213 protein-coding genes, 1 tRNA gene, 3 rRNA genes and 1 pseudogene (2 of these 218 running past the window's edge) are annotated in these 228825 nt (G+C 69.9%); 56 read left to right on the top strand and 162 right to left on the bottom strand.

Features of this window, described 5'->3' with window-relative positions; genetic code table 11:
• The 4 genes in view from J0P97_RS03375 to pgl are tightly spaced (at most 12 nt apart) and all read left to right on the top strand, a layout consistent with a single transcriptional unit that may run on beyond the window.
• Positions 1–826, top strand: the 3' portion of a protein-coding gene (locus J0P97_RS03375) for a glucose-6-phosphate isomerase (RefSeq protein ID WP_215486360.1). Its footprint begins 803 nt before the window's first position; the window shows 826 of its 1629 coding nt (coding positions 804–1629); its start codon lies beyond the left edge, outside the window; the stop codon is at positions 824–826.
• Between the two features lie 12 nt (positions 827–838).
• Positions 839–2389, top strand: a complete 1551-nt coding sequence (zwf, locus tag J0P97_RS03370) for a glucose-6-phosphate dehydrogenase (protein ID WP_215486359.1) — start codon at positions 839–841, stop codon at positions 2387–2389.
• Complete coding sequence (locus J0P97_RS03365) at positions 2386–3357, top strand: glucose-6-phosphate dehydrogenase assembly protein OpcA (protein WP_215486358.1); 972 nt, start codon at positions 2386–2388, stop codon at positions 3355–3357. The genes zwf and J0P97_RS03365 overlap by 4 nt, the downstream gene beginning before the upstream one ends.
• A gap of 8 nt (positions 3358–3365) precedes the next feature.
• On the top strand, positions 3366–4145 hold the full coding sequence (gene pgl / locus J0P97_RS03360) for a 6-phosphogluconolactonase (protein ID WP_215486357.1): 780 nt from the start codon (positions 3366–3368) through the stop codon (positions 4143–4145).
• Positions 4146–4172: 27 nt separating this feature from the next.
• Here the strand turns inward: pgl and J0P97_RS03355 are convergent, their stop codons facing one another.
• The 11 genes from J0P97_RS03355 to J0P97_RS03305 all read right to left on the bottom strand — a co-directional run bounded on the left by J0P97_RS03355 (position 4173) and on the right by J0P97_RS03305 (position 16135).
• A complete protein-coding gene (locus J0P97_RS03355; protein ID WP_215486356.1) occupies positions 4173–4529 on the bottom strand; it encodes an RNA polymerase-binding protein RbpA in 357 nt (118 codons plus the stop codon).
• Complete coding sequence (secG, locus tag J0P97_RS03350; protein ID WP_215486355.1) at positions 4529–4777, bottom strand: preprotein translocase subunit SecG; 249 nt, start codon at positions 4775–4777, stop codon at positions 4529–4531. Before secG ends, J0P97_RS03355 begins: the two co-directional genes overlap by 1 nt.
• Positions 4778–4904: 127 nt before the next feature.
• A complete protein-coding gene (tpiA, locus tag J0P97_RS03345; RefSeq protein ID WP_246539628.1) occupies positions 4905–5687 on the bottom strand; it encodes a triose-phosphate isomerase in 783 nt (260 codons plus the stop codon).
• On the bottom strand, positions 5687–6904 hold the full coding sequence (locus tag J0P97_RS03340) for a phosphoglycerate kinase (protein ID WP_215486353.1): 1218 nt from the start codon (positions 6902–6904) through the stop codon (positions 5687–5689). Before J0P97_RS03340 ends, tpiA begins: the two co-directional genes overlap by 1 nt.
• 9 nt (positions 6905–6913) lie before the next feature.
• Positions 6914–7924 carry a type I glyceraldehyde-3-phosphate dehydrogenase gene (gene gap, locus J0P97_RS03335; protein WP_215486352.1) on the bottom strand — a complete coding sequence of 337 codons (1011 nt, stop codon included), beginning with the start codon at positions 7922–7924 and terminating at the stop codon, positions 6914–6916.
• 138 nt (positions 7925–8062) lie between these two features.
• Positions 8063–8689, bottom strand: coding sequence for a superoxide dismutase (locus J0P97_RS03330; RefSeq protein ID WP_215486351.1), 627 nt, complete (start codon positions 8687–8689; stop codon positions 8063–8065).
• Between the two features lie 121 nt (positions 8690–8810).
• Entirely contained in the window at positions 8811–9788 is a 978-nt protein-coding gene (gene whiA, locus J0P97_RS03325; RefSeq protein WP_215486350.1) for a DNA-binding protein WhiA, read from the bottom strand.
• A 41-nt stretch (positions 9789–9829) separates the two neighbouring features.
• Positions 9830–10705 carry an RNase adapter RapZ gene (rapZ, locus tag J0P97_RS03320; protein ID WP_215486349.1) on the bottom strand — a complete coding sequence of 292 codons (876 nt, stop codon included), beginning with the start codon at positions 10703–10705 and terminating at the stop codon, positions 9830–9832.
• A 103-nt stretch (positions 10706–10808) separates the two neighbouring features.
• A complete protein-coding gene (gene uvrC / locus J0P97_RS03315) occupies positions 10809–12728 on the bottom strand; it encodes an excinuclease ABC subunit UvrC (protein ID WP_215486348.1) in 1920 nt (639 codons plus the stop codon).
• Position 12729: 1 nt separating this feature from the next.
• The gene (gene uvrA / locus J0P97_RS03310) at positions 12730–15627 is read right to left on the bottom strand and encodes an excinuclease ABC subunit UvrA (protein ID WP_215486347.1); all 2898 of its coding nucleotides are present in this window, start codon (positions 15625–15627) and stop codon (positions 12730–12732) included.
• A 61-nt stretch (positions 15628–15688) separates the two neighbouring features.
• Positions 15689–16135: a MarR family winged helix-turn-helix transcriptional regulator gene (locus J0P97_RS03305; protein ID WP_282836557.1), complete on the bottom strand. Its 447-nt coding sequence runs from the start codon at positions 16133–16135 to the stop codon at positions 15689–15691.
• A 39-nt stretch (positions 16136–16174) separates the two neighbouring features.
• Between J0P97_RS03305 and J0P97_RS03300 the strand changes: the two genes are divergently transcribed.
• Positions 16175–16420, top strand: coding sequence for a hypothetical protein (locus J0P97_RS03300; protein ID WP_215486345.1), 246 nt, complete (start codon positions 16175–16177; stop codon positions 16418–16420).
• Between the two features lie 13 nt (positions 16421–16433).
• Here J0P97_RS03300 and J0P97_RS03295 read toward each other — a convergent pair whose 3' ends face one another.
• From J0P97_RS03295 to uvrB, 3 genes are all read right to left on the bottom strand, one after another.
• On the bottom strand, positions 16434–17960 hold the full coding sequence (locus J0P97_RS03295; RefSeq protein WP_308163388.1) for a UDP-N-acetylmuramoyl-L-alanyl-D-glutamate--2,6-diaminopimelate ligase: 1527 nt from the start codon (positions 17958–17960) through the stop codon (positions 16434–16436).
• An 85-nt stretch (positions 17961–18045) separates the two neighbouring features.
• The gene (locus tag J0P97_RS03290) at positions 18046–18468 is read right to left on the bottom strand and encodes a VOC family protein (RefSeq protein ID WP_215486344.1); all 423 of its coding nucleotides are present in this window, start codon (positions 18466–18468) and stop codon (positions 18046–18048) included.
• Positions 18468–20549: an excinuclease ABC subunit UvrB gene (uvrB, locus tag J0P97_RS03285; RefSeq protein WP_215486343.1), complete on the bottom strand. Its 2082-nt coding sequence runs from the start codon at positions 20547–20549 to the stop codon at positions 18468–18470. The genes J0P97_RS03290 and uvrB overlap by 1 nt, the downstream gene beginning before the upstream one ends.
• Before the next feature lie 325 nt (positions 20550–20874).
• On the opposite strand from uvrB, the gene J0P97_RS15465 reads away from it, so the two are divergent.
• A complete protein-coding gene (locus J0P97_RS15465; protein WP_246539624.1) occupies positions 20875–21489 on the top strand; it encodes a DUF4126 domain-containing protein in 615 nt (204 codons plus the stop codon).
• On the opposite strand, the pseudogene coaE reads toward J0P97_RS15465, so the two are convergent.
• From coaE to J0P97_RS03255, 6 genes and pseudogenes are all read right to left on the bottom strand, one after another.
• Positions 21442–22029: pseudogene (gene coaE, locus J0P97_RS03280) on the bottom strand (dephospho-CoA kinase); the annotation flags it as partial. The gene J0P97_RS15465 and the pseudogene coaE overlap by 48 nt on opposite strands.
• Before the next feature lie 13 nt (positions 22030–22042).
• Positions 22043–23218, bottom strand: a complete 1176-nt coding sequence (locus tag J0P97_RS03275) for a diguanylate cyclase (protein ID WP_215486341.1) — start codon at positions 23216–23218, stop codon at positions 22043–22045.
• Complete coding sequence (locus J0P97_RS03270; RefSeq protein ID WP_215486340.1) at positions 23215–24861, bottom strand: sensor histidine kinase; 1647 nt, start codon at positions 24859–24861, stop codon at positions 23215–23217. The genes J0P97_RS03275 and J0P97_RS03270 overlap by 4 nt, the downstream gene beginning before the upstream one ends.
• A gap of 136 nt (positions 24862–24997) precedes the next feature.
• Positions 24998–26446, bottom strand: a complete 1449-nt coding sequence (gene rpsA, locus J0P97_RS03265) for a 30S ribosomal protein S1 (RefSeq protein ID WP_215486339.1) — start codon at positions 26444–26446, stop codon at positions 24998–25000.
• Between the two features lie 159 nt (positions 26447–26605).
• Positions 26606–27601 carry a cation diffusion facilitator family transporter gene (locus tag J0P97_RS03260; protein ID WP_215486338.1) on the bottom strand — a complete coding sequence of 332 codons (996 nt, stop codon included), beginning with the start codon at positions 27599–27601 and terminating at the stop codon, positions 26606–26608.
• A gap of 20 nt (positions 27602–27621) precedes the next feature.
• The gene (locus J0P97_RS03255) at positions 27622–28056 is read right to left on the bottom strand and encodes a YchJ family protein (protein ID WP_215486337.1); all 435 of its coding nucleotides are present in this window, start codon (positions 28054–28056) and stop codon (positions 27622–27624) included.
• A 661-nt stretch (positions 28057–28717) separates the two neighbouring features.
• On the opposite strand from J0P97_RS03255, the gene J0P97_RS03250 reads away from it, so the two are divergent.
• Positions 28718–29401, top strand: a complete 684-nt coding sequence (locus J0P97_RS03250; protein ID WP_308163385.1) for a hypothetical protein — start codon at positions 28718–28720, stop codon at positions 29399–29401.
• A 25-nt stretch (positions 29402–29426) separates the two neighbouring features.
• Complete coding sequence (locus J0P97_RS03245; RefSeq protein WP_215486335.1) at positions 29427–30350, top strand: 5'-3' exonuclease; 924 nt, start codon at positions 29427–29429, stop codon at positions 30348–30350.
• 31 nt (positions 30351–30381) lie between these two features.
• Here the strand turns inward: J0P97_RS03245 and J0P97_RS03240 are convergent, their stop codons facing one another.
• The 3 genes from J0P97_RS03240 to trpD all read right to left on the bottom strand — a co-directional run bounded on the left by J0P97_RS03240 (position 30382) and on the right by trpD (position 33115).
• Positions 30382–31374 carry a PHP domain-containing protein gene (locus tag J0P97_RS03240; protein WP_215486334.1) on the bottom strand — a complete coding sequence of 331 codons (993 nt, stop codon included), beginning with the start codon at positions 31372–31374 and terminating at the stop codon, positions 30382–30384.
• Positions 31375–31443: 69 nt separating this feature from the next.
• Positions 31444–31935, bottom strand: coding sequence for an aromatic ring-opening dioxygenase LigA (locus tag J0P97_RS03235; protein ID WP_215486333.1), 492 nt, complete (start codon positions 31933–31935; stop codon positions 31444–31446).
• A gap of 118 nt (positions 31936–32053) precedes the next feature.
• The gene (gene trpD / locus J0P97_RS03230) at positions 32054–33115 is read right to left on the bottom strand and encodes an anthranilate phosphoribosyltransferase (RefSeq protein WP_215486332.1); all 1062 of its coding nucleotides are present in this window, start codon (positions 33113–33115) and stop codon (positions 32054–32056) included.
• A gap of 132 nt (positions 33116–33247) precedes the next feature.
• Here trpD and ctaE point away from each other — a divergent pair, with 132 nt between their 5' ends.
• From ctaE to J0P97_RS03205, 5 genes are all read left to right on the top strand, one after another.
• Positions 33248–33892: an aa3-type cytochrome oxidase subunit III gene (gene ctaE / locus J0P97_RS03225; RefSeq protein ID WP_215486331.1), complete on the top strand. Its 645-nt coding sequence runs from the start codon at positions 33248–33250 to the stop codon at positions 33890–33892.
• 20 nt (positions 33893–33912) lie between these two features.
• Positions 33913–34713: a cytochrome bc1 complex diheme cytochrome c subunit gene (qcrC, locus tag J0P97_RS03220; RefSeq protein WP_215486330.1), complete on the top strand. Its 801-nt coding sequence runs from the start codon at positions 33913–33915 to the stop codon at positions 34711–34713.
• Between the two features lie 43 nt (positions 34714–34756).
• Positions 34757–35836, top strand: a complete 1080-nt coding sequence (gene qcrA / locus J0P97_RS03215; protein ID WP_215486329.1) for a cytochrome bc1 complex Rieske iron-sulfur subunit — start codon at positions 34757–34759, stop codon at positions 35834–35836.
• Positions 35833–37641, top strand: a complete 1809-nt coding sequence (gene qcrB, locus J0P97_RS03210; protein ID WP_215486328.1) for a cytochrome bc1 complex cytochrome b subunit — start codon at positions 35833–35835, stop codon at positions 37639–37641. Before qcrA ends, qcrB begins: the two co-directional genes overlap by 4 nt.
• Positions 37642–37720: 79 nt before the next feature.
• Positions 37721–38134, top strand: a complete 414-nt coding sequence (locus J0P97_RS03205; RefSeq protein ID WP_215486327.1) for a rhodanese-like domain-containing protein — start codon at positions 37721–37723, stop codon at positions 38132–38134.
• Positions 38135–38227: 93 nt separating this feature from the next.
• Here J0P97_RS03205 and J0P97_RS03200 read toward each other — a convergent pair whose 3' ends face one another.
• From J0P97_RS03200 to J0P97_RS03175, 6 genes are all read right to left on the bottom strand, one after another.
• Positions 38228–39019 carry a PP2C family protein-serine/threonine phosphatase gene (locus tag J0P97_RS03200; protein WP_215486326.1) on the bottom strand — a complete coding sequence of 264 codons (792 nt, stop codon included), beginning with the start codon at positions 39017–39019 and terminating at the stop codon, positions 38228–38230.
• Between the two features lie 19 nt (positions 39020–39038).
• Positions 39039–39473 carry a cytochrome c oxidase subunit 4 gene (locus J0P97_RS03195; protein WP_215486325.1) on the bottom strand — a complete coding sequence of 145 codons (435 nt, stop codon included), beginning with the start codon at positions 39471–39473 and terminating at the stop codon, positions 39039–39041.
• Positions 39474–41237 (bottom strand): aa3-type cytochrome oxidase subunit I, encoded by a 1764-nt coding sequence (gene ctaD, locus J0P97_RS03190; RefSeq protein ID WP_215486324.1) that lies wholly within the window; start codon positions 41235–41237, stop codon positions 39474–39476.
• Complete coding sequence (gene ctaC / locus J0P97_RS03185) at positions 41237–42136, bottom strand: aa3-type cytochrome oxidase subunit II (RefSeq protein WP_215486323.1); 900 nt, start codon at positions 42134–42136, stop codon at positions 41237–41239. Before ctaC ends, ctaD begins: the two co-directional genes overlap by 1 nt.
• A 137-nt stretch (positions 42137–42273) precedes the next feature.
• Positions 42274–42642, bottom strand: a complete 369-nt coding sequence (gene erpA / locus J0P97_RS03180; RefSeq protein ID WP_215486322.1) for an iron-sulfur cluster insertion protein ErpA — start codon at positions 42640–42642, stop codon at positions 42274–42276.
• 157 nt (positions 42643–42799) lie between these two features.
• Positions 42800–44206, bottom strand: coding sequence for a dipeptidase (locus tag J0P97_RS03175; RefSeq protein WP_215486321.1), 1407 nt, complete (start codon positions 44204–44206; stop codon positions 42800–42802).
• 60 nt (positions 44207–44266) lie between these two features.
• On the opposite strand from J0P97_RS03175, the gene J0P97_RS03170 reads away from it, so the two are divergent.
• Positions 44267–44830 carry a DUF3043 domain-containing protein gene (locus tag J0P97_RS03170; protein ID WP_215486320.1) on the top strand — a complete coding sequence of 188 codons (564 nt, stop codon included), beginning with the start codon at positions 44267–44269 and terminating at the stop codon, positions 44828–44830.
• A 15-nt stretch (positions 44831–44845) separates the two neighbouring features.
• Here J0P97_RS03170 and J0P97_RS03165 read toward each other — a convergent pair whose 3' ends face one another.
• From J0P97_RS03165 to dnaE, 5 genes are read right to left on the bottom strand one after another with little or no spacing between them, the layout of a single operon-like run.
• Positions 44846–45871 (bottom strand): quinone-dependent dihydroorotate dehydrogenase, encoded by a 1026-nt coding sequence (locus J0P97_RS03165; protein ID WP_215486319.1) that lies wholly within the window; start codon positions 45869–45871, stop codon positions 44846–44848.
• A gap of 51 nt (positions 45872–45922) precedes the next feature.
• Positions 45923–46396, bottom strand: a complete 474-nt coding sequence (gene nrdR / locus J0P97_RS03160) for a transcriptional regulator NrdR (RefSeq protein WP_215486318.1) — start codon at positions 46394–46396, stop codon at positions 45923–45925.
• Positions 46396–47706, bottom strand: coding sequence for a histidinol dehydrogenase (hisD, locus tag J0P97_RS03155; protein WP_215486317.1), 1311 nt, complete (start codon positions 47704–47706; stop codon positions 46396–46398). Before hisD ends, nrdR begins: the two co-directional genes overlap by 1 nt.
• Before the next feature lie 29 nt (positions 47707–47735).
• Positions 47736–48845 carry a hypothetical protein gene (locus J0P97_RS03150; RefSeq protein WP_308163384.1) on the bottom strand — a complete coding sequence of 370 codons (1110 nt, stop codon included), beginning with the start codon at positions 48843–48845 and terminating at the stop codon, positions 47736–47738.
• Positions 48846–48902: 57 nt separating this feature from the next.
• Positions 48903–52421, bottom strand: a complete 3519-nt coding sequence (gene dnaE / locus J0P97_RS03145; RefSeq protein ID WP_215486316.1) for a DNA polymerase III subunit alpha — start codon at positions 52419–52421, stop codon at positions 48903–48905.
• Positions 52422–52530: 109 nt separating this feature from the next.
• On the opposite strand from dnaE, the gene J0P97_RS03140 reads away from it, so the two are divergent.
• Complete coding sequence (locus J0P97_RS03140) at positions 52531–53004, top strand: NUDIX hydrolase (RefSeq protein ID WP_215486315.1); 474 nt, start codon at positions 52531–52533, stop codon at positions 53002–53004.
• Between the two features lie 30 nt (positions 53005–53034).
• Here J0P97_RS03140 and J0P97_RS03135 read toward each other — a convergent pair whose 3' ends face one another.
• The 10 genes from J0P97_RS03135 to murC all read right to left on the bottom strand — a co-directional run bounded on the left by J0P97_RS03135 (position 53035) and on the right by murC (position 62387).
• A complete protein-coding gene (locus tag J0P97_RS03135) occupies positions 53035–54735 on the bottom strand; it encodes a long-chain-fatty-acid--CoA ligase (protein WP_215486314.1) in 1701 nt (566 codons plus the stop codon).
• Positions 54736–54832: 97 nt separating this feature from the next.
• Positions 54833–55750, bottom strand: coding sequence for an RluA family pseudouridine synthase (locus J0P97_RS03130; RefSeq protein ID WP_215486313.1), 918 nt, complete (start codon positions 55748–55750; stop codon positions 54833–54835).
• Between the two features lies 1 nt (position 55751).
• Positions 55752–56303, bottom strand: coding sequence for a signal peptidase II (gene lspA, locus J0P97_RS03125; RefSeq protein ID WP_215486312.1), 552 nt, complete (start codon positions 56301–56303; stop codon positions 55752–55754).
• A gap of 8 nt (positions 56304–56311) precedes the next feature.
• Positions 56312–56941: a DivIVA domain-containing protein gene (locus J0P97_RS03120; RefSeq protein WP_215486311.1), complete on the bottom strand. Its 630-nt coding sequence runs from the start codon at positions 56939–56941 to the stop codon at positions 56312–56314.
• A gap of 111 nt (positions 56942–57052) precedes the next feature.
• Positions 57053–57355, bottom strand: a complete 303-nt coding sequence (locus J0P97_RS03115; RefSeq protein WP_215486310.1) for a YggT family protein — start codon at positions 57353–57355, stop codon at positions 57053–57055.
• A gap of 2 nt (positions 57356–57357) precedes the next feature.
• On the bottom strand, positions 57358–57828 hold the full coding sequence (locus J0P97_RS03110; RefSeq protein WP_215486309.1) for a cell division protein SepF: 471 nt from the start codon (positions 57826–57828) through the stop codon (positions 57358–57360).
• A gap of 31 nt (positions 57829–57859) precedes the next feature.
• On the bottom strand, positions 57860–58633 hold the full coding sequence (locus tag J0P97_RS03105; RefSeq protein ID WP_215486308.1) for a YggS family pyridoxal phosphate enzyme: 774 nt from the start codon (positions 58631–58633) through the stop codon (positions 57860–57862).
• Positions 58630–59778, bottom strand: coding sequence for a cell division protein FtsZ (gene ftsZ / locus J0P97_RS03100; protein WP_215486307.1), 1149 nt, complete (start codon positions 59776–59778; stop codon positions 58630–58632). Before ftsZ ends, J0P97_RS03105 begins: the two co-directional genes overlap by 4 nt.
• A 194-nt stretch (positions 59779–59972) precedes the next feature.
• Positions 59973–60947 carry an FtsQ-type POTRA domain-containing protein gene (locus J0P97_RS03095; RefSeq protein WP_215486306.1) on the bottom strand — a complete coding sequence of 325 codons (975 nt, stop codon included), beginning with the start codon at positions 60945–60947 and terminating at the stop codon, positions 59973–59975.
• 3 nt (positions 60948–60950) lie between these two features.
• The gene (gene murC / locus J0P97_RS03090; protein ID WP_215486305.1) at positions 60951–62387 is read right to left on the bottom strand and encodes a UDP-N-acetylmuramate--L-alanine ligase; all 1437 of its coding nucleotides are present in this window, start codon (positions 62385–62387) and stop codon (positions 60951–60953) included.
• Positions 62388–62494: 107 nt separating this feature from the next.
• Between murC and J0P97_RS03085 the strand changes: the two genes are divergently transcribed.
• On the top strand, positions 62495–63373 hold the full coding sequence (locus J0P97_RS03085) for a hypothetical protein (protein WP_215486304.1): 879 nt from the start codon (positions 62495–62497) through the stop codon (positions 63371–63373).
• Positions 63370–63741: a GntR family transcriptional regulator gene (locus tag J0P97_RS03080; RefSeq protein WP_215486303.1), complete on the top strand. Its 372-nt coding sequence runs from the start codon at positions 63370–63372 to the stop codon at positions 63739–63741. Before J0P97_RS03085 ends, J0P97_RS03080 begins: the two co-directional genes overlap by 4 nt.
• A gap of 117 nt (positions 63742–63858) precedes the next feature.
• On the opposite strand, the gene J0P97_RS03075 is transcribed toward J0P97_RS03080, so the two are convergent.
• The 10 genes from J0P97_RS03075 to J0P97_RS03030 form a co-directional block, all read right to left on the bottom strand.
• Positions 63859–64965: a UDP-N-acetylglucosamine--N-acetylmuramyl-(pentapeptide) pyrophosphoryl-undecaprenol N-acetylglucosamine transferase gene (locus tag J0P97_RS03075; protein WP_308163383.1), complete on the bottom strand. Its 1107-nt coding sequence runs from the start codon at positions 64963–64965 to the stop codon at positions 63859–63861.
• A 40-nt stretch (positions 64966–65005) separates the two neighbouring features.
• On the bottom strand, positions 65006–66280 hold the full coding sequence (ftsW, locus tag J0P97_RS03070; protein ID WP_215486302.1) for a putative lipid II flippase FtsW: 1275 nt from the start codon (positions 66278–66280) through the stop codon (positions 65006–65008).
• Between the two features lie 14 nt (positions 66281–66294).
• Positions 66295–67821 carry a UDP-N-acetylmuramoyl-L-alanine--D-glutamate ligase gene (gene murD, locus J0P97_RS03065; protein WP_215486301.1) on the bottom strand — a complete coding sequence of 509 codons (1527 nt, stop codon included), beginning with the start codon at positions 67819–67821 and terminating at the stop codon, positions 66295–66297.
• Positions 67818–68927 (bottom strand): phospho-N-acetylmuramoyl-pentapeptide-transferase, encoded by a 1110-nt coding sequence (gene mraY, locus J0P97_RS03060; protein ID WP_215486300.1) that lies wholly within the window; start codon positions 68925–68927, stop codon positions 67818–67820. Before mraY ends, murD begins: the two co-directional genes overlap by 4 nt.
• Positions 68924–70348: a UDP-N-acetylmuramoyl-tripeptide--D-alanyl-D-alanine ligase gene (locus tag J0P97_RS03055; RefSeq protein WP_215486299.1), complete on the bottom strand. Its 1425-nt coding sequence runs from the start codon at positions 70346–70348 to the stop codon at positions 68924–68926. Before J0P97_RS03055 ends, mraY begins: the two co-directional genes overlap by 4 nt.
• Positions 70349–70377: 29 nt before the next feature.
• The gene (locus tag J0P97_RS03050; protein ID WP_215486298.1) at positions 70378–72192 is read right to left on the bottom strand and encodes a peptidoglycan D,D-transpeptidase FtsI family protein; all 1815 of its coding nucleotides are present in this window, start codon (positions 72190–72192) and stop codon (positions 70378–70380) included.
• Positions 72193–72196: 4 nt separating this feature from the next.
• The gene (gene ftsL, locus J0P97_RS03045; protein WP_215486297.1) at positions 72197–72799 is read right to left on the bottom strand and encodes a cell division protein FtsL; all 603 of its coding nucleotides are present in this window, start codon (positions 72797–72799) and stop codon (positions 72197–72199) included.
• Positions 72796–73755 carry a 16S rRNA (cytosine(1402)-N(4))-methyltransferase RsmH gene (rsmH, locus tag J0P97_RS03040; protein WP_215486296.1) on the bottom strand — a complete coding sequence of 320 codons (960 nt, stop codon included), beginning with the start codon at positions 73753–73755 and terminating at the stop codon, positions 72796–72798. Before rsmH ends, ftsL begins: the two co-directional genes overlap by 4 nt.
• A gap of 95 nt (positions 73756–73850) precedes the next feature.
• A complete protein-coding gene (mraZ, locus tag J0P97_RS03035) occupies positions 73851–74282 on the bottom strand; it encodes a division/cell wall cluster transcriptional repressor MraZ (protein WP_215486295.1) in 432 nt (143 codons plus the stop codon).
• 194 nt (positions 74283–74476) lie between these two features.
• On the bottom strand, positions 74477–74854 hold the full coding sequence (locus J0P97_RS03030) for an SCO2097 family morphological protein (RefSeq protein WP_215486294.1): 378 nt from the start codon (positions 74852–74854) through the stop codon (positions 74477–74479).
• 82 nt (positions 74855–74936) lie between these two features.
• On the opposite strand from J0P97_RS03030, the gene J0P97_RS03025 reads away from it, so the two are divergent.
• A complete protein-coding gene (locus J0P97_RS03025; RefSeq protein WP_215486293.1) occupies positions 74937–76025 on the top strand; it encodes a polyprenyl synthetase family protein in 1089 nt (362 codons plus the stop codon).
• Positions 76026–76077: 52 nt separating this feature from the next.
• Here the strand turns inward: J0P97_RS03025 and J0P97_RS03020 are convergent, their stop codons facing one another.
• Positions 76078–76428, bottom strand: a complete 351-nt coding sequence (locus tag J0P97_RS03020; RefSeq protein WP_215486292.1) for an Rv2175c family DNA-binding protein — start codon at positions 76426–76428, stop codon at positions 76078–76080.
• A gap of 170 nt (positions 76429–76598) precedes the next feature.
• On the opposite strand from J0P97_RS03020, the gene J0P97_RS03015 reads away from it, so the two are divergent.
• Positions 76599–77648, top strand: coding sequence for a LysM peptidoglycan-binding domain-containing protein (locus J0P97_RS03015; RefSeq protein ID WP_246539620.1), 1050 nt, complete (start codon positions 76599–76601; stop codon positions 77646–77648).
• A 127-nt stretch (positions 77649–77775) separates the two neighbouring features.
• Positions 77776–79701, top strand: a complete 1926-nt coding sequence (gene pknB, locus J0P97_RS03010; protein WP_215486291.1) for a Stk1 family PASTA domain-containing Ser/Thr kinase — start codon at positions 77776–77778, stop codon at positions 79699–79701.
• 163 nt (positions 79702–79864) lie between these two features.
• Here pknB and J0P97_RS03005 read toward each other — a convergent pair whose 3' ends face one another.
• Genes J0P97_RS03005 through J0P97_RS02995 form a run of 3 tightly spaced genes read right to left on the bottom strand, consistent with a single transcriptional unit; the run spans position 79865 to position 82905 of the window.
• The gene (locus J0P97_RS03005) at positions 79865–81202 is read right to left on the bottom strand and encodes a class II 3-deoxy-7-phosphoheptulonate synthase (RefSeq protein WP_215486290.1); all 1338 of its coding nucleotides are present in this window, start codon (positions 81200–81202) and stop codon (positions 79865–79867) included.
• Between the two features lie 53 nt (positions 81203–81255).
• Complete coding sequence (locus J0P97_RS03000; protein ID WP_215486289.1) at positions 81256–81957, bottom strand: lysophospholipid acyltransferase family protein; 702 nt, start codon at positions 81955–81957, stop codon at positions 81256–81258.
• A 9-nt stretch (positions 81958–81966) separates the two neighbouring features.
• A complete protein-coding gene (locus tag J0P97_RS02995; protein WP_215486288.1) occupies positions 81967–82905 on the bottom strand; it encodes an ROK family glucokinase in 939 nt (312 codons plus the stop codon).
• A gap of 199 nt (positions 82906–83104) precedes the next feature.
• On the opposite strand from J0P97_RS02995, the gene J0P97_RS02990 reads away from it, so the two are divergent.
• The gene (locus tag J0P97_RS02990; RefSeq protein WP_215486287.1) at positions 83105–84952 is read left to right on the top strand and encodes an AMP-dependent synthetase/ligase; all 1848 of its coding nucleotides are present in this window, start codon (positions 83105–83107) and stop codon (positions 84950–84952) included.
• A 9-nt stretch (positions 84953–84961) separates the two neighbouring features.
• Here J0P97_RS02990 and J0P97_RS02985 read toward each other — a convergent pair whose 3' ends face one another.
• From J0P97_RS02985 to J0P97_RS02975, 3 genes are read right to left on the bottom strand one after another with little or no spacing between them, the layout of a single operon-like run.
• Positions 84962–85453, bottom strand: a complete 492-nt coding sequence (locus tag J0P97_RS02985) for a peptide deformylase (RefSeq protein ID WP_215486286.1) — start codon at positions 85451–85453, stop codon at positions 84962–84964.
• Entirely contained in the window at positions 85453–86817 is a 1365-nt protein-coding gene (locus J0P97_RS02980) for a MinD/ParA family ATP-binding protein (RefSeq protein ID WP_282836529.1), read from the bottom strand. The genes J0P97_RS02985 and J0P97_RS02980 overlap by 1 nt, the downstream gene beginning before the upstream one ends.
• A 39-nt stretch (positions 86818–86856) precedes the next feature.
• Positions 86857–90264, bottom strand: a complete 3408-nt coding sequence (locus J0P97_RS02975) for a pyruvate carboxylase (protein ID WP_215486285.1) — start codon at positions 90262–90264, stop codon at positions 86857–86859.
• Positions 90265–90356: 92 nt separating this feature from the next.
• Between J0P97_RS02975 and J0P97_RS02970 the strand changes: the two genes are divergently transcribed.
• Positions 90357–91163: a ParA family protein gene (locus J0P97_RS02970; protein ID WP_215486284.1), complete on the top strand. Its 807-nt coding sequence runs from the start codon at positions 90357–90359 to the stop codon at positions 91161–91163.
• A 56-nt stretch (positions 91164–91219) separates the two neighbouring features.
• On the opposite strand, the gene J0P97_RS02965 is transcribed toward J0P97_RS02970, so the two are convergent.
• The 3 genes from J0P97_RS02965 to J0P97_RS02955 all read right to left on the bottom strand — a co-directional run bounded on the left by J0P97_RS02965 (position 91220) and on the right by J0P97_RS02955 (position 93055).
• Positions 91220–91777 carry a MerR family transcriptional regulator gene (locus J0P97_RS02965; RefSeq protein WP_215486283.1) on the bottom strand — a complete coding sequence of 186 codons (558 nt, stop codon included), beginning with the start codon at positions 91775–91777 and terminating at the stop codon, positions 91220–91222.
• Positions 91778–91874: 97 nt separating this feature from the next.
• Positions 91875–92555 carry a transcriptional regulator FtsR gene (gene ftsR / locus J0P97_RS02960; RefSeq protein ID WP_215486282.1) on the bottom strand — a complete coding sequence of 227 codons (681 nt, stop codon included), beginning with the start codon at positions 92553–92555 and terminating at the stop codon, positions 91875–91877.
• On the bottom strand, positions 92552–93055 hold the full coding sequence (locus J0P97_RS02955) for an FHA domain-containing protein (RefSeq protein WP_215486281.1): 504 nt from the start codon (positions 93053–93055) through the stop codon (positions 92552–92554). The genes ftsR and J0P97_RS02955 overlap by 4 nt, the downstream gene beginning before the upstream one ends.
• Positions 93056–93224: 169 nt before the next feature.
• Between J0P97_RS02955 and J0P97_RS02950 the strand changes: the two genes are divergently transcribed.
• Positions 93225–93572 (top strand): hypothetical protein, encoded by a 348-nt coding sequence (locus tag J0P97_RS02950; RefSeq protein ID WP_215486280.1) that lies wholly within the window; start codon positions 93225–93227, stop codon positions 93570–93572.
• A 27-nt stretch (positions 93573–93599) separates the two neighbouring features.
• Here J0P97_RS02950 and J0P97_RS02945 read toward each other — a convergent pair whose 3' ends face one another.
• A complete protein-coding gene (locus tag J0P97_RS02945; RefSeq protein WP_215486279.1) occupies positions 93600–93995 on the bottom strand; it encodes a four-helix bundle copper-binding protein in 396 nt (131 codons plus the stop codon).
• A gap of 113 nt (positions 93996–94108) precedes the next feature.
• Here J0P97_RS02945 and J0P97_RS02940 point away from each other — a divergent pair, with 113 nt between their 5' ends.
• On the top strand, positions 94109–94666 hold the full coding sequence (locus J0P97_RS02940) for a copper resistance CopC family protein (RefSeq protein WP_215486278.1): 558 nt from the start codon (positions 94109–94111) through the stop codon (positions 94664–94666).
• Between the two features lie 9 nt (positions 94667–94675).
• Positions 94676–96076 (top strand): dihydrolipoyl dehydrogenase, encoded by a 1401-nt coding sequence (lpdA, locus tag J0P97_RS02935; protein WP_215486277.1) that lies wholly within the window; start codon positions 94676–94678, stop codon positions 96074–96076.
• Positions 96077–96246: 170 nt separating this feature from the next.
• Here the strand turns inward: lpdA and J0P97_RS02930 are convergent, their stop codons facing one another.
• The 4 genes from J0P97_RS02930 to J0P97_RS02915 all read right to left on the bottom strand — a co-directional run bounded on the left by J0P97_RS02930 (position 96247) and on the right by J0P97_RS02915 (position 99639).
• The gene (locus J0P97_RS02930) at positions 96247–96900 is read right to left on the bottom strand and encodes a CYTH domain-containing protein (protein ID WP_215486276.1); all 654 of its coding nucleotides are present in this window, start codon (positions 96898–96900) and stop codon (positions 96247–96249) included.
• Entirely contained in the window at positions 96897–97124 is a 228-nt protein-coding gene (locus tag J0P97_RS02925; protein ID WP_215486275.1) for a response regulator, read from the bottom strand. The genes J0P97_RS02930 and J0P97_RS02925 overlap by 4 nt, the downstream gene beginning before the upstream one ends.
• Positions 97125–97189: 65 nt before the next feature.
• Positions 97190–98698, bottom strand: coding sequence for a CoA-acylating methylmalonate-semialdehyde dehydrogenase (locus J0P97_RS02920; protein WP_215486274.1), 1509 nt, complete (start codon positions 98696–98698; stop codon positions 97190–97192).
• Positions 98695–99639 carry an NAD(P)-dependent oxidoreductase gene (locus tag J0P97_RS02915; RefSeq protein ID WP_215486273.1) on the bottom strand — a complete coding sequence of 315 codons (945 nt, stop codon included), beginning with the start codon at positions 99637–99639 and terminating at the stop codon, positions 98695–98697. Before J0P97_RS02915 ends, J0P97_RS02920 begins: the two co-directional genes overlap by 4 nt.
• Positions 99640–99818: 179 nt before the next feature.
• Here J0P97_RS02915 and J0P97_RS02910 point away from each other — a divergent pair, with 179 nt between their 5' ends.
• On the top strand, positions 99819–100715 hold the full coding sequence (locus tag J0P97_RS02910) for a LysR family transcriptional regulator (protein ID WP_215486433.1): 897 nt from the start codon (positions 99819–99821) through the stop codon (positions 100713–100715).
• Positions 100712–101446: a glutamine amidotransferase gene (locus J0P97_RS02905; protein ID WP_215486272.1), complete on the top strand. Its 735-nt coding sequence runs from the start codon at positions 100712–100714 to the stop codon at positions 101444–101446. Before J0P97_RS02910 ends, J0P97_RS02905 begins: the two co-directional genes overlap by 4 nt.
• A gap of 446 nt (positions 101447–101892) precedes the next feature.
• Here J0P97_RS02905 and J0P97_RS02900 read toward each other — a convergent pair whose 3' ends face one another.
• The gene (locus J0P97_RS02900; protein ID WP_215486271.1) at positions 101893–104403 is read right to left on the bottom strand and encodes a glycogen/starch/alpha-glucan phosphorylase; all 2511 of its coding nucleotides are present in this window, start codon (positions 104401–104403) and stop codon (positions 101893–101895) included.
• A gap of 74 nt (positions 104404–104477) precedes the next feature.
• Complete coding sequence (locus J0P97_RS02895; protein WP_215486270.1) at positions 104478–105497, bottom strand: YihY/virulence factor BrkB family protein; 1020 nt, start codon at positions 105495–105497, stop codon at positions 104478–104480.
• Positions 105498–105660: 163 nt separating this feature from the next.
• Here J0P97_RS02895 and J0P97_RS02890 point away from each other — a divergent pair, with 163 nt between their 5' ends.
• Positions 105661–107328: a GspE/PulE family protein gene (locus J0P97_RS02890; RefSeq protein WP_282836765.1), complete on the top strand. Its 1668-nt coding sequence runs from the start codon at positions 105661–105663 to the stop codon at positions 107326–107328.
• On the opposite strand, the gene J0P97_RS02885 is transcribed toward J0P97_RS02890, so the two are convergent.
• From J0P97_RS02885 to adhE, 11 genes are all read right to left on the bottom strand, one after another.
• Positions 107325–108563, bottom strand: coding sequence for a type II secretion system F family protein (locus J0P97_RS02885; protein ID WP_215486269.1), 1239 nt, complete (start codon positions 108561–108563; stop codon positions 107325–107327). The genes J0P97_RS02890 and J0P97_RS02885 overlap by 4 nt on opposite strands.
• On the bottom strand, positions 108563–109708 hold the full coding sequence (locus J0P97_RS02880; protein WP_215486268.1) for a type IV pilus twitching motility protein PilT: 1146 nt from the start codon (positions 109706–109708) through the stop codon (positions 108563–108565). The genes J0P97_RS02885 and J0P97_RS02880 overlap by 1 nt, the downstream gene beginning before the upstream one ends.
• A complete protein-coding gene (locus J0P97_RS02875) occupies positions 109705–110454 on the bottom strand; it encodes a hypothetical protein (RefSeq protein ID WP_215486267.1) in 750 nt (249 codons plus the stop codon). The genes J0P97_RS02880 and J0P97_RS02875 overlap by 4 nt, the downstream gene beginning before the upstream one ends.
• Positions 110451–111092, bottom strand: coding sequence for a hypothetical protein (locus J0P97_RS02870; RefSeq protein ID WP_215486266.1), 642 nt, complete (start codon positions 111090–111092; stop codon positions 110451–110453). Before J0P97_RS02870 ends, J0P97_RS02875 begins: the two co-directional genes overlap by 4 nt.
• Positions 111092–112141, bottom strand: a complete 1050-nt coding sequence (gene pilM, locus J0P97_RS02865; RefSeq protein WP_215486265.1) for a pilus assembly protein PilM — start codon at positions 112139–112141, stop codon at positions 111092–111094. Before pilM ends, J0P97_RS02870 begins: the two co-directional genes overlap by 1 nt.
• Before the next feature lie 36 nt (positions 112142–112177).
• Positions 112178–113011: a prepilin peptidase gene (locus J0P97_RS02860; RefSeq protein WP_282836763.1), complete on the bottom strand. Its 834-nt coding sequence runs from the start codon at positions 113009–113011 to the stop codon at positions 112178–112180.
• Positions 113008–114705, bottom strand: coding sequence for a polymer-forming cytoskeletal protein (locus tag J0P97_RS02855; protein ID WP_215486264.1), 1698 nt, complete (start codon positions 114703–114705; stop codon positions 113008–113010). The genes J0P97_RS02860 and J0P97_RS02855 overlap by 4 nt, the downstream gene beginning before the upstream one ends.
• Positions 114699–115271: a prepilin-type N-terminal cleavage/methylation domain-containing protein gene (locus tag J0P97_RS02850; RefSeq protein ID WP_215486263.1), complete on the bottom strand. Its 573-nt coding sequence runs from the start codon at positions 115269–115271 to the stop codon at positions 114699–114701. The genes J0P97_RS02855 and J0P97_RS02850 overlap by 7 nt, the downstream gene beginning before the upstream one ends.
• Positions 115268–115708, bottom strand: a complete 441-nt coding sequence (locus J0P97_RS02845; RefSeq protein ID WP_215486262.1) for a prepilin-type N-terminal cleavage/methylation domain-containing protein — start codon at positions 115706–115708, stop codon at positions 115268–115270. Before J0P97_RS02845 ends, J0P97_RS02850 begins: the two co-directional genes overlap by 4 nt.
• 98 nt (positions 115709–115806) lie before the next feature.
• The gene (locus tag J0P97_RS15725; protein WP_215486261.1) at positions 115807–116199 is read right to left on the bottom strand and encodes a prepilin-type N-terminal cleavage/methylation domain-containing protein; all 393 of its coding nucleotides are present in this window, start codon (positions 116197–116199) and stop codon (positions 115807–115809) included.
• Between the two features lie 679 nt (positions 116200–116878).
• The gene (gene adhE, locus J0P97_RS02835) at positions 116879–119605 is read right to left on the bottom strand and encodes a bifunctional acetaldehyde-CoA/alcohol dehydrogenase (RefSeq protein WP_215486260.1); all 2727 of its coding nucleotides are present in this window, start codon (positions 119603–119605) and stop codon (positions 116879–116881) included.
• Between the two features lie 142 nt (positions 119606–119747).
• Here adhE and J0P97_RS02830 point away from each other — a divergent pair, with 142 nt between their 5' ends.
• From J0P97_RS02830 to J0P97_RS02795, 8 genes are all read left to right on the top strand, one after another.
• A complete protein-coding gene (locus tag J0P97_RS02830; RefSeq protein ID WP_215486259.1) occupies positions 119748–120962 on the top strand; it encodes a lipase family protein in 1215 nt (404 codons plus the stop codon).
• Between the two features lie 46 nt (positions 120963–121008).
• Positions 121009–122370: a flavin monoamine oxidase family protein gene (locus J0P97_RS02825; RefSeq protein ID WP_215486258.1), complete on the top strand. Its 1362-nt coding sequence runs from the start codon at positions 121009–121011 to the stop codon at positions 122368–122370.
• 99 nt (positions 122371–122469) lie between these two features.
• Positions 122470–122895: a class Ib ribonucleoside-diphosphate reductase assembly flavoprotein NrdI gene (nrdI, locus tag J0P97_RS02820; protein ID WP_215486257.1), complete on the top strand. Its 426-nt coding sequence runs from the start codon at positions 122470–122472 to the stop codon at positions 122893–122895.
• Between the two features lie 88 nt (positions 122896–122983).
• Positions 122984–123796: a shikimate 5-dehydrogenase gene (locus J0P97_RS02815; protein WP_215486256.1), complete on the top strand. Its 813-nt coding sequence runs from the start codon at positions 122984–122986 to the stop codon at positions 123794–123796.
• Between the two features lie 137 nt (positions 123797–123933).
• Positions 123934–125004 (top strand): CobW family GTP-binding protein, encoded by a 1071-nt coding sequence (locus J0P97_RS02810; protein WP_215486255.1) that lies wholly within the window; start codon positions 123934–123936, stop codon positions 125002–125004.
• Positions 125005–125064: 60 nt separating this feature from the next.
• The gene (locus tag J0P97_RS02805; protein ID WP_215486254.1) at positions 125065–125355 is read left to right on the top strand and encodes a hypothetical protein; all 291 of its coding nucleotides are present in this window, start codon (positions 125065–125067) and stop codon (positions 125353–125355) included.
• Between the two features lie 82 nt (positions 125356–125437).
• Positions 125438–126256 (top strand): YidC/Oxa1 family membrane protein insertase, encoded by an 819-nt coding sequence (locus J0P97_RS02800; protein ID WP_215486253.1) that lies wholly within the window; start codon positions 125438–125440, stop codon positions 126254–126256.
• Positions 126257–126265: 9 nt separating this feature from the next.
• A complete protein-coding gene (locus J0P97_RS02795) occupies positions 126266–126883 on the top strand; it encodes a 2'-5' RNA ligase family protein (RefSeq protein WP_215486252.1) in 618 nt (205 codons plus the stop codon).
• Between the two features lie 3 nt (positions 126884–126886).
• Here J0P97_RS02795 and J0P97_RS02790 read toward each other — a convergent pair whose 3' ends face one another.
• Together J0P97_RS02790 and J0P97_RS02785 are read right to left on the bottom strand one after the other, a co-directional pair.
• Entirely contained in the window at positions 126887–127864 is a 978-nt protein-coding gene (locus tag J0P97_RS02790; RefSeq protein WP_215486251.1) for a zinc-binding dehydrogenase, read from the bottom strand.
• 84 nt (positions 127865–127948) lie between these two features.
• A complete protein-coding gene (locus J0P97_RS02785) occupies positions 127949–128335 on the bottom strand; it encodes a DUF1304 domain-containing protein (RefSeq protein WP_215486250.1) in 387 nt (128 codons plus the stop codon).
• Between the two features lie 111 nt (positions 128336–128446).
• Here J0P97_RS02785 and J0P97_RS02780 point away from each other — a divergent pair, with 111 nt between their 5' ends.
• Both J0P97_RS02780 and J0P97_RS02775 read left to right on the top strand, forming a co-directional pair.
• Entirely contained in the window at positions 128447–129100 is a 654-nt protein-coding gene (locus tag J0P97_RS02780; protein ID WP_215486249.1) for a TetR/AcrR family transcriptional regulator, read from the top strand.
• Positions 129101–129152: 52 nt separating this feature from the next.
• A complete protein-coding gene (locus J0P97_RS02775; protein ID WP_215486248.1) occupies positions 129153–129755 on the top strand; it encodes an HD domain-containing protein in 603 nt (200 codons plus the stop codon).
• Positions 129756–129789: 34 nt separating this feature from the next.
• Here J0P97_RS02775 and J0P97_RS02770 read toward each other — a convergent pair whose 3' ends face one another.
• A complete protein-coding gene (locus tag J0P97_RS02770; RefSeq protein WP_215486247.1) occupies positions 129790–130344 on the bottom strand; it encodes an AAA family ATPase in 555 nt (184 codons plus the stop codon).
• A 68-nt stretch (positions 130345–130412) separates the two neighbouring features.
• On the bottom strand, positions 130413–130874 hold the full coding sequence (locus tag J0P97_RS02765) for a MarR family winged helix-turn-helix transcriptional regulator (protein WP_215486246.1): 462 nt from the start codon (positions 130872–130874) through the stop codon (positions 130413–130415).
• Positions 130875–130985: 111 nt separating this feature from the next.
• Here J0P97_RS02765 and J0P97_RS02760 point away from each other — a divergent pair, with 111 nt between their 5' ends.
• Together J0P97_RS02760 and J0P97_RS02755 are read left to right on the top strand one after the other, a co-directional pair.
• Complete coding sequence (locus J0P97_RS02760; RefSeq protein WP_215486245.1) at positions 130986–132173, top strand: MFS transporter; 1188 nt, start codon at positions 130986–130988, stop codon at positions 132171–132173.
• A gap of 45 nt (positions 132174–132218) precedes the next feature.
• Positions 132219–133055, top strand: a complete 837-nt coding sequence (locus J0P97_RS02755; protein WP_215486244.1) for an aldo/keto reductase — start codon at positions 132219–132221, stop codon at positions 133053–133055.
• Between the two features lie 339 nt (positions 133056–133394).
• On the opposite strand, the gene J0P97_RS02750 is transcribed toward J0P97_RS02755, so the two are convergent.
• A tRNA-Pro gene (locus J0P97_RS02750) sits at positions 133395–133468 on the bottom strand.
• A gap of 105 nt (positions 133469–133573) precedes the next feature.
• Between J0P97_RS02750 and J0P97_RS02745 the strand changes: the two genes are divergently transcribed.
• The 3 genes from J0P97_RS02745 to J0P97_RS02735 all read left to right on the top strand — a co-directional run bounded on the left by J0P97_RS02745 (position 133574) and on the right by J0P97_RS02735 (position 135330).
• A complete protein-coding gene (locus tag J0P97_RS02745) occupies positions 133574–134152 on the top strand; it encodes a GNAT family N-acetyltransferase (RefSeq protein WP_215486243.1) in 579 nt (192 codons plus the stop codon).
• A 102-nt stretch (positions 134153–134254) separates the two neighbouring features.
• Entirely contained in the window at positions 134255–134965 is a 711-nt protein-coding gene (locus tag J0P97_RS02740) for a lysoplasmalogenase family protein (RefSeq protein ID WP_282836726.1), read from the top strand.
• Complete coding sequence (locus J0P97_RS02735; RefSeq protein ID WP_215486242.1) at positions 134962–135330, top strand: RNA-binding S4 domain-containing protein; 369 nt, start codon at positions 134962–134964, stop codon at positions 135328–135330. Before J0P97_RS02740 ends, J0P97_RS02735 begins: the two co-directional genes overlap by 4 nt.
• A 42-nt stretch (positions 135331–135372) precedes the next feature.
• Here the strand turns inward: J0P97_RS02735 and J0P97_RS02730 are convergent, their stop codons facing one another.
• Positions 135373–136269: an NUDIX domain-containing protein gene (locus tag J0P97_RS02730; RefSeq protein ID WP_215486241.1), complete on the bottom strand. Its 897-nt coding sequence runs from the start codon at positions 136267–136269 to the stop codon at positions 135373–135375.
• 164 nt (positions 136270–136433) lie between these two features.
• Here J0P97_RS02730 and J0P97_RS02725 point away from each other — a divergent pair, with 164 nt between their 5' ends.
• On the top strand, positions 136434–138257 hold the full coding sequence (locus J0P97_RS02725) for a ribonucleoside triphosphate reductase (RefSeq protein ID WP_215486240.1): 1824 nt from the start codon (positions 136434–136436) through the stop codon (positions 138255–138257).
• A complete protein-coding gene (locus tag J0P97_RS02720) occupies positions 138227–138967 on the top strand; it encodes an anaerobic ribonucleoside-triphosphate reductase activating protein (protein WP_215486239.1) in 741 nt (246 codons plus the stop codon). Before J0P97_RS02725 ends, J0P97_RS02720 begins: the two co-directional genes overlap by 31 nt.
• A gap of 41 nt (positions 138968–139008) precedes the next feature.
• On the opposite strand, the gene der is transcribed toward J0P97_RS02720, so the two are convergent.
• The 26 genes from der to tyrS form a co-directional block, all read right to left on the bottom strand.
• The gene (gene der / locus J0P97_RS02715) at positions 139009–140532 is read right to left on the bottom strand and encodes a ribosome biogenesis GTPase Der (protein ID WP_215486238.1); all 1524 of its coding nucleotides are present in this window, start codon (positions 140530–140532) and stop codon (positions 139009–139011) included.
• Positions 140522–141250: a (d)CMP kinase gene (gene cmk / locus J0P97_RS02710; protein WP_215486237.1), complete on the bottom strand. Its 729-nt coding sequence runs from the start codon at positions 141248–141250 to the stop codon at positions 140522–140524. The genes der and cmk overlap by 11 nt, the downstream gene beginning before the upstream one ends.
• Entirely contained in the window at positions 141247–142368 is a 1122-nt protein-coding gene (locus J0P97_RS02705; RefSeq protein WP_215486236.1) for a prephenate dehydrogenase, read from the bottom strand. The genes cmk and J0P97_RS02705 overlap by 4 nt, the downstream gene beginning before the upstream one ends.
• Positions 142369–142377: 9 nt before the next feature.
• Entirely contained in the window at positions 142378–143172 is a 795-nt protein-coding gene (locus J0P97_RS02700) for a pseudouridine synthase (RefSeq protein ID WP_215486235.1), read from the bottom strand.
• A complete protein-coding gene (gene scpB / locus J0P97_RS02695; protein ID WP_215486234.1) occupies positions 143169–143837 on the bottom strand; it encodes an SMC-Scp complex subunit ScpB in 669 nt (222 codons plus the stop codon). Before scpB ends, J0P97_RS02700 begins: the two co-directional genes overlap by 4 nt.
• Positions 143827–144708, bottom strand: a complete 882-nt coding sequence (locus J0P97_RS02690; protein ID WP_308163376.1) for a segregation and condensation protein A — start codon at positions 144706–144708, stop codon at positions 143827–143829. The genes scpB and J0P97_RS02690 overlap by 11 nt, the downstream gene beginning before the upstream one ends.
• The gene (locus J0P97_RS02685) at positions 144692–145525 is read right to left on the bottom strand and encodes a ParA family protein (protein ID WP_215486428.1); all 834 of its coding nucleotides are present in this window, start codon (positions 145523–145525) and stop codon (positions 144692–144694) included. Before J0P97_RS02685 ends, J0P97_RS02690 begins: the two co-directional genes overlap by 17 nt.
• A gap of 144 nt (positions 145526–145669) precedes the next feature.
• A complete protein-coding gene (locus J0P97_RS02680) occupies positions 145670–146278 on the bottom strand; it encodes a vitamin K epoxide reductase family protein (RefSeq protein WP_308163375.1) in 609 nt (202 codons plus the stop codon).
• 110 nt (positions 146279–146388) lie between these two features.
• The gene (locus tag J0P97_RS02675) at positions 146389–147348 is read right to left on the bottom strand and encodes a site-specific tyrosine recombinase XerD (protein WP_215486233.1); all 960 of its coding nucleotides are present in this window, start codon (positions 147346–147348) and stop codon (positions 146389–146391) included.
• Positions 147349–147358: 10 nt separating this feature from the next.
• Positions 147359–147940 carry an NUDIX domain-containing protein gene (locus J0P97_RS02670; RefSeq protein WP_215486232.1) on the bottom strand — a complete coding sequence of 194 codons (582 nt, stop codon included), beginning with the start codon at positions 147938–147940 and terminating at the stop codon, positions 147359–147361.
• A complete protein-coding gene (pyrG, locus tag J0P97_RS02665) occupies positions 147933–149651 on the bottom strand; it encodes a CTP synthase (protein WP_215486231.1) in 1719 nt (572 codons plus the stop codon). The genes J0P97_RS02670 and pyrG overlap by 8 nt, the downstream gene beginning before the upstream one ends.
• A 6-nt stretch (positions 149652–149657) precedes the next feature.
• Positions 149658–151361 (bottom strand): DNA repair protein RecN, encoded by a 1704-nt coding sequence (gene recN, locus J0P97_RS02660; RefSeq protein ID WP_215486230.1) that lies wholly within the window; start codon positions 151359–151361, stop codon positions 149658–149660.
• Positions 151358–152296, bottom strand: coding sequence for an NAD kinase (locus J0P97_RS02655; protein WP_215486229.1), 939 nt, complete (start codon positions 152294–152296; stop codon positions 151358–151360). Before J0P97_RS02655 ends, recN begins: the two co-directional genes overlap by 4 nt.
• On the bottom strand, positions 152293–153114 hold the full coding sequence (locus tag J0P97_RS02650) for a TlyA family RNA methyltransferase (protein WP_215486228.1): 822 nt from the start codon (positions 153112–153114) through the stop codon (positions 152293–152295). Before J0P97_RS02650 ends, J0P97_RS02655 begins: the two co-directional genes overlap by 4 nt.
• Complete coding sequence (locus tag J0P97_RS02645; protein ID WP_215486227.1) at positions 153111–153284, bottom strand: hypothetical protein; 174 nt, start codon at positions 153282–153284, stop codon at positions 153111–153113. Before J0P97_RS02645 ends, J0P97_RS02650 begins: the two co-directional genes overlap by 4 nt.
• Positions 153285–153300: 16 nt before the next feature.
• Positions 153301–154341, bottom strand: a complete 1041-nt coding sequence (locus J0P97_RS02640; protein ID WP_215486226.1) for an HAD-IIA family hydrolase — start codon at positions 154339–154341, stop codon at positions 153301–153303.
• Positions 154341–155201, bottom strand: coding sequence for a hypothetical protein (locus J0P97_RS02635; RefSeq protein ID WP_308163372.1), 861 nt, complete (start codon positions 155199–155201; stop codon positions 154341–154343). Before J0P97_RS02635 ends, J0P97_RS02640 begins: the two co-directional genes overlap by 1 nt.
• 831 nt (positions 155202–156032) lie before the next feature.
• Positions 156033–156149: ribosomal RNA gene (gene rrf / locus J0P97_RS02630) — 5S ribosomal RNA — on the bottom strand.
• A 102-nt stretch (positions 156150–156251) separates the two neighbouring features.
• Positions 156252–159355 (bottom strand): 23S ribosomal RNA (locus J0P97_RS02625).
• A 377-nt stretch (positions 159356–159732) separates the two neighbouring features.
• Positions 159733–161256 (bottom strand): 16S ribosomal RNA (locus J0P97_RS02620).
• The 16S, 23S and 5S rRNA genes sit together here, the layout of an rRNA operon.
• A 777-nt stretch (positions 161257–162033) precedes the next feature.
• Positions 162034–163161 carry a substrate-binding domain-containing protein gene (locus J0P97_RS02615; protein WP_215486225.1) on the bottom strand — a complete coding sequence of 376 codons (1128 nt, stop codon included), beginning with the start codon at positions 163159–163161 and terminating at the stop codon, positions 162034–162036.
• Positions 163162–163222: 61 nt separating this feature from the next.
• On the bottom strand, positions 163223–164560 hold the full coding sequence (gene mmsB / locus J0P97_RS02610) for a multiple monosaccharide ABC transporter permease (protein ID WP_215486224.1): 1338 nt from the start codon (positions 164558–164560) through the stop codon (positions 163223–163225).
• Positions 164557–166104, bottom strand: a complete 1548-nt coding sequence (mmsA, locus tag J0P97_RS02605) for a multiple monosaccharide ABC transporter ATP-binding protein (RefSeq protein WP_215486223.1) — start codon at positions 166102–166104, stop codon at positions 164557–164559. The genes mmsB and mmsA overlap by 4 nt, the downstream gene beginning before the upstream one ends.
• Before the next feature lie 130 nt (positions 166105–166234).
• Positions 166235–167317, bottom strand: a complete 1083-nt coding sequence (locus J0P97_RS02600; protein WP_215486222.1) for a LacI family DNA-binding transcriptional regulator — start codon at positions 167315–167317, stop codon at positions 166235–166237.
• A gap of 45 nt (positions 167318–167362) precedes the next feature.
• Positions 167363–168169 (bottom strand): DUF4184 family protein, encoded by an 807-nt coding sequence (locus J0P97_RS02595; RefSeq protein ID WP_215486221.1) that lies wholly within the window; start codon positions 168167–168169, stop codon positions 167363–167365.
• A gap of 7 nt (positions 168170–168176) precedes the next feature.
• Positions 168177–169481, bottom strand: coding sequence for a tyrosine--tRNA ligase (tyrS, locus tag J0P97_RS02590; protein WP_215486220.1), 1305 nt, complete (start codon positions 169479–169481; stop codon positions 168177–168179).
• A gap of 92 nt (positions 169482–169573) precedes the next feature.
• On the opposite strand from tyrS, the gene J0P97_RS02585 reads away from it, so the two are divergent.
• Complete coding sequence (locus J0P97_RS02585; protein ID WP_215486219.1) at positions 169574–170158, top strand: hypothetical protein; 585 nt, start codon at positions 169574–169576, stop codon at positions 170156–170158.
• Between the two features lie 25 nt (positions 170159–170183).
• On the opposite strand, the gene J0P97_RS02580 is transcribed toward J0P97_RS02585, so the two are convergent.
• The 11 genes from J0P97_RS02580 to J0P97_RS02530 form a co-directional block, all read right to left on the bottom strand.
• Entirely contained in the window at positions 170184–170816 is a 633-nt protein-coding gene (locus J0P97_RS02580) for a SatD family protein (RefSeq protein WP_215486218.1), read from the bottom strand.
• 71 nt (positions 170817–170887) lie between these two features.
• Positions 170888–172354: an argininosuccinate lyase gene (gene argH / locus J0P97_RS02575; RefSeq protein WP_215486217.1), complete on the bottom strand. Its 1467-nt coding sequence runs from the start codon at positions 172352–172354 to the stop codon at positions 170888–170890.
• The gene (locus tag J0P97_RS15860; protein WP_308163370.1) at positions 172351–173469 is read right to left on the bottom strand and encodes a DUF418 domain-containing protein; all 1119 of its coding nucleotides are present in this window, start codon (positions 173467–173469) and stop codon (positions 172351–172353) included. Before J0P97_RS15860 ends, argH begins: the two co-directional genes overlap by 4 nt.
• Positions 173448–174383, bottom strand: a complete 936-nt coding sequence (gene argF, locus J0P97_RS02565) for an ornithine carbamoyltransferase (protein ID WP_215486216.1) — start codon at positions 174381–174383, stop codon at positions 173448–173450. Before argF ends, J0P97_RS15860 begins: the two co-directional genes overlap by 22 nt.
• Positions 174380–175630: an acetylornithine transaminase gene (locus J0P97_RS02560; RefSeq protein ID WP_215486215.1), complete on the bottom strand. Its 1251-nt coding sequence runs from the start codon at positions 175628–175630 to the stop codon at positions 174380–174382. Before J0P97_RS02560 ends, argF begins: the two co-directional genes overlap by 4 nt.
• Positions 175627–176529 (bottom strand): acetylglutamate kinase, encoded by a 903-nt coding sequence (gene argB / locus J0P97_RS02555; RefSeq protein WP_215486214.1) that lies wholly within the window; start codon positions 176527–176529, stop codon positions 175627–175629. Before argB ends, J0P97_RS02560 begins: the two co-directional genes overlap by 4 nt.
• Positions 176526–177683 carry a bifunctional glutamate N-acetyltransferase/amino-acid acetyltransferase ArgJ gene (gene argJ / locus J0P97_RS02550; protein ID WP_215486213.1) on the bottom strand — a complete coding sequence of 386 codons (1158 nt, stop codon included), beginning with the start codon at positions 177681–177683 and terminating at the stop codon, positions 176526–176528. The genes argB and argJ overlap by 4 nt, the downstream gene beginning before the upstream one ends.
• The gene (locus J0P97_RS02545) at positions 177680–178789 is read right to left on the bottom strand and encodes an N-acetyl-gamma-glutamyl-phosphate reductase (RefSeq protein ID WP_215486212.1); all 1110 of its coding nucleotides are present in this window, start codon (positions 178787–178789) and stop codon (positions 177680–177682) included. The genes argJ and J0P97_RS02545 overlap by 4 nt, the downstream gene beginning before the upstream one ends.
• A gap of 298 nt (positions 178790–179087) precedes the next feature.
• Positions 179088–180065: an NAD-dependent epimerase/dehydratase family protein gene (locus J0P97_RS02540; RefSeq protein ID WP_215486211.1), complete on the bottom strand. Its 978-nt coding sequence runs from the start codon at positions 180063–180065 to the stop codon at positions 179088–179090.
• Positions 180066–180070: 5 nt separating this feature from the next.
• Positions 180071–181654 (bottom strand): hypothetical protein, encoded by a 1584-nt coding sequence (locus J0P97_RS02535; RefSeq protein WP_215486210.1) that lies wholly within the window; start codon positions 181652–181654, stop codon positions 180071–180073.
• The gene (locus J0P97_RS02530) at positions 181636–182406 is read right to left on the bottom strand and encodes an ABC transporter ATP-binding protein (protein ID WP_215486209.1); all 771 of its coding nucleotides are present in this window, start codon (positions 182404–182406) and stop codon (positions 181636–181638) included. Before J0P97_RS02530 ends, J0P97_RS02535 begins: the two co-directional genes overlap by 19 nt.
• 54 nt (positions 182407–182460) lie before the next feature.
• On the opposite strand from J0P97_RS02530, the gene J0P97_RS02525 reads away from it, so the two are divergent.
• Positions 182461–183591: an AAA family ATPase gene (locus J0P97_RS02525; protein ID WP_215486208.1), complete on the top strand. Its 1131-nt coding sequence runs from the start codon at positions 182461–182463 to the stop codon at positions 183589–183591.
• A 31-nt stretch (positions 183592–183622) separates the two neighbouring features.
• On the opposite strand, the gene pheT is transcribed toward J0P97_RS02525, so the two are convergent.
• The 10 genes from pheT to infC form a co-directional block, all read right to left on the bottom strand.
• Entirely contained in the window at positions 183623–186220 is a 2598-nt protein-coding gene (gene pheT / locus J0P97_RS02520; RefSeq protein ID WP_215486207.1) for a phenylalanine--tRNA ligase subunit beta, read from the bottom strand.
• A complete protein-coding gene (gene pheS / locus J0P97_RS02515) occupies positions 186220–187281 on the bottom strand; it encodes a phenylalanine--tRNA ligase subunit alpha (protein WP_215486206.1) in 1062 nt (353 codons plus the stop codon). Before pheS ends, pheT begins: the two co-directional genes overlap by 1 nt.
• Positions 187282–187346: 65 nt before the next feature.
• Positions 187347–188297: an amino acid ABC transporter permease gene (locus J0P97_RS02510; protein ID WP_215486205.1), complete on the bottom strand. Its 951-nt coding sequence runs from the start codon at positions 188295–188297 to the stop codon at positions 187347–187349.
• Positions 188294–188941: an amino acid ABC transporter permease gene (locus tag J0P97_RS02505; RefSeq protein ID WP_215486204.1), complete on the bottom strand. Its 648-nt coding sequence runs from the start codon at positions 188939–188941 to the stop codon at positions 188294–188296. The genes J0P97_RS02510 and J0P97_RS02505 overlap by 4 nt, the downstream gene beginning before the upstream one ends.
• 78 nt (positions 188942–189019) lie before the next feature.
• Entirely contained in the window at positions 189020–189937 is a 918-nt protein-coding gene (locus tag J0P97_RS02500) for a glutamate ABC transporter substrate-binding protein (protein ID WP_215486203.1), read from the bottom strand.
• A 61-nt stretch (positions 189938–189998) separates the two neighbouring features.
• Positions 189999–190787 carry an amino acid ABC transporter ATP-binding protein gene (locus J0P97_RS02495; RefSeq protein ID WP_215486202.1) on the bottom strand — a complete coding sequence of 263 codons (789 nt, stop codon included), beginning with the start codon at positions 190785–190787 and terminating at the stop codon, positions 189999–190001.
• 89 nt (positions 190788–190876) lie between these two features.
• Positions 190877–191674, bottom strand: a complete 798-nt coding sequence (locus J0P97_RS02490; protein WP_215486201.1) for a TrmH family RNA methyltransferase — start codon at positions 191672–191674, stop codon at positions 190877–190879.
• A 69-nt stretch (positions 191675–191743) separates the two neighbouring features.
• Positions 191744–192124: a 50S ribosomal protein L20 gene (gene rplT, locus J0P97_RS02485; protein ID WP_215486200.1), complete on the bottom strand. Its 381-nt coding sequence runs from the start codon at positions 192122–192124 to the stop codon at positions 191744–191746.
• A gap of 43 nt (positions 192125–192167) precedes the next feature.
• A complete protein-coding gene (gene rpmI, locus J0P97_RS02480) occupies positions 192168–192362 on the bottom strand; it encodes a 50S ribosomal protein L35 (protein WP_194583124.1) in 195 nt (64 codons plus the stop codon).
• Between the two features lie 54 nt (positions 192363–192416).
• Positions 192417–193076: a translation initiation factor IF-3 gene (gene infC / locus J0P97_RS02475; protein ID WP_215486424.1), complete on the bottom strand. Its 660-nt coding sequence runs from the start codon at positions 193074–193076 to the stop codon at positions 192417–192419.
• A 249-nt stretch (positions 193077–193325) separates the two neighbouring features.
• Between infC and J0P97_RS02470 the strand changes: the two genes are divergently transcribed.
• Positions 193326–193742 carry a DUF1844 domain-containing protein gene (locus J0P97_RS02470; protein ID WP_215486199.1) on the top strand — a complete coding sequence of 139 codons (417 nt, stop codon included), beginning with the start codon at positions 193326–193328 and terminating at the stop codon, positions 193740–193742.
• 22 nt (positions 193743–193764) lie between these two features.
• Here J0P97_RS02470 and J0P97_RS02465 read toward each other — a convergent pair whose 3' ends face one another.
• The 6 genes from J0P97_RS02465 to J0P97_RS02440 all read right to left on the bottom strand — a co-directional run bounded on the left by J0P97_RS02465 (position 193765) and on the right by J0P97_RS02440 (position 198206).
• A complete protein-coding gene (locus J0P97_RS02465) occupies positions 193765–194520 on the bottom strand; it encodes an SseB family protein (RefSeq protein ID WP_215486198.1) in 756 nt (251 codons plus the stop codon).
• A complete protein-coding gene (gene priA, locus J0P97_RS02460) occupies positions 194504–195250 on the bottom strand; it encodes a bifunctional 1-(5-phosphoribosyl)-5-((5-phosphoribosylamino)methylideneamino)imidazole-4-carboxamide isomerase/phosphoribosylanthranilate isomerase PriA (RefSeq protein WP_215486197.1) in 747 nt (248 codons plus the stop codon). Before priA ends, J0P97_RS02465 begins: the two co-directional genes overlap by 17 nt.
• An 82-nt stretch (positions 195251–195332) precedes the next feature.
• The gene (hisH, locus tag J0P97_RS02455; protein WP_215486196.1) at positions 195333–196004 is read right to left on the bottom strand and encodes an imidazole glycerol phosphate synthase subunit HisH; all 672 of its coding nucleotides are present in this window, start codon (positions 196002–196004) and stop codon (positions 195333–195335) included.
• Positions 196001–196627 (bottom strand): imidazoleglycerol-phosphate dehydratase HisB, encoded by a 627-nt coding sequence (gene hisB, locus J0P97_RS02450; protein WP_215486195.1) that lies wholly within the window; start codon positions 196625–196627, stop codon positions 196001–196003. Before hisB ends, hisH begins: the two co-directional genes overlap by 4 nt.
• Positions 196628–196666: 39 nt before the next feature.
• Positions 196667–197770: a histidinol-phosphate transaminase gene (locus tag J0P97_RS02445; RefSeq protein ID WP_308163367.1), complete on the bottom strand. Its 1104-nt coding sequence runs from the start codon at positions 197768–197770 to the stop codon at positions 196667–196669.
• 67 nt (positions 197771–197837) lie between these two features.
• Positions 197838–198206: a LysM peptidoglycan-binding domain-containing protein gene (locus J0P97_RS02440; protein WP_215486193.1), complete on the bottom strand. Its 369-nt coding sequence runs from the start codon at positions 198204–198206 to the stop codon at positions 197838–197840.
• Positions 198207–198465: 259 nt separating this feature from the next.
• On the opposite strand from J0P97_RS02440, the gene lexA reads away from it, so the two are divergent.
• Positions 198466–199128 (top strand): transcriptional repressor LexA, encoded by a 663-nt coding sequence (lexA, locus tag J0P97_RS02435; protein ID WP_215486192.1) that lies wholly within the window; start codon positions 198466–198468, stop codon positions 199126–199128.
• Positions 199129–199209: 81 nt separating this feature from the next.
• Complete coding sequence (locus tag J0P97_RS02430) at positions 199210–200547, top strand: hypothetical protein (protein ID WP_215486191.1); 1338 nt, start codon at positions 199210–199212, stop codon at positions 200545–200547.
• A 7-nt stretch (positions 200548–200554) separates the two neighbouring features.
• On the opposite strand, the gene J0P97_RS02425 is transcribed toward J0P97_RS02430, so the two are convergent.
• The 3 genes from J0P97_RS02425 to J0P97_RS02415 are packed head-to-tail and all read right to left on the bottom strand — an operon-like array spanning position 200555 to position 203198.
• The gene (locus tag J0P97_RS02425) at positions 200555–201133 is read right to left on the bottom strand and encodes a flavin reductase family protein (RefSeq protein WP_215486190.1); all 579 of its coding nucleotides are present in this window, start codon (positions 201131–201133) and stop codon (positions 200555–200557) included.
• A complete protein-coding gene (locus tag J0P97_RS02420; protein ID WP_215486189.1) occupies positions 201130–202176 on the bottom strand; it encodes a methionine synthase in 1047 nt (348 codons plus the stop codon). The genes J0P97_RS02425 and J0P97_RS02420 overlap by 4 nt, the downstream gene beginning before the upstream one ends.
• A 23-nt stretch (positions 202177–202199) precedes the next feature.
• Entirely contained in the window at positions 202200–203198 is a 999-nt protein-coding gene (locus tag J0P97_RS02415; protein ID WP_215486188.1) for a putative oxygenase MesX, read from the bottom strand.
• A 140-nt stretch (positions 203199–203338) separates the two neighbouring features.
• Between J0P97_RS02415 and J0P97_RS02410 the strand changes: the two genes are divergently transcribed.
• A complete protein-coding gene (locus J0P97_RS02410) occupies positions 203339–204280 on the top strand; it encodes a LysR family transcriptional regulator (protein ID WP_215486187.1) in 942 nt (313 codons plus the stop codon).
• 82 nt (positions 204281–204362) lie between these two features.
• On the top strand, positions 204363–206375 hold the full coding sequence (locus J0P97_RS02405) for a prolyl oligopeptidase family serine peptidase (RefSeq protein ID WP_215486186.1): 2013 nt from the start codon (positions 204363–204365) through the stop codon (positions 206373–206375).
• Between the two features lie 289 nt (positions 206376–206664).
• Here the strand turns inward: J0P97_RS02405 and hflX are convergent, their stop codons facing one another.
• Positions 206665–208245 (bottom strand): GTPase HflX, encoded by a 1581-nt coding sequence (gene hflX, locus J0P97_RS02400; RefSeq protein WP_215486185.1) that lies wholly within the window; start codon positions 208243–208245, stop codon positions 206665–206667.
• 73 nt (positions 208246–208318) lie between these two features.
• Between hflX and J0P97_RS02395 the strand changes: the two genes are divergently transcribed.
• Both J0P97_RS02395 and J0P97_RS02390 read left to right on the top strand, forming a co-directional pair.
• Complete coding sequence (locus J0P97_RS02395) at positions 208319–208984, top strand: class I SAM-dependent methyltransferase (protein ID WP_215486184.1); 666 nt, start codon at positions 208319–208321, stop codon at positions 208982–208984.
• Positions 208985–208988: 4 nt separating this feature from the next.
• Positions 208989–209948 (top strand): Dyp-type peroxidase, encoded by a 960-nt coding sequence (locus J0P97_RS02390; protein ID WP_215486183.1) that lies wholly within the window; start codon positions 208989–208991, stop codon positions 209946–209948.
• Positions 209949–210027: 79 nt separating this feature from the next.
• Here J0P97_RS02390 and dapF read toward each other — a convergent pair whose 3' ends face one another.
• The 14 genes from dapF to J0P97_RS02320 form a co-directional block, all read right to left on the bottom strand.
• The gene (gene dapF / locus J0P97_RS02385; RefSeq protein WP_215486182.1) at positions 210028–210891 is read right to left on the bottom strand and encodes a diaminopimelate epimerase; all 864 of its coding nucleotides are present in this window, start codon (positions 210889–210891) and stop codon (positions 210028–210030) included.
• Between the two features lie 50 nt (positions 210892–210941).
• Positions 210942–211364 carry a GNAT family acetyltransferase gene (locus tag J0P97_RS02380; RefSeq protein ID WP_215486181.1) on the bottom strand — a complete coding sequence of 141 codons (423 nt, stop codon included), beginning with the start codon at positions 211362–211364 and terminating at the stop codon, positions 210942–210944.
• The gene (gene miaA, locus J0P97_RS02375) at positions 211361–212278 is read right to left on the bottom strand and encodes a tRNA (adenosine(37)-N6)-dimethylallyltransferase MiaA (protein WP_215486423.1); all 918 of its coding nucleotides are present in this window, start codon (positions 212276–212278) and stop codon (positions 211361–211363) included. The genes J0P97_RS02380 and miaA overlap by 4 nt, the downstream gene beginning before the upstream one ends.
• A gap of 37 nt (positions 212279–212315) precedes the next feature.
• A complete protein-coding gene (gene miaB, locus J0P97_RS02370) occupies positions 212316–213881 on the bottom strand; it encodes a tRNA (N6-isopentenyl adenosine(37)-C2)-methylthiotransferase MiaB (protein ID WP_215486180.1) in 1566 nt (521 codons plus the stop codon).
• A gap of 130 nt (positions 213882–214011) precedes the next feature.
• The gene (locus J0P97_RS02365) at positions 214012–214890 is read right to left on the bottom strand and encodes an ABC transporter permease (RefSeq protein WP_215486179.1); all 879 of its coding nucleotides are present in this window, start codon (positions 214888–214890) and stop codon (positions 214012–214014) included.
• On the bottom strand, positions 214887–215831 hold the full coding sequence (locus J0P97_RS02360) for an ABC transporter ATP-binding protein (RefSeq protein WP_215486178.1): 945 nt from the start codon (positions 215829–215831) through the stop codon (positions 214887–214889). Before J0P97_RS02360 ends, J0P97_RS02365 begins: the two co-directional genes overlap by 4 nt.
• Positions 215832–215945: 114 nt before the next feature.
• Positions 215946–216650, bottom strand: a complete 705-nt coding sequence (locus J0P97_RS02355) for a regulatory protein RecX (protein ID WP_215486177.1) — start codon at positions 216648–216650, stop codon at positions 215946–215948.
• Positions 216650–217705, bottom strand: coding sequence for a recombinase RecA (gene recA / locus J0P97_RS02350; RefSeq protein ID WP_215486176.1), 1056 nt, complete (start codon positions 217703–217705; stop codon positions 216650–216652). Before recA ends, J0P97_RS02355 begins: the two co-directional genes overlap by 1 nt.
• Before the next feature lie 229 nt (positions 217706–217934).
• The gene (locus J0P97_RS02345) at positions 217935–218159 is read right to left on the bottom strand and encodes a DUF3046 domain-containing protein (protein ID WP_215486175.1); all 225 of its coding nucleotides are present in this window, start codon (positions 218157–218159) and stop codon (positions 217935–217937) included.
• Between the two features lies 1 nt (position 218160).
• Positions 218161–218478 (bottom strand): helix-turn-helix domain-containing protein, encoded by a 318-nt coding sequence (locus tag J0P97_RS02340; protein WP_215486174.1) that lies wholly within the window; start codon positions 218476–218478, stop codon positions 218161–218163.
• Between the two features lie 161 nt (positions 218479–218639).
• Positions 218640–219176, bottom strand: coding sequence for a CinA family protein (locus J0P97_RS02335; RefSeq protein ID WP_215486173.1), 537 nt, complete (start codon positions 219174–219176; stop codon positions 218640–218642).
• Positions 219173–219781 (bottom strand): CDP-diacylglycerol--glycerol-3-phosphate 3-phosphatidyltransferase, encoded by a 609-nt coding sequence (pgsA, locus tag J0P97_RS02330; RefSeq protein WP_215486172.1) that lies wholly within the window; start codon positions 219779–219781, stop codon positions 219173–219175. Before pgsA ends, J0P97_RS02335 begins: the two co-directional genes overlap by 4 nt.
• Before the next feature lie 34 nt (positions 219782–219815).
• Entirely contained in the window at positions 219816–222527 is a 2712-nt protein-coding gene (locus tag J0P97_RS02325; protein ID WP_215486171.1) for an FtsK/SpoIIIE family DNA translocase, read from the bottom strand.
• Positions 222528–222586: 59 nt separating this feature from the next.
• A complete protein-coding gene (locus tag J0P97_RS02320) occupies positions 222587–224440 on the bottom strand; it encodes a vWA domain-containing protein (RefSeq protein WP_215486170.1) in 1854 nt (617 codons plus the stop codon).
• 83 nt (positions 224441–224523) lie between these two features.
• On the opposite strand from J0P97_RS02320, the gene J0P97_RS02315 reads away from it, so the two are divergent.
• Entirely contained in the window at positions 224524–224994 is a 471-nt protein-coding gene (locus tag J0P97_RS02315; protein ID WP_215486169.1) for a DNA-binding protein, read from the top strand.
• 41 nt (positions 224995–225035) lie between these two features.
• The gene (locus J0P97_RS02310) at positions 225036–226187 is read left to right on the top strand and encodes a serine/threonine-protein kinase (protein WP_215486168.1); all 1152 of its coding nucleotides are present in this window, start codon (positions 225036–225038) and stop codon (positions 226185–226187) included.
• Positions 226188–226213: 26 nt separating this feature from the next.
• On the opposite strand, the gene J0P97_RS02305 is transcribed toward J0P97_RS02310, so the two are convergent.
• The 3 genes in view from J0P97_RS02305 to dapA are tightly spaced (at most 51 nt apart) and all read right to left on the bottom strand, a layout consistent with a single transcriptional unit that may run on beyond the window.
• Positions 226214–226708 (bottom strand): GNAT family N-acetyltransferase, encoded by a 495-nt coding sequence (locus tag J0P97_RS02305; RefSeq protein WP_215486167.1) that lies wholly within the window; start codon positions 226706–226708, stop codon positions 226214–226216.
• 51 nt (positions 226709–226759) lie between these two features.
• Positions 226760–228436, bottom strand: a complete 1677-nt coding sequence (locus J0P97_RS02300; protein ID WP_215486166.1) for a ribonuclease J — start codon at positions 228434–228436, stop codon at positions 226760–226762.
• Positions 228433–228825: the 3' end of a 4-hydroxy-tetrahydrodipicolinate synthase gene (gene dapA / locus J0P97_RS02295; protein WP_215486165.1), read on the bottom strand. The gene runs 585 nt beyond the window's last position; the window shows 393 of its 978 coding nt (coding positions 586–978); its start codon lies off the right edge, out of view; its stop codon occupies positions 228433–228435. Before dapA ends, J0P97_RS02300 begins: the two co-directional genes overlap by 4 nt.

The following is a 228825-nucleotide window of genomic DNA, read 5'->3' as shown; positions in this document are numbered from 1 at the left end:
CCACATCGTGGGCCTCCCCGACTGGATCGAACAGCTGATCGCGGAGTCGACCGGCAAGCAGGGCACCGGCATCCTGCCTGTCGTCCTGCTGCCCGTCTCCCCCGAAGTCGATCAGACCCCGGCGGATCTGCAGATCCTCCGTCTCGTCGACGACGCCGTCCACTTCCGCATCCTCGAGCAGTACCCCGACGAGATCCTCATCAGCGGGTCGCTCGGTGCGCAGTTCGTCGTCTGGGAATACGCGACAGCGATCGCGGGACGCATCCTCGGGATCGACCCGTTCGATCAGCCCGACGTCGAGTCGGCCAAGACGGCCACGCGCGGCCTCCTGGAGGCACGGCCGGAGGTGGGCTCCCCCGCCTTCGTCGACGGCGACGTCGAGGTGCGCGTCTCCGACGACGCTCTCGCCGCCTCCGGCACGCTCGCGGGCGTCCTCGACGCGCTCTGGGCGCGTCTCGGACCGGACGGCTATGTCGCGATCCAGGCGTATGTGGACCGCGTCGCCGTTCCGCAGCTCCAGGGTCTGCGCGAGCTGGTCGCGGCGGACAGCGGCCGCCCCACGACCTTCGGGTGGGGTCCGCGGTTCCTGCACTCGACCGGCCAGTACCACAAGGGCGGCCCGGCGCAGGGCGTCTTCCTCCAGATCCTCGGATCGGGTGAGGTCGACCTTGAGATCCCCGGGCGTCCGTTCACCTTCGGTCAGCTCATCAGCGCACAGGCGGCCGGTGACGCCTCCGTGCTCGTCGCGCACGACCGCCCCGTCGTGACCCTCACCCTGACCGATCCCCAGACCGACGTGCTCGCGCTGTTCGAAGCAGCGCAGTAGGAGTCCCCTTCGATGACCGTGGAGATGTCGCGGGGGCACAACCCCCTGCGCGACCCCGATGACCGCCGCCTGAACCGCATCGCGGGGCCGAGCGCCCTCGTGATCTTCGGCGTGACGGGAGACCTGTCGCGCAAGAAGCTCATGCCCGCCGTGTACGACCTCGCCAATCGCGGGCTCCTGCCGCCGGGCTTCGCCCTCGTCGGGTTCGCCCGGCGCGACTGGGAGGATCAGGACTTCGCCAACGTCGTCCACGACGCCGTCCGCCAGTACGCGCGGACCCCGTTCCGCGAGGAGACGTGGAAGCAGCTCCTGCAAGGGATCCGCTTCGTCTCGGGCGAGTTCGGCGACCCCGACGCCTTCCGACGTCTTCGCGAGACCGTCGAGAAGCTCGACGTCGAGCGCGGGACGATGGGGAACCACGCGTTCTACCTCTCGATCCCCCCGCGGGACTTCCCGATCGTCGCGAAGCAGCTGAAGGAGTCGGGGCTCGTCGACGACAAGTCGAACAATCCCGACGCCTGGCGTCGCGTGGTCATCGAGAAGCCGTTCGGATCGGACCTGCAGACCGCGCGTGAGCTCAATGCCGCGCTCGAGGTCGCATTCCCGGCCGACTCGATCTTCCGGATCGACCACTATCTCGGCAAGGAGACGGTCCAGAACATCCTCGCCCTGCGCTTCGCCAATGAGCTGTACGAGCCGATCTGGAACGCCAACTACGTCGACCACGTGCAGATCACGATGGCCGAGGACATCGGCGTCGGCGGACGTGCCGGGTACTACGACGGCATCGGCGCGGCGCGCGACGTCATCCAGAACCACCTGCTGCAGCTGCTCGCTCTCACCGCCATGGAGGAGCCGATCTCGATGTCGGCCACCGACCTGCGCGCCGAGAAGGAGAAGGTCCTCGCCGCGGTGCGCCTGCCCGCAGACCTCGCGACGGCGACCGCCCGCGGGCAGTACGGGGGCGGCTGGCAGGGCGGCGAAGAGGTGACGGCCTTCCTCGAGGAGGACGGCATGAATCCCCGTTCGACGACGGAGACGTACGCCGCCGTCAAGCTGGAGATCGCCACCCGCCGCTGGGCCGGGGTCCCGTTCTACCTGCGCACCGGCAAGCGCCTGGGCCGCCGCGTCACCGAGATCGCCGTCGTGTTCAAGCGCGCGCCGCAGCTGCTCTTCCAGCGCAACCAGACGCTCGAGCTCGGCCAGAACGCTCTCGTGATCCGGGTGCAGCCGGACGAGGGCGTCACGATCCGATTCGGCTCGAAGGTTCCCGGCGCCGGCAACGAGGTCCGCGACGTCACGATGGACTTCGGCTACGGCCACGCGTTCACCGAATCGAGCCCCGAGGCGTACGAGCGCCTCATCCTCGACGTGCTGCTCGGCGACCCGCCGCTGTTCCCGCGGCACGAGGAGGTCGAGTTGTCCTGGAAGATCCTCGACCCGGTCGAGGAATACTGGGCGAACGAGGGCGGGCCCCTCGAGCAGTACTCCCCGGGATCCTGGGGACCCCCGTCCGCCGATGAGCTCCTGGCCCGTGACGGCCGCGTCTGGAGGCGCCCGTGATCGTCGATCTGCCCGACACCACCGTCTCGAAGATCGCCCGCTCCCTGGTGAGCGTGCGGGAGGAGGGCGGCGCGGTCGCCCTGGGGCGTGTGCTGACCCTCGTCATCGTGACGACCCACGGTCTGCAGGAGGAGGCCATCGAGGCCGCGAACGACGCGTCGCGCGAGCATCCGATGCGCGTCATCGTGCTGATCACCAGCGCCGAAGGCGACGCGAAGCTCGACGCGCAGATCCGCGTGGGCGGCGACGCCGGCGCGAGCGAGGTCGTCGTCCTCCGCGCGCATGGCGCCGCGGCCGCGAACCAGGAGGGGCTCATCACCGGCCTCCTGCTGCCCGACGCGCCCGTGGTGGCCTGGTGGCCGGACTACCCGCCGGAGGTGCCGTCGTCCTCCGACGTCGGTCGGATGGCGCAGCGACGCATCACGGATGCCTCGACGAAGCCGTTCGCGAAGGACCGGCTCTCGCAGCTCGGGCGGACCTACGCCCCCGGAGACACGGACCTTGCCTGGACGCGCCTGACGCACTGGCGCGAGCAGCTCGCCGCCGTGCTCGACCAGCCGCCGTACGAGCCGGTGACGGCCGCCGAGGTGATCGGCGCGGGCAGTTCCCCCTCGACGGGGCTCCTCGCCGCGTGGCTGCGACTGAAGCTCGAGGTCCCCGTCGTGTGGCGCTACGCCGACCCCGACGAGTGGGATCACGGCATCCAGTCGGTGCGTCTCGTGCGTCCCTCCGGAGACATCCTCCTCGAGCGCAGCAACGACATCGACGCGACGCTCACGCAGCCCGGACAGCCCTCGCACGACATCGTCCTGCCGCGCCGGACGCTGCGGGAATGCCTCGCCGAGGAGCTCCGACGCCTCGATCCCGACCTCCTGTATGGTCGAGTCATCACGGACGGCTGGGCCCTCATCGGACCTCCCGAGCACCTCGGGCGCGATGCACAGCCAGACGTACGTCCCGAGGCATAGGAGCTCCGATGGCGCAGTTGTGGACCGAGAAGCGGGTGGTCATCAGCGGTGACGCCGATGTCCTGGCATCCGATGTCGCGGAGCGGCTGCTCGTCCGGCTGATCCGACGGTCCACCGCCGGCAAGACCTCGCATCTGGTCCTCACGGGTGGCGCGATCGGGACCGAGGTCCTCCGCGCCGCCGGCGAGCACCCGCGCCGGTCCGAGGTGGACTGGTCCACCGTGCACCTGTGGTGGGGCGACGAGCGCTTCCTTCCGGCGGGGCACGAGGAGCGCAATGACGTCGGAGCGCGTCGTGCGCTGATCGACCACATCGACATCCCGGCGGCGAACGTGCACTCGATGGCGACGACGGACGACGCCGCCGACATGGACGAGGCGGCGATGCAGTATGCGGCCGAGCTCGCGCGCTTCGGAGACGATGATCGCGCGTGGCCGGCGTTCTACCTGTGCTTCCTCGGCGTCGGGCCGGATGGGCACATCGCCTCGCTCTTCCCCGATCGGGCCGAGATCCAGGTCACCGACCGCTCGGTCGTCGCCGTCCACGACGCTCCCAAGCCGCCCGCCGATCGGCTCAGCCTGACGCGCCCCGTGCTGAATTCGGCACGCTGCGTCTGGCTGGTGCTCTCCGGCGTCGACAAGGCCTCCGCGCTGGGGCTGGCGCTCGCCGGCGCGAGCTACGAGACGGTGCCGGCAGCCGGCGCGAAGGGACGTCGGCGGACCCTGTTCTTCGTCGATCGGGATGCCGCGACGAACGTCCCGCCGGAGCTCATCGACCAGGAGTTCTGAGCCGCCGCGATTCGGCGGCTTCCGGCGTCAGGCCTGGCCGCGGCGTTCGCGCAGCTGATGCAGCGCATCGTCGAGGAGGGCATCGGCCTCTTCCTCGGTGCGGCGTTCCTTGACGTACGCCAGGTGCGTCTTGTAGGGCTCGGTCTTCGCGAGTGCCGGAGGGTTCTCCTTGTCGCGCCCGGCCGGAAGGCCCGAGTGCGGCGAGTCGATGACCTCGGGGATCTCCTCGTCCGCGATGCCGGCGGCGAAGTACCGCACGGTCTCATTGCCGAGGGCATCCCAGTACGAGACGGCGACCCGATCGGCGTGGTGACCGTGGTCCTGCTCACCCATGGGGCCGGCACCGACTCGGGTGCCGCGGATCGCGTTTCCTCCGGTAGCCATCAGATCCCCTGGAATTTCGTGATGAGTCCCAGCGCGACGATGGCGACGAACCAGACGAGCGCGAGGACGACGGTGAAGCGGTTCAGGTTGCGTTCGGCGAGGCCCGAGGAGCCCATCGCAGAGCTCATGCCGCCGCCGAACATGTCGGACAGGCCACCTCCACGTCCTTTGTGCAGCAGGATCAGGAGAGTCAGCAGGAGGCTGGTGATGCCCAGCAGGACCTGCAGCACGAACTCGAGGATGTCCACAGTCGAAGATGCCTTTCGCGGCGCCACCTCAGGGCGCACAAGGGTCGAGTATACCGGTCCGCGCGACGGGGGCCCCTCGACAAGCCCGGGGACCGGCTGGTCCCCAGGGCCTGCCGAGGGTCGAGGGTCAGACCCCGACGTGCTTCTGGTAGCGGATGATCGCGGCGAACTCGTCCGCGACGAGGCTCGCCCCGCCGACGAGGGCCCCGTCGACGTCGGGTTCGCGCATGAAGCTCGCGATGTTGCCGGACTTCACGGATCCGCCGTAGAGGATCCGGGTGCGGGCGGCCGCATCGGCACCGAGCTTGTCGGCGACGACCTGGCGGAGAGCCCCGCAGACCTCCTGAGCCTGCTCGGGCGAGGCGACCTGGCCCGTCCCGATCGCCCAGACCGGCTCGTACGCGACGACGACGTCGGCATCGGCCGGCACGCCTTCCAGCGCGACCTCCAGCTGCCCCACCGACACGGCGGTCGGACCGGACTCCTCGCGCTGCTCGAGCGTCTCCCCCACGCAGATGACCGGCACGAGGCCATGGCGCAGCGCGGCCTGGACCTTCGCGGCGACGACCTCGTCCGTCTCGTGGTGGTAGTCGCGTCGCTCGGAGTGCCCGATGATGACGTAGCCGCACGCGAGCTTCGAGAGGAACGCTCCCGAGATCTCTCCCGTGTACGCACCCGAATCGTGCGTCGACAGGTCCTGCGCGCCGAGGGCGAACGGGATCTTGTCGGCGTCGATGAGCGTCTGCACGGTGCGGATGTCGGTGAAGGGCGGGAACACCGCGACCTCGACCGTGTCGTTCTCGTGGCCGGCGTCCTTCAGCGTCCAGTGCAGCTTCTGGATGAATGCGACCGCCTGCAGGTGGTCGAGGTTCATCTTCCAGTTTCCGGCGATGAGCGGTGTGCGCGCCATCAGCTCTCCCATCCGAGGATCTCCAGGCCCGGGAGCTTCTTGCCCTCGAGGAATTCCAGGCTCGCGCCGCCGCCGGTCGAGATGTGACCGAACTGGTCGTCGGCGAAGCCGAGTTGACGCACGGCCGCGGCGGAGTCGCCGCCGCCGACGACCGACAGGCCGTCGACCTCGGTGAGCGCCTGTGCGACGGTCTTCGTGCCCGCGGCGAAAGCGGCCATCTCGAACACGCCCATCGGGCCGTTCCAGAACACCGTCTTCGAGCTGCGGATCGCGTCGGCGAAGATCCTCGCCGTCTCCGGCCCGATGTCCAGGCCCATCCCGTCGGCACCGAAGGGGGTCTCCTCCAGCGCGTCGGCAGCAGCGACCACGTGGTCGGCATCCGCCGCGAACCCGGATGCCATGACCGCGTCCACCGGCAGGATCAGCTCGACGCCGCGTTCGGCGGCTGTCGCCATGTACCCCTTGACCGTGTCGATCTGGTCGGCCTCGAGCAGGCTCTTGCCCACCTTCAACCCCTGTGCCGCGAGGAAGGTGAAGAGCATGCCGCCGCCGACGAGGATCTTGTCCGCGCGCGGAAGAAGGTGCTCGATCACGCCGAGCTTGTCGCTGACCTTCGAGCCGCCGAGGACGACCGCGTACGGGCGCTCGGGATTCTCCGTGAGGCGGTCGAGGACATCGACCTCCTTCTCGATGAGGAAGCCCGCGGCCGAGGGCAGGAGCTCGGCGAGCTCGTACACGGAGGCCTGCTTGCGATGCACGACGCCGAAGCCGTCGGACACGAGCACGTCGCCGAGAGCGGCGAGCTGCTCCGCGAACGCGGCGCGCTCACCGGCATCCTTCGCCGTCTCGCCCGGGTTGAACCGGAGGTTCTCGATCACGGCGACGTCCCCGTCCTCGAGGGCGGCGGCGGCGCCCTGAGCGGACTCGCCGACCGTGTCCTTGGCGAAGGCGACGGGCTTGCCGAGGAGCTCGGACAGTCGCTGCGCGACCGGCTCGAGGCTGTACTTCGCGTCAGGTGCGCCGTCGGGGCGCCCCAGGTGCGAGCACGCGATGACGCGTGCGCCCTGGTTGATCAGGTGGTTGAGGGTGGGAAGAGCCGCCCGGATACGGCCATCGTCCGTGATGACGCCCTCTTTCAGAGGGACGTTGAAGTCAACACGGACGATGACACGCTTACCGGCCAGCGAACCCAGGGAATCGAGGGTGCGCAGAGCCATGGGGAAACCTCAGAGCTTTTCGGCGACGAGCTCGGCGAGGTCGACGAGGCGGTTGGAGTAGCCCCACTCGTTGTCGTACCAGGCCGACACCTTCACGAGGTTGCCGGAGACGTTCGTCTGACCGGCGTCGAAGATCGACGAGTGCGGGTCGTGGACGATGTCGGTCGAGACGATCGCGTCGGTGTTGTACTTCAGGTAGCCGACGAGCTCACCCTCCGACGCCGCCTTCTCGTACGCGGCGTTGATCGTCTCGACGGTCAGACCCTCGGTGGGGGTGATGATCGTCAGGTCGACGATCGAGCCCGTGGGGATCGGCACGCGGTAGGACGAGCCGCTCAGCTTGCCGTTGAGCTCGGGCAGCACGAGGCCGATGGCCTTCGCGGCACCGGTCGAGGCGGGGACGATGTTCAGAGCGGCGGCGCGTGCGCGGTGCAGGTCACTGTGCGGGCCGTCCTGCAGGTTCTGGTCGGCCGTGTAGGCGTGCGCCGTCATCATGAAGCCGCGCTCGATGCCGAACGCGTCGTTGAAGACCTTGGCCAGGGGCGCGAGGCAGTTGGTGGTGCACGACGCGTTCGAGATGATGTTCATCGTCGCCGAGTCGTACGACTCGTCGTTCACGCCGACGACGAACGTGCCGTCGACATCGGTGCCGGGAGCCGAGATGATGACCTTCTTCGCGCCGCCCGCGAGGTGCTTGCCGGCATCCGCGCCCTTGGTGAAGCGGCCGGTCGACTCGATGACGATGTCGACGCCGAGGTCACCCCACGGGAGGTTGGCGGGATCGCGCTCTTCGAAGACCTTGATGGACTTGCCGTTGACGGTGATGGAGTCGGCGTCGTACGAGACGTCCGCGTTCAGGCGCCCGCCGACGGAGTCGTACTTGAGGAGGTGCGCGAGGGTCTTGTTGTCGGTGAGGTCGTTCACCGCCACGATGTCGAGGTCCGCACCCTGCTCCAGAGCTGCGCGGAGGAAGTTACGTCCGATACGGCCGAAGCCGTTGATTCCGATCTTGACAGACACGTTGTCTCCCGGTTCTTGTCACGTCGGCGACGCCTGATCCGGCGCACCTGATCGCGATCCGTTGGAATGAGAAGAGGATGCCGGGTCTCCCCGTCGCCGGGTAGGACCCGGCATCCTCACCTGGTCACGACCCTACTACTAGAGCAGGCCCGCCGTCTTCTCGCGCGCCGTCGAAAAGCGCTGCGCGACGTTGCCCCAATTGGCGATGTTCCAGACGGCCTTGACGTAGTCGGCCTTGACGTTGAGGTAGTCGAGGTAGAAGGCGTGCTCCCACATGTCGAGCTGGAAGATCGGGACCGTTCCCTGGGCCGTGTTCGACTGCTGGTCGAACAGCTGCTGGATGATCAGCTGCTCGCCGATCGGGTCCCAGCTGAGCACCGCCCACCCGGAGCCCTGGATGCCGGTCGCCGCTGCGGTGAAGTGGGCCTGGAACTTGTCGAACCCGCCGAAGAACTCGTCGATCGCCGAGGCCAGCTCGCCCTCGGGCGCTCCGCCGCCGCCGTCGTTCGCGGGGGCCAGGTTCGTCCAGAAGATGGAGTGGTTGACGTGGCCGCCGAGGTTGAACGCCAGATCCTTCTCGAGCTTGTTCACGTTGGCCAGGTTGCCCGACTCGCGCGCTTCGGCCAGCTGCTCGAGCGCGGTGTTCGCGCCCGTCACGTACGCCTGGTGGTGCTTGTCGTGGTGCAGCTCCATGATCTTGCCGCTGATGTGCGGCTCGAGGGCCGAGAAGTCGTACGGGAGGTCGGGGAGTGTGTACTTCGCCATGTTCTCTTCTTCCTGTTCGCGCCGCGCACCGGGCGCGGCGAGGGGACGAGTCTCATCCTATTGACGTGCAACGCGCGCGTCAGGGGGTTGTTCCCGCCTGCGTCGGCATGCGACGGGCGACTCAGTCCTCGAAGCCCTCGGGGACGGCGGATTCGGTGCCGGGGATGCCGTCGGTGGTCGCCTTCTTGTCGGCCATGGCGAGCAGTCGGCGGATGCGGCCCGCGACGGCGTCCTTCGTCAGCGGCGGGTCCGCATGGTGGCCGAGCTCGTCCAGGCTTGCGTCACGGTGCGCGAGGCGCAGCTCCCCCGCCTCCTTGAGGTGGTCGGGGACCTCGTCGCCGAGGATCTCCAGGGCGCGCTCGACGCGGGCGCAGGCGGCGACCGCTGCCTGCGCGGACCGACGCAGGTTGGCGTCGTCGAAGTTGACGAGTCTGTTGACGCCGGCGCGCACCTCTCGTCGCTGACGCATCTCCTCCCACGCGGAGGCCGTCCGGACGGCGCCCATCTCCGACAGCGCCACCCGGATCGCGTCACCGTCGCGCACGACGACGCGCGGGATGCCGCGGACCTCGCGCGCCTTCGCGGCGATGCCCAGCCGGTGCGCCGCACCGACGAGAGCCATCGCCGCCTCACCGGAGGGGCACGCGATCTCGAGGGCCGCCGAGCGCCCCGGGTCGGAGAGCGACCCCGCCGCCAGGAACGCACCGCGCCAGATGGCGGCGAGGTCGGGTCGGGCGCCGGTCGTGAGCTTGTTCGGGAGCCCGCGCACAGGCCGGCGGCGCTGGTCGAGGAGCCCGGTCTGCCGCGCGAGGGTCTCGCCGCCCTCGATCACCCGGACGGCGAACGTGCCTCCCGTGCGGCCGCCGGATGCCTGGACGCGGTGCAGCTCGGGGCGGACGCCGTACAGCTCCATGATGTCGCGCGCGACGCGCCGCGCGAGGAGGTCGGATTCCAGCTCGGCCTCGACCGCGACGCGACCGGCGATCTGGTGCAGGCCGCCGGAGAAGCGCAGGATCGCGGTCAATTCCGCCACGCGAGCCGTGGGTCGAGGGTCCCTGACCCCGGCCAGCTCGGTCTTCACGTCGGCGGTTGGTGACACGGCTATCCTTCGATGTTTCGGTGCGGGGACAAAGGACCAGCCTACTCGCGTCCGAGGTCGCGGTGCTTCACTCGCACCGCGACACCGGGCACCTCCGCCAGGCGTCCGGCCAGTTCGATCGCAGTCACGACCGACCGGTGCTTTCCGCCGGTGCAGCCGACCGCGACCACCGAGTGACGCTTGTTCTCCCGCTGATACCCCTCGAGCACGGGGTGCAGTGCGGCGGCGTAGGCATCGATGAATTCGCGCGCTCCCGTCTGCGCGAGCACGAACTCGCGCACCGGCTCCTCCTCGCCGGTCATGCCCTTGAGTTCGGGGATCCAGAACGGGTTCGGCAGGAATCGCATGTCGGCGACGAGATCGACATCGGTGGGCAGCCCGTACTTGAAGCCGAAGCTCATCACCGTGACGGTGTGCCGCGCCTCCCCCTCCTCGCTGAACATGTCGACGACGCGAGTGGCGAGCTGATGGATGTTGAGCGTGCTGGTGTCGATGAGGACGTCGGCGCTCTCGCGGATGACGGCCAGCCGCTCGCGCTCGCGGCGGATGCCGTCGAGGATCGTCCCATCCCCTTGCAGCGGATGCGGCCGCCGCACCGACTCGAAGCGGCGGACGAGCACCTCATCGGAGGCATCCAGGAAGAGCACGCGCGCGTCGCGGGCCGTGCGCAGGGCGCTCGCCACGGCGGGCAGCTCGCGGAAGAGATCGCGTCCGCGGACGTCGACGACGGCGGCGATCTTCGGCAGCGCGCCGCCCGCGAGCTGCGACAGGTCGACGAGCGGACGCAGCATCTGGGGCGGAAGGTTGTCCACGACGTACCAGTCGAGGTCTTCGAGCGCGTTGGCCGCCGTCGTCCGACCTGCGCCGGACATGCCGGTGACGATCAGGATCTGGCCGGCGGGCTCGGCGTCTGCCACGTGTCCTCCCAGGGGTCTCCCCCAGCCTATCGACTCGTCCGCCCGCCTGTTCGGGCCGGGGCGCCCGACCCGCGGCGTCCGACCTGAGGCTTCCCGCCGCTGCTCAGCGTCGAGCGAGACGCTGCTCGATCGCGGCCGCCAGCTTGGGGCCGATGCCGGGAAGCCCCGTGATCTCCTCGGCGCTCGCGCGACTGAGCGCCGCGACCGAGCCGAAGTGCTTCAGCAGCGCCTTGATCCGCGCATCGCCGAGGCCGGGCACCTCGGACAGCACGGTCGAGATGTCGCGCTTACGGCGCGTGCGCTGGTGCGTGATCGCGAATCGGTGCGCCTCATCGCGCAGGCGCTGCAGCAGGTACAGCGCTTCGGAGGTGCGCGGCAGGATGACGGGGTACTCCTCCCCCGGCAGCCAGATCTCCTCGAGCCGCTTCGCAATGCCGCACAGGGCGATCTCGGTATGACCGGCATCCTCCAGCGCCCGCGCGGCCGCGGCGACCTGCGGAGCGCCGCCGTCGACGACGAGGAGCTGGGGACGGTAGGCGAAGCGGGGCCGCTTGCGCTCCATCACGACCGGGGCGTCGGCCGCGATCTCCTGTACCGCATGCTCGGCAGCAGCCTCCGCCTCCGCCGCCGCCTCATCGCGGTCCACATGGGCGAGTCTGCGGGTCAGCACCTGGTACAGCGAGTCCGTGTCATCGGTCGTCTCGGGAACGCCGAACGAGCGGTACTGGTCCTTGCGCGGCAGCCCGTCCTCGAAGACGACCATCGAGGCGACGACATTCGTCCCGGACAGGTGGGAGACGTCGTAGCACTCGATCCGCAGCGGCGCCTCGTCCATCCCCAGCGCCAGCTGGAGGTCGGTCAGGGCCTTCGTCCGCGCCGTGTAGTCCGAGGTGCGTCGGGTCTTGTGGAGCATGAGCGCCTGCTGGGCGTTGAGCGTCGCGGTGCGCAGGAGGTCGGCCTTGCGGCCGCGCTGGGCGACCTGGAGGGTGACGCGCTTGCCGCGCCGCTCCTGCAGCCACTCCTCGAGATCGGCGGCATCGTCGGGGAGGGTGGGGACGAGCACCTGGCGCGGGATCTCCCCGGGGCTGGCGGCGCCGTACGTGCGCTGCAGGACCTGATCCACGAGGTCCGCCCCGGAGATGTCGAGCTCCTTGTCGATCGTCGTCGCGCGGACACCGCGGACACGCCCCCCGCGCACGACGAAGTGCTGAACCGCCGCGGAGAGCTCGTCCTCGGCGATCCCGAAGAGGTCGGCGTCGGTGTCGTCGGCGAGGACGAGCGCGCTGCGGCTGAGGACGGCGTCGATCGCGTGCAGACGGTCGCGGTAGAGGGCGGCGGACTCGTAGTCCCTCGCCGCGGATGCCTCGCGCATGCGCGCCGTGAGCTCGCGCGTGAAGCGCGCGTCGCCGCCCGCCATGAACGCGACGAAGTCGTCGACGATCGCGCGATGCTCCTCGACGGTGACCTTCATCGAGCAGGGGCCCCCGCACCGGCCGATCTGGCCGGGGAAGCAGGGGCGACCGCTCGCCATCGCCTTCTTGTAGGAGGCGTCCGAGCAGGTACGGATCGGGAAGACCTTGATCATCAGGTCGATCGTGTCGTGCACCGCCCAGATCTTGGGATACGGCCCGAAGTAGCGCGCACCGGGGATCCTGCGGTTCCGTGTCACGATGACGCGTGGCGCCTCGTCGGCCAGGGTGATCGCCATGTAGGGGTAGGACTTGTCGTCCTTGTACCGCACGTTGAACGGCGGCGAGAACTCCTGGATCCACATGTACTCGAGCTGCAACGACTCGACGTCGCTGCCGACGACGGTCCACTCGACGCTCGTCGCCGTCGTCACCATCCGCCGGGTGCGCTCGTGCAGGGTGTGGAGGGGGGCGAAGTAGTTCGACAGCCGCGCGCGCAGGTTCTTCGCCTTGCCGACGTAGAGCACGCGCCCCGCGTCGTCGCGGAAGCGGTACACGCCCGGCTGCGTGGGGATCTCCCCCGGCTTCGGCTTGTACGGGAGGGCGTTCGCCATCTCAGCCCGCCTTGCGCCCTTCGACGAGCTCGGCGGCCGACGCACCGAGCACCTCCGCCAGGAAGGCACCCGTGTGGCTGCCCTCCACCCGGGCGACCTTCTCGGGGGTGCCCGTCGCGACGATCTCTCCGCCGCCCGCGCCGCCCTCCGGTCCGAGGTCGATGACCCAGTCGGCCGACTTGATGACGTCGAGGTTGTGCTCGATGACGATGACCGTGTTCCCCTTGTCGACGAGTCCGCCGAGCACCTCGAGGAGGCGCGCGACGTCCTCGAAGTGCAGGCCCGTCGTCGGCTCGTCGAGGACGTAGACGCTGCGCCCGTTGGAGCGGCGCTGCAGTTCGGTGGCGAGCTTCACACGCTGCGCCTCGCCGCCGGAGAGCGTCGTCGCGGACTGGCCGAGCCGGACGTAGCCGAGGCCGACGTCGACGAGCGTCTTCAGGTAACGGTGGATCGCCTGGATCGGCTCGAAGAACTCCGCCGCCTCGGAGATCGGCATCTCGAGGACCTCCGCGATGTTCTTGCCCTTGTAGTGGACGCTCAGGGTGTCGCGGTTGTAGCGCTTGCCGTGGCACACCTCGCAGTCGACGTACACGTCGGGGAGGAAGTTCATCTCGATCTTGATCGTGCCGTCGCCCGAGCAGGCCTCGCAGCGGCCGCCCTTGACGTTGAAGCTGAACCGGCCCGGCTGGTAGCCGCGCACCTTGGCCTCGCTCGTCTCGCTGAAGAGGGAGCGGATGCGGTCGAACACGCCGGTGTAGGTGGCGGGGTTCGACCGGGGGGTCCGGCCGATCGGCGCCTGGTCGACGTGCACGACCTTGTCGAGGTTGTCGAGGCCGGTGACCCGGGTGTGCTTGCCGGCGACGCGGCGTGCGCCATTGAGCTTCGTGGCGAGGACTTCGTACAGGATGCCGTTGACGAGCGAGGACTTGCCCGAACCGCTCACCCCGGTGACGGCCGTGAGCACACCCAGGGGGAACTCCGCGGTCACGTTCTTGAGGTTGTTCTCTCTCGCGCCGACCACCGTGAGCATGCGCTTCTTGTCGATCTTGCGCCTCTTGCGCGGCGTCTCGATCATCCGGCGACCGCTGAGGTAGGCGCCCGTGAGCGATCGATCCTCGGTCAGCAGGGACGACAGCGGACCGGAGTGGACGACCTCGCCTCCGTGCACGCCCGCGCGGGGGCCGATGTCGACGATCCAGTCGGCGGCGTGCACCGTCTCCTCGTCGTGCTCGACGACGATGAGGGTGTTCCCCAAGTCTTTCAGGTGCACGAGCGTCTCGATGAGGCGTCGGTTGTCCCGCTGGTGGAGCCCGATCGAGGGCTCGTCCAGGACGTAGAGGACGCCCGTGAGGCCCGACCCGATCTGGGTCGCGAGTCTGATGCGCTGCGCCTCGCCGCCGGAGAGCGATCCGGCCGCGCGACCGAGGCTCAGGTAGTTCAGCCCGACCTGGAGGAGGAAGTCGAGCCGCGCGCGGATCTCCCGCAGCACCGCGGCGGCGATCTTCGCCTCGCGATCGGTCAGCTCGAGCTCGGCGAAGTAGGCCTGCGCATCGGCGAGGCTCATCCGCGAGGCATCCGCGATCGACCGTCCGTGCACGAGCACGGCCAGCACCTCGGGCTTGAGCCGGTCGCCGTGGCACACCGGGCAGGGCACCTCGCGCAGGTACTCCGACCAGCGCTGGCGCTGCGTGTCGGTCTCGGCCTGCGTGTACTGGCGCTCGATGTAGGGAACGACGCCCTCGAAGCCCGAGGAGTAGCGCATCTCGCGGCCATAGCGGTTCTTCCACTTGACCGTGACCTTGTAGTTCTCCCCGCGGAGCACGGCGTCCTGCACCTGCTCGGGCAGATCACGCCACGGCGCGTCGAGGGAGAAGTCGAGGTCGTCCGCGAGACCGATGAGCAGGCGTTCGTAGTACTGGTAGAGACCCTTGCCCTGAGTCGTCCAGGGGATGATGACGCCCTCGTTGATCGAGAGCTCGTCGTCGCCCAGCATGAGCTCGACGTCCACGGACATCCGCGTGCCGAGCCCCGAGCAGGCCGGGCAGGCGCCGAAGGGGGCGTTGAAGGAGAACGTGCGGGGCTCGATCTCCGTCAGCTGCAGGGGGTGGCCGTTGGGGCACGCGAGCTTCTCGCTGAAGCTCTGCCAGGCATCGTCGCCCTCCTCGTCCACGTAGTTGACCTGCATGATCCCGCCGGCGAGGCCGAGCGCCGTCTCGACGGAGTCGGTGACCCGACCGAGGGTGTCGGGGGCGGCGACCAGGCGGTCGACGACGACCGCGATGTCGTGCTTGTAGCTCTTCTTGAGTGTCGGCGGCTCGGACAGCTGGATGAGGTCGCCGTCGACGACCGCGCGCGCATAGCCCTTCGCGGACAGCTCCTTGAAGAGGTCGACGAACTCCCCCTTCTTCTGCGAGACGACGGGGGCGACGATCTGGTACCGCGTGCGATCGGGCAGCTCCATGAGCTGGTCGGCGATCTGCTGCACGGTCTGACGCTGGATGCGCGCTCCGCACTCCGGACAGTGCGGGACGCCGATGCGCGCCCACAGCAGACGCATGTAGTCGTGGATCTCGGTGATGGTGCCGACCGTCGAGCGCGGGTTGCGGTTCGTCGACTTCTGATCGATCGAGACGGCGGGGCTGAGGCCCTCGATGAAGTCGACGTCGGGGCGGTCGACCTGCCCGAGGAACTGGCGTGCGTAGGCGCTCAGCGACTCGACGTAGCGCCGCTGCCCCTCCGCGAAGATCGTGTCGAAGGCGAGGGACGACTTCCCCGAGCCGGAGAGGCCCGTGAACACCACCAGCGAGTCGCGCGGGATGTCCAGATCCACATTCTTGAGGTTGTGGACGCGGGCTCCACGGACGCTGAGTTTCGAGGCTGCGACGGGGACGATAGGCACCGGTCAAGTCTAGGCGGGGCCTCCGACACGGGCTCCGGACGGAGGGGGTCCGCGGTTGCGCTCAGCGCGGACGGCGCCCGGCGAAGGCACTCAGACCGTCGCGCACCGCGGCGATCTCGGCGGCCGTCATGCCGGTCGCCGCCATCACCGCGCCGGGGACGTCCAGCGCGCGCTCCCGCAGCTCCCTGCCTGCGGGAGAGAGCCCGACCTCGAGCACGCGTTCATCGGTGGCGCTCCGCGTGCGCGAGACGAGGCCCTGCGCCTCGAGGCGCTTGACGAGGGGAGAGAGGGTCGCCGGCTCCATCGCGAGCTCTTCGGCGAGGTCGCCGAGCGGCCGCGGCGCGCGCTCCCAGAGCGCGAGCATGACGAGGTATTGCGGATGTGTGAGGCCGAGCGGCTCGAGGATCGGACGGTAGACGGCCACGACGTTGCGCGCGGCCGTCACGAGCGCGAAGCAGAGCTGGTTCTCGAGTTTCAGCAGCGCGTCGCGCGGGTCGTCGGCGTCCACGGCATCCCCTTCCGGCATTTCATTAGTACACTAATCATCATGACACGAAGAGACGCGGATCGCCCGCCCCTGCGCGATCGCGTGCGCGAGGCCGGAGGGTGGTACAGCTACCTCAACCGGCAGCTCATCCGCGTCGCCGGACCGGCATCCGTGGGTCCGTACGAGGACGAACCGCCCGCGGCGCCTGCAGAGCGATCGTGCCCGCTGTGCGGCGCGGCGATGTCGCGCCACGAGGTGGACCGGTCGGGACCGAAGCCCCTGTTGCACTGCCCCCGCCCGGCGTGAGCCCGAACGCGGCTCAGGCGTCGGACGCCTCGCGTCGGCGCTGCAGCGCCCACTCGACCTCGTCGGGATCGCTGTGGGGCACGATGCCGTGCGCGGTGATCTGGTGGCGCTCGTCGCCCTTGCCGACGATCACGAGGAGGTCACCCGGCTGCGCGAGATCCACGGCATGGTGGATCGCCTCCGCCCGCCCCGCGACGTCGTAGACCTCCGCGCGCGAGCCGCGCGTCCCGGCGACGACGGCGCGCCGGATCGTGGCGGGGTCTTCATCGGCCGGGTTGTCGTCGGTGACGACGACGATGTCGGATGCCATCGCCGAGAACCGGCCCATGAGAGGCCGCTTGTGCGCGTCGCGGTTCCCGTTCGAGCCGATCACGGTGATGATGCGACCGGGCGTCGCCGGGCGCAGTGCACACAGCAGCGCGTTGATCGCCTCGGGCTTGTGCCCCGCGTCGATCACGACGCGGAAGTCGGCGTCGACCGGAACGAACTGCACACGCCCCTCGGGTCCGGTGAAGTCGGCGAGCCCCGCCACGGACCGGTCGAGGGGGTAGCCCACGCGGTCGAGTGCGGCGACGGCGGCGAGGATGTTGCTCACCGTGAAGGTGCCGATGATCGGTGTCGTGAAGCGCGCGGACTGGCCTTCGGGGCCGACGACGGTGAAGGCGGAGCCATCCGGGCCGAGCTCGATATCGACCGCACGCCAGTCGGCGTCGCGTCCGGTGATCGAGAAGGACTCGGTGACGAGCTCCGGGTCCTCGTGGAAGCGTCGGCCGGCCTGATCGTCGACGTTGACGAGCGCGAGACGCGACATCGCCGGGGTCAGCAGCTCGCGCTTGGCAGCGCGATAGTTCTCCTGCGAGCCGTGGAAGTCGAGGTGGTCGTGCCCCAGGTTCAGGAACACGGCGACGTCGAACACGAGCCCGTCGACCCGCCGCATCGAGATCGCCTGGCTGGACACCTCGGACGACACCCAGCGCACGCCCTGCTCCCGCATGCGTGCGAGAAGCGCCTGCATGGCCGGGGCCTCCGGCGTGGTGAGCTTCGTCGGCACGGGGATGCCGTCGATCTTCGATCCCATCGAGCCGATCAGGCCGCTCTCACGCTCCCCGAGAGCCGCGTCGATGAGGAAGGTCGTCGAGGTCTTGCCCTGGGTGCCCGTCACGCCGATCGTCTTCAGCGCCGCTGCCGGGTGGTCGTAGAACCATACGGACAGGCGACCGAGGACGCCGCGGGGATCGGCGACCACGATGAGGGGCACATCGGCCGCGACGAGCGCCGCACCCGCGGGGTCGGTGAGCACCGCCGCCGCACCGGCGGCGAGGGCGTCTGCGACGTACCGCGCGCCGTGGGTGCTCGCGCCGGCCGCGGCGATGAAGAGATCGCCGGGCCGCACGCCGGCCGTGCTGAGGGCGATGCCGGTCACCGGCGGACCGTCGGTGACGACGTCGCCGTCGATACGCGCTGCGATGTCCGCCAGGGAGCGGGTGAATGTCGCATCCGGTCGTTCGTCGTGCTGCTGTCGCCGGGAGTCGTTCGTCACAGGTGCCTCTCGCGCCCTCTCGGGCGACCGTCTTGCCAACCCATCGACGATATCAAACGGGGTGCCCGCACTGAGTCAGTGCGGGTCAGCGCAGCAGGGTCCGGCCCGCATCATCGATCGTCCAGCCGGGGTTGACCGCGATCTCCCACGGGTGCCCGTCCGGATCGACGAAGGTGCCTGAGTAGCCGCCCCACTCGGTGGCAGCCGGAGGGCGACCCACGCGCGCGCCCGCCGCTTCGGCTTCCGCGAGCAGGTGGTCGACTTCGCCGGAGGTCCGGACGTTGTGCGCAAGCGTGATGCCACCCCACCCGCCGTTATCGGAGACGCCCGAATCTACCGCGAGGGCGGCGCGCGACCACAGTCCGAGGACCATGCCCCCCGCCTGGTAGAAGGCGACCTCTCCGCTGACGGACGAGGAATGGGGCTCCCACCCCACCGCGCGATAGAACGCGATCGATCGATCGAGGTCGGCGACGCCGAGGGTGACGAGACTGAGGCGCTGCTCCATCAGGCGTGACCCGCCTTCTCCATGGCGCGCAGCTCCTTCTTCAGATCCTGCACCTCGTCGCGCAGACGCCCCGCCAACTCGAACTTCAGCTCCGAGGCGGCGGCGAGCATCTGCGAGGTCAGATCGTCGATCGTCGCCTCGAGCTGCATGGCCCCTTCGGCCGCGATGCCCTCGCGCCGGAGCTGCGGTGTCGGAGACTTCCCGCGGCCCGACTTCGTCTTCGCCGCAGCCTTGCCGCGGAGCAGGTCCTGCGTGTCGGAGGCCTCGCGAGCGAGCGCGTCGGTGATGTCGGCGATCTTCTTGCGCAGGGGCTGCGGATCGATTCCATGCTCGAGGTTGTAGGCGACCTGCTTCTCGCGGCGCCGATCGGTCTCCTCGATCGCCGACCGCATGGAGTCGGTCATGTTGTCGGCGTACATGTGGACTTCACCGGACACGTTGCGGGCCGCGCGCCCGATGGTCTGGATGAGGGAGGTGCCGCTGCGGAGGAAGCCCTCCTTGTCGGCGTCGAGGATAGCGACCAGAGAGACCTCGGGGAGGTCGAGACCCTCGCGGAGCAGGTTGATGCCGACGAGAACGTCGTAGACGCCCTGCCGCAGCTCGGTGAGGAGTTCGACGCGGCGGAGCGTGTCGACGTCGGAATGCAGGTAGCGCACCCGCACGCCGTGCTCACCGAGGAAGTCGGTGAGCTCCTCGGCCATCTTCTTGGTCAGCGTGGTGACGAGCACGCGTTCGTCGCGCTCCACGCGCACCCGGATCTCTTCGAGGAGGTCGTCGATCTGCCCCTTGGAGGGCTTGACGATGATCTCGGGGTCGACCAGTCCGGTGGGGCGGATGATCTGCTCGACGACTCCGTCGGCGATCCCCATCTCGTAGCGACCCGGCGTCGCCGAGAGGTAGACGGTCTGACCGACGCGCTCCTTGAACTCATCGAAGCGCAGCGGACGGTTGTCCATGGCACTCGGCAGCCGGAAGCCGTGATCGACGAGCGTTCGCTTGCGGGAGGCATCCCCCTCGTACATCGCGCCGATCTGCGGCACCGTCACGTGCGACTCGTCGATGACCATGAGGAAGTCGTCGGGGAAGAAGTCGAGGAGCGTGTGCGGCGCCTCTCCGGGCTGCCGCCCGTCGAGGTGGCGCGAGTAGTTCTCGATGCCCGAGCAGAAGCCGAGCTGCTGCAGCATCTCGAGGTCGAACGTCGTGCGCATGCGGAGTCGCTGCGCTTCGAGGAGCTTGCCCTGGCCCTCGAGCTCCTTCAGCCGCTCACCGAGCTCGTGCTCGATCGTGCCGATCGCGCGGTGGACGGTATCGGTGCCCGCGACGTAGTGGGATGCCGGGAAGATCGGCACGGACTCAAGTCTCTGCACGATGTCGCCGGTCAGCGGGTGGAGCATGTAGAGCGCTTCGATCTCGTCGCCGAACAGCTCGATGCGCACGGCGTACTCCTCGTAGACCGGGATGATCTCGATCGTGTCGCCTCGGACGCGGAAGTTGCCCCGGGAGAAGTCGACGTCGTTGCGGTTGTACTGCATCGCGATGAACTTGCGGATGAGGGCGTCACGGTCGTAGCGCTCCCCCACCTGCAGCGCGACCATGGCGCGCAGATACTCCTCGGGAGCGCCGAGTCCGTAGATGCACGAGACGGTGCTCACGACGACGACGTCCCGGCGGCTGAGGAGGGAGTTCGTCGTCGAGTGCCGCAGCCGCTCGACCTCGGCGTTGATCGACGAGTCCTTCTCGATGAAGGTGTCGGTCTGAGGGACGTACGCCTCGGGCTGGTAGTAGTCGTAGTAGCTCACGAAGTACTCGACCGCGTTGTTGGGCATGAGGTCGCGGAATTCGTTGGCGAGCTGCGCGGCGAGGGTCTTGTTGTGCGCGAGGACGAGCGTCGGGCGCTGCACCTGTTCGATGAGCCAGGCCGTTGTCGCCGACTTGCCGGTCCCTGTCGCGCCGAGCAGCACGACATCGGTCTCACCCGCATTGACGCGCGCGGCCAGGTCGGCGATCGCCTGCGGCTGGTCGCCGCTGGGCTCGTACTCGCTGATGACCTCGAACGGCCGGACGGATCGCGTGGTCTGCATGATTCCAGCGTAGGCGGGGGGTCCGACACGCGGGCCGCCGTTCGCCGAGGGCGAGGCGAGACGGAGGAGCCGGCGCGGGCGGGCCTCAGATGTCCGCGTCCTCCCCGGATTCGAAGTCGCCCGTGGCGAAATCGTCCCAGTCGGTGTCGGTGTCGGCATCGGAGCGGCGCCGGGAGCCGCGGAAGAGGGGGATGTGGTGCCGCATGTCGACTCCGATCGTCGGTGGAGCGCTCGGGTGAAGCTCAGGTCATGCCGCCACGGTACGCCGACCCGATGAACAGCCCGTTGCGCGCGCGTATCCCCCGCATATCCCTACCCTGGAGGAATGCTGGAGTTCCTCGTCGGGTCGAGCCTCGCCGCATCCGCGGGCCTCAACGCGTGGATGCCGCTGTTCGCACTCGGCCTGATGGACCGCCTCGTGCCCGCATTCACGCTGCCGGCCGGTTGGGCATGGCTCTCGGGCGACGTGGCGCTGTGGATCATCGGCATCCTGCTGGTCGTCGAGATCATCGCGGACAAGGTGCCCGCCGTCGACTCCGTCAACGACGTCGTCCAGACGGTCATCCGCCCGGCGTCGGGCGGGATCGCCTTCGGGGCCGGGGCGAGTGCACAGCAGGTCACCGATCCGTCCGGGCTGTTCGCGGACGGCGCCTGGATCCCGATCGTCGTCGGCGTCGTGATCGCCCTGGCGGTGCACGTCGCGAAGGCGGCTCTACGCCCCGCCGCCAACATGGCGACGGCCGGACTCGCCGCTCCCGTCCTCTCGAGCGCCGAGGACGTGTCCTCGCTCGCCCTGGCGGTGAGCGCGATCCTCGCGCCGATCATCGCGGCGATCCTGCTCGTCGGCCTCGTCGTCGCGATCGTGGTGCTGCGGGGGCGGCGTCGTCGACGTCAGCCGGGCCCACAGGTCGTCGGTCTGCGCGAGCGTCCTCGGCACTGATCGCGCGGTGTCGATGACGACATCCGCGATCGCGCGGCGCCGTTCGTCGTCCACCTGAGACGCGATGCGGGCGGCGGCGGCCTCCGGGCTCAGCCCCCGCAGGGCCACGAGACGCTCGGCACGCAGCGCGGCGGGGGCGTCGGCGACGACGACGAGGTCCCACGGGTCGTCGACGCGGGCCTCCACGAGGAGAGGAACGTCGTAGACGACGACGGCATCCGCGTCGGCGGCGAAGGCGACGGCGAATCGCCGCGCGGACTCCTCACGGACGGCGGGATGCACGATCGCGTTCAGCCGTCCAAGCGCGTCCGCATCCCCGAACACGCGGGCGCCGAGCGCTGCCCGGTCGAGCGAGCCGTCGGAGGTCAGGACGTCCTGACCGAAAGCAGTGGCGATGGCCACCAGCACCGGGGACCCGGGGCGCTGGACGTCGCGCACGATGGCGTCGGCGTCGACGACCACCGCGCCATGGGAGGCGAGGCGAGCCGCGATCGTGGACTTTCCCGACGCGATCCCGCCGGTGAGAGCGACAAGGGGCATGGACGACAGCCTGTCACGCCCGAGGGTCGACCGCTCCGAGCAGCACGGAGGAGCCCGGCGTCTCCGCCGCGCGACGGGCCGCCTCCCGCGCGGCGGAGAGCATCGCGGTGAAGTCGTAGCCCGTGTCGGCCGTGACCGCGACACCCACCCCCACGAAGGGGAACAGACCGGAGTCGGCCTCGGACAGCTCGTCCGTGCAGCCGCGGTAGATCGTCGCGCCGAGGCGGCGGGCGTCGGCGATCGTCGTCGCGGACGTGCACACCGCGAGCCGGTCCTCCGCATCCTCGCCGACGATGGCAGATGCCGGTGCATAGCGGCGGACGGCACCCCGGCAGGCCCGGCTGATGTCGTCGGCGATCTCGGTGCCGAAGGCACGCCGGATCTCGTCGAGACCCTCCACCCGGATGACGATCAGACTGACCCCGTCGGCACGCCAGGAGGAGCGCTCGAGGATATCCGCGCTCGCTCCCGCGAAAGTGCGGGCGAGCATGACGCCGTCCGCGGCGACGCCGCCCTGCGTCAGCCACTCGAAGCGACGCTGCCCGCTCCGGTGCGAGCGCAGCACGGACATCACGATCGCAGCGACGACGGTCAGGATGACGGTGCAGAGGTTGGCCGGCACCGGCCCGAACCAGGTCACGAAGACGCCGCCATCGGGTCCGTCCGCGAGGAAGGCGACGAGACGCGCGCCGTAGAACAGGGATGCCGCGATGAGCACGGCAGACAGGGTCCATGCCGACCGGAGGTTCCGCAGCGGGGGGCGCAGCGTCTCGATCGCGGCGGCGAGGAAGAGCGCGACGAGCCCCGCCGCCATGACCCCCCAGCCGCCCCATCCACCGGGACCGGGGCCTTCGACCAGCACCGCGACGAACGCGACCGCGGCAAGGGCCCCGACGCAGATCACGGCCGTGCGGATCGACCGGTCGTTGTAGCGACGGTTGCCGAGCCACATGAAGCCGGGCACGAGGATGAAGAGCGTGTTGCCGACGGCGATCGGGATCGCACCGCCCACGCCCGCCGACCACGCCATGTAGGCGAGCGTGGTCGTCACGCCGCAGAAGAAGGCGACCGCCCAGAGGCGCCCGGGCCCCGAATCGCGGCGGAACACCGTCTCGAGGATGAAGGTGACGCTCGCGACGCCGGCCACGAGCGCGGTCATGACCGTGACGGTGAACAGGTCGAGGCTCACTGCGTCACCTCCTCGGGCGCGTGCACGGGGAGCTCGACGCGGAACGTCGAGCCGACGCCCGGCTCGGACGTCACGGTGAGACTGCCCTCGTGGGCGGTGACGATGTCGTGGCTGATGGCGAGACCGAGTCCGTTGCCTCCCACGTCGTCGGATGCGCGGAAGAAGCGCTCGAACACGCGTTCGCGGTCCTCTTCGGCGATCCCGATGCCGGTGTCGGTGACCGTGATGACGGTCCGATGCCCGTCGGTGTCGACGTCCAGGTGCACGGATCCGCCGTCGCGGTTGAACTTGATCGCATTCCCGAGGAGATTGTCCACCACCTGCCGCAGGCGTCCCGGATCCGCGAAGGCGGTCGCACGGTCGGCACCCGTGACGGAGAGCTTGATCACCCGGTCGGCGGCGAGGGGGGTGAGCGAGACGGCGGATGCCCGCACGATCTCGACGACATCGGTTTCGCGTGCGCTCACCGTGGACTCGACGGAGTTCCGCGACGACCGGGAGGCGGAGAGGATGTCCGCGACGATCGCGAGGAGCCGTTCCCCGCTCCCCAGGGCCGTGTCGAGATAGCGGCGTGCTCGCTCGGACAGCCCCTCCTCGTCGAGGGCGAGCTCCAGGTACCCGAGTACCGAGGTGAGCGGCGTGCGCAGCTCGTGCGAGACGGAGGCCACGAGGTCGTCGCGTGCGCGGAGCGCCTCGCGCTCGGCCGTCACATCCCGAGCCACCACCACCGCGCCCGAATCCGCACCACGATGGTCGATGAGGCGTCGCGCGGTGAAGCTCAGCGCGCTGCGGCGGCCGTCGGCATCCGTGGACCAGACGACGACGTCCTCGAACGTCTCCCCGCGCCGCACCCGCGCGAGGGGATGGTCGAACGCGTCCATCGGCGTGCGACCGTCCTCGGCGAGGAGGACGGTACGCACGGATGCCGCGTGGAGTCCGGGGATCGCATTGCTGAAGCGCCCGACCGCGTCGTTCTCGTAGACGATGTCGCCCCCGACGGACAGGCGGACGACGCCGAAGTCCACCGTGTCGAGCACTTCGCTGACGAGCTGCTCCTGGCGCACGGCCGCGGCCCGGGCGAACGCCAGCCGTGCCGCTTGGGCATCGAGGAGGTCGCGCTGCGCGGCGAACCGCCTCGCGGATCCGTACCCCGCCGCGCTGATCGCCACGATGACGAGCGGAAGCAGCAGGGTCGCCGGGGTGAAGGCGGGGCCGGGGCCCATCAGGAGGACCACCCAGTAGAGGCCGGGGATCAGGGTGCAGCTGACGATGAGGCCCGCGCGTCCGAGGGATGCGAGCCACATGGCGGGGAAAGCCCACAGGAGCCCGAGTCCTCCGGGCGGGTCCGACAGCCGCATCCCTGCGATCGCGAAGACGTCGAGGATGGGGACGGCGGCGACCCACCCCGCGGGAAGACGCGTCCACGGCACGGCGAGCGCGGCGATGCCGCCCACACCCACTCCCAGGGCGGAGAGGGAGAACAGTCCCGGGCGGGCGAGCGTGCCGGCCGTCATCCCGCCGACGAACAGCACGGCGACGATGCCGCACAGCAGGAGTTGGTTGCCCGCCGCGACCCGGTCGCGCGGTTCGAACCGGAACACCGCGCGCGACGTTCGCGCCGCCGTGGCGGTCAGTCGTTTCATGCGCATCTCACGCATCGACGCTACCGCGTGTCACCGCTCCCGCGTGCGCAGACGCGGCAGGGGCCGGCACCCGAAGGTGTCGGCCCCTGTGCGGTGATCGGTGGCGCGGTGCGCTACCGGACCTGCAGAACGCGGATCAGCGACCCGAGAGCTTCTCGCGGAGCGCCGCGAGCGCCTCGTCGTCGGCGAGCGTGCCGCCGCCGGCGGTGTCGGAGGAGAAGCTCGACGAGCCGGTCTCGACCGGGGCTGCCGCCTCGGCCTCGAGCGCCTTCGCGACGGCGACCTTGTGCGCCTCCCAGCGCGCCTGGGCGCCGGCGTACTCCTGCTCCCACTTCTCGCGCTGAGCGTCGAAGCCCTCGAGCCACGCACCCGACTCGGGGTCGAAGCCCTCGGGGTACTTGTACTCGCCGTTCTCGTCGTACTCGGTGGTCATGCCGTACAGCGCCGGGTCGAACTCGGTGCCGTTGGGGTCGACCGACTCGTTCGCCTGCTTGAGCGAGAGCGAGATGCGGCGACGCTCGAGGTCGATGTCGATGATCTTGACGAAGACCTCTTCGCCGACCGACACGACCTGCTCGGCGAGCTCGACGTGCTTGCCGGAGAGCTCCGAGATGTGCACGAGGCCCTCGATGCCGTCCGCGACGCGGACGAACGCGCCGAACGGAACGAGCTTGGTGACCTTGCCCGGTGCGACCTGGCCGATCGCGTGGGTGCGGGCGAAGACCTGCCACGGGTCCTCCTGCGTCGCCTTGAGCGACAACGAGACGCGCTCGCGGTCGAGGTCGACCTCGAGGATCTCGACGGTGACCTCCTGGCCAACCTCGACGACCTCGGAGGCGTGCTCGATGTGCTTCCAGGACAGCTCGGAGACGTGGACGAGACCGTCGACGCCGCCGAGGTCGACGAACGCACCGAAGTTGACGATCGACGAGACGACGCCCTTGCGGACCTGGCCCTTGTGGAGGTTGTTGAGGAACGTGGTGCGCGACTCGGACTGCGTCTGCTCGAGCAGGGCGCGGCGCGACAGCACGACGTTGTTGCGGTTCTTGTCGAGCTCGAGGATCTTCGCCTCGATCTCCTGACCGAGGTACGGCGTCAGGTCGCGGACGCGGCGCAGCTCGATGAGCGACGCGGGCAGGAAGCCGCGGAGGCCGATGTCGACGATGAGCCCACCCTTGACGACCTCGATGACCGAACCGGTGACGACGCCGTCGTTCTCCTTGATCTTCTCCACATCGCCCCACGCGCGCTCGTACTGCGCGCGCTTCTTGGAGAGGATGAGGCGGCCTTCCTTGTCCTCCTTCTGGAGGACGAGGGCTTCCACCTCGTCGCCGACCTTGACGACCTCGTTGGGGTCGACGTCGTGCTTGATGGAGAGCTCGCGCGAGGGGATGACACCCTCGGTCTTGTAGCCCACGTCGAGGAGGACCTCGTCGCGGTCGATCTTCACGACGGTGCCTTCGATGAGGTCTCCGTCGTTGAAGAACTTGAGGGTCTTCTCGACCGCGGCCAGGAAGTCTTCAGCAGATCCGATGTCGTTGATGGCGACCTGCTTGGTGGCCGGGGCGGTCGTTGCGTTAGTCATGTAGTGGGTTGTCCTTGGATGGTTGGGATGTCGGGCCGCACTCCCCCGCCCGCCGGAAGGCGAACGGATGCCGGGAGTTCGGCGATGGGATGTTCATTCGACTACGCGCGCGACCGAAGGCCCACACGCGTGACATTCCATGCTATCAGAGCAGGCACCTCAGCCGCGGAGCGGATCCGCGGGGTGGATCGGGTCGAGGACCGGCGCGCCCGGGCGCGACAGGGTGAGCACCGCCCAGGCGACGCGGGGGCTCTTCGCGAGCTCGTCCTCGATCTCGTTGAGGGTCGCGGCGACCTCGTGTTCCGCGGTGTCCCCGTCCAGGTCGACGGCGGCGACGAGGAACACCCGTCCAGGTCCCACGTACTCGATGTGCAGATACGTCACCTGCGCGATGGCGGGATGCTCCAGGAGGCGCCCCAGCGCGGCCGCGCGGAGCTCCGGGTCCACCGCGACACCGACCAGGAAGCGGCGGTTCTGGCGGATGAGGAGGATCGCGACGACAGCGAGCAGCACACCGACGAGGATCGAGCCCACGGCGTCCGGTACCGCAGAGCCCGTCAGCTGATGAGCGAGGATTCCGGCGAACGCGATGACGAGACCGATGAGAGCCGCGGCATCCTCGAAGAAGACGGCACGCAGTGTGGGGTCGGACGTGCTCATGACGTGATCGAGCAGATCGCGGTGGGACGCGGCGGCCTCGCGGCGGGACTGCCGCGTCGCCTGCAGGAATGACGTCCCCTCCAGGACGAACGCGATCCCGAGCACGACGTAGGAGATGACGAACCGGTCGGCAGGTTCGGGATCGATGAGCTCCTGGATCCCGTGCATGATCGACACGCCGGCGCCGATCGTGAAGAGGCCGAACGCGGCGAACAGCGACCAGACGTAGGCATCACGCCCGTATCCGTAGGGATGCTTCGGGTCCGCGGCCTTCGTGCTGCGTCGCGCCGCGATGTAGAGGAACACCTCGTTGCCGGTGTCGGCCCACGAGTGCGCGGCCTCCGCGACCATGGAGGCCGCCCCCGTGAGCGCCGCGGCGAACGTCTTCGCGACGGCGATCAACAGGTTGGCGCCGAGGGCGATGAGAACAGTGGCGATCGACTCCGGTCGGGCCTCCGCGGCGGCTGCGGCGGGGTCGGGGCGCGTGGGAGACATGTCCTCACCGTACGCCGCGGTCAGCGGCGCTGCGCGCCCTCGTCGACGTCGCCGTCCACATAGAGCCAGCCGCCCGCCGCGCGTCGGAACCGGCTCGTCTCGTGCAGGACGCCCCGCTCGCCCGAGCCGCTCGCTCGCCAGTGGGCGCGGAACTCGACGATGCCGCGCGCGTCGTCCGGACCGCCGGCTGCGGTGCGCACGATCTCCAACCGTTCCCAGCGCAGCCCGGCGTCGAGGTCGAGCGACGCGGGAGAGGTCATCGGATGCCACGTCCGCAGCAGGTATCCGGCGTCGCCGACGGCGAATGCCGTGAAGCGTGAGCGCATGAGCTCCACCGCGGTGGCCGCCGCCGCCCCGTCGAGGAGAGGGCCGCAGCAGGCACCGAACGTCTCGCCGCCGCACGGACAGCGCGAGCCGTGCGGACGGGCACGGTGCGCGGCGGCTCCGAAGGACATGGCGTCGAGACTAACCGCACTGTGGATAATCGCGGACCAGCGCCGCGCGACTGACTAGCGTGGGCACCATGATCCGGGACCGACGGCGCTCCGCCCTCGCCGCCACCGCCCTCGTGGCACTGGCGTTGATGACAGCGTGCACCCCCGAGCCCGCACCTTCGCCGTCACCTTCCCCGACCGGCTTCGCGTCAGAGGACGAGGCCTTCGCCGCCGCCGAGGCGACGTACCGTGCGTACGTCGACGCGGTGAATAAACGTCGACTGGATCAGCAGTCCGTCCCGGACCCTACAGACTTCCTGACAGGAGCCGCTCGCAACGAAGATTTGGACACTGCGAAGATGCTCGCAGATCGCGGATGGCGCGTGGATGGCGACACAACGATCAGGTCTGTTCGTCCGACGTCGGCCTCCAGGGACACCGTCGCTCTCACGTTCTGCCTCGACGCAACAAACACCCGAGTTCTCGATGAGTCAGGCTCCAACGTCACGCCGCCGGATAGGGCAACGATCCTGGGCGTGCACGTTGAATTTGATACTCGAAACAGGCACCCACTCATTTCGTCTACTTCAACAAGCTCAGATCCATGTTGACGGCCCTTCTAGTGATCGCTCTAGCATCGGGGTGCACTGTCGATGCCCAAGCCGCCGGACTCTGCCCGTCCGTGTCCAACGACGGGTCGACGGTCGAGATCGGCGCCACACGACCCGGAGCCGGCGACTCCGACCGCCCGGACGACGACGGGCCGGGATCGGGAGGCTCGGGAGGGTTGGAGGAATCCGGAGGGTGGGGCGGCGCTCCGGGCACAGCTCCGAACCCCTGCGCGAACCCTCAGATCCTCGGCGGCTGCCTCATCGTCGAGGTGATCCGTCCCACGCTCGCCGACGTGGCATCGTTCGCCCCGGCATCCGTCGCGATCATCGACGAGCCGGACGGCGTCGGCATCGTGGGGATGCCGGTGAATTTCGTCACCGGCCCGACGGCGCACGAGCAGGCAGGCACGCTGTTCGGCCTCCCCGTGACGGTGCGGTTCACCCCGATCGGTGTCGTGTTCGTCCATGGGGACGGCACCCAGCGCACGACCACCTCGGGAGGCGCGACGTGGGCGGAGCTCGGCCTTCCCCAGTTCAGCGCGACGGGGACCAGCCACGCGTACGCATCGCGCGGCACTTACACCGCTCGCGCCCTCATCCGCTACGCGGCGGAGTTCAACCTCGGACGAGGGTGGAACCCCATCGACGGGGTCCTGGAGATCCCGACGGCCGCGACCGACCTTCAGATCTTCGAGGCGCGCACCGCGCTCGTCGACCGCACCTGCGCGGAGTCCCCCGCCGGGCCCGGATGCTGACCCACCCACCCCGTAGACTCCGCCCGTGACCGATCGACTCATGCTCCTCGACACCGCGAGCCTCTACTTCCGCGCGTTCTACGGCGTCCCGGACAGCGTGAAGGCTCCCGATGGCCGCCCGGTGAACGCGGCGCGGGGACTGCTCGACATGATCGCCAAGCTCGTCACCACCTACGAGCCCTCCGAGCTCATCGCGTGCTGGGACGACGACTGGCGACCGCAGTGGCGCGTGGACCTGATCCCGAGCTACAAAGCGCACCGCGTCGTCGAGGTCGTCCCCGGGGCGCCTGATGTGGAGGAGGTGCCCGACCCCCTCGAGGCGCAGATCCCGCTCATCCGGGAGGAGCTGGAGGTTCTTCGCATCCCGATCGTCGGGGCGGCGCAGCACGAGGCGGATGACGTGATCGCAAGCCTTGCCGCGCAGTCGCCGATCCCGGTCGACATCGTGACGGGCGACCGTGACCTGTTCCAGCTGGTCGAGGACGCCCGCGGCGTCCGTGTCATCTATACCGGTCGGGGCATGAGCAATCTCGAAGTCCTCGACGACTCCGTCGTCACGACCAAGTACCGCGTCCTCCCGGAGCAGTACGCGGACTTCGCCGTGCTGCGCGGCGACGCCTCCGACGGGCTTCCCGGCGTCGCCGGGATCGGCGAGAAGACCGCGGCGACACTTCTGCAGACCCACGGCGATCTCACCGCCATCCGGCGCGCGGCGAGCGAAGCCGCCGCGCCGGGGATGACGGCGGGCGTCCGCGCCAAGATCCTCGCCGCCAGCGACTACCTCGACGTCGCGCCGGCCGTCGTCGAGGTCGTGCGCACGCTAGACCTGCCTGCGGTCGACGCCCGGCTCCGCGCGCCCGATGCAGCGCAGGTCGCGGCGCTGGATGCCACGTGGAATCTCGGATCCTCGTTGCAGCGCGCGGTGTCGGCGCTCACCGCGCGGGCCTGATCTCGCAGACGCATCCGGCGGGCGACTCCCGTCAGCGCGCGCGGTTCGTCCACTCCCGCAGGCGCTCCAGCGGCCACGTCGTGACGATCCGCTCCGCCGGCACGCCCGCCCGTTCGGCCCGCGCCGCGCCCTCGTCCAGAAGTCCCAGCTGCCCGGGAGCGTGCGCATCCGAGTCGATCGCGAAGAGGCATCCGATCTCCAGAGCGAGGGCGATGAGCTCGTCGGGCGGGTCCTCCCGCTCGGGGCGCGAATTGATCTCGACGGCGACGCCGTGCTCCGCACACGCCGAGAACACCGCCCGCGCGTCGAACTCCGACGGCGGCCGCGTCCCGCGCTCGCCGGACACGAGCCGACCGGTGACGTGCCCCAGAACGTCGACGCGGGGGTGGGATGCCGCGGCGACGAGACGGCGCGTCATCTGGGGCGACTCCATCCGCAGACGGGAGTGGGCGGATGCGACGACGACGTCGAGCTCGGCGAGGAGCGCGTCGTCCTGGTCCAGCTCTCCCGCGTCGAGGATGTCGACCTCGATGCCGCTCAGGAGGGTGACCCCCGGGACGTCCACGCGCGCGACCTCGACGAGCTGCTCGCGCAGACGCTCGGGCGTGAGCCCGTTCGCCACGCGAAGCCGCGGCGAGTGATCCGTGAGCGCCAGGTACTCATGACCCAGGCTCCGGGCGGCCTCGACCATGCTCGCGATCGGCGTCGTGCCGTCTGACCAGTCCGAGTGACAGTGCAGGTCACCGCGCAGCAGCGCCCGCAGGTCGGACCTCGCCGGCGCGTACCTGCGCCGGAGCTCGGCCAGGTAGCGGGGCACGTCGCCCGCCAGCGCCTCCTGGATCACCGCCAGCGAGGAATCGCCGATCCCCGCCCGGCGCCGCAGAGAGGCGGTATCCGCCAGATCACGCTCCGACAGGCCCTCGATCGCGGCGGCCGCGGTGCGGAAGGCCTTCGAGCGATAGCGCGACGCCCGCTCGCGCTCGAGGAGAGCCGCGATCTCCGTGAGGGCGTCGACGGGTTCCATGGTGCGGGCGCGGCGAGCTCCCCCGAGCGTCGAGCGGGTCCACGGCGCGGCGTAGATTCGCTCCGGCGTTCAGGAGGTCGTGACCGCGGATCTCCGCACGACGACCGGCACGGACGCGAGCCTGCTCAACGCCGCCCCGAAGAGGATCGAGAGGATGCCGACGCCGATCGCAAAGGCAGCGACACCGAACGACACGACCGAGGTGAACAGCGAGGCGCGCAGGAACGACGCGTTCATCATGACCTCGCGCACCGGGTCGTCCTGGGGAAGCTCCGAGTAGGTCTTACCGCCGGACGCCTTGAGCGCGTGGTGTTGGATGATGTCCGCCTGCACGTACGCGGTGAACGGACCCGCGACCGTCTGCCCTTGAAAGGCCATGGCGTCGTCGGGAACGGTGATGTTCTCGGCTCGCAGCTGACTGGACACCATCACCCACACGACGACGCCGACGACGATCAGCGCGATGCCTCCGAGGATGCCGAGGACGCCGGCCGCCTTGACGAAGCCGACCTTCTTCTGCGGAGGTTCGATGGTGTCGGACGTGGCGGTTGCTTCTGACATCGGGGGTTCCTTCCTCGGAGCTGCCGGGATGTCCTCACCGTACCGGCCGCACCGAACCCCTCACCAGGGTGGCGGCCGGAGATAACGGCGCGCTCGGATGCGGTCCGCGGGCGTCCCGTCAGGCCGGTGCGTGCGCGGTCGCCTCGACCCAGCGTCCGAGCACCGACGCCGCCGAACCGTCGTCGATCGCCGCGGCGGCCCGGTCACGGGCGGCGGCGAGGCGCTCGACGATCGGTCGCTGGACCTCGGAGGCATCGCGGAAGAGCTCGTAGGACACGATCCCCGCGGCAGCGTTCAAGAGCACGATGTCGCGCACGGGGCCCGCATCACCGGCGAGCACCCGGCGCACGACCTCGGCGTTGTGGGCCGCGTCCCCTCCGAGCAGGTCGCCGATGTCGGCGAGGGGGATGCCGATGTCGCGCGGGTCGAGATCGTGCTCGTGGATGTCACCCCGGCTCACCTCCCACACCCGGCTGTGGCCGGTCGTCGTCAGCTCGTCGAGGCCATCGTCGCCGCGGAAGACGAGCGCCGTCGCCCCGCGGGTCTGGAAGACCCCGGTGATGAGCGGCACGCGGTCGAGGCTCGCGACGCCGACCGCGTTGGCCTCGGCCCGTGCGGGATTGCACAGCGGCCCGAGGAAGTTGAACACCGTCGGCACGCCGAGCTCGGCCCGCGTGGGTCCCGCGTGACGAAAGCCGGGATGGAACGCCGACGCGAAGGCGAATGTGATGCCGACCTCCGCGAGGACCTCGGAGACCCGCTCCGGGGAGAGGGTGAGATCGATGCCGAGCGCGCCGAGAACGTCGGAGGACCCGGAAGCGGAACTGGCCGCGCGGTTGCCGTGCTTGACGACGGGGATGCCGGTGGCCGCCGCGACGATCGCGGACATGGTGGACACGTTGACGGTCCCGAATCGGTCCCCGCCCGTCCCGACGATGTCGAGCACGTCGGCCGGCACCGGAAGCGGCAGCGCGGCCTCCAGGATGGCGTCGCGGAATCCGACGATCTCATCGACCGTCTCCCCCTTCGCTCGCAGGGCGAGAAGGAATCCGCCCAGCTGGGACGGCGTCGCCCGCCCCTCCATCACCTGCCGCATCGCCCAGGTCGATTCGGACACGCTGAGGTCGCGCCGGTCGAGAACGGTGGTGAGGATCTCGGGCCACGAGTAGAGCTCCGCCATGGTCGTCGATCCTATCGGCAGACTGTCAGCACACTCGCGGGGCGTTCAAAGCGCGCCCCGATGCCCCCGAAAGTCGGCCGCGCGACGAATGCACCTTCAGGGATGCGGAAAGCGGTCGCCGAATCAGCCATAATGGGGAGCGTGACGACCACTCCTGCAACCTATTCCCAGGCCTTGCGATCCGTGAAACGACCGGATCCGGTGGCCGTCGGCACGATCGTGTGGCTTGGCAGCGAGGTCATGTTCTTCGCGGGTCTGTTCGCGATCTACTTCACGCTGCGCAACGCGTCCCCCGACCTGTGGGCAGAAGAGACCCAGGTCCTGAACGTCCCGTTCGCCGCCGTGAACACCGTCATCCTCGTGCTCTCCTCTTTCACCGCCCAGGCCGGTGTGTTCGCCGCGGAGCGCTTCCAGCCCTATCGCAAGGGCTCGTTCTGGCAGTTCCGCCAGTGGGGCATGGTCGAGTGGTTCTTCCTGTCCTTCCTCATGGGCGCCGTCTTCGTCTCCGGGCAGGTGTGGGAATACGCCACGCTCGTCGCCGAGGGGCTGCCCATCAGCGCCAACTCCTACGCATCGGCCTTCTACCTGACGACGGGTTTCCACGCCCTGCACGTCACCGGTGGTCTGATCGCGTTCCTCCTCGTCATCGGCCGCGCCTTCGCGGTCAAGAACTTCGGACGGAAGGAGATGACGTCGGCGATCGTCGTGTCGTACTACTGGCACTTCGTCGACGTGGTCTGGATCGTCCTGTTCTTCGTCATCTACGTCGTCAAGTGAGAGCGGAGTCGACTCCACCCATGTCTTCGAAGTCCCTGCGCCGGAAGTCCGGTCGCCGCAGCAAGTGGGCCGCCGCCGCCCTCATCGGGATCGGCCTGCTCGCCACGGGCGGCGTGTACGCCGGTGCCTCGGCGGCCATGGCCGCGACCGAGCCCACCTCGGCATCCACGACACTCACCGTCGAAGACGGCAAGAAGCTCTTCCAGGCGAACTGCGCCACCTGCCACGGTCTGAACCTCGAAGGCACCGCGGACGGCCCGTCGCTGTACGGCGTCGGTGAGCTCGCGGTCGAGTTCCAGGTGTCCACGGGCCGCATGCCGCTGCAGATGCAGGGTCCGCAGGCCCCGCAGAAGCCGGTCCAGTTCACCGAGGACCAGATCCTCGCAATGGCCTCGTGGGTGCAGTCCACCTCGCCCGGCCCCGAGTTCCCCGCCGCGAAGATCCTCGACGGCAAGGGCGATGTCGCCAACGGCGCCGAGCTCTTCCGCATCAACTGCGCCATGTGCCACAACGTGGCCGCCGCCGGCGGCGCGCTGACGGAGGGCAAGTATGCGCCCGCGCTCACCTCGACGAGCGCCCTGCACATGTACGCCGCGATGGTGACGGGCCCGCAGAACATGCCCGTGTTCAACAACATGACGCTCACGGCGGACGAGAAGCGCGACATCATCTCGTCGCTGCTGTACATCCAGGAGAACGAATCGCCCGGCGGCGCGAACCTCGGCTCGCTGGGCCCGGTCTCGGAGGGCCTGTTCATCTGGATCTTCGGCATCGGCAGCCTCATCGGCCTGACCGTGTGGATCACGGCGAAGTCGAACTGACACTTTCACTGACACTCGCACTGACGTAGGAAACGGACGCACCATGGCACACGAGGAAGACGCGCTCGAGCACGAGAGGGCTTCGTGGAAGCCCTCCCCCGGGCTCGCCGTCGCGGTTCCCGACCCCGTGCACAACCCCGGTCTGCCTCCGCACCGGGAGCGCATGACCGATAAGGACCCGGCCGCCATGAAGCGCGCCGTCCGCACGGTCTACACCCTGTTCTACCTCTCCCTCGCGGGGAGCATCTGGGCGATCGCCGCCTACATGCTCTTCCCCATCGAGAGCGGCCGGATCATCGACATCCGGCACAACAACCTCTTCATCGGCCTCGGTATCGCCCTCGCCCTGCTTGCCATCGGCATCGGTGCGATCCACTGGTCCAAGGCCGTGATGAGCGACAAGGAGTTCATCGAGCCGCGCCACGCAACGCGTGGTCGAGACACGACGCGCGAGGCCGCCGTCGAGGCGTTCCGCGTGGCGAACGACGAGTCCGGCTTCGGCCGCCGCACCGCGATCCGCGGGTCGCTCATCGCGGCTCTGGTCGCGTCGATCCTCCCCGGCATCACCCTGTTCCGCGGCCTCGCGCCCGAGAGCAGCCCGGAGAACCCGATCGCGGGCGACCCGGTGGCGCTGCTCAGCCACACGATGTGGAAGAAGGGCATGCGCCTCGCGCACGACCCCAGCGGTGAGCCGATCCGCGCCGCCGACCTCACGCTCGGCTCCGCCGTGCACGTCATCCCCGAGGAGCTCGCGAGCCTCAGCCACCACGACGGCTACCTCGAGGAGAAGGCGAAGGCGATCGTCCTGCTCATGCGTCTGCTGCCCGAGCAGTTGCCCGCCGAGCACAACAAGCTCGACTGGTCCTACAACGGCATCGTCGCCTACTCCAAGGTGTGCACGCACGTCGGATGCCCCGTCGCCCTGTACGAGCAGCAGACGCACCACCTGCTGTGCCCCTGCCACCAGTCGCAGTTCGATGTCTCCCGCTCCGCGGCGGTCATCTTCGGCCCGGCGGCCCGCCCGCTGCCGCAGCTGCCCGTCACCGTCGACGACGAGGGCTACCTCGTCGCACAGAGCGACTTCACCGAACCCGTCGGCCCGAGCTTCTGGGAGCGTCATTGAGCACCGCGACCGTCACTGAGACCCCGTCCTCCGCGGAGCGGCGCGACGAGAAGCCGCTCGGCGGCCGGTTCGTCGCGGGCGCGGCGAACTACATCGACGAGCGCACCAGCCTCTCTGGCATGGTCAAGGAGCTCGGACGAAAGATCTTCCCCGACCACTGGTCCTTCATGCTCGGCGAGATCGCGCTGTGGAGCTTCGTCGTCGTCCTTCTCTCCGGCACCTTCCTGACGTTCTTCTTCCAGGCATCTATGGTGGAGACGCATTACAGCGGCGCCTACCTGCCGCTGCGCGGCGTGGAGATGTCGGCCGCCCTCGACTCGACGCTGCGCATCTCGTTCGACATCCGCGGTGGTCTCCTGGTCCGCCAGATCCACCACTGGGCGGCGCTGGTCTTCGTGGCCGGCATCGGCGTCCACATGCTGCGCGTCTTCTTCACCGGCGCGTTCCGCAAGCCGCGCGAGCTCAACTGGGTGATCGGATTCGTCCTCTTCATCCTCGCGATGGCCGAGGGCTTCACGGGCTACTCCCTTCCCGACGACCTGCTCTCCGGCAACGGACTGCGCATCATCGACGGCATGGTCAAGGGCATCCCGCTCATCGGCACCTGGATCTCCTTCCTCCTCTTCGGCGGAGAGTTCCCGGGTACTCAGATCGTCGGGCGCCTGTACACGCTGCACATCCTGCTGCTGCCGGCGATCCTCGTCGGACTGCTCGTCGTCCACCTCATGCTCATGATCGTGAACAAGCACACCCAGTTCGCCGGCCCGGGCCGCACGAACAGCAACGTCGTCGGCTTCCCGATGATGCCGGTGTACATGTCCAAGATGGGCGGCTTCTTCTTCATCACGTTCGGCGTGATCGTGCTCATCGCGTCGCTCTTCACGATCAACCCGATCTGGAACTACGGCCCGTACGACCCTTCCCCCGTCTCGGCGGGAACCCAGCCCGACTGGTACATCGGCTTCGCCGACGGCGCCCTGCGCCTCGTCCCGCCGCATCTCGAGTTCGTCCTGTGGGACCGCACATGGTCGTTCAACATCCTCATTCCGCTCGGCGTGATCGGCATCTTCATCGTCCTGGTGCTGATCTACCCGTTCATCGAGGCCTGGATCACCGGCGACAAGCGCGAGCACCACATCGCGCAGCGCCCGCGCCACGCTCCGACCCGCACGGCCATCGGCGTCGCCGGCGTCATCTTCTACGCCGTGCTGTGGGCGGCGGCATCGTCCGACCTCATCGCAACGCACTTCCATCTCACGATGGAGGGGGTCATCCACGCGCTCCAGGCGCTGCTGATCATCGGTCCGATCATCGGCTACTTCATCGCGAAGCGGATCGCACTCGCGCTGCAGAAGAAGGACCGTGAGATCGCCCTGCACGGCTATGAATCCGGCCGCATCGTGCGTCTGCCCGGCGGCGAGTTCATCGAGGTCCACCAGCCCGTCGACGCCTATGAGCGCGTCAAGCTGGTCGACTTCGACACGAACGCTCCGCTGGTCGTCCGACCGAACGATCAGGGTCGCATCCCGTGGCACGAGAACTTCCGCGCCTCGCTGTCCCGCTGGTTCTTCGAGGACCGTCTTGTGCCCGTCACTCAGACCGACATCGAGTCCGCCGAGGCGCACGCGCATCACGAGCTCGCGCACATCGACGAGGAGGAGAGCGCAGAGCTGCAGGGCATGCACGAGCGCGCCGGCGTGCCGGACGCTCCGCACCACCCGATCGATGACGGGCACAACCCCGAGACGGCGAATCGCCCCTCGAACATCATCGTCCCGGACGACGAGCCCGGTAAGAAGAGCTGACCTCACCTGGCAGGAAGGCGGCGAGGAGTGACCGATCAGGTCCTCCTCGCCGCTTCTTCGTTCGCGTAACGTCACGCGTATGACCGATGCCTCCGACACCCTCGCCTACTTCGCGGCCAAGCTCCGGCACGAGACCGACCCCTCTGACGTGTACGCCGCACAGAAGGCGGGCGAGGCCGTCGTCCTCGTCGACGTACGCAGCAGCGAAGCATGGGATCAGGGTCACGCGGTCGGCGCCGTGCACATGCCCTACCGTGACATCGCCGTGCGCGCTCCGCGCGAACTCGACGCCGCCGTCCCGGTCGTCGTCTACTGCTGGAGCCCCGGGTGCAACGCGGGCGCGAAGGGCGCCGTCGAGTTCGCGCGCCTGGGCTTCACCGTCCGCGAGATGATCGGCGGCTTCGAGTACTGGGCCCGCGAGGGCCTGCCGGTGAATGCCGCCTCCGGTCCGCTCTCCCGGCGTTTCGATCCGCTCGTCATGCCGGTGCGCTGACCGGGATCGTCAGCGCAGACCCTCGGACTCGCTGACGCTCGGACTCTGTGACCTTCGGACTCTCTGACGCGGAGGCCGATGGACACCGTCGGATCAGCCGGCGATGTCGACGGCTTCCGCGAAGAGGTCGGCGGCCGATCCTGCGAAGCGGGCAGGCTTGCGCGTGGGGATGCCCGGGACGAGGTCCGCCACGACAGCGGTGACGTTGTCCCGCGAACCCGCCTGGAGGGCCAGCGCGACAAGCGCCTGCGCCGTCGCGTCGGGATCCGTCGTGCCCGCCGCGATCTCGGCGATCGCGTCGTCCGGGAGGTAGTCGCTGACCCCGTCGCTGCAGATGACCCACCGATCGCCCTGCAGGGGCGTCAGATCGGCGACGTGCACGACGTCGGCTGGACCGCCGCGCAGCGATGCGGTGATCACGTTGCGCTGCGGATGCGTCATGGCATCCTCGGCGCGAACGACGCCCTGGTCGACCAACGCCTGCACAAGCGAATCGTCGCGGGTCTGACGCTGGAACCGGCCGTCCCGCAGCAGATAGGCGCGGGAATCACCCGTGTGCGCGAGGACCAGCCCCCCGGCCGGCGAGAGCCAGATCGTCGTCAACGTCGTGGCCATCCCCGCGAGCGCCGGATCACGCCGGACATGGGCGCGCAGGTCCCAGTTGGCCCAGCGGATCCGGTCGATCAAGCCGGACGCGTCGACCGCACGAGGGCTCCCCGCGGCGAGCCGGTGCACGAGGGCGGCCGAGGCGAGATCGCCCGCCGGCCCACCGCCGACCCCGTCCGCAACGCCGACCGCCCAGTCCGCGAAGAAAGCAGCATCCTGGTTGGTGCTTCGGAACGGACCGATGTCACTGACGACGGCCGAGCGCAGGGAGAGCGTCACGGAGAGACGGAGGGTCGACTCAGCGCGCGAAGTATCCGCGGTAGTACTCGTAGACCCAGCCGACGATCGCGACCACGAACACCGCAACGCCGATCGGGAGCAGGAACGTGCCGACCGCGAGGCCGAGGATCGCCAGGGCGGCGGAGAAGGCCAGCACGAGCGGCCACCACGACCAGGGGCTGAACTCGCCGATCTCCGGGTCGCCGTCGTCGATGTCCGCCGTGAGGGTGTCCTCGGGCAGCTCACCGCCCTGGGCGCGGTGCACCCGGTCGACGTAGAACGCGATCATGGCGCCCATGAACACCGTGAACAGCAGGGCGACCGTGCCCACCCACTCGATGGCGTGGTACCACGGCACGCTCGAGTGCTCGATGATGTTCCAGCCCGTGTACAGGGCGAAGCACAGGAAGAAGAATCCGGAGAGGATCCACCACAGGTTGACGTTGGTCTTCACTTACTTCACCTCTCCCGTGGCGACATCCTGAACGGGCGCATCGGGGGCATCCTTCGCCGGCCCCACGCCGACCGGGACGGCCGCCTCGGGGTGGTTCAGATCGAACGCGGGACGCTCGCTGCGGATGCGCGGGATCGAGGTGAAGTTGTGCCGCGGCGGCGGGCAGCTGGTCGCCCACTCGAGCGAACCGCCGTAGCCCCACGGGTCGTTGACCGTCACCATCGGCGCCTTGCGCGAGGTGATCCAGACGTTCAGGAAGAACGGGATCATCGAGGCGCCGAGGATCATGGCGCCGATCGTGGAGACCTGGTTCTGCCACGTGAATCCGTCGGCGGCGGAGTAGTCGGCGTAGCGGCGCACCATGCCCTCCACACCCAGCCAGTGCTGGATGAGGAACGTCATGTGGAAGCCGATGAACAGCAGCCAGAAGTGCACCATGCCGAGGCGTTCGTTCAGCATCCGCCCCGTCCACTTCGGCCACCAGAAGTAGAAGCCGGCGAACATCGCGAACACGACCGTGCCGAAGACCACGTAGTGGAAGTGGGCGACGACGAAGTACGAGTCGGAGAGGTGGAAGGTCAGAGGCGGCGAAGCGAGGATGACGCCCGTCAGACCGCCGAAGACGAAGGAGACGAGGAAGCCCAGCGAGAACACCATCGGCGTCTCGAAGGTGATCGAGCCCCGCCACATGGTGCCGATCCAGTTGAAGATCTTCACGCCCGTCGGGACGGCGATGAGCATCGTCATGAGGGCGAAGAAGGGCAGCAGCACGGCGCCGGTGACGTACATGTGGTGCGCCCACACCGACACCGACAGGGCGGCGATCGCGATGGTCGCGTAGACGAGGGTCTTGTACCCGAAGATCGGCTTGCGGCTGAAGACCGGGAAGATCTCCGAGACGATGCCGAAGAACGGCAGCGCGATGATGTACACCTCGGGGTGGCCGAAGAACCAGAACAGGTGCTGCCAGAGGAGCACGCCGCCGTTGGCCGGGTCGTAGATGTGCGCACCGAGCACGCGGTCGGCGCCGGCGGCGAGGATCGCGGCGGCGAGGACGGGGAACGCCATCAGGATGAGGATGCTCGTGACGAGCGTGTTCCACGAGAAGATCGGCATGCGCCACATGGTCATGCCGGGCGCCCGCATCGTGATGATGGTCGTGATGAAGTTCACGGCACCCAGGATCGTGCCGAACCCGCTCATGCCGAGGCCGAGCATCCAGAGGTTCCCTCCCGCACCCGGCGAGAAGCTCGCACCGGCGAGAGGCTGGTAGGCGAACCATCCGAAGGCTGCCGCACCCTGCGGGGTGAGGAAGCCGGCGACGGCGATCAGCGATCCGAAGATGAACAGCCAGAGCGCGAAGGCGTTCAGACGCGGGAAGGCGACGTCCGGCGCGCCGATCTGCAGCGGGAGGATCGCGTTGGCGAACCCGGCGAACAGCGGCGTCGCGAACATCAGCAGCATGATCGTGCCGTGCATCGTGAACAGCTGGTTGTACTGGTCCTTCGTCGGGATGATCTGCATGCCCGGCTCGAACAGCTCGGCGCGGATGATGAGTGCCATCACGCCACCGAGGAGGAAGAAGATCACCGAGGCGATGAGGTACATGTACCCGATCGTCTTGTGGTCGGTGGAGGTGATCCACCGGACGAGGATGTTGCCCTTCTGCTCGACGCGGGTCGAGCTCATCAGGGCCGCCTGCCGCGGGGGCAGGGTGGTCGGGCGGTGCGGGGCCTCACCCTGCAACGGAAGCGTCGTCGCCATCAGTGGTCTCCCTCGGCTTCAGGGGTGGCGCCCGTACCCGGCAGGTTCTGCAGGCGGTTGTAGGCCTCGTTGATATCGCCGGTCTGGCCGGCCTCTCGCAGCGAGTCGAGATAGGCGTCGTAGTCGGCCTGCTCGACGACCTTCACCTTGAAGAGCATCATCGAGTGGTACTGGCCGCAGAGCTCCGCGCACTTGCCGTCGTATTCGCCGACGCGAGTGGGGATGAAGGACATGTAGTTGTCCTTCCCGATGTACATGTCCTTCTTGTACAGGAAGTCGATGATCCAGAACGAGTGGATCACATCGCGCGAGGTGAGCTTGATCTTGATCTTCTTGTCGACGGGCAGGTAGAGCGTCGGCAGCTCGCTGGTGATGTTGCCCTGCGCATCGGTCTGCGCCTGCACACCCATCGTCCAGACGGCCGCATCCGCGTCGTCGCAGTCCTGCTCGGCGTACTGGAAGTCCCACGCCCACTGCTTGCCGATGGCGGTGATGCACGCATCGGGCTCGTCGTACTGGGTCTCAATGATCGCCTGGTCGCGCGCCGTGAAGGCGAAGAAGCCGAGGACGAGGATGAGCGGCACGATCGTGTAGAAGATCTCGATCGGCATGTTGTAGCGCAGCTGCACAGGCAGGCCGCGCTGGCCCTTGCGACGGCGGTAGGCGATCGCCGCCCAGCCCATCAGCGTCCAGGTGATGATGCCGACCACGAGCAGCACGATCCATGAGTTCACCCACAGTCCGGAGACCATCTCGGTGTGGTTCGTGGCCTGGGTGCCATCGTCGGTGAAGCCCGGCAGGAAGCCGTTCAGCTGGCTGGTCGTGCAGCCCGCGAGACCGATCGCCGTAGCGATTCCGAGCGGGATGACGGCCCAGCGGAGGCGGCGTGTGACTCGCACGGTGCACCTTTCGGGGTCATGAAGGTCGAACACCGTTCAGTCTAGGGCAACCTCCTACCCGATTCAGGCCATCCGTCCAGGATGTCAGCCACTATCGGAGGGGTTTTTCCGGCCCGACCGGCGCCGGAACAGACGGGTCAGTGGAAGCTGTCTCCGCACGCGCAGCTGCCTGCCGCGTTGGGGTTGTCGATCGTGAAACCCTGCTCGGAGATGGTGTCCTTGAAGTCGATCGTCGCACCGTCGAGGTACGGGACCGACATGTCGTCCACGATGACCTCGACACCGTCGAAATCGACCGCCTGGTCGCCGTCGAGGAAGCGCTCGTCGAAGTAGAGCTGGTAGATGAGGCCGGAGCACCCGCCGGGCTGCACGGCCACGCGCAGGCGCAGGTCATCGCGGCCCTCCTGGTCGAGGAGGCTCTTCACCTTCGCTGCGGCGGCGTCGGTGAGCCCGACTCCGTGGGCCTTCTCGGCGGTGGTCGCGTTGGTGATGGCGGTGTCGGTCATGGCACTCTCCCGGAGACGTCGGGCCGGCCCGCGGTGCCGGGTCGGCGGCGCCGGCTGAGCCGGCGGGATGTCACGATTCTACGCGCCCGGCACGCGGACGGCGCGGACGAGCGTCGGATGCCGCGGGCACGGCCGCGTCGGATGCCCCCGGGATGCCTCAGAGCCCGTCGCGATCCAGCCGCTCGAGGAGGAGTGCTTCGGACAGCAGGGCATGGCGGAACGTGTCGAGGTGCAGCGACTCGTTCGGGCTGTGGGCCCGTGCGTGCGGGTCCTCGACGCCGGTGACGAGGATCTGGGCCTGCGGGAACTCGCGCACCAGATCCGCGATGAACGGGATCGATCCTCCGACCCCGATGTCGACGGGGGCGGCGCCGTATCCGTCTTCCAGTGCGGCGCGAGCGGCGGTGACCGCCGTGCCGCTCGTGTCGACGAGGAACCCGTCGCCGCAGTCGATGTCGCTGAAGGTCAGCTCGGCGCCGAACGGAGCGTGCGCGCGCAGGTGCGCCTCGAGCGCGGCGTACGCGGTGCGGGCGTCCTGCCCGGGGGCGACCCGCATGCTGATGACGACCGAGACCTCCGGGGTGAGCGTGTTGGAGGCGTTGCGGACGCTGGGCGCGTCGATCCCGGTGACGGTCACGGACGGCTTGTTCCAGATGCGGCTGAGGATCGAGCCGCGACCGATCGGCTGCACGCCTGCGGGGAGGCCGGCCTCGTCCCGCAGGGTCTCCTCCGAGTATTCCGGCGTCTCGGCATCCCGCTCGATGACGCCATCGACGGCGACGGCGCCGTCCTCGTCCCACAGCGTGTCGAGGAGGCGGATCGTCGCGAGCATCGCGTCGGGGACGGCGCCGCCGAACATGCCCGAGTGCGAGGCGTGCTCGAGCGTGCGCACGGTCAGGGTGAACCGCGCGTTGCCGCGCAGCGACACCGTCAGCGCGGGAGTGGTCGCATCCCAGTTTCCCGAGTCCGCCACCACGATGACGTCGGCGCGGAGCGCGTCGGCGTTCTCGTGCAGGAACGCCGCGAAGGATGCCGAGCCGGCCTCCTCCTCGCCTTCGATGAAGAGGTTGACGCCCAGGTCGACGTCGGAACCGAGCGCGGCGACGAGGGCTCGGAGTGCGCCCACGTGCGCCATGATGCCCGCCTTGTCATCGGCGGCGCCGCGCCCGTACAGCCGTCCACCGCGCACCGTGGGCTCGAACGGGGGCGACTCCCAGAGGGACTCATCGCCGACCGGCTGCACGTCGTGGTGCGCGTACAGGAGGATCGTGGGCCGCCCGTTGCGAGCACGCCGGGTGGCCAGCACCGCCGGCATCCCCGGGACGCCGGTCTCCGGCACGACGGCCGTGCGGATCTCGACGCGCTCGAAGATGCCGAGGTCGTCCAGGAGAGCCTTCACCGCGTCCGCACTGCGCGCCACTTCTGCCCGGTCGAAGCCGGGGAAGGCGATCGACGGGATCCGCACCAGGGTGCCGAGGTCGGCGAGGGCGGCGGGCACGGCAGCGAGGGCCGCGTCGCGCACGCGGGCGCGACGATCAGTATCCGGGGTGGTCTCGGGGCTCATGCGGGTAATCTTATGGGGCGCCTCTCGCGCGCCTCTCGCCCCGACACCGAGGATTCTCCCGTGGCCAAGACCCCGCCGCCCGCACCCGACACCGCACCCGACGCCGATGCCGGACCGGGCAAGAACCGCCCGACACCGACCCGGGCGGAGCAGGAGGCGGCGCGCAAGCGTCCACTCGTGCCGGATTCCCGGGAGGCCCGCTCCCGCGCCAAATCCGAGCTCGCCGCGCAGCGCGAGAAGGCGCGCAAGGGGATGGCGGCGGGCGAGGACAAGTACCTCCCGGTGCGCGACAAGGGTCCGCAGCGCAAGTTCGTGCGCGACTTCGTCGACGCCGGTTGGCATGCAGGCGAACTCCTCATGCCCCTCATGCTGATCGTGATCCTCGTGAGCCTCGTCCAGAACACCGCCGTGGTCTACTACGCCTTCGTCGGGCTCTGGGTGTTCATCCTCTTCGTCGTCGGCGACATGATCATCACCAGCACGCGCGTGAAGAAGCTCGCGCGGGCCAAGTTCGGCGACCGCGTCGAGAAGGGTCTGGGCTGGTACGCCGCGATGCGCACCGTCCAGATGCGCTTCATGCGCCTCCCCAAGCCGCAGGTGGGGCGCGGCCAGTACCCGGCCTGATCCCGCGGCGCCGCCTCAGCGGCCGCGCGCGAGCCCGCGGTTGATCTGCCGCGCCCACAGCGGGCCGCGGTAGATGAACCCGGTGTATCCCTGGACGAGGTCCGCGCCGGCGGCGAGTCGCTCGCGCACGTCGTCGGCCGTCTCCACGCCGCCCGCCGAGATGACGCAGAAGTCCGCGGGCACGGCGTCGCGGACGATCCTCAGCACGGCGACGGCGCGGGAGCGCAGCGGCGCCCCGGAGAGCCCGCCGGCGCCCATCGCCTCCACGGCCGCGGCGGGGGTCTGCAGCGGTTCACGCGCGATCGTGGTGTTGGTGGCGACGAGTCCGGCGAGCCCCGTGTCCACGGCGAGACGGGCGATCGCCGCGATCTCCTCGTCGGGGAGGTCGGGGGCGATCTTCACGAGCAGCGGCGTGGACCCGGCGGCATCCCGCACCGCCTCCAGCAGCGGACGGAGCGTCTCCACGGCCTGCAGCCCGCGCAGGCCCGGGGTGTTGGGCGAGGAGACGTTGACGACGAGGTAGTCGGCGACCGGCGCGACGAGCTCCGTGCTCGTGACGTAGTCGGCGGTCGCCTGCTCGACATCGACGACACGGCTCTTGCCGATGTTGGCGCCGAGGATCGTCCGGCGCGACCGCCGCCCCGAGCGGCGCAGGCGGGCCGCGGCCGCGCCGGCGCCGGCGTTGTTGAACCCCATCCGGTTGATGAGGCCGCGATCCTCGATCAGGCGGTACAGCCGCGGTCGCGGGTTGCCCTCCTGCGGGATCGCGGTCACGGTGCCGACCTCGACGTGGCCGAAGCCCAGCGCGTAGAGCCCCTCGGTCATGACCGCGTTCTTGTCGAAGCCGGCCGCGACGCCGAAGGGCGAGTCGAACTGGAGCCCGAGCGCGCGGGTCCGCAGCGACGGATCCGGGCGGGTCAAAGCGCGCGCGATCGGCGCGAACGGCCACACGCCGAGCACGCGGATGACCGGGATGACGAGGTGATGCGCGCGCTCGGGGTCCATGCGCGCGAAGAACGTGCGGAAGATGAAGGGATACATCGGATCCAGCCTAGGGCGCACGCTGCGCCGGCCCCGACGCCGCGTCCGGGTTTAATCCGCGTCGACGCGATGGCCGGCGCGGTGATCGGCGCGCAGCTGGGCGATGGATGCCTCGAAGTCCTCCAGCGAGTCGAAGGCCTGGTAGACGCTCGCGAAGCGCAGGTAGGCGACTTCGTCGAGCTCGCGCAGCGGGCCCAGGATCGCCAGGCCGATCTCGTTCGTGTCGATCTGGGAGGAGCCGGTCTGGCGGACCGCCTCCTCGACGGCCTGCGCGAGGACCGCGAGGTCGGCCTCGGTGACCGGCCGGCCCTGGCACGCCTTCCGCGCGCCCGACATGACCTTCTCGCGACTGAACGGCTCGATGACCCCGGACCGCTTGATGACGTTGAGGCTCGCCGTTTCGATTGTGGAGAACCGGCCGCCGCACTGCGGGCATTGGCGGCGACGGCGGATGGACAGGCCATCATCGCTCGTGCGCGAGTCGATCACCCGGGAGTCGGCGTGACGGCAGAAGGGGCAGTGCATCAGGCACCCACCTCCGTGAACCGCGCGGTGACGGCCTCGCCGTGGGCGGGCAGCGCCTCGGCATCCGCCAGGGCGACGATGCCGCGTTCCACGGCGCGCAAGGCATCCCGGTCGTAGGCGATGACCTGCTGGGGTCGCAGGAAGGTGGAGGCCGACAGGCCCGCCGCGTATCGCGCCTGTCCCCCGGTGGGGAGGACGTGGTTGCTGCCCGCGAGGTAGTCGCCGAGGCTCACCGGAGAGTTCTCGCCGACGAAGACGGCCCCGGCGTTGACGAATTCCTCCGGTCGCGGGTCGGCGAGGTGCAGTTCGAGGTGCTCGGGCGCGTACGCATTGCTGAACGCGGTCGCCGTCGACCGGTCGTCGACGAGGACGATCGCCGACTGCGGGCCCTCCAGAGCGGTGCGGGCCCGGACGCCGTTGCGGGTCGCGTCGACCCGGGCAGCCACCGACTCCCGCACCCGGTCGGCGAGGTCCGGCGACCATGTGACGAGCACCGCGGACGCCTGCTCGTCGTGCTCGGCCTGGCTGATGAGGTCGACCGCGATGAGGACCGCGGACGCGGTCTCATCGGCCACCACGAGGATCTCGGTGGCGCCGGCCTCCGAATCGGTGCCCACCACGCCGCCGACGGCGCGCTTGGCCGCGGCGACGAAATTGTTGCCCGGACCGGAGACCACGTCGACGGGCTCGAGACCCAGCGACGCGACACCGTACGCGTAGGCCGCGACGGCTCCCGCCCCGCCCATCGCGTAGACCTCGTCCACGCCGAGCAGGCGCGCGGCGGCGAGGATGTCGGGGTGCACCCGCCCGCCGAACTCGGCCTGCGGCGGCGAGGCCAGAGCCACCTGTCCGACGCCCGCGACCTGCGCAGGGACGACGTTCATGACGACGCTGGAGGGATAGACGGCCTTTCCACCCGGCACGTAGACGCCCGCGCGCCGCACCGGCTGCCAGCGCTGCTCGACGCGCGCACCCGGCCCGAGCTCGGTCACCTGCGGCGCCGGCACCTGAGCGGCCGAGGCGATGCGAACGCGGCGGATCGCCTCTTCCAGCGCCGCGCGGACGGCGGGATCGAGGCGCGCGAGAGCCTCGTCGAGGTGTGCCGCGGGGACGCGGATATCGTGCCCCTCGACACGGTCGAAGCGCTCCGCCTGCGCGCGGAGCGATTCCTCGCCCCGCTCGCGCACGTCGGCGACGATGTCGGCAGCCGCACTCAGCGCCTCCGCGCGTGCGGCCTGCGCACGCGGAACGGCAGCGAGCAGGGCGGCGGTGGAGAGGTCTCGACCGCGCAGGTCAATCGTGCGGAGCATCCGACCAGGCTAATGCCACGACCCGCGCGTCAGCCGCGCATGACGCCGGAGACGTCGGTGAGGTAGCCGATCCGGCCGTCCTCGTGACGCACGACGAAACGGTCGCCCAGATCGTCGATGACGAGCGCCCACGCCGTGGGACCGATGTGGAACAGCGTCGCCCCGGCGTCGTCGACGATGGGACGCTCCTCGGGCGCGAGCGCCCAGAACGCCTGGGAGGCGGACGGCGCAGCATCCGCGACCTCGGCGGTGTCGATCACCGTCGTCTCGGACAGGGACGCCGCCGCGAGATCGTCCCGCTCCCCCGGGTCGACGATGGCATCCGTGCCGTCCGCCGGCGGGGCGGAGGCGGTGGCGGCGGGGACCTCGGCGGGTGCCGGGCGGGGCGTGCGGGGGCGTGCGACGACGGGGCGCGCGGGGCTGGCGAAGCGGTGCGCCGGCACCTCGGGGCGGTGACGGAAGTCGTCCCCGATGGTCGGGAACAGCGGGGCGAAGACGGTCAGCAGGACGCCGGCGAGCATCACGATGAACTCCACCCAGATCACCCAGGTGCCGTAGAACAGGCGCTGATCGAAGAGAGTGACGAACGAGGACCACAGGATGCCGAGCCAGATGAGCGCGGAGACGGTGAAGGTGACCGAGGCGAACTGGTCGATCCCGAGCGAGCCCACCCGGCGGATGCCCTGCGGGGACAGGCGGCGCAGCGCCAGCAGGAAGACGGCGATCGTGGGGGCGCCGATCGTGAGGACCCAGTCGATCCCGGACGACCAGACCGAGCCGGACCCGTGGTACACGGGGAAGAACGACACGACGAAGGCGACGAGCCAGACGCCGCCCAGGGCGACCTCTCGGATCGAGAACGGGCCCAGGCCGTACTGCACGGGCGCCGCGGCATCTACCCCGTCGGGTCCGTCCGTCATCGCGGCGAACGCGTCGGAGACGGAGTCCAACGCGACATCGGGGTCCGAATCGGGATCGGATCCGGGATCAGTCGCACGCTCGGAGTCGGGCGCATCGGCGCTGGTCGCCGGCGGGGTGAAGGGGTGATCCTCCGGCGTCGGGGCGCCGTCGGCGTCCGCCGCGAAGGGAACCTCAGCGGCGGGTTCGGAGGTCGGGAGGGTGTTCTTCTCGTCGGTCACGATCGGTCCTTCCAGGACGAAGAGGTCGCCAGCGATCCTACCCGCACGGGTGATGCGTCACCCGAGACACTGCGGACCCAGGAGACCCTTCAGCTCGCCGTAGAGATCGACGGAGACGCCGACGCGGGCGGGCACTTCGAAGACCTTCGCCGTCCCTGCGCGATGGAGCTTCACCGTCACCTCGGTCTCTCCCGGATGCCGCCGGAAGACCTGCGCCAGTTCGCCGACCGTCGCCTCCGTCGCCCGATGCTCGGGCATGAGGAGCACGAGCGCGCCGGTCGTGTCGATGGAGCCAAGGTCGGGGGTGAAGGCCGACTGTCCGTGCAGGTTCAGCCCATCGTCGCGACGGGAGACCCGCCCGCGGACGACGAGGATCGAGTCGGCGACGAGCATCGAGGAGAACTCGGTATAGGTCTTGCCCATGAACATGACGGTGACCTCACCGTCGAAGTCCTCGACGGTGATCATGCCGTAGGGGTTGCCGCTCTGCTTCGCGACGCGATGCTGGACGCTCGTGACGAGGCCGGCGACCGTCACGATGTCGCCGTCGGAGACGCCCTCGTCGGCGAGCAGATCGTGGATCGACGTGGACGCATGCTTGGCGAGCGGGATCTCCAGGCCGGCGAGCGGATGGTCGGAGACGTAGAGGCCCAGCATCTCCCGCTCGAAGGCGAGCTTGTCCTTCTTCGTCCACTCGGGGCGCGGGGGAACCTTGGCCGGCACGACCTCCTCGGTCGCGTCGTAGAGGCTGTCGAAGTCGAACCCGATGGCGCCCTGCGCCTCGTTGCGCTTGCGATCCACCGCCGCCTCGACCGCGTCTTCGTGGACCTCGAGCAGGGCGCGGCGCGTGTCGCCCATCGAGTCGAATGCGCCCGCCTTGATGAGCGACTCGACCGTGCGCTTGTTCGCGACGTGCATCGGCGCGCGATCGAGGAAGTCGTGGAAGGAGGCGTACGGGCCCTCAGCGCGCGCGGCGACGATGCCGTCGACGACGTTGGCACCGACGTTTCGAACGGCACCGAGGCCGAAGCGGATGTCCTCGCCGACGGCCGCGAAGAAGCGGATCGACTCGCTCACATCGGGCGGCAGTACCTGAATGCCCATGCGACGGCACTCGTTGAGGTAGACCGCCATCTTGTCCTTCGAGTCGCCGACGCTCGTGAGAAGGGCCGCCATGTACTCGGCGGGATAGTGCGCCTTCAGGTACGCGGTCCAGTAGGACACCAGGCCGTAGGCGGCGGAGTGCGCTTTGTTGAACGCGTAGTCCGAGAACGGCAGCAGGATGTCCCACAGGGCCTGGACGGCTCCCTCCCCGAAGCCGCGCTCCTTCATGCCTCCCGAGAAGCCCTCGTACTGCTTGTCGAGCTCGGACTTCTTCTTCTTGCCCATCGCACGGCGCAGGATGTCGGCCTGTCCGAGCGAGAAGCCGGCCACCTTCTGCGCGATCGCCATGACCTGCTCCTGATAGATGATCAGGCCGTAGGTCGTGTCGAGGATGTCGCGCAGCGGCTCTTCGAGCTCGGGGTGGATGGGGGTGATCGGCTGCAGGCCGTTCTTGCGCAGCGCGTAGTTCGTGTGCGAGTTCGCGCCCATGGGGCCCGGCCGGTACAGCGCGATGACGGCCGAGATGTCCTCGAAGTTGTCCGGCTTCATGAGGCGCAGCAGGGACCGCATCGGCCCGCCGTCGAGCTGGAACACGCCGAGCGTGTCGCCGCGGGTCAACAGGTCGTAGGCGGGACGATCGTCGAGGGCGAGGTGCTCGAGGTCGAGCTCCTCCCCTCGGTTCATCCGGATGTTGTCGAGCGCGTCGGAGATGATCGTGAGGTTGCGGAGCCCCAGGAAGTCCATCTTGATGAGGCCGAGAGCCTCGCACGACGGGTAGTCGAACTGCGTGACGATCTGGCCGTCCTGCTCGCGACGCATGATCGGGATGATGTCGAGCAGCGGCTCGCTCGACATGATGACGCCCGCGGCGTGCACACCCCATTGACGCTTCAGGCCCTCGAGGCCGAGCGCGCGGTCGAAGACCGTCTTGGTCTCCGGGTCGCTCTCGATGAGAGCGCGGAACTCGCTCGCCTCCTTGTAGCGCTTGTGCTCCGGGTCGAACATGCCGCCGAGCTCCATGTCCTTGCCCATGACGGCCGGCGGCATGGCCTTGGTGAGCTTCTCCCCCATGCTGAACGGGAATCCGAGCACGCGCCCGGCATCCTTCAGCGCCTGCTTCGACTTGATCGTGCCGTAGGTGACGATCTGGGCGACGCGCTCCGAGCCGTACTTCTCGGTGACGTACTCGATCACCTCGCCGCGGCGGCGGTCGTCGAAGTCGACGTCGAAGTCGGGCATCGAGACGCGGTCGGGGTTCAGGAACCGTTCGAAGATGAGGCCGTGCTCGAGCGGGTCGAGGTCGGTGATCTTCATTGCGTAGGCGACCATCGAGCCCGCACCCGAACCGCGCCCGGGACCCACCCGGATGCCGTTGTCCTTGGCCCAGTTGATGAAGTCGGCGACGACGAGGAAGTACCCCGGGAAGCCCATCTGCAGGATGATTCCTGTCTCGTACTCGGCCTGAGCGCGGACCTTGTCGGGGATTCCGCCGGGGTACCGGTAGTGGAGGCCGTTCTCGACCTCCTTGATCAGCCAGCTGTCTTCCGTCTCGCCGTCGGGCACGGGGAACCGCGGCATGTAGTTCGCCGCGGTGTTGAACTCGACCTCGCATCGCTCGGCGATCAGCAGCGTGTTGTCGCACGCCTCGGGGTGGTCGCGGAACATCTGCCGCATCTCCGCCGCGGTCTTGATGTAGTAGCCGTCGCCGTCGAACTTGAAGCGATTGGGGTCGTCGAGTGTCGATCCCGACTGCACGCAGAGCAGGGCCTCGTGCGCATCGGCCTCGTGCTGGTGGGTGTAGTGCGAGTCGTTCGTCGCGACGAGCGGGATGTCGAGATCCTTCGCGAGACGCACGAGGTCGGTCATGACGCGGCGCTCGATCGAGAGGCCGTGGTCCATGATCTCGGCGAAGTAGTTCTCCTTGCCGAAGATGTCCTGGAACTCTGCCGCAGCGGCGCGCGCCGCGTCGTACTGCCCGAGGCGCAGGCGTGTCTGGACCTCGCCCGACGGGCAGCCGGTCGTGGCGATGAGCCCCTTGCCGTAGGTCTGCAGCAGCTCGCGATCCATGCGGGGCTTGAAGTAGTAGCCCTCCATGCTCGAACGGGAGCTCAGCCGGAACAGATTGTGCATGCCCTCGGTCGTCTGGCTCCACATGGTCATGTGGGTGTAGGCGCCCGATCCCGAGACGTCGTCGCTCTTCTGATCGGGCGATCCCCACTGCACGCGCGACTTGTCGCTGCGGTGCGTGCCGGGCGTGACATAGGCCTCGAGCCCGATGATCGGCTTGACCCCGGCGCTGCGGGCGGCGTTGTAGAACTCGAACGCCGCGAACGTGTTGCCGTGGTCGGTGACGGCGATCGCGGGCATGCCGTACTCGGCGGCCGCCTGCGTCATCGCGCCGATCTTGGCCGCACCGTCGAGCATCGAGTACTCGCTGTGCACGTGCAGATGGACGAAGGAATCGGATGGCACCACCCGAGTCTACGAAGAGCATCCGACGTCGCGGGTCGCGCTCGCCGCCTCCGGCCCGGGTGACCTCACCCTCGAGTCGAACCTCACCCCCGCCCGATAGCCTCGAGCCATGGGCACCCCCGAGTTCGTCCTCGACCTCCGCGCACTGATCGGCTCCCGCCCGATCCCCCTGGTCGGGGTCACGGCCGTCGTGTTCCAGGGCGACCGGGTCCTCGTGGGTCGGCGGGCCGACAACGGGGCATGGCAGTGCATCTCGGGCATCGTCGACCCGGGCGAGGAACCGGCGGATGCCGCGCGACGCGAGTGCGCGGAGGAGGCGGGGGTGGTGATCCGCGCGACGCGGCTCGCCGGCGTGCGGCAGCTCCCGCGCGTGACGTACGGGAATGGCGACCGCGTCGACTATCTGGACCTCGTGTTCCGCTGCGAGTGGGTGTCCGGCGCACCGCATCCCGCTGACGGGGAGCTCACCGAGGTCGGCTGGCGGGATCTCGACGATCTCGCGGAGATCGACCCCGCCCATCGCGACAAGATCGCCGTCGCGCGGGACGCGGACGGGCCGGCCGCCTTCGCGGGCGGCACCTGAGCGACGGCTGGTCGGAGTCCGCCCCGCCGGTCACGCCTGCCGGCGACGGACGATCTCCTCGCGCACCTCGCGCCGGAGCACCTTCCCGACGAGCGAGCGCGGCAGCTCGTCGAAGAGCACGACCGAGCGCGGCACCTTGTAGGCGGCCAGGTGCTCGCGCGCGTGCGCGCGGATCCGGTCGACGTCGAAGGCCGCGCCCGCGCGCAGGACGACCGCCGCCGTCACCGCCTCTCCTCCGTCGGGCCGTGGGATCCCGACGACGGCGGCATCGACGACATCCGGATCCCGCAGCAGGACGTCCTCCACCTCGCTCGGGCTGATGTTGAAGCCGCCGGTGATGATGAGCTCCTTCATCCGGTCCACGACCGTGACGAATCCGTCGGCGTCGGCCACGACGATGTCGCCGGTGCGCAGCCACCCGCCTTCGAGGAGCGTGCTCGCGGTCTCCTCCGGCTGGTTCCAGTAGCCGCTGAAGACCTGCGGCCCGCGGACGAGGAGCTCCCCCGGTTCACCGGTCGCGCGGTCGACGCTCGGCTGGTCCGGGTCGACGACGCGGATCTCGGTGCTCGGGAAGGGAACGCCGACGGTGCCGGTGCGGCGCAGCGGACCCATCGGGTTCCCGATGCTGATCGGCGAGGACTCCGTCATCCCGTAGCCCTCCACCAGGATGCCTCCCGTGGCCTTCTCCCACCGCTGCACGGTTGCCGCGGGCAACGCCATGGCGCCGGAGATCGCGTTGCGCAGCGTCGAGAGGTCGGTACCCGCACGCGAGGTCGCCCGCGCGAGCGCGTCGTAGATCGGCGGGACGGCGGGCAGGAACGTCGGTGCGGTGCGCCGCATGGCCGTGAGGGTCAGACCGACGTCGAAGGTCGGGAAAAGGACGATCCGCGCCCCGATCGAGATCGCCGTGGTGAGGCACAGCGTGAGCCCGTAGGCGTGGAAGAGCGGGAGCACCCCGTAGAAGACCTCCTCACCGTGCCGGAGGTCCGGAACCCAGGCCTCGGACTGTGCGGCATTCGAGCGGAGGTTGCGGTGGCTCAGAACGGCGGCCTTCGGGTGCCCCGTCGTCCCGCTCGTGAACTGCAGCACCGCGGTGTCATCGAGTGTGGGGCGCGGCACTCGGCGCGGGATCCGGCGTCCGCCGACGAGCTTCGCCCAGGGCAGAAGTCCACGCGCCCGCGGATGGGAGGTCAGGGCCGCCCGCGACGCACGCGCCTTCGGCAGGGGCAGGCGGAGGAGGGCCCGCGTGCGACGCGGCATCGCATCGGTCATCGTGACCGGCACGATCCGCTCGGGCAGGATGTCGGACGGGAACTCGGCGATCGTGTCCGCGATCGCATCCCACACGATCGCGACGCGGGCATGGTGCACCTCGAACAGGTGCCGGAGTTCCGGTGCCGTGTACCGCGGGTTGTGCTCGACGACGATCGCGCCGAGACGCTGCACGGCGTAGAAGGCCACGACGTGCTGGGGGCAGTTGGGAAGGATGAGCGCGACGCGGTCGCCGGGTCCCACCCCGAGTCGGCGCAGGCCCTCCGCCGCGCGGGCGACCTGGTCGCCCAGACGCGCGTAGGAAGTGACGGCGCCGAAGAACTCGAGCGCGGGACGCCGAGGGTAGGTCGCCACCGCGTCGTCCAGCATCTGAGCGAGCGTCTGCGTGACGGGCTCGATCTCCGCCGGCACTCCGTCCGCGTAGGAGGCGAGCCAGGGTCGGGACGAGAGGGCGCTCATGCCTCCAGGCTAGGCATCCTCTCGTACGTGCGGCGGCATGGATCGCGCTCGCTGCCGCAGGCCGCGACGTCCTCGCCCCCGGTGGGGCGCGGCGGGCTCAGTCCCGCAGCACGTCCAGCGCGTGGACGAGATCGGCGGGGTAGTCGCTCGTGAACGTCACCCAGTCCGTCGTGACAGGGTGCGCGAACGACAGCTCATGGGCGTGCAGCCACTGCCGCGTCAGCCCCAGACGCGCGGAGAGCGTCGGGTCGGCGCCGTAGAGCGGATCGCCGACGCACGGGTGGCGGTGCGCGGCCATATGCACCCGGATCTGGTGGGTCCGCCCGGTCTCGAGATGGATCTCCAGCAGGGAGGCCGACGGGAAGGCCTCGATCGTCTCGTAGTGGGTGATCGAATCCTTGCCGTCCGGGGTCACGGCGAACTTCCACGAATGCGAGGGATGCCGGCCGATCGGCGCATCGATCGTCCCTGCCAGCGGATCGGGGTGCCCCTGGACGACCGCGTGGTAGATCTTGTCGACCTCGCGCTCCTTGAACGCGCGCTTGAGTGCCGTGTACGCACGCTCGCTCTTGGCGACGACCATCAGGCCGCTCGTTCCGACGTCGAGCCGGTGCACGACGCCCTGGCGCTCCGCGGCACCGGTCGTCGCGATCCGGTATCCGGCGGCCGCGAGGGCGCCCAGGACCGTGGGTCCCTCCCAGCCGACGGACGGATGGGCGGCGACACCGGCGGGCTTGTCGACGACCACCATGTCATCGTCGTCGAACACGATGCCGAGCTCAGGGACGGCGATCGGGACGATCTCCGGGTCGCGACGGTCCTCCCACGCGACCTCCAGCCATTGGTCGGCGACGAGCTTGTCGCTCTTGCCGAGGGTCCGTCCGCCGAGCTGCACGCCGCCCGACTCGGCGATCTCCGCCGCGAAGGTGCGCGACAGACCGAGGAGCTTCGCGAGGGCCGCGTCGACGCGCACCCCGTCGAGCCCATCGGGGACGGGCATGCTGCGCACCGGCATGTCAGACCTCCGCGACCGGTTCCGGCGTCTTCGCGGCATCCTTCTCGCGCGTGCCGTCGAAGCGGATGCCGAGGAGCACGAGCAGGGCGACGGAGATCATCGTGGTCACGATGAAGATGTCGGCGACGTTGTAGATCGCCGGCATCATCCACGGCGTGTAGATGAAGTCGATCACGTGACCGACGGCGAACCCGGGTTCGCGGAAGAGCCGGTCGGTCAGATTCCCGGCGATGCCGCCGAGCAGAAGGCCCAGGACGAGGGCCCAGAGGCGCGAGCGGATCCCGCGGACGGCCAGCACGACGATGAGCACGCCCGCCGCGGCGAGCACGATCGTGAACAGCCAGGTCACTCCCTCGCCGAGCGAGAAGGCGGCTCCGGAGTTCCGGGTCAGGTACAGGTGGAGAACGTCACCCCAGACGGGGACGGTCTGCTGATACGGCAGGTTCTGGAGGGCGAGGAACTTCGTGAACTGGTCGACGGCCAGCACCGTCACCGCGAGGATCGCGATGAGGATGCCGGCCGTCGAAGGACGCAGTCGCTTCCGGTCCGACACCGGCCCGCTCAGGAGGCCGAGACGGACGAGCCGGAGGTCGCACCCGTGACGTCGAGGTCGCGGAGCTTCTCCTCGATGAAGCCGCGCAGCTGCGAGCGGTAGTCGCGCTCGAACTGGCGCAGTTCGCTGATGCGGGTCTCCAGGGTCGTGCGCTCGGCGTCGAGGCGCGCCATCTCGTCGCGGCTCTTCGCCTCGGCTTCGGCGAGGATCGACGCGGCCTGGGCCTGAGCGTCGGAGACGAGCTTGTCGCGCTGAGCCTGACCCTCGGCGACGTGCTCGTCGTGGAGGCGCTGGGCGAGTTCGATGATGCCGGCCGATGCGGCGACGCCGCCGCCTGCAGCAGCGGGGGCCGGAGCCTCCTGCGCGGCCGGAGCTTCCTGCGCGGCGGGGGCTTCGACGGGCGCCTCTTCGACGACCTCGTCGGCTTCAGCGGCCGGGGCCTCGGCGGCGGGAGCGGAGTGCTCGCCACCCTCGAGCTCGGCGACGCGGGCCTTGAGCTCCTCGTTCTCGGCGATCGTCTTCCGCCACTCGACGACGATCTCGTCGAGGAAGTCGTCGACCTCATCCGGGTCGAAACCCTCCTTGAAGCGGACGTGCTGGAACTGCTTGGTGACGACGTCTTCGGGAGTCAGAGCCATGGTTGTTTCCTCTTTCGGTGCTGACGACGAGGGCCGGCAGGTGGCATCGCGCCGTGGGCGGGCCGTTCTGCAACAGCATAGTCCGCGCGCCTGTGGCGTGCGAGAAGAGCGTTACGAACGCGCGATCGCCCCGGTGATCGACATGAGGATCAGCACGACGAGCATCGTGAGGGGAAACCCCAGGTCGAGGGCGACGGGACCGAGCCGGAGCGGCGGGATGACCCGTCGGAGGACCCGCAGCGGCGGGTCGGTGAGCGTGAAGACGATCTCGGCGAACACGAGACCGAACCCCTTCGGGCGCCATTCGCGGTTGAAGAGCGGAATGTACTCGAGGATCAACCGGGCGAGCAGGACCAGAAGGTAGACGAAGAGAAGGGTGTTGACGACGGACGCCGCCAGCCGCACGATCTCCACGATTACGGCGTGAAGGGCGCCGCCTCGGGGTCGGCCGGCGCGAGAGTGCCGTCGCCCGAGATCGCGACGTTCTCGGGCGAGAGCAGGAACACCTTGCTGGTGACCCGCTCGATGCGCCCGTAGAGGCCCAACGACAGTCCGCTCGCGAAGTCGATGAGGCGGCGCGCGTCGGCGTCGCTCATCTGCGAGAGGTTGATGATGACGGGGATGCCGTCGCGGAAGTTCTCCGCGATGAGCTGCGCGTCGCGGTACTGCTTGGGGTGGACGGTGAGGATCTCGCTCACGGTGCCCGCGACGGTCGGCTGACGCACGACGGCGGGGCGGTGCAGCGGGGTCACGGGAGCCGCCTTCTCGACCGGGCGCTCGACGGCGCGCTCACGGCGCGCCGGCGTCTCGGCGACAGGCTCGTCATAGGCCTCTTCCTCATCGGCGAGGCCCAGGTACACCATGGTCTTCTTGAGCGGGTTCGACATCGCATCCTCCGTTTGCTCGTCTGTTGGAAGGCTATCCGTGCACGGGCCTCGGGCCCGTGATTGCCGTACCGATCCGCAGGTGTGTCGCACCTGCCGCGATCGCCGCGGCGAAATCTCCCGACATCCCTGCAGACATCCACGTGGCATCGGGCACGACGGCGCGCACGGCGTCGCCCGCACGGCGCAGGCGCGCGAAGGCGCGGGCGGGGTCTTCGCCGAGCGGGGCCACCGCCATCACGCCGCGAAGACGCAGCGATGGGCAGGAGGCGACGATGTGCTCGGCGAGGCGCGTCACATCCATCGGGGCTGCTCCCCCGCGCGCAGGATCGTCGGTGAGGTTCACCTGGACGAAGACGTCGAGGGGCGGCGCGTCGGGGGAGGCGGTGTGCAGCGCGTCGGCGAGGCGGTCGCGGTCGACGGAGTGCACCACATCCGATGCCGCGCGCACGGCGCGGGCCTTCTTCGTCTGGATCTGCCCCACGAAGTGCCAGCGCAACGGGTCCTGCGCGCGAACCGCGTCCGGTCCCTGAGACGCGTCCGGTCCCTGAGCCGCGTCCGGTCCCTGAGCCTGTCGAAGGGCGGCCCGCTTCGCGGTCAACTCCTGCTGGCGGTTCTCGGCGACATCCCGGACGCCGAGCGCCGCGAGCTCCTCGACGAGGGATGCCGGGTGGAACTTCGTCACGACGATGCGCGTGAGCTCCGACGGGTCACGGCCCGCCGACCTCGCGGCATCCAGGATGCGCGCGTCGAGGTCGGCGAGCCGTGTGGCGAGCGCTTCGGCGCCCGCCGGGACTTCCCCGGTCACTTCAGGAAGTCGGGGATGTCCAGGTCGTCCGAGCCGTAGACCGAGTCGTACGACTCGCTCGCGGCGGCGACGGCCACCGACTCGCGCTCCTCTGCGGCGGGCGTCTCGCGCGCGGCCTCCGCGGCGGGGACGGCGGGCACGACCGGCGCGGCGGCGACCGGCCGCTGCGCCGTCATCGGCTCGATCCGCGCCTGCGGCTCGCCGCCGTCGAAACCTGCGGCGATGACGGTGACGCGCACCTCGTCGCCCAGGGTGTCGTCGATGACGGTTCCGAAGATGATGTTCGCCTCCGGGTGCGCCGCCTCCTTCACCAGCTGCGCGGCGTCGTTGATCTCGAAGATGCCGAGGTTCGACCCGCCCTGGATCGACAGCAGCACGCCGTGCGCACCCTCGATGGACGCTTCGAGGAGCGGCGATTCGACGGCGAGCTCGGCCGCCTTGATGGCTCGGTCCGCGCCGCGCGCCGAGCCGATGCCCATGAGCGCCGATCCCGCGCCCTGCATGACGGACTTCACGTCGGCGAAGTCGAGGTTGATGAGACCCGGCGTCGTGATGAGGTCGGTGATGCCCTGCACACCCGCGAGGAGGACCTGGTCGGCCGTCGCGAACGCCTCGATCATCGAGATGCCGCGGTCGCTGATCTCCAGGAGGCGGTCGTTGGGCACCACGATGAGGGTGTCGACCTCTTCCTTGAGCTTGTTGACGCCTTCCTCGGCCTGGCTCTGCCGGCGGCGTCCCTCGAAGGAGAACGGACGCGTGACGACACCGATCGTCAGGGCGCCGATCGACTTGGCGATCCGCGCGACGACGGGTGCGCCGCCGGTACCGGTGCCGCCGCCCTCCCCCGCCGTGACGAACACCATGTCGGCGCCCGCGAGCGCCTCTTCGATCTCCTCCGCGTGATCCTCCGCCGCGCGACGACCCACCTCGGGGTCGGCACCGGCGCCGAGTCCGCGGGTGAGCTCGCGTCCGACGTCGAGCTTGACGTCGGCGTCGCTCATCAGCAGCGCCTGCGCGTCGGTGTTGACGGCGATGAACTCGACGCCCCGCAGCCCGAGCTCGATCATCCGATTGACGGCGTTCACGCCGCCGCCGCCCACACCCACGACCTTGATCACCGCGAGGTAGTTCTGGTTCTGGCTCATGCCGGCCTCCATTGTGTCCCGAACCCGAAACGTCTAAACCTTGAACCTCAAGTTGAGGTTTAAAGAATTGCCGAGTATGCAATTCCTTGATTGAAGGTAAGCGGGAGGTCCGCCCGACGCGGCGAGGCGCTGGGCGTGTCGCGGACAAAGCGGCCCATCGCGGGACGAATCGGCCTGTCTCGACCGGATCCGCGTCAGCGGACGACGACCGCGTCCGGCGAGGACACGTCGTAGCTCGAGACCGCACTGGGCGGCTGCGCCGTCATGATCCCGGCGAGGACGCGCGCCTTCTCACCGGATCGGTCGGCGTTGCCCCACACGACCGTCGTGCCCGTGCCGCCGAGGGTGAGCGTGACATCGTTCGCGGTCGTGGCCGACATCGCCGTCACCTGCGCGCGGATGTCGACGGGCAGAGCGCGGAAGACGGTGCCGACCGCGGCGAACGCCGACGAGCCGACGCCCGAGGCGACCGTGATGGTCGGATGCCCCGCGGGGGGCTCTGCGGTGGTGGAGAGCGCGACGCCGGCGGCATCCACCAGCGTGTAGCCCGCGGCGGATTCGATCGACCCGATCGGCGTGCGCTCGACGATGCGGACCACGAGCTCGTGCGGAGGCCGCGCCTCGAGGGTGTACGACTCGACGAGCGGGAACTGCACGAGCGCCGCTTTGACGGCGGAGGAGTCCACACGCGGGAGCGGAGTGCCGATCTGGTCCGCCAGAGCCTGCTCGACGGTCGCCGGGTCAAGGGTCTGCGTACCGATCACGGTGACCTTCTCGACGGCGAAGAGCGGACTGTAGGCCGCGCCGAGCGTGCCGAGCACGAGCACCGCGAGCGCGGCGAGCACGGTGATCCAGATCGCCCGACGACGCCGCTGCCGCGCGGTGAATCGGCGGACCTCAGCGCGCAGCGCCTTCCGCCGCGCCCGCGCGGCCGCCCACACGTCACGGACGCCGATCGCGTCCGACTCCGCGGCGGTGATGACGGCGGCATCCTCGCTCTCCCCGGCGTCACCCGCGCGCTCGTCGAGGGCGCGGGCTTCCTCCTCCGGCGCCGCCGCGGGCGCGACGGGGTTCGGGAAGCGGATCGGCTCCGCGACGGGCGGTTCGACCTCAGGCGGCGCGGTGCCCTGCGTCGCGGGCGCCTGTGGGAGCGGGGACGGGCGCCGCACGTGTCACGCCTCGGTCCCGACGGGGGCCGACTCGGGCGCGTCCGCTGACGATCCGCGCAGCGCCTCGAGCACCTGCGGGATGATCTGGTAGACATTGCCGCAGCCGAGGGTGATCACATAGTCGCCCGCGCGGGCGACGGATGCCGTGTAGTCGGCCGCCTCCTGCCAGTCGGCGACGAAGTGGACGTGTCCCGGATCGGCGAACGCGGTGCTGACGAGCTCCCCGGTCACCCCCGGCACCGGGTCTTCGCGCGCCCCGTAGACATCGAGCATGACGGTGTGGTCGGCGTGGGTCTCCAGGACGTCCGCGAATTCCCGGTACATCTCCTGGGTGCGGGAGTAGGTGTGCGGCTGCTGCACGGCGATGATCCGACCGTCGCCGACGACGGTCCGCGCGGCCGCGAGCGCCGCGGCGACCTCCGTCGGGTGATGGGCGTAGTCGTCGAAGACGCTGACCCCGCGCTCGACGCCGTGCAGCTCGAAGCGCCGCACGGTCCCCGCGAACCGCTCGACCGCGCGCAGCGCCGGCTCCAGCTCGTAGCCGAGGGTGAGGAGCACGGCGACCGCGCCTGCGGCGTTGATCGCGTTGTGCGCGCCGGGCACGGCGAGCCGTCCCGACACCGTCACGCCGGCGTGGGAGAGGGTGAAGGAGACCGGCCCGTCGGTGACGATGTCGGAGACGCGGACGTCCGCGCTCTCGTCCTCACCGAACGTCATCACGCGCGGGTGACGGAGGACGCCCGTCACGCGGCGTGCGCCCGCGTCGTCCGCGCTGATGACGACCGCTTCGCGCGCCTCGTCCGCGAAGCGGGCGAACGCCTCGTAGAAGGCCTCCCCGGTGCCCCAGTGGTCGAGGTGGTCGGGGTCGATGTTCGTGATGAGGGCGATCGAGGTGTCGTAGAGGAGGAAGGTGCCGTCGGACTCGTCCGCCTCGATCACGAACAGCTCGTCCGACCCGGTTCCGCTCGAGACGCCGAGATCGGCGATCACTCCCCCGCTGACGAAGGTCGGTTCGGCCTCCAGCGCTCGGAGCGCCGTCACGATCATCCCGGTCGAGGTGGTCTTGCCGTGCGCGCCGGCGACGCTCACGAGCCGCCGCCCGCCGATGAGCCAGTGCAGCGCCTGCGAGCGATGGATGACGTGCAGTCCGCGCTCCTTCGCGAGGAGGAACTCGGGGTTCTGCGGCCAGATCGCTCCGGTGTGGATGACGGTGTCGACGTCGTCGGGGAGGTTCGCCGCGTCGTGACCGACGTGCACGTCGGCTCCGCGCGCGGCGAGGGCGCGCAGCGCCGCGCTGTCGGCGCGGTCGGAGCCCGACACTCGGATGCCGCGGTCGAGGAACATGCCGGCGAGCCCGGACATCCCCGATCCGCCCACGCCGATGAAGTGCGCCGCGCGGATGTCGTCGGGGATGGGGAGGGTGAGATCGGGTCGAATCATGGCCCGTCAAGTCTAGGTCGGGCCGCTGGACGCCGGCCGTGCGGCGCGCTGGTCGCCGATCGCCGTTTTGTGTTGACACATTGATACAAAGCGCGTACAAAGAAGGCATGACCGATCCCACGCTGCGCACCGTGTTCGCCGTCATGCTGGGCGCCCTGGTCATCGCGTTCGCCGTGATGCTCGTCCTCGCCGCGCGCCCCCGCTCCGGTGAGCGTCCGCTCCTCCGGTACGCCGAGCGCTGCGCACTCCCCGTCCCGGCGGCGTCGGCGGGCGACCTCGAGGCGCGCATGCGGCGGCGGCGGCTCGTGGAGGCGATCGGTGCACTGGTCGGGATCTCCCTCGCGGCGATCCTCTTCGCCGGCCCGCTCGGCTCGGAGCCGCTGTACCCGCTCGCCGTCCTCTTCCCCGTCTTCCTCGTGAGCAACCTCATCGCCGAGACCGTCATCACGCTGCGCGAGCAGCTCTTCCACCCTCGAACGGATACCCCGCGCCTGGCCCGCCCTCGGGCGGTCGGCGCTGCCGACTACATCGGGCCCGCGGCTCGCGCCCTCCCGTGGATCATGGCCGCCCTGGTCGTGGCCATGGCAGTGTGGACGACTCTCGGCGCCGGCGCGCCGAGCCTGCACCTCGCGGCCGCGCTCGTCTCCGCCCTCGCGGTCACGGTCTGCCTGTCGATCCCGGTGTGGGACCGCGCGATCCTCGCCCGGTCCCAGCCGGCCACCACCCCGCTCGAACTCGCCTGGGCCGACGCGCTGCGCGCCGATGCCCTGAACGCCGTCCGCAGCGCCGCCGTCGCGCTGTGCGTCGTGGCCGCGACGCTGTCCGTCAGCGTGCTCCTGTCCGCGGGCGATCTCGTCGGGTGGCCGCTCACCCTCGTCAACCTCGCCTATCTCGTCGTGCAGCGGGTGTACCCCACGCGCGGTGCGCCCGTTCCGCGCGGGCTCTTCCCCGACGGCATCCGCGTGCCCGCCGGGAGCGCCGCATGATCGTCGTCGATCCGGCGTCGCCCGTAGCGCCGTACGAGCAGCTCCGCGCGCAGTTCGTCGACGAGATCGCCGCGGGCGGACTTCCCGCCGGATCGCGGCTGCCGACGGTGCGGCGCCTCGCGGACGACCTCGGCGTCGCGCCGGGCACCGTCGCCCGCGCCTACCGCGAACTGGAGGCCGCCGGCTTCATCGAGACGAGGGGGCGGAACGGCTCGTTCGTCGCGCCGCAGGGGGATGCCGCGACGCAGCAGGCCCAGCGAGCGGCGGCGGCGTTCGCCGCGCAGATCCGGAGCCTGCGCCTGGACCCCGACCGCGCCCTGGCGCTGGTCGCGGCCGCGCTCCGCCCCGACCCGCCCGTCGCCGGCTGAGTCGCCGCGAGGGCGCACGAACCCCGCAGTTCGTCGCGTGCTCCGCAGGCATCCGGGGCTTTCGGGGCGGAGTACGTGCGCTTGTGCGGAGTTGGTGCGGCGCCGCGTGGTGGCGCGTCAGCGGCGCGGACGCGCCGCCACGCGGTCGATCTGCGCGATGACGTTCGCCGTGCCCGCGCGGGCATCCGGCGCAAGCCGCGCGGCCGCCGCGCGCATCGCTGCGAGCGCCTCGCCGCCGGACAGAAGGGGCAGGATGTCGCTGCGCACCCGGTCGGGGGTGAACGCGGCATCCGGGATGAGGCGCGCGGCCCCCGCGGCCACCGCGGCGGCGGCGTTGCGCGCCTGTTCCCCGTTGCCGACGGCGTACGGCACGTAGACGGCCGGCAGGCCGAGGGCCATGAGCTCGCTCACGGTGGCTGCGCCCGCGCGTGAGACGACGAGATCGGCGAGCCCCAGCGCGAGGTCCATGCGGTCGAGGTACGGGACGACGACGTATGCCGCGTCGGGTGAGGGCAGGGCGTCGTTGCGCGTCCCGACGGCGTGGAGGATCTGCCAGCCGGCACCGACGATGTCGCGCCACGACCCCGCGAGGGCGTCGTTCAGGCGGACGGCGCCGAGCGATCCGCCGAAGACGAGGAGGACCGGGCGGGCCGGATCGAGGCCGAAGAAGCCCGCCGCCTCGGCGCGGACGGACGCGCGGTCGAGGGCCGTGATCTCGCGCCGCAGCGGCATCCCGACGACCTCGCCCCCGCGCAGCGGCGTCCCCGGGAAGGTCACCCCCACCGCAGCCGCGCCGCGTGCCCCCAGGATGTTCGCGAGCCCAGGCCGCGCGTTCGCCTCGTGGACGACGACGGGGATGCCTTCGCGCCGCGCGGCGACGTAGGCGGGTGCCGAGGCGTAGCCGCCGAAGCCGACCACGATGTCGACCCGGTGGGTGCGGATGTGCGCGCGCACCTGCGCGACCGCCCTCCGCCAGGCGGCGGGGAACCGCGCCGCGGCGAGGTCGGGCCGGCGCGGGAAGGGAACCTTGTCGACGATGAGCAGCTCGTAGCCGCGCTCGGGCACGAGGCGCGACTCGAGGCCCTCGCGCGTGCCGAGGACGAAGACGGATGCCTCGGTGTCCCGCTCGCGGAGACCGTCGGCGACGGCCAGCAGCGGGTTCACGTGCCCCGCGGTGCCGCCGCCCGCGAGCAGGTAGGTCGTCGGGATTTGCGCTGCGCTCACTCGAACGAGGGTACCCGTCCGCCCGTCGACCGCCGTCGCGTCAGCGGTGCCGGGCCGGCGTCGCCGCGATCGGCGGCAGCGCGGAGCGTCGGTCGGGGATGGTGCGGGCGAAGGACAGCAGGACGCCGCACGCCACGAGCACCGACAGCAGCGAGGTTCCGCCCTGCGACATGAACGGCAGCGGGACGCCGAGGACCGGGAACAGCCGCAGCACCACGCCGATGTTCACGAGCGCCTGGCCGACGATCCACACGGTGATGCCGCCGGCGACGATGCGGATGAAGGGGTCGTTCGTCTTGCGGATGACGTGGAAGGCGCCGACGGCGAAAAGGGTGAACAGGGCCAGGACGACGAGGCATCCGATGAGCCCCAGCTCCTCGCCGAGGATCGCGAAGATGTAGTCGTTGGCCTGCGCGGGCAGCCATCCGTACTTCTCTCGGGAGTTGCCGAGCCCCAGCCCGAAGATGCCGCCGTTGGCGAGCCCCCAGACGCCGTGCAGGGGCTGGTAGCAGGTGGTGTCGTAACAGGCCGTGCTGTCCACATCGAGGAAGCTCATGATGCGGCGCATGCGGTTCGGGCTGGTCACGGCGAACAGCGCCGCGGCGCCGACGACGAGGACGAGGGGGATGACGAACAGGCGCAGACGCACCCCGGAGAAGAAGAGGCAGCCGAGGAGGATCGCCATGAGGATCAGTCCCGTGCCGAGGTCGTGGCTGCCGACCGCGACGAGGCCGATCACGAGCGCCCCGACGGGGACGACCGGGATGAAGACGTGCCGCCACAGGCGCAGGAGGCTCTGCTTGCGGTACATGACGTAGCCGAGCCACAGCGTCAGGGAGAGCTTCAGGAACTCGGAGGGCTGCATCTGGAAGCCGCCGACCTGGATCCAGTTCTGGTTGCCGTCGTTGATGACGCCGAGGCCGGGGACGAAGACGAGCAGCTGGACGCCGATCGTGACGATGAGCGCCGGCCAGGCGATCTTCTTCCAGAACGTGACCGGCAGGCGGCTCGCGAGGAACATCAGCGGGATGCCGATGATCGCGAAGGCGGCCTGCTTGAGCACCGTCTCGAACGGCCCCGCGCCGGCGGCGAGGGACTCGGCCATCGTCGCCGACAGCACCATGACGAGACCGAACCCGGTCAGGATCAGGGCCGTCGAGGCGATGAGCAGGAACTCGGGCGGGACGGCGGAGGTGACCCTGCCGAGCGAGACGCGCGCGGCGAAGCCGCCGGTTCGCGAGGAGCCCGCCCCGGGCGCCTCCCCGGGATGCGGCGGTGCGGTCGGTCGGGTGCGCCCTGTCGTGGTCGTGGCCACCGGCACCCCCGTCGTCACTCGTCGGCGCTTCCGCCGAACCTGTCCTGCACGGCCCTCGCGAAGCGGGTGCCGCGGTCGGCGTAGGAGGAGAACTGATCGAAGGATGCCGCGGCCGGAGCGAGGAGGACCACGTCTCCGTCACGGACGATCCGAGCCGCCAGTTCGACGACCTCCGCCATGACGTCTTCAGTCTGAGCGTGGTCGACCTCGAACAGCGGAATGGCGGGCGCGTGTCGTGCGAACGCCTCGACGATCTGCGCCCGCTCCGCGCCGATGACGATGGCGGCCTTCACCCCCGCGCCGCGCGCGGAGACGAGCGCCGAGATGTCGACGCCCTTGAGGAGCCCGCCCACCACCCACACCGCGCCGGGGAAGGCTGCGAGCGACGAGGCGGCCGCGTGCGGGTTGGTGGCCTTCGAGTCATCCACCCAGGTGACGCCGCCGGCGACGGCGACCACCTCGATGCGGTGCGGATCCAGGCGGAACTGCGACAGCGCCCGGGCTATCGCCTCGGGCTCGACGCCGAGCGACCGCGCGAGTGCCGCGGCCGCCAGGATGTTCGACACGATGTGCGGAGCGGCGAGACCGCGCGCGGAGAGGTCCGCGACCGTGGTCAGCTCCAGGGCGCTCGAGCGACGCTCCTCGAGGAACGCCCGGTCGACGAGGATGCCGTCGACGACGCCCATGTCGCTCGGCCCGGGAATGCCGAGATCGAAGCCGATGGCACGGCATCCCTCGATCACCTCGGCCTCCTCGACCATCTCGCGGGTGGCGATGTCGGCCTTGTTGTAGACGCAGGCGATGCGGGTGCGGCGGTACACGACGGCCTTGGCGTCACGGTAGGCGGCGAAGGAGCCATGCCACTCGAGGTGGTCGTCGGCGAGATTCAGGCAGACGCTCGCGTGCGGCGAGAGGGCCTGGTCCCCGGAGGCGAGCGACAGGTACCAGAGCTGGTGACTGGACAGCTCGACGACGAGGGCGTCGAATCCCGCCGGATCGCGCACCGCATCCAGGACGGGCACCCCGATGTTCCCGACCGGGGCGGCGCGCAGCCCGCCCGCGACGAGCATCGAGGCGGTGAGCTCCGTCGTGGTCGTCTTGCCGTTCGTCCCGGTGATCAGGATCCAGTCGGCGGGCGTGCCGTCGGGGCGGAGCACCTTGTCCCGCACCCGCCAGGCGAGCTCGATATCCCCCCAGAGCGCGATCCCGCTCTGCTGCGCCCAGGCGATGACCGGGTGGTGGGGAGCGAAGCCCGGAGAGGCGACGACGACCTCCGGCGCGAACGCGACGAGCTCGGCCGGGACGGTCTGCAGATCGCCCGTCCACAGGCGCGCGCCGATGACGGGGAGCAGGCTCGCGTACTCGTCTGCGGCGCGTTCGGTCACGACGAGCACGTCGGCGCCGAGTTCGGCGAGCGTGTCCGCGGCGGAGAAGCCGGTGACCGAGAGACCGAGGACGGCGACCCGGAGGCCGCTCCAGTCCGCATGCCAGCTCTGCAGGAGGTCGAGGTCGCGCGGCGCGGACCCGGTTCCGGCGCTCACTGCGCGGCCAACCAGGCGACGTAGAACAGTCCGACGCCCATGACCGCGAGGATGCCGGCGATGATCCACATCCGCACGACGATCGTGATCTCCGGCCACCCCCGCATCTCCAGGTGATGGTGGAACGGACTCATGAGGAACAGGCGCTTGCCGCCTGTCGCCTTGAAGTACAGGCGCTGGAGGATCACCGAGCCGGGGCCGATGATGAAGATGCCCGCGATGATCACGGAGAGCAGCTCGGTCCGCGAGAGGACGGCCATCGCGACGATCACGCCGCCGATCGCCATCGAGCCGACGTCGCCCATGAAGATCTTCGCCTTCGGCGCGTTCCACCAGAGGAAGCCGACGAGCGCACCGACGAAGGATGCCGCGATGATCGTGAGGTCCATCGGGTCGGCCGTGTCGTAGCACGCGGCCTGATAGGCCGTGACGAGCGCTTCGGATGTGCACCGCTGCTGGAACTGCCAGAACGTGACGAGGCTGTAGGCGGAGACGGTGAAGATGCCCGCGCCGGTCGCGAGCCCGTCGAGTCCGTCCGTGAGGTTCGTGGCGTTCGACCAGGCGACCGAGAGGAACGAGATCCACACGAGGTAGGCGATCCAGCCGATCACCGCGCCCAAGGCGAGGAAGGACAGCATGGGGATGTCGCGGAAGAACGAGATGTAGGGCGATGCCGGGGTCTGTCCGACGCTGTTCGGGAAGTTCAGGGCGAGGATGGCGAAGGGCACGGCGACGGCGACCTGGCCGACGACCTTCCGCCAGCCGGAGAGTCCGAGGCTGCGCTGCTGGCGCACCTTCATGTAATCGTCGATGAATCCGACCGCGCCGAGTCCCACCATCATCCAGATGACCAGCAGCCCGGAGATCGAGGGCGGGGAGCCGCCGGTCAGGGTTCCCACGAGGTACCCGACGATCGAGCCGAGGATGAAGATGACCCCGCCCATCGTGGGGGTGCCGCGCTTGGCGTGGTGCGAGGGGTTGTGACCGTCCTCCGGCGTGCGGATCACCTGGCCCCAGCCGAGCTTCTCGAAGAGCCGGATGAACAGCGGCGTGAGGAACAGGGTGAAGGCCAGGGAGATCGTGGCGGCGGACAGCAGGGATCTCACGAGAACGATTCTCCCAGACGATCGCCCAGGTGGCGGAGCCCGGCGGAGTTGGACGACTTCACGAGGACGCGGTCGCCGTCGCGGAGCTCGGTCATGAGGTAGTCGTAGGCCTCGTCGGAGGTCTCGAAGAACACGGCCTCCCCGTCCCACGACCCTTCCCCGATCGCCGCGAGGAAGAGTCGGCGTGCGTCGCGGCCGACGACGACGATGCGCTCGATGCGCAAGCGCACGGCCTGGAGTCCGACGCGGTCGTGCTCCTCCCCCGCGGCCTCGCCGAGCTCGCTCATCGCACCCAGGACGGCGACCTTGCGCTGACCGGGCTCGGTGATCTGCGCAAGGGTGCGCAGCGCCGCGGACATCGAGTCGGGGCTCGCGTTGTACGCGTCATTGATGATCCGCACGCGCTCCGAGCCGAGCGGCTGCATGCGCCACCGCTCGGCGATCTGCACCGTCGCCAGGCGCGCGATGGCGTCCTCCGGGTCAACGCCCAATTCGCGGGTGATCGCGATCGCGGCCAGCGCGTTCATGACGTGGTGCTCGCCGAGGACCTGCAGGTGCAGCGGCATCCGCCGCTCGCCGCTGCCGTCCGTGACGACGATCGTCGACGTGGTGCCCGCGGCGCTCACCTCGACATCCTCGGCGCGGACCTCGGCACCGGGGCCGCGACCGAACCAGCGCACCGTGACACCGCGCTCGGCGGCGACCTCGGCCATCGCGGCGACGCGCGGGTCGTCGATGTTCAGCACCGCGATGCCGCCGGGGCGGATCGCCTGGACGAGCTCGGTCTTCGCGCGCTGCGTCGCCTCGATGCCGCCGAAGCCGCCCGCATGGGCGAGGCCGACCATCAGCACCGCGCCGATATCGGGGGTCACGAGGCCGGCGAGCCGCGCGATCATCCCGCCCGTGTCGGCACCGAACTCGCTGACGAGGAAGCGGGTGCCCTCGCCCACTCGCAGCATCGTGAGGGGAGCGCCGACATCGTTGTTGAAGGAGTTCCGCGGCGCGACGGTCTCGCCCTCGTCCTGCAGGATGCGCTGAACGAGGTTCTTCGTGGTCGTCTTGCCGTTCGATCCCGTGATCCCGACGACGCGGAGGTCGCCGATCTCCCGCGCACGCGCGACGACGGTCCGCGCGAGATCGGCGAGGGCCTGGACGACGTCGGGGACGACGATCTGCGAGATCTCGGCGTCGACGTGGTGCTCGACGAGAGCGAGTGCGGCGCCGGCCTCCACCGCGGCGGGCACGAAGAGGTGACCGTCGGTGACATCGCCCGGTTTGGCGACGAACACATCGCCGGGGCCGATCAGGCGCGAATCGGTGTCGACCATCCCCGACACGATCGTGTCCCGGGTATCCGACCGGGCGAGGTCGAGCACGCCTCCGACGGCGTCTGCGACATCAGCGAGGGTCATCCGGATCATGTGTGGGGTTCCTCACGCGACAGGGCGCGTCACTGGGTGACGGGGAGCAGGGGCGTCGCTTCGTTCGACGGCATGATGCGGTAGTGGGTGAGCACCTGCATCATCGCCTTCTTGAAGACGGACCGGTTCGCGGACGACATCCGGGTGGTCTTGGGCTCGTCGAAGAGCGTCAGAACAACGTACTGCGGATCCTCGGCGGGGGCGAACCCGGCGAGCGAGGTCATGAACAGACCGTCCTTGTATCCGCCGACGCCGTCGGGGACCTCCGCCGTGCCGGTCTTCACGGCCAGGCGGTAGCCGGGGATGTTGATGTCCTCGGCGAGGGTGCCCTGCGCGTACACGTTCTCCAGCATCTGCGAGACCTCGGCGGCCGTCTGCGGCTTGATCACCTGGACGGGCGCGGGCTCATCGGGCGTGACGACCGACCCGTCCGCCTTCGTGCACGACTCGACGAGCCGCGCGGGCAGGCGGACGCCGCCGTTCGCGATCGTCTGGAAGACGCTGACCACCTGGGTCGGGGTGACGGTGAAGGCCTGACCGAAGGTGGTCGTGTAATACGTCTGGTTGTCCCAGTCCGCCGCATCGGCGCTGAAGCCGGCCGTCGGCGCTCCGGACCAGTTCAGCGCGTCGCCCCCGCCCACGCCGAAGTTCTCGAGGTACTGCTGGCGCACCTCGGGGGACACAGTCGTGCCGAACTGTGACATCGCGACGTTCGAGGACTCGACGAGGCCGCCGGTGAGCGTGAGGTTCTCGGTGGGGTGGTTCTCGGAGTCGTTGATGACCGCGCCGTTGGGGAACTCGATCCGGTCGGGCGTCTCGACGGCGGAGGTCGGCGTGAGGCCGCCCTGCTCGATCGCGGTCGCCGCGGTGATGGGCTTGAACGTCGAGCCCGGCTCGTACGAGACGCGCAGCAGGCGCGAGCCTCGGTCGTCCGCGGCGGACGCGCCCGGATCGTTGGGATCGACGGTCGGAGTCTCCGCGATCGCCCGGATCTTGCCGGTCCTCGCCTCCATGACGATGATGCCGCCCCACTCGGCCTGGTACTTCGCGGTCTCCTCGGCGATGAGCTGCTGCATGTACCACTGCAGGTCTCCGTCGATCGTGAGCTTGAGCGTGCCGCCGTCGACCGCCGGCTTCTCCTGCTCCGTACCGGGGATGATCACGCCGCTCGTGCCACGCTGGTATTTCAGGGTGCCGTCAGTGGGCTGCAGGCAGGCCTGCTGCAGGTCCTCGACGCCCTCCAGGGGAGTTCCGTCGGAGCCGACGAACCCGAGGATGTTGCCCGCCACGGCGCCGTCCGGGTAGACCCGCGAGGGATGCTTGTCGAAGTAGAGGAAGGGCAGGTCGAGAGCGACGAGGGCGCGATACTCCTCCGTCGAGACGTATCGCTTGATCGTGGCGTACTGGGAGTTGGCGTCCTCCGCGAGAGCGCCCGAGACGACCCCCTGGACGTCCGCGGCCGTCTGGCCGGTGACCGCGGCGATGCGCGCGGCGAGGTCGGGCCACGGGACCTTCTCGTTCTTCCCGTCGGCGCCCTTGATGGGCGTTCCGTCCGCGTCGAGCTTGTCGATGCCCTGCACCGCGAGGGCCGGGTCGATCTGGACGTCGTAGAGGAGGGTGCTCGTCGCGAGGACGGTGCCGTCCTCGTCCACGATCTGACCGCGGGCACCGTACAGCGTCTGCGACGCCCCGGTCGCGAGATCCTCGGCCTGGGCGATGTGGTCGTTGGCGTTGACGACCTGGATGTCGACGAGGCGCACGACGAAGGCGGCGAGCACGCCGAGGACGACGGCGAGGGCGACGACGGTACGCCGGCGCGGGCTGCGGGTTGCGCGAGTCGTCATGAGATCAGTGTGTGGCGGGGGTCGGCAGACCGTCGGCGATCGCCGGGGGTGTCGAGGATTCGGCGCCGGCCGCGATCGCCTCGTCGGCCACGCTCGCGCCCGAGTCGAGGGTCGCCTTCGGGTCGTTCACCAGCGGAACGCCGGCCACGAGCGCGTTCGCGACGGCGGCGGACGTGAGCGCGTTCACCGAGCTGGCGCCCTGCACGCCGGCATCCGTGCCGATGATCGCGCTGTCGCTGAGGCGGAGGAACGCGGGCGCCTGACCCGTGACCATCCCGAGCGCAGCGGCGTTGGCGGCCAGGTACTGGGGCGAGCTGAGCCCGGCGAGCGAGTCGGTGAGCATCTGCTTCTGATAGTCGAGGTCGCGCTGCTGACTGGAGAGGGTGGCGAGCTGATAGGAGCTCTGCGTCGTGAGGATCGAGAGCCCCATCTGACCCGCGCCGATCAGCAGGGCGCCGGCGACGGCGACGATGCCGTACACGAGGCGCGGCCGGCGACGCGCGGACGGCTGATCGAGGGCGTGCAGGCGGCGCGCGCGCTCGGTCGACGGGGCGAGATCGGGGCCTGTCCCGGGCCGGTGGCGGGCAGGCGCGGTGGCGATGCTCATACGGCCTCTGCGATTCTCTCGGCCGCGCGCAGTCGCACGGGGGTGGCTCGGGGGTTGCGTGCGCGCTCCGCCTCGGAGGCCAGTTCGGCGCCCTTCGTGAGCAGACGGAAGCGCGGAGTGTGCTCGGGGAGCTCGACGGGCAGTCCCGCGGGGGCGGTGGATGCCGCGGCCGCAGCGAACTCGCGCTTGACCAGTCGATCCTCGAGCGACTGGTAGCTCATCACCGCGATGCGTCCCCCGAGCCGGAGGAGCCCCATCGCGGCGGGCAGCGCGCGCTCGAGCACGGCGAGCTCGGCGTTGACCTCGATCCGCAGCGCCTGGAAGACGCGCTTGGCCGGGTGCCCGCGTCCCTCGCGCTGCACAGCGACCGGAGTCGCCGCGACGAGGACGTCGACGAGTTGACCCGAGCGCTCGATCGGCGCGAAGGCGCGCGCCGCGAGGATCGCCCGGGCGTAGCGGCCGGCGAGCTTCTCCTCGCCATAGCGCTCGAAGATGCGACGCAGGTCGCCCTCGCCGTAGGTCGCGACGACCTCTGCCGCGGTGATCCCCTGCGTCTGGTCCATCCTCATGTCCAGCGGGGCGTCCTGGGAATAGGCGAATCCGCGATCCGCCTCGTCGAGCTGCAGCGAGGAGACGCCGAGATCGAAGAGGATGCCGTCGACCTGCGGCGCTCCGGCCCCCGCGACCGCCTCGGCGATGCCGTCGTACACCGTGTGCACGAGCGTCACCCGGTCGCCGAAGCGAGCAAGACGCTCGCCGGCCAGACGCAGGGCGTCGGTGTCGCGGTCCAGGCCGATGAGGCGCACCCCGTCGAAGCGCTCGAGAAGCGCCTCCGAGTGGCCGCCCATGCCTTCCGTGGCATCCACGACGACAGCGCCGGGGTGCGCGAGGGCGGGCGCGAGCAGCTCGATGCAGCGCTCGAGGAGGACCGGGGTGTGGATGTCGGAGGTGCTCATCGTCTCGGGCGGGGCCCGGAGTCCCGATCCCCATCCGCCTGACCTGGCACCGGGGAAGTGTGCCAGGGCGTGCGGCTGGGAGTCGGGGCCACGGGTCAGAAGAGGCCCGGGATCACCTCCTGCTCCATGTCCGAGTAGCTGTCTTCGTTTCCTTCGGCATAGGCGTTCCATGCCTCCGCGTCCCAGATCTCGGCGTGCGCGCCGACGCCCGTCACCACGAGTTCGCGGCCGAGGTTCGCGTAGGTGCGCAGGTGGACGGGGAGGGTGATGCGGCTCTGGCTGTCGGGCTTCTCGTCGCTCGCGCCGGAGAGGAACATGCGCTGGAAGTCGCGCGCCTGCTTGTTCGTCAGCGGCGCCTCGCGGATCTTCTCGTAGACCCGCTCGAATTCCTTCGTGCTGAACACGTAGAGGCAGCGCTCCTGACCTCGGGTGACCACCACGCCGTCACCGAGATCGGTGCGGAACTTGGCGGGAAGGATGACCCGACCCTTGTCGTCGAGCTTGGGGGTGTAGGTGCCCAACAGCATCCACGACCACCCCCCTTCGCTCCGGCCCGCCTCAGGTGAGCACCACTTTACTCCACTTCCCTCCACTTCACTATGGCTTTCACGCCTGCATCCGCCCCGACGCACGAAAAAGGGCACAAATAAACACCGACCCTCTGGGGTCGGTGTTCTTCGAAGCGGTGGGCGGGCGGCCCGTCAGGTCTGGTCGGTGCCGCTCAGCGGTCTCCCTGACGGCGGTCCCACCGGTCGTTCATGCGGTCCATGAACGAGGACGACGAGGACGCGGCGGGCTTCTTCGATCCGGTCGAGGCGGGCGCGGCCGCGGCACGGGCGGATCCCCCCTTGGCGGGCGTCACGGCGAGGACGACACCGGCGACCATCACGACGAAAGCGAGGACGCCGACGACGATCAGACTGCTGGAGACGCCGAAGACGAGCCCCCCGAGACCCACCAGGACGAGCACCGTGCCGTAGACGATGTTTCGGTAGCTGAGCGTCTGTCCTTCGCGGGGCGCGACGACATCCGCGTCCTTGTTCATGAGATGGCGCTCCATCTCATCGAGCAGGCGCTGCTCCTGTTCTGAGAGCGGCATGCGGTGCCTCCTTGAGGCCGGGTCGTGCTGACGGGTCGGTGCACTCGATTCTACCCGTGCACTCGAGAACTAGGCTAGGCCCGTGACCCCTTCCCCCGACGCGATCGCGGCAGTTTCCCAGCGACTGGCAAGGTTCGTCGAGGCTCGCGAGGGTGAATGGGTCGGATCGGGACCCGAGGCGGTCGCCTTCGTCCGCGCCGGGGCGTCCGCGCTCAGTGGAGGCAAGAGACTGCGAGCCCGCTTCTGTCTCGCAGGATGGCGCGCCGTCGCCGAGGCCGATGACCCCGCGGCCGTCCCGGGAGACGATGTCACCGCCGCCGCGGCGGCGCTCGAGGTCTTCCACGCGGCCGCCCTCGTGCACGACGATCTCATCGACAACTCCGACACGCGCCGCGGCCGTCCGGCCGCCCACCGCGCCCTCGAGGCGCACCACGCCCGCTCCACGTGGGCCGGCTCGGCGGAGGCGTTCGGCCGCTCGTCCGCGATCCTCCTCGGCGACCTGCTCGTCGCCTGGAGCGACGACCTCCTGGAGGACGGTCTCCGCACCGCCCCCTGCGCGCCGGCGGCGCGCGAGGTCTACGCGCTCATGCGTCGCGAGGTCACCGTCGGGCAGTTCCTCGACATCGCCGAGGAGGCCGCGTTCATCACCGCACCCGACGGGGAGCACGCCGGGCGCGCCCTGCGGGTGGCATCCCTCAAGTCGGCCCGCTACTCCATTCAGCATCCGCTGCTGCTGGGCGCTGCTCTCGCGGGAGCGGATGCCGCGCAGTCCGGGGCCCTCTCGGCGTTCGGGCATCCGCTCGGCCTCGCCTTTCAACTGCGCGACGACGTGCTCGGCGTCTTCGGCGACAGCGCCGTCACGGGAAAGCCATCGGGCGACGATCTGCGCGAAGGAAAGCGCACGGTCCTCGTGGCGTACGCGCGCGAGCGGATGGACGATGCGGCTCGGCACCGCTTCGATGCGCAGCTGGGTGATCCGACGCTGGATGCCGCGCAGATCGCATCCCTGCAGGAGACGATCGCCGGCACGGGTGCGCTCGAGCGCGTCGAGGCCCTGATCGATGCGTACGCGGACGAGGCCGATGAGGCGCTCCGCGATGCGGCCCTCGCGCCGGCAGCTGTCGAGACCCTTCGCGGCCTCGCTCAGGACGCGACCGCGCGCACCGCCTAGCGCGTCCGCCCGGCGCGCCCGAGTGCGCTCGAACCGGTGACGGCAGGGCGACTCAGGCGAGAGTCTGCGCGACCCGGCGCACCTCGCTCTTGCGGCCGCGGCGGAGCGCCTCGATGGGGGCGAGGCCGATCGATTCCTCCTCGGCCAGAAGCCAGTCGATCAACTCGTCATCGCTGAAGCCGGCGTCCTGCAGCACCATCACGGTGCCGCGGAGCGAGGAGAGGGGGGCGCCGTCGATGATGAACAGCGCCGGAACCGCGAAGACGCCGGTGCGCTTGCTGCCGACGAGCACATGGTCGTCGAGGAGGCGGCGGACGCGGCCGAGGGGCTCCCCCAGCACCTCGACGAGGTCGGGGAGGGTCAGCCAGTCGGTCGAGGCGGGTGCGGCGGATGCGTCGGTCACCTGTTCACTATCCCACTTCCGACCCGGCCCGCGGCTCGGGCTCAGCGACGGTGGAAGCAGAGCGGGGGGGGAACCCTCGTCACTTGCACCACTTCATTCACATCAGACCCATTGATTGACAGCCGTACACATCCGTGTCACGGTAGCCGGGTCGAAGAAGGGGGAAATTCTTGCGACCGATCCTTTTGCCGAGCCCTCCCGGGCTGACGACCACGACCGCCGTCCTCGGCTCGGTGTCTCTCGTCCTCAGCGCAGCCGCACCCGCCGCCGCGCTCGAGGCACACACCCCGAGTGAGGCCTTCGCGCTCCGCGCCGTCACGCCACCGCCCCAGGCCTTCCTCCGCGCCGCAGCGGCGCTCGGCCCCGCAGATTATGTCGTGGCCGACGGTGACACGATCAGCGCCATCGCCGCCCGGTTCGGACTCGCGACCGGGGACGTCCTCGCCTGGAACGGCCTGGAATGGTCGAGTCTCATCCACCCCGGCGACGAGCTCCGCCTGTCCGCCCCGGTGAGCGAGGGCGGCGGGGCATCGGATGCCCCGCCGGACGCTCCGGCGGCGCCGGCCGCCGCCGAGGCTCCGACGCACGTCGTCGCGGCCGGAGACACGCTCTGGGCCATCGCCGCCGACGCCGGCCTGACCCTCGATGCGCTGCTCGCTGCCAACGGACTCACCCGCGACGCGATCATCTATCCCGGGCAGACGCTCCTCCTGGTCGCGCTCGAGCCGGTGGCTTCCACGACCCCGGCGCCCGTCGAAGCGGCCGCCTCGGCCGCTCCCGCCGAGATGGCACCCGCCCTCGCGGCCCCGGTCGCCCTCGACGACGAGCAGATCGCGAATGTCCGCGTGATCATCCAGGTCGGCCGCGAGCGGGGAGTATCCGACCGCGGCATCACCATCGCCCTCGCCACCGCAATGGTCGAATCATGGATCCGGAATCTCGACTGGGGCGACCGGGACTCGCTGGGTCTCTTCCAGCAGCGCCCGAGCGCCGGGTGGGGATCGGCCGAGGAGGTGCGCGACCCCGCACGCGCCGCCGCCGCGTTCTACGGCGGGGACCTCAATCCGAACGGCGGCCGGACGCACGGACTGCTCGACATTCCGGGATGGGAGTCGCTCTCGTTCGCCGACGCCGCGCAGGCCGTCCAGATCTCGGCGTACCCCGACCGCTACGCCGCGTGGGAGCAGCAGGCCTCCACCTGGCTCGCGGAGTTCGGCTGAGGGTGCTGACCGGGCTGGCCGTGCGTGCCGAGCTGACGGGGCTGACCCACCCGATCGGGCCGGAGGGATGGCCGCCGGGGGTGAGCCGCTCCCGGCTCCCGCGGCATCCTCTCCGTAGACTCGTCGCGTGAGCACGAGCCAGCAGACCGACCCGCTGATCGGCCGTCTGGTCGATGAGCGGTACCGGGTGCGCGCTCGCATCGCCCGCGGAGGCATGGCGACCGTCTACGTCGCGACCGATCTCCGCCTCGAACGCCGCGTCGCACTGAAGGTGATGCACGGGCACCTGTCGGACGACCAGGTCTTCCAGGGCCGCTTCATCCAGGAGGCCCGCGCTGCCGCCCGCCTGGCCGATCCGCACGTCGTCAACGTGTTCGATCAGGGCCAGGACGGGGAGATGGCCTACCTCGTCATGGAGTATCTCCCCGGCATCACGCTGCGCGATCTCCTGCGCGAACAGCGGCGCCTGTCGATCCCCCAGACCATCACGATCATGGACGCCGTCCTGTCCGGCCTCGCCGCCGCGCACCGCGCCGGCATCGTGCACCGCGACGTCAAGCCCGAGAATGTGCTCCTGGCCGAGGACGGCCGCATCAAGATCGGCGACTTCGGCCTCGCGCGGGCGACGAGCGCGAACACCGCGACGGGACAGATGCTCCTCGGCACGATCGCGTACCTCGCGCCCGAGCTCGTGACCCGCGGCACGGCGGATGCCCGCAGCGACATCTACGCCCTCGGCATCATGCTCTACGAGATGCTCGTCGGCGAGCAGCCCTACAAGGGCGAGCAGCCGATGCAGATCGCCTACCAGCACGCCACCGATTCGGTGCCGCGCCCGAGCGCCAAGAACCCCGGCATCCCGGAGCAGCTCGACGAGCTGGTGCTCTGGGCGACCGAGCGGGAGCCCGACGAGCGTCCGCTGGACGCGCGTCAGATGCTCGACCGGCTCCGCGACATCGAGAAGGAGCTCGGGGTGTTCCCCCACGTCGTGCGCGCTCCGGCCGCCGCCGCGACGCGCGTCGCGGTGATCGAGGACGGCATCGACTCCGGTGAGGTCACGAAGATCATGCCCGGGAGCTTCACTGCGCCCGTCGTGACCGACACCGTCGACAACGCGACGCGACTGCGCCGCCATGCGCGGCACAACGCGGGGAAGGGCGCGTGGCTTCTCACGATCGTGCTCGTCCTGGCCGTCCTGGCGGGCGGTGCGGGGTGGTGGTTCGGCTCCGGGCCGGGGTCCCTCGTGGCCGTCCCGGACGTCGCCGGCCAGAGTCTCGAGGACGCCACGCTCACCCTCGCCGCCGAGGGGCTCGTCGCCCTCCCCGGTGAGGACAACAGCCGCGACATCGCCGTGGGACAGGCGATCCGCACCGATCCGGATGCCGGAACGCGCGTCGAGAAGAACGCCGAGATTACCGTCGTGATCTCCCTCGGACCGGCCGCTCACGAGATCGGCGCACTGGCGGGCCGGAGCATCGACGCCGCGACGGCGGCGCTCGGGGAGATCTTCATCACGGCATCGGGAGATCCGGCCCGCTACTTCGGCGATTCCCCGGCCGGAACCGTGATCTCGGCGCGGATCACCCCTCCGGGCGGCGGCGACAGGCAGGACTGCACGGACGGGTGCACCGCCCTGGAGACCTCCACCGTCACCTTCGACGTGTCGGCGGGTCCGATCCCCGATGTCGCGGGTCGCAGCGTCGCGGACGCGACCGCGACGCTCGCAGGCTCGGAACTGGGTGTGACCTCGGCGGAGGAGTACAGCGACGACGTCGACAAGGGTCTCGTGATCCGGGTCGAGGCCGGAGAAGGGCTTCAGCCTGGAGGAACGGTGACTCTCGTCGTCTCCGAGGGTCCGGAGCCGGTCGCCGTCCCGGACGTCTCCGGCGACACCGTCGCCAACGCGATGAAGAGACTGCGCGATGCCGGGTTCGAGCCCGGCACCGCCCTCCCCGAGATCGTGTGGGGGATCTTCACCGTTTCGAGCACCGACCCCAAGGCGGGCAGTCTGCAGCTGCCCGGGACGAAGATCACGGTCCGCTCCACCGGCTGACGGCGTCGCCGCTGCGCGGCGGCCACCCCCCTTGCGACCCGCTGTGCGCTCCGAAAGCAGGGCGAAACCGGACCGCGGGGCCCGTCACGGCCGCACGGTCGCGATCCGCCCTGCTTCTGCGACGCCGATCGGCCGAGACACGGCACCGGCCGTGGGGTGCGGATCAGCGCTTCTCGAGCTCCTCGGCGACGAGGAAGGCGAGCTCGAGCGACTGCATGTGGTTCAGACGCGGATCGCACAGGCTCTCGTAGCGGGTCGCGAGGGTCGCCTCGTCGATCTGCTCGCTGCCGCCCAGGCACTCCGTCACGTCGTCGCCGGTGAGCTCGACGTGGATGCCGCCCGGATGCGTCCCGACGGCGCGGTGCGCCTCGAAGAACCCGCGCACCTCGTCGACGACGTCGTCGAACCGACGCGTCTTGTAGCCGGTGGGCGTCGTGATGCCGTTGCCGTGCATCGGGTCGGTGACCCAGAGGGGCGTGGCCCCGGCATCCTTCACGGCCTCCAGCAGCGGCGGGAGCGCATCGCGGATCTTTCCGGCGCCCATCCGGGTGATGAAGGTGAGCCGTCCCGGCTCGCGCTCCGGATCGAGGGCGTCGATGAGGGCGAGCGCGGTGCCGGTCGAGGTCGTCGGTCCGAGCTTCACGCCGATGGGGTTGCGGATCTTCGAGAAGTAGTCGACGTGCGCACCGTCGAGCTCGCGCGTGCGCTCCCCGATCCAGAGGAAGTGCGCAGAGGTGTTGTACGGCGTCTGCGTGCGCGAATCGATACGCGTCATCGGACGCTCGTAGTCCATGAGCAGACCCTCGTGGCCCGTGTAGAACTCGACGCGCGTGAGTTCATCGAAGTCCGCGCCGGCGGCCTCCATGAACTTGATGGCGCGATCGATCTCGGTCGCGAGACGCTCGTACTGCTGATTCGCGGGGTTCTGCGCGAAGCCCCGGTTCCACGAGTGCACCTCGCGGAGGTCGGCGAACCCGCCCTGCGTGAACGCCCGGATGAGGTTGATGGTGGATGCCGCGGTGTGGTACCCCTTCAGCAGACGCTGCGGGTCGGGGCGGCGCGAGTGCTCCGTGAAGTCGTATCCGTTGACGATGTCGCCGCGGTAGGCGGGAAGGGTGACGTCGCCCCGGGACTCGGTATCGCTTGAGCGGGGCTTGGCGAACTGACCCGCCATCCGCCCCATCTTCACGACGGGCATGGACGCGCCGTAGGTGAGGACGACAGCCATCTGCAGCACGGTCTTGATGCGGTTGCGGATCTGCTCGGCGGTCGCTCCGGCGAACGTCTCGGCGCAGTCGCCGCCCTGCAGGAGGAATGCCTTGCCGGCCGCAGCCTTCGCGAGGCGGTCGCGCAGGTTGTCCACTTCGCCGGCGAACACGAGCGGCGGCAGAGTCGAGATCTCCGTCGACACGGCAGCGACGGCATCGGCGTCGGGCCAGGCGGGCTGCTGCTTGATCGGGAGCGTGCGCCAGTGATCCAGGTCGGCGTGCGGGGTGGGCATCCGGCCAGTCTAGTGGGGCGCCCGAGGGGTGGAGATCCGCATGACGGCGGCGATCACGCGGCCGTCGCCGCGGTGGCGGCGTTCACGCGATCCTTGACGGTGGAGGCGTAGACGTCGTCGTACTCCTGCTCGCCGAGGCGCTGAAGCGCCACCATGATCTCGTCGGTGACGGACCGCAGGACGTAGCGGTCGGATTCCATCCCGTGGAATCGGGAGAAGTCGAGCGGCTCGCCGATCACCATCCCGACCCGGCCGATCCGCGGAATCGAGCGTCCGATGGGCATGATCTCGCCCGTGTCGACCATGACGACGGGGATGACGGGAACGCGGGCCTCCAGCGCCATGCGCGCCAGCCCCGTCCGCCCCCGGTAGAGCTTGCCGTCCGGGCTGCGGGTGCCCTCCGGATAGATGCCGAGCAGGTCGCCGCGACCGAGGACCTGCAATCCGGTGTTGAGGGAGTCCTCGGACGCCTTGCCGCCGGTCCGATCGATGGGAATCTGGCCGGTCGCCTTCATGAACATCCGGGTCGCCCAGCCCTTCAGACCCTTGCCGGTGAAGTAGTCGCTCTTGGCGAGGAAGCTCATCGGCCGGTCGATCATCAGCGGCAGGAAGATCGAGTCGCTCACCGACAGGTGGTTGCTCGCGAGGATCGCGGCTCCCGTGGAGGGGATGTTCGTGCGCCCGACGATCCACGGTCGGAAGATCGCCTTCACGATCGGCCCGATCACGATGTACTTCATGAACCAGTAGAACATCGGCGCTCCTCACACGCTCCGGAGGCCCGCGAGATCGGCGACGCCGACCAGGCCCGCGTCGTTTCCCAGGGTGGCCGTGACGAACCGCGCCGTCGGGCGGTCCCCGAATCCGGGCAGCGCCGTCTCATAGGCGATCCGGGTCGGCTCCAGGAGCACCTCACCGAGGTCGGCCACTCCCCCGCCGATGACGTAGAGCTCGGGGTCGAGCACGGCCTGGAACGCGCCGCATGCCTCGCCGAGCGCCGTCGCGACGCGGCGGACGGCCTCAAGCGCTCCCGCATCGCCCTCGGCGAGCAGCAGAGCGAGATGCGGCCCGTGCACGATGCCGTCAGCGCCGCGATGCGCGGCCAGCCGCGTGCCGATGTCGTCGGAGGCGGCGATGTCGGCGAGCTCGCGCTGGAGGGCGCGACCGGACGCATACTGCTCGAGGCATCCGCTCTGCCCGCATCCGCACGGCCGACCACCGCGCACGAAGCGCACGTGACCGAGCTCGGCGGCGCTCCCGTTCGCGCCGATGACGAGCTGCCCGTCGGTGATGACCGCTCCGCCGACGCCGGTGCCGAGGGTCACCATGACCATGTCGGTGGTCCCGCGCCCGGCGCCGAAGCGGAACTCGCCCCAGCCCGCCGCGTTGGCGTCGTTCTCGAGCGTGACGGGGCGGCCGATGAGGGCCTCGAACTGCGCGCGCAGCGGCTCGTTCTGCCAGTCGATGTTGGGGGCGTGCAGCATCACCGATCGGGAACGGTCGATGAAGCCCGCCGCCGCGACGCCCACGCCGTGCACCTCGTGGCGAGCGGCGAGAAGCTCGACCATCTCCGCCACTGCGCGAGCGAGCGCACCCGTGTCGGTCGGGGTCGCGACGCGGACGCGTTCCAGGATGCGACCGTCCGCGGCCACGACGCCTCCGGCGATCTTCGTCCCGCCGATATCGATCCCGACGTTGAGCACGGCTCTCCTCTTCGTTCCGGCCGCACCGATCGGCGCCACGGCATCGGAGAGTCTAGTGTGGACAGGACAGTCCCGCGGGGTGCAGGCGCCGTGCAGAGCACGGGACGTCGGCGGCCGCCCGGGACTGAGTCTCACCAACAGTTAGACTGGATCCCAGCCGTCATCCGACGCCTCCCGGTACCGAAGGAGTTGCCGCATCATGAGCGCCGCCGTCCAATTCGAAGTCCCCGCGATCGTTCCCGCCGATCCGCACGCCAACATCACCGACCTCCTCGTGGACCGTGTGAAGGCCACGCCTTCCCTCGCTCTGTTCGCCGTGCCGGAGGCACAGGATGCCGGTGCGGGCTGGCGCGACATCACCGCCGCCGAGTTCCAGCGCGATGTGGTCGCCCTGGCCAAGGGCTTCGTGGCGGCCGGCATCGAACCCGGCGACAAGATCGGCTTCATCGCCCGCACGACCTACGAGTGGACCCTCGTGGACTTCGCGCTGTTCTTCGCGGGAGCCGTGATGGTCCCCGTCTACGAGACGAGCTCGGCCTCGCAGGTCAGCTGGATCCTCTCCGACTCCGGCGCCACCGCCGTGATCGCGGAGAGCGAGGAGCACGCCGCGCGCATCGCCGAGGTCCGCTCCGAGCTGCCCCTCATCCGCGAGGTGTGGACGATGGCCGCCGGCGCACTCGATGCCCTGCAGGAGAGCGGCGTCGACATCGCCGACGACGAGATCGAGCGCCGACGCAACCTCGCCGAGGGGTCGGATATCGCCACCCTGATCTACACCTCCGGCTCGACCGGACGCCCGAAGGGATGCGTGCTCACGCACAGCAACTTCGTCGAGCTCTCGCGCAACGCCACGCTCTCCAACCGGGAGGTGTTCGCGACCCCCGGTGCCTCCACGCTGCTGTTCATCACGACGGCGCACGTGTTCGCGCGCTTCATCTCGATCCTCGACATCCACGCGGGAGTCAAGACCGGCCACCAGCCCGACACCAAGCAGCTGCTGCCGGCACTCGGCTCCTTCCAGCCGACCTTCCTCCTCGCGGTGCCCCGCGTGTTCGAGAAGGTCTACAACTCCGCGGAGCAGAAGGCGGAGGCCGGCGGGAAGGGCAAGATCTTCCGCGCGGCAGCGCACACGGCGATCGAGCACTCGCGACTGCTGCAGGAGGGCAAGAAGGTCCCCCTCGGGACGCGGATCAAGTTCGCCCTGTTCGACAAACTCGTCTACGGCAAGCTGCGCGACGCGATGGGCGGACGCGTCGCGTTCGCCGTGTCGGGATCCGCGCCGCTCGGCCCGCGGCTGGGGCACTTCTTCCACAGCCTGGGCGTCACGATCCTCGAGGGCTACGGACTCACCGAGACGACCGCTCCCGCGACGGTCAACCAGGCCAGCAAGTCGAAGATCGGCACTGTCGGTCCGGTGATCCCCGGCGTCGGCGTGCGCCTGGCCGAGGACGGCGAGGTGGAGGTCCGGGGCGTCAACGTCTTCAAGGAGTACTGGCGCAATCCCGAGGCGACCGCCGACGCCTTCGATGGCGACTGGTTCAAGACCGGCGACATCGGTTCGTTCGACGACGAGGGGTTCCTCACCATCACCGGGCGCAAGAAGGAGATCATCGTCACGGCCGGTGGGAAGAACGTCGCCCCCGCCGCGCTCGAGGATCCCATCCGTGCGAACCCGATCGTCGGGCAGGTGGTGGTCGTGGGCGATCAGAAGCCCTTCATCTCCGCCCTGGTCACGCTCGACCCGGAGATGCTGCCGGCCTGGCTCGCGAATAACGGGATGCCGGCCGACCTGACGCTGGCGGATGCCGCGAAGAGCCCCCAGGTGCGCGAAGAGGTCCAGCGGGCCATCGACATCGCGAACAAGGGCGTCTCCCGCGCGGAGTCGATCCGCAAGTTCACGATCCTCGACTCCGAGTGGACCGAGGCCAGCGGTCACCTCACGCCGAAGCTCAGCATCAAGCGGAACGTCATCCTGGATGACTTCGCGGGCGCGATCGAGGAGATCTACACCGTGCCGGTCACCACGACCAACGTCTCGCTCGGCTGAGCGCGCAGCTCAGAACCAGCTGCTCTCCCGGACCTCGCGCATCGCGGCCTTGCGGTCGGCGGGCGTGAGCCGGGAGAGGTAGAGCATGCCGTCGAGGTGATCGGTCTCGTGCTGGAGCGCCTGCGCCATCAGCCCCTCCCCCTCGAGGATCACCTCGTTCCCGTCGAGGTCGATACCCGTCACCCGCGCCCACGGGTATCGGAGCGCGTCGTGCCACAGGCCGGGGACCGAGAGGCATCCCTCGCCGACCGGCTCGGGGCCTCCCCGCACCTCGGCGAGGACCGGGTTGAGGACGTAGCCGATCACCCCGTCGACGTTGTAGCTGAACGCACGCAGCGCCACGCCGATCTGCGGTGCGGCCACGCCGGCGCGCCCCGGCAGCTCGACCGTGTCCAGGAGATCCTGGACGAGCCCGCGCACGCCGTCATCGATCACGTCGATCGGCGCACAGGAGGCCCGGAGGACGGGGTCGCCGAAGAGGCGGATGGGACGGACGGCCATCAGGCGGCGGCCTGCGCGCGCAGACCCTCGATGACCGTCGCCGCGAGCGTCCGAGCAGCCTGACGGGTCTCCGCCTGGAGGTCGCGGAACGCGATGGCGCTCCCCGAGGCGATGTGGGGGTCGTACGGCATCCGCACCACCTGGCGCACCCGGCTGCGGAAGTGCGACTCCAGCTCGTCCGCGCGGACGAGGGCGGCGCCCGGACGGGCCGTGTTCAGGACGACGACGGCGGAGCGCACGCGCTCGGCGTAGCCGTTGGACTCCAGCCAGGTGAGAGTCTCCGACGCGAGACGCGCCTCGTCGATGCTGAGTCCGGCGACGACGACCAGGATGTCGGCGCGCTCGAGCGTGGCATCCATCACGGAGTGCACGATGCCGGTGCCCGTGTCGGTGAGGACGACCGAGTAGAAGTGCGCGGCGATCTCGGCGACGTCGCGGTAGTCGTCGTCGTTGAACGCCTCGGACACGTGCGGGTCGGCATCGGACGCGATGACGTCCAGACGCGTGTGGTCGCGCCCGACGATCTGGGAGATGTCGTTGAAGCCGTGCACGTCCGCCCGGGCACGGACGAGGTCGCGAACGGTCTTGCCACTCGTGCGTCCGATGCGCTCGGCCAGGGTGCCGCGGTCCGGATTCGCGTCGACCGCGATGATGCGGTCCTCGCGGGCATCGGCGAGAGCCATGCCGAGGAGGGTCGTCACGGTCGTCTTGCCGACGCCGCCCTTGCGGGAGAGCACCGGCACGAACTTCGCACCCCCGGGCAGCGGCGCGGCGATCCGTTCGTCGAGCGCCTTGCGCGCCCGCGCGCGATGGCCGTCGCCGAGGTTGATGCGCCGGCCCGAGAGCGTGTACAGGAGGTGGCGCCAGGCCCCTTCAGGCTCGGGCCGCACGACGTGGGCGGGGTCCAGCAGCCGGTCGGGGGTGAGGAGGTCCGCGCTCTCGCGGTCGACCTCGAAGTCGCCGAGCCGACGCGATTGGAGGGTGATCTCGGACGTCCGCGGCCGCACGCGCTCATGGTGGTCGACGTCCGCATCCTTCGCCGGAACGGTCGCCACGAGCCCGGTGCGGTCGGTCGGGGCGGAGGGGATCACGCGCGCCGTCGGTCCTGCGGCGATCGCCGAACGCTCGTCGGCCACGGGTTCGGACGCCGCATCCGCCGCGTCGCGGACGACGGGCGCGGCGACCTCGTCGTCGTCAACGAGGTCATCGTCCTCTGCGGCAGCGCTCGGCAGCGCGACGTCGACCTGCGCCGTCACGCCCGAGACGATGCCGATCGCGGTCGTGTCGGCGCCCGCCTCCGGCAGCACGCCGTTGTCGAGCTCGCCGGCCTCGCTGTCGTCACGCTCACCTGCCACGATGCACACCCCCAGATCATCCGCGGGCGCGGTGCGCCCCGGTCCAGGCTAGTCGGCGGGTCGGACGACGACCAAAAGGTCCCCCGCATCCACCGGCGAGCTGGTGGCGATCGCGATCCGCTCGACAACCCCTTCGATGGGCGACGTGATGGCCGCCTCCATCTTCATCGCCTCGATGGATGCCACAGGCTGCCCCGCGGACACCCGGTCGCCGACCGCAGCCTTGATCGTGATGACGCCCGCGAACGGGGCCGCGACCTGGCCGGGCTTGGAGGTGTCCGCCTTCTCGGCCGCGACCTTCTCGACGGTGATCGAGCGGTCCCGCACCCAGACCGGGCGGAGCTGGCCGTTGAGGGTCGTCATGACGGTGCGCATTCCCGCGGCATCCGGTTCGCCGATCGCCTCGAGGCCGACGTAGAGCTGCACGCCCGGATCGATCTCGGCGACGTGCTCCTCGCCGGGCTTGAGCCCGTAGAAGTAGTCGGGTGTGCCGAGCGCCGACAGGTCGCCGTAGGAGGTCCGCATCGCCTCGAAGTCCTTCGCCGGACCCGGGAAGAGGAGCCGGTTGAGGGTCCGCCGACGCGTCGCCGCATCGCCCGCGAGCCCCTGCTCCTCCTCCGGGAGAAGCGGGGGGATCTCCACCTTCACCTCGCGACCGGCGAGCACCTTCGTCCGGAAGGGCTCCGGCCACCCGCCCGGGAGATCGCCGAGCTCACCCGCCATGAATCCGACGACGGAGTCGGGGATGTCGTAGTTCTGCGGGTTCTGCTCGAAGTCGGCCGGGTCGGCGTTCGCTGCCACGAGGGCGAGGGCGAGATCGCCGACGACCTTGGAGGACGGCGTCACCTTCGGCAGGCGCCCGAGGAGGCGGTCCGCGGCCGCGTACATGTCCTCGATGCGCTCGAAGTCGTCCGCCATGCCGAGGGCGATGGCCTGCTGACGGAGATTCGAGAGCTGCCCGCCGGGGATCTCGTGGTGGTAGACGCGCCCGGTCGGGCTCGGCAGGCCGGATTCGAACGGACGGTACAGGTGGCGGACGGCCTCCCAGTACGGCTCGAGGTCGCTCACCGCCTGCAGGTCGAGGCCGGTGTCGCGCTCGGTGTGCGCGAGTGCGGCGACGAGGGCCGACAGCGAGGGCTGGCTGGTCGTGCCCGCGAGGGGCGCGGCAGCGGCATCCACGGCGTCCGCACCCGCGGCGCTGGCCGCAAGGAGCGTCGCCAACTGCCCGCCGGCGGTGTCGTGGGTGTGCACGTGCACCGGCACGTCGAATCGCTCGCGCAGCGCGCTGACGAGCTTCGCCGCGGCGGCGGGGCGCAGGAGGCCGGCCATGTCCTTGATCGCGAGGATGTGGGCGCCGGAAGCGACGATCCGATCCGCGAGGCGCAGGTAGTAGTCGAGCGTATAGAGCGTCTCGTCGGGATCGAGGAGATCGGCCGTGTAGCAGAAGGCCACCTCGGCGACCGCCGTCCCGGTCTCCAGCACCGCGCGAATCGCGGGCACCATCTGGTCGACGTCGTTCAACGCGTCGAAGATGCGGAAGATGTCGACGCCGGTGGCGGCGGCCTCTTTCACGAAGGCATCCGTCACGGCCGTCGGCCGCGGCGTGTAGCCGACGGTGTTGCGCCCGCGCAGAAGCATCTGGATCGGGATGTTCGGCATCGCGTCGCGCAGGGCCTCGAGTCGCTCCCAGGGATCCTCGGCGAGGAACCGCAGGGCGACGTCGTAGGTCGCACCGCCCCACGCCTCGACCGACAGGAGCTGCGGCGTCATCCGTGCGACGTGCGGCCCGACGCGCACGAGGTCGCGGGTGCGGACGCGCGTCGCGAGGAGGGACTGGTGAGCGTCCCGGTACGTCGTCTCCGTGACGGCGAGAGCCGTCTGAGCGCGCAGGGCCTTCGCGAAACCCTCCGGTCCGAGCTCGCGCAGCACGTCGCGCCCTCCGCGCGGGGGCGGCGAGGAGAGATCGATCGCGGGGAGCTTGCTCCCGGGCGAGACCGACAGCGGCTTTTCGCCGTACGGCCGATTGACCGTGACATCGGCGAGCCAGTTCAGGAGCTTCGTGGCACGGTCGCGCGAGGGGTTCCGGGTCAGCAGTGCGGGACGCTCGTCGATGAACGAGGTCGACAGGTCGCCCGCGGCGAACGCCGGATCGTCGAGGACGGCGCGCAGGAACGGGATGTTGGTGGACACCCCGCGGATGCGGAACTCGGCCAGGGCCCGTCGCGCACGGGCGACGGCCGCGGGGAAGTCGCGCCCGCGGCACGTCAGCTTCGCGAGCATCGAGTCGAAGTGCGGGCTGATCTGCGATCCTGCGGCGGTCGTGCCGCCGTCGAGGCGGATGCCGGCTCCGCCGGGCGAGCGGTAGGTGGTGATCCGGCCCGTGTCGGGGCGGAAGCCCTGGGAGGGGTCCTCCGTGGTGATGCGCGTCTGCAGCGCTGCTCCCCGGAGGTGGATGTCCTCCTGATGCAGCCCCAGGTCGCCGAGCGTCTCCCCCGCCGCGATGCGCATCTGCGACTGCACGAGGTCGACGTCGGTGACCTCCTCCGTCACCGTGTGCTCGACCTGGATGCGCGGATTCATCTCGATGAAGACGACCTCGCCGGTGCGGGGCCCCGCCGTCTCGAGCAGGAACTCCACCGTGCCGGCGTTGACGTACCCGATCGACCGCGCGAACGCGACGGCGTGGGCGTGCAGCGCGTCCCGGATGGCAGGATCCAGGTTCGGTGCCGGCGCGATCTCGATCACCTTCTGATGACGCCGCTGCACCGAGCAGTCGCGCTCGAACAGGTGCACCGTCTCGCCCGCGGCATCCGCGAGGATCTGCACCTCGATGTGGCGCGGACGCAGCACCGCCTGCTCGAGGAAGACCCGCCCGTCGCCGAACGCGGCCGCCGCCTCGCGGGATGCCTCCGCGATGGCCGGCGGGAGCTCGCCCGCCGTCTCGACGCGGCGCATGCCGCGCCCGCCACCACCCGCGACGGCCTTCACGAAGATGGGGAACCCGATCGCCTCGGCCTGCGCGACCAACTCGTCGACGTCCTCGGAGGCCTCGGTGGAGCGGAGCACCGGCACGCCCGCGGCGATCGCATGCTCCTTGGCCGTCACCTTGTTGCCCGCCATCTCCAGCGCGCGTGCCGGCGGCCCGATGAAGGTGATCCCGTTCTCAGCGGCGCGCGCCGCGAGCTCGGGGTTCTCGGACAGGAACCCGTATCCCGGGTAGATCGCGTCGGCACCGGCGGCGACGGCGACGCGGATGATCTCCTCGACGTCCAGGTACGCACGGACCGGGTGCCCCGGCGCACCGATCTGGTACGACTCATCGGCCTTCTGGCGATGCAGAGACCCGCGATCCTCCCAGGGGAAGATGGCCACAGTCCGAGCGCCGAGCTCGTAAGCGGCGCGGAAGGCACGGATGGCGATTTCACCGCGGTTCGCGACGAGGATCCTTCGGAACATGCTCACCTCTTCGGGGAGAGTCCGGCGCGCGACATCACGCGCCGGGATGCCTGAGTGTCCTCACAGCCTAGGGGACGGTAACGTAGTGCCTTGTGCACGTGCTCTCCGTCTCCTCACTCAAGGGGGGTGTCGGCAAGACGACCGTGACTCTGGGTCTCGCCTCCGCGGCGTTCGCCCGGGGTGTACGGACCCTCGTCGTCGACCTCGACCCGCAGTCCGACGTGTCGACGGGGATGGATATTCAGGTCGCCGGCCGACTGAATGTCGCCGACGTCCTCGCCAACCCCAAGGAGAAGGTCGTCCGCCAGGCGATCACCTCCAGCGGATGGGCGAAGGTGCACGCCGGGACGATCGACGTCATGATCGGCAGCCCGTCCGCCATCAACTTCGACGGCCCGCACCCGAGCGTGCGCGACGTGTGGAAGCTCGAGGAGGCACTCGCGACGATCGAGGCCGACTACGACCTCGTGCTCATCGACTGCGCTCCGTCACTGAACGCGCTGACCCGCACGGCCTGGGCCGCATCGGACCGCGTCGTCGTCGTGACCGAGCCCGGCCTGTTCTCCGTCGCCGCCGCCGACCGCGCGCTCCGCGCGATCGAGGAGATCCGCCGCGGACTCTCCCCGCGCCTCCAGCCCCTCGGCATCGTCGTGAACCGCGTGCGACCGCAGTCGATCGAGCACCAGTTCCGCATCAAAGAGCTGCGCGACATGTTCGGTCCGCTCGTCCTGTCGCCGCAGCTGCCCGAGCGCACCTCGCTGCAGCAGGCGCAGGGCGCCGCGAAGCCGCTGCACATCTGGCCCGGTGACTCCGCTCAGGAGCTCGCGAGCGATTTCGACGCACTGCTCGACCGCGTCATGCGCACCGGTCGGATCTCCGCGGGCGAACAGCGCGCCTGACGCCCCGAGCGTCGCGTCGGCGCAACCCCCGTGCGGGGCGCACTGCGCGAGCGGGATCAGGCCGAGCGCTTGGTACGCCGTGCCGCCAGTTCGTCGGCCGGATCGGGCGCCTGCGGCTCGAAGTCGACGAGCGTCGACTCCACCTCGTGCAGGACCTTGCCGACCGCGATGCCGAACACGCCCTGCCCGCGGTTGACGAGGTCGATGACCTCGTCATTGGAGGTGCACAGGTACACCGACGCCCCGTCGCTCATGAGCGTCGTCCCGGCGAGGTCGCGGATGCCGGCGGCGCGCAGCTGCGCGACGGCCGTACGGATCTGCGGCAGCGAGATGCCCGTGTCGAGCAGACGCTTGACGAGCTTCAGGACGAGGATGTCGCGGAAGCCGTAGAGCCGCTGCGAGCCGGAGCCCGTGGCGCTGCGCACCGTCGGCTCGACGAGCTCGGTGCGTGCCCAGTAGTCCAGCTGACGGTAGGTGATGCCCGCGGCTCGCGCCGCGACGGCACCGCGGTAGCCGACTTCGTCGTCCATCTGCGGCAGGCCGTCGGTGAACAGGAGATCCGTCTGGAACGGCTGCTCGGTGCGGCTCCCCGCGGGCGCATCATGCGCGGTCATCGTCGCCTCCAGCCGGACGGGTGTTGTCCCTCCACGGTAGAGGAGGAGCCCGCCACCGGCAACGACATCCGTCCGAGCGGTCTCGGCGTGTCGCGCTTCACGGGGTGAGACGGTCGAGCGCGGCCGCGAGGAACGCGGAGCGCGCCTCGTCGAGCCGTCGCAGGAGCTCGGGGGCGAGTTCGTTCGCGCGTGCGCGCGATGCGGCATCCGTCCGCCGCAGGAGCGGCGCCAGCGCGCTTCCGACGAGGGCGACCTCGCGTTCGACGGCCTGGCGGGTGCCGCGCACGTGGCGGGGTTGGATGCCATGGCCGTCGAGCGCCACGAGAGCGCGCAGGAGCGCGAGGGTGCGGTCGTCGTACGTGTCGGCAGCGACGACCAGGCCGGAGCTGATCGCCGCGTCGAGCAGCCCGGGCGCGGCGCCCGCCGAGGCGAGGAGCTCGTCGCGCCGGTACCGGCGGGGCGCCTCGAGGATCGAGGGCGGCAGCGCGACATCCACCTCGCCGTCGTGGGCGTCGAGGTACTCGCGGATGCGCGCGAGCTTGAAGTCGTGGTCACGCTGAAGGGTGAGCGCCGTCCGCACGCGGGCGACATCCGACGGGGAGAATTTGCGGTACCCCGCCTCGGTGCGCAGCGGCGTGACGAGCCCTTGCTCCTCGAAGTAGCGGAGCTTGCTCGCGCTCAGGTGCGGGAATTCGGGGGTGAGCCGCGCGAGCACCTGACCGATGCTCAGGTGGCCCGAGGACGATGACCGTCCTCGGGGAGCCACGGCGGGGCTCACGCTCCGGCCACCGCGGAGCGATCGAGGGGCGAGACGAAGAAGTTGAGGCGGAACTTGCCGATGCGCACCTCGGCGCCGTCGTCGAGGACGGCGCGATCGACACGCTCGCCGTTGACGTACGTGCCGTTGAGGGAGCGCTGGTCGACGAGCTCGAAGAAGCCACCCGTGCGCGTGATCTCGGCATGCCGACGCGACACGGTCACGTCGTCGAAGAAGATGTCGGCCTCCGGGTGGCGGCCCACCGTCGTCACGTCGGTGTCGAGCAGGTAGCGAGCGCCGGCGGTAGGGCCGGATCGCACGAGGAGAAGAGCCGCGCGGGCAGGAAGGGCGCTGATCGCCTCGAGCTCGGCCTCGGTCAGCTCACTGCCGAACGGGATGAAGGAGAGGTCGGAATCGTGACCGAACGTCTGGGTCGAATCGACCGCGCTGCGGTCGTCCGCGCCACGGCGGATGTCCCCGGCGCCCGGCGCGTCAGCCGCGCCCTGTTCACTGTTGTCCACGGTGTCCTCCTCGTCCTTCACCCTAACGGATCGGAGGCGGTGGCGAACCCCCGGCCGGAGGCCCCCGCGCCGAGGCGGCGCGGCGTTTGTTGCATCGTGTGTCGCGGATCGGGCGCGTGATCGGCCACTCGACCTAGCCTGGCCTTCCGACCATCGAATGGAGATCTCCGTGTCCACGCCGCAGAACCGCCTCACGCCCACCCCGGTGCGTCAGGACGCGGTCTGCATGTGCGTGCACGGCAGCGCCTGCTCCTCCTTCGCCCCCGGCCACGCCGTCCACCTCATCCAGGCGCGGCTCGCGTCGGCGACTCCCGCCGAATGGCGCGACGCGATCGTGACGGCGACGGATGCCGCGGACGGCACCCTCACCCTCCACACCCTCGAGGGCGATGCTCTCGTGCTGTGGAACGGCGCGGGCGCCGCTGCGGCGGGCGCTGTCGGCACTCCCGTGGCCTATCACGAGCGCTACCACACGCTGGCGATCGGAACGCGTCTGTTCAACGCCCTCGCGCTCTGATCCGCGCGAGGTCTCCCCCGGGGCCGCTCAGCCGGCGAGGGCGTCCTTCATGGCCATGCACGCGTCCATGCAGGCGCGGCAGGAGTCGGCGCACATCTTGCAGACCGGGCTCTCGTCGGCGTGCATCATGCACATGTCCATGCAGGTCTGGCACATGGCGATGCATGCGTCGAGCATCGCCATCATCGATGCGGGGGTCATGCCCTGCATCCGCATCATGGCCCGCATCATCGTGTTGCACATGTCGGCGCAGTTCATACAGGAGACCGAGCAGTCCATCATCTGCGTGGAGCAGACCGTGCACGCCTGCTCGCAGGCGGCGCAGGCGTCCATGCACGCCTGCATCATCGTCATGTCGAGGGCGGGCATGCCCTCCATCGACATCATGTCCTCGGTCATGGCGTTCATCATCATCGCGTCCATCGGTGCACCCCTCACGGTGTCGGTGCGGGCCTCACGGACTCGGGCCCGCCTGCTGGGGCCACGGTACCGCTGCCCCGCGGCGGGCGACAGGCTCACCTAGGCTCGATGGCGTGATGTCACAAGAAATTCACACGGCTCGTCGCCCCCTCGCCCTGCTCTTCGGGCTGGTCGCCGCTCTCGCGCTCGTCCTCGCCGCCGCGCCGGCCTGGGCCCACGACGAGCTGATCGGCTCGGACCCCGCCGCGGGATCGGAGATCGACGCTCTGCCGAGCGAGCTCACGCTCACCTTCAGCGGCGTGCTGATGGATGAGCCCGGCGCGACGGAGGTCGTGGTGACGGATGCCACGGGCGCCTCCCTGGTGGGCGGCGATCCGGTCCTCGACGGCACGCGTCTCACCCAGCCGCTGACCGGCTCGGCATCGGGCGCGGTCACCGTCATCTGGCGGGTCGTCTCGAGCGACGGGCATCCCGTCTCGGATCAGTTCACCTTCACCGTGGGCGACGGATCCGCCGTCCTCCCCGCCCCTGCACCGACCGCGACCGCGCCGGCGGACTCCGCACCCGCGTCCCTCGCGGGGGTGTGGATCATCATCGCCCTCGTCGCGGTGGCCCTGGGCGGCGCACTCGTGGCGGTCCTGGTCGCGAGGGCTCGGCGCTCCCGCGAGGACTAGGCTTGAGGCATGCCTCATTACAACGTCGTCGTCCTCGGTGCCGGCCCCGGTGGCTACGTCGCGGCCGTCCGGGCCGCGCAGCTCGGTCAGTCCGTCGCCATCATCGAAGAGAAGTACTGGGGCGGTGTCTGCCTCAACGTCGGCTGCATCCCCTCCAAGGCGCTTCTGAAGAACGCGGAGATCGCGCACACGCTGAAGCACAAGGCTGACTTCTTCGGCATCTCGGGCGAGTTCACGCTCGACTACGGCAAGGCGTGGGACCGTTCGCGCGTCGTCGCCGACGGCCGCGTCAAGGGCATCCACTACCTCACCAAGAAGAACAAGATCACCGAGTACGAGGGACGCGGGACGTTCACCGGACCCAAGGCGATCACGGTGACCAGGAGCGACGGCGGGACGGAGGAGGTCACGTTCGACAACGCGATCATCGCGACCGGCTCGACCGTGCGGCTGCTCCCCGGCGTGACCCTGAGCGAGAACGTCGTGACGTACGAGGAGCAGATCCTCAGCCGCGACCTCCCGGGATCGATCGTCATCGTCGGCGCCGGCGCGATCGGCATGGAGTTCGCCTACGTCATGACGAACTACGGCGTGAAGGTCACGATCATCGAGTTCCTCGACCGCGCCCTCCCCAATGAGGATGCCGACGTCTCGAAGGAGATCGCCAAGCAGTACCGCAACCTCGGCGTGGACATCCTCGTCTCGACCAAGGTCGAGTCGGTCGTGGACTCCGGCGACAAGGTCACCGTCACCTACACCGACAACAAGAGCGGTCAGCAGAGCTCGATCGACGCCGACAAGGTGCTCATGTCGATCGGCTTCGCCCCCCGCGTGGAGGGCTTCGGCCTCGAGAACACCGGGGTGAAGCTCACCGAGCGCGGTGCCATCGAGATCGACGACTTCATGCGCACCAACGTCGAGGGCATCTACGCCATCGGCGACGTGACGGCCAAGCTCCAGCTCGCCCACGTGGCCGAAGCGCAGGGCGTCGTCGCATCGGAGACCATCGGCGGAGCCGAGACGATGGCGCTGGGCGACTACCGCATGATGCCCCGCGCGACGTTCTGCTCGCCGCAGGTGGCGTCCTTCGGCTACACCGAGGCGCAGTACAAGGAGACCGGCCGCGAGTACAAGGTCGCCACGTTCCCCTTCATGGCCAACGGCAAGGCGCACGGCCTGGGCGAGCCGGTCGGGTTCGTCAAGCTCATCGCGGATGCCGAGCACCTCGAGCTCGTCGGCGGCCACCTCATCGGTCCGGACGTCTCGGAGCTCCTTCCCGAGCTGACCCTCGCGCAGAAGTGGGACCTCACCGCGCTCGAGCTCGCGCGCAACGTCCACACGCACCCGACGCTGTCGGAAGCACTGCAGGAGGCGTTCCACGGCCTCGCGGGGCACATGATCAACCTCTGATCTCCTTCGGAGCGCACGACGCGCCCCGGCGGGCTTCGGCTCGCCGGGGCGTTCTGCGCCCGCGGACTCTGGCGTGTCGCCACCGCTAGATGTATGCTGGCGAATACGACAGACGCCGCCCCGAACGAAGCCGGGGGCGGCGTTCGTCGTTTCCGGCGGTCTCCGCGACCTCAGGCGCCGAGCGCGCGCGCGAGTTTCGAGTCGGAACGCGCCCGCCGGGCCCCCGCGGCGAGGGCGATGTCCGTCGCGGCGCTCAGGAGCTCGACACGATCGTCGAGGTCGGTCGGTGCGGCGGAGCCGAGTTCGAACTCCCACTCGCGCCAGCGCGTCTCGACCCCGCGGAGGAGGTCCTCGGCGATCACATGATCGTCGACGAACTCCGCGATGGCGCCGCCGGCGGCGTCCCGCAGCAGGTAGGCGTGCCGTGCATTGCGGATGCGCGCGATCGGGACCAGGGCGCCGGTCGCCCCGGCGCGAGGCTCGACCGCGGAGATGGCGTGGACGAGACCGAGAGGTGGCGCGTCACCGTCGCCGAGGGGCCAGTGCTGCTCGATCCGGCCGCCCTCGGCACCTTTGGGCCCCTTGATGTGCCAGCCCTCATCCGGGCCGCCCGTGCGGCGTCGCACGGCGTACCCGGCACGACCCAGCGTCATCGACGCGAGGTCGACGTATCGTGCATCGAGATCACGAAGCTCCGGCCCCTCGACGGCGGCGACGCCTTCGAGCGCCGTCCACTCGGGAAGCGACGTGTCGGCATCGACGTCGAACGTGATCTCGATCTCGAGGGACCGGACCGGCTGAGAGGAATCCGGGGTCGTCGTCACTCGTCCCGGCCGTCGGGATCCGGGTTGATGTCGTCCTCGGCCTCGACGTAGTGGAAGTCGCTCGAGGTCGGACCGTCACCCTCGCCCGTGTTCTCGAGCGCGCCGCCGCGCTCGTACACGAGCTGGGTCTCGCTGTAGGGCAGGATCAACGAGTCCTGCGTCTCGTCGTCCAGCGGCAGAACCTGCCCGTCGAGCGGGCCGCCGTGAAGTCGTGCGATCGCCATGTCGTACCTCCTGTGATCGGGGATTCCAGCCTAGCGCGGGGGCCGGACAGGCCCCCGCGCCGCGGTCAGTGCGTCGGGAATCCGAGGCTGATCTGGCTCTCGCTCGCCTCTGGCCAGCGCGTGGTGACGACCTTGCGCCGGGTGTAGAAGTTGAACGCCTCCGGACCGTACATGTGCGTGTCGCCGAACAGCGAGTCCTTCCAGCCGCCGAACGAGAACGCCCCGATCGGGACGGGGATCGGCACATTCACCCCCACCATGCCGACCTCGATGTCGAACTCGAACTGACGTGCCGTCTTGCCGTCGCGCGTGAACACCGCGGTGCCGTTCGCGTAGCGGTTGGCGTTGATGAGCGCGACAGCGTCGTCGTAGGCATCCACCCGCACGACCGACAGCACCGGCCCGAAGATCTCCTCGTCGTACACGCGCATGCCGGGTGCGACGTCGTCGACGAGCGACGGGCCGATGAAGAAGCCCCCGGTCGGCACGTCGAGATCCCGCCCGTCGACGACGACGCGGCCACCCTCCCCTGCGGCCCCGGCGACGAAGCCGGTCACCCGCTCGAGTGCGTCGCGGGTGATGAGAGGACCCATCTCGATGCCCGGTTGGGTGCCGTCCCCGACGGTGACCTGCGGCATCCGTTCGGCGATCTTCTCGACGAGCTCGTCCGCGACATCGCCCACCGCCACGACGACCGAGACGGCCATGCAGCGCTCCCCCGCGGAGCCGTAGCCGGCGGAGATCGCGGCGTCCGCGGCGGCGGCCAGGTCGGCGTCGGGCATGACGATCATGTGGTTCTTCGCCCCGCCGAGCGCCTGCACGCGCTTGCCGTTCTCCGCGGCCCGCGTGTAGATGTACTTCGCGACGGGCGTCGACCCGACGAAGGAGACGGCGCGGATGATCTCGTCGTCGAGGATCGCGTCGACGGCCTCCTTGTCGCCGTGCACGACGTTGAGGATGCCGTCCGGGAGCCCCGCCTCGGCGAAGGCCTCCGCGATCCACACCGCCGCCGACGGGTCGCGCTCGCTGGGCTTGAGGATCACCGCGTTGCCGGCGGCGATCGCCGTGGTCACCATCCACAGCGGCACCATCGCGGGGAAGTTGAAGGGCGTGATGCACGCGACGACCCCGATCGGCTGGCGCACCTGATGGACGTCCACGCCGGAGGCGACCTGCTCGGAGTACTCGCCCTTCAGGTGATGCATGAGGCTCGTGCAGAACTCGACGTTCTCGAGCCCGCGCGCGACCTCGCCGAGGGCGTCGGGCACGGTCTTGCCGTGCTCGGCCGTGATGATGCGGGCGAGCTCCTCGGCACGCGTCGAGACGATCTCGCGCAGGCGGAACATCACCTGCTGCCGCTTGCCGAGCCCGGTCTCCCGCCAGCCGCGCTGCGCCTGCTGCGCCGTGCGTGCCGCCTCGTGCACGAAGTCGGCAGAGGCGAGGGCGACCACACCGGTCTGCTCCCCCGTCGCAGGGTTGAAGACGGCGCCGGTGCGCCCCTCCGCCTCGACCCGCGCGCCGCCGACGACGTGCGGGATGGAGGTGAGCGTCGGACGATCGATGGTGGTGCTCATGAGCGGGTCCCTTCCAGGGTGCGGTCGAGTGCCGGGTCGTAGCCGCGGAGCGTGCCGTCCGGTGACGCCAGCTTCGCGACGAGGGTGCAGTCCTTCGCGCCGAGGCCCTCGGCGATGAGGTCGTCGAGCTGCGAGAGCGCGAGGCGGGCGGCGGGCAGATGGACGCCCGTGACATCCCCGGCGTGGACAGCCAGGCCGCAGTCCTTCCGCGCGAGGTCGACGGAGAAGGTCGCGTCGAAGTTGTTGTCCGCCGCCGATCGCTCCAGGACGCCGGGGACGGGATACCAGGTGCGGAGCGGCCACGAGTCACCCGAGGACACCCGGGCGACATCCCAGAACACCTTCGGGTCCAGCCCGAGCTGCTCGGCGAGCTGAGAGCCTTCCGATACCGCCATCACGCCGATGAAGAGCATCATGTTGTTGACGAGCTTCGCCGCGATCCCGGCCCCCGCCTCGCCGCAGGCGATGACGTTGCCCGCCATGGGGGCCACGACCTCGCGTGCACGGTCGACAGCGTCATCGCGGCCGCCGAGCATGAAGGTGAGGGTGTGCGCCTCGGCACCGGCGGTCCCGCCGGAGATCGGCGCGTCGACGAAGCTGAGCCCCCGCTCCTCCGCCTGCGTGTGGCACCAGCGCGAGGTCTCCACATCGACCGTCGACGTGTCCATCAGGAGCGTCGCCGATGCGGCGTGCGCGAGGATGCCGTCGTCGCCGCCGTACGCGGCGCGCACGTGCTCGGGCTTCGGGAGCGAGGTGAGGCACGCGTCAGCGCCGCGCAGGGCCTCCGCCGCGGAGGGGACGATGTGCACGCCGCGCTCCGCCGCCGCCGCGGCGGCCGCGGGGTTGATCTCCACGCCGCGCACGGTGTGCCCGGCGGCCACGAGGTGCGCGGCCATCGGCGCGCCCATCCGGCCGAGTCCGATGAAGGCGATGATCGACATGCGTGTGCTCCCTGCGTCGTCGGAGGTGCGGGCATCCGGAAGGTTCCCGCGCTCACTGTACGTCGCCGATGGGATGCCGATCAATGCACAGATCGATGGCAAACTTGCACCCTGGCTGTGCACTGGTGCACACTCATCGCATGCAGCAGACCGCGCCGGAGCCGCCGCTCGATGCGCTGATGACATTCCTGACGGTGGCGCGCCTGGGCCGCTACACCGCGGCCGCCGACGTGCTCGGCGTCAACCACTCGACCGTCTCGCGCCGCATCGCGGCGCTGGAGTCCGCGATGAGTGGGCGCGTGCTCGTCCGCACGACCGGCGGCTGGGAGGTCACGGCGCTGGGCCGCCGCGCCGTCGGCATCGCGGAGCGCATCGAAGGATCTCTCCGCGACCTCGTCGAGGGGGGCGGCCAGGATGCCGTCCACGGCATGGTGCGCGTGTCGGCTCCCGACGGGTTCACCGCGACCTTCCTCGCCCCCGCCATGACGACGCTGCGCCGCACGCACCCGCACCTCGCGGTCGAGCTCCTCTCCGCGACGCAGCGGGTGCGCCAGAACCGATCCGGGGTCGATCTGGAGATCGTCGTGGGGCGCCCGCAGGTCCTCCGCGCCTATGCGACCGCCGTCTGCTCCTACGCTCTGCGGCTGTACGCGACGCCGGGCTACCTCGCCGCGTACGGCGCTCCCGGAGCGGTCTCCGATCTTGCGGGGCATCCGCTGATCTACTACGTGGAGAGCTCGCTGCAGGTCGATGAACTCGATCGCGCTCTGCAGGAGCTCCCCGACTCCCCGCCGTCGCTGCGCTCGACGAGCGTGTTCGCTCACGTCGAGGCGACCGCCGCCGGCGCCGGCATCGGCCTGCTCCCCGACTTCCTCGGCGACGCCGACCCGCGACTGGTCCGGGTGCTCGACGGCGCGTACGAGCATCCGCTCGCCTACTGGGCCGTCGCGCGGGATGAGGGGCCGCGCAATCCGGCGGTCGCGGCGACCCTCGAGGCGATCACGGCGTACATCGCCTCGAGCGCTGCGTCAGCCATCGCGCCGAGCGCTGCGGCTGCGCCGAGGGCGGACGCATGAAGCCGTTCCTGCTCCTCGCCACCCGCGCCGAGGACGTCCCCGCCGACGACGAGTACGCGCTGTTCCTCCGCTTCACCGGGCTCGAGCCGCGCCAGCTGGTGCGCAGGCGCCTCGAAGCCGAGCCGCTCGGCGAGATCGACCTGGACGACTGGTCGGGGATCTTCGTCGGCGGCGGGCCCTTCAACGCCTCCGACGCGCCGGAGAGGAAGTCCGCCGTCCAGCACCGGGTCGAGCGCGAGATCAGCGGGCTCCTCGACGAGGTCGTCGCACGCGACTTCCCGTTCTTCGGCGCGTGCTACGGCATCGGCACGGTCGGCGCGCACCAGGGCGCCGTCATCGACAGCACGTACCGCGAGCCCATCAGCGTCGTCGAGGTGTCACGCACCGCCGCCGGGGCATCCGATCCGCTCCTCGCGGGCCTCCCCGACGTCTTCACCGCGTTCGTCGGCCACAAGGAGGCGATCACCGTGCTTCCCCCCTCGGCCACACTCTTGGCGTGCGGCGCGGCCTGCCCGGTGCAGATGTTCCGCGTCGGTCGGAACGTCTACGCGACGCAGTTCCACCCCGAGCTCGACGTCGACGGCATCTCGACCCGGATCCGGGTCTACGCAGGCCACGGGTACTTCGCCGCCGACGAGCTCGAGCTCACCCTCGGTGCGGTGCGCCGTGCGCCGGTGACGCACACCGGAACCATCCTGCGCACCTTCGTCGAACGGTACGCCCGCCCCTGACCCCCGGCCCGGGTCGCCACACCCGGCGTCGCCCCCGGCCCCGAACCCGAACGTCGCCGCCCCGGCCCGGACCCGGGTCCGGGGCCGCGCGCGTGAACGTCACGAAAGCAGGCCGGATCCGCCGCGGCGCCGTCGCGGCTGCCGGAAACGGGCGATCCGCCCTGCTTTCCGAACGCAGCGGTGCCCGCGAGCGCGCCGTCAGCCTGCCCCGCGGACACGGCGCTGCCAGGTGATCCTCCCGCCGAAGCCGCGACGATCACCGGCCCCGAGCGTCGCGACAGCAGGCTGGACCGTCCCCGGCCGCGGCGCGGCTGCCGGAAAAGGGCGATCCGCCCTGCTTTCCGAACGGGGCGTGCGGGTGGCGGCGCGGGGCCGATGAAGCGGCGCGCCGCTTCCGACCACCCGACCGCGCGGGTGCGGGACGGGTGGCCGGGTGCCGGACGCGGTCAGATCACGGGCGGCGTGTGCCAGATGCGCTCGATGTAGTCGCGCATCGAGCGGTCGGACGAGAAGAACCCGCAGCGGGCGACGTTCAGGATGGCCGAACGGGTCCAGGCATCCTGATCCGCGTAGGCGGCGTCGACCTTCGCCTGCTCCGCGATGTACGAGGAATAGTCGGCGAGCACCATGAAGCGGTCGTCGTAGAGCAGGTTCGAGACGATCGGCTCGAACACCGTCTTGTCCCCGCCCGAGAAGGCGCCCGAGGCGATGAGGTCCATCGCGCGGCGCAGCCCGTCATCGGCCTGATAGAACTCCGCGGGCTTGTAGCCGCGTGCCCAGAGGGCCTCGACCTCGGGCTCGCTCATGCCGAACAGGAAGAAGTTGTCGTCGCCGACGAGTTCCCGGATCTCGACGTTCGCTCCGTCGTCGGTGCCGATCGTGAGGGCGCCGTTGAGCGCGAACTTCATGTTGCCGGTGCCGGATGCCTCCTTGCCCGCGAGGGAGATCTGCTCGGAGAGGTCCGCCGCGGGGATCAGCCGTTCGGCGAGCGTGACGTTGTAGTTCGGCGGGAACAGCACCTTCAGCCGCCCCTCGACGCGCGGGTCGTCGTTGACGACGGAGCCGACCGCGTTGATGAGGTGGATGATCCGCTTGGCCATGACGTAGCCGGGTGCGGCCTTGGCGCCGAAGACGAAGGTGCGCGGCTGGACGTCGGATGCCGCGACCCGCCCCGAGACGATCCCCTCGTACTCGGTGACGATGTGCAGCAGCTTCAGCATCTGCCGCTTGTACTCGTGCAGGCGCTTGACCATCACATCGAGCATGTGCCCGTCGCTGATCTCCACACCGTCGCGCGCACGCAGGACATCGCCCAGCCGGCGCTTGTTCGCGGCCTTCACCTGCGCGAAGGCATCGCGGAACTGCGTGTCCTCGGCATAGGTCTCGAGTTCGCGCAGGCGCTCGAGATCGGTGACCCATCCCGGGCCGATCGCCTCGGTGATGAGCGTGGACAGGCCCGGGTTCGACAGTCGGACGAAGCGACGCGGCGTGACGCCGTTGGTGACGTTCGTGAACTTGCCGGGGTAGAACTCGTTGAAATCGGGCAGCACCTTCTCGCGCAGCAGCTGCGAGTGCAGCTCGGCGACGCCGTTCACCTTGGCCCCGGCGACGGTCGCGAGGAAGGCCATGCGGACCGAGCGATCGGGGAACTCGCTGATGATCGACATGTTGCGGATCCGCATCTCGTCGTCGCCGAAGCGCTCGCGCACCTCGACCAGGAACTCGTCGTTGATGCGGTAGATGATCTCCAGGTGGCGCGGCAGGAGACGGCCGAGGAGGTCGACCGACCACACCTCGAGCGCCTCGGGCAGGAGCGTGTGACAGGTGTAGGCGAAGCACTTCTGGGTGATGCCCCAGGCATCCTCCCACGCCATCTTCTTCTCATCGACGAGAACCCGCATGAGCTCGGGCACGCCGATCACCGGGTGGGTGTCGTTGAGCTGGAAGATGATGCGGTCGGGGAGGTTCGCCGGGTCGAAGTCCGCCGGCAGGGAGGCGAGGAAGTCGCCGATGGATGCCGCGACGAAGAAGTACTGCTGCTGCAGGCGCAGCTCCTTGCCCTGCGGGGTCGAATCCTCGGGGTAGAGCACCTTGGAGATGTTCTCCGCGAAGGTCTGCGACCGGACCGCCTCCTCGTAGTCGCCCGAGTTGAACACGCGCAGGTCGAACGAGTTCGTGGCCTTCGCGCTCCACAGCCGCAGCGTGTTGACGCGGCCGTTGAGGTAGCCGGGGACCATGTAGTTGTAGGGGACGGCGAGGACGTTCCACGCCGGCACCCAGCGGCTGCGCTCGGTGCCCTCGTCGTCGTAGGTCTCGGTGTGGCCGCCGAACGAGATCGTCCGCGCCGCCTCCGGGTGGGGGAACTCCCACGGCGAGCCGAGGCGCAGCCAGGAGTCGGGCTGTTCGACCTGCTGACCGTCCTCGAAGGTCTGGCGGAAGATGCCGTACTCGTACCGGATGCCGTAGCCGGTGTTGGGCACACCGAGGGTCGCGAGCGAGTCGATGAAGCACGCTGCGAGGCGGCCGAGACCACCGTTGCCGAGCCCGGGCTCGACCTCCTGCGCGCGCAGATCGTCGATGTCGATGCCGCACGTCTCCATAGCCGCGGTCGCGATCTCGGACAGGCCCGTCGCGAGGAGGTTGTTGTCCAGCTGGCGACCGAGAAGGTACTCGGCGGAGAGGTACGCCACACCCTTGGCCTGCGCCTCGCGCTGCCGCTTCTGGTCCTCCAGCCACCGCGCCATGAGGTAGTCCCGGACCGTCATCGCGAACGCCATGTATCGATCGTTCGGCGTCGAGGCCGACAGCGGCACGCCGCGCTCGTAGTTGAGGTTGCGCAGGAATTGCCGAACGAATCCGTCGACGGAGCTGGCCGGTCCCGTGACGGGAGCGAGAGCGAGGGGATGCGTGGCCCCGAGCGGGTGCGCGGACTCGGGTGTGTGGTCAGTTGCGGTCACGTAGAAGAAACTACACACACCGGCGCGAACCGTGACCGTTCCCAGCCCGGACGACGAGAGAATTTACACGAGTGTCACGATGCGGTCTCCGCGCGGTCTCGCGCTGCGTCGGTCTCCTCCGCCAGTGCGGCGCGCGCGGCGACCAGTTCGTCGCTCGTGCGACGGACGCCCTCCTCCGCCTGCTGCACGCGGCGCTGCGCGAACGTCGCCGCGCCGAACCGCTCGCGGACCCCGTCCTCCCCCTCGCGGACGAGGGTGAAGATGTAGGCGGTCGCGATGAGGATGACCTGCGCGGACAGGTTGATCCACAGGAGGAGCGCGATCAGCGCCGCGAACGATGCCAGCAGCGGATTCGACTTCGCCCCACCGATGAACAGACCCGACAGCTGCTGCAGCACGGTGAGGCCGACGGCGCCCAGGAGGGATCCCGTCCACAGCGCCCGAGCCGGGGCACGGACGCCGGAGAGGACCCGGAAGAGCACGGCGATCGCCACGGCATCCAGCGCGAACGTCACCACGATCGACAGGAGTCGCCCGCCCCACACGATCACGGCATCGTCCTCGCTCGCACCGAACCACCCCGCGACGATGCCGAGCCCGGCCGTGCCGAGCATCGTCGCCGCGGCGGAGGCGAGGAGCGCGCCTCCCGCCCCGACCGCGAGGGCGAGGTTGCGCAGCATCACGAGCCAGAACGGCACATCATCGGTCGCCCGATCGCAGATGACGCGGATCGCCGAGCGGAGCGATCCGATCGCACCGATCGCTGCACCGAGGAGACCGACCGCAGCGATCACGCCGGCGATCGAAAGCCCCGCCGGCGCCTGGATGTCGGAGGGGTCGATGAGACCGCCCTCGCCGACGAGACCCGGCACCGCGCCGTTGACGGCGTCGATCAGCGCGGCCCACGCCTCTTTGTTTCCCGCGAGCCAGAGCGCCGCGATCGAGAAGCCGAGCAGGACGGCCGCGAAGATGCTGAACAGTGCCCGATAGGTGACGCTGTCGGCGAGCATCGCGCCCCGGCGCTCGCTGTAGCGGAGGAAGGCGCGCACCGGGGTCAGCGAGAGAGCTCGGGAGATGATGCGCGCGACGTCCATGCGGCCCAGGATAGGGGCCCGCCCGAGCTGGCGCGGGGGTCTTGACAGCGGCCGGATCGATCACCGTGATCAGGAGCCGCATCCGACTCACGGATATCAGGGATATCACTATTCACACCCGTCACGGCAGCCGCATAGGATACGGATGGGGAGAGGAACCACCGTGAAAGGACTCGCGGAATCGCTCGTGAGGTCCGGGGCCGTGCGTGCCGAGGACATGTGGGACGCCGTCGCCCAATACGGCGACGGACCCGAGCTTCGCCACCGACTCGTGGACGCACGCCTGGCCACCGAGAACCAGATCGCCGTCGGCATCGCCGACCAGACGAGTCTTCCGTTCGTCGACCTCACCACCGCCACGCTCTCCGCGGAGACGATCGGCGCCATCCCCGCGACACTGTGCCGTCGCTATCACGTCATCCCCCTCGAACGCGGTCGCCGGAGCCTCACCGTCGGGATGGTCGATCCGACCGACCTCATCGCGATCGACGACATCACGACCGCGACGGAACTGAACATCCGGCCGGTGGTCGTCGCCGCCGACGCGCTGATCGCCGCCTTCGGCCGCTACCTGCGCTCCGACGAAGAGCTCAGCGACCTCTCGGAGCAGATCGGGGAGATCGCCGCCGCCGACGGCATCCCCGGCACCGAATCGATCGAGGAATCGGTCGACGACGCCCCGATCGTGCGCTTCGTCAACCTCCTCATCAGCCAGGCGATCAACGACCGCGCCAGTGACATCCACATCGAGCCCGGGGAGAAGCAGCTCCTCGTGCGCTACCGCATCGACGGCGTCCTCCACGAGATGCAGCGCGCCGACCGGGCGATCCAGGACGGCGTGATTTCACGACTGAAGATCATGGCGGCCATCGACATCGCCGAGCGGCGCAAGCCCCAGGACGGACGCCTGTCGGTGCATCACGACGGGCGACAGATCGACCTCCGTCTCGCGACCCTGCCGACCGTCTGGGGCGAGAAGATCGTCATGCGCATCCTCGACAACACCGCCCAGTCCCTGTCGCTGTCGGATCTGCGCTTCTCGCTGATCAACGAGAAGCGGTTCATGGGAGCCATCACCCGCCCGCACGGGATGGTGCTCGTCACCGGACCCACCGGGTCGGGCAAGTCGACGACGCTCTACACGGCGCTCAACGCCGTCGCCAACCCCCGGATCAACGTGATCACCGTCGAGGATCCGGTCGAATACCGGATGGCGGGGATCAACCAGGTCCAGGTCAACGCGCGCGCCGGGATGACGTTCCAGGCGGCACTGCGCTCGATCCTGCGCTCCGATCCCGATGTCGTCCTCGTCGGCGAGATCCGCGACGAGGAGACGGCGACGATCTCCATCGAGGCGGCCCTCACCGGGCACCTCGTCCTGTCCACCCTGCACACCAACGATGCGCCGTCGGCTCTCACACGCCTCACGGAGATGGGATGCGAGCCGTTCCTCGTCGGCACGGCGCTGGCCGCTGTGGTCGCCCAGCGGCTGGCGCGACGGCTGTGCCTGAACTGCCGCGAGCCGTATCGCGAGTCGGGCGACGTCCTCGCATCGCTGCGCTTCCCGCACAACCCGGCCGATCCCCCGGTGCTCTATCGCGCCGCCGGGTGCGCGCAGTGCTCCGGAACGGGGTACAAGGGGCGCGTGGCGCTGCACGAGGTCATGACTCTGTCGGAGGAGCTCGAGAAGCTCGTCGTGGCGCATGCGACCGGAACCGAGCTGCGCGCCGTCGCGATCTCCGAGGGAATGGTGTCCCTCCGCGAGGACGGCTTCAGCAAGGTCCAGCAGGGCGTGACGACGATCGAGGAAGTCCTGCGCGTCTCGATCTAGCCCGACTTCCCCAGCTCGCCGTAGATCGAGAAGATCGGCATGTAGAGCGAGATCACCATCCCGCCGATGATGATGCCGATCGCGACGATGAGGATCGGTTCGATCGCGCTCGTGAGCTGCTCGGTCGCCGTCTTCACCTCACCCTCGTAGAAATCGGCGATCGAGGCGAGCATGTCGGGAAGCGTCCCGGACTCCTCGCCGACGGCAGCCATCTGCGAGACCATCGGAGGGAACACCTCTGCTTTCGCCAGCGGCGTGGAGAACGACTTGCCCTGTTTCACCGACTCCTGGACGCGTCGGACGGCCTCTTCGATCCGGTGATTGTTGGATGCCGCACCGACGATCGACAGTGCCTGCACCAGCGGCACGCCGGCCTTGAGCATCATCGACAGTCCCCGACTGAAGCGCGCGACGGCGATCTTCGTCGCGAGCGGCCCGAACACCGGCATCCGGAGCTTCAGCGGGTCGACCACCCGACGCACCCTGTCTGTCGTGCGGTTCCTCACCCACCAGAACCAGAACGCGATGCCGCCGATGATCGTGAGCGGGAGGATCCACAGCATGTTGTTGGACAGCGTGACCAGGATCTGGGTCGGCAGGGGGAGCTCGGAGCCGAGATTCTCGAACATCCCCTTGAAGACGGGGACGACGAAGGTGATCATCGCGATGACCCCGAGGATCGCGATCGACAGGACGATGAGGGGATAGGTGGTCGCGGACGTGATCTTCTGCTGGAGTTCGGACTCCTCCTTGTAGGTCTCCGCGATCGTCGTGAGCGCCTGCCCCAGGAAGCCGCCCGACTCGCCGACCCGCACCATCGACACCAGGAGCGGCGGGAACACGTCGGGGTGCTGGGCGAGGGCACCCGAGAACGCCGTTCCGGACTCCACCGCGGCATGGACCCGCACGAGGGCTTCGCGGAGCGTCTTGTCCTCGGCCTGCTCGATGAGGATGGACAGGGTCCGCATGAGGGGCAGGCCTGCGTTGATGAGCCCTGCCATCTGCTTGGCGAAGACGGCGAGGACATCGACCTTCACACGCTTCTGGAGACCCGGGATCGAGATCTCCCGGTTGAGCCCCGTCTTGGAGGTGAGGGCGACCTCGAGCGGAGTGAGCCCCTGCGCGCGCAGTTTCGCCGCGACCGCGCTCTCGCTCGAGGCCTCGATGCTGCCCTTGACGATGGCCCCGCCGGTCGCATCGACGGCGCGGTACGTGTACTCCTCGATGAGCGACATCAGCCCGCCCACCCCGCCGACTGGCGCTCCGAGGCGTGCATCGTCCAGGCTTCCGCGTCGTAGTCCGCCGGGCGTACGCGCGCCTCGTCGAAGGTGCGCGGGTCATCCGCGATCTCCTTCGCGAGCGCGAGGGAGATCGTCCCGGACTCGACGAGGCGCTTGAGGTCCTGGTCGAGCGTGTGCATGCCGATCGCGCCGCCGGCCTGCAGCATGGAGTAGATCTGGCTGATCTCGCCCTCTCGGATGAGGTTCGCGATGGCGGGGGTGTTGACGAGGACCTCGGTCGCGATGACGCGGCCCGCGCTCTGGGCGCGCGGGAGGAGCGTCTGCGTGATGATGCCGCGCAGCGTGTCGCCCAGCTGGGTGCGCACCTGGTTCTGCTGGTCGGACGGGAAGGCGTCGACGATGCGGTTGATGGACTTCGCCGCGCTCTGGGTGTGGAGCGTCGAGAGCACGAGGTGGCCGGTCTCGGCGGCGGTGAGCGCCGTCGAGATCGACTCGGGGTCGCGGAGCTCGCCGATCAGGATGATGTCGGGGTCCTGGCGGAGCACGCGGCGCAGGGCCTCGGAGAAGGACGCCGTGTCGCTCCCGATCTCGCGCTGGTGGATGAGCGCGCGTTTGCTCGTGTGCTCGAACTCGACCGGGTCCTCCACGGTCACGATGTGCGCGGGCTTCGTGCGGTTGACGACATCGATCATGGACGCCAGGGTCGTGGACTTCCCCGACCCCGTGGGGCCGGTCACCAGCACGAGACCGCGTGGCTTCCCGACGAGGTCGGCGGCGATCTGCGGAACGCCGAGCTCCTCGAAGCTCTTGATCGTGTCGGGGATGAATCGCATCGCGGCGGCCACCTCGCCGAGCTGGCGGAAGACGTTGACGCGGAATCGGGCGACGTCCGGGACGGTGATCGAGAGGTCGACCTCGCCGTTCTGACGGAACTCGGCGACCTGGCCATTCGACAGGATGCCTCCGACCGCGCTCTCCAGCCAGTTCTGGGTCGTCGCCGATTCATGGCCGGGGATCGCGACCAGGTCGCCGTCGACGCGCATCAGAGGCGGGTGGTTCGCGGTGAGGTGCACATCGGATGCGCGGGCGCGCTTCGCGATCGCGAGCAGGCCCGCGAGCGGGGCGGTGTCCGGGGTCATCGCGGGTCCTCCGTGCGGATGAAGGTGAGGAGCTGGACGGTGAGCGTGCTGTCGGCGTAGGCGACATCGACGGGGGCCACGAGCCGCGGCCCCTTCCCGAGCGCATCGACGAACGCGGCCGCCTTCATCGCGCGCTCCGTCGCCGCAGCTCGCACAGCGGCGGGATCGGCGGCGTCGTCCAGCGCGGGCGGCGCCGCATCGGCGGCGGGCAGGGCGTAGGGCTGAGACAGGTCGACGACGATCTTGACGGAGACCTGCTGCTGCGGCGCGTCTGCGGCGGACGACGGCGGCGCCGGGGCGGTCGCCGCCGCATCCACGCCGTCCTCGGACGGGCTTGCCGCCGGCGTCGGCGTCGGCGCGGCGACGGCCGTCCCGTCCGCATCCAGCGTGTCCCGCGGTACGAACGGCGCCGGATCCTCCGCGGTGATGCTCTCGATACGCACGTCCTGGCTCTGGGCGACCGCGCCGACGATCTCGTAGATGTCGTCCAGCGCGGGGATCGCGGCGATCTGCGTGCGCAGGGTCGCCACTGCGGCATCCGTGTCGGCGATGTTCTTCTCGGCGAGGCTCAAGGCGTCGATCTGCGCCTGGTAGGTGGCGTTGGTCTGCGTCACCTGGCGGGTATTCGCATCGAGCGCCTGGGCCTGGGAGAACATCGGCGCGGCGATCAGGGCGAGCCCGAGCGCCAGGACGACGGCGGCGACGAGCACCCCGGCGAGAGTGATGAGCTGCCGGTTGAGGGTCACTGGTCCGCCTCCTGCGTGTAGGTCCCGGTGTAGACCGACTGATCGAGAATGACGCGCAGCTCGTACTGATACTCATCGCCGCTCAGCGTGTAGCTCCATCCATCCGCCGCCAGCACGCCCGGGAGCGCACGGATCGACCGGATGAGGCCGACGATGTCGGTCGGGGTGCCGCTGGAGAACTTCACGGTGCCCGCCACGCCGGCCGCGGGGGCCGCGTCCTCGGTGTCGACGAGCGCCCCGGGCCGGAGCGTGTACTCGAACACCGCGACGCCTGCCGGGAGCGTGGCTCGGACGGTGCCGAGGACATCGGCCCACGTCAGATCGGTGCCCATCGCCTCGGAGCGGAATGCGTTCAGCTCGCGCTCGAGCGTCAGCTTCTGGCTGACGGGCTGCAGCGCGGCGACCCGTGAGAGCAGGTCCGTGGTGCGCGCGTTCTCACTGGCGAGGCGCTGCGCGGCAGCCACCTGGAGCGCGAAGGCTCCCGCGGCGGCGAGCACGACGACCGCGACCACTCCGAGAAGGCCCATCCCCCATCGGCGCAGCAGAGCGACGCGCTCCCGGCGTTCGGTGACGGCGCGCGGGAGCAGGTTGACGCGCGGTGCGCCGCCGATGGGCAGCGTGGGCGACGCGAAGGCCATCAGCGGTCTCCTTCGAGGGCGAGCGCGGCGGTGGTGATGAGGTTCAGATCGTCATCCGGACCGTCGAACCCCCGCCGAGAGTCGAAGACGCCGGACGCGCCGATGATCTGGACCGGAATCGGCAGGCTCGCCGACAGCGCCGCGGGGATGCCGTCCACGGCGGCACCGGCGCCGCTGAGCAGCACCCTGGTCACCGGGGCGTCGAGCGACCGGTCGCCGTAGAACCGCAGCGTGCTGCCCAGGCGGTTCACGATGTCATCGATCGCCGACCGGGACATCCCCGCGGCGGGCTGCGCGGTCCCGCGCGCTCCCGAACGGCGTAGGCGGGGGCCGTCGGCGGTCGAGGGCACGGTCTCCAGCACCTCGTCGAACGCGGGCGCGTCCGCATCGCCGACCGCCTCTGCGTGCGCACGCACGGCCGCCGTCATGATCTCGGCCGGGATGATCCGGACGAACCGCGGGATCCCGTTCTGGACGACGACGACGTAGCTCGTGTGATCGCCGAGGTGCAGGGCGGCAACGGTCTCCCCGGCGCTGGCGACCCTCGAGATCGCGCGCGCGAGCGCGAACGGCGCGAGATCGACGACCTCGACGTCGATCTTCGCGCCGGAGACGGTGGCCACCAGATCCTCGACGGTCTCGGCCACCGCCGCGACGAGGAGTCCCGTCACCTGATCGCCGTCCTGTGAGACGGGGTAGAAGTCGAGGACCGCCTGATCCGCGGGCACGGGGAGGAGATCCTGCACCTGGAAAGGGAGCGCCTGCGCGAGCAGCTCGGGACGCATCGCCTGGGTCGTGTAGTCGCGCACCAGGATCCGGCGGCTGCCGATCCCGAGGACGACCTTCTTCGCCGTGATGCCGGCGCGGGACCAGAGCTGACGGATGGCGAGGACGACGGCGTCGGTGTCGAACACCTCGGAGTCCTTCGCCGCCCCGGCGGGCAGCGGAACCGCGCCGTAAGCGACGATGGTGGGGGTCTTCCCGGTCGTCACCTCGGCGGCTCGGACACCCTCTTCGGTGATCTCGAGCCCGACGATCGTCTTCGCCATGATCTCCTCTTCCTTCTTCGTGTCTCGCCGGGCGGATCAGCCGGCGGCGAGCAGTCCCAGGTATCCGCGGGAGAGGGCGTCCCCCGCGACGATGCCGATCCACGCGCCGGCGAGCATGAACGGTCCGAACGGGATGGCGCTCTTCCGTGTGGCGCGGCCGAACGCCATGAGCGCGATGCCGACGAGACCGCCCAGGAGGAACGCGGCGAAGGCGCCCACGATGACCGCACCCCAGCTGATCCACCCGAGCGCAACGCCGAGGACACCGGCCAGCTTGACGTCTCCCCCGCCCATTCCTCCGGGCCGGATCGCGCGCAGCAGCCAGTAGAACGCGAACATCGCCACGCCCGCGATCGCAGCTCGCAGCAGCGCCTCCCAGGGCGCTCCGCACAGGCACGCCGCGGCGAAGAGCACGGCGAGCACGGGATAGCCCGGCAGCACCAGCGGATCGGGGAGACGGTGCGTGTCGAGGTCGATGAGCGCGAGCGCGATGCTCACGGACGCCAGGGAGAGGTAGGCGGTCGTGACGAGCACGGCCGCAGCGGTCGGCAGTTCTTGCCGCGTCGAGAGCGCGGACCACACGACCCCGACGAAGGCGGCGCCCGTCGCGAGCTCCACGAGGGGGTAACGCGGCGAGATCGGCGCGTCGCAGCTCGCGCATCGCCCGCGCAGGACCAGCCAGGAGAGGACGGGCACGTTCTGCCAGGCGCGGATCGGCGCGGCGCAGGAGGGGCACCGGCTCTCGCGCACGAGCGGGATCCCTGCGGGCACGCGGGCGATCACGACGTTGAGGAATGAGCCGATCACGAGGCCGAACAGTCCGGCGACGACCATCAGGAAGACCGCTGCGGCGGGGGTGAGGGCGCTCACGGCGTCACGTCGTATCGGGAGACGAGCGTGCCGAGGGTCGCCGCTGCGCCCGGGCCCGGGGTCGTATCGTCGCCGGGCGCCTTGCTGCCGGGGAACCCCACCGGGGTGTACCAGTAGTTGGGCTGTCCGGTCATCGTGCCCGCCTGCACGGAGCCCTGCCAGTCCTCGCCGCCGTTGGGGAAGTTCGCGGTGCACTGCGTGAAGATCATGGCCGAGATCGGGGACTTCCCGCCGGTCGGGAGCATGCTCGTCCCTTTGATGCTGATAGGCGGGACCTTCGAGCAGTCGCGCCCGGGCGATTCGGGAGAGATGAACCACATGCGGTGCGGCTTGGCGTCGGCCGAGCTGAACTTCTGATCGGTGACGGCGAAGGACGGGGCGACGAAGACGATGTCGGTCTTGATCGCGGTCGTCCCGCTGAACTGCTCCATCATGAGCTGCGAGCAGCGGGTCGCGTCGATGACCGTCGGCCTCGTGAGCGCCCGGATCTTCGCGACCATCTCGTGCTCCGGCCACCAGGCATACGCGCATGCACCGGACCAGGTGATCTTCTCGAACGCGCCGCTCGTGACGAGCGAATCGATGTCGGACTGCGTGATGCCCTGCCATTCGGGAGCGTTCGGCAGCTTGGGCAGGGCGACGACCGGCTGGAGGGTGGTCCGCTCGACGGAGGACACCGCCCAGGCGCGTTCGCCGCTGTGCGGGTACGTGAATGCTCCGCCGTACATGATCCGGTCGCGGGCGATCGGGGCCCCGCCGCTCACCGTGAGATTGGCGCCCGCGTAGATGCTCTGGACGAACTTGTTGCTCGCGCCGGTGACGACGACGTTGTTCTTCGCGTAGATGCTGCCGTCGATCGTCAGTCCACCCGTCGTGGTGACGCTGCCGGCCGAGGAGACGACGTCTCCATGGACGATCGCGCCGCTGTCGAGCGTGACGTCGCCCTTCGCGTACACACCGCCATCGATCGGGCTGCCGCCCGACACCTTCACCTTGCCGCTCAACGAGACGACCTTGCCGTGGATCTTGGTGCCCGTGCCGACGGTCACGTCGCGCTCCGCGTAGACATCGCCGGTGACCTCGCACCCGCCGACGCCGAGGACCATGCCGGCGGGGAGGTAGACCGATCCCGCGATCGCTCCCCCGGAGTTGCAGGTGAAGTCGCCCGAGATGCCGGTGTCGGGGATGACCCAGACACTCGCCGGGTTGGCGGGGTCGACGGCACGGATCTTCAGTGCGCTCAGGTTGAGCGGTGCGCGCGTGACGAGGGCCGGCTCTTTCACGACGGCCGGGGTCGGAACGTACGAGTAGACGGCCTGCGTCCTCGTGACGGCGCCGCCGGGACCGCGGCCGGTCGACGTGTAGACCGCGCTGCCGGTGACGGAGCAGTCCCGCGCCACGGAGTAGGTCGAGCCCGCACCCAGATCTCCCACGACGGGCTGGGATTCGACCGGCACGTCATCGCAGATGTCCTTATCGCGCGTCGCGAGGACGAGCGCCTGCGCCAGGCCCGCGTCGGCGGCGGCGCGCGACTGCGCGGTGCTGCGGGTGTCGGCCACCATTCCGGCCGTGTTCACGACGATCGCGGCGAGCGTGAGACCCGCGATCGTCAGGATGCTCATGACGATGAGCACCGTCACGAGGGCGGAGCCCTCCTCACCCGCGATGGAACGTCTCGCTCCTCGAGTCAGCATGTGGGCACTCCTCCGTGGACCGCCTGAGCGGTGGCGCCGTCTGCGACCGCGACGTCGATGTGGTCGTCCGCGTCGACATCGACGCGGATCCTCATCCCCCACTTCAGGTTCTTGCCGTCCGTACTGGCGAACAGCTTGCCACCGGTCAGGGTGCCGGTCACGTCGGTTGCCAACACCCCCCAACTCTGGTCCGCCGGAGGCAGGGGCTTCGGGGCGGAGCTCGCGTCGGCCCGGTACGCGAGGACAGTCCGGCCGTCGGCATCCTTCACGAGGGCCCAGGCGCGGCACTCGGCCTTCCCGTCGGGCCCGACGTAGGTGGCGTCGGCGCGCGCGCCGTCTGGCGCCACACGGACGGTCGTGGCGTTGCGGATGGACGTCGACAGGCTGCTCGCGACGACGTTGACCTTTCCTGTCGCCGCGTCTCGGGAGACGCCGTCGCGCTGCGCGATCATCCCGTTGACGAAAGCGATCGAGACCACAGCGAGGACGAGGCCGGCCACGACGACCGCGACGATGAGCTCGACGAGGGTCATGCCGTCCTCGTCGTGGGGGTGCGTGGGGATCACTTCTCGGCTCCGACGGTGATGCGGGTGCGGACCTCGGCGAGCGTGCCGTCGGCATCCGCCACGACGACGGTCACGAGAACCGCTCGCGGATACTTCGCCGCGCCGGGGGGACACGCGAGGGTCTCCCCGCTGTCGATGACGGGGGCGGCCCGGAGGGACAGGGTCGAGCCGTTGACGTTCGAGGCGGCCATCGCGGAGAGGTCACCCGTCAGCGATGTGCAGGTGCGGGTCGTGGCCGCCGCGATGGGGTAGCCGAGACGCAGCGCGGCGACCCGGTCGTTCGCGATGGCCGTCGCCGCGGCGACGTCGCGGTTGGTGACGCTCAGGGAGACGCCTCCGATGAGCAGGGGCAGGACGGCGAGGGACAGCAGCGCGAGCAGGAACATCGCGATGATGACTTCGACGAGGCTGAGGCCGTCGTCTGCGCGTCGGGACACGCAGCACCTCCGGGGGGCGGGGCGGACGGTCGGAGAATCAGAGGATGGTCAAGGCCGGCCCGCGCGGTGATCGGGCCGGCCTTGATCGGGCGGGATTGTCAGCAGCCGGGGCCGGAGGTAGCCGTGGTGAGGCCGTCCACAACGCCCGAGACGCAGTAGCCGTCGATCGCAGTCGTGCCTGTGTTGGTTAGCTTTATCCCGGAGAGCTGGGCGTCGCTCTGAGCGGCGAGAGCGGTCAGGTTTGCCGTGATGTCATCCTCGTTGCCCTGCGCGATGTCAGACGCAGTCTGGGACGCCCCGTTTCCGACGATCGATTCGAGAGCGCTCTGCTTCGCCTGGTCCTGAAGACCAAGGAAGACGGGGATCGCGATCGCGGCGAGGATGCCGAGGATCACGACGACGACGATGAGCTCGATCAGGGAGAAGCCTTCGTCGCCGTTCTCTTCGCGACGGGCCTTCACCGCCTCGACATAGTTCTTGATGCTACGCATGAGCGTGCCTTTCCTTGGGGGGATGTGCAGGTCACTCAGGCACGCCGAACGTACTCCGGGGGGAGGCGCACGTGCGGGGGGATCTCGGGGCTCCGGGGCTCCGGGAAGTGTGCTGAGAGGACAGGGAGGCTCATCTCGAGGACGGGCGACCCTCTCCGGATCACATCATGAGAGTTCTCTCATATTGTTGTCAATGGAGATTCTGAGACTTACGTGAAAATTGTTCGGATCGTTCGCAAATATACGTGTTGTGACGTATGTGACTGGAGTGATCCACTACGCGGTGCCCAGCCTCCCGCCGCCGTCCGCCTCGAGCCATCACGGTGGCGTCCCAAGCGGTGCGCGCCGTTCGAACTTCTGTGTGACGGTGCGACGCCCCCGGCTCCCCGACTCCTCACCCCGTCGGGGCGAGGCCACGATGACGATGCACCGTATCCACTGGCGACGTCGACGACAGATCCGCAACCTGACGAGGAGAAAGACGGGTCCGTCGCCCATCGCGACGGGCCGCACGCGAAGGCGACGCCTCCCCCGCCGTCTGAGCGATGCCCGCAGGACCGTCGATAGCTGCGAATGTCGTCACCCGCGGCTTGGAACCCCGCAGGCGCGACGAAGGGGGCCGGGTATGCTCCCCCGGCCCCCTTCGAGCTCGCTCCGCCGTTCAGGCGGCGATCGTCGCTCAGGCGGTGGTCTTCGTCCGACGCGCGCCCTTCGCGGTCTTCGCGGACACCGTCGTGACGCTGCCGGTCACGGCATCGCTCTCGACCTCGGCGCCCGCGCGCGCCCGCCGGACCTCCGCGAACGACGTGCCGTAGTACGCCGCCTCCATGAGCGTCTTCATGTCCTCGATCATCGGCATCCGCGGGTTGGCGGGAGCGCACTGGTCGCCGTAGGCCGCCATCGCGAGGTCGTGCAGACCGGAGATGAAGGTCGTCTCGTCGACACCCTGGGCCTGGAACGACCGCTCGATGCCGACGCGATCGCGCAGCTCCTCGACGGCGCGGGCGTAGCTCTCCACACCTTCCTCGGGCGTCTCAGCCGGAAGGCCGAGGTGCTTCGCGATCTCCTGGAAGCGCTCCGGGGCGACGTAGCGCTCGTACTTCGGCCAGCTCGTGAGCTTCGTCGGCACGCTGCCGTTGTAGCGGATCACATGCGGCAGGTACACCGCGTTCGTCCGGCCGTGGACCAGGTGGTAGGTGGCCCCCGTGACGTGGGCCATCGCGTGGACGATCCCGAGGAACGCGTTGCCGAACGCCATTCCCGAGATGGATGCCGCGTTGTGCATCTTCTCGCGCGCCTTGACGTCCTCGGCATCCGTCGAATTCGGCTGCGCCTTCGCCGACCGCTCGATGTTCTCGAAGATCAGCTTGATCGCGTGCAGGCACAGCCCGTCGGTGTAGTCGTTGGCGTAGACGGAGACGTACGCCTCGGTCGCGTGGGTGAGAGCGTCGAAACCGGCATCGGCGACGAGGAAGCCGGGGAGCACCCGGGTGAGCACCGGATCGATGATCGCGACCGACGGGGTCAGCGCGTAGTCGGCGAGCGGGTACTTCATCCCCGTCTCGTCGTCCGTGATCACCGCGAACGGCGTCATCTCCGAGCCCGTCCCCGAGGTCGTCGGGATGCAGACGAGCTTCGCGAGCCTGCCGAGCTCGGGGAACTTGAAGGCGCGCTTGCGGACGTCGAAGAACTTCTCGCGCATGTCGGAGAACTCCACCTCGGGGTTCTCGTAGAGGAGCCACATGACCTTCGAGGCATCCATCGGAGACCCGCCGCCGAGCGCGATGATCGTGTCGGGCTGGAACTGGCGCATCAGCTCGGCACCGGCGCGCACCTCGGAGACCTTCGGTTCGGGCTTGACCGTGTTGATGAGCTGCACCTGGACGCGGTTCTCGCGGCGGTTCAGGACGTCCATGATCTTGTCGACGTACCCGAGCTTCGTCATGGTCTCGTCTGTGACGATCGTGACGCGCTCGACCCCGCGCATGTCGCTGAGGTAGCGGATGGCGTTGGGCTCGAAGTAGGTCTTCGCGGGGATCTTGAACCACTGGAGGTTGTTGTTCCGACGACCGATGCGCTTGACGTTCACGAGGTTCACCGCCGAGACGTTGTTGGAGACCGAGTTGTGGCCGTAGGACCCGCAGCCGAGGGTCAGGGAGGGCATGAAGGCGTTGTAGATGTCGCCGATGCCGCCGAGCGCCGACGGGCTGTTCTCGATGATGCGGACCGCCTTGACGACCCTGCCGAACTCGGCGATGACGTCCTGATCGTTCGAGTGGATGGCACCGGAGTGTCCGAGCCCGTCGAAGTCGACCATCTGGCGGGCCAGGTCGATGCCCTCGGCCGGGCTCGACGCACGGAGCACCGCGAGCACGGGCGCGAGCTTCTCACGCGTCAGCGGCTCGTGCGGCCCCACGCCGGAGACCTCGGCCAGGATGATCGAGGTGTCCTCGGGGACGGTGAAGCCGGCGTGCTCGGCGATCCACTGCGGGCTCTGGCCCACGACCGCCGGGTTGAGCTTCGCGCCGGCGCAGTTCTCGCTGTTCGCGGTGACGCCGAAGATGAACTCCTCCAGCATCCGCTTCTCGTCGGGGGTCACCGTGTAGGCGTGCAGGCGGGCGAACTCGGCGAGGGCCTCGGCGGCGATCGGCTCGTCGAGGATGACCGCCTGCTCGCTCGCGCACACCATGCCCATGTCGAACGACTTGGACAGGACGATGTCGTTGACCGCGCGGCCGACCTTGGCGGTGCGCTCGATGAAGGCGGGGACGTTGCCCGCACCGACGCCGAGGGCCGGCTTGCCGCACGAGTAGGCGGCGCGCACCATGGCGTTGCCGCCGGTGGCGAGGATGAGTGCGACGCCGGGGTGGTTCATCAGGGCGCCGGATGCCTCCATCGACGGCTCCTCGATCCACTGGATGCAGTTCTCGGGGGCGCCGGCGGCGACGGCGGCGTCGCGGACGATCTTCGCGGCGGCGACCGAGCACTTCTGCGCCGACGGGTGGAAGCCGAAGACGATGGGGTTCCGGGTCTTCAGGGCGATGAGCGACTTGAAGATCGCGGTCGAGGTGGGGTTCGTGACCGGCGTCAGCGCGCAGATGACCCCCACCGGGTCGGCGATCTCCGTGATGCCGGTGATCTCGTCGTGCGAGATGACGCCCACGGTCTTCTGGCCGATGATCGAGTTCGTCACGTGCTCGCACGCGAACATGTTCTTGACGGCCTTGTCCTCGAAGAGGCCGCGCCGGGTCTCTTCGACCGCCATGACGGCGAGGTCGCCGTGATGGTGGAGGGCGGCGACCGACGCCTTCCTGACGATGTGGTCGACCTGCTCCTGGGTGAAAGATGCGTACTCTGCGAGCGCTGCCTGCGCGCCGTCGACCAGAGCATCGATCGAGGTGGACATGGGGGTTCTCCTACCCGGCGCGGACACGGTGTCCGCGTCATCGCTTTCCGGGTCCGAGGGGCTCTCGGGCCTGTCTTGACCTCAGTATGGCACATGTGGTCTGACCACACAAGATCCCGCCTGCTCCCAGTAGGCTCCGGGTATGGCAACGACGGCGGAACGTGCCCAGCGTCGCGCAGGGCGGCGCCGCACCTGGACCGCCTTCCTCGCCGCGACGCTCGCGATCGTGGGCGGGTTCGTCGCCGTCGGCGAGGCGCGCGTGGTCGGGGATGCCATCGAGCAGCGGAACCTCGCCGCGTTCTACGACCAGCCCGCGGGCGCTCTGAACGGCGCGGCGGGCACGGTCATCCGGAGCGAAGAGCTCGTCGGCGTCCCCTTCGACGCACGAGCGTGGCGCGTCATGTACCGGACGACCGACCTGCGCGGCGAGCCGGTCGTCTCGACGGGCATCGTGGTGACCCCGCTGGGCCCCGCGCCCGCGGGCGGGCGCACCGTGCTCTCCTGGGGGCATCCGACCACCGGAGCCTCCGTCGATTGCGCGCCCTCTCGCAGCTTCGACCCCTATGCCCTGATCGAGGGCATGCGCCTGCTCCTCGACCGCGGCTACACGATCACCGCGACGGACTACGTCGGCATGGGCACCGACGGCCCCGACTCGTACCTCGTGGGCGACACCGGCGGCAACGCCGTTCTCGACGCGGTGCGTGCCGCGCAGCACCTGCCCGCGGCGCATGCGTCGGACCGCGTCGTCCTTTGGGGGCACTCCCAAGGTGGGCAGGCCGTGCTCTTCGCGGCGCAGCGCGCGCCGGAGTACGCACCGGAGCTCGCCATCGAGGGCGTCGCGGTCGCCGCCCCGGCGGCAGATCTCACCGCGCTTCTCAGCGACCACATCAACGACATCTCCGGCGTGACGATCGGGTCGTACGCCTTCGCCGCCTACGCGCAGGTCTACGCCGACCGCGGCGCGACGATCGAGAGCATCCTGACGCCCGGGGCGCAGAAGATCCTGCCGCAGATGAACGAGCTGTGCCTGCTCGCCAACATCGGCAGGCTGCACGAGATCGGTGATCCGGTCGTCGGGCACTTCGTCACCGCCGACCCGGCGAAGGTGCAGCCGTGGGCGGGCATCCTGCAGGAGAACTCGGCGGGCGGCGTGTCCTTTTCCGCTCCCCTCTTCGTGGCGCAGGGCCTCGACGACACGCTCGTCGTGCCGACCGCGACCGAGGACCTGGTCGCCCAGGAGCAGGCGATCGGGATCGACGTCGAGTTCCATCCGATCTCCGGCGCCGACCACGGGACGATCGCCTATCTCGCACTGCCGTCGCTCATGGCCTGGCTCGACGCCCACCATCTCTAGCATCCGCCCGTTCCCGCCCGCTCAGCCGTCGAAGGAGACGCCGCCCATGACCGACATCGACACGATCGTCATCGGCGCCGGCATCGCCGGGCTGACGGCGGCGCGCCTGCTCGCCGGCGCCGGCCGCCGGGTCGTCGTCCTCGAAGCGCGGGACCGGATCGGCGGCCGCGTCTGGACCGACCGCACGGGCGGCTTCGTCACCGACCGGGGCGCGTCCTGGATCCACGGCATCCTGGACGCGCCGGTCTTCGACGCTTCGAGCGCCTTCGGCATGCCGATGATCGAGTTCACGGTCGGCGGGTACCAGCCCGACAGTCGCCCCATCGCGCACTACGCGCCCACGGGCGTCCGGCTCTCCGCCGAGGACGCGGCCCGCTATGTCGCCGACATCCATGCGGTGGATGCCGCGATGGCCGCGGCGATCGAGGCATCCGCCCCCGACGCCTCCTACCGCGACGTCACCGAGGTCGCTCTCGCCGCCGTCGGCGCCGCTCGCGGCTGGGACGGAGAGCGCGCGCAGCGCGTGCGGGAGTACCTCGAGCATCGCAGCGAGGAGCAGTACGGCGCGTGGATCGAGGATCTCGCGGCGCACGGCCTCGACGATGATCAGATCGCCGGCGACGAGGTCGTCTTCCCCGAGGGGTACGACGCACTCGCGCGGGGACTGGCGGACGGGCGGAGTGACGGCCTCGACGTGCGACTGTCGACCGTCGCGACCCGGGTCGAGTGGCGCCCGGACGGTGTGGACGTCGAGACCGATCGCGGCCCCTTCGCCGCTCGGGACATCGTCATCACGGTGCCGGTCGGGGTGCTGCAGTCGGCGGACTTCTCGATCGAGCCCCCGCTGCCTGCCGAGGTCGCCGAACCGCTGTCGCGGCTGCGCATGAACGCGTTCGAGAAGATCTTCCTCCGTTTCGCCGAGCGGTTCTGGGACGACGACGTCTACGCCATCCGTCAACAGGGACCGGAGGGCGCGTGGTGGCACTCCTGGTACGACCTCACCGCGCTCCACGGCGGACCGACGCTGCTCACCTTCGCCGCCGGCCCGGCCGCGCGGGCGACGCGGGACTGGTCGGATGCCGAGGTCGTCGGCTCGATCATGACCCAGCTCCGGCGGCTGTACGGCCCGGGGATCCCCGGGCCGGTCGCCGTGCAGCGCACCGACTGGCAGGACGATCCGTTCGCCGGTCACGGGTCGTACGCGTACATGACCCTCGGATCGCGCACCTCCGATCACGACGCGCTCGCCACCCCCGTGGGCGGTGTGCTCCACCTCGCCGGCGAGGCCACCTGGACGGACGACCCGGCCACCGTCACCGCGGCTCTGTGCTCAGGGCACCGCGCCGCCGAGAACGTCCTCGGCCGCGCGATCCCGATCGAGCGCGCGTGGGGCGGCGGGCTCGGCTGAGGCGCACCGATCCGGGTGGGTCCCGGTGCGACTCCGGAGCGCACTTTCCTCCGGCCACCGAGCCGCGCGGTCCGCCCCTGCGCGGCGCACACTGGGTGGGTGGCATCCGTTCCCGTCTACTACTACTCGTCGGTCTCGAATCTGACCGGCCGGTTCGCCGAGCACCTGGCCGCGCAGACCGGACGCGAGGTGCACAATCTGGCGGATGCCGCGGTGCGCCGCCGCGAGGTCGAGGCACCTTGGGTGCTGCTGACCCCCTCCTACAAGGCGGGGAACGCCGACGAGGTGACCCTTCCCGCCCCGGTGAAGGCGTTCCTGCGGTCGCCCGCGAATCGCCGTCGCCTCGTCGGGATCATCGGCTCGGGCAACCGCAACTTCGGCGAGTACTACCAGGCTGCCGCGCGGGAACTCGCGGCGGCATCCGGGCGTCCCGTGCTGTTCGAGTTCGAGCTGTCCGGCACGCCGGAGGACGTGGATGCCTGCGCCCGGATCCTCGACGAGCTCGACGCCGCGCTCGCGCGCTGACCTCGCCGGTGCGTGCACACTGGTACGACACGACCTACGCGCTCCGACGACGCCCGCGGACGACCTCACCCGAACCGGAAAGCCCCTCATGAACACGCTGTCCAAAGACACCACGCTCTGCATCTCGCTCGCCGGCCGCCCCTCGAACCTCGGCACCCGGTTCCACAACTTCCTCTACGCCGAGCTCGGACTCGACTTCGTCTACAAGGCGTTCACGACGACGGACATCGTCGGAGCGATCACCGGCGTGCGCGCGCTCGGCATCCGCGGAACCTCGGTCTCGATGCCGTTCAAGGAGGACGTGATCGCCCTCGTCGATCAGATGGATGCCTCGGCATCCGCGATCGACTCCGTCAACACGATCGTGAACGACGACGGGATCCTCACCGCCTACAACACGGATTACGAGGCGATCGCCACCCTTCTCGCCGAGCACGCGCTGGACCCGGCGGACAGCGTCCTCGTCCGCGGCTCCGGGGGCATGGCGAAAGCGGTCGTGGCGGCCTTCCGGGGCGCCGGGTTCGACGACGTCACGGTGGTCGCGCGCAACGCGGACCGCGGCCCCGCGCTCGCCGACGCCTACGGCTACGCCTGGACGCCGACGGACCCCGCCCCCGGTGCGGCGATCATCGTCAACGTCACGCCGCTGGGCATGAACGGGTCGGATGCCGACGTGCTCTCCTTCACTCCGGAGCAGATCGATGCGGCGACGACGGTGATGGATGTCGTCGCCTTCCCCGCGGAGACGCCGCTCATCCGGGCCGCCCGCGCGGCGGGGCGCAAGACGATCACGGGGGCGGAGGTCATCGCCCTCCAGGCGGCGCGTCAGTTCGCGCTGTACACCGGGGTCGCGCTGACGCCCGACCAGATCGCCCGCGCGTCCGCGTACTCCCGCGAGTGACGCTGCCTCTGCGGCTGCCGTTGACGCTGCCCCCGCTGGCGCTGGCGCCGGCGCCGCTGGCGCCGGCCCTCGGCGAGAATCGTTCTCACTAGACTGAGATCCACACCGCAGCGCCGACGGAAACGGGTGACCACGCCATGCCCCACCGGGACCCCGCGGTCGGACGCTTCGGGCGCGTGCCCGTGGTCGCGATCACCGGCCACCTCGGAGCGGGCAAGACCTCGCTGCTGAATCATCTCCTGCGCACGCCGGGGGCCCGGATCGGGGTCGTCGTCAACGACTTCGGCGCACTGAACGTCGACGCGGCCCTCGTGACGGGTCAGGTCGACGATGCCGCGGGCATCTCCGGCGGATGCCTGTGCTGCCTGCCCGACGCCGGCGGCTTCGACGACGCCCTGGAGCGACTCGCGCATCCGCGGCTGCGTCTGGACGTGATCCTCGTGGAGGCCAGCGGCGTCGCCGACCCGGCGGCTCTCGCACGCGTGATCCGCTTCAGCGGAGTGGAGCGCGTGCGCCCGGGCGGCCTCATCGACGTGATCGACGCGGTCGAGCACTTCCGCACCATCGACACCCGGCCCGAGCCGCCCGCCCGGTACGGCGCGGCGACGCTGGTCGTGATCGGCAAGAGCGATCTGCTCCCCCGCGCCGAACGAACGGCGACCCTGCAGCGCATCGCAGAGCGCGTTCGCGAGCGCAATCCGCATGCGCAGCTCGCCCTCTCCCGGCAGGGCCGCATCGATCCGGCGCTCGTCTTCGATGCCGTTCGTGAGGACGATCCCGATGACGAGCTGCCGATCGCCGCGCTCGTGCGCGAGGAGGCCGAGCGGGCTCATCACGGGCGCCCGAGCGAGCACCCTGACCACGAACACGCGCACGCTGCGAGCGTGGCTCTGGCCGGCTCCGTCGATCCGACCGCGTTGATCGATCTGCTGGAGGATCCGCCCGCGGGCGCCTACCGCCTCAAGGGCCGCGTGCGGGTCCGCGGACCGCGGGCCGAGCGCGGCTACCTCGTGAACCTCGTCGGCCGAACGGTCCACATCGCGCCGCTCCCCGACCCGCCCGCCGTCGGCGAGCTCGTCGCGATCGGACTTCATCTGGACGCCGTCGATGCACAGCGGCGGATGGAGGCGGTCTCCGCCGTGCCGGTCGAGCGGCCGGATGCCGCGGGCCTGCGCCGCCTGCAGCGCTACCGACGCCTCAGCGACTGAGGCGTCGGCGGATCGCCCGGCGTACACTGGCCCCATCGTCGGGAGGGAAGGGGGAACGGCATGATCGACACGGTCATCGGGTTCCTCCGCGAGGTCGCCGCGTGGCTCGGCATCCTCACGCCGATCGATCCCGGCCTGACGGGTTCGCTCGCCGCCCTCACCGTCGTCCTGGTCGCCGTCGCGGTCCTCGCCGTGACGGCCATCGCCCTCGCCGCCCCCGCGCGACCTCGAGGCGCGCGCGGGCATCCCACACGCCGCGCCGAGCTCGCGGCGCCGCTGACCCAGAGCGACCCCGACGCGGCCGGGCACATCCTTCGTCGCGGTCCCGGCCGGGCGGCACCGGCCGCGTAGCGTCGATCCGCCCGGGCCCGCGCCCCGGCATCCCTTCGCGGCCGATCAGCCGACCCTGATCGCTCCGACGAACGGATGCCCCGTGGACCTCACCGCACTGCCCCTGATCTCTGCCCTGCTCGATGCCACCTCCGCCGGCCTCCTGGCCCTGATCTCCGCCCTCAGACCGCTCGCCGGACCGCTGTCGGCGACCCTCGCGGTCACGATCGTGACCCTCGTCGTGCGGGTCGCCCTCATCCCGGCCGGCGTCGCCCAGGCGAAGGCAGACCGGACCCGCGCCCGGCTCGCGCCGCGCCTTCGCGAGCTGCAGAAGCGTCACCGCGCCGACCGTGAGCGGCTGCAGCGCGAGACGATGGCGCTCTACCGCGCCGAGGGCGCGTCGCCGTGGGCGGGATGCCTCCCGCTTCTGATCCAGGCTCCGATCGTGGGGCTCCTGTACTCGGTGTTCCTGCACCCGGCGATCGCCGGCCACCCCAACGGTCTCCTCTCCGAGACGCTGTTCGGCGTGCCGCTCGGCACGAGCCTGGCCGGCGCCGTCGCATCCGGCGGCGCGAGCGTCGCCACCTGGACGGTGATCGGCGCCGTCGTCCTGGCGATCGCCGCGGTGGGCGAGCTCACCCGGCGGATGTTCCGCCCCGCGGCATCCGCCGCGCCCCGGACGGGTGCGGGCGGGTCGGGCGGGGTGGGCGGGTCGGGCGGGGTGGGCGGGTCGGGCGGGGTGGGCGGGTCGGATCCCGCGGTCCCGGCGGTTCCCGCGGGGCTCCTCGGCGCGCTGCAGTTCATGACGGCGGTCGCGGCGGTCTTCGTCCCGCTCGCCGCGGGGATCTACCTGCTCACGACCGTAGCGTGGACCCTCGGCCAGCGCCTCGTCCTGCGGCGGATCTTCCCGCCCGAGGCGTAGCGTCGGAACATGGCGGATGTCGTCAGCATCGAGTTGCTCTTCGACGCGGAGACGGAGTCCGTGGTGCGCGCCGACTGGGAGCGCCTCGCCGCCGCGGGGCACTCGAGCCTCGCGGCGCATCGCGCTCCGAGCAACCGGCCGCATCTCACGCTGCTCGCGCGCCCCGCCGGTCGTCACGCGCCCCGCGCGACGGCCTTCGCGGGCGCCGCGGCGCTGCTGCCGGTGACGATCCTGCTGGCCGAGCCCATCGTCTTCGCCCACGGTGACCGTGGGGTCCTCGCCCGGCGGGTGGTTCCGACCCCGGAGCTCCGGATGCTGCAGGCGACCGTCCACAGCGCGGCCGAGGCCCGCATTCGGGAGGAGATCGGCACTCGGGAGGGCGGATTCCCCGCGATCCGTCCTCCCGAACGCCGAAACCCTCCGGAGAGCTTCCACACCTCCCCCGGAGAGTGGATGCCGCATGTCACCCTCGCGCGACGCCTCCGTCTGAGCGCTCTCGACGACGCGCTGGCCCTGCTCGCCGACCCTGGCGAGGAAGGCCCACCCCTCGCCGGGGTCGGCGAGGGGCTGCGCCACTGGGACGGGTCCGCGCGCGTCGTCACCCCGATCGAGCCCGTCGCAGGCTGATGGTCAGGGCTGCAGGAGGAGCTTTCCGACGCGGCCGGGCTCGACGTTCGCGCGAGCAGCGCCGGAGGCATCCTCGAACGGGTGCACGGCGGCCACGGGCAGGTCCAACGACCCTTCGGCTACGCGCGTGAGGATCTCCCCGATCAGGCCGGCGCGCACGCCCGGGTCCATCGCCTGACTCACCTTGCTCCCCCAGAAGCCCTTCACGGTGATCTGACCGAAGATGACGCGCCCCGAGGAGAGCTGCATCGTCGGGGCTGCCATGGCGCCGAACACGACGAGCGTGGCATTCTCAGCCAGCAGCGACAGCACGTCGTCGCTCGCCGATCCTCCCACTGAGTCGACGCCGTCGACGACCGGTGCTCCGCCGGTGATCGCGAGCGCACGACCCTGCCACCCGTCTTCGTCGGTCGCGACGGCGTCGGCGATCCCCGCGGCGGCGAGTTCGGAGACACCCTCCCCGCGACGGACGAGTCCGAGGACCCGGACGCCGCGCGCGGCGGCCAGCTGGGCGACGAGCCGGCCGACGGCCCCGTTCGCCGCGTTCTGCGCGATCCACTGTCCCGGCTCCACGTCGAGCGAGTCGAGCAGGCTGAGTGCACTGAAGGGCATGGAGACGAGCTGCGCGGCCGCACCGTCGTCGATCGCGTCCGGCACGGGGATCAGCGCCGCGGCGGGCGCGACGAAGAACTCGGCCCAGACGCCGAACGTCCCCCCGGTGACGACGCGCTGGCCGATGTGAAGGGTCTCGACGCCCTGACCCAGCGCATCGACGAAGCCGACGGCCTCCGTCCCCGCGCGAGCGGGAAGCTCCGGCCGGAACCCGTACGTGCCGCGGATCGTCCAGAGATCGTGATTGTGGATCGGGCTGAGGAGGGTGCGGACGCGCACCTGGCCGGGGCCGGGCTCGGGGGTGTCGACGTCGACGACGTGCAGGACCTCGGCCGGGTCGCCGAACGAGTCGTGGATGAGTGCGCGCATGGGGATGTCCTTCGGGGGTCGGGGGGTCGGGGAGTCGGGGGGTCGGGGGTCGGGGGCGGAGTCGGATCGAGCGCAGGGGGCGGCTCAGACGAGGATGCCGATGACGAGGGCGAGGACCGCCAGAAGCGGCAGCGTGCCCTGGCTCACGGCCGCGCGCCGCTTGTCCGGCGAGCTCAGCAGGAGGACGAGCGCCGCCGCGAGCATCGAACCGGTTGCGGTCAACGCGAGCGTGAGGCCGACGGCAGGTGCGCCCGCGGTCGTCACGATGACACCGAGGATCGCGGCGATCGCGAGGAAAAGGTTGTAGAAGCCCTGGTTGAACGCGAAGGCGCGCGTCGCCTCGCGTTCGGAATCCGGGACGCCGAACGTCTTCCGTGCCTGTGGACCGTCCCATGCGAGCGACTCCATCCAGAAGATGTAGACGTGCAGCGCGGCGGCGAGCGCGGTCACGATGAGGCCTGCGACGATCATGGCTGCTCTTCTCGGGAGTTGTCGTGGGTGAGATGCGGTGACGGATGCCGGTTATTGGACCAGCCGTTCCAATATATACTGGAATGGACGTTACGCAAACGGGAGGACGGAATGGGACGGACACGGACGTTCGATGAAGCCGACGCGGCCAGGTCCGCCCTCGGCGTGTTCTGGGACCACGGATTCGACGGCGCGGCCGTGCCGGATCTCGAGCAGGCGACCGGTCTCAGCCGCTCGAGCATCTACCACAGCTTCGGCAGCAAGCGCGGCCTCTTCGACGCCGCCGTGACGACGTATCTCGACCAGGTCGTGCGGCCCCGCCTGGCGCCGTTGCAGGCGCAGCACGTGGCATCCGACGCCCTCGCGGGCTACCTGCACGGCCTCCGACGCGTGATGGCCGATCACGCACTCCCCCTCGCCGCCCACGGCTGCCTGCTGCTGAACACCGCGACCTCCCCGATCGGCGCCGACGACGCGCTCCGCGACATCGTCCGCGACTACCGGCGGGAGCTCGCCCTCGCCATCGCCCGCGGCGTGGAGGCAGCGCGTCCCGAGCTGGATTCTGAGGCATCCGCCTGCCTCGGCACCGCCTGCACCGCCCACGTCATCGCGGCGATGACGCTCGTCCGCGTGGATGCCGAGGGCGCCGTCGCGCTGCTGGACAACGCTCTCACCCTGCTGACGGCCCCCATCGCCGGCGCCGCCCGCGCCTCCGACGACGCCGCCGCGCACTCCTCCGAACGGGGGATGGCAGGAAGACGCTGACGCTCGGCAGTCGACGGCGTTCGCGGGAGCCGATGCCGCGCGACACTGAGGTGTGCAGATCGCCGACTTCTCCCCGCCTGACACTCCGGCCGCTCGCGGCGCGCTGGCGCTCGCTCGGGAGTACCAGTCCCCCGCTCTCACGGCGCACGCGATCCGATCCTGGCTGTGGGCCGAGGCCTTCGCCCGCGTGGACGGCATCGCCGGGATCGATCACGAACTCCTCTACGTCGCGGCCATCCTCCATGACATCGGTACCGTGCCGGAGTTCGACAACCACCGCCTCTCCTACGAGCACGCCGGAGGCCACGTGGCGGGGGCGGTGACGGCAGGTGCGGGGTGGCCGACGCAGCGACGTCTGCGGGCGGGAGAGGTGATCGTCCGCCACAACCAGGAGAGCGTCGACCCGGCAGTGGATGCCGAGGGTTATCTGCTCGAGGTCGCCACCGCGCTCGACATCTCGGGGTCGCGCCCCGACGCGCTCCCCGCGGGCTTCGTCCGCGAGGTGCTCGCCGCGCACCCCCGCGGCGACCTCGCGGCCGAGTTCGGGGCGTGCGTCGTCGACCAGGCAGCCCGCAAGCCGGACACCGCCGCGCGGCGCCTCGTCGACGGCGGGCTCCTCGACAAGCTCGCCGCGCACCCGTTCGAACACCGCTGACGCCGCCTTGCTCCCGCCTGTCCGGGTGCCGGGCTCACGCGGGCGTCAGCAGGTACTCCCCACCGGCGAGCGCGGTACGGACCGCGGCGACGGTCTCCCCCGGCGTCTGCATCGTCGAGTCGATGACGTGACGCTCGAGGTCCCCGAGATCGACGAACTGGTCCCACAGCGCGGTGACCGGCCCGGCGTCCACGAGCGCCTCCGCCCCGCTGCGCGACTGCGCGCGCCGGAGCGCCTCCTCCCGGCTCGGACGGAGGACGACGAGATGCACGCGCGGCGGCGCGACGGCATCCGATGCACCGGATCCGTCGAAGTGCGAAAGCATCCACGGCCCGATGACACCGTCGACGACGGTGGTGAAGCCGCCCGCCGCATACCTCCACGCCGCACGCTGGATGACGGCCATGACCGTCTGGTTCTGCGCGTCGGCCTCCGGGAGGTACGGCGGCACGCCGCCGGACACGATCATCCGCCAGAAGTCATCCATGTGCAGGTGGACGGACCGCGCGAAGGCGGCGGCGACCCGCCGCGCGACCGTCGACTTCCCCGATCCCGGCGAGCCCGAGAGCAGGATGACGTCGGCGCTCATCGGCTCAGCGTACCGAGCCCCGTCGCCCGGCAGCGCGCCGGCGAGGATGCCGCGTATCGGGGCGAGCCTTACAGCGAGACGCGCGTCGGCAGGGCGAGCTCGTGGAGTGCCTCCACGACGGGGGCGAGCTCGGGCCGCGTCTCCGCGTCATCGAGCGCTCGCTCGAGTGCGCGGTCATGGATCGGGCGCGCCCGCTCGTAGAGCTGCCGACCGGCTGGGGTGAGTTCGGTGTAGATGCCCCGGCGGTCATCGGCACAGAGCACCCGAGTGAGGAGCCCGCGATCCTCCAGCCGGGTCACGAGCCTCGTGGTCGCACTGGCGCTGAGCGCGGCGGCGCGAGCCAGCTGCTGCATCCGCATGTGCCAGCCGTCCTGTCGATCGAGCGCGTCGAGGACGGTGTACTCCACGACGGAGAGCCCCGCGTCATCACTCAAGGCGCGCTCCAGGGCGGATTCGATCAGTCCGTGCAGCGCGGCGAGCGTGCGCCAGCCCTGCGCGCGGATCTCGACGGCGTCGTCGGCGATTCCCATGCGTCCTCCAAATAGTTGCTTGCGCGCTGTACTTGCGTGTGCAACAATATTTCCTGCCCGCGCAATATCAAGCGCGTGCAACTATGTCCTCAGTGTAACAGGAGACCCCTCATGCCTCTAGGCCTCATCGCTCTCGCCCTCGGGGCGTTCGGCATCGGCTTGACCGAGTTCGTCATCATGGGACTCCTTCCGGAGGTCGCCGCGGACTTCGCCGTCTCCGAGACGGCTGCCGGGTGGCTGATCTCCGGATACGCGCTCAGCGTGGTCGTCGGCGCGCTCTTCCTGACCGCCGCGACGACGCGCCTCCCCCGCAAGCCCGTCCTGCTCGGTCTGATCGTCCTCTTCATCATCGGCAACGTGCTCACCGCCATCGCCCCCGATTACGGCGTCGCCATGATCGGCCGGATCATCGCCGCCCTGTGCCATGGCGCGTTCTTCGGGATCGGGTCGGTCGTCGCCGCGAGCCTCGTCCCGCCCGCCAAGCGGGCCGGTGCGATCGCGATCATGTTCACCGGCCTGACCGCCGCGAACGTCTTCGGTGTCCCCTTCGGCACGTTCCTGGGTCAGCAGCTGGGCTGGCGCTCCACGTTCTGGGCGATCTCCGCCATCGGCGTGCTCGCCTTCATCGGGATCGCGGCGCTCGTGCCGGCGCAGGACGGTGATGCGCAGAAGGTCAGTCTCCGCTCCGAGCTCACCGCCTTCCGCTCCGGCCAGGTCTGGCTCTCCCTCACCGTCACGATCCTCGCGTACGGAGGGATGTTCGGCGCCTTCACCTACATCGCCTACACCCTGACCGAGGTGAGCGGATTCTCAACCGGCGCCGTGCCCTGGCTGCTCGTCCTCTTCGGGGCCGGCCTGGTCCTCGGCAACTGGCTGGGTGGGCGCCTCGCCGATCGGTCGGTGGACGGCACCCTGCTCTTCTTCATCAGCGCCCTCGTCGTGGTGCTGGCGCTGTTCGCCGCGTTCGCCGGGTCGGGCACCGCCACGGTCATCGCCCTGTTCCTGATGGGCGGGTTCGGCTTCGGGACCGTTCCCGGCCTGCAGAGCCGCGTCATGACCTATGCCGGCAATGCCCCGACCCTCGCCTCCGGCGCGAACATCGGCGCGTTCAACATCGGCAACGCCCTCGGGGCGTGGGCCGGCGGCATCGGCATCGCCGCGGGCTTGGGCTACACGTCCCCGATCTGGATCGGCGCGATCATCACCGCTGCCGCCGTCGTCGTGATGGTCATCGCCGCGGTGACCGCGCGCCGGGACGTCCCGGTCCGTCCCGCCGCGAGCGCCGTACCCGCCACCTGACAGCTCCCCCACCCGACCCCCGCACCACCAGAGAGAAGAGCCCTCATGAGCATCACTCCGACCATTCCGACCGTCACCCTGAACAACGGGGTCGACATCCCCCAACTCGGGTTCGGCGTCTTCCAGGTTCCCGACGACGCGACCACTGCCGCCGTCTCCGCCGCCCTCGCGGCGGGGTCCCGCAGCATCGACACGGCCGCGATCTACGGCAACGAAGCCGGCGTCGGCCGCGCGCTGGCTGAATCCGGCCTCGCGCGAGACGAGCTGTTCGTCACGTCCAAGGTGTGGAACGCCGACCACGGGTACGACGCGACCCTGCGCGCGTACGATGCCAGCCTCGCCGCGCTCGGCCTCGATCACCTCGACCTCTACCTCATCCACTGGCCGACTCCCGACCGCGAGCTCTACGTCGACACATGGCGCGCGCTCGAGAAGCTCGCAGCCGACGGTCGGGTGCGCGCCATCGGGGTGTCGAACTTCGAGCCTGCGCACCTGGACCGCATCATCGACGCGAGCGCGGTCGTGCCCGCCGTCAATCAGGTGGAGCTGCACCCCGCCTTGCAGAACCGCGAGGTCATCGCGGCGGACGAGCGCCACGGGATCGTGACCGAGGCGTGGAGCCCGCTCGCCCAGGGAGCCGTCCTGAAAGACCCGGCCATCACGGCGATCGCCGCCGCGCACGCCAAGACGCCGGCGCAGGTCGTGCTGCGCTGGCACCTCCAGCAGGGACGCGTCGTCATCCCCAAGTCGGTCACCCCGCACCGGATCGCCGAGAACCTCGACGTCTTCGGCTTCACGCTGAGCGCCGACGAGCTGGCCACCGTCGACGCCCTCGACCGCAACGGCCGCACCGGCCCGCACCCGGCGACCTTCCACGGGTGAGGCGGCGGAACCGGATGCCGCGCGGCTCTCCCTGGGCCGCAGCGGGGACGGCGCCCCGGCATCCGGTTCCGGGCACGCCCCGGCATCCGGCGTCGCCTCGAGGACGGCATGACTCCCGGAAGCCGGAGCGACATTCGAGACGTCACCTCCCGAGCGAACCGACGACGACGTTCCGCAACGATCGTCTTCCCGTCGGCGAGAAGCAAGTGCTCAACCGTCGCTGGCGCACCGGTCTCGCTCCGGCGAAGGTCTCGCAGTGGAGTCCTTTCGGAGTTCCCCGCCGTTTCCCCCGACGACGAAGCCCCGATGAGAAGGGCATCTCATCGGGGCTTCGGACCGTCGGGATGACAGGATTTGAACCTGCGACCCCTTGACCCCCAGTCAAGTGCGCTACCAAGCTGCGCCACATCCCGGTCCATCGTCCGCACGCGGACAACTCCCCCATCTTAGCCGCTCCGGCGAGCGCTCGCGAACCGGCGTGGGTACCGGATGTCGGCGGGTGGGCGTAGCGTCGGCGCATGAGTCAGACCGAGATCGTCGCGGCATCTGTCGATCGCTTCCCCGATGTCGAGCGCGCCCTCACCGGCGGGGGCGACGGCGGCTCCTGCTGGTGCCAGTGGTGGCTGCTGCGCAACAAGGACTTCCAGGCGGCATCGAGCGACGAGCGGCGCGACCTGCTGCGCCACGACCTCGAGGCCCCTCTTGCCTCGGCGCTCCTCGCGTACGTCGACGACGCACCCGCCGGGTGGGTGAAGGTCTCGCCCCGCCGCGACCAGCCGCGCCTCGCGCTGACCCGCGCTTTCCAGCAGTCGCCGGAGCCGTTCGACGACGCCGACGTGTGGGCGGTCACGTGCTTCGTCGTGCGGAAGGAGTTCCGCGGTGCGGGTCTGGCGGCGCGCCTCCTCGATGCCGCCGTCGACCACGCCCGCGCATCCGGCGCGCGCATCGTCGAGGGGTACCCCGTCGATGTGAGCGCGCAGAAGACGAGCACGAACGAGCTGTACCACGGTGCGCTGTCGACGTTCCTCTCGGCGGGCTTCGTCGAGGTGGCCCGCCCCCGCCCGGCGCGACCGATCGTCTCGCTCGCGCTCCGGTAGTCCGTGGCGCGCCCTGCGTCGTACAGGCGGCCCTCGCGCACGCCTCGGCGCACCGGCCACGGTCCCCGCAGGACCCCCGAACGTTCGCCGTACGATGAGACCGTGACCGTCGACGCCGCCGCCCTCCGCCGCGGCGACCTGCGCGAGCGCGCCAGCTGGTGGGGGTTCGCCCTATACGGCGCGGTCGCGGCCGCTCACGTGACGATCGGCATCACCGGACCCGACAACCTGGAGTACCCGACCAAGCTGCTGCTGATGCCGGCGCTCGCTCTCGCGGTGCTGTGGGCGATGCGCGGGTCGTGGCGGAAAACACCCACCGCCCGCGCCACGGCACTCCTCCTCGTCGCGCTCACGTTGTCCTGGCTCGGCGACGGAGCGGGCCTCTTCTTCCCTTTCCTCGGCGACGAGCTCCCGGCGATGCTCCTCTGCTTCGGTCTCGCCCACCTCGTCTACATCGCCCTCTTCCTCCGGTTCCTGCCACACCGTCCGCTCCCGCGCTGGACGATCGTCTACGCACTCTGGTGGATCGTCATGATCGCGGTGCTCTGGCCGAGTCTCGGCGCCCTCGCCGTCGGCGTGGCGGTCTACGGGCTGGTCCTCGGCGGCACGGCGGTGGCCGCCAGCCGGGGTTCGCGTGTCACCGCGCTCGGCGGCGCGTTCTTCCTGGCATCCGACACGATCCTCGCGGTGCGGCTCTTCCTCCCGGACCAGACGCCGCCGCTCGCGGACACGTGGATCATGCTCGCCTATACGATCGGCCAAGGTCTTCTCGCCTACGGCGTCATCCGCCTCCTCCGCGGGGGTGCGCGATGACCGGGACGGTGCGGGTGGATGCCTGGCTGTGGGCCGTCCGCGTCTACAAGACCCGGTCCGCGGCGACGACCGCCTGCCGAGCCGGGCACGTCCGCGTGGGCGGCGAGAAGGCGAAGGCGGCGCAGCCGGTGCGCATCGGCGACGAGCTGCGCGTGCGGATCGCGGGCTTCGACCGCATCCTCGTCGTGCGCCAGCTGATCACGAAGCGCGTCAGCGCGCCGCTCGCCGCCGTCGCGGCCGAGGATCGAACCCCGGTCCGCGAACCCGTCGCCCAGGTTGCGGTGCGCGATCGGGGCGCGGGACGTCCGACCAAGCGCGAGCGGCGCGACATCGACCGCCTGCGCGGGCGCGGCGAGTCCGAGTGAGCGCGCACTGATCGCCGAGCGGACTTCGCGGTCGGGGCGGCATCAATCGGCCCCGAGCACGCTCCGCACGCCGGCGACCTCCGCGCCGACCGCCTGCACTCGCGCACGGAGCTCACGATCCGCCGTCACCACGAGCACCGGCCGTCCGGCTGCGCGCAGGCGCTCCGTCTCGGCGACGATCGCGTCGTCGCCACTCGCCCCCGCGCGCATCACCTGCAGCCCGTCGCGGTCGGCCACCCCCCGCGCCGCGCCCTCCGCGACGACGAGAACCTCGGGGAACCACGTCTCCCCCGGCAGCCCGAACAGCGGCGCGGGCAGGCCGTCGTGCGTCACGGTCTCGAGCCTGTCGAAGAGCCGCTCTGTCGCGCCGACGCGATCGCGCCACCACCCGTCCGGCACCGACCCGACGACGTTCGCGGCATCCACGACGAGCGTAGGACGCACATCGAGAAGCCCTCGCAGCATCGGCCAGGACGACGCGAACCCGGGATGGAGCGGGTAGGTGTCGACGAGGTCGATCGGCACCCAGGCGAGCTCTCGGCTCTCCGGGTCGCTGATCACCGGCTCGAACGGCTGCACGACGTCGGCGACGAGGGTCGAGTAGGTCCACACCCCGACATCGAGGACGCTGATCAGACGCGGCGCAACCGCCCCGGCGGGCACCCCCGCCTCCTCGGCCGACTCGCGGAGCGCGGCGTCGCACGCCGACTCCCCCGCGTGGCGCGCCCCGCCAGGGAGGCCCCACGTGTCTCCATGGTGGCTCCACGCCACGCGGTGCTGCAGCAGGATGCCGCGCCGCGCGTCGACCGCGAGCAGCCCTGCCGCGCCGAACCGACCCCAATAGCGCGTGCCGTCATCCGCCACGACCCACGCGTCGCCCGGATCGCGCGGCCCATCGGGGCGGCGCGGCTCACCGGGCGTGGGAGGAACGATCGTCACCGCTTCAGCCTGGCACACCTCTGCGCCGCGGGCGCCGGGGATGTCCCCTGACGTCGCCCCACTTCCCCCGACCGGAGCGACACGCCACATCTAGGCGCTCTGCCATGGCAGGTCACTACATATAGTGGTCGGACCACACCTCTCGCCCAGACAGGACCGAACCGATGGCATCCCCCCGCACCATCTCCGTCAGCCGCACGATCGATGAATACCTCGCCCGCTCCGATTGGCGGGTCAACGCCAATGCCAACCAGGACTACTCACTGGGCGGGATGGTGCTGAATGCGGCCGGGAAGCTGATCGCGAACTACTGGCTCGACGAGGTGTACGAGCCGGCGGCGGGCACGGCGCATCGCGAGGGTGACCTCCACATCCACGACCTCGACGTCTTCGCCGGTTACTGCGCAGGATGGTCTCTGCGCATGGTCCTCGAGCAGGGCATGGGCGGTGTTGCAGGCCGAATCGCGAGCGCTCCCCCGCGCCACTTCTCGAGCGCCCTCGGGCAGCTCGTGAACTTCCTGGGGACGCTCCAGAACGAGTGGGCGGGCGCACAGGCGTTCTCCTCGTTCGACACGTACCTCGCTCCCTACGTCCGGCGGGACGGCCTCACGTTCGACGAGGTGCGCCAGGCGATGCAGGAGTTCGTGTTCAACCTCAATGTCCCCAGCCGGTGGGGCACGCAGACGCCCTTCACGAACCTCACCTTCGACTGGGTGTGCCCCACCGACCTCCGCGACCAGCGCCCCCTCATCGCCGGCGAGGTCCAGCCCTTCACCTACGGCGAGCTCGCGCCCGAGATGGCGCTCATCAATCGCGCCTTCATCGAGGTGATGACCGAGGGGGATGCCGAAGGCCGAGCCTTCACGTTCCCCATCCCGACGTACAACATCACGAAGGATTTCGACTGGGAGGGTGAGAACGTCGAGGACCTCTTCGCGATGACCGCCAAGTACGGGCTGCCCTACTTCCAGAACTTCGTGAACTCCGACCTCGACCCCGGGATGATCCGCTCGATGTGCTGTCGCCTGCAGCTCGACCTGACCGAGCTCCTCAGACGAGGAAACGGGCTCTTCGGCTCGGCGGAGCAGACCGGCTCGATCGGCGTCGTCACGATCAACTGCGCACGGCTCGGCTTCGTGCACTCCGGCGACGAGCGCGCCGCGCTCACGCGCCTCGACGAGCTGCTCGAGATCGCGAAGGAGAGCCTCGAGGCCAAGCGCCGCGTCATCGAGACGCATCTCGACGGCGGTCTCTTCCCGTACACGAAGCGCTACCTCGGCACGATGGACAACCACTTCTCGACGATCGGCGTGAACGGGATCAACGAGTACGTGCGGAACCTCTCCCGCGATACCCTCGACATCACCGACGAGCAGGGCGCCGCCGCGGCGATCCGCCTGCTCGACCGCGTGCGCGAGCGCATCACGTCCTTCCAGGAGGAGACCGGACGCATGTACAACCTCGAGGCCACGCCTGCGGAAGGGACGACCTATCGGTTCGCGAAGGAGGACATCGCCCGCTTCGACGGCATCCTGCACGCCGGCACCGCTGCGAACCCGTACTATACGAACTCATCGCAGCTGCCCGTCGGGTACACGTCCGACCCGTTCCTCGCGATGGAGCTCCAGGAGCCGTTGCAGCAGAAGTACACCGGCGGGACGGTGCTGCACCTCTACCTCGGCGAGGCGATGCCCTCGGCGCGCGCGTGCCGCGATCTCGTGCGGCGCTCGCTCGAGCGATTCCGGTTGCCGTACCTGACGATCACCCCGACCTTCTCGATCTGCCCGCGGCACGGATACCTGTCGGGTCATCACGACACGTGCGCTCGGTGCGATGCCGCCTGCGAGGTGTGGACCCGCGTGATGGGTTACTTCCGGCCCATCTCCGGGTTCAACATCGGCAAGAAGGGCGAGGCTTCGGAGAGGACGTACTTCGTCGCCCCGACGCGGGAGGAACCATGGTCCGCACAGCGGCAGCCCACGAGCTGAACATCGCGGGGTTCACCGCGTTCTCCACGGTCGACTGGCCCGATATGCTCGCCGCGACCCTCTTCCTCCAGGGATGCCCGTGGAACTGCTTCTACTGCCACAATCCGGCCCTCATCGACCCGCGCGCGGAGGGTGAGGCGACCTGGAGCGACATCGTCGACCTCCTGTGCGAGCGGATCGGACTGCTCGACGGCGTCGTGTTCTCCGGCGGCGAGCCGACGCTCCAGCGGGCGCTCATCCCCGCCATGCAGGCGGTGCGCTCCCTCGGCTTCCGGGTCGGCCTGCACACCGCGGGCGCCTACCCGGGGCTCCTCGCCCAGGCCCTCCCGTTCGTCGACTGGGTGGGCCTGGACATCAAGGCACTCCCCGAGGACTACGACCTGGTGACGGGGCGGCAGACCAGTTCCGAGAACGCGTGGCGCTCGCTCGCGCTCGTCCTCGGCAACCGCCTCCTCCGCCGGGGCACCGACCGTCCGCTGGATGTCGAGGTGCGGACGACGGTGCACCCCGCGGTGATGGACGACGAGGGCCTCCGTACGCTCGGCCTCCGGCTGGCGGACGCGGGGGTCGAGTGCTGGGCGGTGCAGCGATTCCGCGACACGGGCGCCCGCTCGCCGCTCCCCCGCGTCGCGGCGGGTGCGGCGGCGGAGTCCCGCCTCACCCTCGAGGGCCTGCCCACCGCGCGCTTCCGCTCGCTCGTCGTGCGGTGACGTCTGCGCCGCGGCCCGGCTGATCTCGCCGAGAGGCGCGATCAGCGCTGGCGGCGCTCCCGGACGCGCATGTTCGTGACGATCGGCGTGCCCTCGAAGCCGAAGATCTCGCGCAGGCGCCGCTGGATGAACCGGCGGTAGCCCGGGTCGAGGAACCCGGTCGTGAACAGCACGAATGTCGGCGGCCGCGTCGCGGCCTGCGTGCCGAAGAGGATGCGGGGCTGCTTGCCGCCGCGCAGCGGGTGCGGGTGCTCCGCGACGAGCTCGGTGAGGAACGCGTTGAACTTGCCCGTCGGGATGCGCTGGTCCCACGACGCGAGCGCGGTTTCGAGAGCCGGCACGAGCTTCTCGAGGTGACGACCGGTACGCGCCGAGATGTTGACCCGGGGCGCCCACTGCACGTGCGCGAGGTCCTGCTCGATCTCGCGCTCGAGGTAGCGGCGACGATCGGCGTTCTCCATGTCGTCGTCGTTCAGGCGATCCCACTTGTTGAAGGCCAGGACGAGCGCACGTCCGGACTCGAGCACGAGGTCGATGATGTTGAGGTCCTGCACGCTGATCGACTGGGAGACATCCAGAACGACGACGGCGACCTCGGCCTTCTCCAGCGCGGCGGAGGTGCGCAGCGACGCGTAGAAGTCGGCGCCCTGCTGCAGGTGCACGCGGCGGCGGATGCCGGCGGTGTCGACGAAGCGCCACAGCTTTCCGCCGAGCTCGACGATCTCGTCCACCGGGTCGCGAGTCGTTCCGGCGAGCTCGTTGACGACGACCCGCTCCTCGCCCGCGGCCTTGTTCAGCAGCGACGACTTGCCCACGTTCGGTCGCCCGAGGATCGCGACGCGGCGCGGTCCGCCGAGCTCTGCCTTGGCGACGGCCGAGACATCCGGCAGCACGGTCATGACCGCGTCGAGGAGGTCGGCGACCCCCCGACCGTGGATGGCGGAGACGGGGTACGGCTCGCCGAGGCCGAGGTTCCACAGGGCGGCGGCTTCGGGCTCCTGCCGTGCGTCGTCGATCTTGTTCGCGACGACGAAGACGGGCTTGTCGGTCTTGCGCAGCAGCCGCACGACGGCCTCGTCGGTCGCGGTCGCGCCGACCATCGCATCCACCACGAACAGCACGACGTCGGAGAGGTCGATCGCGATCTCGGCCTGGGCTGCCACCGAGCGGTCGATGCCGCGGGCATCCGGCTCCCACCCCCCGGTGTCGACGAGCGAGAAGCGGCGGTCCATCCACTCGGCCTTGTACGTGACGCGGTCGCGCGTGACGCCGGGGGTGTCCTCGACGACCGCCTCGCGGCGCCCGAGGATGCGGTTCACGAGCGCCGACTTGCCGACGTTCGGGCGCCCCACGATCGCGACGACCGGGAGCGCGGGCAGCGCCTCGACGATCTCTCCCCCGGCGGTGAAACCGGCGAGAAGGTCGGCATCATCCTCATCGAGGTCGTAGTCCACGAGCGAGGCGCGCAGCGTCGCGGCGCGCTGCTCAGCCAGCTCCTCGTCGAGGTTCGCCAGCTTCTCTTCGAGCTGGTCGGGACCGCCCTCGTACTCGTCCTCAACGGCCATCGTGCATCTCCTGTGTGTGCGTCTGTGTTCCCGCGGCGACGACGTCGAGGACGGCGGCCACGGTCTGTGCGAAATCGAGATCGGTCGAGTCGACCACGCTCACGCCGGGAGCGGCGGTGAGGAAGTCGACGACCTTGCTGTCGGCCGCGTCGCGGCGGTGCAGCGCGGTGGCGACGGCGCCAGCATCCTCGCCCTGCAGTTCGGCGCTGCGACGTGCGGCGCGCACGTCGGGGTCGGCGGTGAGGAGGATCCGCACGGGCGCGTCGGGGGCCACGACGGTCGTGATGTCGCGGCCCTCCACGACGACTCCGGGACGGCCGGAGTCGCGCACGAGCGCGCGGAAGAGTGCGTTGACGCGCGTGCGCACGGCGGGGATGCGCGCGACCCCGCTCACGGCCGCCGTCACGCGCGGATCGCGGATCGCCTCGGTGACGTCACGATCGCCGACCCGCACCCAGTACCGGTCGGGGTCGAGCGAGATCGCGTAGGGGAAGCGCTCTGCGGCATCCTGGACGGCAGACTCGTCCGACGTCTCGGCGCCGAGGTCCAGGACATGCCAGGCGAGCGCCCGATAGGCGGCGCCCGTGTCGAGGTAGCCGAAGCCGAGGCGGCGCGCCGCCTCCTTCGAGACGCTCGACTTGCCCGAGCCGGCCGGCCCGTCGATCGCGATCGTCACGGTCGCGGTCCCGGTCCCTGAGCTTGTCGAAGGGTCGGTCATGAGGGGAGGCTCGCAATCTTCCAGCCGCGCTCTTCAAGGCCCTGCTCAGCGCGCCGCAGAGCGCTCGGCACGACGCTGATCTCGGCGAGGCCGAACTGGGCGCCGGGCGAGTGCTCCAGGCGCAGGTCTTCGACGTTGACCTCGAGCGCGCCGAGATCGCCGAACAGCCGCCCGAGCTGGCCGGCGGTGTCATCGACCATCACGACGAGGCTCTCGAACTGCCGCCGCTGACCGTGCTTGCCGGGAAGGCGCGCCACTCCGTCGTTGCCGCGACGGATGGCGTCTGCGACGGTGCGCCGCGATCCGGGCTCCTCCGGCGCACGCAGGGCGTCCGCCACATCCCGCAGATCGATCGCGAGCCGGTCGAGCACGTCGACGACGGGCACGGCGTTGGCGTCGAGGATCTGGACCCAGAGCTCCGGTGCGGATGCGGCGATGCGCGTGGTGTCGCGCACGCCTTGACCGGCGAGGCTCAGCGCGTCCTCGGGTGCATCGACGAAGCGGCCGGCGAGCAGCGACGCGACGAGCTGCGGCACGTGCGAGACGAGCGCGACGGACCGGTCGTGTTCGGCGGGGGTCATCTCGATCGGCATGGCGCCGAGATCGAGGGCGAGGCCTTCCACGAGAGCGAGATCGGATGCCGGGGTCAGCTCATCGCGGCAGACGACCCAGGGACGCCCGATGAAGATGTCGGCGCGCGCCGCGATCGCCCCGCCGCGCTCCCTGCCCGCGAGGGGGTGGGAGCCGATGTAGTGGGTGAGGTCGACTCCGCGCGCCCGCAGCTCCTCGAACGGAGCGAGCTTCACGCTCGCGACGTCGGTGACGACCGCGTCCGGGTGGGCCCGCAGTTCGCGCTCGATCACGTCGGCGACGACATCCGGAGGCGTCGCCACGACGACGAGGGCAGGCGCGTCCCCGGGCTCCTCGGCGCGGCCGGCGCCGTAGTCGATCGCGAGCCGCAGTTGCGATGGCGACGCGTCGGCGAGCGCCACGTCGACACCCAGCGCGCGGAGGGCGTGCCCGATGCTCGAGCCGAGAAGTCCCGCCCCCACGACGCGGACGGTCCCCGACGTGCGCGCGACGCGGGTGCGCGCTTCGGCGACGGTGGAATCGGTCACGGTGTCCGCCTAAGAATCAGCCTCGTCATCGGCGGAGGGTGGGCTCTGCCCGGGCCCCGCCTGGCGCGCCACGGTGAGCAGGGCGCCGCGTTCCACTGTAGTCAACTCGCGCGCACGTCCCGCGGGGAGCGTTCCCAGGTGGAGCGGCCCGAACTGGCGCCGTACGAGTTCGACGACCGGGTGGCCGACCTCGGCCATCATGCGTCGGACGATCCGATTGCGCCCGGAGTGGAGGGTGAGCTCGACGAGGGAGGTGTCGCCGGAGGCATCCAGCAACCGCGCTTTGTCCGCGGCGATCGGCCCGTCCTCGAGGACGATCCCCTTCGTGAGGCGGGCGATGGTCTGTGCCGTGACACGCCCCGACACCTTCGCGATGTAGACCTTCGTGACGCCGAACGACGGGTGAGCCAGGACGTGGGCGAGCTCGCCGTCGTTCGTCAGGACGAGGAGTCCGCTCGTCTCGGCATCCAGACGCCCCACGTTGTAGAGGCGCTCGTCCCAGTCCTTCGTGAAGCGGCGCAGGTCGGGGCGACCGTGCTCGTCCTTCATCGACGAGACGACGCCCGTGGGCTTGTTGAGCATGACGTAGCGTTTCGTGGCATCCAGCTGGATCGCCGTGCCGTCGACGTCGACCAGATCGGATGCAGGGTCGATCCGCCGCCCCAGCTCGGTGACCACGTCGCCGTTGACGCGGATCCGGCCCTCGACGATGTACTGCTCACAGACCCGCCGCGAGGCGACGCCCGCGTTCGCGAGCACCTTCTGCAGGCGGACGCCCTCGAACTCCTCCACGGGGCCGGTCATCGCAGCACCTCGCTGTCGAAGCCCTCGGCGCCGTCGTCGAGGAGCGGCGAGATGTGCGGGAGCTCGTCGAGCGAGTTGATGCCGAGGTTCACGAGCAGGGCGTCGGTCGTGCCGTAGTTGATCGCGCCCGTCTCCGGATCCTGGAAGAGCTCCGTGATGAGCCCGCGCGCCACGAGGGTGCGGACCACCGAGTCGACGTTCACGGCGCGGATCGCGGCGACCTGGCTCCGCGTCACGGGCTGCTTGTACGCGATGACCGCAAGGGTCTCCAGGGCCGCCTGCGACAGGCGGCTGGGCGCTTGGCCGCTCACGAAGTCGGTGACGAGGTCGTCGAGCTCCTCCCGCACGTACAGGCGCCATCCGCCGCCCACCTCCCGCAGCTCGAAGCCGCGGCGCGAGCCACCTGTCTCGCCGTCATAGTCGGCGACGAGGCCCTCGACCGCCTGGCGCACCGCCGGAACGGGGGCCGAGACGGCGGCGGCGAGCGCGACGAGGCTCTGCGGCTCGTCCACGATCAGCAGGATCGCCTCCAGCCGACGCGCGATGTCGTCTGGAGTGCGCGTCGGGGCGGCATCTGAGCTCGTCGGGGCGGTCCCTGAGCTCGTCGGGGCGGTCCCTGAGCTCGTCGGGGCGGTCCCTGAGCTCGTCGAAGGGTCATCGGTCATAATCGGCTCCCAGGGTGGCGAGGTTCTCTTCGGACCAGCGCTCCGCGGTCCAGCGGAGGGTGAGCTCTCCGAGCGGTTCCACCTGCTCGAAGGAGAGCGCGGCGTGGCGGTAGAGCTCGAGGACGGCGAGGAAGCGCGCGACGACGATCCCGGGCTGCATCGCCCCGGCCACGAGGTCGCGGAAGCTCAGCGCGCCTGCGCCGCGCAGCAGCGTCACGACGACCGCGGCCTGTTCGCGGATCGAGACCAGCGGCGCGTGGAGATGATCGAGCCCGATGTGCGGGATCTCCTTCGGTGCGAAGGCGAGCATCGCGAGCGCGGCGAAGTCGCCGGTCGACAGAGTCCAGACGAGCTCGGGGACCGCACGGCGGTACTTCTCGTCGAGGCGGACGGCGCGCACGTGGCGTCGGTCCTCGCGGCGCAGGGATCGCTCGAACCAGGCCGACACCTCCTTGAAGGCGCGGTACTGGAGCAGTCGCGCGAACAGCAGGTCGCGCGCTTCGAGCAGGGCGACCGACTCGGCATCCACCAGCTCGCCCTGCGGCAGCAGGCCGGCCACCTTCATGTCGAGGAGCGTCGCGGCGACGACGAGGAATTCGGATGCCTGCTCGAGCTCCTCCTCGTCGCCCAGGCCCTTCAGGTACGAGATGAACTCGTCGGTGACCTTCGACAGGGAGATCTCGGTGATGTCGAGCTCGTGCTTGCCGAGGAGGCTCAGCAGGAGGTCGAACGGTCCGTCGAACCCGGCCAGCGAGACCCGGAATCCGTCCTCGCCGCCCGCTCCGGTGCCCGAGCCTGTCGAGGGGTCGTCCTCGAAGTCGGTCCCCCCGCCTGCTCCGGTCCCCGAGGGGACGTCAGGCGACGGCGCCACGGGCGACCAGCTCCCGCGCGAGGCGCAGGTAGGCCTGGGCCGCCGCGTGCTCGGGGGCGAACTGGGTGATCGGGACGCCCGACACCGAGGCATCCGGGAACTTCACCGTCCGCCCGATGACCGTTTCGAGGACGTCATCGCCGAACGCCTCGACGACGCGCTCGAGCACCTCGCGCGAGTGCAGGGTGCGCGGGTCGTACATGGTGGCGAGCACGCCGTCCAGCTCGATGGCCGGGTTCAGCCGGTCGCGCACCTTGTCGATCGTCTCGATGAGCAGGGCGACACCACGCAGGGCGAAGAACTCGCATTCGAGCGGGATGAGGACGCCGTGGCTGGCGGTGAGGGCGTTGACGGTGAGGAGTCCGAGCGAGGGCTGGCAGTCGACGAGGATGACGTCGTACTCGCCGGCCACCTTGCGCAGCACACGGGAGAGGATCGTCTCGCGAGCGACCTCGTTCACGAGGTGGACCTCGGCGGCCGACAGGTCGATGTTGGCGGGGATGACATCCAACCCCGGCGTTCCGGTGTGGACGATCGTCTCGTGCGGGTCGCGCTTCGTGTCCAGCAGAAGGTCGTAGATCGTCGGCACATCGTGGGTCGCGATGCCGAGCCCGGCGGACAAGGCGCCCTGCGGATCGAAGTCGACGGCGAGCACCTTGCGCCCGTACTGCGCGAGCGACGCGGCGAGGTTGATGGTCGTCGTGGTCTTGCCCACGCCGCCCTTCTGATTGCAGAGGGCGATGATCCGCGCCGGGCCGTGGGAGGCGAGCGGGGGCGGCGTCGGGAAGCCATGGTACGGGCGTCCCGTCGGGCCCATCGGGATGTCCTCAGCCGAGGCCTTCTTCGTCCCCCGCGTCTTCTCCGCCACCGACACTCCCGCTTTCTGTTGTCCTTCCCAGGACTCGCCTTGCGATTCTCGCACACGAGCGCAGCGGCGACGGGATGCACCGCCGAAGCGGGCTCAGAGGCTGCCGAGCACGTCGAGGCGCAGCTGCGCGGCGACGGCGATGAGGAGGTAGTCCGCGATCACGAGGAGAGGCAGCCACGACAGGATGGCTCCTCCCGCACGCACGCCCGCCCTCCCCCACACTCCGTCTCGGAGCGTCCATCCGGCGACGGTGAGGAAGAGCGGGATCGTGACGAGCCAGATGATCATGCACCACGGGCACAGCGAGGAGTACTCGAAGACGCTCCGATAGGCGAAGACGTGGACGAGGACGAACGCCCCGCACGTGAAGACCGCGAAGGTGCGCCAGAACCAGGGGCGCAGGCCGCGGGGGGCGGCGAGCGCCGCGGCGGCGGCGAAGACCGGCCCGAGGAACAGGACCATCCCGATGATCGAGTTGCTGAAACCGAGGAGGTTGCCGCCCGGCGAGAGCAGATTCGGCCCGCACGTGACGACGGGACTGATGGCGCAGGAGATGAGCGGCTCGCCGCCGCGGAGCTGCCCGATGTACTCCAGGTAGAGGAGGAAGGAGACGACCCACCCCGCCGCGCCGGCGCAGATCCACCAGACCGCCATCGCGCGCGCGGGGCGGTGCGTCTCATCAGCAGGCTCGAATGCCGTCACGGTGCCACATTGCGCTCCGCCGGACCGATCCAGCCTGCTTCCGGACCGGGAAAAACACCGACGCGCTGCCGCTGCGGCTGCCGGCGACCGCCTCCGGCCTCCGCTGTGGATCAGCGGGCCCGGGGATGCGCCGTCAGGTACACGCCGCGCAGGGCGTCGGCGGTCACGTGCGTGTAGATCTGGGTCGTCGCGACCGAGGCGTGGCCGAGGAGCTCCTGCACGACCCGCACGTCGGCACCGCCCTGCAGCAGGTGCGTCGCGAAGGAGTGCCGGAACGTGTGCGGGGAGACGTGGGCGACGAGGCCGGCGCGATCGGCGGCCGCTTGGATGACGAGCCACGCGCCCTGCCGCGACAGCGGGGCGCCCCGCGCGCCGAGGAAGAGCCGCGGCGTCGCGCGCCCACGGCGGGACAGCTCCGGTCGCGACCGCGCCAGGTAGGCGTCGACCGCCGCGCGCGCGTAGGACCCGACCGGCACGATCCGCTCCTTGGCGCCCTTGCCGCGCAGCCGCAGGACGTCGCCGTGGGCGAGGTCGTCGACGTCGAGCTGCATCACCTCGGAGACGCGTGCGCCGGTCGCATAGAGGAGCTCCAGCAGAGCGCGGTCACGTAACGGGATGAGCGCCGCCTCGCCGGAGGCGGGTGCGGCCGCGGGCGCGGTGGCGCCCTCCCCCGGAGCGGGGGCGGGGCCCGCGGCATCCAGCAGCGCCTCGACCTGAGAGATCGACAGCGCCTTCGGCAGCCGCTGCGGAGCCTTCGGCGGGCGGAGTCGTTCGCTCGGGTCGGCGGTCGCGAGCTCTTCCCGGAGCAGATACCGGTGGAACCCGCGCACCGAGGACTGCAGGCGCGCGAGCGACGTCGCGGCGGGCGGCGGCTGCGCCGAGGCGCGCTCCGCCGCGAAGGCGCTCACGAGCGCGGTCGTCGCCGCATCGGTGTCGTCGACCCCGTGCGCCGCGAGCCAGGACCGGTAGCCGCTCAGATCGCGCCGGTACGCGGCGACCGTGTGCGAGGACAGCCCGCGTTCGATCGCGATGTGACGCAGGTACACATCGACGGCGCGGGCGAGATCCACGCGCGGTCCGTCAGCTCCGGCGCAGGCGTTCTGCCGCCGCGAGGATCCCGGACGCGAGGATCGCGTTGCGCATGCGCCCCGACAGGACGGCGTCCACGGCATCCTGCAGCGGGACCCACTCCATGCGGATGTCCGCCTCCTCGTCGGTGCGGGCGAACGCCGATGACGTCGCCGCGAGTCCGCGCGCGAGGAAGATGTGGACGATCTCGTCGTTGCCGCCCGGTGTCGTGAAGATCGACAGGAGCGGTTCGACGGATGCCGCCTCCAGATCAGCCTCTTCGGCGAGCTCGCGACGCGCCGTCTCGATCGGCGGCTCGCCCACGACGTCCAGCAGGCCCGCGGGGATCTCCCAGTCGCGGTGGCGGATCGGATGCCGATACTGCTGGATCAGGAGGACGCGCTCGTCGTCGTCGATCGCCACGACCGCCGCCGCGCCGGGGTGGTCCACGTACTGGCGGACGATCTCTTCGTCGCCGTAGCGCAGCGTGTCACTGCGCACGTCCCACACGCGCCCCTCGTAGACGAGCTCGCTGTGGACGACCTCCGCCTCGGACGGCTCGTCGTGCAGGTCGGTCGCCGGCCGCTCAGACACTCTCGACCTCGTCCTCGAACAGCTCGCTCGAGCGGTGCCGCTCGAGCGCCGCCGCGATGAGCCCTCGGAAGAGCGGGTTCGCCTCGGTCGGGCGCGAGCGCAGCTCGGGGTGGGCCTGGGTGGCGATGTAGTAGGGGTGCACGTCTCGCGGAAGCTCGACGTATTCGACGAGACCGTGGTCGGGCGAGAGGCCGGAGAACACGAGCCCAGCCTCGGCGATGCGGTCGCGGTAGCGGTTGTTCACCTCGTAGCGATGACGGTGGCGCTCGCTCGCGCGGGTCGCGCCGTAGACCTCGGCCGCGAGGGATCCCTCGGCGAGCTCCGCCTCGTAGAGGCCGAGGCGCATGGTCCCGCCCAGGTCGCCGCGACCCAGGATGTCGACCTGCTCCGCCATCGTCGCGATCACCGGGTGGGCGGTGTCCGGGTCGAACTCGCTGGACGACGCGTCCTCGATGCCGGCGACGTGCCGTGCGTACTCGATGACGATGCACTGCAGACCGAGGCAGATGCCGAGGGTGGGGATGCCCTGCTCACGCGCGAAGCGGAGCGCGCCGAGCTTGCCCTCGATGCCCCGGATGCCGAAGCCGCCGGGGACGACGATGCCGTCGAGCGCGCCGAGCGCCTTCTCCGCGCCTTCGGGGGTCTCGCACACGTCCGAGGGGATCCAGGTGATCTGGACTTTCGTCTCCTGCGCGAATCCGCCGGCCTTGAGCGCCTCGGTGACCGACAGGTACGCGTCGGGCAGGTCGATGTACTTGCCGACGAGGCCGATGGTCACCTCGTGCTTCGGGTTGTGGACAGCGCTCAGAACGGTGCTCCACCGCGTCCAGTCGACCTCGGCGGCCTTCGTCGCGAGGCCCAGGGCGTCGACGATGTAGCCGTCGAGGCCCTGGTCGTTGAGCATCGAGGGGATGTCGTAGATCGAGGGGACGTCCACGGCGTTGACCACGGCATCCTCGTCGACGTCGCACATCAGCGCGATCTTGCGCTTGTTGGACTCGGTGACGGGGCGGTCGCTGCGCAGCACGAGGGCGTCGGGCTGGATGCCGATCTGGCGGAGCGCCTGTACGGAGTGCTGCGTGGGCTTCGTCTTCTGCTCGCCGGAGGCGCCCATGTAGGGGACGAGCGAGACGTGCACGAAGAAGACGTTCTTGCGGCCGAGCTCGTGGCGGATCTGGCGCGCGGACTCGATGAAGGGCTGCGACTCGATGTCGCCGACCGTGCCGCCGATCTCGGTGATGATCACGTCGGGCTTCGGCGTCTCATCGGCCTGCAGCCGCATCCGTCGCTTGATCTCATCCGTGATGTGCGGAATCACCTGGACCGTGTCGCCCAGGTACTCGCCGCGACGCTCCTTGGCGATGACCTGCGAGTAGATCTGGCCCGTCGTGACGTTCGCGGCCTGGCTCAGCTCGATGTCGAGGAAGCGCTCGTAATGGCCGATGTCGAGGTCCGTCTCGGCCCCGTCGTCGGTGACGAACACCTCACCGTGCTGGAACGGATTCATCGTGCCCGGATCGACGTTCAGGTACGGATCGAGCTTCTGCATCACGACGCGGAGCCCCCGCGCGGTGAGGAGATTGCCGAGCGACGCGGCCGTCAAGCCCTTCCCCAACGACGAGACGACACCGCCCGTCACGAAGATGTGCTTGGTGGTGTCGTCAGTGGTGATGTTCGCTGCGTTGCCCGCGTCTGAATGAGTGTCCGTCACGGGCTTTCATCCTATCAGTCTTGTACGGCCGAGGCTCAGGAGCTCCCGAGCGTGTTCGAGTGCGGCCGACGAATCGGTGAGTCCGGAGAGCAGTCGGGCCATCTCCGCCTCGCGCTCCTCGCCGTCGAGAGCGCGCACGCTGGATGCCGTGACCGACCCGTCGCTGGACTTCACGACGCTCAGGTGGTTGTTCGCGAACGCGGCGACCTGAGCCAGATGGGTCACGACGATCACCTGACTCGTCCGCGCGAGCACGGCCAGCCGCCGACCGACCTCGATCGCGGCGGCACCGCCGATGCCGGCATCGATCTCGTCGAAGACGAACGTGGGGACGCTGTCCGTGCCGGCGATGACGACCTCGATCGCGAGCATCACGCGGCTGAGCTCGCCTCCCGACGCGCTCCGCGCGACCGGGCGCGGTTCGGCGCCGGGATGGGGGGCGAGCAGGATCGTGACGTCGTCACGGCCCGCGGCGCTGGGCGCGCCCGGGTCGACGGCGACGACGACGCGGGCGTCGGGGAGGGCGAGGGCGCGCAGCTCCTCGGTGACCGCGTCGGACAGGCGTGCAGCGGCCGCGGTCCGCGCGGCGGTGAGGGCGGATGCGGCGGCATCCATGCGCTCGTCGGCGGCATCCGCCGCGGCGCGGAGCCGCTCGGCGCGATCGCCGTCGTCATCGAGGTCAGCCAGGCGCAGGGCGCCCTCCTCGCGCAGGGCGAGGGCGGATTCGAGGGTGCCGTGGGTCCTGACGAGAGCTCCGATCGCGGATCGGCGCTCCTCGACGGCGGCGAGCTCGTGCGGCCCCGACTCGTCGAGGTCCGCGAGGTACCCGCTGAGCTCGGTCGCGAGGTCCGATGCCCGGTATCCGAGGTCCTCGAGGGTGTCGGCATGCGCCTGCAGGACGGGATCGCTCGCCGCGGCGCGCTCGAGGGCACGCCGAGCCTCGGCGAGGAGGCCGACGACGTCGGGGGCATCCTCGTCGCTCGAAAGCGCTCCGTGTGCGAGCGCACCGGCGAGACGGAGATCCTCCGCATGCGCGAGCCGCTCGGCGCGAGCGGCGAGCTCGACGTCCTCACCCGGCTGGGGGTCGACGGTCTCGAGTTCGGCGAGGTCGGCGCGCAGCTGGGCGGCCTCGCGCGCGCGCTCCTCGCGCCGCTCGGTGAGCTCGGTGAGCTCGGCGGCCAGGCGACGCGCGGATTCGTAGGCGTCGCGGTAGGCCTCGCGGGCGGTCGTGATCTGCGCGCCCCCGAACCGATCGAGCGCGTCGCGTTGGGCGCCCGAGGACCTCAACCGCAGCTGATCGGATTGCCCGTGCACGGCGACCAGATGCTCGGCGAGTTCCGCGAGCACGCCCGCCGGCGCCGTCCGCCCGCCGACGCTCGCGCGGCTGCGGCCCTCGGCGGTGACGGTGCGCCCGAGGTACAGCTCGGCCCGCCCCTCTCCGATCGGCTCGACCTCGCCGCCGGCATCCGCCACGCGTTCGGCGACCGCGCCGGTCTCGGGGATGACCCACACGCCCTCGACCGCCGCCTGGGCCGCTCCCGCGCGGACGGCACCCGCGTCGGAACGGGCTCCCATGAGCAGCCCGAGTCCGGTCACCACCATCGTCTTGCCGGCGCCGGTCTCCCCTGTGATCGCCGTGAACCCCGGCCCCATGGGGAGCGTCGCCCGCGCGATGACTCCGAGATCCTGCAGAGTGACCTGCTCGATCATGCGGCACCGTCGGGGAGCGGCGTCTGCGGGTCCGGCCCGCGCCACCCTGCGACGGGCAGCTGGAACTTGCGGACGAGCCGGTCGGTGAACGGCGCCGGGTGGAGGCGGGCGAGGCGCACGTGGCGGGACGAGCGCCGCGCCACGACGCGCGCGCCGGGCGGAAGGTCATGCGAACGGCGCCCATCGCACCACAGGATGCCGATGCCGTCGGTGCGGGCGAGGACTTCGATCGCGACCGTCGCCTCGGGGCCCACGACCAGGGGACGCGCGAAGAGCGCGTGCGCCGACAGCGGGACGACGGCGATGGCCTCGACCGTCGGCCAGATCACGGGGCCCCCGGCAGAGAAGTTGTACGCGGTGGAGCCGGTCGGCGTGGAGATGACGACGCCATCGCATCCGAAGCTCGACAGCGGGCGGCCGTCGATCTCGATGACGACCTCCATCATCCGCTCGCGGGATGCCTTCTCGACGGTGGCCTCGTTCAGCGCCCACGTGTCATAGATCGTCGTGCCTGTCGCGTCGATGACCTCGACGGCGAGGGCCATCCGCTCCTCCACGCCGTAGTCGCGGTCGATGACACGGCGGATCGCGTCGTCGATGACGTCGGCTTCGATCTCGGCGAGGAACCCCACGTGGCCCATGTTGATCCCGAGGATGGGCGCCGTGCCCTCACGGACGAGCTCGGCCGCACGCAGGATGGTGCCGTCGCCGCCGAGGACGATGGCGACCTCGAGCGCGGTGACCGTGACGTCGACGCCGAGCGTCGCGATCGGGCCGACGTCGCCGAGGGCGTCGCGCAGCTCGTCGTCTCCGTCGGGGAGGACGGGGTGCGCGCCCGCCGCGAGCAGCATGGCGATGACGCGCCGCGCCGCGAGCACCGTGTCGTCGCGCCGTGCGTGAGCGACGACGAGGATCTCACGTCGGTCCTTCGTCATCTCGCTCCCGCCAATCGGTTCACGCTCTCCAGATATTCTGTCGGATTGCCGCCCGCGCCCGGACCGCCCCGTCCGGCGCCGGGGCGCAGGTGCACGAGGTATTCGCTGTTGCCGTGAGTGCCCGCGATGGGAGAGGCGATGGCGCCGTACGTGCCGAGGCCCGCATCCCACGCCGCCCACAGCACACCCATCACGGCGTCGGCCCGAGCGGCAGGGTCGGTGACGAGTCCCTCCCGCACCCCCGTGCGACCCACCTCGAACTGAGGTTTGACCAGGAGGATCAGGTCGGTGCCCTCGCCCGAGACGGCGGCCGCCGCAGGCAGCACATACGTCAGGGAGATGAAGGAGAGGTCGGCGGTGATCACGTCCGGCTTGACCGGTCCTCCGGCGGCATCCGCAAGGGTGGCAGGGGTCATGTAGCGGACGTTGAACCCCTCGATGACGGTCACGCCGTCGTCTGCGGCCACCTCGGGCGCGAGCTGACCGTGTCCGACGTCGACCGCGAGGACGCGGACGGCGCCACGCTCCCGGAGCACCTGCGTGAACCCGCCGGTGGATGCGCCCATGTCGAGGCACACCCGTCCGGCGACCTCGACGTGGAAGGCATCCAGGGCGGCGAGGAGCTTGTGCGCGGCGCGACTGACGTAGTGGTCGGATGCCGCGACGGCGACCTCCTGCGACTCCTCGACGCGGGCGGCGGGTTTGACGACCGGTCGTCCGTCGACGGAGACGAGACCCGCCTCGATCAGCTGGGCAGCGTGGGTACGAGAGCGCGCGAGCCCACGCGCGGCGACGGCGGCATCCAGGCGCGCTGTCACGCGGATCCGTCCCGCGGTCCGGCATCCAGCCGTCTCGCGAGCTCGTCGTGGAGCGCGGCGTACGCGGTGGCACGCTCCGCGAGCGGCTGCTCTTCGATCACCTCGAGCGTCGACAGGAGATCCTCGCGGCGTGCGCCGGCATCGGCGGCGTTGGCGGCATCGAAGGACATGCGTCCACGATACGCGTCAGGGGCGATGGAACGGGTCAGCGTAGAGCGCCTCGGGCACGCGGAACCCGTAGATCGCACGGCCGGTCGCCCAGATGGCGGCAGCGCCGGCGCGCACGAGATCGATCGGCCGGTCACCCGCGGACACGATGTGCACGTCGGGTCCATCGATGCGCACCGCGGCCTCACCGACCCGGGTCACGTCCCCCGAGACGAGCGTCGCGGGGTAAGGCTCGTGAAGCTCGCGGAGATCGCCGACGATGAACGTCGGACGCGAGGTGGTCGGTGCCGCCAGCACGTGCTTCGGTCGGTCGATGCCGGTGAGGACGAGTACCGACGCGATCCCCGCGCTCTGCGCACCGGCGATGTCGGTGTCGAGCCTGTCGCCGATGAAGAGCGGATGCCGCGCGGCGAATCGATCGACCGCCTCGTCGAAAATGGGGCGCTCCGGCTTCCCCGCGACGATAGCGAGCCGTCCCACGGCGGTGTGCACGGCCGACACGAGCGTGCCATTGCCCGGTGCGATCCCTCGAGCCTGAGGGATCGTCCAGTCCGTGTTCGTCGCGATCCAGGGGATTCCGCCCTCGTCCTCCGGTGTCGCCAGGGCGTAGGCGGCCTCCGCGAGGTGCGCCCAGCCGACATCGGGGGCGAACCCCTGAAGCACGGCCGAGGGGGCGTCGTCCGCGCTGCGGGTGACGGCGTAGCCGGCCTTCTCGAGCTCGAACACGAGGCCATCGCCCCCGACGACGAGGACGGTCGCACCGGGCGCGACCCGTTCGCGGAGCAGGCGCATGGCCGCCTGCGGGCTGGTCACCACATCCTCGGGCATCGTGCGGGTGAGCCCCAGCTCGCGCAAGTGCTCGGCGACCGTGGCATCCCGTCGTGAGGCGTTGTTCGTGATGTACCCCAGCCGTCGCGTCTCACCCGCGCGGTTCAGGCTCTCGACGGCGTGCGGCAGCGCGTGAGCGCCGGCGTACACGACGCCATCCAGGTCGGCCAACACGGTGTCGACCCCATCGAGCGGGGTGGGCTCCGCCTCGCGGCGCGAGAACAGCCCCATCAGCGATCGAGCTCGTCGGACGCGTCATCGACGCCGGCCTCGACGAGGATCTCATCGACCTCATCCTGCACGCTCGGCTCCGACACGACTAGCTCCGACACGACCGGCTCCGACACGACCGGCTCGGCGGCAGCGGGGATCTCCGCGTCGGCGTCGACGGGCTGGGGATCGTCGATCTCAGCGGAAGCGCGCGGCTCGTCGTCGAGGACCAGTTCTTCGATCTCGTCGACCACGATCACCTCTCGATCAGCGTCAACCGCATCGATGGCCGATTGGGCGATCTGCGCACGTCGCATCCACTCCCCTGCCTCGTCGACCCGACCGAGCTCCTCCAGAACGGCGGCGCGCGCGGCGAACAGCCCCGCGCTCCACGAGAATGCGCGGTCCGGGTCGAGCTCGGGGATGTCGAGCTCCTGCAGGGCACGCTCGTTCTCGCCGAGATCCAATCGAGCCCCGGACATCGCGATCGCGAGCTCGACGCGAACGTCGACGGGCAAGGCGCTGCGATCGACGGCACGTCCCACCTCGAGGGCGCGGTCGGGACGTCCGACCCCCCGCTCACTGTCGACGAGGAGAGCGATCTGGTCGTCACGCCCCGAGATGCGGCGGAATGTACGCAGTTCGCGCACCGCGAGGGCGAAATCGCCGATCGCGTACGCAGTGATCGCCACCGTCTCGCGGACGATCGCTATCCGTCCCGCGCTGCGTGACGCCGCGAGCGCGTGCTCGTGGGCGAGTGCCGGGTCCTCGTCGATGAGTCGTGCGGCCATCGCGAGGTGCCGCGCGACCTGCTCGGCGTTCTCCTTGCTCAAGGTCTTGAGCTCGTTGCGTGCGGCCCCGTTGAGGTCCTGGGGCGTCACGTCGTCGGGAAGCTCGGGTCCTGCCGGCCCCGTGCGCCGGTCAGAGCTCTGCGGCGGCCGCGACGTCCGGCGGTCACCCGCGTCCCGGGGCGGATACGACTTCCGCTCGCCATCGCGGGGCGGATACGAGCGACGCTCACCATCACGCGGCGGATACGACTTCCGCTCGCCATCGCGGGGCGGATACGACTTCCGCTCACCGTCGCGGGGCGGATACGACTTCCGCTCACCGTCGCGGCGCGGATACGACTTCCGCTCACCGTCGCGGGGCGGATACGACTTCCGCTCACCGTCGCGCGGCGGATACGAGCGACGCTCGCCGTCACGCGGCGGGTACTGCTTTCGCTCGCCATCGCGGGGCGGGTACGAGCGACGCTCACCGTCACGCGGAGCGTACGACTTCCGCTCACCATCGCGCGGCGGATACTGCTTCCGCTCGCCATCGCGGGGCGGGTAGGAGCGACGCTCACCGTCACGCGGAGCGTACTGCTTCCGCTCACCGTCACGGGGAGCGTACGACTTCCGTTCACCGTCACGCGGCGGATACGACTTCCGCTCACCATCGCGCGGCGGATACTGCTTCCGCTCGCCGTCGCGGGGCGGGTACTGCTTCCGCTCACCATCGTGCGGCGGATACGACTTCCGCTCCCCGTCGCGCGAGGAGTACGGCTTCTTCTGGCCATCACGCGAGCCACGCGGGGATCCGCTTCCGGCTGCCGATCGCCGCGGCTCATCCTCACGCGGTCGTTGTTCGTCAGCCATGGCTGCATCCTTTCATGCCCGTAAACGAGAAAAGGCCACCCAACATTGGGTGGCCTTTTCACGAAAGAAGTCCGGCGGTGTCCTACTCTCCCACAGGGTCCCCCCTGCAGTACCATCGGCGCTGTGAGGCTTAGCTTCCGGGTTCGGAATGTAACCGGGCGTTTCCCTCACGCTATGGCCGCCGAAACACTATTGATGTTTCAGTCTGCATAACAATAGTCATTGTCATGCGGTTCTCGACCGTACATCGAGAACCACTCAGTGGACGCAAGCACCTAAAACGGTGATGTTATCAAGTCATCGGCTTATTAGTACCGGTCAGCTTCACGCGTTACCGCGCTTCCACATCCGGCCTATCAACCCAGTAGTCTGGCTGGGAGCCTCTCGCCCGAAGGCATGGAAATCTCATCTTGAGGCCGGCTTCCCGCTTAGATGCTTTCAGCGGTTATCCATCCCGAACGTAGCTAACCAGCGGTGCTCTTGGCAGAACAACTGGCACACCAGAGGTTCGTCCAACCCGGTCCTCTCGTACTAGGGTCAGATCCTCTCAAATTTCCTACGCGCGCAGCGGATAGGGACCGAACTGTCTCACGACGTTCTAAACCCAGCTCGCGTACCGCTTTAATGGGCGAACAGCCCAACCCTTGGGACCTACTCCAGCCCCAGGATGCGACGAGCCGACATCGAGGTGCCAAACCATGCCGTCGATATGGACTCTTGGGCAAGATCAGCCTGTTATCCCCGAGGTACCTTTTATCCGTTGAGCGACAGCGCTTCCACAAGCCACTGCCGGATCACTAGTCCCGACTTTCGTCCCTGCTCGACCTGTCAGTCTCACAGTCAAGCTCCCTTGTGCACTTACACTCGCCACCTGATTGCCAACCAGGTTGAGGGAACCTTTGGGCGCCTCCGTTACTTTTTGGGAGGCAACCGCCCCAGTTAAACTACCCACCAGGCACTGTCCCTGAACCGGATTACGGTTCGAAGTTAGATATCCAGAGTGACCAGAGTGGTATTTCAACAATGACTCCACAAGAACTGGCGTCCCTGCTTCAAAGTCTCCCACCTATCCTACACAAGCCACACCGAACACCAATACCAAGCTGTAGTAAAGGTCACGGGGTCTTTCCGTCCTGCTGCGCGTAACGAGCATCTTTACTCGTAGTGCAATTTCGCCGAGTTCGCGGTTGAGACAGTTGGGAAGTCGTTACGCCATTCGTGCAGGTCGGAACTTACCCGACAAGGAATTTCGCTACCTTAGGATGGTTATAGTTACCACCGCCGTTTACTGGGGCTTAAATTCTCAGCTTCGCCTTGCGGCTAACCGGTCCTCTTAACCTTCCAGCACCGGGCAGGCGTCAGTCCGTATACATCGTCTTGCGACTTGGCACGGACCTGTGTTTTTAATAAACAGTCGCTACCCACTAGTCTCTGCGGCCTCCAAACGCTTTCGGAGCAAGTCCTAATACGTCGAAGGCCCCCCTTCTCCCGAAGTTACGGGGGCATTTTGCCGAGTTCCTTAACCACGATTCTCTCGATCTCCTTGGTATTCTCTACCTGACCACCTGAGTCGGTTTGGGGTACGGGCGGCTAGAACCTCGCGTCGATGCTTTTCTTGGCAGCATAGGATCACCCAATTTTTATCCGCATCGTGTCTCAGCCTATGTGAGAGACGGATTTGCCTATCTCTCGGCCTACGCACTTGCCCCGGGACAACCATCGCCCGGGTTGGGCTACCTTCCTGCGTCACACCTGTTAATACGCTAACCGCACCAGAATGGGGTCGTACGCTAGGCCCAACGCTTCACCCCGAAGGGATCCGTCAATGGGATTCAGATACTTAGCACTACTGGATTAGCTTGGGCGGTTCTTCGCCGGTACGGGAATATCAACCCGTTGTCCATCGACTACGCCTGTCGGCCTCGCCTTAGGTCCCGACTTACCCAGGGAAGATTAGCTTGACCCTGGAACCCTTGGTCTTTCGGAGGACATGTTTCTCACATGTCTTTCGCTACTCATGCCTGCATTCTCACTCGTGTGGCCTCCACGGCTGGTTCACACCGCCGCTTCGCTGGCCACACGACGCTCTCCTACCCATCAACACGGCTGGACCACGAAGGCCTACCAATAATGTCAATGCCACAACTTCGGTGGCGTGCTTGAGCCCCGTTACATTGTCGGCGCGGAATCACTTGACCAGTGAGCTATTACGCACTCTTTCAAGGGTGGCTGCTTCTAAGCCAACCTCCTGGTTGTCAAAGCAACTCCACATCCTTTCCCACTTAGCACGCGCTTTGGGACCTTAGTTGGTGGTCTGGGTTGTTTCCCTCTCGACTATGAAGCTTATCCCCCACAGTCTCACTGCTGCGCTCTCACTTACCGGCATTCGGAGTTTGGCTGACGTCAGTAACCTTGTAGGGCCCATCGGCCATCCAGTAGCTCTACCTCCGGCAAGAAACACGCAACGCTGCACCTAAATGCATTTCGGAGAGAACCAGCTATCACGAAGTTTGATTGGCCTTTCACCCCTATCCACAGCTCATCCCCTCAGTTTTCAACCTAAGTGGGTTCGGTCCTCCACGACGTCTTACCGTCGCTTCAACCTGGCCATGGATAGATCACTTCGCTTCGGGTCTAGGACACGCGACTGAATCGCCCTATTCAGACTCGCTTTCGCTACGGCTACCCCACACGGGTTAACCTCGCCACGTATCGCTAACTCGCAGGCTCATTCTTCAAAAGGCACGCTGTCACCCCTGCTAGGGAGGCTCCAACGGTTTGTAAGCAAACGGTTTCAGGTACTATTTCACTCCCCTCCCGGGGTACTTTTCACCTTTCCCTCACGGTACTTGTCCGCTATCGGTCATCTGGGAGTATTTAGGCTTATCAGGTGGTCCTGACAGATTCACACGGGATTTCTCGGGCCCCGTGCTACTTGGGATACTCTTCGCGCCAAGTGAGGCATTTCGACTACGGGGTTCGCACCCTCTATGACCTGGCTTTCAATCCAGTTCGTCTATACCTTCTTGTCACGCTGGCTGCTCGGCAGAGCAGCCTGAAAAGTCCCACAACCCCGAATACGCAACTCCTGCCGGATATCACACGTACTCGGTTTAGCCTGTTCCGGTTTCGCTCGCCACTACTAACGGAATCGCGGTTGCTTTCTCTTCCTGTGGGTACTGAGATGTTTCACTTCCCCACGTTCCCTCTACCCGCCCTATATATTCAGGCGGGAGTCACTGGGTCGGCACGCCGCCCAGCGGGGTTTCCCCATTCGGACATCCTCGGATCAAAGTGTGCTTATCCACTCCCCGAGGCTTATCGCAGATTGCTACGTCCTTCTTCGGCTCCAGATGCCAAGGCATTCACCGTTTGCTCTTAAAGACTTGAAATCACATGAGTTTGAATCGTCAATTGAAATTGACTAATGATCTTTAAGATCATCTTTCTGAACCGACCGAAGTCGGTTCAAAGATGCTCGCGTCCACTGTGTAGTTCTCAAAGTACGGGCGGTACCCTCTCCGCGGCCGGCGCTGCCGGCATCAGAAAAGGTCCTGAGGTTGGTTGCGCTTTCGCGCACCCGGTCCCTCAGGACCCAACAGCGTGCATGTGCCGGTTCTCTCCGCTCGAACGTTCCAGACCCGAAGGCCGTACTTGCTCGAGGTTCGATCCTCGGCACCTCGTCAAATGTTCCACCCATGAGCTAACCGGCGAGAACGTTCGTCTCGATCCGGCGCCTGGACACCCGAGGGTGCCAGATGCTCCTTAGAAAGGAGGTGATCCAGCCGCACCTTCCGGTACGGCTACCTTGTTACGACTTAGTCCTAATTACCGATCCCACCTTCGACGGCTCCCTCCACAAGGGTTGGGCCACCGGCTTCAGGTGTTACCGACTTTCATGACTTGACGGGCGGTGTGTACAAGACCCGGGAACGTATTCACCGCAGCGTTGCTGATCTGCGATTACTAGCGACTCCGACTTCATGAGGTCGAGTTGCAGACCTCAATCCGAACTGGGACCGGCTTTTTGGGATTCGCTCCACCTTACGGTATTGCAGCCCTTTGTACCGGCCATTGTAGCATGCGTGAAGCCCAAGACATAAGGGGCATGATGATTTGACGTCATCCCCACCTTCCTCCGAGTTGACCCCGGCAGTATCCCATGAGTTCCCACCATTACGTGCTGGCAACATAGAACGAGGGTTGCGCTCGTTGCGGGACTTAACCCAACATCTCACGACACGAGCTGACGACAACCATGCACCACCTGTTTACGAGTGTCCAAAGAGTTGACCATTTCTGGCCCGTTCTCGTATATGTCAAGCCTTGGTAAGGTTCTTCGCGTTGCATCGAATTAATCCGCATGCTCCGCCGCTTGTGCGGGTCCCCGTCAATTCCTTTGAGTTTTAGCCTTGCGGCCGTACTCCCCAGGCGGGGAACTTAATGCGTTAGCTGCGTCACGGAATCCGTGGAATGGACCCCACAACTAGTTCCCAACGTTTACGGGGTGGACTACCAGGGTATCTAAGCCTGTTTGCTCCCCACCCTTTCGCTCCTCAGCGTCAGTTACGGCCCAGAGATCTGCCTTCGCCATCGGTGTTCCTCCTGATATCTGCGCATTCCACCGCTACACCAGGAATTCCAATCTCCCCTACCGCACTCTAGTCTGCCCGTACCCACTGCAGACCCGAGGTTGAGCCTCGGGATTTCACAGCAGACGCGACAAACCGCCTACGAGCTCTTTACGCCCAATAATTCCGGATAACGCTTGCGCCCTACGTATTACCGCGGCTGCTGGCACGTAGTTAGCCGGCGCTTTTTCTGCAGGTACCGTCACTTTCGCTTCTTCCCTGCTAAAAGAGGTTTACAACCCGAAGGCCGTCGTCCCTCACGCGGCGTTGCTGCATCAGGCTTGCGCCCATTGTGCAATATTCCCCACTGCTGCCTCCCGTAGGAGTCTGGGCCGTGTCTCAGTCCCAGTGTGGCCGGTCACCCTCTCAGGCCGGCTACCCGTCGACGCCTTGGTGAGCCATTACCTCACCAACAAGCTGATAGGCCGCGAGCTCATCCCTGACCGAAATTCTTTCCAACTGCTGAAGATGCCTTCGCAGTTCGTATCCGGTATTAGACGCCGTTTCCAGCGCTTATCCCAGAGTCAGGGGCAGATTGCTCACGTGTTACTCACCCGTTCGCCACTGATCCGGTGGAGCAAGCTCCACCTTCACCGTTCGACTTGCATGTGTTAAGCACGCCGCCAGCGTTCATCCTGAGCCAGGATCAAACTCTCCATAAAGAAATGTTGCTGCGATCAGCCGGAAATTGACTGAACGAGCGAGTTTGAACTGACCAAAGGGATGTCATTGCTGACTATCCGTTGCCGGCACCGGAGTGCCGGACTTTGATCCAAAGGAATCTCATTCAGCCGAAGCTGAATCGAGGTTATTTGGCATTTGACAAGTGCACGCTGTTGAGTTCTCAAGGATCGGATGCTCCTGCTGCTCGGCCTCTCAGCCTCACCCGCAGGGCAACTTCTCTATCTTACACTTCGTGTTCCGCTTGTCAAATCGGCGTTTCCGACGTGATGTCGGACGCGATGACACGCATTTCACGAAGCTAGATCGGCGACTCGGCGTTCGGCTTCAAGCCGGCCCGCCGGGCAACTTCTCTATCTTATCCCTCTCGCTCTGCGTGTCAAATCGGCTGTCTGTGACTGATTTGGCGTCTCCAGCAGCACTCTTCGACAGCTTCCGAGGAGTGGGATCCCATCCTAGACCCGGAGGTCATGTTCTCTCAAACGAAAGGTTTGGGATGGGGTGGTTCTCCGCTTGAGGGGGCGAGGCCTTCCGGCTCTTCGCTCTTCCCTGTGGGGCGAACAAGTAATAAGTTACGGGGATCCCGGGGATCGGGCAAATCGAGCTCGCATCCCGGGCGTGTCGCGCGGCTCACTCGCGGGACAATCGCCCGGTCGCGGGCGCGAAACGGGCGCCTCTGCGCTCCCCCTCCCCCGGCCCGACGACGAACGGCCCCCGCTCCGAGGAGCGGGGGCCGTTCGCCTGTGGGCGGTGCGGTCTTACTGCGCAGCCTTCACGATGTCGAGGAGCGTCGGGTTGTTGGCGTATGCCTCGGCCGCGTTCTCCTTCGTCACGATGACGGGCTTCAGCAGGTACGCGGGCACGACCTTCACGCCGTTGTTGTACTGCTCCGTGTCGTTGACGTCGACGTCCTCGCCCTTCTGCAGCTGACCGATCATCTTGATGGTCTGCTCCACGAGAAGCGAGGTGTCCTTGTTGATCGTCGAGTACTGCTCGCCGGCCATGATCGACTTCACGGACTCGACCTCGGAGTCCTGCCCGGTCACGGTGAACGTCGAGATGTCCTTGCCGGCCTGCTTCACCGAGGTGATGATGGCGCGGGCGAGGGTGTCGTTCGGCGAGAGGACGCCGTCGATCGTCGCGGACGTGTAGTTCGCGGCGAGCAGCGAGTCCATGCGGCTCTGCGCATTCTCCGCCTTCCAGCCCTGCGTCGCCGTCTGGGCGATCGCGGTCTGACCCGAGACGACCTTCAGCGTGCCGTCGTCGATCTTCGGCTGCAGCACCTTCATGGCGCCGTCGAAGAACACCGCCGAGTTGGCGTCGTCGGGGGAACCCGAGAACAGCTCGACGTTCCACGGCGCCGCGTGGCCCGAGCGCTTCGCCAGCCCGTCGAGGAGGGCCTGACCCTGCAGCTCGCCGACCTTGAAGTTGTCGAACGCGACGTAGTAGTCCACGTTCGGCGTGTTCTCGATCAGGCGGTCGTACGCGATGATCTTCACGCCGGCATCTGCTGCCTGCTGGAGCTGCGTCCCGAGCTGCTTGCCGTCCTTGGCACCGATGACGATGACCTTGGCGCCGTTGGTGATCATGGCCGAGATCTGGTTCTGCTGCTCGGCGACCGTGTTGGACGCCGGGGCGTACTGGACGTCGCCCTTGAAGCCGGCTTCCTTCAGCCCGTCTTCGAAGAGCTTGCCCGCGAGGACCCAGTTCTCCGAGGTCTTGTCCGGAAGAGCCACACCGATCGTGGAATCCGCCGCGAACCCGGCCGATGCGCCGGCGTCGCCGGAGGCGCTGGGGTCGGCCGTGCGGCCGGAGCCGGAGCAGCCGGTGAGGGCAAGCGCCGTGACGGTCGCCAGGGCGGCCGCTGCGAGTGCGATCTTCTTCATTGATCCATCACTTTCTCTTGGTTGGTAGGGAGGGGAAGGTCGACAGGCGCCGACCGGCACGTCAGACCTTCGGAAGGTCGGCGGGCTGACTGGACTCGTTCGCGCCCGACGGCACGACGAGGGGGATTTCGGGAAGGACCTCGGCACCCTTTTCGCGACGGCGCATCATCAAGCCGATGATCGACGGCCCGCCGCGGCGCTTGCTGATCACGTCGACGGCGACCGCGAGAAGGAGCACGAGGCCCTTCACGATCGAGACCGCATCGGCGCCGGCGCCGACGAGCTGGAGTCCGTTGTTGAGGAACGCCATCACGAGACCGCCGATGATCGAGCCGATCACGGTGCCGATACCGCCGGACACCGCGGCCCCGCCGATGAAGACGGCGGCGATGGCGTCCAGCTCCCACCCGTTGCCGTCCTGCGGACCGGATGCCGTGGCGCGGCCGATGTAGATCATTCCCGCGACGGCGGCCAGCACCGACATGTTCATCATCACGAAGAAGTCGATTCGGCGATCCTTCACGCCCGACAGGCTGGCGGCCAGTCGGTTGCCGCCGACGGCATAGATGTGCCGGCCGAACACCGTGCTGTTGGTGAGGAAGGAGTAGATCACGACGAGGACCAGCAGGATCACGCCCGAGATCGGGAAGCTCGTTCCGGGCCGACCGGTCGCGAACAGCCATGCCGCCCACAGGATGACGGCGCTCAGGATGACGACCTTCACCACGGACACCCACACCGGTGCGCGCTCCGCATCGATCTTCGCCTGCTGGCGACGCAGCCGCCACTCGTTGTAGACGATCCAGCCGACCCCGATCAGGCCGAGCACCATCGTCAGCACGTTGAAGTCCACCGGGATCGGCAGCTCCCACAGGTACCCCGAGCCGATGAAGCTGTACGCGGGAGGCACCGGGATCGTGGTCGACTGCCCGATCGCCTGGTTGGCGCCGCGGAAGATCAGCATTCCGGCGAGGGTCACGATGAAGGCTGGGACCCCGACGTAGGCGACCCAGAATCCCTGCCACGCGCCGGCGAGCGCCCCGACGACGAGGCCGATGGCGATCGCGAACGGCCACGGCACGTTCCACTCGCTCATCGACTTCGCCACGATGATGCCGACGAAGGCGGCCACCGATCCGACGGAGAGGTCGATGTGCCCCATGATGATCACCATCACCATGCCGATCGCGAGGATCAGGATGTACGACTGCTGGCTGACCACGTTGATGAGGTTCTGCGAGGAGAGCGTCTTCCCGCCGGTCCAGATCTGGAAGAACAGGACGATCGCGATCAGGGAGCCGAGGATGCCGAACTGACGTCCGGTCGATCCGGATCCGAACATCTTCCGGATGTCGGAGAGTCCACCGCCCTGTCGCGGCTTCGAGGTGGTGTCGGTCATGCTCTCGCCTTCGGTCGGGAGGAGGTCATGCTGCGCATGAGGTTTTCGGGAGTGGCTTCGGAGGCCGGGATGTCATCCGTGATCTGACCCTCGAAGACGGTGTAGATGCGGTCGGCGATGCCGAGGAGCTCGGGCAGCTCGCTCGAGATGAGGATCACGCCCTTCCCCTGGGAGGCCAGCTGCTGGACGATCGTGTAGATCTCGTACTTGGCCCCGACGTCGATGCCGCGGGTGGGCTCGTCGAGGATGAGGAGGTCGGGGTCGGTGAACATCCACTTCGCCAGCACGACCTTCTGCTGGTTGCCACCGGAGAGCTTGGACACGCCGACATCCACGGAGGGCGTCTTGATGCGCAGACGCTTGCGGTAGTCCTCGGCGACGTCGTTCTCCGCGTAGGGGTCGACGACGCCGCGCCGCGAGATCTTGCCGAGCTTCGCGGCGACGATCGACCGCTTGATGGTGTCGAGGAGGTTGAGCCCGAGCACCTTGCGGTCCTCGCTGACGTAGGCCAGGCCGTGGGAGATCGCGGACTGCACATCCTTGAGGACGACCTCCTGACCGTCCTTGATCAGCGTTCCGGAGATGTACTTGCCGTACGAGCGGCCGAAGATGCTCATCGCGAGCTCCGTGCGGCCGGCTCCCATGAGCCCGGCGAGGCCGACGATCTCCCCGCGGCGCACCACGATGTTCGAGCCCTTCGCCACGAGACGCTCGGCGACCTGAGGGTGCTGGATCGTCCAGTCGCGCACCTCGAAGAACACTTCGCCGATCCGCGGCGTGCGATCGGGGAAGCGGCTCTCGAGCGAGCGGCCGACCATGCCGCGGATGATGCGGTCCTCGTCTACGCCGCCGGAGCGGAGGTCGAGGGTCTCGATCGTGCGACCATCGCGGATGATCGTGATCTCATCGGCGATCTGCTCGATCTCGTTGAGCTTGTGGCTGATGATGATCGACGTGATGCCCTTGCCCTTCAGCGAGAGGATCAGGTCGAGCAGATGCTGCGAGTCGTCCTCGTTGAGGGCGGCGGTCGGCTCGTCCAGGATGAGGAGCTTGACCTCCTTCGCCAGCGCCTTCGCGATCTCGACGAGCTGCTGCTTGCCGACGCCGAGGTGCTTGATCTGGGTGTCGGGGTCCTCCCGCAGGCCCACGCGGGCCAGCAGGTCGATCGCACGGATCCGCGCCTCGGACCAGTCGATCACTCCCCCGCGGGCGATCTCGTTGCCGAGGAAGAGGTTCTCGGTGATCGAGAGCTCGGGGATGAGGGCGAGCTCCTGGTGGATGATCGCGATCCCCGCCTGCTCGCTCGCGCGGATGTCACGGAACTCCACGAGCGCACCGCGGAACCAGATCTCACCCGCGTAGGTGCCATGGGGGTAGACCCCGGAGAGCACCTTCATCAGAGTCGACTTGCCGGCGCCGTTCTCCCCGCAGATGGCGTGGATCTCGCCTGCTCCCACGGTGATGGAGACGTCGTTCAGCGCCTTGACGCCGGGGAACTCCTTCGTGATGGAGCGCATCTCCAGGATGGGCACTGCATCAGTCATCACGCCCGACCTCCTCGTCGTCCGAATCGCAGCGGCTTCCGCGCCGCCGATGTGACCGTTCACATCGCTTGAACATCGTGCACCCTGGCGGGCGTCGTGTCAATCGCGCCGAGGGGCCGTTACCGAAGCGTCATCTGCGGCGTGGAGCCGGAGGCGCGGTGGACGCCCGCACGACGAGTTCGGGCGTCAGATCGCCCGGGGGCGCGGCTGGGCCGGCGGCATCCCGCAGCGCTCCCGCGTCCGATTCCAGCGCGGCGAGGAGCGCGTCGATCGCCCTCTCCCCCAGCTGTGCGAAGTGCTGGTGCACGGTGGTCAGAGGCGGCCACCCGTGACGAGCGAGCGGGATGTCGTCGAAGCCAACGACGCTCATCTGCCCCGGAAGGTCGAGGCCCACGTCGCGGAAGCCGTGGAGCAGTCCCAGCGCCATCGCGTCGTTGGCCGCGAAGACGGCGGTGAAGTCGAGGCGATGGGAGAGCTCGAGCGCCGCACGGTAGCCGAAGTCGGCGGTCCAGTCGCCGAGGATCGGCGGGCGCGTCGGCAGATCGGCATCGGAGATGGCGTGCAGGTACCCCCGCATCCTGCTCTCGGCCTCGATCCAGTCCTGGGGACCGGCGACGTGCAGGATCTCCACGTGGCCGAGGCCGATGAGGTGCTCGGTGGCGAGCCGCGCGCCGCGGAGCTGATCCTCGGCGAGCTCGGCGACGCCGCGCTCCGCCGTGTGCAGTCCGAGGAAGGGGATGTCGACGTCGAGCTCCGCGAGGACGTCGAACACACGCACCTGCGGCGCATGGACGATGATGCCCTCCACGGACTGACGTCGCAGGTGCTCCACCGCCGCGCGGATCGTCTCGGGGCGCGTGTCGCTCAGGTAGGCCGAGTTGACCCAGTAGCCGCGACGACGGGCGGCATCCTCCACGGCGGCGAGTGAGGAGGTCGGACCGTACTCGCCTCGCGACCCGAGGATCACGCCGAGGGTGCGCGACCGGCTCGTGACGAGAGCGCGCGCCGCCTGGTTCGGTCGATACCGCAGCTCCGCCATGGCATCCAGCACCCGCTGCTTGGTCTCGGGCCGGATCGAAGGATGGCCGTTCAGCACGCGCGAGACGGTCTGGTAGGACACGTCGGCCACGCGGGCGACATCGCGGATGCTCGCCGTGCGCGTGCGTTCCTCGCCTGTCGTCACGGCGCCCTCACCTTCGATGTGCACGTTCACATTACATGCCGGCGTGCTTCCGGGCCCTTCCTTCCCACGAAGCGATCAGGCTTCCCGGGTCGTCGGCGTCGGGTCTTCCGCGCCGCGCCGTCGCACCTGCACGACGATGCACACGATGACCGTGAGCAGTCCCCACAGCGCGCACGCCGGCGGCAGCACGAGGTACGCGAGATGCTGCGGCGTCCACTCCGCGGTGAACGGGCCGCGCGCGGCCGCACCGAGCACCCACGCCGCGATCAGGAAGGCCGGGAGCGACGCCCACCACGCCGGCCGTACCCAGGAGGGCAGGCTCGGAGAGAACGAGGCGCGGGGGCGCTTCCGCAGCCAGAGGATGCCGGCGACGGCGAGCATGAGCAGTCCCAGGACGCCAGAGGCGTACTGCACCCACTTGTAGCCCAGGAGCGGACCCCAGCGCTCATCCAGCGCGGGGATCGCGCTGACCCCCGCACGCCCTTCATGGGTGAAGGCGTCCCACACGATGTGCGTGACGACCCCGAGGATGAGGGACGCGGCGATCCAGAGCGCGGCGAGGGGGGCACTCCGGCCGGGGAGGACGCCGCGGACGGCGGCGGCTCCCGTGGCATCCCACTGCGGCGGCAGACGGCGGGCGATCGGCCGCGGGGTCAGCTCTCGCACCGCGGGGCGCAGCAGCAGGTACCAGAGGGCGAGCAGGACGAGAGCCACGAGGGAGGAGACGGCGACGTTCGTGTGCGTCACCTGGTAGCTGAGGGGCGTCCCGCGCAGGAAGAGCGGCAGGTCGGGGGTCATCGACCCGATCGCGATCGCGGCCGGCAGGAGGGGCGTCCGGACGAACGGCAGTGCGACGACGGCGTGCGACGGGGTGAACGGCACGCCGAGGTCAGCCGACGAACAGGCCGGCGAGCGTCTTCTTGCCCCGGCGCAGAACGGAGACGCCACCCGGCAGGCCGCCCGTGACGGTCGCCGCCTCGTCGTCGACCTTGTCTCCGTCGAGCGAGACGCCGCCCTGGGCGATCGCCCGCCGCGCTTCGGACAGGCTCGAGACCAGACCGGTGTCGACGAGCGCCTGGGCCACCGTCGTCCCGAGCGCGACCTCGGCGTGCGGAAGCTCGCCGAGCGCGCTGCGCAGCGTCGCCGCGTCGAGAGCGGTGAGGTCCCCCGAGCCGAAGAGCGCCTCGGATGCCGCGATCGCCTTCGCCGTGGCATCCGCGCCGTGAACGATGGTGACGACCTCCTCGGCCAGGCGCTTCTGCGCGGCGCGGCGGAACGGCTCCGCCTCGACGAGAGCGGCGTACTCCTCGATCTCGGCACGAGTGAGGAAGGTGAACACCTTGAGGCGCTCGATGACGTCGCCATCCGCCGTGGACAGCCAGAACTGGTAGAACGCGTACGGGCTGGTGAGCTCGGCATCGATCCAGATCGCGTTGCCCTCGCTCTTGCCGAACTTGGTCCCGTCGCTGTTCGTGATGAGCGGGGTCCCGATCGCGTGGACGCTCACGCCTTCCACGCGGTGGATGAGATCCGTGCCGCTCGTCAAGTTGCCCCACTGGTCGGAGCCGCCCGACTGCAGGACGCAGCCGTACTGACGGTAGAGCTCGAGGAAGTCCAGGCCCTGGAGGATCTGGTAGCTGAACTCGGTGTAGCTGATCCCCGCCTCGGAGTTCAGCCGCGCACTGACGGCGTCCTTCTTGAGCATGGTGCCGACCCGGTAGTGCTTGCCGATGTCGCGCAGGAAGTCGATCGCCGACAACGGCGCCGTCCAGTCGAGGTTGTTCACCATGCGCGCGCCGTTCTCGCCCTCGAAGCTGAGGTACTGCTCGACCTGGGCCCGGAGCTTCGCGACCCACTCCGCGACGGTCTCGCGGGCGTTGAGCGTCCGCTCCGCCGTCGGGCGCGGGTCGCCGATGAGCCCGGTCGACCCGCCGACGAGGCCGAGCGGCTTATGGCCCGCGAGCTGCAGGCGGCGCAGGAGCAGAAGCTGCACGAGGTGGCCCAGGTGAAGGCTCGGCGCCGTGGGGTCGAAGCCGCAGTAGTACGTGATCGGGTCGCCGGACAGGAGCTCGCGCAGAGCCTCGCGGTCGGTGGACACGTGCACGAGGCCACGCCAGACGATCTCATCCCAGACGTTCTCGAACGTCGGGTCGATGGCGGGCGCCAGCGCGCTCACGGAGACGGTTTCAGACACGCGATCCAGGCTATCAGCGCACGGCGGGCGTGCCCGGTGGACGGGCGAGCCGCCTTCCGGGTCGTGTCCGCAGGCCGTGCGAGACTGAACGCATGCGCGCGGATGCCTGGGTCGACACGATCTTCTCGATCGTCCTCGCCGCTGTCCTGGTCTCCGTCCTCGTACTCGCGCTCATCGCGACCCGACGCCCGACCGGTCCGCTGGTGGTGACGGCGGGCGCGCTCGCCGTCGCGGGTCTCGTGGCCGTCGCCGTGCTGCGGTGGGGAGCTCCCGCGCCCCTGGCCGCCCTGATCGCGCTCCTCGCCGTCGCGGCAGCGACCGTCGGAGGCGACCCCTTCGTGCGCTGGGTGCTCGACATCGCGGACGGGGGACGCACGCCCGAAGGGTCGCGCGGTGGCATCCTCGTCGAGCTCATGCACGAGCGGGCCGCCGCTCCCCGGCAGGAGGAGATCCTCCGCGGCGGCACGACGATCGGCTACCTGGAGCGCCTCGCTGCCGCCCTCAGTCTCGTGGTCGGCTTCCCCGCGGCCATCGCCGTGATCGTCGCGCTCAAGGGCGTCGGTCGGTTCAGCGAACTCGCGACCCCTGCGGCTCGCGAACGGTTCATCGTCGGCACTCTGGCCAGCCTGCTGTGGGCATGCACGGTCTCCGGGGTCGCCGCGTTGGCGGTCCACTGATCCTCCCCGGAGCGCGCGACGGAGGTCAGCGCGCGCGACGCAGGAGCCGGAACCCCTCGACGACGGCGGCGGCGCCGGCGGTCGCGAGGGCCTGGGAGACCGCGGACTGCGTGATCCCCTCCTGCTCGGCGAGTGCCGCCTGCGTCGTGCCGAGCAGGCGACCGTAGGCGAGCCGGCGCGTGCGAGGTGTCATATCGCTGACCAGCTGATCACGGGAGAGCAGGTAGGCGTTGGCGAGGTCGACGGCCGCCTCATCCTCCCCCGGCGCGGCCGCCACTCCGGTGCGAAGGCCCGGGATCGCCCTGCTCTGCAGCCCATGGACGCGCTCGATCGCGGCGCGCGCCGCCCACCAGCCCGGGCCTTCGGCGAGCGCTCCGGCCCGGGAGGGGATGTCTCCCATCGGCCCGACGCCGATGCCGTAGCGGCATTCGACCCCGTCCGGGAGGGCGAGTCGGAGGAGCAGGAGGCCGCACATCGCGTCGGGCAGCGAGGGATAGGTTCCCTGCAGTTCGTCTCCCACCACGGGAACGAGCGGTCGCTCGGCCAGCGGGAGGTCTCGCTCGATCCGCAGGACGGCGTCGTCGATCGCTGCCTGCGCAGCGGCGCGGTCGTCCATGGAACGGGAGCCGACGATGTCGGCGATCACGGCGATGCCCATGACGTCAGGATACTCCTGATATTCCGGAAAGATCAGTAAAATCCTGAATACGAGGAGAGAGCAGGATTCCGCTACTGAACGTCGAGAGCGCGCGCCGCGCTCTGCGCGCGTGCGGTGAGTTCGCTCCGCTGCTCCGCGACGCGCACGCCGGCCGTGCCGCCCGCTCCGGCCCGACTCCCCACGGACCCCTCGATCGAGAGGACCTCACGCACCGAGGGATCCAGAAGCGGTGAGACCGCACCCAGGAGCGCATCGTCGGCGTCCTCGAGACCGATCCCGCGTTCTTCGCATGCGCGCACCAGCGCACCGGAGACTTCGTGCGCGTCTCGGAAGGGCACGCCGCGCTTCACGAGCCATTCGGCCACATCGGTGGCCAGCGAGAAGCCCGCCGGAGCGAGCTCCGCCATCCGCTCCGTATGGAAGCGCGCCGTCGCCACCATGCCGGCGAAGGCGGGGAGAACGACCTCCAGCGTCGCGACCGAGTCGAACACCGGCTCCTTGTCCTCCTGCAGGTCGCGGTTGTACGCGAGCGGAAGGGCCTTCAGCGTCGCCAGCAGGCCGGAGAGGTTGCCGATCAGCCGGCCGGCCTTCCCGCGGGCGAGTTCGGCGATGTCGGGGTTCTTCTTCTGCGGCATGATGCTCGACCCGGTCGAGTACCCGTCGTCGAGCGTCAGGAAGCCGAACTCGCGGGTGTTCCAGATGATGATGTCCTCGGCGAACCGGGACAGGTCGACGCCGATCATCGCCGTGACGAACGCGAACTCCGCCACGACGTCGCGCGCGCTCGTGCCGTCGATGGAGTTCTCCGCGGGGCGGGCGAGGCCGAGCCGGTCGGCGACGAGCTGGGGGTCGAGCCCCAGCGTCGCGCCGGCGAGCGCTCCCCCGCCGTAGGGGGAGACGGCGGCGCGCACGGACCAGTCGCGCAGCCGTTCGAGGTCGCGCACGAGCGGCCAGGCGTGCGCCTGCAGGTGGTGCGCGAGGAGCACGGGCTGCGCGTGCTGCAGGTGCGTCCGGCCCGGCATGATGGCGTCCGGGTGCGCCTGCGCCTGCGCGACGATCGCGTCGATCAGACGCAGCACGTCGCGGGCGATGACGCGGGCGTGGTCGAGCAGGTAGAGCCGCACGAGGGTCGCGATCTGGTCGTTGCGGCTGCGCCCGGCACGCAGCTTTCCCCCCAGCTCCGGACCGACCTCGGCGATGAGCGCCGCCTCGAGCGCGCCGTGGACGTCCTCATCGGCGTCGGATGCCACGAGCGCGCCGCTGGCCCAGTCATCCGCCAGCACGTCGAGACCCGCGTGCATCCGGCGCTCCTCGTCGGGCGTCAGGTAGCCGGCGGCGGCGAGCGCCGCGGCGTGCGCGTGCGACCCGGCGAGATCGTACGGGGCGAGCACCCAGTCGAAATGCGTCGAGCGGCTGAGAGCGGCGAGCTCGGGCGACGGACCTGAGGCGAAACGGGCACCCCAGAGGGCGCCTTCGTTCGTGCCGTGGGGCGTGTCGGAGGCGCCCGTGGTCTCGTCCGATGTCGTGGAGTCGGTCACCGCGCCAGCCTACCGACACCTCCGCGCGGGCCCGTCCTCACGAGCGTCCGGGTGATGCCCGCGACCACCCTCTCGAGGGGCCCGCGACCGACGAACAGCGCCCACGCCGTGCAGAACGCGACGGTCCCGAGAGCGAACGGCCAGAAGGGGTGCAGACTGCGCATGGCGCCGAGGTCGCCGGTGTCGCCGAACAGCGCCGCCGCGAGGACCGCCCAGACGAGGATCTGCCCGACGTATGCGGTCAGCGGCATCGATCCGACGGCGCGCAGCGGCAGCGCCGCCGCGCCGAGCGCGGGGACCCGGCATGCCAGCTGGCACAGCGCGACCACGGCGAGCGCGAAGCCGCCGGACCCGATCACCTCGAGCAGGCCGTTCGAGTGCGGGCGAGCAGTGAGCACCGACGCGACCTCGGTCGCCGGCACGCCCGGAAGGGCGCCGACGAGGGCATCCGTCCCGTAGCCGATCACTGCCAGCGCGCCGCCGACGAGCAGCAGGCGCCCCTGCGTCGTGCGGGCGGAGAGGTCGGAACGGCCGGCTGCCAGTCCCGCCACGAGGAACGCGCACCACACCGTCGCCGGGTAGTGCCACCCGAGGGCGAGCACGAGATCCTCGCCCCCCTCCCCCTGCCAGATCGGCAGCGCGTCCAGGGCCGGCTGTCCCCACGGCATCACGAGCGCGAGCACGGCCGCCAGAGACCACAACGCCCGCGCGGGGAGGCGGAGCAGGGCGATCCCGAGGAGGAAGAGGATCGCGTAGGACGGCAGGATCACGTACACCGGCACGCCCGTCGCGATGAGGAGCAGGCCGATGATCCAGAGCAGGATGGCGCGGACGACGAGCCTCCCCCGCACCGTGCGGAGTCGCCGCCCGCGCGGGAGCGGGTCCGCACCGCCGGACACGAGCGCGATCGAGACCCCCGCGAGGGTCGCGAAGAGGATCGACGAGCGTCCGCTGGCGAGATCGATCCAGGTGGTCGGGTCGCTCGCGTCCCACGCGGGCAGATCGATCAGATGCGCGGCCAGCATGCCAAGGACGGCCAGCCCGCGCGCGAGATCGACGCCCGCAAGGCGTCCCGGCCCCGCGAAGGAGCGGTCTACGGCTGGCGCAGCAGCCACACCAGCAGCGCCTTCTGCGCGTGCAGGCGATTCTCCGCTTCGTCCCACACGACCGACTGCGGACCGTCGATGACCTCGGCGTCGACCTCGTATCCGCGGTCGGCGGGCAGGCAGTGGATGAAGATCGCGTCGGGCGCGGCGAGCGCCATGATCTCCTGCGTCACCTTGTAGGCGCCGAGGTCGTGGACCCGCTGGAGCTTCTCCTCCTCCTTGCCCATCGAGACCCAGGTGTCCGTGACGATCACGTCCGCTCCGGCGGCCGCTTCATTCGGATCGGTGAACAGGGTGACCGATCCGCCCGTCTCCGCGGCGATGCGGTCGGCATCGGCGACGACGTCGGCACGCGGAGCGTAGTCGGCCGGCGATGCCACGCGTACGTGCATCCCGGCGATGACACCCGCCAGGACATACGAGTGCGCCATGTTGGACAGGCCGTCGCCGAAGAAGGTGAGGGTCAGGCCGCGGAGGCTGCCGTCTTCCCCCGCCTTGTGCTCGCGAATGGTGAGCAGATCGGCGAGGAGCTGGCAGGGGTGGAAGTCATCACTGAGCGCGTTGACCACCGGAACCGTCGTGCCGCGCGCCATCTCCTCGAGCCCCGCCTGCGCGTAGGTGCGCCACACGATCGCCGCGACCTGACGCTCGAGGACGCGTGCGGTGTCGGAGGGTGTCTCCTTGCCGCCGAGCTGGCTGTTGGCCGTGGAGATCACGAGCGGTGATCCGCCGAGGTCGGCGATGCCGACGGCGAAGGAGACACGGGTCCGCGTCGAGCTCTTGTCGAAGATGACCGCGACCGTCTGCGGTCCCTCGAGGGGCTTCAGCTTCCAGCGGTCTTTCTTGAGCGAGACCGCGAGATCGAGGATCTCCGCCTGTTCGGCCGGGCTGAGATCGTCGTCGCGGAGCAGGTGGCGGGTCATCGAGACACCTCCGGGGTCGGGGTCTGGGTCTGGGTCTGGTCGTCGAGCAGGAGGGCGTCCTGCACGGTGCGCAGCGCGCGCGCGAAGAGGTCCACGAACTCGTCGATCTCGACGTCGCCGATGGTGAGGGCGGGCGCGAGGCGGATGGTCGCGTCGTTCGCGGCGTTGATGATGAGGCCGTGCTGCTGCGCGGCGGCGACGACCGCCGGAGCGACGGGTGCGGTCAGCGCGACGCCGATCAGCAGGCCCTCGCCCCGGCATCCGTCGACGAGGGTCGTGTCGATCGCCGCGATCTGCTCGCGGAGCTGGATGCCGCGCTGCTCCGCGTTCTCGACGAGCCCGGCGCGTTCGATCTCATCGAGGACGGCACCGGCGACGGCCGTGCCGAGCGAGTTTCCGCCGAACGTGGAGCCGTGGCTGCCGGGGGTGAACAGGTCGCTCGCGGTGCCGAACGTGATCAGCGCCCCGATCGGGAAGCCGCCGCCGATGCCCTTGGCCACCGTGATGGCATCCGGGACGATGCCCGCGCGCTGGAACGCGAACCATGCGCCCGTCCGTCCGGCGCCGGTCTGGATCTCGTCGACGATGAGCAGCGCCCCGTGGCGCTCGGTGATCTCCCGCGCCGCCGCGAGATATCCCTCGGGGAGGGGGACGACGCCCGCCTCGCCCTTGATGGGCTCGACGAACAGCGCTGCGACCCGGTCGTCCATCGCCGCCTCGAGCGCCTCGACGGTCGAATCGAGGAACTCGACGCCCGGCACCATCGGCCCGAACGGCTCCTGCATGTACGTCTTGCCGGTCAGGGCGAGCGTGCCCATCGTGCGCCCGTGGAAGGCGTTGGTGAGCGAGAGGATGCGCGGCCGGGTGTCGACCCCGTCCGTCCGACCGTGCAGGCGGGCGAGCTTGAACGCGGCCTCGTTCGCCTCGGCCCCCGAGTTGCTGAAGTACACGCGCCCCGACTCCCCGGCGCCGGTGAGCCGCTTGAGCTGCGCGGCGAGCGCGAGCTGGGGCGGTGTCGCGAAGAAGTTCGACACGTGCGCGAGCGTCGCCGCCTGGGTCGCGACGGCCTCGACGAAGACGGGGTGGGCGTGGCCCAGCGACGTGACGGCGATGCCGCCGAGGAAGTCGAGGTAGCGGCGCCCCTCGTCATCCCACAGCGACGATCCCTCGCCGCGCACGAACAGCGCGAACCGTTCTCCGGCGTTCCGCACGAGATCCCTCGCGGCATCATCCTTCCAGGCGCTCACGCGGCCACCACCTCTGTTCCGATTCCCTGTTCCGTGAAGATCTCGACGAGCACGGAGTGCGGCTGGCGGCCGTCGATGATCGCCGCCGTGTCGACGCCGCCGTCCACCGCGTCCAGGCAGGCCTGCATCTTCGGGATCATGCCCGATTCGAGGCGCGGGAGGAGGGCGCGCAGCTCCGCGGCGGTGAGGTGCGAGACGAGCGAGTCGCGGTTGGGCCAGTCGGAGTACAGACCCGCGACATCGGTGAGGACCACGAGCTTCGAGGCCCCCAGGGCGATCGCGAGGGCCGCTGCGGCGGCATCCGCGTTGACGTTGAGCGAGTGGCCCGGGCGGTCGAGGTCCGGCGCGATGGAGGAGACGACGGGGATCCGTCCCGCGTCCAGGTGGTCGAGCACGGCCTGGGGGTCAACGGCGACGACGTCGCCGACGGCTCCGAGGTCGTGCTCGGCGCCATCCAGGACGACGCCGCGGCGGCGGCCGTGGAAGAGCCCGGCATCCTCACCCGACAGGCCCGCCGCGAAGGGCCCGTAGGCGTTGATCCGCGCCACGAGCTGCGGGTTGACCTGCCCGGTGAGCACCATCCGCACGACGCTCATGGCTTCGGTGGAGGTCACCCGGTAGCCGCCCTTGAACTCGCTGGGGATCGCGAGGCGGTCGAGCATCTGGGAGATCTGCGGGCCTCCCCCGTGCACGACGACCGGCTTCACGCCGACGAAGCGGAGGTAGGCGATGTCCTGGGCGAAGGCATCCTGGAGCTCTTCGGAGACCATGGCGTTGCCGCCGTACTTGATGACGATGATCTGATCGCGGAAGCGCTGCAGCCAGGGCAGGGACTCGATGAGGACGGCGGCCTTCTCGGCCGCCTCCTCCGGGGTCGTGTGCTGGACGTTGTCGGTCATGAGGAGTACGCGCTGTTCTCGTGGACGTAGTCGTGCGTCAGATCGTTCGTGAGGATCGTCGCCTCGTCGTCGCCGGCCTTGAGGTCGATGAGGACGCTCGTCGACCGCGGCGTGAGGTCGACCTCCTCGCGCGGACGGTCAGGAGCCCCGTCACTGCACAGGCGCACGCCGTTGAAGGAGACGTCGACCGCGTAGGGATCGAAGGATGCCGTCGTGGTGCCGATCGCCGCGAGCACGCGCCCCCAGTTGGGGTCGTTCCCGAAGATCGCCGCCTTGAAGAGGTTGTTGCGGGCCACCGAGCGGCCCACCTCGACGGCGTCGGCGACGGATGCCGCGTGCACCACCTGGATCGTGATGTCGTGGCTCGCGCCCTCGGCATCCGCCTGCAGCTGCTGGGCGAGGTCCTGGCAGAGCTCCGCGAGCGCGAGGCCGAACTCCGCCTCGTCGGGGACGATTCCGCTCGCACCGCTTGCGAGGAGGGTGACCTGATCGTTCGTCGACATGCACCCGTCCGAGTCGAGCCGGTCGAAAGTGATCGCCGTCGCCGCGCGCAGCGCCGCGTCGAGGGCCGGAGCATCGAGGTCCGCATCGGTGGTGATGACGACGAGCATCGTGGCCAGGCCCGGCGCGAGCATCCCCGCGCCCTTCGCCATGCCGCCGATGGTCCACCCGCCCCGCGTCACCACGGCCCGCTTGGGCACCGAGTCGGTCGTCATGATCGCGAGCGACGCGTCGTCGCCGCCATCGGCGGCAAGCGCTGCGATACCCTCGCCCACGCCCTGCAGCACCTTGGCGCGGAAGACCTCGTCGCCCGTGCCGATGAGGCCCGTGGAGCACACGAGGACATCGCCCGGGCTCACCCCGAGAAGCTCCGCCGCACGCTCCGCGGTCTGGTGGGTCGTCTGGAAGCCGAACGCACCGGTGAAGCAGTTGGCGCCCCCCGAGTTGAGCACGACCGCCTCGACGATGCCGTCCTGGACCGCCTGCTGCGACCAGAGGATGGGGTTCGCCTTCGCGCGGTTGGAGGTGAAGACCGCGGCTCCCGCCTTCGACGGGCCACGGTTCACGACCACCGCGACGTCGGGCTTGCCGGTGGACTTGAGGCCTGCGGCGACTCCGGACGCCTCGAATCCTGCTGCTGCGGTGACGCTCACGGTGCCACTCCGTTCACGGTCAGGCCCGTGGCCTCGGGGAGGCCGAGAGCGATGTTCATCGACTGGATGGCGGCACCCGCGGTGCCCTTGACGAGGTTGTCGACCGCGGCGACGACCACGACGCGGTTCGCGGCCCGGTCGATCGCGAGCCCGAGAAGCGCGGTGTTCGCGCCGAGGACGTCCGCCGTCCGCGGGAACTGCCCCGCGGGCAGCAGCTGCACGAACGTCTCGCCGCCGTAGGCGCTCTCCCACGCATCCCTGATCTGCGCGTCGGTCACGCCGGGGGCGATCGGAGCGCTCGAGGTGGCGAGGATGCCGCGGGCCATCGGCACGATGACCGGCGTGAACGAGATCCGGATGTCGTCACCCTCGGTTCCCGAGCCCGTCGAGGGGCCCGAGCCCCGACCGGTCCCCGACCTCGTCGAGGGGTCGCCCGCGGCGAGGAGCGCCTGGCGGATCTCGGGGATGTGCCGGTGCGTACCCCCGACGGCGTAGGGATTGGCCGAGCCGAGGATCTCCGAGGCGAGCAGGTTCGTCTTGAGGCTCTTGCCGGCCCCCGAGGGTCCGACGGCGAGCACGCTCACGATGTCGGACGGGTCGATCACCCCCGCGGCGACACCCGGCGCGAGGCTCAGGCTCACGGTCGACGCATTGCAGCCGGGTGCGGCGATCCGGCGCGCGCCGACGATGTTCTGCCGCTGCGCTCCCCCGGCCGCGACCGGCAGCTCCGGCACGCCGTACGTCCAGGGCGAGTGGAAGGCGCCGCCGTAGAACTGCGCCCAGGCCTCCGGGGACCTGAGGCGGTGGTCGGCGCCCGCGTCGATCACGAGGGGCACGTCGCCGAGGGCATCCGTGTAGCGTCCCGACTGGCCGTGCGGGAGGGCGAGGAACACGACGTCGTGCCCCGCGAGGATCTCGGGGGTCGTGTCCTGAAGGGTGAGGTGAGCGAGCGACCGCAGATGCGGCTGGTGCTCCGCGAGGGGCTGTCCCGCGTTGGAGTGCGCGGTGACGGTCCTGATCTCCACCTCGGGATGGGCGGCGAGCAGCCGCAGGATCTCACCGCCGGCGTAGCCGGATGCGCCGGAGACGGCGACCGAGTAGGTCATGGTCCAACCTTATTGTCTGTGACGGTGCTGCCCGTCTCGCGACGTTCAGCAGGGACCGGAGGCGGCGACCAGGACGAACTCGACCCGCCACCGGGCGGGGAGTTGCGGGGTCGCCTAGATTCGGCGGTCGCCCAGACGTCGGCGCACGCGGAGCACCGCGGGAGCGGTGGTCAGGGCCGAGAGCATGCGCCGACGATAGCGCGGGCGGGCCCGCAGCGGCAAATCGCCGCCCCGCGGGAGGTGGTGATGATCCCGGCAGGCCGGCGCTGACGATGACGCCGGAAGGGTCAGGGCCCGCTCATCCCACGAGCGCGGCGAGGATCTCCCGCTCCTCCTCGCGGGTGAGCCCCGCGGCCCGCGGCCGGTCGAGACCGCGCGCCCTCTCGTCCTCGAGGACGCGCGCGATCGTCTCCTCGAGCGGGCGCAGCGCGCCGCCGAGGAGGCGATACGCCGTGTTCGACCGCGTCGCGAAGCCCGCGGCATCCGCGGGGAGCCAGAGCGGCAGCGACCGCGGTCCCGCCCAGTACCCGACACCGTGCGCCTCCAGGAACGACGGCGGGGCGGCGACCACGGCGCCGGTGTGGCCGGCGACGGCGCCGATGCGGCGGAGGAGTCCCTCGAGCGGGATCGGATCGCCGACGGCGTTCACCGCGCCGACGAAGCGAGCGTCGCCGAGCCGGGCGATGAAGCTCGCGAGATCCTCGACGTCGACGACCTGTGCGTGGGCCTCGGGCGCGTCCGGGACCAGCACCGACTCCTCCCCGGCGAGCGCGAAGCGCGCCGGCCAGAAGCCGAACCGGTCGGTGGGGTCGCCGGGACCCACGATGAGACCGGGGCGGACGATGGCCGCGCGGCGGGCGAACGCACGGCGCACGGCGGCCTCGGCGGCGGACTTCTGGCGCCCGTAGTCGTCGGCGTCGCCCGTCGCGGGCGCGAGGATCTCTGCTCGCTCGTCGGCGCCGGGCTCATCGTCGCGGGCATAGACCGAGACGCTCGAGACGTAGGTCGCGTGCCGCGCGACGGGGGCGAGGGCCTCCGCGGCGGCGGCGACGTGCGCGGGCCGAGAGGACACGTCGACGACCTCGTCCCACTCGCGAGCGGCGACCGCCGCGTAGGCGCCCGGCGCATCCCTGTCCGCAGCGACGAGCGATGCCCCGTACGGCACGGGGCGCCCGCCCCGGGCGAGGCAGGTGACGGATGCCCCGGCATCCAACCACGCTTCGCAGATGCGCGAGCTCAGCCAGCCCGTGCCGCCGAGGATCAGGACGTCGGTCATCGCGGTCAGCCGGTGGGGAAGGATCTGATGCGCAGGAGGAGGTCCGGCCCGGTACGATCCAGGGTCCTGCCGCCGACGACGATGCCCACGACCGTGACGGCGACGCCGACGACGATGCCGACCAGGAGCGCGGCCCACCCCAGGGCGGCGGAGCCGGTGGTGAGCGCGACGATGGCGAGGATGATCCCGGGAAGAGCGAGGACCAGGCACGCGCCCATCACCACGAACACCATCAGACCGCTGAGGAAGGTCTGTCCCGGCACGCTCTTGAACGGGCTGTCGCCCGGTGCCGCGACGGGCGCGACGAGGAGGGCGGAGGACACCGCGCACACTCCGTACCCCGCGAGAACGAGACCGAGCGCCGCGCCGAGAGTCGCGGGGAGCTGCGCGGCACGACCTCCGACGACCGCCGTCACGACGCCGACGAGCACGACGAGCGGAATCCCGACGCTCGCCGCACCGAGGGCGCGCCCCAGGCGATCCTCGCGGCCTCGGATGCCGGTCGCGAGGATCGACGCGAACGCCGTTCCGTCGTACGAGATGTCGGAGTAGCCGGCGATGCACAGGACGAGGGCGACCAGGACGGCGGAGGCGCTGAACAGGAACCCCTCGATTCCGCCCGTGAACGCGAACAGGAGCGGGAACAGCGGCACGAAGATCAGCTGCCGCACATAGCGGGGGTCGCGCAGCCACCCGCGCAGGGAGCGCGCCCAGGTCGCCCCGACACCGCCCGTCGGCATCACGCCGATGAGCCCGAGTCGGCCCGAGGCCACGACGCGGGCCGCGCGCCGTGGCGGAGCCTCGGTCGACCTCACCAGCGCCGCACGCCACGCGACCGCCACCGCGGCGAGCGTCGCGAGCGCGATCGTGAGGCGGAGCCCGGCCGCGAGGAGATCTCCGGCCGCGATATCGCCGGGCACGGCCCACACCGCCGCGAGCGGAGTCCAGGCGAGGACGCGCGCGACCTGCTCGAGCTGCGCGGCGAACCCGCCCGCACCGGAGAGGAGGGCGACCGCGCCGCTGAGGATCGGGCCGGCGAAGACGACCACCGCGAGCACCAGCGTTCCGACGAGCTCGCGCCCCCGACGGTTGCCGCCGAGGCCGGTCGAGAGGGCGGTCGCGAGCCGAGACGCCACCACACAGGTGAGCACCGCGATCACGACGCACGGGATCGCGACGACGGCGGCGATCGGCCACGGCGACCACATCAGCACGGAGAGGAGGGCGGCGACCATGGTGGCGATGCCGGGGATGCCGCTGAGCCCCGTCCCCGTGAGGACGGCCATCAGCTGCCGCGTCGTCAGCGGGAAGGTCGCGAGCTTCGCGGCATCCACCGTCGTATCGGCGCCCGCGATCAGGAGCGGACCGACTACCCAGCCGAGCAGCAGCGCGGCGCCCGCGACGACCGCAACGGTGCGGACGAGCGCGAGGTCGCCCGAGGCGGCGAGCGCGAAGCTCCCCGAGCCCACGAGGGCGAGGGCGGACACCGCCCACAGCATTCCGAAGCAGAAGCCGACGAGCTGCCACGGATTGCGCGCGAGCGTGTTGCCGAGGATGCGGTACCGGAGCCTCAGGACTGTCGCAACCACGCGGGCCCCTCGCTCGTGTGCCGGCCGCCCACCAGGGTGACGAAGCGGTCCTGCAGCGACTCGCCGCCGCGGACCTCGTCGACCGTCCCGGCGGCGAGGACCCGCCCGGAGGCGATGACCGCGACGTGATCGCACATGCGCTGGACGAGGTCCATGGAGTGGCTCGAGACGATGACCGTGCCGCCGGATGCCGTGTACGAGCGCAGCACGTCCTCGATGTTCGCGGCGGATACCGGGTCGACCGACTCGAACGGCTCGTCGAGGACGAGCAGGCGCGGCGCGTGGACGAGGGCGCACGCGAGCGCCGCTTTCTTCGTCATGCCCGCCGAGTAGTCGGCGACGATCGTGCCCGCCGCCTCGCGCAGATCCATGAGGTCGAGCAGGTCGCTCACCCGGCCCGCGATCTCCTCCCGCGGGAGGGAGAACATCATGGCCGTGTAGGTGATGAGCTGCTCCCCCGTCAGGCGGTCGAACAGGCGGACGCCGTCGGCGAGGTTGCCGATCATGGCTTTCGCGCGGGCCGGGTCGGCCCAGACGTCGACGCCGTGGACCCAGGCGGTGCCCGCGTCGGGCCGCAGAAGGCCGGTCGCCATCGAAAGCGTCGTCGTCTTGCCCGCCCCGTTCGGACCGACGAGGCCGTAGAACGAACCGGACGGGACGACGAGGTCGATGCCGGCCACCGCCTGCTTCTCACCGAAGCGTTTGGCGATTCCGGCCAGATGGAGCGCGGGAAGGGGGGCTGTCTCAGTCATCCCCTCCGACACTACCCAGGACCCGGTGTCGGCGGCAGGTGCGAGTGTGCAGTCATGCTCCGCACGCTCGCCGTCTCCGGCTACCGGTCCCTCCGCGACGTCGTCGTCCCCTTGGGACCGCTCACGGTGGTCACCGGGCCCAACGGGTCGGGAAAGTCGAACCTCTACCGCGCTCTCGGCCTCCTCGCCGCCGCCGCCCGCGGCGAGGTGATCGGCGCGCTCGCCCGCGAGGGCGGCCTCCCCTCGGCCCTGTGGGCGGGACCGGAGCACGGCGGGACCCAGGGCACCGTGCGGACGAAGCCGATCGCGGTCCAGCTCGGCTTCGCCTCCGACGAGCTCGGCTACCTCATCGACCTCGGCATCCCGCAGTCCGATCCGTCCCTGCCGAACCCCTTCGCCCGCGACCCCGAGATCAAGCGCGAACAGGTGTTCGCCGGCGCGGTGGCGAAGCCTGCGACCCTCCTCATCGACCGGCTCCGCGCGCGCACCCGCGTTCGCGACGGCCGGTGGACCTCGCTGGATCAGGCGCTCGCGCCCTACGAGAGCATCGTCACCGACCTCGCCGACGGGGACACCGCCCCCGAGCTTCTCGCGCTCCGGCGGATGATGGGCGGGTGGCGCTTCTACGACCACTTCCGCATCGATGCCGACGCCCCCGCGCGCAGGCCTCAGGTCGGCACCCGCACGCAGACGCTCTCGCACGACGGCGCCTCGCTCGCGGCCACCTGGGCGACGATCGTGGATGCCGGGCATGGCGCCGCACTGGACCGCGCCGTGGACGATGCCTTCCCCCGATCACGGGTCGAGGTGCACAGCGCGGACGGGCAGTTCCGGCTCACGCTTCGCCAGCCCGGCATCCTCCGGCCGCTCGACGCCGCCGAGCTCTCCGATGGGACGCTGCGGTTCCTGCTGCTGTGCGCGGCTCTCCTTCCCGCTCGGCCCGGACCCCTCCTCGTCCTCAACGAACCCGAGTCGAGCCTGCATACCTCGCTCCTGCCCCCGCTTGCGCGGCTGATCGAGGATGCCGCGCAGCGCACTCAGGTGCTGGTCGTCTCGCACGCCGCCGGCCTCATCGACGACCTCCCCGAGCCGGCGCGCGTCGAGCTGCGCAAAGGGCTCGCGGGCACGGAGGTCGACGGCCAGGGCTTCCTCGACGCGCCCGCCTGGAACTGGGGCACGCGCTAGGCCCGCCCGCGCGCGGCGGGGCTGGCGTCACTCACTCCCGGATCGTCGCGGCGTACCGCTGTGCTGCGACCCCGACGCCGGCGAGCTTGGCGTCCGTCGCCTCCGCCGCCGTCAGCGTGCGATCGGGGGCGCGGAACCGGAGCGCGAACGTCAGGCTCTTCGTCCCGGGGACGAGCCCCTCGCCGCGATAGTCGTCCACGAGTCGCAGCGACTCGAGCAGCTCGCCCGCCCCGTCGCGGAGCGCCCGGGCGACATCTCCGGCGACGACGTCCGCACCCACGACGAGGGAGACGTCCTGCGTCGCGGCCGGGTAGGACGAGAGGGATGCCTCCACGTCCGGCGTCCCCGCGAGGCGCAGCGCCTCGTCGAGGTCCAGCTCGACGACGTACACGCGCCCGGGCAGGTCCGCCGCGGCGGAGACGGCGGGGAGCACCTCGCCGACGTAGCCGATCTCGACGCCGCCGGTCGACACGATGCCGGTCCGTCCGGGGTGCAGCGCCGCGCGCTGCCCCTGGGCGATGTCGACGCGGATGCCGGCCGCGGCGGCGATCACCTGCACGGCCGAGAGGGCGTCGGACAGATCCACCGCCGCCGCGGCGCGCCCCGGCTGCTTCGCGTCGCGGCCCCCCGTGAGCACGACGGCGACGTGCCGGGGCTGCGGCGGGAGCGCCGCGTCGAGGGCGGCGAGCGTCTCGTCGTCGGGACGGACCCCGAGCGGCGGCACGGTGGCCGTGCCGTACACGGCGCCCGGTTCCGGCGTGAAGACGACACCGGTCTCGAACAGGGCGAGGTCCGTGAAGCCGCGCGAGATGTTGCGGTGCGCGACCTGGAGGAGCCCGGGGACGAGGGAGCGGCGCAGGAACGGACTCTGCGCGTCGATCGGATTGGCGAGGCGGATGCCGGGGCCTGCCTCGCCCGACGCGGACCCGTGCAGATCGTTCGCCTGCGCCGCCACGAACGGGAACGACGGCGTCTCGATGTAGCCGGCGGCGGCGAGCGCGTTCGCGACGCGGCGGCGCCCGCGCTGCAGCGGTGTGAGACCGCGGCCCGACGGCGGGGTCGGCAGGATCGACGGGATGCGGTCGAGGCCGTGGATGCGCGCGACCTCCTCCGCGAGGGTCCATCGGTCGGTGAGGTCGGGGCGCCATGACGGCGGGATCACGAGCCATCCCCCACCGGCGATGTCGGCGGGCTCGGGCTCGTCGAAGACGGCGGCCTCGGCGAACGCCTGGTCCACATCGGTGACCTCGCAGCCGATCGTCTCGAGGGCGCCGGTGATCTCGGCATCCGTGTAGTCGACGCCGATGAGGGCGGGCACGAAGCCGCGCGGCAGCACGATCTCCGGGAGGAAGACCTCGCCGTAGAGCGCTCCGCCGAGCTCGGTGTCGAGGGCGCCGCCGGCGAGGGAGACCATCAGGTCGGCGACGCGGCGCGCGGCGACGAACGGGAGGAGCGGGTCGACGCCGCGCTCGAAGCGGCGCGAGGCCTCGGAGGGCAGCTTGTGCCGACGAGCGCTGCGCGCGATGGTGACCGGGTCGAAGGTCGCGGCCTCGACGAGGACGTTGCGCGTGGCCTCCGTCATCTCTGTCGTCCCGCCGCCCATCACGCCCGCGAGACCGATGGGTCCGGAGTCGTCGGTGATGAGGAGGTCCTCGGCGCTGAGCGTGCGCTCCTTGCCGTCGAGGGTGGTGAGCTTCTCCCCCTCGTCGGCACGGCGCACCGTGATGCCGCCCTGCAGCAGATCGAGGTCGTAGCCGTGGACGGGGTTGCCGAGTTCGAGCATGACGTAGTTCGTGATGTCGATGAGGATGCCGAGCGAGCGGACGCCGGCGAGCGTGAGCCGCGCGACCATCCACGGCGGCGTCGGACGGGAGGGGTCGACGCCGCGCACGACGCGCGCGACGAACTCGCTCGCACCCACGCGCCCGCGGATCGGCGCCGAATCGTCGACGGCGACGGGAAAGCCGATGCCGGGCTGGACGTCGTCCCACTCTCGCTCCGCCGGGTCGCGGAACGCCGCGCCGGTGGCGTGCGCGTACTCGCGCGCGATGCCGCGGATCGACAGGGCGTAGCCGCGGTCGGGGGTGACGTTGACGTCGACGGCGACGTCGTCGAGCCCCAGGAGGGCGATCGCGTCGGTGCCGGGCTCGGGGTCCAGTCCCAGCTCGCTCAGTCGCAGGATGCCGTCGTGCTCCTCACCGAGTCCGAGCTCGCGCGCCGAGGCGATCATGCCGTCCGAGACGTGGCCGTAGGTCTTGCGCGCCGAGATCGGGAAGGGCCCCGGCAGCACCGCGCCGGGCAGCGACACGACGACCTTGTCGCCTTCGAAGAAGTTCGACGCTCCGCAGACGATCCCGCGGATATCGCGAGCGGTCCCTGATGCTTCGACAGGCTCAGCAGCCGGAAGAGGGCCGACGTCGACCTGGCACCAGCGAATGGTCTTGCCGTTGGACTGCGGCTCGGGGACGAAGGAGAGCACCTGGCCGACGACGACGGGCCCGCTGAGCTCGAAGCCGATCGCCTCCTCCTCCTCGAACCCGACCGACACGAGGGCCGCGAAGACGTCGTCGGTCGTGACATCCTCGGGAAGCTCGACGTACTCACGCAGCCACGACAGGGGGACGCGCATCAGACCACCATTCCGAACTGCTCGCTGAAGCGGACATCGCCTTCGGCCATGTCACGCATGTCCTGCACGTCGGAGCGGAACATCAGCGCCCGCTCGACGCCCATCCCGAACGCGAAGCCCGAATAGATCTCGGGGTCGATCCCGGCCGCGCGCAGCACGTTCGGGTTCACCATTCCGCAGCCGCCCCACTCGATCCAGCGCGCGCCGCCCTTGAAGGTCGGATGCCACAGGTCGAGCTCTGCCGACGGCTCGGTGAACGGGAAGTAGTTGGTGCGGAAGCGCGTCGTCGCCTCGGCCCCGAACAGCTGCTGCGCGACGTGGTCGAGCGTGCCCTTCAGGTGCGCCATCGAGATGCCCTTGTCGATGACCAGGCCCTCGAACTGGGTGAAGACCGGGAGGTGGGTCGCGTCGAACTCGTCCGTGCGGTAGACCCGCCCGGGGCAGAGCACGTAGATGCCGCGTCCGTCCTCGTCCAGAGCGGGGCCGCGCTCGAGCATCGAGCGCACCTGGACGGGGCTCGTGTGCGTGCGCATGACCAGATGCCGGTCGACGGGGTCCACGAAGAACGTGTCCTGCATCTGACGGGCGGGGTGGTCGACGTCGAAGTTGAGCGCGTCGAAGTTGTACCACTCGTGCTCGAGCTCGGGGCCTTCCGCGATCTCCCACCCCATCCCGACGAAGATGTCGGCGATCTCCTCCTGCAGGAGCGACACGGGATGCCGTGCCCCGACCCGCGCACGGGGTGCGACCGCGGTGATGTCCACCCGCTCGGCGTCGAGCTGCGCGGCAGACTCCGCCTCGGCGATCGCCCCCTCCCGGGTGGCGAAGGCCTGCCCGACTCGACCACGGGCCTGGCCGACGAGCTTGCCGAGGGCGGCCTTCTGGTCGTTCGGCACATTCCGCAGCTGAGCGTTCAGCTGCGCGAGGGGCGAGGCCTCGCCGGAGTGCGCCGCGCGCGCGGCCTTGAGCTCGGCCGAGGAGGATGCGGCGTCGATGGCCGCGAGGGCGGCATCCACAGCGGCATCCACGGCCTCTTGCGTGATCACGGGTGCGTCAGACACGAGAGTCGAGTCTACCGGCGACGTCGCTGCGGCCGGGAACGCCCCGGAGACGCCTTCCGGAACGGTCAGCGACGCCGGCGCGGCAACCGTGCGAGTCCGCCACCCTCGTTGCCGGTCGCACGGTCGGTCGCCACCTGCAGGCCGATCAGCTCGGTGTCGGTGCCTTCGCCGACGGGGTGATGCACCCCCGTACCGGCGGCCGCATCGCGCTCCTGCCGGCGCTTCACCCGCTGCTCGAGGCGGTAGGCGATGTAGCTGAGCGTGAGGCACATGGCCACGTAGATCGCGCCGCCGACCAGGGCCGTCTGGATGAGCGGGGAGTGGTACACGGCGTTGGAGCCCAGGAGCTTGATGACGTAGAGCAGCTCCGGGTAGGTGATGATGAACCCGAGCGCCGTGTCCTTCAGGGTCACCACGAGCTGCGCGACGATCACGGGCATCATGGCGCGGATCGCCTGCGGCATGAGGATCAGGCGCAGCACGCCGGCTTTGCGCAGACCGATGGCGTAGCCCGCTTCGCTCTGCCCGCGCGGGAGGGACTCGACGCCGGCTCGGATCACCTCGGCGAGCACCGAGCCGTTGTAGGCGATCAGCGCGATCACGACAGCCCAGTACGGCTCCATCTTCACGCCGACCACGGGGAGCCCGTAGTACAGCAGCATCATGAAGATCAGCACCGGAACGGCGCGGAGCACCTCGGTGACCGCGGTGACAGGGACCCGTATCCACGCGTGATCGGACAAGCGACCGATCGCCAGGACGAACCCGAGGACGAGTGCGCCTGCCGCTGCGGCCGCGAAGGCCGACAGGGTCGCGAGGGCGCCGTCCAGGAGGCGCGCCCAGATCGCCCCGTAGGAGAAGATCTCCCACTTGTCGGCGCTGAACTGGCCGGTGTCCGCGAAACGCCAGAGGACCCAGCCGATGATCGCGAGGATGAGGACGACGGTGACGACGCCGAGGATGCGGTTGCGTGCGACGGCCTTCGGGCCGGGCACGTCGTAGAGGACCGATGTCATCGCGCGACCTTCCATTTCCGCTCGACGGCGCCCTGCAGCGCGGCCAGCAGCAGCACCAGGACCACGAAGATGACCATCACCCACAGCAGCACTTCGAGCTGGTTCTCGCCACGCTCGCTCAGGTTGCTGCGGACGGAGCCGAGGTTGAGGACGGAGAATCCGGCGGCCACGGTCGTGTTCTTCAGGAGCGCGATGAGGACGCTCATCATGGGCGGGATGACCGAGCGGCTCGCCTGCGGCAGCACGACCAGTGTCATGACCTGACCGAAGGTGAGGCCGAGGGCGCGGGCGGCCTCGGCCTGCCCGACTGGCACCGTGTTGATTCCGGCGCGGATGGTCTCGGCGATGTAGGTCGCCGTGTAGACGCCGAGCGCGAGCGTGGCCAGCGTCAGGGCGTCGATGCGTCCGCGCAGGAGGATCGGCAGGCAGAAGGCGAAGAAGAACATCACCAGGGTCAGCGGGGTGTTGCGGATCCAGTTGACGTAGACGGCACCGACGGCCCGCGCGATGGGGACGGGCGATACCCGCATCGCTCCGACGATCAGACCCAGCACGATCGCGATGAGACCTCCGCCCACGAAGAGCACGATCGTGCCGCGCAATGCCTCGCCCCAGAGGTCGAGGTTGTCGGTGATGACCCCCACGGTCCGCCCTTCGTTCGTCTTGTGTCGTGTAGCAGGAGGTGCCGGCGGCGGCGCGGTGAGCGCCGCCGCCGGGATGGATCAGCCGACCGGGTCGACCTCGGGCTGCGTGGCCTTGACGCCGGACGCGCCGAGGTTCTTCTCGAAGATCGCCGTCCAGGTCTCACCGCCGTCGGTGAACGTCGTGTTGATGAACTCCTGGAACGCGGTGTCGCCCTTCGCGATGCCGACGCCGTAGCGCTCCTCGCTGAACGGCTCGCCGACGACCTTGAGCTGGTCGGGTGCCTGCGCCGCGTAGCCGATGAGGATGGCCTCGTCGGTGGTGACGGCGTCGACCTGGCCGTTCTTGAGGTCCTCGACGCACGCGGAGTACGTGTCGTACTCCTTCGTCTTGGACGGCGTGGTGTCCTTGATCCGCTGGATCGAGGTCGAGCCGGTCGCCGAGCAGACGACGTCATCGGCGGTGAGGGAGTCCTTGCCGGTGATCGTGTCGTTGTCGGCGGCGACGAGCAGCCCCTGACCGGTGATGAAGTACGGGCCCGCGAAGGAGATCTGCTCCTTGCGCTTGTCGGTGATCGAGTAGGTGCCGACGTAGTAGTCGATGTCGCCATTCACGATCGCCTGCTCGCGGTTCGCGGACGGGATCGCCTGGAAGGTGATCTTGTCCTCGTCGAGGCCGAGCGATGCGGCGATCCAGCGGGCGATGTCGACGTCGAAGCCGGTGCGGTCGCCCGACACCGGGTCGAGGTAGCCGAGGCCGGGCTGGTCCTCCTTGACGCCCACCTTCACGACGCCCGCGCTCTTGATGCGGTCGAACGTCGGGCTGCCGTCGATCGTGACGCCCTCCGCGACCGTCCACGGGTTGCCTGCGGGGGCTTCGCCCGAGGCGTCTCCCCCGGGTGTCGTCTCGGCGCCCGGCGTGCCGCTGTTGCACGCCGTGAGCGCCAGTGCGGCGATCGCGATGCCGGCGAAAGCGCCGGCGATCCTGGTCGTACGCATGTGATCCTCCTGGTTTCGTATCTTCATTCGGGATGCCGCGCCGGTGCAGGGCGCGGACGTCTCAGTGGGTGATGAGCTTGGAGAGGAAGTCCTTCGCGCGATCGCTCTTCGGGTGGGTGAAGAACTCCTCGGGGCTCGCCTCTTCGATGATCTGGCCGTCGGCCATGAACACCACGCGGTCGGCCGCCTTGCGGGCGAAGCCCATCTCGTGGGTGACGACGACCATCGTCATCCCCTCCTGCGCGAGGCCGACCATGACGTCGAGGACCTCGTTGATCATCTCGGGGTCGAGCGCGCTCGTCGGCTCATCGAACAGCATGACCTTCGGCTTCATGGCGAGCGCGCGGGCGATCGCGACGCGCTGCTGCTGGCCGCCGGAGAGCTGGGCGGGGAGCTTGGATGCCTGGTGCCCGACGCCGACGCGGTCGAGGAGCATCTTCGCCTCCGCCTCGGCATCCGCCTTCTTCATCTTCTTCACCTTGATGGGGCCCAGGGTCACGTTCTCGAGGATCGTGAGGTGGGAGAAGAGGTTGAACGACTGGAACACCATCCCGACGTCGGCGCGGAGACCCGCCAGGGCCTTGCCCTCCTTCGGGAGCTCCTTGCCGTCGATCGTGATCGTCCCGCTCGTGATCGTCTCGAGGCGGTTGATTGTGCGGCACAGGGTCGACTTGCCGGAGCCGGACGGGCCGATGACGACGACTACCTCGCCGCGGTTCACGGTCAGGCTGACGTCCTTCAGCGCGTGGAAGTCCCCGTAGTGCTTCTGCACGTCCTTCACGACGACGAGCGGATCGCCGCGGCGGACGGAGATGTTGCTGGTCGCGGGGGCAGGGTCCTCTGTGGCCATGGGGTCAGCCTAGGCGGAGAGCCCCGGCCGTTCTCAACATATGCACAGGATCTTGACCGACTCGTAACCCGAGCGGAATAAAGGGGACCTCACCCCGCGCGCTGTGCGAAGGCCGTCTCGTAGAGGCACACGCTCGCCGCCGTCGCGAGGTTCAGCGACTCGGCCCGGCCGTAGATCGGCAGGCGCAGGGCGAGGTCCGCGTGGCCGAGAGCCGCCGCGTCGAGCCCGCGCGCCTCGTTGCCGAAGAGCCACGCTGTGGGCTCCGCGAGCACATCGCGGCGCGCGAGGAAGTCCTCTCCCCCCACGTCGGCGGCCACCACGCGCAGACCGGCCGCGTGGGCGCGCTCGACGGTGGCGGCGAGATCGGCGGCCACCGCGACGGGCACGTGGAACAGCGATCCGGTCGTCGCGCGCACGACCTTCGGGTTGTAGGGATCGACGGTGCGTCCCGTGAGGACGACGGCGTCGGCGCCTGCGGCGTCGGCGGCACGGATGATCGTCCCGAGGTTGCCGGGGTCGCGCACCTCCTCGCAGATCGCGATGAGCCGGGGCGACGCCGCGAAGACATCCTTCAGCGCGGTCGGCGACTGCCGGGCGACCGCGACGATGCCCTGCGGGGTGACCGTGTCGGCCATGGCGTCGAGCACAGCCTCCGTGGTGAAGACGATCTCCAGCCCGGCATCCTCGGCCGCAGCCCGCACATCCTGGTGCCGCTCCATCGCGGTCGGCGTCGCGAAGAGCTCCACCACGGTGTCGGGGCGGAAGGCGAGCGCTTCGCGGGCGGCCTGCGGCCCCTCCAGGAGGAACAGCCCCGTCTCCTGACGGGCGCTGCGCTTGGTCAGCTTCGCGACCGCGCGCACACGCGGGGACCGGGGGTTCTCGAGCACGCTCTCATCCTACGAAACAAAGGGTGTCCCCCGAACGGAGGACACCCTTTGCGATGCGTTGTGGCGCGATCAGGCCTTCGGCGCGTTCACGTCGGCCGGAAGCGCGTTCTTCGCGGTCTCGACGAGCGACGCGAACGTCTTCGGCTCGTTCACCGCGAGGTCGGCCAGCATGCGGCGGTCGACCTGGACACCCGCGAGGCCGAGCCCCTGGATGAAGCGGTTGTACGTGACGCCGTTCTGACGCGCGGCGGCGTTGATGCGCTGGATCCACAGGCGGCGGAAGTCGCCCTTGCGCTTGCGGCGGTCACGGTACGCGTAGACGAGGGAGTGGGTGACCTGCTCCTTGGCCTTGCGGTACAGACGCGAACGCTGGCCCCGGTAACCGGAGGCGCGCTCGAGGATGACGCGACGCTTCTTGTGGGCGTTGACAGCCCGCTTGACTCTAGCCATTTCTTTTTCTTCCTAGTGTTCTAGATCTCGGGAGCGCGACGGCTCAGAGGCCGAGGAGCTTCTTGGCGACCTTGGCGTCACCGGGAGCGAGGACCTGCTCCTGGTTGAGGCGGCGCGTGCGCTTGCTGGCCTTGCCCTCGAGGTTGTGGCGCATGCCGGCCTGCTGCTTCATGAGCTTGCCGCTTCCGGTGACCTTGAAGCGCTTCTTGGCACCCGAGTGGGTCTTCTGCTTCGGCATTTCTCTTCCTTCGTTGTGGTTTCCGGGCGGGCCGGAGTCTGGGGAGCGCGGGGGTTATTCAGCCGCGGCTGTGGCGGGGGCGTCCGGGGCGGTCTCGTCGGAGGTGCGCGCCTGGCGTGCGGCCTCCTTGTTGGCAGCGCGCTGGGCGTTCTGCTCGGTCTTGACCTCGGACTTGTTCTTATGCGGCGCGACCACCATGACCATGTTGCGTCCGTCGATCGTCGGGTTCGACTCGACCGTGCCGAACTCGGCGACATCCTCCGCGAACTTGCGGAGCAGACGCACACCCTGCTCCGGGCGCGACTGCTCGCGACCGCGGAAGAGGATCATGGCCTTGACCTTGTCGCCGGCCTGCAGGAAGCCCTCGGCGCGCTTGAGCTTCGTCGTGTAGTCGTGCGCCTCGATCTTCAGGCGGAAACGGACTTCCTTCAAGACGGTGTTGGCCTGGTTGCGACGGGCTTCCTTGGCCTTCTGCGCCGTCTCGTACTTGAACTTCCCGTAGTCCATGATCTTGACCACGGGCGGCTTCGAGTTGGGCGCGACCTCGACCAGGTCGAGATCTGCCTCCTGCGCGAGGCGGAGAGCCGCCTCGATGCGGACGACGCCGACCTGCTCACCGTTCGGCCCGACGAGGCGGACCTCGGGGACGCGGATGCGGTCGTTGGTGCGGGGATCGCTGATGCGGAACTCCTCTGTCGTACGGGTGGGTGCCACCGCGACACGGATGTCTCGCGGGCGGAAGCGCTTCTCATCCACCCCGCACGACGCGAACGTCGGCTGGAAGTTCTGCACCCACGCCTCGAGAGGCGCCACCTGGATGGCTACCCGGTGCCGATGTCGCTGGCGGGCCGGGCGGAGTGCGAGACCCGGTAGCCTGGAGCGGCAAGCGCGGGTGGGATGTGATCCACTTTCGATCCGGAGCAGAACACTCCGGTGCGCGGCAAGTCTAGCAGAAAGCGATCCGTGGACACGAACCCCTCCTCCCCCGACCATTCGCACGCCCCCGAGGCCACGGCAGACGAGCGTCTCGCCCGCTGGGAGGAGCAGGAGCGCGCCGCGGCCGCAGCATCGCGTGACATCGCCGACGTCCCCTCGGTCGAGGTCATCACCACCGCGGCCGTGCACCTCATGAGCGCGGCCGCCGTGAAGGTCGGGCTCGCGGATGCCCCGGAGACCCAGACCGACCTCGACGAGGCGCGAAAGCTCATCAACGCCCTCGCGGGTCTCATCACGGCCGGCGCGCCGGAGATCAGCGACATGCACGCCCGGTCGCTCCGCGACGGACTGCGCTCTCTGCAGCTCGCGTTCCGCGAGGCCTCGGTCATCCCCGACCCGATCGGCAAGGGTCCCGGCGAGAAGTGGACCGGCCCGGTCACCTGACCGGCGGATTCAGGTCGCGGGTTCAGGCCCGGAGGAGCTTGACGGTCAGCGAATCGACGAGCACCGCGATGCGGTCATCCGCCGCCCAACGCGCAGCGAGACGCTGCAGGATCGCGTCGAGCTCGACTTTCTCGAGCCCGTCGACGAGGTGGAGGCGCACGATGAGCTCGGGTCCGCGGAGGCGCCCGGACGGGTCGCCGTCGTCGACGGAGAGGTCGAGCACGCCCAGTTCGCCGCCGATCGACTCCTGCAGGCCGGCGAACACCTCGGGCGAGCGGTGCGCCGGCTCCCACGGGAGCGCCTGCCCGATCGCCCACACGGCGGGGCGGCGCAGCACGAACTCGGTCGGCGAGCCGGGGTCGATCACGATGAGATCGGTGTCATCCGCCGCGGCGGATAGGGCGGTCCGCACCGCGTCGACCGGGATCGGCCGAGCCATCGGGTCCCACGCGGCAAGAGCGGCCACGGAGGTGAAGACGGGAAGCACCCTCCGGCCGTCGGGGGCGGCGACCGTGACGATCGAGAGCTCCTGCGTCTTGTCGACCGCCAGGCCCGACGGCGCGACGCCAACATCGCCGGGTTCGGCGACCAGGGGGATCAGCAGGCGCGCAGTGCGGTAGGACTCGACGACGGCGACGGGGTCGCCCACGCCGTCGTGGAACGCCGTGAGCGCTGTCAGCAGGGCGGCATCCGCCGAGCCGTCGTCACCGGCGTGCGCGTTCGGCTCGAAGCTGCGCCCCTCCCAGGGCACGCCCGCGCTGTCAGCCTGCGGCGACATCCAGCGCCTCGGCCAGCGTGAAGGCTCCGGCGTACAGCGCCTTGCCCACGATGGCGCCCTCGACTCCGAGCGGGACGAGGTCGCGGAGCGCGGCGATGTCATCGAGGCTCGAGATGCCGCCGGAGGCCACGACCGGGCGGGTCGTGCGGGACGTCACCTCACGGAGGAGCTCGATGTTCGGGCCACGCAGCGTGCCGTCCTTGGTCACGTCGGTGACGACGTAGCGGCTGCACCCGGCATCCTCGAGCCGATCGAGAACCTGCCAGAGGTCCCCGCCGTCGCGGGTCCACCCCCGGGCCGCGAGCGTCGTTCCGCGCACGTCCAGCCCGACCGCGATCGCCTCGCCGTATCGGCCGATCACATCGGCCGCCCACTCGGGGTTCTCGAGCGCCGCCGTGCCGAGGTTGATGCGGGTGGCGCCGGAGTCCAGCGCCGCTTCGAGCGTCGCGTCGTCGCGGATGCCGCCGGAGAGCTCGACCTGCACTCCGCGCAGCTGCTTGATCGCCTTGCGGATGACGGCGGTGTTGCTCCCGCGGCCGAAGGCGGCGTCGAGATCGACGAGGTGGATCCACTGCGCGCCGTCGCGGGCCCACGCGAGGGCGGCCTCGACGGGATCGCCGTAGCTGGTCTCGGTGCCCGCCTCCCCCTGGGTGAGACGGACGGCCTTGCCGTCCGCGACGTCCACGGCCGGCAGCAGGATCAGTTCGGGGGTCGACGCGAAATCGTTCATGGCTCCAGAGTGGGTCGGTGGACGTTCGCGTCCTCACCGGTCGAGGCGCGACACAAACAGAGAGACTACCGGGCGCGCGCCATCAGGCCGTGCGCGGGAGCGCGGAGATCCAGTTGGCCAGGAGGCGGATGCCGGCGGCCCCGCTCTTCTCCGGGTGGAACTGCGTCGCGCTGAGCGGTCCGTTCTCGACCGCGGCGAGAAACGGCTGACCGTAGTCGCACCAGGTCACCACCGGGGCCCGGAAGGGCTTCATGGGCTCGAGCGGCCAATGCTGGGCACCGTACGAGTGCACGAAGTAGAAGCGCTCGTCCGTCAGGCCGTCGAAGAGGACCGACCCCTCCCCCGCACGGACGGTGTTCCAGCCCATGTGCGGGAGGACGGGCGCATCGAGCTCGGTGACGGCGCCCGGCCATTCGCCGAGCCCCTCCGTCTCCATGCCGCGCTCGACGCCGTGCTCGAACAGGACCTGCATCCCGACGCAGATCCCGAGGACGGGGCGCCCACCGGACAGGCGACGTCCGATGAGCTCTTCGCCTCGGATGCCGCGCAGGGCCGACATCACGGCGCTGAAGGCGCCGACGCCGGGGACGACGAGCCCGTCGGCATCGGCGACGAGCCCGCGGTCCGCGGTCAGCCGCGCGTCCGCGCCGGCGGCGACGAGGGCCTTGACGGCGGAGTGGACGTTGCCCGACCCGTAATCCAGGACCGCGACGAGGGGACGGGGGGCCGCAGCCGCCGATCCGTCCGCCGTCACAGGGCGCCCTTCGTGCTGGGGATTCCCTGGACCAGCGGATCGAGCGCCTTCGCCTGGCGGAACGCGCGGGCGAATGCCTTGTACTCCGCCTCGGCGATGTGGTGCGGATCGCGCCCGTCGAGCACCCGGATGTGGACGGTGAGACCGCCGCCCATGGCGATCGCCTCGAAGGTGTGGCGGACCAGCGACCCCGTGAAGTGCCCGCCGATGAGGTGGTACTCGTAGCCGGCGGGCTCACCCGTGTGCACGAGGTAAGGACGACCGCTGATGTCGACGACCGCCTGGGCGAGCGCCTCGTCGAGGGGGACGAGCGCGTCGCCGTACCGGGAGATCCCCGCTTTGTCGCCGAGCGCCTGCCGGATCGCCTGCCCGAGCACGATCGCGACGTCCTCGACGGTGTGGTGCGCATCGATGTGGGTGTCGCCCGAGGCGCGCACGGTGAGATCGGTCAGCGAGTGCTTCGCGAAGGCCGTCAGCATGTGGTCGAAGAACGGAACGGTCGTGTCGATGTGGCTCACGCCGGTGCCGTCGAGATCGAGGTCGAGCTCGACCGTCGACTCGCTCGTGACGCGGCGGATCGAGGCCGTACGGTGCGCGGCGGAGGTCAGGGGCGAGGTGGCCATGGTGCCGATTCTAGCGAGGCGCGCGACGCGCCATCCGCCTCAGGAGCGGCCCGGGTGGGCCCCGCCGTCGCCCAGGGAGGCGAGGGCATCGAGGAACGCCGTCGACTCCTCTTCCGTCCCCGCGGTGACGCGGAGGCTCCGGGGCAGCCCCACGTCGCGCACGAGCACGCCGCGGTCGTACAGCCCCTGCCACGTGGCGGCCGGGTCGTCGACGCCCGCGAAGAGGACGAAGTTCGTCCAGCTCTCGAACGGCTCGTAGCCGAGGGCGTCGAGGGTGGCCGAGATGCGGTCGCGCTGACCCACGATGTCGTCGACCATCGCGAGCATGGCCGGCGCGTGTCGGAGCGCGGCGACCGCGGCAGCCTGCGTCAGCGCGCTCAGGTGGTAAGGCAGCCGGACGAGACGAAGCGCATCGATGAGTGCGGGGTCGGCGGCGAGGTATCCGACGCGGGCGCCGGCGAAGGCGAAGGCCTTGCTCATCGTCCGAGAGACGACGAGGCGCTCACGACCTGGGAGAAGGGTCAGGGCCGATCGCGCGTCGCGCGGCGCGAACTCCTGGTAGGCCTCATCGACGATCACGATCCCGTCGGTGGCGTCGTAGACGGCTTCGACGACGTCGAGGCCGAGCGGGGTTCCGGTCGGGTTGTTCGGGGAGCACAGGAAGGTGACGTCGGGCGCGGCCTCCTCGATCTGTGCCGCGGCGTCGCCGGCGGAGATCGTGTAGTCGACGCCGCGCGTCCCCGCGACGTAGGTGGCTCCGGTGGCGCGCGTGAGGAGCGGGTACATCGAATAGGTGGGGGCGAACCCGAACGCGGTCCGCTCGGGACCGGCGAAGGCCTGCAGGATGTGCTGGAGCACCTCGTTGGACCCGTTGGCCGCCCAGATCTGATCGGGCGCGAGGCCGTGGCCGAGGTAGTCGGCGAAGCCTTCCCGCAGCGCCGTGAACTCACGGTCCGGGTAGCGATTCACCTCACGCAGGGCGTGCGCGAGCGAATCGAGGATGTCGTCGGCCACTTCTTCCGGGACCGGATGCGTGTTCTCGTTCACATTCAGGGCGACGGGAAGGGGCGCTTGCGGCGCTCCATAGGGCGTCAGCCCGCGCAGGTCGGGTCTGAGGGGCAGATCGTCGAGACTCGCACTCACACGACCATCGTAGAGCGGGCGGCCCGCCGCCTCCGACGAGAGCTTCCGATCAGAGCGCGGCGCCGTCTCACCGAGACGCGATGTCGACGGGCAGCGAAATCGTCTGACCGGCGACGAGGGCTCCCGAGGAGAGGGCATTGAGGCGGATGATCTCGTCGACGACGTCGCGGGGATCAGCCGAGGGGGCGGCATCCTGTGCGATCGACCACAGCGTGTCACCCGGAAGGACGGTGACCTGGGTGAAGGCACCTGCGGGCGCTCCGCCCTCGCCCGAGGCGAGTGCACCGCCGCCGGAGACGATCGCGAACGCGAGCGCGAGGACCGCCGGGAGCGCGGCGAGGGCCGCCAGCACCCGCCGACCGCGTGCCGTGAGCCGCAGGCGCGTCGCGGGGACGCGCGGAGCGAAAGCGGGGGCGGTGATGTCCAGAGTGCTCATGGTGTTCTCCTCTGTGGAAGTCGCGATCTTCGCATCCGGCTCTCGGCCGGGAGAACCGGATGCGAAGTTCTCTTCCGAATCTATCTTCGATAAAGTACAGGTGTCAACAACGGTGGTGATCGGAGACGGATCGAACGCGACACGCGGACGGTTGCCGCTCGCGCCGCCCCGGACCGGATACGGTTTCGACAGGAACAGCCCATCACCGACCTCCGACATTCGAAGACGGGAGCGGGCGATGGGACTGAAGGAGAGCGACATGGACAGGCCGCAGACCCGGCGACGCAAGAGCCTGAGCGAGAAGCAGCTCGCGATCCTCGAGGTCATCCAGCGCTCGATCGCCCGGTACGGCTACCCGCCGAGCATGCGGGAGATCGGCGACGCGGTCGGGCTCAAGTCGCTCTCCAGCGTCACCCACCAGCTGAACCAGCTCGAACTCAGCGGCTACCTTCGCCGCGACGCGGGCAAGACGCGCGCGATGGAGGTGCTGATCGACCTCCCAGGGGCATCGACGGAGAACCCGGCCGATGAGGCACCGGCGGTCGGCGATGCCGCGCTCGTGCCCCTGGTCGGACGGATCGCCGCCGGCATCCCGATCACGGCCGACCAGCACGTCGAGGAGATCTTCCCGCTTCCCCGCCAGCTCGTGGGCAAGGGCGACCTGTTCATGCTCAAGGTGAGCGGCGAGTCGATGATCGATGCCGCCATCTGCGACGGCGACTGGGTCGTCGTGAGGTCGCAGCAGAGCGCCGACAACGGCGACATCGTCGCGGCGATGCTCGACGACGAGGCGACCGTGAAGACGTTCCGGCAGCGCGACGGGCACACCTGGCTCCTCCCCCGCAACAGCGCCTTCGAGCCGATCCTCGGCGACGATGCGACCGTGCTCGGCAAGGTCGTCGCCGTCCTCCGCGCGGTCTGAGCCACCCCGGTCGGGTGATCCGACCCCGCGCGGGGGCAGATGCACTGGGGGTGCGACGGCTTTCTCCGCCACAATGGCGCCATGAGCGACGGCGCGTCCCCCACGATCGAAGACCTGACCGCGCGGATCGGCACCCTTGAGGCGGAGAACGAAGTCCTCCGCGGCGCGACGCCCGCGCCCGCCCCGATGACGCGCGGGCGCTGGCGGGCCTGGGCGTCGGCGGTCTGCATCATCGTCGCCGCGATCCTCGTCCCCCTGTCGATCGTGTCGGCATGGGCACGCGTCCAGCTGGTCGACGAGGACAGCTTCGTCGCGACGCTCGCGCCGCTGGCCTCCGACCCTGCGGTGCAGTCCATGGTCGTCGACGAGACGATGGATGCCATCCGCGCACAGACCGACTTCGGCCAGATCACCTCTGACGCCATCGACGGTGTCGCATCCCTCGGCCTTCCCCCTGCGGCGGTCTCGGCGCTCACCCTGCTCAAGCAACCCGCGGCGGACGGGCTCGAAAGCCTCGTCGATCGCGCGGTGACACGCGTGGTCGCCTCCGACGCCTTCGCCGGCGTGTGGTCGACAGCCACACGCGCCGGCCACCGTGCGCTCACGACCGCAGCCACCTCCGACGGCGGCGGACTCGTCGTCCGCACGGGCGACGGCGTGGGCATCCAGCTCGGAGCGATCGTCGAGCGCGTCCGGCAGAACCTCACCGACCAGGGCGTGGGGGTCGCCGGCCTCATCCCTCGCATCGACAGAGTCGTGATCCTCGGCTCCGGGGAGAACCTCGTCCTCGTCCGCACCGGCTATGCGGTCGCCGCCGCGGTCGGGTACTGGCTGCCCCTCGTGTCCCTCGCTCTGTTCGCCGCCGGCGTCCTCGTCGCGCGCCGCCGCGCGACCGCCCTGGTCGGCACCGGAGTGGGGCTGCTCGTCGGCGGCGGGTCCCTCGCGATCGGCATCGCGGTGGGCGCGAGCGTCACGGCGGTGTTCGCGGCGCAGTCGGGCCTGGAGCCGGTGGCGATCGGGGTAATTTACGCACAACTGTCGGACGGGATGGCGCACACGGCGACCATCGTCGCCGTGATCGGCGTCGTCCTCGCTGCCCTCGCGTGGTCCCGTGGTCGGTCACGGAGCGCGACGGCCCTCCGCGACGGCGTCGATGCGGTCAACAGCGGCGCGCGCTCGTGGCTCGCCGCGCGGGGCGTGGACACGGGCGGCTTCGGTCGTGCGCTCTTCGAGCGACGCGTCGCGGTGCGCGCCGTGATCGTCGTTCTCGCCCTCATCTGGCTCGTCGCGCTGCGACCACTGACCGTGGGCGAGATCGTGCTCGTCACCGGGACCGCCCTCATCGCGTGGTGGGTCGCCGAGCTCTCCCAGTCACGCCCCGCGGAGGGTCCGGCGGCGGCCGAGCGGGTCCCCCGCTGACGGCGGATCAGTCGTCGATGCGCGACTGGTCGCTGAGGCGGTGCCACGCACGGTTGTGGTACACGAGGGCATCGCCGGCCGCGCCGGGTGCGACGTCCCGACCGAAGCCGGACTCCAGGGCGTGCGCCGCGATGACGGTCGAGCCCCCGGCGTCCATGCGGCCCACGACCGCACAGCGCACCCATGCGCGCACGCCGGCGAAGAGCGGCTCGCCCGTCTCCAGGCGGGACCAGGGGTGCTCCTGGGCGAAGCGGTCGACCCCGCGGGCCGCGCCGAGCTTCGCGAGTTCGACGTCGTGGGCGTCCAGAAGGTGAACCACGACGGTGGCGGCGCGAGCGAGCACATCCGCCGACGACGACAGCGCCGAGATCGAGAAGATCAGCAGCGGCGGCTCGGCGCTCACGGAGACCACCGACGTGGCGGTCAGGGCGACCGGACCGTCACCTGCGTCGGCGGTGATGACGGCGACGCCCGCGGGATGCCCCCGGAAGAGCGACGTGAAGGCGTCGCGCGAGAGCGACGACGAGAAGCTGTGCTTCTCCTCCGGGGTCTCCCTGCCCGCGTCCGACGCGGCCGACACGCTCATGCGACGCTCCGTACGGGCCGCGCGAGCTCGTCGCGGACGATGCGCGCGCCGGCGGTCAGCGCGCTCAGCTTCTGCTCCGCGACCCGGCGCGGGAACGGCGCCATGCCGCAGTTGGTGCTCGGGATGAGGTTGTCCGCGTCGACGAATGCCAGCGCACGGCGCAGAGTGTCTGCGACCTCCTCGGGGGTCTCGACCCTCTCGTCGGCCACGTCGATGGCGCCGAGCATGACCTTCTTGCCACGGACCAGTTCGATCAGATCCATCGGGACGTGCGAGTGCTGGCACTCCAGCGAGATGATGTCGATCGACGAGCGCTGCAGAAGCGGGAAGGATGCCTCGTACTGCCGCCACTGCGACCCGAGCCCCGCCTTCCAGTCGGTGTTCGCCTTGATGCCGTAGCCGTAGCAGATGTGGACGGCGGTCTCTGCCTTCAGGCCCTCGACCGCCCGCTCGAGTGCGGCGACGCCCCAGTCGGCGACCTCGTCGAAGAAGACGTTGAAGGAAGGCTCGTCGAACTGGATGATGTCGACGCCCGCCGCCTCGAGCTCTCTCGCCTCCTCGTTGAGGATCTGCGCGAACTCCCACGCCAGCTTCTCGCGGCTCTTGTAGTGCGCGTCGTAGAGCGTGTCCACCATCGTCATCGGGCCGGGGAGCGCCCATTTGAGGGGACGATCCGTGATCCCGCGCAGGAAGACCGCGTCGTCGACGAAGACAGGCCGCTCGCGGCGCACCTCCCCGACGACGGTGGGCACGCTCGCGTCATAGCGATCGCGGATGCGCACCGTCTCGCGCTTTTCGAAGTCGACGCCGCTGAGGTGCTCGATGAAGGTCGTCACGAAGTGCTGACGGGTCTGCTCTCCGTCGCTGACGATGTCGATGCCGCGCCGGGTCTGCTCATGGACCGCGACGCGCAGCGCGTCCTGCTTGCCCTCGGCGAGCGCGTCCCCTTCCAGCGACCACGGAGACCACAGGATCTCGGGCTGAGCGAGCCACGAGGGTTTGGGGAGGCTGCCCGCCGTCGTGGTCGGCAGGAGGGTGTTCACGAGCGGTGATCCTTGTCTCGTCATCAGACCGGCACCGCGATCCCGGCCCAGCGCTCCAGGACATCCCGGTGCGGTTCGACGAAGTGCTCCTCGGTGTACCGGCCCTGCGTGAGCGCGAGCCGGCTGCGCTCCTCGCGGTCGTAGTCGATCCGGGTGCGGGAGTAGTCCTGCGACTCCAGGCTCGGCCGGTAGAGCGCGGGAGCCGCGGAGTTCGCGTTGTAGATCTCCGGTCGGTAGATCTTCTGGAACGCCTCCATCGTGCTGATCGTGCCCGCGAGCTGCAGGTCGGAGTAATCGGTGAGGAGGTCGCCGCGGAAGTAGAACGCGAGAGGCGCGACGCTGCCACGCGGCATGAAGTAGCGCACCTGCAGGCCCATCTTCCCGAAGTACTCGTCGGTGAGGGAATGCTCGTCCTGGACGTATTCGACGCCGAGGATCGGGTGGTGGTTCTCCGACCGGCGGTACGTCTTGCTCGTCGACACGCTGATGCAGATGACCGGCGACTGCGGGAAGCGCTCGCGATACGTCACCGAGTCCAGGAAGTGGCGGAAGAGCCTGCCGTGGAGCTCGCCGAAGTCGCGCGGAAGGGCCGGAGCCTCACCGGCCTCCTTGGCCCGGTGCGCCGAAGCGGGCAGCAGCACGCTGAAGTCGTAATCGCGGAGGTAGGAGGAGAAGTTGTTCCCCACGATGCCGTGGTGGCGCGCCCCGGTGTGACCGTCGAGGATGTGGATGTCGAGGACCTCGATCAGCGGGAAGCGCTGGTCGGCGCCCTCCGCGGCGAACTCGAGCTGCACGGAGACGATCTCGAGCTCGAGGGCGTACCGGTCTCCGGTCGGGTTGTCCCAGTGCGCCAGGTCGTTGAACCGGCGGTCGATCATCGTGAGCGCGCCGCGCAGGTTCTCCTGACGGTGCGGACCGCGCGCGAGGTTGGCGAAGTTCGTCGTGATCCGCGAGTCCTCGGACGGCGCGTAGCGCTCGTCGAACCGCGTCGTCGTGATGCTGAACGCGAAGTCATCCGTCATGCGTGGCCACTCCTGGGGTGAACGGCCGGGCTCGGCCTTGCGTAAGTGAAGACTCGTCCATCGTGCAGCGATTCGCAGATATCGCGTAACTCGCCGTAACTATGCATTGATATAGCCCTTGCCTATGTCAGGCTCCCAGGATGGCCCAGGGAAGCAACGGTCTGACGCTCCAGCAGCTCCGCTACTTCATCGAGGTGGCGGCGGAGGGGTCGATCTCAGCCGCCGCCGATGTGCTGTACGTCGCCCAACCGACCATGTCCGCCGCCATGAAGGACCTCGAGGCGCGCGTCGGGCGAGCGCTCCTGATCCGTTCCTCGCGCGGGATCAGCCTGACCGTGGACGGGGCGGAGTTCCTCGGCTACGCCCGACAGGTCGTCGAGCAGGTGGAGCTGCTCGAGCAGCGCTACCTCGGGCGGCCGCCGTCCCGGCGACTGCTCGGCGTGTCGACCCAGCACTATTCGTTCGCGGTGGATGCCTTCGTGCGGATGGTCAAGGCGAGCGGAGCCGTCGAGTACGAGTTCGCGCTCCGCGAGACGCGCACCTGGGACATCATCGAGGATGTCCGGACGCTCCGCAGCGAGCTCGGCATCCTGTACCGCAACGACTTCAACCGGAACGTCATCGACCGGCTCCTGCGCGACTCCGGTCTGGTGTTCCATCCCCTATTCGCCGCCGCCCCGCACATCTTCATCTCGCGCCACAATCCGCTCGCCGTCCGCACGCGGGCGACGCTCGCCGACCTCGTCGGTCTGCCACGGCTGACCTTCGACCAAGGGGCGAACAACTCGTTCTACTTCGCCGAGGAGATCCTCTCCACCCTGTCGAGCGCGCAGGAGATCCGCGTCGCCGACCGCGCGACCATCTTCAACCTCATGATCGGTCTCGACGGCTACACGATCTCGACGGGCATCATCAGCGGTGAGCTCGACCCGGAGATCGTCGCGATCCCCCTCGATGTCGATGAGCGCATCGAGATCGGCTGGATCGGTCATGCCGCCATCCCGCTCACCGAGCAGGCGCAGCGGTACCTCGCCGAGGTGCGGGCCGTCGTCGCCGAATTCGACGTCGCGCTGATCGGCTGAGGGGCTGTCGCCGGACCAGCCGGCGGCCCCGCACGCCCGCGGCGTCAGCGCAGGCGAGATGCCGAGCGCGTAGCGTGAAGCCATGACGACCCCGCTGCCCTATGGATCCTGGCCCTCGCCCTTCACCGCGGAGTGGGCCTCCGCCGCGTCGCCGCGGATGGACGGCGCCGCCTTCGTCGGGGACGACGTGTGGTGGGGTCAGTCCCTCCCGGCCGAGAACGGCCGCACGGCGGTGCTGCGGCGCCGGGTGCCGAGCGGTGCGCTGCCCGGCGACGATCCGTCCGGCGGGGATGCCGCCGAGGTGCTCCTTCCCGCCCCCTGGAACGCCCGCTCGAGCGTCCACGAGTACGGCGGCGGATCGTGGGCGGCGACCGCGGACGGACGGCTCGCCTTCGTTGAGAAGTCTGATCAGCGCGTCTGGCTTCTGGCACCCGGCGGCGCCGAGCCGCGGGCCCTGACGCCCGAGGATGCCGCGACATCCTACGGCGGGCTGCGGATCACGCGGGGTCGGCTCCTCGCGGTGCGGGAGTGGCGGGGTGAGGGGGCCCTTCGGCGGGGCATCGTCGAGATCGCGCTCGACGGCGAGGCATCCGTGCGCCAGCTCGTCGGCGAGAGCGATTTCGTCGCTCAGCCCGCGCTCTCGCCGGATGGCACGCATCTCGCCTGGGTGGCGTGGAATCACCCCGATCTGCCCTGGGACCGCACCGAGGTGCGGGTCGGCCGCATTGAGGACGGCCGGGTGCCCTCGTGGGCGGCCGTGACGTCGGGGACGACGGCCGCGCTCCAGCCGACGTGGGCCACGGACACCGACCTCGTGTACCTCGATGAGCCCGCCGGCCGCTGGAACCTCTGGCATCGCGTGCACGGCGGCGACGGCTTCGGCGCGCCCGAGCCGATCGCGCCCGCCGACGCCGACACCGGGGGTCCGCTGTGGTCGCTCGGCGGCCGCTGGTACGGCCTGCTCGACGGCGGTCGCATCGTCGCCGTCCGGACCAACGGCTCCGACGAGCTCGTCCTCGTCGATGCGCAGGAGCCCGGCTTCGGCGGTGACGCGAGCGGTGCGCGGGCCTCCGTCGTCCGGATCGACGTCCCGGCGACCTCCGACCTGTGCATCGAGGACGTCGTCGGATCGCGCGCCCTGGTCTCGGGCGCCGCACCCGGCACCAGCGGACTGTGGCTCGTCGACGCGGACACCGGGGCCGCCCTCCAGGTGGTCGGGGCGCGAACGGAGACAGCGTCCGCGAGCGGCCCGTCCGCGGGCATTCCGGACGCGTGGATGCCGCAGACTCGGGCGTTCACCGCCGAAGGCCCGCGCGGCCCGGTCCACGCGTTCGTGCACCCGCCGACGCATCCGGACCACGCAGGGCCCGCGGACGAACGCGCACCGTACGTCGTGCTCGTGCACGGCGGACCCACCGCCCACGTCGGTGGCGTCGCGGACGCGAAGACGGTGTACCTCACCAGTCGCGGCATCGGCGTGCTCGAAGTCAACTACGGCGGGTCCACCGGCTACGGACGGGGCTACCGCGAACGGCTGCGCGGCCAGTGGGGCATCGTCGACGTCGAGGATGTGGTCGCGGCGGCCGTCGGACTCGCCGACGCGGGCGAGGCCGACCGCTCGCGTCTCGCCATCAAAGGCGGGTCGGCGGGCGGGTGGACCGTCCTCGCGGCACTCGCCCGCACCGACGCGTTCGCGGCCGGGATCAGCCGGTACGGCGTCGCCGACGCACGCGCCCTGGCCGAGGACACGCACGACTTCGAGTCGCGGTACCTCGACGGCATGATCGGCCCGCTCCCCGAGGCGGAGGAGACCTACCGCGAACGCTCCCCGCTCACGCACGTCGACGGATTCTCCGCGCCGGTCCTGCTCCTCCAGGGGAGCGAGGACCGCGTCGTGCCGCCCTCGCAGTCCGAGGCGATCCGCGACGCACTGGCAGCGCGCGGCATCCCGCACGCCTACCGCCTGTACGAGGGCGAGGGGCACGGGTTCCGTCGCGCCGAGACGATCGTGGACGCGCTGGAATCGGAAGTCGCCTTCCTCGGCGCGACCTTCGGCTTCGAGACCCCCGGCATCCCGCCGATCGCCCTCGACTGAGGGCCCGCGCACCGACCTCGCACGCACCCCCACCCGGCGCTCCGCACCGGGCGCGCCTCACCTCGCCGCGGACGTCGCGGTCGCCGGGCGTACCCAATGCAGGAACAATCGGCGCGACGGCGCACCACCACCGCGGATTCCTGCGGCGGGGCACCGGCCGCCCGCACGGATCTCCTGCGTCAGGTACACGCGGGGGTCGCAACTCGGCGCCGTGGCCCGGCGCGGCCCCCGCGACAGCGACGAGACACTCTCCTCGGGCAGCGACCTCCTGCAGCCCCGGCGAACGACCTCAGGCGGAGAAGGGCGCGAGTCGGCCGCCGAGGATCGCCGGCACGTGCGCGTGCAGGACGGTGCCCTCGGCGCTGTGCTCCTCGCTCAGGATGATCCCATGCTCGTGCACCGCCGAGACGAGGTCGCCCCGGTCGTAGGGAACGACCGCGCGCACCTCGACGGCAGGAAGCGGCAGCGTGGCCTCGACGCGCGCTCGGAGCTCCTCGACGCCCTCGCCGGTGCGCGAGGACACGAACAGCGCCTGCGGCGCGAGGCCGCGGAGGACCAGCCGTGTGTCGTCGTCGAGCAGGTCCGCCTTGTTGAACACGACGATCTCGGGGACCTCGCGCGCCCCCACATCGCCGATGACGTCGCGCACCGTCTGCAGCTGCGCCGCGGGGTCGGGGTGCGAGCCGTCGACGACGTGGACGATGACATCGGCATCCCCCACCTCTTCGAGAGTGGAGCGGAAGGCCTCGACGAGCTGATGCGGGAGATTCCGCACGAACCCGACGGTGTCGGTGAGCGTGTAGACGCGCCCGTCGACGGTCTCACTGCGGCGCACGGAGGTGTCGAGCGTCGCGAACAGCGCGTTCTCCACGAGGACACCGGCACGCGTGAGCCGGTTCAGCAGACTCGACTTGCCGGCGTTGGTGTACCCGGCGATCGCGACCGCCGGAATCGTGTTGCGCTTGCGCTCGGCGCGCTTGGCCTCGCGCGCAGGAGCGAAATCGCGCAGCTGCTTGCGCAACTGCGCCATCTTCGTGCGGATGCGGCGGCGGTCGAGCTCGATCTTGGTCTCACCGGGGCCGCGCGAGCCCATGCCCGCGCCGCCCGCACCGACCTGGCCACCGGCCTGCCGGCTCATCGAGTCGCCCCAGCCGCGCAGGCGCGGGAGCAGGTACTCGAGCTGAGCGAGTTCGACCTGCGCCTTGCCCTCCCGACTCTTGGCGTGCTGGCTGAAGATGTCGAGGATGACGGTTGTGCGGTCGATGACCTTGACCTTCACCACGTCCTCGAGGGCGCGTCGCTGGCTGGGCGCGAGCTCGGTGTCGGCGATGACGGTGTCCGCGCCGACGGCGGCGACCAGGTCGCGCAGTTCCGCCGCCTTGCCCCGGCCGATGTAGGTGGCGGGGTCGGGGTGCGGGCGCCGCTGCAGCACACCGTCCAGCACGACCGCACCGGCGGTCTCCGAGAGGGCCGCGAGCTCGCGCAGCGAGTTCTCCGCGTCCTCCTGCGAACCCTGCGGGTACACACCGATCAGGACGACGTTCTCGAGCCGCAGCTGCCGGTACTCGACTTCGGTGACGTCCTCGAGCTCGGTCGACAGTCCGGGTACGCGACGCAGCGCGGCGCGCTCCTCGCGGTCCCACTGGTCTCCATCGGTGTCGCCGTACGACACCGTCGTCTGGTCCTGCAGCGCCTGGGCCGCGCCGAACACGTGGATGCCGGAGCGCGATTCGGCTCGCGAGAGGACCCGGTCGACGGGATCGATCGGGTGGCTGACCGAGCCGACATCCGCGCTGGCAGCGGTGTCTGCGGCGACGTCCGTGTCGCCGACGGCCTCGGTGGTTCCGGTGATTCCGGGATTCTGAGTCATTCGTTCCTTCGCATCAGTGAGCCTTGCAGTCTAGCCTCTCGCGCCGTGGGGACGCTCCGCTACGCTGGCAGTCATGGCGGGCGATCACTACTTCAGCGCCGCCCCGTCCAGCGCGGAGCATCTGCGCCGCATCCCCGTGGTCCTCTCCGGGCGATCCGGTGAGGCGACGACCGCGGGCGGGGTGTTCAGTCCAGACCACGTCGACCAAGGCACCGCCGTGCTCTTGGCCAATACGCCCCCCGTTCCCCCGGGAGGCGACCTGCTCGATCTCGGCTGCGGGTGGGGCCCGATCGCCTTGAGCCTGGCCATCGCATCCCCCCACGCGACCGTCTGGGCGGTCGACGTCAACGAGCGGGCGCTCGATCTCGTCCGCCGCAATGCCGCGGCCTGGGGCCTCGACAATGTCAACGCCGTGCTGCCCGAGGATGTTCCCGACGAGGTCGTCTTCCGCTCCATCCGCTCCAACCCGCCCATCCGGGTCGGCAAGAACGAACTGCACGGGCTGCTGGAGCGGTGGATTCCGCGGCTGGACGAGCGCAGCGACGGATGGTTCGTCGTGCAGCGCAATCTCGGCTCCGATTCCCTCCAGCGGTGGTTGGATGCCACGTTCCACCCGGGGTACTCGGTGACCCGCGCGGCGACGGCACGCGGCTTCCGTGTGCTCAAAGTGCGCAAGCACGGAGCGGTGCCTACCGGCCCCGTCGACGTGATCGACCCCCTCAGCCCCCTCGAGGAGTGACCAGATGAGCGATTCCGCCGCCCGCCGCGTCCCGATCGAGCCGCAGAGCGTCGATGCCCCGCTGACCTCCTCCGCCGTCCTGCTGACGCTCGTCCTGGGCAGCGCACCCGGGGCTGTCGACACCGTGCGAGGCGTCCTCGGCGACCTCGACGACATCGTGAAGAACGTGGCATTCCGCGACCTGCACGCCTCCCTCGCCTGCACGGTCGGCATCGGCGGCGATGCGTGGGATGCCGTGGCGCGGGCGCCCCGCCCGCGCGAGCTGCATCCGTTCCGCGCCGTGCGCGGTGCGGCCCACACCGCCCCCTCGACCCCCGGTGACCTGCTCCTGCACATCCGCGCCGACCGGCGCGATCTGTGCTTCGAGCTGGAGCGCCAGCTCCTCGACCGTTTCGGCGATGCCGTGAGCGTCGTCGATGAGACCGTCGGCTTCCGCTACTTCGACGCGCGCGACCTGCTGGGCTTCGTCGACGGCACCGCGAACCCCGTCGGCCCCGCCCTCCCCGCCGCCACGATCATCGGCGACGAGGACCCGGCCGCGACCGGCGGCAGCTACCTCGTCGTGCAGAAGTACGTGCACGATCTCTCCGCGTGGAAGGGACTCACGACCGAGCAGCAGGAGGCGGTCATCGGCCGCACCAAGAGCGACAACATCGAGCTCGACGACGCGGCCGCTCCCGACCAGAAGTCGCACAAGACCCTGTCGACCATCGTCGATGACGCCGGTGTCGAGCACGACATCCTGCGCGACAACATGCCGTTCGGCTCCCCCGGCCAGGCGGAGTTCGGGACCTACTTCATCGGATACACGCGGGAGCTGTGGGTGATCGAGAGGATGCTCGAGCGCATGTTCATCGGCGATCCGCCCGGCGCGCACGACCGCCTGCTCGACGTGTCCACGGCCCTCACCGGCGGGGTGTACTTCGTGCCTCCCAGCGAGGTCCTCGCCGGTCTCGGCGACTGAGGCCAGCGGGCACCCGGCGCGTCGGTCGGTGTCCGGTCGGCACCTCCGCGCGGCGTCGCCGCTCCCGTCACCCCCGCCGTCAGGCGAGGGCGACCTCGCCGGAGTAGACGAGGGTGGCCGGACCCGAGAGGAGGACGTGGGATCCGTCGCGCTCCTCCACGATGCGGACGCCCAGGCGCCCTCCCGGCACGTCCACCGTCCACGCGGCGGGCGCGGCGGCCCCGGCCCAGTGCCGGACGGCGAGCGCCGCAGCCGCGACGCCCGTCCCGCAGGACAGGGTCTCGCCTACGCCGCGTTCGAACACGCGCATCCGGATCGCGCCGACGCCCCCGCTCACCAGCGGATCCGCGGGGACGACGAACTCGATGTTCGCCCCGTGCGCAGGGGCGGGCGCGAGCAGCGGCTGAGCGCTGAGGTCCAGCGCGTCGAGTTCGGCCGTGGAGCCCAGTGCGACGACGACGTGCGGATTCCCCACATCGATGCCGACGCCGGGCCGCGGGACGTCGAGCCCTCGCGCCCGCACGACGACATCCGACTCGTCGACGGCGAAGAGTCCCAGATCGACTTCGAAACCGAGGTCGCTGCGGGTGAGGACCTTCGTCCCCGCGCGCGTGCCGATCCGCAGGGGGGCATCGATCGTCGCCAGGCCCGCCTCGACGAGGTACTTCGCGAACACCCGTGTGCCGTTGCCGCACATCTCCGCGGCCGATCCATCGGCGTTCCGGTAGTCCATGAACCACTCGGCATCGGGCGTCGCAGCGCCCTCGGGGAGTGCGGCGGAACGGACCACCCGCAGCGTGCCGTCGCCACCGACGCCGAACCGGCGATCGGTGAGCGCGGCGACCTGGTCGTCCGTCAGGATCAGCTCGCCGTCGGGGTCGGGAAGGATGACGAAGTCATTGCCGGTGCCGTGGCCCTTGGTGAACGCGACCGTCCGAGTCATGCCCTCAGCTTACGGCGGCGGCTGTGGGCCCGGCCGTGCGACAGCCGGGATCAGTCGGCGATGAGGCGCTTCGCCGTCGCCCAGATGTCGAAGCTCTCGTAGCCGATGGCGGCGTAGAAGTCGTGGACGCCGCCGTTCTCGGGGCGCACCATGAGCTGCACCTTCGGGCACCCCATCTCCCGCAGGAGCTCCTCGGCCCGTTCCACGAGCCTCCGCGCGATCCCCTCGCCGCGTCGCTCCGGCGCACTGGCGAGGTAGTAGAGCCACCCGCGGTGGCCGTCGTAGCCTGCCATCACCGTTCCCACGAGCTCACCCTCCTCGGTCGCGACGAGGAAGAGCTCCGGCTGCACGGTGAGCTTGCGACTGATGTCCTGGTACGGGTTGTTCCAGGGCCGGGTGAGCCCGGTCTCCTGCCAGAGCGCGACAACGGCGTCGGTGTCGGAGAGGGAGAACGGCCGGATGTCGATGCTCATCCGACCGAGTCTGCCAAATCCCCGGCATCCGCGTCGGGCGCTGTCCACAGGATGCCGCGGTAGCGCCGGAACCAGGACACCTGGCGCCGCGCGTACCGGCGGGTCAGCGCCTGCGTCTGCGCGATCGCTTCCGCCTCGGTGAGGGCGCCGTCCAGCTGGGCCAGCGCCTGGGCGTAGCCGATGGCGCGGCCGGCAGTGGGCGAGTCGTCGAGACCGCGCGCGCGGAGCGCCTCGACCTCGGCGAGCAGCCCGCTGGCCCACATCCGCTCGACACGGGCGTCGAGCCGCTCGACGAGCGGCGGGCGGTCGACGTGGACGCCCACGATCGTCGTGGGTTCGTGCCAGAGGGCGGCCTCCTCCGGCAGGGCCGCTCCGTGGGTGCTCTCGCCCTGCGCGAGGACTTCGAGCGCCCGGACGGTGCGCCGCCCGTTCCGCGGGTCGATCCGCGCCGCCGTGTCGGGATCCAGAGCACGCAGTCTCTCGTACAGCGCGCCCGGACCGGACCGGTCGAGTTCGGCTTCGAGATCGGCCCGCAGCGCGTCGTCGTGCGGCGGGAAGCGGAAGTCGTAGACGACGCTGGAGACGTACAGCCCCGAGCCGCCCACGAGGATCGCGTCCGCCCCGCGGGTGAAGATCGCCCTGATCGTCTCGCGCGCGACGCGTTGGTACTCGGCGACGGTGGCCTCCGCCGTCACCTCCCATGCGTCGAACAGGTGGTGCGGGATGCCGCGGCGCTCGGCTTCGGGGAGCTTCGCCGTGCCGATGTCCATGCCGCGGTAGAGCTGCATGGCGTCGGCGTTGACGATCTCCGCGGCACGTCCTCGCGCGGCGAGGGCCTCGGCGAGGCGGAGCGAGAGGTCGGTCTTGCCGGTGCCGGTGGCCCCGACGACGGCCCAGAGCCGCGCATCCCCCACGGCCGTCACGGGCGTGCGGCGGAGGCGGCCGGACCGGTCACGGAGCGATGCGGAGCGTCGGGATGCCGAGTCCGACGGCGCGGCGTCCGTCAGCGGTCAGCTCAGCGGCGGGCGCGGGCACCCCGCACGACTCCGCCTGGGTCCGGTCCCACGCGTCGCCCGCGCGCGTCCGGCGGATGCGGAGGGGGGCACCGTCGGGGCTGTCCGCCAGGAGGTGGAAGGGTGCGGCGTGCGTGACCGTCACCGTGACGACGTCGCCCGGGCGGGGCAGGGGACCCGCGTCGACACCTCCGGGGACCTCGAAGTGGACGAGGCGATTGTCCTCAGCGCGCCCCGTCAGGCGGTGGGTCTCGGCATCCTTCTTGCCTTCGCCGGTCGACACGAGCACCCGGAGCTCACGGCCGACCTGCGCCCGGTTCTCCTCCAGGGAGATGCGCTCCTGGAGGGCGATGAGCCGTTCGTAGCGCTCCTGGACGACCGCCTTCGGGACCTGATCCGGCATCGTCGCGGCGGGTGTGCCCTCGCGGATCGAGTACTGGAAGGTGAACGCGCTCGCGAAGCGCGCCTGCTCGACGACGCGCATCGTGTCCTCGAAGTCCTCGTCGGTCTCACCCGGGAATCCGACGATGATGTCCGTCGTGATCGCCGCCTGGGGGATGCGCTCCCGCACCCGGTCGAGGATCCCCAGGAAGCGCTCGCTCCGGTAGGAGCGGCGCATGGCCTTCAGGACGCGGTCCGACCCGGACTGCAGCGGCATGTGCAGCTGGGGCATCACCTGCGGCGTCTCGGCCATCGCGTCGATGACGTCGTCGGTGAAGGCGGCCGGGTGCGGGCTCGTGAAGCGGATGCGCTCGAGGCCCGGGATCTCACCGGCGGCGCGCAGGAGCTTCCCGAACGCCTGACGGTCGCCGAACTCGACGCCGTAGCTGTTGACGTTCTGCCCCAGGAGGGTCACTTCGATCGCGCCGTCGTCGACGAGGAGACGGATCTCGTTCAGGATGTCGCCGGGCCGGCGATCCTTCTCCTTGCCACGCAGGTGCGGGACGATGCAGAAGGTGCACGTGTTGTTGCAGCCGACCGAGATCGAGACCCACCCGCTGTGCACGGAATCCCGCTTCGTCGGGAGGGTGGAGGGGAAGACCTCGAGAGCCTCGAGGATCTCGAGCTCCGCGTCGCCGTTGTGGCGCGCACGCTCGAGCAGGCCCGGGAGGGATCCCATGTTGTGCGTGCCGAAGACGACATCGACCCAGGGGGCCTTCGCGAGCACGGCATCCTTGTCCATCTGCGCGAGGCACCCGCCGACCGCGATCTGCATGCCCGCGCGCTTGTCCTTGCGGCTCTTGAGGTGCCCGAGCGTTCCGTACAGCTTGCCCGCGGCGTTGTCGCGGACGGCGCAGGTGTTGATCACGACGACATCAGCCTCCGCCCCGGCATCCGCGCGCACGTAGCCCGCGGATTCCAGGGACCCGGACAGGCGTTCGGAATCGTGCACGTTCATCTGGCAGCCGAACGTGCGCACTTCGTAGGTGCGCACCCGGCCGTCGGCATCGACGGCCGCCTCGGAGGGCGCGATCAGGGTGGGGGCGGCGGACGGTGACGACATGATGGATGCCATTCTACGAGCGATCCGCGCCACCGGTCCGGTGCCGCAGGCGCCGGGCGCCGGGCGCCCTATGGTTAGCGCCGTGTGGTGTCAGCGGCACGCGGTCCGATCAGCGCGGGAGGCAGTGCCCTCAGCGCAGCAGGGCGCGGATCCGACCTGCCGACAGCGCCGCGAACCCGACGGCCACGAGGCACAGCACCGCCAGCGCGAGCCAGACGGGCACGGCGGCGGACCCGACGAACAGGTCGATCCCGTAGAACTCCCGCAGGCTCACCGCGGCGTCGGCGTTCCCGTGCGCCACGGTCGCGAGCGTGTCGACCGTGAAGGGCCGTCGCAGGAGCATCGCCCCCTGGGCGAAGGGCAGGGCGTTGATCGTCGAGGCGACGCCGCTGGGCAGCGATCCGACCGGGATGTACGCGCCGGCGACGAACCCGAGGATCGTGCCGAGCACCGTGGCGAAGGCGGAGTAGGCGCCCGCGGTGCGCAGGAAGGATGCGCCGAAGGCCGCGAGAGCGGTGAACGCGGCACAGCAGAGCACCATGACTCCCGCGCTGGCCGCGACGGCGGAGGCGGGGAGCCAGACGCTCCGGACGATGCCCAGGTACCCGATCGTGAGGACGAGGATGACCCCCGACATGATGATCGCCACGACGACGGAGGAGACGAGGTAGCCGAGGACGAGGTGGGTACGCCGGATGGGGGCGACCAGGAAGTCGGCGAAGCGGTTCGAGGCGCGGTCGTCGACGAGAGCGGAGAGGGCGCCGATGCCCGAGGTCACCGTCGTGAGAAGGACGATCCCCGACAGCATCCAACTGTCCACGAACGCCTCGATCTCGCCCTGGGTCGCCTCGGGAAGGGTGGCCGCCAGGCCGTCCACCTGCAGGCGCCCCAGGAACAGGGTGTACAGCAGGAAGAGGATGAGGCCGCTGAGCAGGGAGAAGAAGACGTTCATCCGATCGCGGAAGAACAGGCGCAGGTTCCGACTGACGATCGCGAGGACGATGCTCACGCGGCACTCCCCCGTGCGGCGCCGTCGGCATCGTCATCGATGCGTCCCGCGCCGGTGACCGCCAGGAACACGTCATCCATGCGACCGTGTCGGAACTCGAAGTCTCGGACGACGTCGCCGAGCGCGGTGAGGATGTGGCGCGCCTCCCCGGCGTCGCCCACAGCGATCCGCACGACATCGCCGTCCACGGTCGCCTCCGCCGCACTCCCGGCGACCGCGTGCAGGACCTGTGCCTGGTCGTCGGCGGTGACCGTCAGGATGCTGCGGCTGAACTCGGAGCGCAGCCGGCTCGGCGTGCCCTGCGCGACGATCCTTCCCGCGTCGATGATGCAGACGTTGTCCGCCTCCTCGGTCTCCTCCATATAGTGGGTGGTGAGAAAGACGGTGAGTCCGTGCTCGCGCCGCAGCCGCCCGATCGCGGACCAGACCGCGACCCGGCTGGCGGGGTCCAGGCCCGCCGTCGGCTCATCGAGGAAGAGGATCGCCGGTTCGTGCAGCAGAGCTCGGGCGATGTCCGCTCGGCGACGTTGACCGCCGGAGAGCCGGCCGTACGGCCGGTCCAGGACGTCGTCGAGCTCGATCAGGACGGATAGGTCGCGCAGGCGGGCCGCGAACCCCGACCGCGGGACGCGCGAGAGCGTCGCACGCAGGCGCAGGTTCTCGCGGACGCTCAGCGCGTCGTCCATGAGCGCGTTCTGGAAGACCACTCCGATCGCCGCGCGCACCTCCTCGGCCTCGGAGCGCACATCGCGTCCGGCGACGCGCATCGTCCCGGCGTCGGCGCGCAGCAGCGTCGTGAGGCATCCGATCGTCGTGGACTTTCCCGCGCCGTTCGCACCGAGGAAGGCGAAGAGCTGGCCGTCGGGGACGGTGAACGACACCTGGTCGACGGCGCGCACCGCCCGATAGGACTTCACCAGTCCATCGACCTCGATCGCCACGGTCCCCCCTCTGCGCCGAACTCCGCACGGAGCCGACGGCATCCTGGTGCCGAGTCTGTCAGAGGATCGATGGATCCGCTGGGGTGGATCCCCGCCCCCGGACGTCCCGTCCGCTCAGGGCTCGAACCGGACGGAGCTGCGCCCCGGCCGCTCGAACTCGTCCCATGCGGTCCGCGCGGCGTCCAAGGCGTACGACCCGTATCCGCGCCGGGCGAGCTGGCCGGAAAGCCGTCGCAGCGCGACATCGCGGTCGAGCCCCCGCATGCTGCGCACCTTCGCCCGGGCGAACTCGACTGCTCGCTCCCGCTCGTCGTCGGGCAGCGCGGCGAGGGCCGCGTCGATGACCGCGCGCGCGATGCCGCGGTCCGAGAGCGCCCGCGACACGGCCATCCGGCCCTGCCCCTTGCGCTCGACCGCCGTGTGGACGAGCTGCTCGGCGAGCTTCTCGTCGTCGAGGTATCCGTGACCGAGGAAACGCTCGATCACGGCCTCCGTCGACGCCTCGTCGACGTCACGCTCGACGAGGATGGTGCGCGCCTCTCGGACGGAGAGGGAGCGCGTGCGGAGTTTGCGCAGCAGCGCGGCCTCGCCGGCCGCGGCGATCTCTCCCCGGTCGTCCGCCGCTGTGGGACCGGATGCCTCGGTCGACGACTCGACGTCGTCGACACGACCCGTCCGTCCGGCCGCGGGCTCGGTCCATGTCCGGTGCCACACCTCGGGAGCCGCGTCGGTTCTGCGGTCCTCGCCGCCGGCCGGCGCGGCGGATGCCGGCCGACCGAACAGCGGGATCACGGGCGCGAGCGCGCCGTCCTCGACCATCAGGCCGGGCGGCGCTCGGCGAGATCGGCGACCGGCGCGGCGACGTCGGTCTCCTTGGGCTGCCCGATGCCGAGCTTCGTCAGGATCTTCTGCTCGATGTCGGCGGCGATGTCGGGGTTCTTGAGCAGGAAGTTGCGGGCGTTCTCCTTGCCCTGGCCCAGCTGCTCGCCGTCGTAGGTGTACCAGGCACCGGACTTCTTGACGATCGCCTGATCCACGCCGTAGTCGATGAGCGATCCCTCCCGGGAGATCCCGACGCCGTACAGGATGTCGAACTCGGCCTGCTTGAACGGCGGTGCCATCTTGTTCTTCACGACCTTGACGCGCGTGCGGTTGCCGACGGCCTCGGTCCCGTCCTTCAGTGTCTCGATGCGGCGGATGTCGAGGCGCACCGAGGCGTAGAACTTCAGTGCCTTGCCACCGGCGGTGGTCTCGGGTGAACCGAAGAAGACGCCGATCTTCTCGCGCAGCTGGTTGATGAAGATCATCGTCGTGCCGGTCTGACTCAGCCCACCGGTCAGCTTGCGCAGCGCCTGCGACATGAGACGCGCCTGGAGACCGACGTGGGAATCCCCCATCTCGCCCTCGATCTCGGCCTTGGGCACGAGCGCGGCGACCGAGTCGATCACCACGAGGTCGATCGCGCCCGAGCGCACGAGCATGTCCGCGATCTCGAGGGCCTGCTCTCCGGTGTCGGGCTGGGAGACGAGGAGCTGGTCGATGTCGACACCGAGCTTCTGCGCGTAGTCGGGGTCGAGCGCATGCTCGGCGTCCACGAACGCGGCGATGCCGCCCGCGCGCTGGACGTTCGCGATCGCGTGCAGGGTGAGCGTCGTCTTACCCGAGGACTCCGGGCCGTAGATCTCGACGATGCGGCCACGCGGGAGACCACCGACGCCGAGCGCGACGTCGAGGGCGATGGAGCCGGTGGGGATGACGGCCACGGGAGCACGCTCGTCGCTGCCGAGGCGCATCACCGAGCCCTTTCCGAACTGCCGGTCGATCTGGGCGAGGGCCGATTCGAGGGCCTTCTCGCGGTCGGCGGGTGATGGCATGACGTGCTCCTTCGTTCGCGTGTCCGTCGCCTGTAGGCTGTCGCGCCCCTCCCCGGATGGAGTGGGATCTGCGACAAGGCGGAGGTGTCGTGGTGACGAGGTCCACGCTACGAAGGGCCTCCGACATCGGTCGGCGGATCCTGCGCGGTGGTGGACAACCTCTCGGCGACACCTCTTGTGGAGGAGCCTATGCAGGCATCGAACAAAAATACGACGACACGCCGTGGCGTCAGCGGCGCGGGGGGTCCATCCGGCCGACGCCGTGGCGTCGGGATTCGGGGACATCCATCTCCGCACAGAGTGCGAGCCACACGTCGCGCGGCGCCACACCCTCGTCGAGCGCCTGCCGCGCGGACCGGCACCCCACGCCGCCGAGGATCAGATCGCCGATGACGAACGGCGCGCGCACGCCGAACTCGGCGTCCACGGCGCGCTGGAACTCGCTGCGCCGCACGTCAGCGCAGCGAGAGCTGCGATTCGATGTCGCGATCGAGCGCGACGAGGTCGTCGGGAACGACGTCGGGGAAGACTTGCAGGCCCTCGAGCACCGAGATGCGGTCGCCGACCTCGCGCATGATCGTGGAGATGGGCACGTCCAGCGCTTCGGCCACCGAGGCGAGGATCTCGCTCGACGCCTCCTTCTGACCGCGCTCGACCTCGCTGAGGTAACCGAGGGCGACGCTCGCGCGCCCGGCGACCTGGCGGAGGGTGCGCCCCTTCTGCAGGCGGAAGTCGCGCAGGACTTCGCCGATCTCTTGGCGAACAAGGATCATGTCGGGCCCCCTCCTCTGATCATCGAACCGCGTCCCGGGTGGACAACAGTACAGGACCTTTGCGGTCACACTAACCCCCCGCCGCTGGAGAATGGCCGGGAATCACTGAGACGTAACAGGGTTGTCACACCGGCTATTCCCGGGGCATTTCTCCCGGCCGATCAGAGGGCCTCGAGGGTCAGCCGGATCGCTCGCGCAGCGGCCTCGGCGCGGATGCCGGATCGGTCGCCGTCGAGCTGGAGGGACTCGACGCGCGAGCCGAGCGGGGTGGAGACGGCGAGGTGGACCGTCCCGACCGGCTGACCGTCGGGAGAGACCGGGCCAGCGATGCCGGTCGTCGCGATGCCCACGTCGGCGGGCTCTCCGGAGCCTGCCACCGTCCGACGGACCCCTTCCGCCATCTGGCGCGCGACGCGCGGGTGGACCGGGCCGTGCGCCGCGAGGAGGGTGTCATCCACCCCGAGCAGCGCGGCCTTCAGGTCGGTCGCGTACGCGACGATCCCGCCACGCAGCACGTGCGAGGACCCGGGGACGTCCACGATGGCGGAGACGACGAGCCCGCCGGTGAGCGACTCGGCGACGCCCAGGGTCCATCCGAGCTCCCCCAGCCGGGCGACGAGGCGCGCGGACTCGCTGAGGCGTCCCTCCGAGACCTGGGTGCGCTCGAGATCGTCGGGGAGGTCGGTCCATCCGCTCATGCGTCGCCCCGGCCGCGCGGCGCCGCGGTGCGCGCGCCTGTGCCACGGGCGGCGCGGGACCCGCGGATCTCCGTGATGATGTAATCGATCCCGCTCGCGACCGTGAGGATGACGGCGATCCACATCGTGATGGTGTTCACCACGTGGATCCACTCCCCCACGAGGGTCCACAGCGGCAGGAGGGCGAGCGACAGGGCGATCGCCTGCGCAACCGTCTTCAGCTTGCCCATCCAGGCCGCCGCGACGACATGGTTCGACGCGACGACGAGGCGATGCACGGTGATGCCGACCTCGCGCATCAGCACGAGGACGGTGACCCACCACGGCAGCTCGCCGAGGATCGAGAGCCCGACGAACGCGCATCCCGTGAGCGCCTTGTCGGCGATCGGGTCGAGCAGCTTGCCGAGGTCGGTGACGATCTCGTAGCGCCGTGCCAGGTACCCGTCGATGCCGTCCGTGGCGATCGCGACGATGAACAGGACCGCCGCCCACCAGCGGAGGGGTCCGTCACCACCCCCGTCAGCGAGGAGCATCCACAGGAAGATCGGCGCGCACAGGATGCGCACGATCGTGATCGCGTTCGGAAGCTGCCTCGGGATCGCCACGAGCCGAGCCTACTGGCCGGGGCGGCGCGGAACCTCAGTCCCGCCCGGTGAGCCCCCAGGCATCCTCGGACGCGTCGTCGCCGTCCACGACCTCGTACCCGTCGAACTGCGCGTCGACGGCGTCCGGGCCCTTCGACAAGCCCGGGGACCGGTCTGCGGGGGGTTCGTCCCCCCGCAGCCGTGCGAGGACCTCGGGGAGCTGCTCCGGGGTCACCAGCACATCGCGGGCCTTCGAGCCCTCGGACGGGCCGACGATCTCGCGCGACTCGAGCAGGTCCATGAGGCGCCCCGCCTTCGCGAATCCCACGCGGAGCTTGCGCTGCAGCATCGACGTGGAGCCGAACTGGGTGGAGATGATCTGCTCCGCCGCGGCCAGCAGGAGCTCGAGGTCGTCGCCGATGTCGGCGTCGATCTCCTTCTTCTCCGCGACGGCTGCGACGTCGGAGCGATACTCGGGCCGGGCCTGATTCTTGACGTGGTGGACGACTTTCTCGATCTCGCTCTCGGCCACCCAGGCACCCTGCACGCGCAGGGCTTTCGAGGCGCCCATCGGCAGGAACAGTGCGTCGCCCTGCCCGATCAGGCGGTCGGCGCCGGGCTGATCGAGGATGACGCGCGAGTCCGTGACGCTCGTGACGGCGAACGCGAGCCGCGACGGCACGTTGGCCTTGATGAGCCCCGTGACCACATCGACCGACGGGCGCTGCGTGGCGAGCACCAGGTGGATGCCGCTGGCGCGCGCGAGCTGGGTGATGCGCACGATCGAGTCCTCGACGTCGCGCGGGGCCACCATCATGAGGTCGGCGAGCTCGTCGACGACGACGAGGAGGTACGGATAGGGCTTGAGAACGCGCTCGCTGCCGGCCGGCAGCTGGATCTCACCCGCGACGACGGCCTTGTTGAAGTCGTCGATGTGGCGGAACCCGAACGACGCGAGGTCGTCGTAGCGCATGTCCATCTCCTTCACGACCCACTGCAGCGCCTCTGCGGCCTTCTTCGGGTTCGTGATGATGGGGGTGATCAGGTGCGGCACGCCGGCGTACGAGGTGAGCTCGACGCGCTTCGGGTCGATGAGCACCATCCGCACCTCGGAAGGCTTCGAGCGCATGAGCACGCTCGTGATCATCGAGTTGACGAAGCTCGACTTGCCCGATCCCGTTGATCCCGCGACGAGCAGGTGGGGCATCTTGGCGAGGTTCGCGACGACGTAGCCGCCGCCCACGTCCTTGCCGACGCCGATCGTCATGGGGTGGGTCTGGCTCGTCGCGGCCTGCGAGCGCAGCACGTCGCCGAGGGTCACGATCTCGCGGTCGGTGTTGGGGATCTCGACGCCGATCGCGCTCTTGCCGGGGATCGGGGCGAGGATGCGGACCTCGTTCGACGCGACCGCGTACGCGATGTTGTTGGTGAGCGCGGTGATGCGCTCGACCTTCACGCCGTGGCCGAGACCGATCTCGTACTGGGTGACGGTCGGGCCGCGGGAGAAGCCGGTGACCCGGGCATCCACCGAGAACTGCTCGAAGACGCTCGTGATCGCCGCCACGACGCGGTCGTTCGCCTCCGACCGCGCCTTCGGCGGGGTCCCCGCCGCGAGCGCCGTCACCGCGGGCAGGCGATAGGGCGGCGCGGGCGGACGTCCGTCGTGATCGTCGCCGAGGCCCGAGATGCCGGGCAGGACGCCGTCGTCGAGGACGATCTCACCGCTGTCCTCGCGCAGCGAGGTGTCGGCACCGCGCGCGGCCTCGCGGGCGTGCGCGATCACCTGCGGGTCGATGATCTCGGTCGCGGCCTCGGAGAGCGGGGGCAGCGGCGGTACGGGCGGGGACACCGGGGTGGCGATCGCCTGATCGAAGCCGCCGTCGCCCGACGTGCTGAGCAGGGCGGTCAGGTCGTCCGAGCCGAGATGGCCGTCGGCATCCTCCTCGCGCCCGGTCTTGTTGCGCCGCCACCAGGGCGTCCCGGCATCCTTCGCATCCGCATCGCCGTCAGCGGCGCCGAAAGCCACCGTCGGCCCGGTCGCGGTCGCATCCGCCGCCGGCTCAGCGCGCTCGACGCCGAACATCCACGCGTACAGGTCGCCGAGGCGACGACCGATACGCCCGGGCGGCGTCTTGGTCAGGATCAGGATGCTGAGGACGGCGAAGACGCCGAGGACGAGGAACGCGACGACCTCGGTGAGGTAGGACAGCGGCTCGCCGATCATCCATCCGAAGAGTCCGCCCGCGCCGCTCAGCGCGGGAAGTCCGCCGCTCGGCTGCGGCCGGTGGCCGGCGACGTGGCAGAAGCCCGCGATCGCGAGGACGAACAGACCGAAGCCGATGCCGATGCGCCCGTTGTCGTGCACCGAGGGCGGGTGCCGGAAGAGCCAGCCGGCGAGGAGGAGCAGGAGGACCGGCATGATGAACGCGACCCGTCCCACGAGTGCGCCGACGCTGTACGCGCTGATCGCCGTTCCGACGTCGGTGCCGATGAGGAACCATTCGACGACCGCGCCGATCACCGCGAGGAGAACGAGGAGGAACGGGAACCCGTCGCGGCGCTGATCCTTCTCCAGGACCTCCGGGCCGAACGCCCGGAACATGCCGCCCGTCGCATGCGCCAGGCCGAGCCACATCCGCACCGCCACGGGAGGCCTGTCGATCTCGTCGACATAGCGCTTCGGTGCCGGCTCCGGCTTCCGGGCGCGCGCGGAGGAGTTCGACTTCGTCCCGCGCGGGGTCGTGGGCGTGCTGGTGCTCCTCGGCATCCCTCCACGGTAGGCGGTGTCGGGGACATTTCCCCGGATTGACGCGGGCGCCGGCCCGATCAGAGGCTCCGACGCCGGCGCAGCAGCACGGCGCCGACGATCGCCGCCCCGACGAGGAGGATCCCGCCTCCGACCACGAGCGCGACCGGCCCGACCGCGCCGGAGCCGCCGACGTGCGAGGCGTCCGGCTCCGTCGTCGCCTGCGGAGAGGATGCCGGACTCGGCGTGTCGATCAGAGGGCGCGGACCGCTTTCGGGCCCGCCGCTGACGGTGACCTCGATGAGGAACGAATCGAGGACGAACTCCCGGGCGCCGCTGCGGTCGGCCAGGACGATGTAGTACTCGCCGGGGAGCGCGTAATCGGTCGATCCGAACCGCACCGGCTCGGGGGTCGAGCGGGAGAGCGTGCGGAACGAGGGGTCCGACTCCGTCATCCACACCAGGTTCTGCGAGCTGCCCTCGGCCATGGGTAGTGCCGCCCGCAGAGGAGAGCGCACCTGGGGTCCGATGACGTTCATCCGGTCACCACCGTCGAGGCGACGATCCTGGGTCACGGTGTAGCTGAGCTGCTGACCCCAGTCCAACCGGACCTTGAAGAACTTCACCTCGCTCGTGCCGATCTGCGACCGGTAGGTCTGGCCGGGGAAGATGTCGGCCGCGGTGTTGAACGATCCGCCGCCCGCGAGCGGGGTCGCTGTCGCAGCGTCGGGCACGGGAGCCGCCGGCCCGGGACGCGCTCCGGGGGAAGGGAGACCGGCAGCGTCGACGGGAGGCTCCAGGCGGACGAGGATCTCCACCGGAAGATCCCGGTCGGTGAGCGCCGTGCCATCACGCCGCACCGCGAGGATCAAGGGCCCGTCGCACTCGCTCGTGAGAGCGGCGGTCGGAGGGAAGGCCGTCTCCTCCGCGGCGCCGACGGCGTCGCGCGTCATCCCGCAGTCCGCGCCCGCGGCGCCGGTCAGCGAAACCGAGACGCCGGAGTACAGGTCGGGAACGGGCGCCGAGGCGGCGGTCGGTATCAGAGAGGCCGTGACGTGCGGACGGTAGCCTTCGGGCACCTCGAGGCGGTAGTGGAGGAAGCTCTCCTCGCCGCCCGTGGCGACCGCCGAGAGGTCCTCGGCACGGAACTCGTCCAGCCACTGCCCCGGTCCGATCGCGGGCGGGTTCCCGTCCGCGGTGAGGCTCCCGGCGATCGGGGTCCCCCGCGTCTCGTATCCCGTCAGCGCGTAGTCGACTTTGACGCGCAGCGCCTCGGCGAGCTGTCCGTCGTCCTGGGCGTCGGCATAGGTGCCGCCGGTCGCATCCGCGATGCAGGCCAGCTGCGCCCGCGCAGCGTCGTCCACGCGGAACCCGACGGTGTGCACGGTGAGCTCGACCCCCGACGAGGCGAGCCCGCGGGCGACCTCGCACGGGTCGGGGGGCGCGCACGTGTCGATCCCGTCGCTCACGAGCACGATCGCGCCCGCTCCGCCCGGCAGCGCGGCGGCGGCGTCGCTCAGCGCTCGCCCGATGGGTGTGTATCCGGATGCCTGGATGCCGGCGATCTGCGCGGTCATCGCCGCGGCGTCCACCTCACCGACCGGGACGAGCGTGCGCACGTCCTGGCATCCGGCGTCCTTCTCGGAGTCGGCGCTCCCGGTGCCCGTCCCGTAGACCATGAGGCCGACATGCGCGCCGGCGGGGAAGCCGTTCACGAGTGCGGTCGCGGCGTCCTTGGCGGCGTCGATGCGCGGGCCCGGCGCGTCGGACTCGAGCATCGACCCCGACGCGTCGAGCACGATCATCGTCGGCACCACCTCGGCCGGTGACCCGGCGGCGGAGGGGGCTGCGACGGCGGCCGGGGCGACGGCGCCGCCGGTGAGCAGTACAGCGGCCAGAGCGATCGTCGCCCACGAGCCCATTCGATGTGCCATCACGGGGCCTCCGCCCAGTAGTCTGCTGAGAGTTGCAGAAGCAAACTAACACACGCATTCGCAATTGCAAAGGAAGGGCATCGATGAGCTCAGCCCGTGAGGACGCCCTCGGCAGCTCCGCGCAGCGCGACCTCTACGGCGCGACCTGGCAGGAGCGTTTCGCGTCGATCCGCGAGGCCTACCGTCTCCCCCAGCACCGGCTTGCGTCCGTCATCGGACTGAGCGCCCCGATGGTCAGCCAGCTCGCCTCGGGTCAGCGCACGAAGATCACGAACCCCGCCGTCCTCGCCCGCGTGACGCTGCTCGAGGAGCACCTCGCCGACCCCGGTGTCCGCTCAGGCGACGCGGACGCCATCGGCGCCGTGCTGGCCGAGGCATCCACCTCCGTGCCCGTGCTGACCACGCAGTCCACCGCCGGGAGCGCACGGCTGGCGTCAGTGGCCTGGCTCTCCCGACACGCGACGCCCGCACAGCTCGCCGATCTCGCCGACCACGCACGCGGACTCGGCGCGGTCGAGGTTGCCGCGGTCCTCGACGACGCGAGAGGCGCCTGACACCCACCGTGGGCGAGGTGATCTGCGGCAGATGGGAGCTGATGGCCCCGATCGCCATCGGCGGGTCCAGCACCGTGTGGCGCGCGCGGGACATGCGCGATGACCGCGTCTGCGCACTCAAGGTGCTGCGGCAGCGCGACGGCGCGCAGCTGCTGAGGTTCGCCCGCGAGCAGGCCATCCGCATCGACCATCCGCACGTCGTCGCCCCCTCGGCGTGGGGCGCGGACGACGGCTCGATCGCCATCGCGTGCGAGTTGGTCTCGGGCGGTTCGCTCGCCGGGCTCGTGGCGGACTACGGCGCGCTCGGCGAGGGCACGGTCGTGACGATCCTCGATCAGCTGCTGTCCGCCCTCGGCGCCGTCCACGCGGCGGGGATCGTCCATCGCGACGTCACCCCCGCCAACGTGCTGCTGCGCGCGACCGGGAGCGGCCCGCTCGATGTCGCACTCGTCGACTTCGGCATCGCCGCGGGGCCGGACGATCCCCGCCTCACCCATGCCGGCTTCGTCGTCGGCACGCCCGGGTACGTCCCGCCCGAGGTCGTGCAGGGTCTCGGCCTCGTGCGGCCGGATCATGACCTCTACGCGCTCGGATGCCTTGCACGCGTCCTCCTCGCCGGCGGCGAGGACGCGCCCGCCGTCGCCCCCGCCGACGACGCTCTGGCCCGCACGGTGGCATCGATGACCGCGCCCGATCGAGGCGACCGGCCGGCAGATGTCGCCGCCGCAGCGGAGCTGCTCCGGGGCGCCGTGCGCGATCCGCACCCTCTCGACCGTGACGGCGATCCGATCGAAGTGTTCGACCACCTCTCCGGCGAGGGCGCCCACGACGCCGAGGCCGGCGCCGACGCCGACGCCCCGGGCGAACCCGACCCCACCCCCGCGGGCGCGGGTACCGCTGCGGGCACCGATGCCCCCGGTGGGACGCCTCTCACCGGCAGCGGCGGATCCACCGGGCGCCGCGGGATCTCGGTCTGGATCGCGGCGGTCTCGGCCGTCGCGATCGCGCTCCTCGTGTGGGGAGTGCTCCAGCTCCCCGCCGTTCCGGAGGAGAGCCCCCCGGGCCCTACGCCGACCGTCAGCGCGGATGCGTGCACATGGGTCGACGAGGGTGACACCCGCGCGGGGCCGACGGGCGCCGAGCGCTGCGTGCGGACGGCGGACGGCTACGTCTGGAACCCGATCGAGCCGTGAACGCGTCGCCGCGCCGCGGCGCGGAGTCAGCGCAGACGCTTGACCATCGTGTCGCGGCCGTGGCCGGGCGCCGTGATGGCGAAGCCCTCGCTGCGGTACAGCTGCTGAGCGAAGTTGCCGCGCTCGACCGACAGGCTGAGGCGCGCGAAGCCCTGTCCGCGGGCGTGCTCGCAGAGCTGCCGAAGGAGCGTCCGCCCCACGCCGTGCGCCCGCCAGATCGGCCGCACGCCGATGATCAGCTCGGGGACACCCGTCCCGACGTAGCCGAAGCCCGGCTCGGTGCGCGGGAGCATGCGGTACCAGGCGGCGCCGACGGGCTGGTCGTGCGCATCGATCGCGACGAACCCGGCATCCCCCGGCCGCATCCACCCCGCGACGTAGCGGTTGTGGTCGGGATGGGTCATCACCTGGTGCTTGGGACGCGCGCCGTCGGGGCGCCAGTTCGCGGCCTCCACCACCATGTCGGCCAGGAAGCCGCCGTCGGCCTGCGTGGCAGGCCGGGTGCGGAAGGAGGCGGGCATGCCCCGATGCTAGCGACCAGTTGTTACGGCGCGATCACAGCCGGGAGCGACCTACGCCTCGATGACCAACGGCACGATCATCGGACGGCGCCGCAGGCGCTGGTTCACCCAGCGGCCGATCGTGCGTCGGACGACCTGCGACAGCGCGTGCGCGTCACGGACCCCGTTGCCGGCGGCTTCGGCCAGCGCGGCGGCGATCTTGGGCTTGACCTCGTCGAACACGTTGTCCGACTCCGCGAAGCCGCGCGCGTGGATCTCGGGACCGGTGATGATGCGCCCCGTCGAGGAGTCGACCACGACGATGACCGAGATGAACCCCTCCTCACCGAGGATCCGACGGTCCTTCAGGTCGGCGTCGGTGATCTCGCCGACCGTCGACCCGTCGACGTAGACGAAGCCGAGGTCGAGCTGGCCGACGACCTTCGCGACGCCGTCCTTGAGGTCGACGACCGTGCCGTTCTCGGCGATGATCGTGTTCTCTGCCGGGATGCCGGTGTCCTGCGCGAGCTTCGCATTCGCGATGAGGTGACGGTACTCGCCGTGCACCGGCATGACGTTGCGCGGCTGCAGGATGTTGTAGCAGTACAGCAGCTCCCCCGCCGCCGCGTGACCGGAGACGTGGACCTTCGCGTTGCCCTTGTGGACGACGTTGGCACCGAGCTTGGTCAGGCCGTCGATGACGCGGTAGACCGCGTTCTCGTTGCCGGGGATGAGGCTCGAGGCGAGGATGACGGTGTCGCCCGGGCCCGGCTCGATCGCGTGGTCGAGGTTCGCCATGCGGCTGAGCACCGCCATCGGCTCGCCCTGCGACCCCGTGGACATGTAGACGATCTTGTCGTCGGGCAGGTCCTGGGCCTTCTTGTAGTCGATGAGCACGCCGTCCGGCACCTTGAGGTAGCCGAGGTCCTCGGCGATGGTCATGTTGCGCACCATCGAGCGGCCGAGGAAGGCGAGCCGACGTCCGTTCGCCGCGGCCGCGTCGATCACCTGCTGCACGCGGTGGACGTGGCTCGAGAAGCTCGCGACGATCACGCGCCGCGGCGCCTTGGCGATCACCTGATCGAGGACCGGACCGATGTCGCGCTCGAGGGGTGTGAACCCGGGCACATCGGCGTTGGTCGAGTCGACGAGGAAGAGATCGACGCCGTCCTCGCCCAGGCTGGCGAAGGCCCGCAGGTCGGTGAGGCGGCCGTCCAGCGGAAGCTGATCCATCTTGAAGTCGCCCGTGGCGAGCACCGTCCCGGCATCCGTGTGGATGGCGACGGCGAGCGCGTCGGGGATGGAGTGGTTCACCGCGACGAACTCGAGGTCGAAGGGCCCGACCTGCTCCTCCTGCCCCTCGGCCACCGTCAGCGTGTAGGCCTTGATGCGGTGCTCCTTGAGCTTCGCCTCGACCAGGGCGAGGGTCAGCTTCGAGCCGATGAGCGGGATGTCGTTCTTGAGGCGCAGCAGGTACGGCACCGCGCCGATGTGGTCTTCGTGGCCGTGGGTGAGCACGACTCCGACGACGTCGTCGAGGCGGTTCTTGATCGGCTCGAAGTCGGGGAGGATGAGGTCCACACCGGGCTGGTGCTCCTCGGGGAACAGGACGCCGCAGTCGACGATGAGGAGCTTGCCCTCGTACTCGAAGACGGTCATGTTGCGGCCGATCTCTCCGAGACCGCCGAGCGGGATGACGCGGAGGGTGCCCTTGGCGAGCGTGGGCGGGTCGTAGACGTTCGTGCTCATCGTGTCGTGCCATGCACCTTCGGAAGGGCGCCGCCGGCGGCGGCGTTGCGGTCGGGTCGGAAGTTCGAGAAATCTGCGCCCTCGACGCCGCTGACGAGTGCGAGCTCATCCTCGATGAGGGCGGCCTCCCACTCTTCGGGGCCGACGAGCGGGAGGCGGACGCGCGGGCTCGAGATGCGGCCGAGGCCGTGCAGGATGTACTTCGCGCTCACGGTGCCGGGAACATGCGTCATCACCGCGCGCACGAGCGGTTCGAGGCTCTTGTGAGCGGCGGTCGCGGCCGCGAGGTCGCCGCGGTTCACGGCATCCACCATCACGCGATAGGGGGCTGCGGCGACGTTGGCCGTGACGCCGATGAGGCCGGTCGCGCCGATCGCCATGTGCGGCAG

The organism is Microbacterium flavum (assembly GCF_018717645.1).
Classification (GTDB): domain Bacteria; phylum Actinomycetota; class Actinomycetes; order Actinomycetales; family Microbacteriaceae; genus Microbacterium; species Microbacterium flavum.
This window is presented reverse-complemented; position numbering and strand designations above follow the sequence as displayed.

Excerpts from the sequence above, each read along its gene's own strand:
- J0P97_RS02985 (WP_215486286.1), bottom strand. The coding sequence starts at position 85,453 with ATGGCCGTCCGTCCCATCCGCCTCTTCGGCGACCCCGTCCTCCGGGCC.
- mmsB (WP_215486224.1), bottom strand. The coding sequence starts at position 164,560 with ATGACCGACACCACCTCGAAGCCGCGACAGGGCGGTGGACTCTCCGAC.
- J0P97_RS02885 (WP_215486269.1), bottom strand. The coding sequence starts at position 108,563 with ATGTCGCTCATCGAGGAGTACACGTACCGCGCCGTCGATGCGACCGGC.
- rplT (WP_215486200.1), bottom strand. The coding sequence starts at position 192,124 with ATGGCTAGAGTCAAGCGGGCTGTCAACGCCCACAAGAAGCGTCGCGTC.
- J0P97_RS02795 (WP_215486252.1), top strand. The coding sequence starts at position 126,266 with ATGGCGGATGTCGTCAGCATCGAGTTGCTCTTCGACGCGGAGACGGAG.
- J0P97_RS03240 (WP_215486334.1), bottom strand. The coding sequence starts at position 31,374 with ATGGAACCCGTCGACGCCCTCACGGAGATCGCGGCTCTCCTCGAGCGC.
- J0P97_RS02380 (WP_215486181.1), bottom strand. The coding sequence starts at position 211,364 with ATGAGCATCGACATCCGGCCGTTCTCCCTCTCCGACACCGACGCCGTT.
- J0P97_RS03080 (WP_215486303.1), top strand. The coding sequence starts at position 63,370 with ATGATCGTCGTCGATCCGGCGTCGCCCGTAGCGCCGTACGAGCAGCTC.
- hisD (WP_215486317.1), bottom strand. The coding sequence starts at position 47,706 with ATGCTCCGCACGATTGACCTGCGCGGTCGAGACCTCTCCACCGCCGCC.
- J0P97_RS02410 (WP_215486187.1), top strand. The coding sequence starts at position 203,339 with ATGGCCCAGGGAAGCAACGGTCTGACGCTCCAGCAGCTCCGCTACTTC.
- J0P97_RS03085 (WP_215486304.1), top strand. The coding sequence starts at position 62,495 with ATGACCGATCCCACGCTGCGCACCGTGTTCGCCGTCATGCTGGGCGCC.
- J0P97_RS02495 (WP_215486202.1), bottom strand. The coding sequence starts at position 190,787 with ATGGCCACAGAGGACCCTGCCCCCGCGACCAGCAACATCTCCGTCCGC.
- J0P97_RS03330 (WP_215486351.1), bottom strand. The coding sequence starts at position 8,689 with ATGGCGAAGTACACACTCCCCGACCTCCCGTACGACTTCTCGGCCCTC.
- J0P97_RS02905 (WP_215486272.1), top strand. The coding sequence starts at position 100,712 with ATGAAGCCGTTCCTGCTCCTCGCCACCCGCGCCGAGGACGTCCCCGCC.
- J0P97_RS02965 (WP_215486283.1), bottom strand. The coding sequence starts at position 91,777 with ATGACCGCGCATGATGCGCCCGCGGGGAGCCGCACCGAGCAGCCGTTC.
- J0P97_RS02335 (WP_215486173.1), bottom strand. The coding sequence starts at position 219,176 with ATGAGCGGATGGACCGACCTCCCCGACGATCTCGAGCGCACCCAGGTC.
- J0P97_RS02770 (WP_215486247.1), bottom strand. The coding sequence starts at position 130,344 with ATGAGCGCCGACGTCATCCTGCTCTCGGGCTCGCCGGGATCGGGGAAG.
- rpsA (WP_215486339.1), bottom strand. The coding sequence starts at position 26,446 with ATGACTAACGCAACGACCGCCCCGGCCACCAAGCAGGTCGCCATCAAC.
- J0P97_RS03205 (WP_215486327.1), top strand. The coding sequence starts at position 37,721 with ATGACCGATGCCTCCGACACCCTCGCCTACTTCGCGGCCAAGCTCCGG.
- J0P97_RS02315 (WP_215486169.1), top strand. The coding sequence starts at position 224,524 with ATGAGCTCAGCCCGTGAGGACGCCCTCGGCAGCTCCGCGCAGCGCGAC.
- J0P97_RS02425 (WP_215486190.1), bottom strand. The coding sequence starts at position 201,133 with ATGAGCGTGTCGGCCGCGTCGGACGCGGGCAGGGAGACCCCGGAGGAG.
- J0P97_RS02580 (WP_215486218.1), bottom strand. The coding sequence starts at position 170,816 with ATGGGCATCGCCGTGATCGCCGACATCGTCGGCTCCCGTTCCATGGAC.
- J0P97_RS02430 (WP_215486191.1), top strand. The coding sequence starts at position 199,210 with ATGAGCGACGGCGCGTCCCCCACGATCGAAGACCTGACCGCGCGGATC.
- J0P97_RS03235 (WP_215486333.1), bottom strand. The coding sequence starts at position 31,935 with ATGTCAGAAGCAACCGCCACGTCCGACACCATCGAACCTCCGCAGAAG.
- J0P97_RS02300 (WP_215486166.1), bottom strand. The coding sequence starts at position 228,436 with ATGAGCACGAACGTCTACGACCCGCCCACGCTCGCCAAGGGCACCCTC.
- J0P97_RS02540 (WP_215486211.1), bottom strand. The coding sequence starts at position 180,065 with ATGACCGACGTCCTGATCCTCGGCGGCACGGGCTGGCTGAGCTCGCGC.
- mmsA (WP_215486223.1), bottom strand. The coding sequence starts at position 166,104 with ATGACTGATGCAGTGCCCATCCTGGAGATGCGCTCCATCACGAAGGAG.
- J0P97_RS02805 (WP_215486254.1), top strand. The coding sequence starts at position 125,065 with ATGATCGACACGGTCATCGGGTTCCTCCGCGAGGTCGCCGCGTGGCTC.
- J0P97_RS03005 (WP_215486290.1), bottom strand. The coding sequence starts at position 81,202 with ATGCCCACCCCGCACGCCGACCTGGATCACTGGCGCACGCTCCCGATC.
- J0P97_RS02340 (WP_215486174.1), bottom strand. The coding sequence starts at position 218,478 with ATGATCCTTGTTCGCCAAGAGATCGGCGAAGTCCTGCGCGACTTCCGC.
- J0P97_RS03130 (WP_215486313.1), bottom strand. The coding sequence starts at position 55,750 with ATGCCGGTGCGCAGCATGCCCGTCCCCGATGGGCTCGACGGGGTGCGC.
- scpB (WP_215486234.1), bottom strand. The coding sequence starts at position 143,837 with ATGACCGATGACCCTTCGACGAGCTCAGGGACCGCCCCGACGAGCTCA.
- J0P97_RS02975 (WP_215486285.1), bottom strand. The coding sequence starts at position 90,264 with ATGTTCCGAAGGATCCTCGTCGCGAACCGCGGTGAAATCGCCATCCGT.
- J0P97_RS02745 (WP_215486243.1), top strand. The coding sequence starts at position 133,574 with ATGAGTCAGACCGAGATCGTCGCGGCATCTGTCGATCGCTTCCCCGAT.
- J0P97_RS02830 (WP_215486259.1), top strand. The coding sequence starts at position 119,748 with ATGGCAACGACGGCGGAACGTGCCCAGCGTCGCGCAGGGCGGCGCCGC.
- pheT (WP_215486207.1), bottom strand. The coding sequence starts at position 186,220 with ATGCGCGTCCCCCTGTCGTGGCTGCGTGAGTACGTCGAGCTTCCCGAG.
- qcrC (WP_215486330.1), top strand. The coding sequence starts at position 33,913 with ATGTCTTCGAAGTCCCTGCGCCGGAAGTCCGGTCGCCGCAGCAAGTGG.
- lpdA (WP_215486277.1), top strand. The coding sequence starts at position 94,676 with ATGCCTCATTACAACGTCGTCGTCCTCGGTGCCGGCCCCGGTGGCTAC.
- erpA (WP_215486322.1), bottom strand. The coding sequence starts at position 42,642 with ATGACCGACACCGCCATCACCAACGCGACCACCGCCGAGAAGGCCCAC.
- J0P97_RS03270 (WP_215486340.1), bottom strand. The coding sequence starts at position 24,861 with ATGAAACGACTGACCGCCACGGCGGCGCGAACGTCGCGCGCGGTGTTC.
- tpiA (WP_246539628.1), bottom strand. The coding sequence starts at position 5,687 with ATGGCGCGCACACCGCTCATCGCCGGAAACTGGAAGATGAACCTCGAC.
- J0P97_RS15465 (WP_246539624.1), top strand. The coding sequence starts at position 20,875 with ATGCTGGAGTTCCTCGTCGGGTCGAGCCTCGCCGCATCCGCGGGCCTC.
- mraZ (WP_215486295.1), bottom strand. The coding sequence starts at position 74,282 with ATGCTGTTGGGCACCTACACCCCCAAGCTCGACGACAAGGGTCGGGTC.
- J0P97_RS02545 (WP_215486212.1), bottom strand. The coding sequence starts at position 178,789 with ATGACCTACTCGGTCGCCGTCTCCGGCGCATCCGGCTACGCCGGCGGT.
- J0P97_RS03110 (WP_215486309.1), bottom strand. The coding sequence starts at position 57,828 with ATGTCGAACCCGCTCAAGAAGACCATGGTGTACCTGGGCCTCGCCGAT.
- J0P97_RS02815 (WP_215486256.1), top strand. The coding sequence starts at position 122,984 with ATGAACACGCTGTCCAAAGACACCACGCTCTGCATCTCGCTCGCCGGC.
- J0P97_RS02395 (WP_215486184.1), top strand. The coding sequence starts at position 208,319 with ATGGCGGGCGATCACTACTTCAGCGCCGCCCCGTCCAGCGCGGAGCAT.
- recN (WP_215486230.1), bottom strand. The coding sequence starts at position 151,361 with ATGATCGAGCAGGTCACTCTGCAGGATCTCGGAGTCATCGCGCGGGCG.
- J0P97_RS02765 (WP_215486246.1), bottom strand. The coding sequence starts at position 130,874 with ATGGGAATCGCCGACGACGCCGTCGAGATCCGCGCGCAGGGCTGGCGC.
- J0P97_RS02440 (WP_215486193.1), bottom strand. The coding sequence starts at position 198,206 with ATGAGCACTCTGGACATCACCGCCCCCGCTTTCGCTCCGCGCGTCCCC.
- J0P97_RS02925 (WP_215486275.1), bottom strand. The coding sequence starts at position 97,124 with ATGGCGATCGCACGACTTCACGGCGGCCCGCTCGACGGGCAGGTTCTG.
- J0P97_RS02895 (WP_215486270.1), bottom strand. The coding sequence starts at position 105,497 with ATGGACGTCGCGCGCATCATCTCCCGAGCTCTCTCGCTGACCCCGGTG.
- dapF (WP_215486182.1), bottom strand. The coding sequence starts at position 210,891 with ATGACTCGGACGGTCGCGTTCACCAAGGGCCACGGCACCGGCAATGAC.
- J0P97_RS02305 (WP_215486167.1), bottom strand. The coding sequence starts at position 226,708 with ATGCCCGCCTCCTTCCGCACCCGGCCTGCCACGCAGGCCGACGGCGGC.
- J0P97_RS02910 (WP_215486433.1), top strand. The coding sequence starts at position 99,819 with ATGACATTCCTGACGGTGGCGCGCCTGGGCCGCTACACCGCGGCCGCC.
- J0P97_RS02725 (WP_215486240.1), top strand. The coding sequence starts at position 136,434 with ATGGCATCCCCCCGCACCATCTCCGTCAGCCGCACGATCGATGAATAC.
- J0P97_RS03055 (WP_215486299.1), bottom strand. The coding sequence starts at position 70,348 with ATGATCCGGATGACCCTCGCTGATGTCGCAGACGCCGTCGGAGGCGTG.
- J0P97_RS02390 (WP_215486183.1), top strand. The coding sequence starts at position 208,989 with ATGAGCGATTCCGCCGCCCGCCGCGTCCCGATCGAGCCGCAGAGCGTC.
- J0P97_RS02685 (WP_215486428.1), bottom strand. The coding sequence starts at position 145,525 with ATGGGCCCGACGGGACGCCCGTACCATGGCTTCCCGACGCCGCCCCCG.
- J0P97_RS03120 (WP_215486311.1), bottom strand. The coding sequence starts at position 56,941 with ATGGCTCTGACTCCCGAAGACGTCGTCACCAAGCAGTTCCAGCACGTC.
- J0P97_RS03135 (WP_215486314.1), bottom strand. The coding sequence starts at position 54,735 with ATGAGCGCCCTCTCGTCCCGACCCTGGCTCGCCTCCTACGCGGACGGA.
- J0P97_RS03000 (WP_215486289.1), bottom strand. The coding sequence starts at position 81,957 with ATGTTCTACTGGTTCATGAAGTACATCGTGATCGGGCCGATCGTGAAG.
- J0P97_RS02700 (WP_215486235.1), bottom strand. The coding sequence starts at position 143,172 with ATGACCGGCCCCGTGGAGGAGTTCGAGGGCGTCCGCCTGCAGAAGGTG.
- hflX (WP_215486185.1), bottom strand. The coding sequence starts at position 208,245 with ATGACTCAGAATCCCGGAATCACCGGAACCACCGAGGCCGTCGGCGAC.
- J0P97_RS02990 (WP_215486287.1), top strand. The coding sequence starts at position 83,105 with ATGAGCGCCGCCGTCCAATTCGAAGTCCCCGCGATCGTTCCCGCCGAT.
- cmk (WP_215486237.1), bottom strand. The coding sequence starts at position 141,250 with ATGACCGACCCTTCGACAAGCTCAGGGACCGGGACCGCGACCGTGACG.
- J0P97_RS02920 (WP_215486274.1), bottom strand. The coding sequence starts at position 98,698 with ATGAGCACCACCATCGATCGTCCGACGCTCACCTCCATCCCGCACGTC.
- zwf (WP_215486359.1), top strand. The coding sequence starts at position 839 with ATGACCGTGGAGATGTCGCGGGGGCACAACCCCCTGCGCGACCCCGAT.
- uvrC (WP_215486348.1), bottom strand. The coding sequence starts at position 12,728 with ATGGCGAACGCCCTCCCGTACAAGCCGAAGCCGGGGGAGATCCCCACG.
- argB (WP_215486214.1), bottom strand. The coding sequence starts at position 176,529 with ATGACCGACAACGTCCAGCACACGACCCCGGAGGAGGCGGCCGAGAAG.
- argF (WP_215486216.1), bottom strand. The coding sequence starts at position 174,383 with ATGACCCGCCACCTGCTCCGCGACGACGATCTCAGCCCGGCCGAACAG.
- J0P97_RS02870 (WP_215486266.1), bottom strand. The coding sequence starts at position 111,092 with ATGGCCTTCGCGTCGCCCACGCTGCCCATCGGCGGCGCACCGCGCGTC.
- J0P97_RS02310 (WP_215486168.1), top strand. The coding sequence starts at position 225,036 with ATGGCCCCGATCGCCATCGGCGGGTCCAGCACCGTGTGGCGCGCGCGG.
- murC (WP_215486305.1), bottom strand. The coding sequence starts at position 62,387 with ATGATTCGACCCGATCTCACCCTCCCCATCCCCGACGACATCCGCGCG.
- adhE (WP_215486260.1), bottom strand. The coding sequence starts at position 119,605 with ATGTCCACCTCGATCGATGCTCTGGTCGACGGCGCGCAGGCAGCGCTC.
- trpD (WP_215486332.1), bottom strand. The coding sequence starts at position 33,115 with ATGGCGGAGCTCTACTCGTGGCCCGAGATCCTCACCACCGTTCTCGAC.
- J0P97_RS03300 (WP_215486345.1), top strand. The coding sequence starts at position 16,175 with ATGACACGAAGAGACGCGGATCGCCCGCCCCTGCGCGATCGCGTGCGC.
- miaB (WP_215486180.1), bottom strand. The coding sequence starts at position 213,881 with ATGTCGTCACCGTCCGCCGCCCCCACCCTGATCGCGCCCTCCGAGGCG.
- J0P97_RS02585 (WP_215486219.1), top strand. The coding sequence starts at position 169,574 with ATGCGCGCGGATGCCTGGGTCGACACGATCTTCTCGATCGTCCTCGCC.
- J0P97_RS02760 (WP_215486245.1), top strand. The coding sequence starts at position 130,986 with ATGCCTCTAGGCCTCATCGCTCTCGCCCTCGGGGCGTTCGGCATCGGC.
- uvrB (WP_215486343.1), bottom strand. The coding sequence starts at position 20,549 with ATGCAGACCACGCGATCCGTCCGGCCGTTCGAGGTCATCAGCGAGTAC.
- J0P97_RS02915 (WP_215486273.1), bottom strand. The coding sequence starts at position 99,639 with ATGTCGATCATCGCCTTCATCGGACTCGGCCGGATGGGCGCGCCGATG.
- rsmH (WP_215486296.1), bottom strand. The coding sequence starts at position 73,755 with ATGAGCACCTCCGACATCCACACCCCGGTCCTCCTCGAGCGCTGCATC.
- hisB (WP_215486195.1), bottom strand. The coding sequence starts at position 196,627 with ATGGCCACCTCGCCCCTGACCTCCGCCGCGCACCGTACGGCCTCGATC.
- J0P97_RS03140 (WP_215486315.1), top strand. The coding sequence starts at position 52,531 with ATGGGCACCCCCGAGTTCGTCCTCGACCTCCGCGCACTGATCGGCTCC.
- J0P97_RS02320 (WP_215486170.1), bottom strand. The coding sequence starts at position 224,440 with ATGGCACATCGAATGGGCTCGTGGGCGACGATCGCTCTGGCCGCTGTA.
- pgl (WP_215486357.1), top strand. The coding sequence starts at position 3,366 with ATGGCGCAGTTGTGGACCGAGAAGCGGGTGGTCATCAGCGGTGACGCC.
- lexA (WP_215486192.1), top strand. The coding sequence starts at position 198,466 with ATGGACAGGCCGCAGACCCGGCGACGCAAGAGCCTGAGCGAGAAGCAG.
- J0P97_RS03260 (WP_215486338.1), bottom strand. The coding sequence starts at position 27,601 with ATGTCTCCCACGCGCCCCGACCCCGCCGCAGCCGCCGCGGAGGCCCGA.
- J0P97_RS03175 (WP_215486321.1), bottom strand. The coding sequence starts at position 44,206 with ATGAGCCCCGAGACCACCCCGGATACTGATCGTCGCGCCCGCGTGCGC.
- J0P97_RS02785 (WP_215486250.1), bottom strand. The coding sequence starts at position 128,335 with ATGATCGTCGCAGGCCTCATCGTGACCGCGCTCGCCGCCGCGCTGCAC.
- J0P97_RS02465 (WP_215486198.1), bottom strand. The coding sequence starts at position 194,520 with ATGTCGCCGCAGGCTGACAGCGCGGGCGTGCCCTGGGAGGGGCGCAGC.
- ctaD (WP_215486324.1), bottom strand. The coding sequence starts at position 41,237 with ATGGCGACGACGCTTCCGTTGCAGGGTGAGGCCCCGCACCGCCCGACC.
- J0P97_RS03050 (WP_215486298.1), bottom strand. The coding sequence starts at position 72,192 with ATGACGACTCGCGCAACCCGCAGCCCGCGCCGGCGTACCGTCGTCGCC.
- recA (WP_215486176.1), bottom strand. The coding sequence starts at position 217,705 with ATGCCATCACCCGCCGACCGCGAGAAGGCCCTCGAATCGGCCCTCGCC.
- J0P97_RS02525 (WP_215486208.1), top strand. The coding sequence starts at position 182,461 with ATGCTCCGCACGCTCGCCGTCTCCGGCTACCGGTCCCTCCGCGACGTC.
- J0P97_RS02790 (WP_215486251.1), bottom strand. The coding sequence starts at position 127,864 with ATGCGCGCACTCATCCACGACTCGTTCGGCGACCCGGCCGAGGTCCTG.
- J0P97_RS02510 (WP_215486205.1), bottom strand. The coding sequence starts at position 188,297 with ATGACATCGGTCCTCTACGACGTGCCCGGCCCGAAGGCCGTCGCACGC.
- J0P97_RS02355 (WP_215486177.1), bottom strand. The coding sequence starts at position 216,650 with ATGGTCGAGGACGGCGCGCTCGCGCCCGTGATCCCGCTGTTCGGTCGG.
- nrdR (WP_215486318.1), bottom strand. The coding sequence starts at position 46,396 with ATGCACTGCCCCTTCTGCCGTCACGCCGACTCCCGGGTGATCGACTCG.
- J0P97_RS02855 (WP_215486264.1), bottom strand. The coding sequence starts at position 114,705 with ATGCTGACTCGAGGAGCGAGACGTTCCATCGCGGGTGAGGAGGGCTCC.
- J0P97_RS02755 (WP_215486244.1), top strand. The coding sequence starts at position 132,219 with ATGAGCATCACTCCGACCATTCCGACCGTCACCCTGAACAACGGGGTC.
- ftsL (WP_215486297.1), bottom strand. The coding sequence starts at position 72,799 with ATGAGCATCGCCACCGCGCCTGCCCGCCACCGGCCCGGGACAGGCCCC.
- ftsZ (WP_215486307.1), bottom strand. The coding sequence starts at position 59,778 with ATGAGCCAGAACCAGAACTACCTCGCGGTGATCAAGGTCGTGGGTGTG.
- J0P97_RS02500 (WP_215486203.1), bottom strand. The coding sequence starts at position 189,937 with ATGCGTACGACCAGGATCGCCGGCGCTTTCGCCGGCATCGCGATCGCC.
- rpmI (WP_194583124.1), bottom strand. The coding sequence starts at position 192,362 with ATGCCGAAGCAGAAGACCCACTCGGGTGCCAAGAAGCGCTTCAAGGTC.
- J0P97_RS02530 (WP_215486209.1), bottom strand. The coding sequence starts at position 182,406 with ATGACTGAGACAGCCCCCCTTCCCGCGCTCCATCTGGCCGGAATCGCC.
- J0P97_RS02810 (WP_215486255.1), top strand. The coding sequence starts at position 123,934 with ATGCCCCACCGGGACCCCGCGGTCGGACGCTTCGGGCGCGTGCCCGTG.
- J0P97_RS02655 (WP_215486229.1), bottom strand. The coding sequence starts at position 152,296 with ATGACGAAGGACCGACGTGAGATCCTCGTCGTCGCTCACGCACGGCGC.
- J0P97_RS02640 (WP_215486226.1), bottom strand. The coding sequence starts at position 154,341 with ATGGGGCTGTTCTCGCGCCGCGAGGCGGAGCCCACCCCGCTCGATGGG.
- J0P97_RS02405 (WP_215486186.1), top strand. The coding sequence starts at position 204,363 with ATGACGACCCCGCTGCCCTATGGATCCTGGCCCTCGCCCTTCACCGCG.
- J0P97_RS03255 (WP_215486337.1), bottom strand. The coding sequence starts at position 28,056 with ATGTCCTTCGGAGCCGCCGCGCACCGTGCCCGTCCGCACGGCTCGCGC.
- J0P97_RS02825 (WP_215486258.1), top strand. The coding sequence starts at position 121,009 with ATGACCGACATCGACACGATCGTCATCGGCGCCGGCATCGCCGGGCTG.
- J0P97_RS03340 (WP_215486353.1), bottom strand. The coding sequence starts at position 6,904 with ATGGCTCTGCGCACCCTCGATTCCCTGGGTTCGCTGGCCGGTAAGCGT.
- ctaE (WP_215486331.1), top strand. The coding sequence starts at position 33,248 with ATGGGGAGCGTGACGACCACTCCTGCAACCTATTCCCAGGCCTTGCGA.
- pilM (WP_215486265.1), bottom strand. The coding sequence starts at position 112,141 with ATGGCGAAGACGATCGTCGGGCTCGAGATCACCGAAGAGGGTGTCCGA.
- J0P97_RS02880 (WP_215486268.1), bottom strand. The coding sequence starts at position 109,708 with ATGACCCCGGACACCGCCCCGCTCGCGGGCCTGCTCGCGATCGCGAAG.
- J0P97_RS02615 (WP_215486225.1), bottom strand. The coding sequence starts at position 163,161 with ATGAAGAAGATCGCACTCGCAGCGGCCGCCCTGGCGACCGTCACGGCG.
- J0P97_RS03030 (WP_215486294.1), bottom strand. The coding sequence starts at position 74,854 with ATGCCGCTCTCAGAACAGGAGCAGCGCCTGCTCGATGAGATGGAGCGC.
- J0P97_RS02720 (WP_215486239.1), top strand. The coding sequence starts at position 138,227 with ATGGTCCGCACAGCGGCAGCCCACGAGCTGAACATCGCGGGGTTCACC.
- J0P97_RS02645 (WP_215486227.1), bottom strand. The coding sequence starts at position 153,284 with ATGTCCTTCGATGCCGCCAACGCCGCCGATGCCGGCGCACGCCGCGAG.
- priA (WP_215486197.1), bottom strand. The coding sequence starts at position 195,250 with ATGAACGATTTCGCGTCGACCCCCGAACTGATCCTGCTGCCGGCCGTG.
- J0P97_RS03290 (WP_215486344.1), bottom strand. The coding sequence starts at position 18,468 with ATGGAGCAGCGCCTCAGTCTCGTCACCCTCGGCGTCGCCGACCTCGAT.
- J0P97_RS03355 (WP_215486356.1), bottom strand. The coding sequence starts at position 4,529 with ATGGCTACCGGAGGAAACGCGATCCGCGGCACCCGAGTCGGTGCCGGC.
- der (WP_215486238.1), bottom strand. The coding sequence starts at position 140,532 with ATGGCCGTTGAGGACGAGTACGAGGGCGGTCCCGACCAGCTCGAAGAG.
- J0P97_RS02945 (WP_215486279.1), bottom strand. The coding sequence starts at position 93,995 with ATGGACGCGATGATGATGAACGCCATGACCGAGGACATGATGTCGATG.
- J0P97_RS03165 (WP_215486319.1), bottom strand. The coding sequence starts at position 45,871 with ATGTATCCCTTCATCTTCCGCACGTTCTTCGCGCGCATGGACCCCGAG.
- J0P97_RS02415 (WP_215486188.1), bottom strand. The coding sequence starts at position 203,198 with ATGACGGATGACTTCGCGTTCAGCATCACGACGACGCGGTTCGACGAG.
- J0P97_RS02325 (WP_215486171.1), bottom strand. The coding sequence starts at position 222,527 with ATGCCGAGGAGCACCAGCACGCCCACGACCCCGCGCGGGACGAAGTCG.
- J0P97_RS15725 (WP_215486261.1), bottom strand. The coding sequence starts at position 116,199 with ATGCGTAGCATCAAGAACTATGTCGAGGCGGTGAAGGCCCGTCGCGAA.
- J0P97_RS02780 (WP_215486249.1), top strand. The coding sequence starts at position 128,447 with ATGGGACGGACACGGACGTTCGATGAAGCCGACGCGGCCAGGTCCGCC.
- J0P97_RS02735 (WP_215486242.1), top strand. The coding sequence starts at position 134,962 with ATGACCGGGACGGTGCGGGTGGATGCCTGGCTGTGGGCCGTCCGCGTC.
- J0P97_RS02940 (WP_215486278.1), top strand. The coding sequence starts at position 94,109 with ATGTCACAAGAAATTCACACGGCTCGTCGCCCCCTCGCCCTGCTCTTC.
- qcrA (WP_215486329.1), top strand. The coding sequence starts at position 34,757 with ATGGCACACGAGGAAGACGCGCTCGAGCACGAGAGGGCTTCGTGGAAG.